Origin of the sequence: Pedobacter sp. MR2016-24, assembly GCF_026239655.1 — a bacterium.
GTDB lineage: Bacteria > Bacteroidota > Bacteroidia > Sphingobacteriales > Sphingobacteriaceae > Pedobacter.
In genome coordinates, this window is record NZ_JAPIVO010000008.1 from 1 (window position 1) to 230686 (window position 230686).

The window sequence follows — 230686 nt, forward strand, 5'->3', positions numbered from 1 at the left end:
ACCCAGCACAATCGGGCTGAAAAACCTGCGATCCAGTGCAGAAAACGGCACCACCTTTTAAACCGAACGGCCCTCAGGTTAGCTGTTCAACGGAAGTTCACCCCCTAAATTTGTGATGTCATATCTATACATAAGCATATAATGGGCATCCCTCAGGTGAGTGCGGCCTCCCTAAGGTCTCGCTACGCTGATACTCCGCTCAATTCAACTAGTTGGGATGTACCGCAGTAGCACCGCACTTACACCGCACCATCACCGCACTATCTTCGAACCGACTACCTCTTAATTTTTTACCGGGGGACAATGACAATGATCTTGTCTTCTCTTTTTATGAATAAACTGCTACATAATCAACCCTTATGCTAGAATAGGACTGGGTTTCAAGCTAATTAGACCTACTTCAACTTTATATTGTCCCTGATTTAAAAGCTGGTTTAGACGGAGTTCAAAGCCCTATGCTAGCCCTTTAGGTATAGCAACCCTATAGAAACCTCTTTAAAAGGGGCTGGAACGAGGCTTCGAAAGCAAACCAAATACAGTTCATGTTAACTTGCAAATAGCCAGTGATATAGAAATAAGGTGGCAAAGTTGAGGGGCCTGACGCCAGTGATTCTTAAATATAGGTTGACAAGTGTTCATAAGAAGCTTATATAGCTAAACAACAGACAGATCAATGGTTCCTTAAAGATTCGACAGCTGTAGGGATCTGCTTATGGTTTATAGAGGAAGCTGCCCAGGTGTTGTTCGGCTATAGTACGTATCGCAAGCAACGGCGAAGAATAACGGAAGCACGGTAAAAGCACGTTTTTTCAGGAAAACGTGCTTTTACCGTGCTTCCACCTTGCTTTCAACGTGCTTGCATCCCGACCAAAAGACAGACTATTACTGACCGAAATCCAACGTATTTCAGAGACAGATACGATCCACCTCAGAACTCTATAGCTCTTGAAGAAAATCTACAATCAATACAATCACTATGAAGACAGGAGGTCAGCTTCAAGATACCAGCTATTGTTATAGGGTCCACTTCATCTTTGGGAGGGGTTAACATAGGGAGCATTATAGGGTTGAAATTGTTGTCACCCTCAAGAATCCAAACCTGTCTTATATGAAAACTCAAACCAGACACTACAAACGACAGTAATCTACGATATAAGAAGATAACACAGAAAGGAAGAAACAAGTGAATAAGAACTGAAGGATTGCGCCATAAATCAGCGTTTACTGCGCATATAGTATGCCTTTTTTATACAGACTTGTAAAATTTCAGGAAAACATACCATTTTTCCTATAGAGAAACAAATGCTTACTGTATTTGAGGATTAAATAATTATAGAAGAACTGTAGTGTGGGTATAATGTGTCAGTAATGTGGTCGGGGTAACAATACACATAATGATTAGGAGAAATTAACCTTCTGGGTATTTTGAACTTTACCGTCTACCGCCTGCTTGTTTACTTGAATAACGGCGTCATCTAGTTCCTTAGACGAATCAGATAACATTTCAATTAACTGCAAGGTCTCTTCTTTGGAATTATCCGGGTTTTTAATGAGTTCCACTAAGCCCATAATATTACATAATGGACGCCGCACCTGATGAGAATTAATCCAGGCTATTTCTTTAAGATATTCATTCTGACTGAGCAACTGCTGCTCATATTCTTTATGCTGCGTAACGTCCTGCATCGCACCAATCAGTCGCACAGGAATTTCATTCTCATTGAATATAACAAAACCCCGGTCTTCGATATACCTTAAACTACCATCTACAGAAACATAGCGGTATTCGATTGACCAGCTCTTCGTCCTGTCAGCAACCAGCTGTTTAAAAAAGTCGATTGTCTTTTGCCTGTCTTCATGATAAACTTTTGGCATCATCCAGAAATTACTTGTATTTCCATTATCTGCATAACCATAAGTTTCCTGATATCCCTGCATCCAATGCAATTCATCAGCAGTGAGATCATAATCCCAGATCACATCATTTGTAGCCTTATTCACCGTTTCATACAAATGCAGTAAATCACTAATCTTTTTTTCATCAAGAATGGCCTGGTTGATATCAGTGACCATTACCATATACGTCTCTTTGTTAAATAGCGGAACAGCATGAAAGGTAATACTCACATAAAATTTTTCGCCATTCTTCTTCTGATGCAACCATTTGCCAGATCGGCTGGTGGTATTACCAAAGGTATTTAAAAATGAAACAATGCGTTCACGTTCTTCTTCAGGCCGGATAGCTAAAGCGGTCATGGAAAGAAACTCTTCTTCGCTATAACCGTAAAGATTGGTCATAGCCTCATTAACTGCAAGAAATTTAAGCGTCTTTTTTTCCATTACATAAATAGCATATGGACTTCCCGCAAATAGCTTTTGGTAATGGATAGAAGTCATCTTGATATTCGACAGGTAAAAGTGAACACAGAAATAAGTAATATAGGCTACAGCGACTACAAGGATAATATCTTTGGATAAAAATTCATATTGCAATTCGGGCTCTTTACTTTTCATGATAACCAGTTCAATTATCCTATCCCCTACCAGCAGCAATAAAATGCCGACCACAAGGTAAAAGACGATTGATTTCACAGGTAAATGACTTCTCAAGATAATTGCGTTTTTATAAAAATAGTGATTTATATCAAAGTTTTAGGTAACAATTTCTACGATATTTCATCTAAAACTAAAAGAATTTGGCTGAACTAAAAATTGAAAACCTCATCAAAAGTTACGGTAGCTTTACTGTTCTGGCATTTGAGAGATGGGCACTGAAAGATGGCTTGTACTGGATCAAGGGAGGAAACGGAACAGGAAAAACTACGCTGTTTAAAGTAATTGCAGGACAAACTCCCTTTGATGGGGAAGTAAGTATCAACAGAATTTCTTTGCGCAGAAATCCATCACTATACCGATCATTACTTAGTTTCGCCGAAGCAGAACCGCAGTATCCCCCTTTTATCACAGGAAATGAATTGCTTGATTTCTATTGTAAAGTGAGAAAAACAACAATAAAATCTGCTGATGAATTGATCGAACAGTTTAAAATGGGCGATTTTATGAATAACAAAATCAATAGCTATTCAAGCGGAATGCTTAAAAAGTTATCCCTGATCTGTGCCTTTACCGGTAATACTGAATTTTATTTACTTGATGAACCCCTAATCACTATTGATACGGCTTCAGCACAGGTTCTTTATCAATGTATACAGCGCCGGCTTAAGGAAGGGGCCACATTTATGATATCCACCCATCAGGAGATGGAGCATACAGCCGTACAGGTGGATGGTGTTTTCGAGATTAATCAGCAGAAAATCAGCGCATGTTAAACATCTATATTAAAACTTTAGCCAGGGAGTTTTATGCACAGCATGCAGGTCTGTTTATTTTTCTGTTTTACATGATTTTTGCAGCCGTAGAACCCGGACAGATGCTCAGTTTTCATTTATCCCTTTTAATAGGGATCTCGGCTTCTCCTGTCATATTAGGCATATTTCTACTACTTTTTACAGTCTACACCCTAAAAGGTTTTCTTTTCATCAGACAGAAATTGAGTCAGGATATTTATCAATTCATCTACATCAGTAATGCCGCAGCACGAAAAACACAAATACTGAACTGGTTTGGTATATATGTGGTGATCTGCCTGCCTATACTGATTTATGCCTTGATGCTGTTTACCACAGCAATATTGCATGGACATTATATTACTATTCTTGCCCTCTGCCTATATCCATCGGGTCTATTTTATTTAATGGCAAGGATGACCTATCAAAGAATTAATTATCAATTTACCACTATTAAAATACCATTTAATATCAAGCTGCCCGGTATCAGTAAACCTTACTGGACGTGGCCACTTTATTATCTGTTAAAAGAACAGGTAATAATGCTGCTGATCTGCAAATTATTATCATTCGTCCTTTTCAAAAGCATCATATGGGCATTCGCCGGGGACACACCAGATGTGCGGGTCTATATGATAGCCATTCTTGCAGCGATATTATCCCACACTACATTAATAGCGACTGTACTCAGGTATGAAAAAGTAAACTTATCATTTGTAAACAGCTTGCCCCTTCCTGGCTGGAAGAGATTGGCACACACGGTAGTATTTATTGTGTTGCTGCTATTGCCAGAATTCATCTTATACAGTATTGCATCAGGCTTTAGTCCCTATATCGTCATTACAGGAATAATGTTTGGTGTATCCGGTTTGCTCCTTTTAAGGTTATCACTTTACTTCCTGGGAGATGACATGGACCGGTACCTGAAGTTTATATTCTGCTTTTTTGTGACAGCAATGACCGCGATAATTTTTAGTCAGTTTTTACTTTTCAGTTTAATGATGCTGACTTTAGTTACTGCATATCATTACTATCTTTTCAACCGAAATATGTTATAAATTTAATACTGACCAGTGGCAAGCATCACCAGCGTACATGCTTCAACTGGTTCTATACCATTTTCCTTCAGCACAGTTTCAAGTTTATCATTTTCTGTTCCGGGATTGAAAATCACTCTCTTTGGGTTTGTCTTTACGATGTAATCGAAATATTCTGATTGGAGATCGGGACCTATATATAAAGTGATCGTATGGATATCTTCATGGATCGTGCCCGGTTTTTCAATAGCCACTCCTGCCACTTCACCATTCTTAATACCTACATTAACAATTTCATGTCCTTTGGATTTCAACATTTGTGCAGCACGATAAGCATATCTTGTTGGGTTTGGCGTTGCGCCAATAATCAGGGTGTTTTTCATGATGATGTTGTTTCTAAAGAATTAACAGTAGTAACAATAAAATGTTTATTTAAAATTCAGGATCGCATTTGCACAGTTCACTCCATCTATCGCAGCAGAAACAATTCCGCCGGCATAACCAGCCCCCTCGGCGCAGGGATATAATCCCTTAACTTGTGGATGCTGAAATGTTTCTTTGTCGCGCGGAATCCGAACAGGAGAAGAACTCCTGCTCTCTACCCCAACCAGAATCGCATCATTGGTATAATAACCTTTCATTTTTTTTCCAAAAAGCGGCAATGCGTTTTTCAGGCTGTCCGCAACAAATTCTGGTAAAGCATCTTTTAGCATTACACTCTTCGTACCCGGCAGATAAGAGTTTTTAGGCAGATCAGCTGAAAGTTTTCCTTCCACAAAATCTATCATCCGTTGTGCGGGAGCAACCAGATTTCCACCGCCCATTTCAAAAGCTGTTTTCTCTATCTCTGCCTGGAACTTCATCATCCGCAGCGGATCGGTTCCCGGAACATCTTCCAGCGTTACCTGAACTACTGTGCCGGAGTTAGCAAAAGGATTATTTCTTTTGGAGGGCGACCAGCCATTGACTACAATTTCATTTTTATGGGTAGCACATGGCGCAATAATCCCACCCGGACACATGCAGAATGAAAACACACCTCGGCTGCCTACCTGTTCTACTAAACTGTAATAGGCAGGTGGTAAAAATTCACTTCTGATATCGCAATGGTATTGTGCAGCATCGATAATTGCCTGTGGATGCTCAATTCTTACACCCAGCGCAAAAGGCTTTGCTTCTACAAGAATCCCCTTATCATTTAATAATGTATAGATATCTCTTGCCGAATGTCCTGTTGCTAAAATAACGGCATCAGCATTTAATGTTTCATTTTCATTGATCACCACACCTCTGATTTGTCCGTATTCGACAGTCAGGTCAGTTACTTTCTGGTCAAACCGGACTTCACCGCCTGCGTTTAAAATAGTTTCGCGAATGGCGGTGATGATATGTGGTAATTTATTGGTACCAATATGAGGTCTTGCATCAATCAGGATATCATCAGTTGCACCATGCTGTACAAAGATCTGCAATACCTTATTGATATCGCCACGTTTATTGGAACGCGTATACAGTTTTCCGTCAGAGTAGGTTCCCGCACCGCCTTCACCATAACAATAGTTGGATTCTGTATTTACAATACCTTCTTTATTGATCATGGCCAGATCTCTCCGGCGTTGTTTCACATCTTTACCACGTTCCAGTACAATTGGCTTCATCCCGTTTTCTATACACTGTAGGGCAGCGAACAAACCTGCAGGACCAGCGCCTACAATGATAACCGCTCTTTTATCAGCCACATTCGTATATGGTATAACCTCAGCCTCTTCAGGAAGGGATTCTCCTATAAAAACTTTAACCTGCAGCCTGTAAATCACATTTCTGGAGCGGGCATCAATTGACCTCTTGAATATTTTATAACCAGTAATATTTGACGGGGCTATTTTTAGGGCAGAGGAAAGTTTATTGTTGATTTCCTGCTCATTTGCCAGATCGCCGGGTGCGATGGTAATTTCGATATCTTTTTGCATGTAAATAGTCAGGTTTTTATCCTGAATTGCTGCAAAGGTATTTATTTATTCATTAGTTCCTAAATCAGTTAACATATTCCTGAAGTGGAAAATTGGGATAAAGCTTCACCCCTAAATATTTACTGTACTGTCATTAAGACTGTTTTGTTGTTATAATCCTACGTTAAGGCGCGTTTTTATTAAATGTTGTCAGCTTTTCGCCCCGTTTTGTAACATAGGTACGGAAATTGAGTCGTAATCTGTATATTAACACGAGTTAAACAAAAACGTAAAAAAATGAAAAGAATAATATTAGGGTTTGTTGCTGCTTTATTTCTGACCAGCACCTTGAGCAGCTGCGGTTACAATACCATGGTAAAGATGGATGAAGATGTAAAATCTAAATGGAATCAGGTAGAAACACAGTATCAGCGCCGTTCTGATCTGATCCCTAATCTGGTGAGCACCGTTAAAGGCGCAGCTAAATTTGAACAAAGTACATTAACAGCTGTAGTGGAAGCGCGTGCTAAAGCTACTCAGGTTAAGGTTGATGCGGATGATCTTTCTCCTGAGAAATTAGAGAAATTCCAGGCAGCACAAGGTCAGGTGAGTCAGGCATTAGGCAAACTGATGGTATTAACTGAAAACTATCCTGAATTGAAAGCGACTGAACAGTTCAGAGACCTTTCTGTACAACTGGAAGGTACTGAAAACAGGATTGCTGTAGCACGTAAAGATTTTAACGATGCCATACAGGTATACAATACAAAAGTACGTTCATTCCCAAATAACCTGACTGCAGGTATGTTCGGTTTTAAAACCAAGACTGGTTTCAAATCTGATGCCGGTGCTGAAAATGCACCAAAAGTAGCATTTTAGTGACCAAAATAACTTTTAAGGGTAATACACGTTTTGATTTAAGACATGTATTACCCTTGTCTGTTTAATCAAATATATATGCCATTTCTTACTGAACAAGAACAAGACCTGATCACCAGCGCAATTGCTGAGGCAGAAAAGCTGACATCGGGCGAAATAAGGATCGCGGTGGAAAAACACTGCCCGGGTGAGGCACTGGACAGAGCCACTACCTACTTTACTAAACTGGGTATGGATAAAACTGCACTGCGAAACGGAGTGCTCATCTATCTGGCTTATGTGGACCACAAATTTGCAATTATCGGCGACAAAGGTATCAATAAACGGGTTGAACCAGATTTCTGGGAAACTACACAAATAGCAATGAAAGCGCATTTTGCAGGTGGAAATATAGTAAACGGTCTTGTTGCCGGGATCACCACCGCAGGTGAAAAACTGGCACTGCATTTCCCATACCAGTCCGGAGATATCAACGAATTGCCTAACGACATTATTTTTATGGACCAATCCAACAAAAAGCTATGAAGAGAATTATCTTAGCTTTATTACTGACAATAGTTTATACTACTGGTTTTGCTCAGGATTATCCTGCAAAACCTGCAACATTGGTCAACGACTACACGGGTACGCTTTCTACAGATCAGCTAGCACAGCTGGAAAGTAAACTGGTGGCTTTCGACGATTCTACGTCTACACAGATCGCTATTGCGATAGTGAAGACCGTAGGAGATTACGACATCAATGATTATACTTTAGGATTAGGCCGTGCCTGGGGCGTTGGTGGTAAAACGAAGAATAATGGAGTGATGATCGTTGTAGCACTTGGTGACCGTAAAGTGTCTATCCAAACCGGATATGGTGTAGAAGGGGCATTCCCGGATATCCTGACCAAAAGAGTGATAGATGAAGAATTCAAACCTTATTTTAAGACGGGCGATTATTACGGCGGACTGGAAGCTGGTACCACAGCAATTATTAAATATACCAAAGGGGAATATAAAAACGATGCCCCCAGGAAATCATCCAAAGGTGGTGGCGGAGGTATTGGTGGTGGTTTTATCCTGATTATTATTATTATCGTTATTATCCTCATCATCAGAAAAGGTGGTGGCGGTGGAAGAGGCGGCGGTCAGATCTTTGGTAGCAGAGGCGTTGGTGAAGCACTTTTATTTGGCGCTTTATTAGGTGGCAACAGAGGTTCCGGCAGTAGTGGCTGGGGTGGCGGCAGCAGTGGCGGCGGAGGATTCGGTGGATTCGGCGGTGGTAGTTTTGGTGGCGGTGGTAGTAGTGGAAGCTGGTAATTATGTATAAACGTGATTTAATAACAGCAGAAATACAAAAGCTCAGCCAGGCGCTGGCCCGTATACTCGGTCTGAAGGAACAAGGCAAACTTGAAGAAGCAGATCATGGTCTGGATGAAATTCTGGAAAACGACTTCGGCATACTTTATACCGACCTGCTCGCATCCGATACGGACGACTTTAATCTTTTTTTAACTGAGAAAAACTTTCCGGCTGAAAAGCTGGATATGTTTTCTCAGTTTTTATACTTAAAATTTAATGTGGCTGAAACTTCGGCCAGCAGTTTATCTGTTGCCCTGAAACTTCAGCTGATCTATGACCTGCTGGAGATGAGACACCATGTAATCAATATGATCAACCTGGGCCGGCAGAAAACAGTAAAACAATATATTAACAGTAATTCTTAATGGAGATTCTAAAATGGCAAAAGCTCTCTTCCAGGTATCTGGTAAAGGAGAAGTGGGCAACGTTGCGCGTAGATACTTGTAAATTACAAAATGGTACGGTAAAAGATGATTATTATGTGCTGGAGTACCCCGACTGGGCAAATGCCGTAGCACTGACAAAAGACAATAAAATAATTATGGTACGTCAGTACCGTCATGCAGCAGATATTATTTCACTGGAAGTACCGGGTGGCGTGATAGAGCCGGGAGAAGATCCTGTTCATGGCGTTAAAAGAGAACTTCAGGAAGAAACAGGTTATACGTTTGAAAGCTGTGAACTCGTTGCTACGCTATATCCTAATCCTGCGACCTCAAATAACCGAACTTTCACTTATCTATTAAAGGGAGGAGTAAGAACACATGAGCAACATCTTGATGAACATGAGATTCTGAATGTAGAAGAATATACAATAGATGAAGTAAAAGAATTTTTGGTGACAAATAAGATAGACCAGGCTTTGCATGTCTCTGCCCTGTTTTATGGGTTGATGAAAATCAACGCGTTTTAAAACGCGTTAAGACATCTTCAGCTTTTTCTGGATATCCTGTACATAAGTCTTGAATTTTTTGTCAGTCTCAATCAGGTCCTCCACCGTTTGGCAGGCATAAATCACCGTAGAATGGTCTCTACCGCCAAAGAATGCACCGATAGTTTTCAAAGAGGATTTGGTATGGCTTTTAGACAGGTACATAGAGATTTGTCTGGCCTGCACAATTTCACGTTTACGTGTGGGCGATTTCACCATCTCTACAGGGACTTCAAAATATTCGCATACCAGTTTTTGTATGAATTCCAGTGAGATCTCTTTAGTTGTATTTTTAATGAAATTCTTCAGCATCTGTTTGGCCAGTGAAATGTCAATATCTTTTTTGTTGAGCGTGGACTGGGCAAGTAGTGAAACCATTGCACCTTCCAGTTCGCGCACATTATTATCAATATTGTTAGCTACATATTCCACTACTTCCTCAGGAAGTTCGATTCCATCAGCGTACATTTTTTTGCGCAGGATAGCAATTCTGGTCTCCAGATCAGGAATCTGCAAATCTGCAGAAAGTCCCCATTTAAATCTGCTCAGCAATCTTTCTTCCAGTCCGGCTAAATCTTTTGGCGGTTTGTCAGAAGTCAGGATGATCTGTTTGCCCGACTGATGCAGGTGGTTGAAGATATGGAAAAAGATATCCTGTGTTTTCTCTTTGCCGGCAAAATTATGTACATCGTCCATAATGATGACATCCATTGCCTGGTAGAAATTCACAAAATCATTTATCGTATTGTTTTTTAGCGAGTCTACAAACTGCTGGCAGAACTTTTCGCAGGAAACATAAATGACCAGCTTATCAGGAGTAGTTCTTTTGATCTCATTCCCTATGGCCTGTGCAAGGTGGGTTTTACCCAAGCCTACTGTCCCATAAATCATCAGTGGATTAAATGAGGTACCTCCCGGTTTCGCCGCGACGGCATAACCGGCAGAACGTGCGAGACGGTTACAATCACCTTCAATATAATTATCAAAAGTATAATTGGAATTGAGCTGGGGATCTACATTTAGCTTTTTTAAGCCTGGTATAATAAATGGATTTTTGATATCCTTATTTATAGAAACAGGTATCGGCATAGATTGCAGTTTTGCTTCTGCCCCATTACCATTTGATGGCATGTTTGTAGTGTATGGAGAACCGGTATTAGACGACTTATCTACAATGATATTGTATTCCAGCCTGCCTTCATCTCCAAGCTGCCTTTTTACAGTCTTTCTGAGAAGCCCTACATAGTGCTCTTCCAGCCATTCATAGAAGAATAAACTTGGTACTTGTATCGTCAAAACTTTACCATCTAATTTAAGGGCAGAAATCGGTTCGAACCATGTTTTGAAACTTTGGCCCGGAATGTTATCCTTAATTATCTGGAGACAGTTATTCCATACTTCAGTACAAGTTTTTTCCATCATATTTATAATAATTGTTGGTTTTTGAGTATGGGAAAGGCATATAAAATATGTGCTACCCGACTATCGAAGATTGAAAAAATTATCAACAAAAAAAACTAATATTTCATTTATTTAGTAAGTACCTAATCCGCAGAGCCATACCCTAGTTAACCTGAATTTTTTGTGTGGATAACTATTTTTTAACATTCTTTTAATAGTCTCCGTTAATACTCCCCGAAAACATTTCTTAACACATCTGCAATTTCTCCTAAAGTCGCATAAGCCTCTACTGCTGTCAAAATATAAGGCATCAGATTTTCATTCGTTTTAGCCGCCTCAGTCAGCCTCAAGAGTGCAGCATTTACTGCTTCATTATCACGCTCTGTTTTTAAACATTTTATTTTATCAGATTGTATGGTCCTGATCGATTCATCTATCTGTAAAGTGTCAGTAATTCCCTCTTTTTCCTGGGTAAATTTATTCACACCCACAATGACCTGGCTGCCTTCTTCCACAGCTACCTGGTAAGCATAAGCTGAAGCGGCAATCTCGTTTTGCATATAGCCATTTTCAATTGCACTGACAGCACCCCCCATGATATCAATCTTGTCAATATACAACTGAGCGGCAACTTCAATTTCATTTGTCAGAGCCTCCACAAAATAAGATCCTGCGAGCGGATCTGCGGTTTCAGTTACACCACTTTCAAAAGCAATTACCTGCTGTGTGCGCAGAGCGATCTTTGCGGCAGCTTCTGTAGGCAGAGATAATGCTTCATCAAAGCCGTTGGTATGCAAGGACTGTGTCCCTCCCAGTACAGCTGCCATCGCCTGGTTGGTCACCCTTACAATATTGTTCATCGGTTGCTGCGCAGTGAGCGTAGAACCGCCCGTTTGGGTATGAAAACGTAACATCTGTGCTTTCTCATCAGTAGCGCCAAGTTCTTTCGTGATTTTAGCCCACATTCGCCGTGCTGCACGGAATTTAGCAATCTCTTCGAAGAAATTATTATGGCAGTTGAAAAAGAAGGACAGGCGCTTTGCAAATATGTTGATATCTAATCCTTTTTCCAATGCAGCATTTAAATACGCTTTCCCATTGGCGAGGGTGAAGGCCAGTTCCTGGACCGCAGTGGATCCGGCTTCACGAATATGGTAGCCGGAGATGGATATGGTATTCCATTTGGGTACTTCCTTACTACAGTATTCGAAGATATCAGTGATGAGCCGCATGGATGCTTTAGGGGGATAAATGTAGGTGCCTCTTGCTGCATATTCTTTCAGGATATCATTCTGAATAGTGCCCGATATTTTAGAGATATCTGCGCCCTGCTTTTTCGCCAGGGCAATGTACATGGCCAGTAAAACCGAAGCCGTCGCATTAATGGTCATGGAAGTCGTGATCTTTTCCAGTTCAATCCCTTCAAATAAAGTCTCCATGTCTTTCAGGGAATCAATCGCTACGCCCACCTTCCCTACTTCGCCATCAGACATTTCATGGTCGGAGTCATATCCAATCTGCGTAGGCAAATCGAACGCCACTGATAGTCCCATTGTGCCTTGTTTCAACAGATAATGGTAGCGCTGATTGGATTCTTCAGCGGTGCTGAAGCCTGCATATTGCCGCATGGTCCACAATCTGCCCCTGTACATATCTTTTTGAATTCCCCTTGTAAAAGGGAATGTTCCGGGCAGTTCATTTGTGGCTACAGCTTCAGTGTAGACTGGTTTGATCTCAATTCCTGAACTTGTGTTGAATTTTTTCTCTTCCATTTTTTAAAATAACTGATGTATATCTCTTTTAATCAGTTCCTGTGTTAAATCGTACGGATTATCTGTAATCTCTGCCATATGCTGCAATACTTTTTTACTCAGTTCTGCGCCTGATGCTTCTGCAGGTAAACCTGATGTCGCATTGTTGACCATCGCAATGGTATCATCCTTTAATTTACGGATAACATTCCAGCTTTCGCTGTTGATATACAATTGCTGCGTTACATTGTGCTGATATTCGGACCTGATTTCGGTTAAGATCAGCGATTGTAAAACGGCAGCCGAAATTCCCTGCTGGTACAGCCTCAAAAATAAGTTAGGTGGGTTTAGTCGTTCGATAAATACAATCAACCGTTCATGTGCCTGTAAACGTAAAGGAAGCAGGTGTGCACGTTCTGCATGCCTGGCCTCAAAAGATTTTAAATTGAAATATCGCTGTGTATCATTCTTCACAAAATAATAAGCTACTGCAAAAGTGATGGTACCGCCTACTGCTAAAATTGCGGCATGGGTGATAAAGTATTCTAAGTTCATCTTTTAATTTATATCTAGTCCGGCAAAAATTACCCGAACAAAAATGTACATTTTTGACTGAATAATACTCATATTTTACAGCATAATCTTTACGCTCATCTGATAATAGGCATTTAGTTATTTACAATGATTTAGCCAATATTATTTATATTTGTTATTCCTAATTAGAGATAACATGAGTAATACAGTTGAAACAGCATTTGCACCGGTTTCCTTTACTGAAACTGCTGTAAAAGAACTTTTAAAATTAAAAGACCAACAGGAAATTGCTGAAGATTTTGGTTTGCGTGTTGGCGTTGAAGGTGGTGGTTGTTCAGGAATGAGCTATTTACTGGGCTTTGACCAGAAGAAAGACGGCGATCAGGAATTTATAATTGACGGGATGAAAATCTTTATGAATAAAGCGCACCAGATGTATTTATTAGGAATGCAGGTAGACTGGCAGGATGGTTTGAATTCAAGAGGCTTTACTTTTAGTAATCCGAATGCAGACAGTACCTGCGGTTGCGGTACCAGTTTTTCGGTATAAATCACATTTTTGGTGTAACATTTAAAAAGTCCTGTTGTCTTAACAACAGGACTTTTTAAATTTATGCCCTCCCCCAATTATACCTGAAAAATGACTTATACAGAAAATGTAAGGCTTGCCCTCCAGTCTATCAAAAGTAACCGCCTGCGTACAATGCTCACAGCATTGATCATTGCCATCGGCTTATCTGCATTGGTAGGTATTTTAACAACGCTGGACGCTGTTAAAAAAAGCATGACAGAAGCCTTTTCTAGTATGGGTGCTAATTCATTTACGATCAGAAACAGGGGAACGGGAATCCGTATTGGTGGTTCAGGGGAGCGGCCTAAACCTTTTGCATCCATCCGTTATGAAGATGCTGCAGCCTTGAAAAAGCAGTTAGTTGCGCCGGCTACAGTAACGATGAGTGTGGCGGCAAGTTTTGAGGCGACAGCAAAATACAAGCTGGAAAAGACCAATCCAAATTTAGTGATCCGTGGAATAGATGAAAACGGGCTGGAAGCACAGGGTTTGGACCTTGCATCCGGAAGAAATATCAGTATTGCCGAAGCTGAACAGGGCACCAATGTATGCATTCTTGGCAGTGAAGTTGCCAGTTCATTATTCAAAAACGAATCGCCTATTGATAAAATAATCACTGCAGGAAATCATAGATTTAAGGTGATTGGTGTGCTGGTCAGCAAAGGATCGGGTATGGGGGCAAATACAGACCGATCTGTTTATATTCCTATCTACCGTGCCAAAGTGATCAATTCTAACGGAAATCCATCTTATACGCTTACGGTTATGGTGCACAACAATGAGCAAATGGAAAACGTGATTGGTGAGGCTACCGCAGAATTCCGTAATATCCGTAAGATTAAGATTAAGGACCCAAATAATTTCGAGATTACCAAAAGTGACGCAGTAGCACAGACCTTATTTGAAAACCTGGCTTTTATTGCGATTGGCGGTGTGGCTATTGGTGTAATTACCTTAATAGGTGCTTCGATAGGGCTGATGAACATCATGCTGGTATCGGTAACAGAGCGTACCCGGGAAATTGGTATCCGTAAGGCAATCGGCGCCACACCTTCGGTCATCCGGAAGCAGTTTTTGATAGAGGCAGTAGTAATTTGCCTGATGGGTGGTGCTATGGGGATTCTGTTTGGCATATTATTGGGTAATGCCATCTCCCTGATGATGGGTGGCTCATTCATCATACCATGGCTGTTTATTGTCGGCGGTTTTGGTTTGTGTGTAATGGTAGGTGTACTTTCAGGTTATTACCCTGCAAAAAAAGCGTCCAAGCTGGATCCTGTTGAGGCATTACGTTACGAATAAAGCCTGTAAATAAAGAGGGCCGGAATAAATCCCGGCCCTGCACATTCTATCTCAAGAAAATCTTGGTCTATCTTCCCTGGTATTGTTTATCGTAATATTTCTGGTAATTTCCAGAGGTTACATTTGTTAACCATTCTTCATTTTCCAGGTACCATGATACTGTTTTATCCAGTCCTTCTTCGAACTGCAGGCTAGGCACCCAGTTTAATTTCTCCTGCAATTTTGTGGAGTCAATTGCATAACGTAAATCATGGCCCGCACGGTCAGTTACAAAAGTAATCAGCTTTGCTGATTCCCCTGGTTCGCGACCCAGCTTTTCGTCCATGATCTTGCATAATAAATGGATCAGGTCTATATTCTTCCACTCATTATGTCCGCCGATATTGTATGTTTCCCCGGTTTTTGCTTCATGGAAAATCACATCAATTGCACGCGCATGATCTTCTACCCATAACCAGTCGCGGATATTTTCTCCCTTTCCATAAACAGGTACAGGAAGGTTGTTCTTGATATTATTGATCGCCAGCGGAATCAGTTTCTCAGGAAAATGGTGAGAACCATAATTATTTGAGCAGTTTGAAATCACAATATCAATTCCATAGGTATCATGATAAGCTCTAACAAAGTGATCAGATGAAGCTTTTGACGCAGAGTAAGGACTATGCGGATCATAACCGGTACTTTCAGTGAACATTCCTGTATCTCCTAAAGCACCATATACTTCATCAGTTGAAACATGATAGAAGCGTTTGGTCTCATAATCACCTTTCCAGAATTCCCTGGCAGAATTAAGTAAGTTAACAGTACCAATGACATTGGTCATCACAAATGCTGTAGGATCAGTAATTGACCTGTCTACATGCGATTCTGCCGCAAGGTGGATCACTGCATCAAAGTTCTCTGTCCTGAACAGCTCATTGATCTGCTCCGCATCTGTAATGTCAGCTTTGACGAACCTGTAATTAGGCTGTGCTTCTATATCAGTCAGATTAGCCAGGTTACCAGCATAAGTTAACTTATCCAGATTCACAATCTCATAGTCAGGATATTTATTGACAAACCTGCGTACGACGTGCGAGCCAATAAACCCTGCACCACCTGTTATTAAAATCTTCTTCATTAATATTTATTTTAACCGTTTAAACAGTTGTAGTATTATAATTCTTCCGGCAGCCCCAATTCAAGAGCAGCGTTTTCAAGCTTGTTTTCGGCAAGCTTATGTAATAGTTTATTAAATGGCGCCTTTAGATCGAACTGCAGATCTTCATGCATTTTCTCATATTTTTTGTACAATGCAAGCGTTGTTCTCACAAAATAAGCCTTAAGCCGGTCGTTATATTTAGCTAAAGGTGAAAAAACACTTTCATTATAAGCGATGGGCATACTATTCAGCAAATGCAGGCGAAGATCAATTTCGGTATTCAAATCTTTAGTTACCTTGTAATGGTGGTTCACCCTGCCATTTAACCTGCGCATCACCAGCAGCGCATCTTTCGAACTTCCTTTTCTGATTGCCCGGAGCACCGCTATGGCATCATCTATTTCTTCTGATAAAGATAAATAACGTCCTTCAAGATCAGCCTCGCCTTCCAAAAGTTTGAAATGAAGGTGCTCAGTGAGCACCTTATCTTTTGCAATCAGTCTGAGCAATAACTTGTCCTTTTCCTTTGCAGGGAGGGCTGTTATTGCAGCCTTGAGATCCTTATGATCTTTTAATAACATCTAAAATGGGTTATCTTTCAAATATTTTTCCCAGTTCCAGGCAGAGCGCATCATTTCGTTAACGTCCAGTTCTGCTTTCCAGCCCAGGCCTTCGGCCGATTTGGTTACATCACCATATACCTGTTCTACATCACCTTCACGTCTCGGACCAATAGCGTAATTCAGCTTTTCACCGGTCGACTCCTCAAAGGCTTGTATAATCTGCAATACGGATGAGCCTTTTCCTGTTCCCAGGTTAAAAACTTCATAATTGCTTTCTGCCACTGCACTTTCCATTCTTTTAATAGCAGCAACATGCGCCTTTGCTAAATCTACCACATGGATATAATCTCTTACGGCACTGCCATCGGGCGTGTTATAATCGTTACCAAAAACAGTAATCGGACCACGTTTACCTATGGCCGACTGTGTAATGAAAGGTACCAGATTTTGTGGGACACCGATTGGCAGTTCACCAATTAATGCCGAACTATGCGCCCCTACAGGATTAAAATATCGCAATGAGGTCACTTTCAGTTCAGGCGTTACCTTACAGGTATCAATAAGAATTTCTTCTGCGATCTGTTTCGTATTGCCATAGGGTGACTCCGCTTTTTTAACCGCAGCATCTTCCGTTACCGGCAAGCTATCTGGCTGACCATATACGGTGCATGAAGAAGAGAATACCAGGTTAACTTTACTTTTGAATGCATTGATCAGGTTGATCAGCGAATAAAAGTTGTTCCTGTAATATTTTAAAGGCTGCTGTACAGATTCTCCAACTGCTTTAAAAGCAGCAAAGTGAATTACACCCGTAATTTCCGGATGCTGAGCAACAAATTCAAATACCGCTTTTTCATCACAAAGATCCAGTTCAACAAACTCCGGTGCCTGACCAGTAATTGTTTCCAGTTGCGTTAATATCTTACTGCTGGAATTGGAGAAGTCATCCAGTAGAATAACTTCGTATCCTGCATTAAACAATTCAACTGCGGTATGGGAACCAATAAATCCTGTTCCCCCTGTTACCAATATTTTAGCCATGTATGATTAGCGGTTATAAGTAGTAAAATCTTTATGTTCCTTGTTGATTAGCGCATCCGCCGGTAAAGTCTTAAAATACTCGTAGGTAATTTTCAGTCCTTCAGCACGGTTTACTTTTGGCTCCCAGTTCAATAAAGCTCTTGCTTTAGTAATATCCGGTCTGCGTTGTTTCGGATCATCTACAGGTAATTCCTTATAAATTACTTTCTGTGTAGTACCGGTAAGTTTAATGATTTCCTCAGCAAACTGGCCGATAGTAATCTCATCAGGGTTACCGATATTCACTGGCTGTGCATAATCAGACAACAATAATCTGTAGATACCTTCCACTAAATCGTCTACATAACAGAAAGAACGTGTTTGTGAACCATCACCAAATACTGTTAAGTCTTCACCCCTTAAGGCCTGACCAATAAATGCAGGCAGTACACGACCATCATTTAGTCGCATTCTGGGTCCGTAGGTATTGAAGATACGTACAATACGTGTTTCAACACCATGGAAAGTATGATATGCCATCGTCATCGCTTCCTGAAAACGTTTAGCCTCATCATATACTCCTCTTGGTCCTACCGGGTTTACATTACCCCAGTATTCTTCAGGTTGCGGGTTCACGCTTGGATCTCCATATACTTCAGAAGTTGAAGCAATGATCATCCTTGCATTTTTATTTTTAGCCAGTCCCAGCAGATTATGTGTACCCAATGAGCCAACTTTTAAGGTCTGGATAGGGATTTTTAAATAATCAATCGGACTTGCAGGAGAAGCAAAATGTAAAATATAGTCCAGCTCTCCAGGTACGTAAACAAACTTGGAAACGTCGTGATGAGAAAACTCAAAATTCTCCAGGGAGAACAGGTGCTCAATATTTTGTAAATCTCCGGTAATCAGATTATCCATGGCAATAACATGGTAATCTTCCTTAATAAATCTGTCGCATAAATGCGAACCTAAAAATCCGGCAGCACCGGTGATTAATACTCTTTTACGCCCCATTATTCTACTAATTTACGACCTATACTGTTATAATAATATCCTAAATCAATCATTTTCTGCAGGTTGTATAGGTTACGTCCATCAAAAATTACTTTATTGACCAGTTTTTCTTCCATTTTATCGAAGTCAGGATTACGGAATACAGACCACTCTGTCGCAATCAGTAAAGCATCTGCACCAGTCAGTGCCTCATACTGATCCTCAGCATATTTCACTTTATCCCCAATCAGACGTTTCACATTCGGCATTCCTTCAGGGTCAAAAACCGTAACGGTAGCACCTTGTTTAACCAGTTCATCAATAATATACAAAGCCGGAGCTTCACGGATATCATCAGTTTCAGGTTTAAAAGCCAGTCCCCATAAAGCGAAGTGTTTACCTGTTAAATCACCTTTGTAATATTTTGCCACTTTATCAACGATAACTACTTTCTGTTTCTCATTGATCTGCATTACTGCTGTTAAGATCTGAAAGTCGTAGTTATGCTCTTCAGCAGATTTTGCCAGTGCCTGAACATCTTTAGGGAAACATGAACCACCGTAACCGATACCAGGGAAAAGGAAACGTCTTCCTATCCTTTCGTCAGAACCAATACCTTTACGTACCGAATCTACGTCAGCTCCAACAATCTCACAAAGATTAGCGATCTCGTTCATAAACGTGATCTTGGTTGCTAAAAATGAGTTTGCCGCATATTTTGTTAATTCAGATGATTTCTCATCCATAAATAAAATCGGGTTTCCCTGACGAACATATGGTCCGTACAGTTCTGCCATCAGTTTTTGTGCACGCTCACTGCGTGTACCAATCACCACGCGATCAGGCTTCATGAAATCTTCTACAGCAACACCTTCACGTAAAAATTCAGGATTGGAAACCACATCGATTTCTATATCTGTATTTTCTGTAAATACTGCCTGAACTTTATCCGCGGTACCTACCGGAACGGTAGATTTGTTCACGATTACTTTATATTCTGTAACCAGTTTGGAAATATCTTTTGCAGCACCAAGGATATAAGATAAATCTGCTGCTCCATCCCCACCCGGAGGAGTTGGTAAAGCCATAAAGATGATCTGTGCATCTTTAACCGCTGAAGCAAGATCTGTAGTAAATGTCAGCCTTTTCTGTACAATGTTTCTTAAGAACAAAACATCAAGTCCTGGTTCATAAATAGGTATTACCCCATTTTGCATTTTTAATACTTTGGCCTCGTCAATGTCCACACAGATCACTGTGTTTCCTGTTTCTGCAAGGCAAGTTCCTGTTACAAGTCCGACATAGCCTGTCCCGATTACCGCAATTTTCATATGATATATTTTTTTTAGGTATTCACGCTCTAACCTATACGCTTATCCATTTAATCATCGCCTGATGGTCATGAACTAATGATATAATGCATAGGTTTTAAATTATAATCAAGTATCTTCGGCTAAGATAATAAATAAACATACAAAATGCTCTGGCTTTATAATTTTGGTATTTCTCTTTATAAATTACTCCTGCAAGTTGCTTCATTATTCAATTCTAAAGCAAAGTTATTCTTAAAAGGAAGAAAAAACCTTTTCCATACAATTAGTAAACGTATAAATCCGTCAGAAAAACATATCTGGTTTCATTTTGCTTCACTGGGAGAATTTGAACAAGGGCGACCTGTACTGGAAAACCTGAAAGAAATTTATCCGGATAAAAAAATTGTGATTACCTTTTTCTCCCCGTCAGGATATGAAATCCGTAAAGATTATGCAGGTGCAGCGGGTGTTTTTTATCTTCCGCTTGACACCAAAAAGAATGCAGAAGAATTTGTGCGGCTCATTAATCCGGAGATAGCCATTTTTACCAAGTATGAGTTCTGGTATCATTATTTCTCAGTATTGCACAGGCATAATGTTCCTTTGTTTCTCATTTCAGGGATTTTCAGGCCAAATCAGCTTTTCTTTAAATGGTATGGTGGCTTTTACCGCAGCATGCTGGAATGTGTGAACTATTTCTTTGTTCAGAATGAAGAAAGTGTGAGGCTTTTAAATAGCATAAACATTGATAATGTAAGTCTGAGTGGCGACACAAGATTTGACAGGGTAGCAGAAAATGCACAATCGCCGAAACATTTGCAGGCCATTGCAGATTTTTGCGGTTCTTCAAAGGTATTCATTGCCGGCAGTACCTGGCCGCAGGATGAGCAGCTGATTGCCATGCTGATTGCCATGCTGATCAGGGAAAATCAGGATTGGAAATTTATTATTGCTCCACATGAGATAGGTGCTGCCCATCTGGATGAAATTACAAATTTGATTCCGGGAATAACAAGATATACCCGTCTTGAAGTAATTAATACTGATTCAAATAGCAGGGTATTGCTGATCGATAATATCGGCATGCTTTCTTCTATCTACCAGTATGGAGATATCGCCTATATAGGTGGTGGTTTTGGCGCAGGGATACATAATACACTCGAAGCCGCGGCATTTGGCCTGCCGGTTATCTTCGGGCCTAAATATGATAAGTTTCAGGAAGCAAAAGACCTGATCCGCCTCGGTGCAGCGATCAGCATCAGCACTCCGACAGCGCTTTCTGCCGCCTTTGCCAAACTACAGCAGGATAACAGTGCCAGTGCTGCAGCCTGGAATTATGTAGACATAAAAAAAGGATCTGCTCAGCAGATCCTTAAATATTTAAAAGATTTTATTTAATTCTCATGATGGTCTCTGACCATTTTAACCATCGCAGCAATCCATTGCGGATGATCGTTCAGGCTGGATACCAATTGTACTTCTTCTCCGCCAAGGTGTTTAAACTCTTCACCATATTCTACAGTCACCTCATAAAGCGTCTCCAGACAGTCGGCCACAAAAGCCGGGCAGAATACTAGCAGTCGTTTTTTCCCCCTTGCAGCAAGCGCTTTCAGCACGTCACTGGTATAAGGTTGTACCCATGGTTCCTTACCTAATCTGGATTGAAAGCAAACTGAATATTTATCTGCAGGGATGCTCAATTTTGCTGCGATTAAACGCGCGGTATCATGGCATTGTGCAGAATAGCAGAATTTATTTACATCTGTCAGCGTAGCACAGCAATTTTCTGTCTTCAGGCAATGCTGACCAGAGTGATCACATTTTTTCAGCTGCCGCTCGGGCAATCCGTGGAAACTGAAGAGGATCTGATCATAAGATTCAGGCTGATACTTTAACGCATTATCTGCAAAAGTACCGATCATCATTTCATTATCATGGAAAGAGTTCACAAAAGATACCGGCGGAATAGTCTGCCATTTGCCCACAATTTCCATTACTTTCTGAATCACGGATCCCGTACTTGCAGAAGCATATTGCGGAAACAGCGGTATCACCTGGATACTCTCTACCAAACCAGCCTTCATGTTTTCCAGAGCAGCATTGATAGATGGCGTTTGATAACGCATGGCCAGCTCCACGTGATAATCCGCACCTAATTGCTCCTGAACCAGTGCAGCCTGTATTTTACTGTAGTATAACAATGGAGAACCATTCTCATCCCAGATTTCCTTGTAAAGTTTAGCAGTTTTAGGGCTGCGAAAGGGAACAATAATTCCTTTTACCAGTAAAGTCCTGTTAAAAGCATTAATATCAATTACGCGTTCATCCATCAGGAATTCATCCAGATATTTACGTACATCCCCTACTTCCGGACTATCCGGAGTTCCTAAATTCACTAGCAATACGCCTTTTTTTCCCATTGTTGTTGATAGAATATCTGCAAATATACGTTTAAGCAGAGGCCACAGAAAAGTGGCCGCTTATAATTACTTTTGGATGATGAAGATAAATAATTAAAAAGATTCGAGTTTTGCTTTTACCTGCTCCATCAGCCACATCGGTGTAGAGGTAGCACCGCAAATACCTATTTTGTCATGCTCACTGAACCAGCTGAGATCCAGCTCATCTGTATTGGAAATAAAATATGAACTATCATTGAACTTCTTACATACATCATACAGCACTTTACCATTGGATGATTTTTTCCCTGAGACAAAGATGATTCTGTCATAATTCACCACAAATTTCTCGAGATCTTCGTAACGGTTGGAGACCTGGCGACAAATGGTATCATTTGCTTTTACTTCGTAACCTCTGCTCAGCAGCTGGTCTTTAATATGATAGAATTTTTCTGTGCTTTTGGTGGTCTGACTATACAGGGTAAATTTAGCCGGCAGATCTACGTGATCCAGTTCTGCCAGATCCTGAAATACAATTGCATTTCCATCTGTCTGTCCCTGTAAACCGATTACTTCGGCATGACCATGTTTTCCAAAAATCAGAATCTGTTCTTTATCATCATACGAGTTTTTGATACGGTTCTGTAACTTCAGTACTACAGGACAGGAAGCGTCTATCAGGATCAGGTTGTTCGCAAGTGCCAGCTCATAAGTAGATGGTGCTTCACCGTGTGCCCTGATCAGCACTTTCTCGTTATGTAACTGATGCAACTGCTCGTGATCGATAATCCGGAGCCCCTTATCTGTCAGGCGCTTTACTTCTTCATCATTGTGTACAATATCGCCAAGGCAATATAAATAATCCTCGTCCGCCAGAATATCTTCTGCCATTTCTATAGCATAAACTACTCCGAAACAGAAACCCGATGCTTTATCTATTGTTACGGCTAAATTGTATTTCATCAGAATATATTTATTTTAAAGGTTGTGAAGCTATCATCAGCTTATTCAGTACAGTTCGAAAGCTGTAATCTGATGATGGTTTCATAGGGTAAGTATTGATTGTACAAAATTACATAAAAATACGGATAAAGACAGCTTTGGATAATGCAATGAACAGCATAATCATCTGCAATGGATGAAGTAAAACGTTTAACAAAGGATTTTGACGCACAAGGAACGAAATCATTACACGCGTAAGAAAGATTAATCCGACAGGCATGATCAGCAATGCATATTCGTAATTGGCCAGCATAATGAGGGGGCCTGCGACCACCAGCACCAGGTATAAAAGTGCAGCGATACCGTTATTGCCAAAACTTAGCAGCAGGTCCTTTCCACTCTGATTGACCAGAACAGATGAATGCTGAGGGGAAGAAATGGAAATCAGGCGGTTTGCCAGCAGGGTTTCTACCTTATAACTTTCGGCTTTGATTGTCCTGATGATTTCACGTCCGGCATTCCAGCCATGGTTGCGGTACAAAGCAGCATTGAAAAACAGACATTTATCACTCGCCACGGCAAATACCTGTCCGGGGAGCAATCTGATCAGTCGTAATGGAACCAGGTTAAGCAGTACAAAATCTTTTACCGGCAGCATACACTTTTCTAAAAAGCTATGCGCAATTTCATCAGGTATAATACTCAGTAAAGCCAGGTCGAATACCTTTGTACGATAAATCAGACTGTTAATCAGGCCGGAACGAATACTAGTATGCGCATCAAGAAACAGCAGGTAATCGCAATTTTGTGCAGCGACATCAATCTCCTCCTGATTATCCGCAGTGGAGACGATGACTTCAATATGCTCGTAATCCTGCTCGCTGATAGATTTCAACACTAATTTAATGCGTTCTTTATCAGGTGAAGGAGTAATCACAATGGTCACTCTATCGGTAAAGTGTTTCCTGTATTTCCCTAATTTAGGGTTAGAAAGGAAGTTAAAGAGTGTAACTGAAAAACGGAGGATTAAAAATACCAGAACGACATAAATAAAAGTAATCATGCTTTTTTAGTTTATGTCGCGCGCTGATCCATATAATTAACTTAAATAAACAGCATCTTCCTGTCCTTCCACATCAAGTACTACATCTACATGCTCCTTAAGTACCGTAGCCATCTGCAAGCCAACAAAATCTGTTGATATAGGAAATATTTTGTGGCTTCTGTCTACCAGCACCACTGTACGTATTTTTTTATGCGGGGTATTCAGGAACACACCAAATCCATAAGCAAGTGTTTTACCGCTATTTAAAACGTCATCTACCACGATGATCACTTTATTTTTAACCTTGGCGGTTTCGATATCCGTTGTAGCGACCAGGCTGCTGTTATCTTTATCCAGTTCGATCTTCAGCATGGTTACCTTCAGGTCAGATATTTCTACCAATACATTCTTCAGGCGGATGGCGAGTTTATATCCACGGTCCCATATGCCGGCCAGCACAATTTCCTTCTCATTTAAATTATCCTCCAGAATCTGGTAGGCCATGCGGTTAATTTTTTGCTGGATCTGCTTTTTATCAAGAATAAGTAATTGTGAGTCGGCCATTTGTTAATGCTTTGTTTTGTACAAAAAGAACGATTTTAAGGTTCATATTCAAATATCTGTAAAATATTTTCAAAATGATGCAACGTTTGTATCCTACCTGCGTCTAATTCCTGTAAACCTAACAAGATAATTACGATTATGAAACCACCTTACTTGATAAAATTTTTATTCCTGTTTCTGATAGGAATGTCGTTCCACAGCATTCACTCTAGTGCTCAGGAAACAAAGAATATTTCTGTTGCCAATTTTTCTGCAGTTCAGGTGAGTACCGGAATTGAAGTCATTCTTATTCCCGGCACCAAAGAAGGAGCAAAAGTAGTGGCGGACGAAGGCGTAATTGATGAAGTAGAAGTAACTTCGGTGGACAGCAAACTGAACATCCGATTCAGGGAAAACACCAGCCTGACCAACAGGTGGAAGAATAAAAATGCTAAAGTTTACGTAACTTATAAATCACTGAACGGGGTTGCTGCAAGTAGCGGTAGTTCTATTGAAAGCGATAAAACACTGAAAACGGAGCATTTAAATGCAAAGGTATCCTCAGGTGCGTCTCTTAAACTAGCCGTACAATGTGCTGAGCTGCAGGTGCAGATCAGCAGCGGTGCCTCGGCAGATTTAACAGGAACGGCAACGAATGCGGATGTGAAATCAAGCTCAGGAAGCAGCGTACATGCTGAAGGGCTCCACACTGATTATGCGAAAATCGTTTCCAGTTCGGGTGCAGATGTAAGGTTAACGGTAAACAAAGGATTAGAGACTACAGCTAGTAGTGGCAGCAGCATCCGTTATAAAGGGAATGCATCTTTGAAAAACAATTCGTCAAAAAGAGCTGACGTACGAAAAATAGATTAAGTTTTTGATTGTTTGTAAATCCCTGTCCGTTTGCCTTTCGGACAGGGATTTTTTATTTTCAGGCTTAGCGCTGTTTAATATCGTAAGGATAATAGATAAAATTAGCTCCTTCCGGAACGATGACAAAAACACACATAAAGTCCTCTGGTCTTTTATAATGTTTCAGGAATTCTTCTTTTCTTTCAGGTTTGATAATTCCCTTTTCTACAAACTCTTCTACCGTAGATGCCTGCATGGTCCAGTTGGTATTCAGTTCTTCTCTGTTCAGGATCATTTCACCTATAGATACGGTATGCTGATGGGCAACAAATACCGGGTATTTAGAGATTCCTTCAGCAATAATTTCCAATGCAATTTCCTTCACAGATTCAGCATATAATGCCAGATCTTTCTCCAGGCTTACGAGCGGACTTACTTTTTTATCACTTTTATCCCCTTCTGGTTGTTGCGGCAATAATTTTTCTATATCCATCTTAAAATATCTTTAGCTTAAAGCAGTATACTACTTTATTAAATTTAATAAAACCACGTTTTCAACATGTTGTGTATGCGGGAACATATCTACAGGCTTAATTCTGCCCACTGTATATTTCTCTTTTAACAAAGCCAGGTCCCTTGCCTGTGTAGCCGCATTACAGCTTACATAAACAATCTTTTCGGCTTCCATTTCCAACAACCTTTCCACTACATCTGCATGCATCCCTGCCCTTGGCGGATCTGTAATCACCACATCAGGTTTACCATGTTCAGCAATAAATTCCCTGGTTAAGATATCTTTCATATCTCCTGCATAAAACAGCGTATTAGCTATTCCATTCAATTCGGAATTGAACTTTGCATCTTCAATAGCTGTAGGCACATATTCTACACCAATCACTTTTTTCACACTGGCAGCTACAAAATTTGCAATGGTACCGGCACCGGTATATAAATCATAAACCAGCTCATCTCCCGAGAAACCAGCAAATTCTTTAGTGATCTTGTACAACTCATGCGCCTGCATAGAATTGGTCTGATAGAAAGACTTCGCCCCTATCTTGAACCTCAGCCCATTCATTTCCTCAAAGATATAATCTCTTCCTGAGTAGGTAATCACGTCCTGATCAAAGATGGTGTCATTCTTTTTCTGGTTCATGATATATAACAATGAGGTAATTTCAGGGAAGCTGGTCTTCAGGTATTCCATCAAACCATCAACCTGATCCTGCGTTGCATACGCAAAAACCACTACTACCATTACCTCACCTGTCGATGACGTACGGATAATCAGGTTTCTGAGGTTACCTTCATGGTTACGTAAATCATAAAAAGTAAGCCCCATTCTCAACGCGTATCCCCTTACCTGATTTCTCAGTGTATTGGAAGGTTCTGCCTGTAAATAACAATGCTGTACATCAAGGATCTTGTCAAAACGTAAGGGCACGTGGAAACCGAGTGCATTCATTTCCAATCCTTCACGGTCTTCCATATCCTGCTGATTTAACCAGCGTTTATTGGAGAAGGTATATTCTAATTTATTGCGGTAATATTTATTCTCTGCTGAACCCAGAATAGGCTCCATGGAAGAAGTATCAATTTTGGCAAGACGCTGTAAAGCAGCTTCTACATTTTTCTGTTTAAACTGCAGCTGAGCGTCATATTGCATATGCTGCCATTTACAACCACCGCAGGTACCAAAATGCTGACAGAAAGGATCTGTTCTATGTACAGATGGCGTATGCAGTGTTTCGATAACAGCTTCTGCAAGATTCTTTTTCTTTTTAACAATCCGGACATCTGCAATGTCTCCGGGAACGGCCTTATCAACAAACACGACTAATTCATCGGCCTTACCCACACCCTTGCCTTCCTCGGCAATATCAATAATACTTAAGTTGGGAAGGATAGTAACCGTTCCAGCTTTTCTATTTCTACTCATTCTGCTGCAAAGCTAAAGCTTGTATTTAATACTTCCTAGTATTTTCAGCATACTGCAGGAGAGCTGACCCGATCTTTAAGTAATTATCGTCTGATTTATTCCTGAGATGAGTTTTGGGGGATACTATTTTTTAGGAGACATGAGCATTTCCCTGAGCTATAGGACATAGCTCAATAATAAGAAAATGATGTATTAACCTTTACTTACCAAAAATTTTAAGGATTAAACCAAAAATACCTTCAACAAGATTAAAGCTTACATCGAATTTTTCATCAACCAATATAGTAATCTCTAATATCTCTTTGCTCATTGTAAATGATGTTACAATTGTAAATATAGAGGTTTATATACCGAAAACCAAATCGGTTCACAACAATAAAATGTAAACAAATTGTACGCAAATTGTGAATAAGCTGCTGATTACAGTGCGGCTTTAACGAGAAATGGCAATAATTCCTTCTGGAAGCTGACGAAGTTTTTTCTTACATCGGCATCGCTGACAGAGGTAAAGGCAAAAGAGAATACGATACTTTTACTTGCTTTAAGAAGAAAAGCGAGACCTTCCCTGCGGGATGGATTATTTTTAAAATGGTCAAGTCCGAGATAAGCAGACAACAATAAGGATTCGAGCTGATCTGAAAGATGTTTTAAAAACTCCTGCGAGTTTGCGTTTTCACGTACAAAATCCCATCCGATAAATTCATTGCAGACAGTATAGGTGAGTCGGCAGGTCTTCATTACCAGCGCTTTCAGATGTTCTTCCTCATCTACAAATTGTGCTTTATTTTTTAAGATTTCATGCAGATTGAGGTCGAGATAATCCATCAGAATGGCATCAAGCACCTGTTCTTTACTTTCAAAATACTTGTAAATTGTTGCCTTCGCGATCCTTGCTTTTTTTGCAATCTCGTTTACGCTGGTTTTGTGATACCCGTATTTCCTGAATAACTCTTTAGCAGCTCTAATGATGCTCTCTTTAATCTTTTCTGGTTCCATCAATTAGTTACTTGATAATTATTTCCTGTGACGAGTATACTATAAGTTCTCAGTGCTATTTTAGCCGGGGCCTTTGAAGGCGTTCCATCCAGCAGCGAGTATTTTGCGCCTGTACAAGGGTCTGTTACTGTATAGGCATTATCTAAAGTTACGGCACATCTGTTTTCGGGATTTACCGTACTGCACCTGTCGTATGCCTTATAACCATTTAAAGAATTATAAGCTATAATGACGCCAGCCACTCCGCCATCCATAAAAATAGCACCATTCGCTTTTAAAGCAGATAATTGGTCAGGGCTAAAGAAACCAACCAGGTTAACCGCCACATTTGGCACCTGGTTAGTTTCTTTTCCACAGGCAGAAAATAAAAACAGCATCAATATAAAGCCTGTAATTTTTCCCATATGCTTAAATAAACGTCATTTAGATCAATGAAGTTTTATATTGTTTAAGGAAACGGGCGTCGTTTTCTGAAAACAGACGCAAATCCTTAATTTCAAATTTCAGATTGGCAATACGTTCTATGCCCATACCAAAAGCGAAACCACTATATTTTTTACTATCTACACCACAGTTTTCCAGCACATTCGGATCAACCATACCACAGCCAAGGATTTCTACCCAACCGCTATATTTACATAACTGGCAGCCAGCGCCTTTACAGATCGTACAGGAAATATCCATCTCCGCAGAAGGCTCTGTGAAAGGAAAATAAGAGGGGCGGAAACGAACTTTGGTTCCTTCACCATATAATTCCTGTACAAAGTAGAACAGGGTTTGTTTTAAGTCTGCAAAAGAAACATTTTCATCTACATACAGCCCTTCAACCTGATGGAAAAAGCAATGTGCACGGGCTGATATTGCTTCGTTTCTGTACACGCGTCCAGGCATCAGGGCTCTGAAAGGAGGTTTACCTGCTTCCATCATCCTCACCTGAACAGATGAAGTATGTGTTCTTAAGGCAATATCTCCTTTTTCACCACCTTTTTTAATGAAGAAAGTGTCCTGCATATCTCTTGCCGGATGCTCTTCAGGAAAGTTCAGTGCAGAGAAGTTATGCCAGTCGTCCTCAATCTCTGGTCCTTCTGCCACCACGAATCCAAGTTTGCTGAAAATGTCGACAATTTCCCTGCGCACCAGGGCCAGAGGGTGACGTGAGCCTACCTCAAAACCTGCACCAGGCAAGGTCAGATCCAGTCCGGCATCCTTTTTACTGTGACTGGTTTCTTCCTGTTCCTTAAGAGACTGGTATTTAGCTTCGGCCAGTTGCTTGAATTCATTCAATACCTTGCCTAAAGTCCTTTTCTCTTCTGTGGATACGGACTTAAATTCTTCAAATATATCTTTGATAATTCCCTTAGTACCAAGGAATTTTATTCTAAATTGCTCTAATTCATCTGCATTTGTAGTAGCAAATGCATCTATTTCTGCGGTATACTGTGTGATCTTATCTTGCAACATAATGCCAAATATACAGCTATTTCAGGAATATTAGGATACCTGCCTGAAGATGTAGATGCTAATATATACAGGAAAAGCCGGAAGCAATTGCATCCGGCTTTTCCTGTATATATTTAAACGAGCTTTAGATTACCTTTAACGCTTTACCCACCTTAATAAAAGCTGCAATTGCTTTATCCAGGTGATGTTGTTCATGCGCTGCAGAAAGCTGTACGCGGATACGGGCTTTTCCCTGCGGAACAACCGGATAATAAAATCCGATTACATAGATTCCTTCATCCAGCATTTTAGCCGCAAATTCCTGCGCCAGTTTAGCTTCATATAACATCACAGGTACGATAGGATGAATTCCCTCTTTGATATCAAAACCAGCTGCTGTCATTTTCTGACGGAAATACATGGTATTGTGTTCTAACTTATCGCGCAGCTCCGTCGTTTCGCTTAACATATCCAATACCGCAACAGATGCTCCGGCTATCGCAGGCGCTAATGTATTAGAGAAAAGATATGGTCTTGAGCGCTGACGCAGCATATCAATGATCTCTTTTTTACCAGCAGTAAAACCACCGGAAGCTCCACCAAGGGCTTTACCTAAGGTACCGGTAATGATATCAATCCTGTCCATTACGCCACAGTGCTCATGAGTACCTCTTCCGGTTTTACCCATGAAACCGGAACAATGTGATTCATCAATCATTACCAGTGCTTCATATTGATCAGCCAGGTCACATATTTTATCCAGTTGTGCAATTGTTCCATCCATTGAAAATGCACCATCAGTAACGATGATCCTGTGACGGCAACCAGCGGCAGCTTTTAACTGCTCTTCCAGATCGTTCATATCACTATGTTTATACCTGAATCTTTTCGCTTTACACAAACGCACGCCATCGATGATTGAAGCATGATTAAGTTCATCTGAAATAATAGCATCCTGATCATTGAACAAAGGTTCAAATACACCCCCATTTGCATCAAATGCAGCTGCATACAAGATCGTGTCTTCAGTTCCCAGAAATTCAGAAAGCTTTTGTTCCAGTTCTTTATGCACATCCTGTGTACCACAGATAAAACGCACAGAAGACATGCCGTAACCGTACTGGTCAATTGCCGCCTTTGCTGCAGCAGTTACTCTCGGATCTGATGACAGACCTAAATAATTATTCGCACAAAAATTTACCACTTCCTGTCCGGTACTCACCTTTATATCGGCACCCTGAGGAGTCACAATAACCCTTTCACGTTTATATAAACCGTCGTTTTCAATCTGTTCAAGTTCTTGCTGAAGAACCGGCTGCAATGTTTTATACATGTTTTTATGATTTGCTGTTGCGTTCAAAGTTATAAAATAACCTTTGAGATGTAAATTAATTTTATGGGCTGTGCGACACAGACCTGCTACAAATCTATCGAATGAACAATAAAAACGCTACCTGCGTCGATTCATGTTTTTTTTACTTGTGAAAATACCCGGGGATAAGCGGAAAAAAGTCGGTTAGCTGAGTTCTATTTTAAACTCATCTGAAGCGTTTTTGCTCCAAAGCACTGGAATAGAATGTCTTCAGGATATATTGAAATATGCCGGTTGCTGAAAAAATCTACGGCAGCACCACCCCGACCTTAAATTAAACACAACGCTTGTTAATTGAAATATTTTATAATTAAAAATAATTAAACAAAAACAATTTTACATATATTGCAATTAATTATTACCATTAGATATTTAAAACAGATACAAAACCTTATTAATAACAACCATTAAACCAATTACTACTATGACTGAAAATTCAAGAGAAAATTATGGCAGAAGATTTAAAGAGGTAAGATCAGAGCTGGATAAGACGTTAAAAGAATTCTATTCTCCCGTTGCAACACATGTAAACAACTTCTCCCCGATAGAAAATGGACGGAGGCTGATTGGCAAACGCCTGGCTGAAGATGTGATCAAGCACTGGAAGATTAATCAGGAGTGGATGAATACTGGCTCAGGGAACATGTTTCTTGAACCGGTAAAAACAACCAGAACAATGGATGAGGCGGACCTTTCAGGTGTTCCTTATTACAGTGTTAACATTTCCGAACCGAACGCAAGCGGATTTAATCTCTTAAAAGAAACTCCGGAGTACTATGTTAACTTCCGGCCCTTTAATGACTGTGATGCTTATCTGCCGATTTATGGTGACAGTATGTACCCGAAATATGCCAGCGGTGAAATTATTGCAGTACGGGAGATACATAATCCTGATGTAATCCAGTGGGGTGAGGCTTATCTGATTGTGGCAGATGACACAGCAAATAACTTATCCACCGTAAAACTGCTCTTTGAGCATACCCATGGAAACAAGCTTGTCTTACGTGCTTCAAATCCAAATTACAAAGGTGATACCATTATTGAAAGAGGAGCTATCAGAAGGATGTTTCTTGTAAAGGGGAAAATTATGCGGAACCAATTATGATTTGAAACCATATTTAAAAACCAGGTAAAAAAGAAAGGGATGCTCTATCCAGATCCATCCCTTTTCTAACCAAATATAAACCTGTATGAACGGGTCTTTGTCTTATGATGCTAGCTTAACATCTTTTAAAATCTATGTAAATCATGATATCTGTTCAAGTCTTAAAATATCATTGTTAAAATCAAATCTGCGATATTCTCGTATCGACTCCACAATATTAAGACTTTTTAATCGAAATAAATACGATAAAATTGAATTTTTTCATAAATAAGTCAAACAAAACCACTAAAAACACAAAACATGAACAAACAAAAGTAAATTATATTAAAAATAACAGATCGAAACCCACAATTACTATAATAAACCAACGGAAAAGCCAAAAAAAATCGAACAAACAGAATTATTGGACCTAATATTTCAGAAAATATGGAGATTTACATAGCAAACAGCGCTAATAAGCGCAGATGAACAGCCACCAATAGAAGCGGTGATTAAATTATACGTTACTAATTTCTTAACAGACCAGCAGGGAATTTAAAGACATCAGGACTTCATCATTGCATGATAATCAATACAATTAACATACACATGAAACCCGGGCCATTAATAGCAAGAAACAATCCGGAAGGAAGTGGATAACAAAAAATTGAAACACATCTTATTTGCTATGCTTACTTACAGCTGAGATGATTTTTGAAAGATTTTTCTTTTTGGTGATTTTGTAAGTACCAATAAGCACCATTGACGCAATAACTGCTGTAAAGAGGAAGTTAAACGATCTTTTCTCCATGACCTGATCAAATTAAATTGTGAATACAATCTGATTCGCCATCAAATTTACTTACAGACCTGAGAGAGTCAATTATGAATTGATAAAGCGCTGATTGTTAATCCCAATTTAGGAAAAATTAAGATTACAAACAAATAATTTAAATGGATAAAAAATATTATTTCGCCGCAGAGGTAGTGTCATCAGCACTAATAGCTTCCCATAACATATCTTTCAGTTCAGTAATCCCTTTTTGAGCTACTGAAGAGATAAATATAGAAGGGATGTTTGCCGGCACATCTTTTTTGATCTCGGCTACCAACTCATCATCCAGCATATCAGATTTCGTGATAGCCAGCAAATGGGGTTTCTGCATCAGTTCAGGATTATATTCTTCCAGTTCACGCTTTAAGATTTCATACTCTTCAGTAATTGTCCTGTTAGTATCTGCAGGCACCATAAATAACAATACAGAATTACGTTCAATATGGCGCAAAAACCGATATCCCAGTCCTTTTCCTTTAGAAGCGCCTTCGATGATTCCCGGAATATCTGCCATCACAAATGATTTGCTTCCACGGTAAGATACAATGCCAAGATTAGGAACGAGTGTAGTAAAGGGATAGTCAGCAATTTCAGGTTTTGCTGCGGAAACGACAGAAAGTAAGGTAGACTTACCGGCGTTCGGGAAGCCCACTAATCCAACATCCGCCAGAACTTTCAGTTCAAGTACTACCCACTGCTCTGTACCCGATTCACCAGGCTGCGCAAAACGCGGAGTTTGTAAGGTAGAAGTCTTAAAGTGCCAGTTACCCAGGCCACCTCTCCCGCCGGGAGTAGCAATCTCAGTTTGTCCGTCTTCAGTAATTTCAAACAAGGTCTCCCCCGTTTCAGCATCTTTGGCGATTGTTCCTAAAGGAACATCAAGATACTCGTCTTTGCCGGACTTGCCTGTACTGGTAGAACTCGATCCGGGTCCGCCATCAGCAGCCAGGATATGTTTGCGGTATTTCAAGTGCAGCAGCGTCCAGAATTGTGCATTACCCCTTAGGATAATATGCCCTCCTCTTCCGCCATCACCACCATCAGGACCACCGGTAGATGTCATTTTATCGCGGTGCAAATGTGAAGATCCAGATCCGCCCTTACCAGAACGAAAACATATTTTAACGTAATCTACAAAATTTGAACCTTGTGACATAACCTGTTATTTTTCCTTACAAACAAGAATAGCGGGAAGAACTTAATCCGTCCCGCTACGCTTAAAATTATTTAAATTAATATTTATCGACAACGGCACATAATTCTGTAAAGATGTCATCGATTTTACCAATACCATTTACTTTACTTAATTTATGCTGCGCCTCGTAATATGGCAAGACATGTATTGTCTTGCTAAAATACTCTTCAATACGTTTCTGCAATTTGTCCGCCTGATCATCAACCCTGTTGGTTAATTTCTGACGTTCAGCAATGCGCTTCGTTAATTCTTCCTGATCCACATCCAGTGCAATTACACCAGCAAGTGCACTTCCTTTACTTTCAAGGAACTCATCTAATGCTGCTGCCTGAGGAACTGTCCTAGGAAAGCCATCAAAAATAAATCCTTTGGCTTCCGGATTTTTATCCACTTCTTCTTCCAGCATGGCAATCGTGATTGCATCAGGTACCAATTGTCCGTCTGCTATAAGCGCGCTTACCTTTTGTCCTAATGAAGTCTGATTGCTGATATGTTCCCGAAACAGGTCGCCAGTAGAAATGTGTATCAATTGATAGCGATCAATCAATTTTTGAGATTGGGTGCCTTTACCTGCACCCGGTGGGCCAAAGAGAACAAAATTTAGCATTTGGGTTGTCTTTTAAATTTCAAAAGCCTTCCCGCCACAGGCAGCAAGGCTTTCTCAGTTGATTGTGCACTTGTAGGGATTCGAACCCCAAACCTTCTCATCCGTAGTGAGATGCTCTATCCAATTGAGCTACAAATGCATTTCCCTTTGTTTCGGGATTGCAAAGGTAACGCTTGAAATTGAAATTCAAAACTTTTTTGAAGATCTTTTTTCAAGCATTACTGAATCGCCTGAGTTCTAGCCCTCTATTATTTTTTTAATTGCATCAAAATCAGGAAGATCACCTGCCGACTCTAATACTTCAGCATAAACAATTTTTCCTTCTTCATTTATCACAAAAGCTGATCTTTTAGACACACCTTTCAGATTAAAGGCGAATTCTTCGTAAAAAGCATCGTATGCCTGAGACATTTCTTTGTTAAAATCTGATAACAACGGGAACTGATAAAACTGATCTTCTTTAAATTTAGCCAACGTAAAAGGAGAATCTACAGAAATCCCCAATACTGCTGCATCCATTCCCTCGTAAAAGCCAAAACTATCCCTCATGGTACATAACTGTGTTGTGCAAACACCTGTAAATGCCATAGGGAAAAATTGCAGCACTAATTTCTTTCCTCTATAATCACTTAAACTTACTTCTTTCAGTTCTGAGCTGTACAATTTAAAATCTGGAGCCTGATCGCCTGCTTTTAATGCCATGTTGATATAATTGATTTGTTTATAATTTAATCGCTTTTAATTGCTCATCCAGCAATTGTAATCCTTCTTCAAAACTATGTGGATTATAACCAAGTTCTGTCATCGCTTTATCCAAAATGAAACCTGTTCGTACCGGTCTCTTTGCCGTCTGGTTTAATGAAGCCGAGCTGATCTCTGTAATGGGGCTTTTATCCAGTCCCCAGAAATCGGCTACCCTATACACCAGTTCTACAATACGCATCATATCTTTCCCCGAAGCATTATATACGCCATAGGCATTTTTCTCTACGGCGAGCAGACAGCAATCTGCCAGATCTTCTGCCAGGGTGGGTGTGCGCCACTGATCGTCTACCACATTAATTGGTTCCCCTTTCTCCAATGCATTTTTTGCCCATAATACAATATTGCTCCTGCTCAGGTCGCGCACTATACCATAGACTATAATGGTGCGCAGAATAGCCCACCTGCAGGTAGAATTCCTGATAATCTCTTCGGCCAGCAGTTTGGTTTTACCATAATAACTTAGCGGATTAGGCGCAGCAAGTTCATCATATGGTCCGTTTGCGCCGTCAAAGATAAAGTCGGTCGACAGATGCACGAGTTGTATATTATATACTTCACAGATATCAACAAGTGTTTTTACCGCCTCCACATTTAATTGATAAGCCAGTTCCTGTTCTGCTTCACAGGTATCAACATTTGTTAATGCGGCAGTATGAATAATCGCGTCAGGTTTATATAATCCTACCACCGCTTTTACATTTTCGGCGTCAAGAATATCCATTTCTGCGTAGATATACCCATCATGTTCTGGAAAACGATTCACTCCCCGCGAAGTGGCCACTAATTTAAACTGTTTACCAACAAGGAACTGAGAGGTGATTTTTTGTCCTAAAAGGCCATTACTGCCCGTTACCAATATCGTTTTCATACCAGCTAAATTATTGATAAAAAAACTGTGGAAAAACTTTTTATTTATATATAAAAAATATATTGAAAAATCTTAGCTTTGCAAACCGAATTGAAGCCCTGAAAAGAGCCTTTAACAATTTGATATTTATAATTTTACCAAAAACAATATATGCCTAACATTGGAAAAATAGCGCAGATTATAGGACCAGTAGTTGACGTGAGTTTTGCTGACAATGCTCAATTACCTGAAATTTTCTCTGCATTAGAGATTGAAAAAGAAAACGGACAGAAGATCGTTTTAGAAGTTCAACAACATCTTGGCGAAGACCGCGTACGTACAATTGCAATGGACTCGACTGATGGTCTTGTTCGTGGAATGAACGTTTTAAGCACTGGTTCTCCTATTAAAATGCCTGTTGGTGATCAAATTAAAGGTCGTTTATTCAATGTTATAGGTGAAGCGATTGATGGTATTAACCAGGTTGATAAAACTGGTGGTAAATCTATCCACAATGCTCCTCCGCGTTTTGATGAACTATCTACTGAATCTGAAGTACTTTACACAGGTATCAAAGTAATTGACTTATTAGAGCCTTATGTAAAAGGTGGTAAAATTGGTCTTTTCGGTGGTGCGGGTGTTGGTAAAACTGTATTGATTATGGAATTGGTAAACAACATCGCGAAAGCATATGATGGTTTATCAGTATTCGCTGGTGTGGGTGAGCGTACTCGTGAAGGTAATGACCTTTTACGTGAGTTTATCGAATCTGGTGTAATCAACTATGGTGAAGAATTCCTTCATTCAATGGAAAAAGGTGGATGGGACTTAAGTAAAGTTGACACCGATAAATTAAAAGAATCTAAAGCAACATTGGTATTCGGACAAATGAACGAGCCTCCTGGTGCACGTGCACGTGTTGCCTTATCAGGACTTACAGTTGCTGAATATTTCCGTGATGGTGATGGCGAAGGCGCAGGAAAGGATATCCTTTTCTTTGTTGACAACATTTTCCGTTTCACACAAGCTGGTTCTGAAGTATCAGCACTTTTAGGCCGTATGCCTTCTGCAGTAGGTTATCAACCAACTCTGGCAACAGAGATGGGATTAATGCAGGAGCGTATTACTTCAACTAAACGTGGTTCAATTACATCTGTACAGGCGGTATACGTTCCTGCAGATGATGAGACTGACCCGGCTCCGGCAACTACATTTGCCCACCTGGATGCAACTACTTTATTATCCCGTAAAATTGCTGAGCTAGGTATCTATCCTGCTGTAGATCCATTAAGTTCTACTTCACGTATCCTTTCTCCTGCTATTTTAGGTGACGAACACTATAACACGGCTCAACGTGTTAAAGAAATTCTTCAGCGTTATAAAGAGTTACAGGATATCATCGCCATCTTAGGTATGGATGAGTTATCTGAGGAAGATAAATTAGTTGTTCACCGTGCACGTCGTGTTCAGCGTTTCTTATCTCAGCCTTTCCACGTAGCTGAGCAGTTCACTGGATTAAAAGGTGTATTGGTTGACATCAAAGAAACTATCAAAGCATTTAATATGATTATGGATGGTGAAGTTGATGAGTACCCTGAAGCTGCATTTAACCTGGTAGGTAGCATTGAAGATGCAGTTGAAAAAGGAAAGAAACTATTAGCTGAAGCAAACGCTTAATACAGCGTATATACTCACATATATGACATTAGAAATATTAACACCAGATAAAAAAGTCTTTGAAGGCGAAGTAACTGCGGTTACGGTACCAGGTACTATGGGATCTTTCCAGATATTGAAAGACCATGCGCCTATCATTTCAACTTTAGAAGATGGACCGGTAATTATTAAAAGCAAAACCACCGACGAAGAAACCTTCATTATTAAAGGTGGTGTTGTCGAAGTTTTAAAAAACAAGATCATTGTTTTAGCCGAGGGGGTTGCTTAATATTTTATCATCATTTAGGAAGAAGGCTGGCTCGTGAGAGTTCAGCCTTTTTTTATGCCCCGGGATGTGCCCAAATTTGCAAAGGACAGCTGCTCAATAAATCAAATCCCAATAGCATTTTCCGGTTTTTAAGCAGAAATATGCTATATTTACAATGCAAGCATAACATCTATACCGAATACCGATATCATATTCGGTATAGTGATCGCCACTTTTAGGTACGCACAATGCATACAAATAAGAATAATAAAAGGTAAATATCATTATTTACGGAATAATATTTTTTTTCATTTATTTTCATTCTGCTATTGACAGTGTGTGAAGCATAAACTAAATTGGATTTATATAAAGCAAACAAAAAAGACAAATCATGAATACCTCAGTTACAGCCAAAATTAATGTCATTATTAACCTGTTCCTTCTGCTGATTCTTCAGGAGAACAAGGCGCTGTAAATGAATATTTAACTCACAATATATCTGAAGCGCCTCCCAAAAGAGGCGCTTTTTTTAAATGACCACACACACCAAACCGAAACCCAGCCAAAATGCAATACTACGATTCAAACACATTTCTTTATCTAAACGGGAAGTTTAGTAAAGCAGCTGATGCCAAAACAGATTTATACGGGCAGTCATTACATTACGGTTATGCCGTGTTTGAAGGAATAAGAGCGTATAATACGCATAATGGCACACGGGTTTTTAAAGCTAAGGAACACTATGAAAGGTTAAAGCGCTCAGCAGAATTAATGCACATCCCTTTCCCTTACAATATCAATGAGCTGATCAAACAGACCTATAAATTACTGGAGAAAAATAATTTAAAAGATGCGTATATCCGCCCGTTGGTTTTTTGCCCGCCACATATGTCATTGGTCGCAGCAACCGAAGCATCTATATTAATCTGTGCGTGGGACTGGGGCACTTACCTTGGCAGCAGCTTACAAAAAGTGTGTATCTCTAGTTACCAGCGACCAAATCCGAAATCTACACATGTAGAAGCGAAAGCAAGCGGACATTATGTGAATTCTATCTTAGCAACCACAGAGGCCAAGAGCAAAGGTTATGATGAAGCAATCTTACTGGATATGCATAACAACATTGCTGAAGCATCAGGAGCGAATGTATTCATGGAGAAAGGTGGAAAACTGTACACTCCCCCACTGGGAAATATCTTACCTGGAATAACCCGGGCAACAATCATTAAATTATGTAAAACCCTGGATATTGAATGTATTGAAAAACACTTGTCGGTCGACGACCTGAAAAGTGCAGACAGTGCATTCTTATGTGGCACAGCGGCAGAAATTGCAGGCATTGCATCTGTTGACGAGGTTAGCTTTCCGGCGGTATGGACAGAAACTTTAGGTGCAACTTTGCAGCGTACTTATAAAGCATTGGTATTGGAAAAACAAAACTACGAAGTAATCATATAATAAAATAAGCGTACAACAAAATGTCAGAATCACCAGAAATAAACCGTTACAGTAAAACATTTACACAAGATCCTACTCAACCGGGTGCACAAGCCATGTTATATGGTATTGGACTTACAACCGAAGATATGTCCAAAGCACAAGTCGGTATTGCGAGCATGGGTTATGATGGAAACACCTGTAATATGCACTTGAACGATCTTGCAAAAATCGTTAAAGACGGGGTATGGAAAAATGATATGGTAGGCCTGACTTTTGGTACTATCGGTGTAAGTGATGGAATGTCTAACGGAACTGATGGCATGCGTTATTCCTTGGTTTCCAGAGATGTAATTGCAGACTCTATCGAAACTATTTGCGGCGGACAATATTACGATGGCCTGATCACTATTCCGGGCTGTGATAAAAACATGCCGGGATCTATCATGGCAATGGGCAGACTGGACAGACCCTCAATTATGGTTTACGGTGGCAGTATCCATTCAGGAAAATATAAAGGAAAATCATTAAATATAGTATCTGCTTTTGAAGCCTTAGGTGAAAAACTTGCGGGCAACCTGTCTGAAGAAGATTACCAGGGAATCATTCGCCATACCTGCCCGGGTGCTGGTGCATGTGGCGGTATGTATACGGCCAATACAATGGCTTCTGCCATTGAAGCGTTAGGAATGAGCTTGCCTTACAGCTCTTCTTATCCTGCATTAAGCGAAGAAAAGAAAGAGGAATGCCTGTCAGCTGGTAAAGCCATCCGGGTACTGTTAGAAAAAAACATCCTCCCTTCACATATCATGACTGAAAAAGCATTCCACAATGCAATCGTTACGGTAATGGTGTTAGGAGGCTCAACCAATGCGGTGCTGCACTTAATTGCAATGGCTAAATCGGTTGGGTTGAATTTAAAATTAGAAGATTTCCAAAGGATCAGTGACAACACTCCTGTATTGGCCGACTTAAAGCCAAGTGGTCAGTACCTGATGGAAGATGTTCATGATATTGGTGGTGTTCCTGCCATCTTAAAATACCTGTTGAAAGTAGGGCTGGTTCACGGTGATTGTTTAACGGTTACCGGTAGTACACTGGCAGAAAATGTTGCTGATGCAGCAGATCTTAATTTCGACACACAAAAGGTCATCTTTCCGGTTGAACAGGCTTTGAAACCTACAGGTCACCTTCAGATGTTATATGGTAACCTGGCCGAGAAAGGTGCTGTTGCCAAAATCTCCGGTAAAGAAGGAGAAAGATTTGAAGGTCCGGCACGTGTATTTGAAGGCGAACAAAAGCTGATTTCAGGTATCCAAAGCGGTAAAGTACAAAAAGGAGATGTAGTAGTGATTATCCAGGTGGGACCAAAAGGTGCGCCGGGAATGCCGGAAATGCTAAAACCTACCTCCGCAATCATAGGAGCCGGATTAGGAAAGTCAGTAGCCCTCATCACAGATGGCCGCTTCTCTGGTGGTACACACGGATTTGTTGTAGGACACATTACACCAGAAGCATGGGATGGTGGAAATATTGGCCTGGTAAAAGACAATGACCTGATTACCATTGACGCGGTGAACAATACACTGCACCTGAACATCTCTGATGAAGAGCTTGCAGCACGCCGGGCGGCATGGATACAGTTACCACCACCCGTCAAAAGTGGTGTGCTCTACAAGTATTCTAAATTAGTAAGTAATGCAAGTGAAGGTTGTGTAACTGATGCCTACACAGATTAATTAACCAAGGACCAAATTAAAACGAATAAAATGGAAATAGCACAAGAGGAAGCAACCACCTTAACCGAACCTAAAAAGACAACAAGGGTTTCGGGTTCTGTTGCACTGCTGGAAGGATTAATTGCCGAAGGAACAGAAACCATTTTTGGTTATCCGGGCGGCGCCATCATGCCTATTTATGATGCGATCTATGATTATAAAGAAAAGTTAAACCATATATTAGTCAGACATGAGCAGGGTGCTTCACATGCTGCACAAGGTTTTGCCCGTACTTCCGGCAAAGTGGGTGTGGTATTCGCGACAAGCGGCCCGGGTGCAACCAACCTGATTACAGGTCTTGCAGATGCACAGATAGACAGTACTCCTCTTGTTTGTATCACCGGGCAGGTTTTTGCACACCTCTTAGGTACAGATGCTTTCCAGGAAACAGATGTAATCAACATCAGTGCACCGGTAACCAAATGGAATTACCAGGTAACGGATGCAACAGAAATCCCTGTGGTATTAGCCAAGGCTTTTTACATAGCCCGCAGTGGCAGACCGGGACCTGTTTTGATTGACATCACTAAAAATGCACAGATACAGTTGTTTGATTATGAAGGATATACCCCTTGTAACCACATCCGTAGCTACCGACCAAAACCTATCGTTAGAAACGAATATATTGAGCAGGCGGCTGCTTTAATCAATAGTGCGAAAAAGCCTTTCATCCTTTTTGGACAAGGTGTATTATTGGGTAGTGCTGAGCAGGAGTTTAAAGATTTTGTTGAAAAAAGCGGTATTCCGGCGGCATGGACCATTCTTGGTGCAGGCGCTATTCCCAGCGACCATCCTTTGAATGTTGGAATGCTGGGTATGCATGGTAACTATGGACCAAATGTACAAACGAATGCCTGTGATGTATTAATCGCTATCGGTATGCGCTTCGATGACCGGGTGACCGGGCGTTTGGATAAATATGCGAAACAAGCTAAGGTTGTTCACCTGGATATAGACCCGGCTGAGATTGACAAAAACGTAAAAGCTGATGTACCGGTTTGGGGAGATTGCAAAGAAACACTCCCTTTACTTACCAGCCTGATTACGGAAAAAACGCATGATGCATGGTTAGCTGAATTCAAGGCATTTGAAAAAATTGAGCAGGAAGAACTGATTCAGAAAGAATTAAATCCCCAGACCGGAGATTTAACGATGGGCGAAGTAATCAACCAGTTAAATATCCTGACCAAAGGTGAGGCTGTTATTGTAAGCGACGTTGGTCAGCATCAAATGGTTGCCTGCAGATATGGCCAACTGAATACTACCCGCTTAAGTGTAACCAGTGGTGGATTAGGAACCATGGGATTTGGCCTGCCGGCAGCGATAGGTGCTAAATATGGGGCACCGAACCGTACGGTCATTGCAGTTATCGGCGATGGTGGATTTCAGATGACCTTACAGGAAATGGGTACGATTATGCAGTTCGGTGTGGATGTAAAGATCCTTATTCTGAACAATCAGTTCTTAGGGATGGTACGCCAGTGGATGGAGCTTTTTAACGAAAAACGCTATTCATTTGTAGACATCACCAGTCCTGATTTTGTGAAGGTTGCCGAAGCTTATTATATAGCTGGTAAAAAAGTAACTGAACGTCAAAACCTGGTGAGTGGTTTAGAAGAGATGCTGAACCATCCCGGATCATTCCTTTTAGAGGTAATGGTAGCTAAAGAACATAATGTATTCCCTATGGTTCCTCAGGGCTGTAGTGTAAGTGAAATCAGACTTAAATAATTAAAGACCATGAGCAGTTCCCAGGATATAGAATTAGCAAATGCTAAACAGGAATTTACCATTACGGTATATACAGAAAATCAGATTGGTATACTTAACCGTATTGCCATAATATTTTCCAGAAGAAAGATCAACATTGAAAGTCTGAACGTCTCCCCTTCTGAAATTGAACATATTCACCGTTTCAACATTCTGATCACAGAAACTGATGAGGTAGTACGCAAACTGGCCAGACAGATCGAAAAGCAGGTTGAAGTACTGAAAGTATATTATAATACCAACGAGGATATCATCTGGCAGGAAATGGCGCTTTATAAACTGCCTACAGAAGTTGTTGCTGAAAAAGTACTGGTGGAGCGTTTGTTACGTGAAAACGGTGCAAGAGCAGTAGTGATCCGTAAAGATTATACTGTATTTGAAGCTACAGGTCACCGCCAGGAAACTGATAAACTGATCGAAGTACTGCAGCCTTACGGACTGATAGAATTTGTGCGCAGTGCAAGGGTAGCCATTATCAAAGACAGTGAAGGTTTCAACAGTAAGCTGAGAGAATTTGAGCGACTGGAGCCTGGACAGGAAGTGATAGAGAATGAATTCCTGGACAAAGAAAAAAATGTATTTACGATGTAGTCCCCGGAGATCACATCATCACCAGATAATAGAATAAACCGAACCTTAATAATCAAAAAAAATAAAAACGATGTCAAATTATTTTAACACACTACCTCTTAGAGAAAAACTGAACCAATTAGGCGTATGCGATTTCATGGACAGTGCTGAATTTCTGGATGGTGTAGACGCACTAAAAGGAAAAAAACTAGTCATTGTAGGATGCGGTGCACAAGGCCTGAACCAAGGTTTAAATTTAAGAGATAGTGGTTTAAATATTGCCTACACTTTACGTAAAGAAGCTATAGAAGGCAAAAGAGATTCATGGAAAAATGCTACAGAGAATAATTTTACTGTAGGTACTTATGAAGAATTAATCCCTGAAGCTGATGTAGTGATTAACCTAACACCTGATAAACAGCATACCGCTGTAGTGAATGCAATCATGCCTTTAATGAAACAAGGTGCTACTTTATTATACTCACACGGTTTTAACATTGTGGAAGAAGGCATGCAGATCCGTAAAGATATTACGGTGATCATGGTAGCACCTAAATGTCCCGGCAGTGAGGTAAGAGCAGAATATGTAAGAGGTTTTGGTGTACCTACGCTGATTGCAGTACATCCCGAAAACGATCCTGAAGGAAAAGGTTTAGTGCAGGCTAAAGCTTACTGTGTAGGTACAGGTGGTCACAGAGCTGGTGTTTTGAAATCATCTTTTGTAGCTGAAGTAAAATCTGATTTGATGGGTGAGCAAACTATCCTTTGCGGTCTGTTGCAAACCGGTTCTATCCTGTCATTCGATAAAATGGTGGAAAAAGGAATTGATGCTGGTTATGCTTCTAAACTTGTTCAATACGGTGTAGAAGTAATCACCGAAGCTCTAAAACAAGGTGGTATTACAGCAATGATGGACAGATTGAGCAATGTGGCAAAGATCAAAGCATTCGAGATTTCAGAGGAACTGAAAACTATCATGCGCCCATTATTCCAGAAACACCAGGACGATATCATGAGCGGCGAATTTAGTCGCACGATGATGGAAGACTGGGCAGCAGGCGATAAAAACTTATTGGCATGGCGCGCGGCAACTGGCGAAACTGCTTTTGAAAAAACACCTGCAGGAAACGTGAAAATCGGCGAGCAGGAATATTTCGATAACGCATTATTAATGGTTGCATTTATCAGAGCTGGTGTTGAGCTTGCCTTTGAAACGATGGTAGAGGCAGGAATCAAACCTGAGTCGGCCTACTACGAGTCTCTACACGAAACTCCACTCATCGCAAATACCATTGCACGTAAAAAATTATTCGAAATGAACAGGGTAATTTCTGATACTGCAGAGTACGGCTGTTACTTATTTGATCATGCTTGTAAGCCACTGCTGGCAGATTTCATGACCAGGGTAGATACTGATCTGATCGGTAAAAACTTTAACGAAGATAAAGACGGTTCTGTAGACAACAGAGCATTGATTTCAGTAAATGAAGTGATTCGTTCTCATGAAGTTGAAGTTATCGGAGCAGAGCTAAGAAAAGCAATGACTGCAATGAAATCAATAAAAACTGCATAAAAAATAAAAACCTCTCAGGCAATTACCTGAGAGGTTTACAAAAAAACTAAAAAGATGTCACAAACATTAGTAGAGAAGATATGGGATGCACACGTGGTAAAAAGCGAAGCAGGATTTCCTGATATTTTATACATTGATACGCATTTAATCCACGAGGTAACCTCACCACAAGCTTTCGATGGCTTACGTAAAAGAGGATTACCCGTTTTCCGTCCAAAACAAACAGTGGCTACGGCCGACCATAATGTACCTACCATTAACCAGCTGCAGCCGATAAAGGAAGAGCTTTCACGCTACCAGGTGGATATGCTGACTAAAAACTGTGCGGAATTTGGTATCGAACTGTATGGTTTAGGTCACCCTTTTCAGGGTATTGTACACGTAATTGGTCCCGAACTGGGCATTACCTTACCAGGAAAAACTATGGTTTGCGGCGATAGCCACACCTCTACGCATGGTGCTTTTGGCGCTATTGCCTTTGGCATTGGTACATCGCAGGTGGAACAGGTGTTTGCAACGCAATGTCTCTTGCAGCAAAGACCAAAAACCATGAAAATTGAAGTGAATGGTAAATTAGGGAAAGGCGTTACTGCTAAAGACATCATTTTATATATCATTTCTAAAATATCTGCTGCCGGTGGTACAGGTTATTTTATTGAATATGCAGGTTCGGCAATTGAAGCTTTGAGTATGGAAGCGAGAATGACGATTTGCAACATGAGTATAGAAATGGGTGCCAGAGGCGGATTAATCGCGCCTGACCAAACTACTTTTGACTATATCAAAGGCAGAGAGTTTGCCCCTGCAGGTGCAGAATGGGATAAAGCACTGGCTTACTGGAAAACATTGTATAGTGATGCTGATGCTAAATTTGACAGCGTTTTAACTTTTGAAGCGGAAGATATTGCACCAATGATTACCTATGGTACAAATCCGGGTATGGGAATGGGCATAAAAGAAAATATCCCTTCAACCAGCGATCAACCAGATAAAGAGCAATTGTCTTATCAAAAGGCACTGGATTATATGGGCTTCGATGATAATTCATCACTTATCGGTAAACCGGTTGATTATGTATTTATTGGCAGCTGCACCAATTCCCGGATCGAGGATTTGCGTGAAGTAGCTGAATTTGTAAAGGATAAACAGAAAGCAGAAAACGTTACAGTATGGATTGTTCCGGGATCAAAGCAAGTGGAACAACAAGCGATCAACGAAGGTCTTGATAAAATATTCGAGCGCGCCGGATTTCAGTTACGTGAACCAGGATGCAGTGCATGTCTGGGAATGAACGAAGATAAAATTCCGGCCGGAAAATATTGTATTTCCACTTCAAACAGAAATTTTGAAGGCAGGCAGGGTCCTGATTCAAGAACACTGCTGGTAAGTCCATTAACTGCTGCTGCTGCCGCAATTACAGGAAAAATTACCGATGTGAGAGAAATGTTGGCAGAAGCTTAATAGAAAAGGAAATGAAAAAATTCGAAAGACTGATATCAGGCCTGGTGCCTTTAAATATAGAAAATATTGATACTGACCAGATCATTCCGGCGAGGTTTTTAAAAGCAACAACCCGTGAAGGATTTGGCGAGAATTTATTCCGCGACTGGCGTTATAATGGCGATAATACATTGAAAGCTGATTTTGTACTCAACAACCCTACTTACAGCGGGCAGGTTTTAGTCGCAGGAAAAAACTTCGGCTGCGGAAGTAGTCGTGAGCATGCGGCATGGGCTATCCAGGACGCTGGTTTTGACGTGGTCATCAGCAGCTTTTTTGCGGATATTTTCAAAGGTAACGCCTTAAACAATGGTTTACTGCCTATCCAGGTTAGCGAGGCATTCCTTGCGGCCATATTTGCTGCTGTTGGTAAAAATCACAAGGCACAGCTCGATGTGGATCTGGAAAATCAGACTGTTACTATCGCTGATACTGGTGAAAAAACTGATTTTGAGATTAACAGTTATAAAAAAACTTGTCTGATTAATGGTTATGATGATATAGATTTTATCCTTGACCAGAAGCATTTAATTGAAGAATTCGAACAAGCAAAATAATGTCAAATCCCGTCGTCCATATTACTAACATTAATCTGAAGTATCACCATAAACCGGTGTTACAGGATTTGAGCTGGACAATAAAGCGCAATGAAAACTGGTTACTGCGCGGTGCCAGCGGGAGTGGAAAAACAACATTAGCAAAGGCAATTGCCGGGTTAACCAAAGTTCAGGGAACTATTGAAGTAAATTTTGATCCAAAAAGTGAATTGCCTGCTGTTGCTTTATATGTAGCCAACTGGTATCAGTTCAAAGACCTGGAAGGTCAGTCTAACTTTTACTATCAGCAACGCTATAATAAACAGGCAACAGAAACCACAGCAACCGTAAGAGCGGAGTTAGAAGGTTACGGTGTCAAACATCGGCTTCAGTTCAGCGAAGCTGAAAGATTAGTCGATGCATTAGGTTTCTCAGACTTACTCCACTCTACATTGATACAGCTATCCAGCGGGGAGCATAAAAAACTACAGTTGGTGCGGGCATTGTGGTTCAGACCTCAGTTACTCATCATCGATCAGCCCTATAACGGATTAGATAAACTTTCCCGTCAGCATTTAAATCACTTACTGGAGGAGATTTCTGCAAATGGAACACAGCTGATCCTGATCAGCAATGAGACAGAATTGCCTTCTTCAATTCAACATTTTGCCGAGATTAAAAACGGACAGATCAGTGAAATGTCAAATGCAGATTACCATCATGTGGCAGACGAACACAATGGCATCGCTGTTCCTGAATTTTTAAATCAAGCTCCTCTTTCTTCTGCTGACAGCATCATTAAAATGATAGATGTCAACATTCGTTATGACGAGAAGCAGGTATTAAAAAATATCAGCTGGGAAGTTAAAGCTGGAGAAAAGTGGCTTTTACAAGGCCACAATGGCTCCGGAAAATCGACTTTACTCAGTCTGATTACGGGCGATCATCCACAGGCCTATGCGAATAATTTTTACCTGTTTGGTAATAAAAGAGGGAGCGGTGAAAGTATTTGGGATATTAAAAAGCGTATTGGATTAATCTCACCAGAACTGCACTGGTATTTCGATCCTGCTGCGACGGTAAGGCAAAGTATCATCTCTGGCTTTTTTGATAGCTCCGGATTATTCCGTGAGGCAAATTACACGCAAAAAACACAGGCAGATGAGCTGATCAGCTATTTCGGATTGACAGAATATCAGGATAGCCTGATGAACCAGTTACCACTTGGCAAACAACGGCTTGCACTACTGGCACGTACAATTATAAAAAATCCCGAATTATTAATACTGGACGAACCCTGCCAGGGATTGGATCAGCATCAGACACAATATTTTAACAAACTGGTAGATGAATTATGTAAAAATGGAACAACATTGATTTACGTGGGCCACTTTGAATCACAGCTACCAGCTTGTATAGAGAAAAGAATTTTATTAGAAAACGGAACAGTAAAATCCGTAGAAACTATATTAGAAAGCGTTTAATATAATGAAGAAAAATATATTAGTTATACCCGGTGACGGGATAGGTCCTGAAGTTACTACTTGGGGAAAAGCCGTATTAGAACAGATTGCAACCAGCTTTGATCACGAGTTTTCATTTGATGAAGCCTTAATGGGCCATGCCGCAATAGAGGCTACAGGAAATCCGCTGCCGGATGAGACATTAGAGAAAGCTAAAAAAAGCGATGCCATACTTTTTGGTGCCGTAGGACATGCTAAATATGACAATGATCCATCATTAAAAGTGCGTCCTGAACAAGGTTTACTGAAAATCCGTAAAGAGTTAGGCCTGTATGCAAATCTGCGTCCTATTATGCTTTTCGATGAGTTATTAAATGCTTCAAGCATCAAGGCGAGCATCCTTAAAGGTACAGACATCTTATTTTTCCGCGAATTGACAGGTGACGTTTATTTCGGTGATAAGGTAAGATCAGAAGATAGAAATACCGCTTCCGACCTGATGATTTACCACAAATATGAGATCGAAAGAATTGCGCACAAAGCTTATGAAGCCGCTATGCAGAGAGGCAGAAAGTTATGCTCTGTAGATAAAGCGAACGTTTTAGAAAGCTCAAGATTGTGGAGAGAAACAGTTCAGGAGATCGGAAAACAATATCCAGAGGTAGAAACTACGCATATGTTTATAGATAATGCGGCCATGCAGCTCATTAAAGATCCTAAACAATTTGATGTGGTATTAACTGCTAACTTATTTGGTGACATCCTTACAGACGAAGCTTCGCAGATTGCAGGCTCGATGGGTATGCTGGCTTCCGCTTCTGTTGGCGATGGCACCGGATTTTTTGAGCCGATCCATGGTTCGGCACATGATATCACCGGAAAAGACCTGGCAAATCCACTGGCGTCTATTCTTTCTGTAGCACTGATGCTCGAAATCAGCTTCGGACTGAAAGAAGAAGCACAGCTGATCATTTCTTCGATTGACAGGGTACTGAAAGAAGGTTTCAGAACTAACGACATCGCTGATGACTCAACCAGTCCTTATCATGTATTAGGTACTGAAGAAATGGGTAAACTCGTCTTAAAATATATTACACAAAAAACTTACACTAACTAACCTACACGACTATGTTACACGATCCGAATAGAGTTTACGTATTTGATACTACCCTTCGTGATGGGGAGCAGGTACCCGGCTGTCAGTTATCCACTCCGGAAAAAATAGAAATTGCTAAAGCATTGGAAGCACTGGGTGTTGACGTGATCGAAGCAGGTTTCCCTATTTCAAGCCCTGGTGATTTCCAAAGTGTAGTGGAGCTGTCAAAAGCAGTTCAGGACCCGATAATCTGTGCCTTAACAAGAGCAAATAAAGGGGATATCGATGCGGCTGCCGCAGCACTTAAATATGCAAAGCGCCCACGTATCCATACAGGAATCGGTGCCTCTGATATGCACATCAAATATAAATTCAACAGCACACGTGAGGACATTCTTGCACGCGCAGTTGAAGCTGTAAAATATGCAAAACAGTTTGTTGAAGATATTGAATTTTATGCCGAAGATGCTGGTCGCGCAGACAATTTTTTCTTAGCCCAGATGATTGAAGCAGTTATTGCTGCAGGTGCTACAGTAGTAAATATCCCTGATACCAATGGTTACTGCTTACCAGAACAGTACGGCTCTAAAATCCTTTATTTGAAGGAAAATGTGAAAAACATAGATCAGGCGATCATTTCTGTGCATTGCCATAATGACCTCGGTTTGGCGACAGCAAATACTTTGGCTGGTGTAATTAACGGTGCCCGCCAGGTAGAATGTACCATTAACGGTATTGGTGAACGTGCAGGAAATACAGCATTAGAAGAAGTAGCAATGGTATTAAAAACACACCATGCGCTGAACTTACATACCAATATCAACACCAAACATTTCAGTCAGATCAGTAATATGGTAAGCCGCATGATGCGTATGCCCGTACAGCCAAACAAAGCAATTATTGGCCAGAATGCATTTGCACATAGCTCTGGAATTCACCAGGATGGTTTCCTTAAACACAGGGAAAACTATGAAATTATCAATCCTGAGGATGTAGGTATCAATCAATCTGATATCATCCTGACAGCACGCAGTGGTCGCCATGCATTAAAACATCACCTGGAAAGATTAGGTTATGAAATAGACAAAATCAATCTTGACCAGGTATATGAGCAATTCCTGCTGGTTGCCGATGCGAAGAAAGAGATCAAAGATGATGACTTGTTAGCATTGATGAGCGATAGCGAAGAGGATACTTATAAAAATGGTTATAAACTAAACTCTTTACAAGTAGTTTGTGGTGATCAGACCCACCCTACCGCAACTGTAAAACTGGAATATGAAGGTGTAGAACATGAAGCAAGTTCAGAAGGCAACGGACCGGTAAATGCGACGATCAAAGCGATAGAAAATATTATCGGAAAAGACATTCAGTTGAAGGAATTCACTATTCAGGCTATCCATGGCGGCAGCGATGATGTGAGCAAGGTGCATATGAGGGTGTCTTATGAAGAGAAATCTTATTTAGGATACGGATTCAGCACTGATATAGTAAAGGCATCCGCAGATGCTTATCTGGACGCATTGAATAAATTCTTATAGTATGAACGCAGAACAAGAGGTAGAACTGGACTTTCATGCCGCAGCTGCAAGAATTTCAGATACGGTAAAACACACTCAATTAGAATATAACGAAGGATTGTCAAAAAAGTACAATGCTAAAATATACTTAAAAAGAGAAGACCTGCAGATTGTGCGCTCGTATAAACTACGCGGTGCATACAATATGATCAGCACGCTGGATGAGTCACAACGTTTACGCGGGGTGGTTTGCGCAAGTGCAGGTAATCATGCGCAGGGTGTAGCTTATTCATGTAAAAAGCTAAATATTCAGGGCGTTATCTTTATGCCTGAAATTACGCCTCGTCAGAAGATCAAACAGACAGAGATGTTTGGTGGTGATAATATCAAGATCGTTCTGGTTGGTGATACTTTCGACGACTGCATGAAAGAGGCACTGATATACACTGCCAAGCATGAAATGGTGTTTATTCCACCTTTTGATAATGCAAAAATTATTGAAGGTCAGGGTACGGTTGGTGTTGAAATTTATCAGGATTTACCAGAAACTGAAGTCGTGATCATGCCGATTGGCGGTGGTGGTTTAGCTTCCGGTGTGGGTAGCTACTTTAAGAACATCAATCCTGCGATCCAGCTGATCGGGGTAGAGCCCGAAGGGGCACCTTCTATGAATCAGGCACTAAAAAACGGAAGTCCGGTTACACTGGAATATATCGACCGTTTTGTAGACGGTGCTGCGGTGAAACGCGTAGGCAACCTGACTTTTGAATATTGCAGCGAATTGCTTGACCAGATGTTATTAATTCCTGAGGGCAAGATCTGCACTACGATTCTGAAATTGTATAATGAAGACGCCATTGTGGTTGAACCTGCCGGGGCATTAGCGGTGGCTTCTCTGGATCAGCTAAAGGACACCATAGCTAACAAGACTGTAGTCTGCATTGTAAGCGGTGGTAATAACGACATTGAGCGGATGCAGGAAATAAAGGAAAAGTCATTGTTATTTGAAGGACTTAAACATTATTTCATTGTGCGTTTCCCCCAAAGACCCGGAGCGCTAAAAGCTTTTGTGAACAATGTACTGGGGCCAAATGATGATATCACCAGGTTCGAATTCATTAAGAAAACAAATCGCGAGAACGGACCGGCGCTGGTGGGCATTGAGCTTCAGGAAGCTTCTGATTATGCCTCCCTTAAACAGAGAATGGCTGATTTTAAATTTGAAGTGATAGAATTAAACAATGACCAGACATTGTTTGAATATCTCGTTTAATCCGAAATTGATTTAAAAATCAAGGGATATTGTTTATACAGTATCCCTTTTTTATTTACAGCAGTAAATACCAGATTACACCTGACCTGGTTTTATATGTGTAAATTAATGAGTACATTGTTTAAATATATTTTACTAAAAATATATCTTTACATAAACAGGGTGCTTAATCCTTTTTCACCGGATGAAGTCATAAGCTTAGAATTTAAAACTGGCAATAGATTTGCTCCTATTAAAAAAATACACAATATGAAAAAAACAATACTCTTATTTCTTTGCATTCTGACAGTGGGTCTGTCGTCTTGTAAGAAAGAGGTTCTGGTAACAGATCCTACAAATAGAACAATCCTCGTTGATATCCCACTTGCAAACTGGGTGCGTGCGACTGACGGACCGTATTATTACACTAACATTGATCTTCCTGAAAACAATAGTAATTTCAATCAGAGCGGACATGTTATAGTTTCAATGTCTTTTGCTAATCCGGATGTATACGAAGGACTACCGCAGGTATATGGTGGAGCGTCTTATACCTTCAACTCTCAACCCGGTAAACTAACAATCTATATCAACAGTGTTAACAACACAACATTGCCTAACTTACCGCTTACGGTAACTACTGCAAAAGTAACTCTGATAGATGCATTGCTAATTGATTAACTAGCTTAAAAATTTAAGAAACGACCAATGTTCGCCTGAACGTGGTCGTTTTTTTTATGCTCTCCCCTGTTCAGTTGAATGGCCCTGATCATAACGCCATTTCTCTCCAGCAATAGTTCCTCATAAAATCCCTTATAGTAAACATCTTTCACTTCAAAGCGTTTACCAGCACTACTCCAGCCAGTTTTCAATTCGACCCATTCGGGATAAAAGACAACAGTTTCCGTTTTGGACATGATCCCTAATTTTGCTGCTTCTTCTGCATGCAGCACTACTGCATTTCCTAAAATCTGTGCAGTGTAAACGTGTTCCGGATTGTTATATACAAAAGAAGGTTCTCCTTTTTGGATCAGTTTACCATCCTTAATCAGCAATAGCTGATCGGCCAGAAATAAACCATCTGCAGGATCGTGAGACACCATGATCACGGTTACTCCTGTTTCTGCCGCTATGCGCTTAATATCGGCCCGCAATTGATTCTTTAATAATGCATCCACCTGACTAAATGGTTCATCCAATAATAACAGCTTGGTATCGGTAACCATTGCCCTTGCAATCGCCACCCTTTGCTGCTCTCCCCCACTAAGTTCAGTAATTCGTTTTTCCCTTAAATGTCCGATGTGCAGGTGCTCCATCATAGCAACGGTCTTCTCCTGTTTGGACTTTACGTCCGTATTGGAAAGCGCAGAAGCGATATTGTCATAAACCTTCGCATAGATATTGAGCGAGAAGTCCTGCGTCACCATTTTCATCTCTTTATGACCGGGAATCAACTGTTCATGCGGACCAAGAACTCTTTTACCGTTAAACATTACTTCCCCTTCATCTACTTTTAAGAAGCCGAATATTGACTTCAACAGGGTTGATTTACCACTTCCGCTTTCGCCGATGATAGCAATCACTTCCCCCCTTTTTATATCAAAATTGATATCAATTATTCCTGAAACCTGTTCTGTCTGATACTGCTTGGTTAAATGCTTAACGCTGATGATGTTTTCGTCCACACCGTAAAGATACAGTTCGCGAGGATTTTTTCACATGAATACATTGCTTTTTATACTAAGCATCACTTCAGTGTATTCAGGAATATCTACCGATTGATACGTTAAAGGATGAAATTTTGTAAAGAAAAATCCCTCACAGTCCGGAACTGTAAGGGATTAATAATTGTGTGTATATGTTTTATGCTGTGGGGTTAATTCAATCCGAAAGTAACACCGAATGACATATTTCTCAATCCTTTCTGAGCAACAGTATCAAACATATCATTGAAATAGTATTTAGTAAACAGACCTATTCCGCCATAACCTAATCTTACTGTACCACCTACACGAACTGGCTGAAAGTTATAGTCATCTCTGAATTTTTGTTTGCCACGTTCATCGCTGATCTGCTTCACTTTTCCATTTAACAGGAAGCTTACCTCAGGACCTAATACAAAATAAAATCTTTTTCCTTTATCATTTTCTTTGGTACGGAATTCAAAGTTCAAAGGAATGTGTACATAACTGCTGGACAATCTGTTTTTGCTGAAAGCTATTTCTTCATTCACATAAGTTAATTCAGGTGTATTCTGTTGAATGGTGATATTGTTTTTCAATCTGATCAATGTCCAGTCAAAACCTCCTGCTACATAAACTTTAAAATTAGGGTTGAAGCGATAACCGAAATATAAAACGTCGAATGAGAAAGTACTGGTTTTTACTCCTTTATAATCCAGAAATTTGTTTTCGGGCGACAAAGAGAAACTACCATTGTCAATCAATCGTGAAAAACCCCAGTCTACTCTTGTAAAAGTTATTCCACCCATGAAACGTCCTTTTGGTGCAGCCGCATTCTTGGTGCTGTCTTCCTTATCACCAAAAGATACATCCAGTGTATAATTTTTTGCTTTACTGCTTTTACGAATTACTGTATCCTGTTGTGCATTCGCAGCTGGAGAGATCATACCGGCAAGTCCGCTCACCAATAATGCTGTTAAAATTAGATGTTTCATATTTCAGGTGTATTTGTGTCTGTATAACTATTTATGTTTTTTCTTACTAAATCTTATCATTCCAATATTAATGCCTATCAAAGAAGAGTTATCATCATCAGTATCAAAGCGTATCAATTTATCTTCTCTCTTATCCACTTTGTCCACTACAAAATTGATCAGATCGCCCATATTTCTGATCCCCCTTTTATCGGCCATATCATTTTCATTCATCACTTCATCGCCTGTTACAGCAGGAACATCGGCACTGGCCATCACAATCACTTCTGCCGGATCAACTTTTGCTTTAGGCAGCTCTATTGCCGACTCTTTAACTATCGGGTCTCTGGTAGTAAGATGAGCAATTACCTGATTAGGTTGCATCACTCCTAAATTATTTTCAGAAGAGTTCTGATCAGGAGCCTGCACAGCTTTTTTATCTTCAGCAAGCTGGTTATTTTTGACCGGCGATGTTGAAACTAAAATACCCTTTTCCACTGGAGCATTATCCCGGGCAATAGGTTTAGCCTGATCAACTAGTGTATCTTCACTTTTTTCTTTTGTGCTGACAGCCGGTTTAACCACACCGGCAGTAGGCCCTTGTAATTGTACCTTCTCCGCTCTATTAAAAATCAGCAGCGCAATAGTTAAAGTTGCTGCTACAATGGCTGCGGCCATCCAGTAAATTGGAAATACGCGTTTACGTTTTGGCACAAGCTCCGCCTCTATATTAGCCCATAAGTTTGCAGACGGCTCAACCTGAGCATCAACAAACTTATCTCTAAATAACTGATCAAATTCTTTATCCTGCATGTGATGCATAATTTATGCCCTCCATTTTTATTATTTCATCTCTTAATATAGCACGTGCTCTCGACAACTGCGATTTGCTTGCACCTTCTGATATGCCTAATGTATCAGCAATCTCCTTATGAGAATAACCTTCAACAATATACATATTGAAGACCATTCTGTAACCGTCCGACAACTTCTGGATCAGTCCCAATAAATCCTGCATACCCAGCCGACTAAAATCAAAGCCCTGCGAAGGCTGCTCGTAAGCATCCTCGATAGGTACAACATTTAGCGTACGTAAGTTTTTACGATAGCTTTCAATCGCACTGTTCACCATTATCTTTCTGATCCAGCCCTCAAAAGAGCCATCGCCCTGGTAAGTGCTGATCTTCTGAAATACTTTGATATATCCCTGTTGTAATACATCTTCAGCCTCCATCCTGTCGCGGGTATAACGCATACAAACAGCCAGCATCTTAGACGCAGTCTGCTTGTACAGCAGCTCCTGCATCTTCCGGTTGCCAGCTTTGCAGCCTTCCATTAAATCGGTTATAGTATAAGATTGCGTCAAAATCATCAATGGTTTAGTATCTGTTAGATGAGGGAACTATACCAAAGGTTGCACGCTATAGAAAATATTTTATTTTTTCACCTTAAACAATCTGAAATCCTCTTTGTAAGTCAGGAAGAAAGAATGTTGAAACTGCAGTTGTTCCTTTCTTGAGGTACCCAGGTCTACATGAGGTTCAACACGAACGTCAAGATAAAGATGCGGTAAAAGCTCCTGCTGATAAGCATACCTTAATAAAAGTATACTTCTGTTATTTTCTTTATGGCCAAAGTCGTACAAAGTTGAAGAAACAGATTCATACAAAGGCATACCCTTAATGGTAATGAAGTTATTGCCCTTCCAGTAAGACGCTACAAAACTTCCGAATTTGGTATCCATTCCTGCATTAAACCACAGGCCATAACCGCCCTGATAAGGCTGGGTTTTAGTCGGGGAAAACTCTTTGTAAACGGCAACATAATTGTCCGTATAAACCTCTTTGATATTGGTACCAATCTCTTTATGCAATTTGAATCCTGTTGCACCATTAAATAAAGTCTGCAGCGGTTCATCTTTCAGCAGGTCAATCTGTCCACCTTTATGATAAGCTAAAAACTGCAGCGGAACACTTAGTTTCCAACCATTCTTTTGCAGCAATGTACGCTCTGCCGTTAATCCACCAATAATTTGTTCTTTAACCGGAGAAGCCCTGTAAATCATTTTCTGCCACGCAATCCAGGCATCCAGTTTCCATTTCTCTTTTTCTACGATCAGTTGCGTACCATATTGTACAGGATCAGTAATCTGACGTTCAAAATCCCATAGCTGCTCTATATAACCATGATGAATACCCCCCTCCAGACTTCCGAAGTTCAAAGTCAGGTCCTTTTTATGATACTTCAATGTAAATAAAGGCTTCGCATCATTGATGCCATTATCTCCAAAATCTTTTCGGATATAAGCACCAGCTACGATAGCCAGGTTAGGATGTGCGTAGTAAACCAGCGTAGGCTGTAACTGCGTACCATACAAGGTATATCCATCATGAAACTGGTTGGAATATTCATAATTTCTCACGTAATTGAAGTTATAGAAATTAAAGTGAACCTCTCCAACAGCATTACTATCAGGACGAATCCTGTTTTCTATGGCTGAACTGTTAAACTGTGCATAACTGACCTGGTAACCTGCAACAAGGAGAAATAAGAAAAGTAAGGTTGTTTTCATAACAATTTAAGATTGACGTTTCTGCCTGTAGTTTTTATAGATTTTTACAGCAGTCATAATTACGACAGAAAAAATGATAAGTCCGATCAGACCATAAACCCAGTCCACCGCACTTTTTAAGATTACCGTAAATACTATGGCAACCAATAAAACTGTTGCCAGTTCATTCCATAAACGCAGTTTAAAAGAAGTCATTTTAAATACTTCTGTTTTAAGCTGATTCATGATACGCTGACAAAGAAAATGATAAATCAGCAGGAAAACGACAAAACCCAGTTTTACATGAAGCCAGGGCGCATGCAACAATCCGGGGCGGATACAGATCATTGTTACTCCTGCAACCACAGAAAGTGCCATTGCAGGAGTACTGATAATATACCAGAGCTTTTGCTCCATTTTTATAAATTCCTTTTGCAAAATCAGACGTTCCTGTTCAGGACGGTCATTCGCTTCGGTATGATAGATAAATAAACGTACGCTATAAAATAATCCCGCCATCCAGCTTACCACAAAGATAATATGAACCGACAGAACATATAAATAGTATTTTTCCATTTTAGTAACGGAATTCTTTAATTACCTCAATTGCATATTTAACGTTATCAAACGGGATATCAGGCATGATACCATGGCCAAGGTTGAATATAAATCCATTCTCACCACGCATACGTTCAAATAACTGAAGAATAGTTTTTTTGATCACAGGTTTATCAGCATATAAGATATGCGGATCAAGATTTCCCTGGACAGCGATACCAGCAGGCAGGCTGTTTTTAATGTTTAACAAATCAGCATTCCAGTCAACCGAAATCACATCTGGCTGTGCGGTAGCCATCATTGGTGCAAACACAGAACTTCCTTTACAGAAAGAAATCACCGGAATATCTTTTCTGTTCAGGTTAGCAATAATTTCTTTGATGTAACGGTGAGAAAACTCCTCATAATCGTTCCATGAAAGTGCTAATGCCCAACTGTCAAAAATCTGTATGGCATTTACTCCTGCTGCAATCTGCAGGTTCAGGTACTCAGCCGTCACCTTTGCTATTTTAGCCAGAAGCCGATGTGCGATTTCAGGATGATTATGCATTAACAGCTTCGTGGTCTTAAAATCCTTAGAAGATGCGCCTTCAACCAGGTAACTCATTACTGTGAATGGAGCACCGGCAAAACCGATCAGCGGTATGTTTCCATTTAAGCGCTGCTGAATTACTTTTATCGCATCAGCAACATATTCCAGTTTATCCAGACAATCTACATTGAGATTATCAACGTCCTGCATATTACGTACAGGATTGGCAAAACGCGGACCTATACCCTGAGTAAAGCTTAAATCGCCACCCATTGCCTCGGCAGTAACCAGGATATCACAAAACAAAATAGCTGCATCAATACCCAGTAAATCTACCGGCAACATCGTTACATCAGCAGCAATTTCAGGTGTTTTACACATTTCAAGAAATGAATATTTGTTTTTAATTTCCCAATATTCTGGCATAAAACGGCCGGCCTGACGCATCATCCACACTGGTGGACGTTCTGTGGGTTTTGACCATGCTGCATCTAAAAATAAATTGTTCATCTAATCTTAATTTGTGGGTAAGCTGTTCGCTTCTTTTTCTATTTTATTAATTATCTCTTTTGCTCTTTCTGTATGTGCCAGTTCCATTGCCCTCGCCGTATAGGCTAAAGTTCTTACTTTATCATTTTTACGTAAGGCAAGATTTGCTAAATGGATCAGTACATAAGATTTATCACTTTGCCCGCCAAGAGGAAAACGGCTGGCAATCTGGAAGTGGTATTCGGCCTTTTCAAAGTCTTCATTTTTCAGCGCAATACTGGCCATCATAAACTCATAATAACCTCTTCTGTTTCTTGCAAGGCGATCCGGATTGGTAACTTCAGCAAGTATGCGTGATGTTTTTTCATAATCCCCATCCTTAAAGGTCTTCGAGGCCAGTAAAATTGAGCTGTTTTTAAAATGGCTCCATATGACAAATGCCAGCATCAAAGCGGATATTGCAGCGAGCTGGTATTGCATGTAAAAGAGGCATACCAATGCACTGATCACAAAAACTGCCATCAGTGCATATCTACCTTTAACGTTGTACATTAGCTGTGGATATCCGTAAATTTATAGCCTACTCCTCTGATAGAGTGAAAGTAAACAGGGTTTTTCTGATCCGGTTCAAAATACTTACGGAAAGTAAGGATGAAGTTATCAATGGTACGTGTTGAAGGATAAACATCATAGTTCCATACTGTCTCCAGAATCTGCTCGCGGGAAACCGCCTCATTTTTCCTTTCAATCAGTAATTTCAGCAACATCGTTTCTTTTTTCGTCAGCGGTACAATCACACCATCATCCTGTTTCAATTCGAAAGAGTTGAAGTAGATTGTTTTGTCGCCTATTTTATAAGAATTCAATTCCTTTAAATCATCAGATTTCATGCTGCGTTTTACCAGTATACCTACTCTAAGGATCAGTTCTTCCAGGTTGAAAGGCTTAACCAGGTAATCATCAGCACCTTTTTTCAATCCCATTACACGGTCTTCACTAGTGTTTTTAGCCGTCAGGAATAAAATAGGAACCTCCGTATTTTCTAAACGGATCGTTTCACAAACCTGGAAGCCATCCATCTCTGGTAACATTACGTCCAGGATAATCAGGTTAAAGCGCTCTTCCTTAAAGATCTTCAGCGCAGTTTTGCCATCCTTTACGGCATGTACTTTGTAACCTTCTAATTCAAGGTTCAATTTTATAGCATCTAACAAATGGTCTTCATCTTCGACCAATAATATTCTTAATTTCTGTTGCATAATGATCAACTAAATGTTACTTCAAAAATAGTACCCTGCGGTACGTTGTCTCTGACACTGATATCAGCATCATGTTTTTGCAAAACTTCCTTTACTATAAACAATCCTAGTCCGGTACCTTTTGCTTTTCTCGTATTCTCGTCACCAACGCGGTAAAACTTATCAAATATGAGCATTTTTTCGGCATCTGGTATACCAGGTCCTTTATCCGCAACAGTTAAAAAAGGATGTCCGTCACGCATCTCCAGCTCCACACAAATCTCGGCACAAGGGCCTGAATATTTTACTGCATTCTCCACCAGGTTTGTCACCACACAGGAAAGACTAAAAGGATCTCCGTTTACTTTCACCTGTGGTGCAATCTTCGGATTGATGATCTGCTCACAACCACATGAATGTACCTGTAACCTGTCCGTAATCTTACTGACCAAATCAGAGAAATCAAACTCTTCCTTCGGGAAGGAATAAGACCGGTTTTCAATTTTTGTGGCCAGCAGCATATTTTCCACCAGGTCATCCAAACGTTCAATATCCTTTAGTGAATTGTTTAACAGGGAAGTCTGACGCGCTTTATCCAAATCACGTTTCACTATTGTCTGTAAAGACAATTTAATAGCCGCTAATGGCGACTTCAACTCATGTGTAACAGATAAAAGGAAATTTTGTTGTTGTTCCCGCAGTTTATCCTCTTTTTTGATGGACTGGTGCAGGAAAAAAGCACCAATACAGAGCAGGAACAGGAAGACAGAGCCTTCACCCATGACCATGGCCATCCTCGAAGGTTGTAATTTTACAACCAGCGTACCCCAGGAAATCAGCTGTACCAGAGAGTACAGCAACATGAAATAAAATATGATGATCGATTTCTTCAAAATAGCTGAATGATGGTTAAATGTAGTGTTATTTTATTTATTCCTAAAAACAATATCCAGTGTCTCTAAAATTGCTCGTTTCGCTTTCTCTAATTCAATCTTCGTATGCGCTGCAGATACAAAACCTACCTCGTATCCTGAAGGCCCTAAATAGATACCCCTGTTTAACAACTCCCTGTGCATGATCTTGAATTTCTCCATGCTTGCCGGATCGATATCTTCCGCACACTGGATTTTGTCCTTATCCGTAAAAGCAAACCAAAAGATGGAGCCTACATTAAAGACTTTAAACTTATAACTTCTGGCCGTAGCAAAACGCTGGATGCTTTCAGCAAATTCAGCCGCCTTATTATTCAAATCTTTATAAAATCCTGACCGCAGCAACTCCGTTAACTGTGCGATACCTGCTGCCATAGCAACCGGGTTTCCGGATAATGTTCCTGCCTGGTAAACACCGCCATCAGGCGATATATGTCCCATGATCTCTGCAGAAGCCCCATACATTCCTACGGGTAATCCTCCTCCAAGGATCTTTCCATAAGTAACTATATCTGGTTTCGCACTATAATGCCCCGCTGCACCTTCAAATCCCAAACGGAAACCGGTAATTACTTCATCGAATATTAACAGTGCACCATTGTCTTTACAGATCTGCTGCAGGAATTCTATATATGCTGCATCCTGGATCAGTAATCCATTATTAGCAGGAATACCCTCAATGATGACTGCTGCTACCTCGTCTTTAAATTGAGCAAAAGCCTGTGTCAACGCTTCAGTATCATTTAACGGAACCACAATTGTTTCTGCAGCGAAAGATTTTGGTACGCCAAGCGAAGAAGTTTCACCAAAAGTAACCAGGCCTGAACCTGCTTTTACCAGTAATGAATCACTGTGACCATGGTAACAGCCTTCAAATTTGATGATCTTATCTCTTCCTGTATATCCACGTGCCAGTCTGATGGCCGACATTACGGCTTCTGTTCCGGAGCTCGTAAAGCGGATCTTCTCCACGTGTTTGTTATTTTTAATAATCAGTTCTGCCAGTTCATTTTCCAGCGCAGTAGGTGCACCGAAACTCATTCCATTCTGCATTACTTCAGTCACCTTTTCCCTGACTTTTGCAGGATTGTGACCTAAAATAAGTGGTCCCCAGCTACCGCAGAAATCAATAAACTGATTCCCGTCTGCATCCCAGACAAAACAGCCATCACCTTTCTGAATGAAAAGTGGCGTTCCATAAACGGATTTAAAAGCTCTTACCGGTGAGTTTACCCCGCCCGGAAAATATGTTTTAGCTTTCTCGTAAAGCTCGGCCGATTTCTGTCTTGAAATATCTGGTTTAGTTCCGGTATTTACTGGCATATCCCCTTCGTTACCCGAAAACATCTTCTTTAATGATTCTAACATATTACATCCAATTCTTTTCTACAATATCCCTTATATGATAGGTAGTGATGATACTTGCCCCTGCACGTGCAAAAGCATGCATAGTTTCCATCACTACTTTCTGCTCGTCTATCCAACCTCTTTCTGCTGCTGCTTTCACCATCGCATATTCCCCTGAAACATTGTAACAGGCAATAGGCAGGCTGGTATGCTGTTTCAGGTTGTGCATCACATCAAGGTAAGCCAGTGCAGGCTTAACCATTAATACGTCAGCACCTTCACTCTCATCCAGCAATGCTTCTCTTAACGCCTCTTCAGGATTTCTGAAATCCATCTGGTAAGCTTTTCTGTCACCCTTGCTCGGTGCACAATCTGCCGCCTCACGGAAAGGACCGTAATAAGCTGAGGCAAATTTGGTGGCGTGAGACATTACTGCGGTATTTACCTGCCCGTTCTGGTCAAGCAAATCCCGGATCGCCCTGATCCTTCCATCCATCATATCTGAGGGTGCAAGCATATCTGCTCCGGCCTGCGCATGTGTTAACGCCATTTTAGCGATCACCTCAACAGTTGCATCATTCTGCACATAGTCGTCTTTTAAAATTCCACAGTGCCCATGTGTAGTATAAGAACAAACGCAAACATCAGTCACAACGTACAAATCTTCACCAAACTGTTTTTTCAGTTCGCGTACGGCAACAGGAACCAATGAATGATCATGATAAGCACTGTGTGCATCATCACTTTTCTCATCACCCACACCAAAAAGCATAATTTTGTTTACGCCCAACTCCAATCCCTTTTCTACATCTCTGATTAAAGTATCCGTAGAAAAATGGTTCACCCCCGGCATGGAATCAATCGCATGTTTTACACCATTTCCCGGTACTACAAAGTACGGATAAATGAACATGTCTTTAGACAGCCTTGTTTCAGCTACCATTTCTCTTACAAGCGGGTTTTTTCTTAATCTCCGTGGACGGTGTAACATAATTAACCTTTTTTATTTAATATCAATTCCAAAAACAGCTTCTGCGAGGCCAATTTCATCAGGAGAATAAGGCAAGGTATAGGCAACGCCCATCTCATCAAATTTCTTTCCTGTAGAATTACCTATTGCAATGACTTTTTGTCCCGGATCCAATAAGTTATCAGCAAAATATGCTTCAACATTGGAAGGACTGGTAAAAATCAGTACATCAGCATAAGTCTGATCTATATCTTCTTCAATTACCGTTTCGTAAATCGGGAGGTCTACAACTTTTGTATCAGCGGCGAGCGACTTTTGTATACTGAGTAACGAATCCTGTGCACGCGGGAACAAAACAGTCTGTCCTTTCACCAGCACAGCAAAATCTTCTGCTACTTCACTGATATCGCCACTCTCACCTACATAATCTGCCAGGTAACCATATTTCCTCAACGCATCTTCAGAACCTCTGCCCACTACGCCAAACTTTACGTTTTTAGGCAATACAGGTTTCAGTTTGAAGAAGTATTCTACACCATTACGACTACTGAAGAAAATCCAGTCTATATGTTTCAGATAAAAAGCATCAAGCACATTCACTATTGGAAATGTGCGTATCAGTGACCTGCCCTCTATCTCAATATTATTTTTTTCCAAAGCCCTGCGGAAATAGCTATGCTCTCCGATCTCTCTCGAGATAAACACTTTGGCAGGATGTTTCCTGGCCGGATCAAATTGTGCTACAATCTTTTCTGCCAGTCCTTCCAGGCTATCCACTCTATAGAATAAACGGTCAGGAAAATCATCAGCAGACAATGCTTTTGAAGTCCACACTTCATATTTACCATCTTCCTTTTTGCAGTAACAGCCTAAAGGCATGTGGCAACCACCTTCAAAAAGATTCAGGACCTTGCGCTCTACCGCAATTTCTTCAGCAGTGCCGGCATGGTTTAATGCCTGCAGCAGTTCATATAGTTCAGTATCATTCTCCCTGATCTGGAATGCAAGAACTCCCTGTGCAGGAGGAGGAACCAGTTCGGTCGGGTCGATAACCTCTACATGAAATTCAGACAGATCAACATTCAATCGGTTTACACCAGCTTTAGCCAGTACGATTGCATCGTAGTTTTCATCTCTCAATTTCTGAATACGCGTAAGCACATTACCACGCAGATCTTCAATGTTCAGATCCGTACGTAAAGCCAGCAACTGGGCCTTACGCCTGTTAGACGAAGTACCTACCTGCGCACCGGTTTTCAGCGAAAGTTTCTGCGTTACATCCACACAGTCCCTCAGGATCAGCAGCAGTTCAGACGGATCTTCACGCTCAGATACTGCAGCTATAGTTAAGCCTGCCGGATGTGTTGTTGGTAAATCTTTATGGGAATGCACAGCAAGATCAATGCTGCCATTTAATAATTCTTCTTCAAGCTCTTTAGTGAAAAAACCTTTTCCTTCAAGCTTATCCAGTCTTAGGTTCAGTATTTTATCGCCCTGGGTCTTGATGATTTTAAGTTCAGCTTCAACGCCAATTTCAGCAAGTCTGTCTTTAGTAAAGTTGGCCTGCCATAAAGCAAGTTCGCTACCTCTTGTGCCGATAATCAGTTTCTTCATTAGGTTTTACGTATTTAGAGTTTGCGCAAATTTAACCTAAAAGAGTCATAGAGTTAAATTATAAACAAATAATGTATTTTAACTGACGATTGAGCGAATACTAGCTGTTATTAACCAGTATTTCTTTTGCCATGATCATAGGAACGCTGATATATTTCTTCTCCATATAATCCATCACACGTTCTAAAACCAGGCGTGAATTCTCATCAAGACCATTAATCTCTTCCGCAAATACGATATCTATCGCTTTACTTTTGATTGCCTTGATTTTCTGAGGAACACAGCTCATTGCGATCTCAATCTTACGCTGACGAAGGTCTGCGTCGAATTCTTTAATATTCTGATCAATGATCAGCTCAGCACTTACCAGCTCATCATAACGTTCCTGTATATTTTTACGGGCAACCTCTTTCAGGGATTCTACCTCAATATAATGTATAGGAAAGTTTTTTATGACTTCGGGCGCGGTATCATTCGGAACTGCTAAATCCACGATCACCTTTTTACCAGTTTCGCCATTCAGCAGTTGTTTGTATATCTTTTCAGTAATGATGGGCTCAGTAGCACCTGTACAAGTAATGATCACATCAAAACCCTTATCAAAACCCGCAAGTGCTGCTAACGGATAAGCTACACCATTCAATTCTTTTGCAAGGCTCTCTGCACTTTCCAACGTCCTGTTAAATACTGAGAAGTCGGAATATTTATGCTTTTTAAGATATTGTGCCAGATTTCTGTTGGTTTCACCGGAACCGATGATCAGTAATCTTGGATTGGTACCCAATTTCAAATCACGTAATTTACGGTATGCGAGGGAGACAACTGAAACAGGATTTTTAGATATGTTAGTATGTGTATATACTTCTTTAGCAGTTTTCACTACCCTGTTCATGATCATCCGCATATAATCTGCAGTAAATCCTGCAACGCGACAAGCTTCATACGCACGGCGTACCTGTGCAAGAATCTGCTTTTCGCCCACCACAAGGCTTTCTAATGAACATGAAGTGCGTAATAGGTGATTAAATGCTTCTACCTGCTCATATACGGATACATTATCTACAAACTGCTCCATATACTCTTCAGGCAGTCCCATATTCAATACGTGCAGAAAACGGAAAATGAAATCACGGTCTACATCATGCGCCGAAGTAAAAACAAACTCAACACGGTTACAAGTACCGATGTAGAAAATTTCCTTTACATCAAGTTCAGTTTGAATATTTTTTAGTCTATCATCCAGAGTTTGCTCACATATAACTAATTTCCCTAAAGATTTCAGGTCAATTTGTTTATGTGTGAAAGCAAGTATTTTTAAATATTCCAAAGCAGGTTTTCCTATTTTTTATTGCAAAACAAAAGTAACAACACCCTTCTGCTCCACTGTCATTAGGCTGTAATTAAGAGCAATTTAGAAAGATTTTAAATTAGGCAAGGTTCACACTAAGGTTTTGATATATTTGTTATAAATGCACGAAAACCTAGAAAAACGTAGCAATGATAGAGAAAAAGCAATTTATATTGTCCGGATCAGGAGATAAAACAATTACAGGTGATCTGATATATGATGAAAGTAAGACAAATATACCTTCTGTAATCTTTGTACATGGCTTTAAAGGCTTCAAGGATTGGGGAGCACATCACCTCACTGCAGCCTATTTCGCAGCACATGGTTACAGATATATAAAGTTCAACTTAAGTCATAGCGGCGTTAATGCAAACAAACCAGATGATGTAACTGATATGGACGCCTTTGCTGCAAATACATTTAGTTATGAACTGAAGGACATAGATACCGTAATCAACTATGTAGCACATACCTTTCCTCAGGATCCGATCTATATGATCGGGCACAGCCGGGGTGGCGGACTTGCTATCATAAAAGCTGCAGATGATGAACGGATTCAGAAAATAGTCACCTGGTCGTCCATTGCTGATTTCAGCTCGCTATGGAAAAAAGAACAGGAAGAGCAATGGCTCAGCGAAGGACAGATATTTGTAGAAAATGCGAGGACTAAAGAGAAGATGCCTTTAAACAGCACATTATTGTCGGACTTCAATGCGCACAAACATGAATATAACATCATCAATGCGGCATCAAGAATCAGTATACCCTGGTTAATCCTGCATGGTGATGACGATGTGAATGTAAATTTCAGTACGGCCCAACACCTTGCACAGGCGCAGCCGAAGGCTAAACTGCAAAAAATTGCTGGTGCAAACCATGTATTTGGCGCATCGCATCCTTATACCTCAGCAGAAATGCCGGCACAGTTACAGGAAGTATGTGAGAAAACGCTCGACTTTTTAAAGAGTTAGCTATTTCACTTCCGTCCAGTTCCCGTCTTCTTTGATCAGTTCAATCAGCTCATCTAAAGCAGAAAGGGAATTGACATTTTTTTTCACCACTTCCTTACCCCGGTATAAAGTAATTTTGCCGGGGCCAGTACCTACATAACCATAATCAGCATCAGCCATTTCACCTGGTCCATTTACAATACAGCCCATAATCCCAATTTTAATCCCTTTCAGGTGATCTGTTCTGGAACGGATCGACTGCGTGGTTTCCTGCAGATCGAAAAGTGTTCTGCCACAGCTGGGACAGGATATATATTCTGTCTTGGAAATCCTTGTCCTGGTCGCCTGTAAAATACCAAAGCTGGTAGCGTTAATTAATGGTAATTCGATCGACTGAGGCGCATCAATCCAGATACCATCCCCAAAGCCATCGGTAAATAATGCACCCAGATCTGTTGCAGAATACAACATCAGATCGTCTGCGCTGATATCCGTATAAGTCCTTTTGATGATAACCGGCAGTTGAAGATTGTTTTTCTGCAGCGCGATAAAAAATGCACGCTGCTCGGCCATACCATGTTCGGCAGAAGTTTCAAGTACCAATACAGCCGTAGCATCCAATGCAGACAGGGCGGCCAGATCAAAATTGCCGGCGTTTACACTCACCAGGTTCAATACAGGATCTTTCAGCTCTGCCCGGCCTATTTCAGTTAAATTGAATAGCGGACTACAATTGCTTTTATCTTTCAAACCTAACCAGGTGCCATAGTTATATACCTGGCGCAGATTCCCCGGAAAAGAGAACGAAGGCAGTGCATCACCCAAATATACCAGGTCACATGCCTGATCCGCCATATTGTATTTGTCCAGCAGTGCATCATATTTATATCCCGCTTCTGTCAGGAAGTAAGGGTCTTTCAGATTTTTTGAAGAAACATCAAGCATGACCACAGGATGATGGTGGCCACCAATATGTTGCACAGGTAAAGTTAAGCGGCGACTATAAGCATAAGGCTGATAAGGCAAATCCTGAATATTGATGTGCTCATTTGAAGGCAAGCTTAACAGCGATCGTTTCGTATACCTGTCTGCCAGTGCCTTAGCTACCGGAGCTTCAAATTCAGGGTCTTCTGTTAAGGATACCCTGATCGTATCACCCAAACCATCTTCCAGCAGAGTACCTATTCCGACAGCAGATTTAATCCTTCCATCTTCTCCGTCTCCTGCTTCCGTCACCCCCAGGTGCAAAGGATAGTTCATCCCTTCCTTTACCATCGTTTCCACCAGTAGGCGATACGCCTGCACCATTACCTGCGTATTGCTCGCTTTCATGGAAATCACCAGGTTATAGTAATTCAGAGACTCGCACATACGGATAAATTCCATGGCAGATTCTACCATTCCCCGCGGTGTGTCTCCATACTGACTCATGATCCTGTCAGACAATGAACCGTGGTTAGTTCCGATCCGCATAGCAGTACCGTACTCTTTACAGATTTTAACCAGCGGGGTAAACTTCTTGTAAATCCTCTCCAGTTCAGCCAGATAAGCGATATCTGTATATTCTATATTTTCAAATCGTTTTTTATCAGCGTAATTACCAGGATTGATCCTTACTTTCTCTACTATCCTTGCTGCTGCTTCTGCCGCATTCGGTGTAAAGTGTATATCAGCCACCAGCGGCACATTATATCCGCGTAAACGCAGTTCTTTTTTAATCTGAGCCAGGTTTTCTGCCTCTTTCATACTCGGGGCAGTAATGCGTACATATTCACAGCCAGACTCCACCATTCTGATCGTCTGTTCAACAGTTCCGATTGTATTCATTGTATCGGTGGTCGTCATAGACTGGATCCTGATAGGGTTCAATCCACCCATAGGGATATCTCCAATATGAACTTCCCGTGTTAAAAATCTTGAATACTGATTTAAAGAATTGCAATATCCTCCGGCTAATTCCTGTTGTGCTGATACGTTTTCCATGCGCTGCAAAGATAAAGATTAAATCAATCGGTCTTTAATAACTAATGTATTTGACGCGATATCATGCCATGATTGTTGCTTTTTATTGAGAAAAGTATAGAGGTAGCCGAAAAAAACCGGAAGTACCGAAAGAATTTTACCAGCATTCCTGCCAAAAGAATTGGGCAAAGTGATCCTGTTACCCATCAGATCTGTCACTTTAATATTCAATAAACGTTTTCCGATTGAACCCTGTTTAGCCGAAGCTTCGGCTATGCTGCCATAGATGAATTTAGCCAGAGGTAAAAAAGAAAGGATAAAAAGACTGCTCATGATGCGTTCATCTTTTTCTTCGATAAAAACAAAGCTGATCAGCATCAGGACAATAAAGAATAACAGCAGAACGAAATAATCAATCACCATGGCCAGCAGCCGCTGGTCAAAAGACGCAAAATACTGAGGTGCCGTTTGTTCGTAGCTAAAGCCAAAAAGCGCACGTAATTCGGGGAATTCGTGCGCCTCTTTGTAGTCGTCCATACCTGGTTTCCTGATAAAGGTACCTGGTAAAATGTTCAGCTCTTTTAAAGCTGAAAAGCCATATGGGCCCGTTGGTTTACCATTAATGACAACGGTATAAATTATATCCTGATTTTCCAATGTTCTTAGTATCTGCCCACTTCAAAATTACTCAATCCTCCGTCCAGGTTTATAAAAACTTTTTTCGTTGAGGTTTTATAGTTAGGCGTTTCGTAGTTACTGTTATCAATTTTCACAAATCCCGGAAAGTCTTTTGCAGATAAACCTGTTTTAGTTTTGATCCTGCAGCCAGAGTTCTCCGGAACTTTGATTTTAACATCCGCTACACCAGTTTTTACGATCACATCAGTGATCGGCAACAGGTCGCCGATGGTAATATCCAGCGCCGCTGCGCCTCCATCAAATTTAAAGCTTCTTACTTTGTATTCAGTAAAGTCGAAATCAACCTCTCCCGCACCCATATTCATATTTAAAATCCATTCCGGTTTTTTGTTCAGTTTGATATCCACATCATTTCCACCCTCATTGAAGGACCATCGGCCTTTTTTATCTTTCATCTTGAAATTGATCGTGGTCACCGAATCTGAACTTTCCTTCTGCAGGATGAAATTTCCATTCCTTCTTTCCACATCGGCCACTACCAGACTATCTGTTTCCCCATCTAATTTAAAAGATGTACCACCGCCCGAGATATTAAACACGGTTTTTTTCAGGCTGTCTGCCGCTATAAAAGGCTCAGAAAAACTTACCCGCTGCACATCTCCCTCATCATTGTCATTCAGCTCAACATCCAGATCTTTAGAAAGGGTATCACCAATCCAGTGTTTGCTGGCAGGAGGCTGCTGACCTTTATAGAAAACAAATCCCAGCATAATTACCAGTACGCCCAGGCAGATTATGTTTCCTACCTGCGACTTATTCTTGTTAAATAAGATATTCACCCCAGATATGATCAGGACTACGGGCCAGAAACTCCATACGTTTCTCCAGTAAAATTCAATAATATTAAAATTCTCTAATAAGAGGACTATCCCTATAAACACAAGTACGATACCCCATATTACTCTATTCAGTTTCATAACAATTCTTTTTAGTTTATCATTTGATTACAAATTCCCTGGCGCTATAACTGGTCTTCAGGCTCATCCTTTTTAAATTCAGGCGCTACGTCAGGAGCTTTTTGTTCAGCAGACGCCTTTTGTTCTGTTGCTGCTGCCGCCTTATCCTGCTGATTTTTCCAATCTTCCCAGCCAGTTTTTCTTTTAGATTTTAAAATAAAACTTAAGCCTATTGCTACAAATACCAGCGGCCATAATTTGCCCAGTCTGAACCAGTAAGGAATAATATCAAACTCATTCATTAAAAAGTATAATCCTATCACGAGCAGGAAGAGTCCCCCTACTGTTTTACCTGTATCGTTATTTTTTGGCAAACCTTTAAGGTCTAATGGATTCTCCCAATCAAATGCAGTCCCCGGTTTTTCCTTCGCTGTGAACCCTTTTGGATCTTCAAAAGGTGGCGGAGAATTAAACCCTGCCGGATTATTAAAAGGTGGTGGATTATGCTGCTTTTTAAAATAATCATTGAATTGTGAAAACCTTGCAGAAGGGTCTGTATTCACTGGTACCACAATCCACATCACCAGGTAAACCAATATTCCGGTACCTACCAGGAAAAAAGTGGAGAGTACAAATAATAATCTTATAATAGTTACGTCAACTTGCATATAAGATGCTAATCCCGATGAAACGCCGGCAATTACTTTGTCGTGTTCGTTTCTTAATAATCTATTTTCCATAAAGCGTTCTCCTATAATTTGCTTTTAAAATGCAAGCGGTTTCAAAATTATCTCTTCAACATTCACGCCACTGCTTAAGTTCAGTACCGTATTTAAAACTTCAGCTATGTCTTCGGGCTGTACAAATCGTTCCGGCGGAATCTGTGTTCCTTTCCAGGATTCTGTTAATGTGGCACCCGGTAAAATCGCCGTAACTTTAACACTGTATTTTGATAACTCTTGCCGCAATACATAATTAAGACTGAGCAATGCCGATTTAGTTACACCATAACTGCCGGCATTTTCATTAATCTCTCTGCTGGATACAGAACAGATGTTAAACAGGTGTCCGGAGCGCTGTTTGCGCATCAGTTTACCGAAATATTTAGACAGATAATAAACTGCATCCAGGTTCAGCCTTTGCTGTAATTCAAACCGCTCATCCTCCTCGTCCAGTAATGCACCTGGTAAAAATATCCCCGCATTGTTCACCACCACATCAACCTTATCCATCACAGCATGCACGCCCTCACAAAACCTGTATACTTCTTCTTTAATACTGCAATCTGTTACAGAATAGAATATCTGGCGACCAGTTGTGGCCAGTTCATCCTTTAATGCGATTAAATCCGATGCTGTTCTGGCACAAATGGCCAGATTATAACCCTCTTTGGCTAATTTTATCGCTATAGCTCTTCCTATCCCCTTTGTGGCGCCTGTAATAACTGCGTTCATATCTCTTTATATTACCAACTGCAAAAAACCGCATTATTCATTAAATAGCAGAATAATTTTAAGAAATAAAGAAAGCGACAACAATTTTTGTTGTTTCTTTGTATTATATACAATAATTAATATATCAGCTAATTCCATACTGAATGAATTTCACCAATTTTGGCAAGTATCTCCTGCTTTTAAAAGCAGTTTTCAGAAGGCCGGAAAAATTTAAAATATACATGAAGGCCATTTTTCAACAAATGGATTTCATTGGCGTAGGCTCACTCGGTTTGATTGCCATCATTTCTACTTTCATCGGTGCAGTAATGACCTTGCAAATTGCTTTCCAGCTGGTAAGTGATTTCATTCCTAAAACTATTATTGGTTCTGTTACGCGCGACTCCAGTATTCTGGAGTTAAGTCCAACTATCACAGCCATCGTGCTTGCGGGTAAGATAGGCTCGGCAATCTCTTCTGAAATAGGTACCATGCGTGTAAGCGAGCAGATCGATGCACTGGAAATCATGGGTATCAATTCTCCGGGATACCTGATTTTGCCTAAGCTGATTGCAGGAATTACCATGGTACCAGTCCTGGTTATTTTCGCGATGGTATTGAGTATTACTGGTGGTTATTTAGGCGGAACACTTTCCGGTGCAGTAACACCTGCTGAATATATCCAGGGTATCACGACAGATTTCAATCCATATACAATTGTAGTGGCATTGGTTAAAGCATTTGTGTTTGGCTTTATTATCACTACCGTTCCTGCTTATGAAGGGTTTTATGTTAAAGGCGGTGCTTTGGAAGTTGCCCAGGCAAGTACAAGAGCTGTAGTTGTGGCCTGTATCAGTATCCTAGCATGTGATTACATTGTAACCCAGTTATTATTATGATCGAAATTAAAGACATTGAAAAATCATTTGGGTCTAACACAGTCCTTAAAGGTATCTCCGGTAAATTTGAAGCTGGCGTAACCAACCTGATCATCGGCGGTTCCGGTTCAGGTAAAACTACCTTACTGAAATGTATGATCGGTCTGCATACACCTGAAAAAGGCAGTGTGGAATACGACGGCAGGGAATTTACTCAGATGAGTTTTGAGGAGAAGATTGAGATCAGGAAAGAAATCGGTATGCTTTTTCAGGGCTCGGCCTTATTTGACTCCATGACCGTAGAAGAGAATATCATGTTCCCCTTAAATATGTTTACTGAACAGTCTTTCAAAGAAAAACTGGAACGTGTAAACTTTTGCCTGGAACGTGTAAACCTGCCAGGTAAAAACAAATTATTCCCGGCAGAACTCTCCGGAGGAATGAAAAAAAGGGTAGGTATTGCCCGTGCAATTGCCATGAATCCAAAATATCTTTTTGTCGATGAACCTAACTCAGGTCTGGATCCTAAGACATCCATTGTAATTGATGAGCTGATCAAGGAATTGACGGAAGAATATAATACCACTACTATTGTAGTGACGCATGATATGAACTCTGTAATGGGTATCGGCGACTACATCTTGTTTTTACATGAAGGTAAAAAATTCTGGGAAGGCTCAAATAAAGAAATTGCCCATACAGATATAGAAGAACTTAATGATTTTGTTTTTGCCAGCCGCTTTATGAAGGCTGCCAAGAAAAACTTTTAATAACGCATACCCCTAATATATGATAAGCCTTTTAACGCCCACTCACTGGAAAGATTATGAGTTGATTGACTGTGGTGATTTTGAAAAACTGGAACGCTTTGGTAACCTGATCCTAACAAGACCTGAGCCACAAGCGGTATGGAAAAAAACATTATCTGAGCAGGAATGGAAAAAACAGACACACATCAGGTTCAAGGGCCGCTCTGCTACTTCAGGAGAATGGATTAAATCTGCCCCGCAGATTCCTGACCGCTGGAATGTAGAATATAAAAATGATGAGGTGAAGATCAATCTGCGTCTCGGATTAACTTCTTTCAAACACCTTGGGGTTTTCCCTGAGCAGGCAGTAAACTGGGATTACATCTCTTCATCTGTCAGAAAATTTAAAACCAAAACACCAAAAGTACTGAACCTTTTCGCTTATACCGGTGCAGCATCACTCATTGCTAAAGCTGCTGGTGCAGATACTACACACGTAGATTCCATCAAACAGGTCGTGAACTGGGCGAACGAAAACCAGGAACTTTCACAGTTAAAAGATGTGAGATGGGTAGTGGAAGATGCGCTGAAATTTGTTAAACGTGAGCTGAAACGCGGTAAAAAATACAATGGTATTATTTTAGATCCACCTGCATTCGGACATGGTCCGAATGGAGAAAAATGGAAACTGGAAGACCATATTCAGGAAATGATGATGGAAGTAGTGCAGTTGTTAGATGAAGAAGAACATTTCCTGATCCTGAACACTTACTCACTGGGTTTTTCTTCTGTGATTGTGGAGAACCTGATCAAAACCTCATTCCCGCAAGTAATGAACCTTGAAACAGGTGAATTGTACCTGCAGGCCACTTCAGGTGTAAAACTACCGCTGGGTGTCTTCGGAAAATTCAATAAATTTATCAAATAAACATAGCTCAAAAGAATTCAGGATTAGTCTTCTGCACCTTCCTGAATTCTTTTATAGGCAATGACCGGCAGTCCGCGTGTACCACCATCCGCTGAAGTGAAACTGTTAAATCTCAAAACATAAATATTATTTTTCGCGTCTTTTATCACATATAACCGATCCCGGTTTACTGTAGACGTTGTTCCTGTAGTGCTAATAGTCCTCCAGTTTGTACCTATTACGTCCCGCTCCGCTGAATAAACAAGTCCTTCCAAATTACTTGCTGAAAATCCTGCATACGCCCTTTCCGCTTCAGCTGCGCTAGTATATTTTATCTCTGAGGCTGTAACGCCACCAGCAAAGTTGATCAACACAAAATCCGGCACAGCTACAGCTACCGGAGTAGTCGCACTCGTTTTATAAGTAGAATAGGTCCACTGAATATCCCATAAAGCTTTTGCGGGTTCAACGGCTACCCTACCTCCGATAAATGAAATATACTGAAAATTGAATGCAGGATCTTTAAAAACTTCCAAAGTAGTCACAGCCAGTCCGATCCTGCCATATTTTACAATATAACCGTTTCCGGTGGTGTTTCTGGTGACCTGAACCTTTTCCCATATTGGCTGTATAGGTGTTCCATCAGCTTTAAGCAAGCCGGAAAGTCCACGGTTAACAATAAACACCTTATTATCCGCTGTCGTAGCTGATATCTGTTTAAAGACGGTACCTGCAAGATAATTTGTAAAAATCCCGTCAACCGGATCAATATTTGTAAAACTGTTGCCCAGTTCTAATGTTTTCCCCGCTAACAATGCAGAGGTGTCTGCTTCACCAACTGTTGTGATATCAATTTTATCAAGTTGTGCAGCTGTTGCCCCTCTTGAATGGTTAAGTATTACAGTAAAATTTTCATTATTACAAGCAAAACCCAAATCCCAGCTACTGCGCAATACCTGAGTTTGTACATCCTTACTTAAGTCAACAAAAACACTCCTCATCGCGTTATCTCCAGGTTGTGATCCTGAAATCGTACTGTTGCGCACTTCTGTACCAGATAATCCCTGAAGTGCTACTGTATCGCCTAATGATGAGGAGATACGAACAAATTCAGTATTCTCTTTTTTGCAGGCACTGAGAAATAACAGCATGCTTAAAAATATAACGACAAGGTTGGATTTGCTCATAATTGTTTCTTTCTACAAAGAACGGTAAAAATATATTTTAATTCAATTCAAGAATCTTATACTTGTAGGAAGATTTGTCAGCCGAATGTGTAGTTTTGCACAATTGAAAAAAATTTATATTTAATACCTTATAAACCCCTATGAAATTCACACAACTAGCAGGAACCTTCTTAATTGCGTTTACCTCCGTTGCCTTGTTCGCGAATTGCAGCTCAGATGCAAAGAAAAATGATGGAAAAACTAAAACTACTGTAAATGCCTCTGGCGACTCTACCGGGGTTGCGCCTTTAGACACTACACGTGAACCTATCGATACCGCGAAATACAATGCTGCCCTGAAAAGACAAGCTAATGGTGATACTACCGGCAGATGGCCAGTAAAAAACCAGCCATTCCCGCTACCAGGCTCAATTCTTCCGTTTAAACGTATTGTAGTTTATTATGGAAACCTTCACTCTAAAAAAATGGGTGCATTGGGTGAATATCCGCCGAAAGAAATGTGGAGCAGATTAAATGCTGAGGTAAAAAGATGGGAAAAAGCAGATCCAGCTACTCCTGTACAGGTTGGTGTACACTATATTGCAGCTGTTGCAAGTGGCACACCTGGAAAAGATGGAAAGTATATCAATAGAATGGGCGACAAACAAATCGACTCTGTGATCTCTATTGCTAAAATGCACAACGGTATCGTATTTTTAGACTTGCAGGTTGCCTTAAGCAATATCAAAGACGAGTTGCCAAGAATTGAGAAATACCTGAAAATGCCAAACGTTCACTTAGGTATAGATCCTGAATTCTCTATGAAAAGCGGAGCAAGACCGGGTACGAAAATCGGAACTTATGATGCAGCAGATATCAATTACTGTTCTCAGTACCTGATTAACCTGATCAAAAAATACAACTTGCCTCCAAAAGTTTTCACTGTTCACCGTTTCACTAAAAAGATGGTAACCAACTACCAGAACATCAAATTACATCCTGAAGTTCAGATTGTAATGCACATGGATGGATGGGGTGAGCCAGATCTTAAATTAGGCACTTACCGTTACTTTATCCAAAACGAGCCAGTACAGTTTACAGGTTTCAAATTGTTCTATAAGAATGACCTTAAAAAAGCACCGCACCGTTTAATGACTCCAGAAGAGTTGTTAAAACTGAAACCGGTACCTAGTTATATTCAATACCAATAAGATTTAAATTTAAAGATTCAAAAGGCTGTATTATTCGTAATACGGCCTTTTGTCTTATTAAGACTATTTGATGTAGTAAGCCCCCTTAAGTTCTGTAATGATTGCCGGTATTTTATACGCTTCGAAGCTTTTGTATGCTTGCTGCAGGTTTGTCCACAGCACTTTATGTTGGGGATAAAAAGCAGTATAATGTTTCATATTTTGAGCAGACATTCGAAAAGGATAGATATTTACCGGGATCTTATTTTGTCCGCTATTACGAGCCTCTACCGCAAGAATGTAAACTTCCTTAATCTTATCATCACTCAATGGAATACAGCCAACCGTTACGCAGTTCCCATGAATATAGATATCGCTACCGGGCCTGTTATGCTTACCCGTCCTGAATAAGTCGACACTATTTGGATAGTTGATACCAAGTGAAAGGTGAAAGCTGCTCATGGGATTAAATGCATGCAAATAATAGAATCCCTCAGGAGTTTGCCTGTCATTCTCTTTCACCTTTGGTCCCAGTGTACCCGAATGCAAACAGAAGTCGTAGGTTCTGAATAGCGTATAAGTTTTAGATGATTTGTCTTTTAACCATAATTCTAATTTGCCTTCAGTCTTGTAAGCATTCAGAAGAAGATCTATATTCCCTTTATACCCTTTACTTTTCAGGTCATGATTTAAAGTTGTCCACTTTTCCTGATATGCCTTCTTTACCCTTTCAAATTTAAGCTGTTCCGCTTTAAAAGTTTGCTGGGCATTTGCGGTAAGGATCGGGGATAATAAGATTAACATCAAGCAGCTGAATTTCATGGATATAGATTTAAACAAAACTAATAAATTCCTGCACTCTACAGGGTAGTTATTAAAATAGGCAGAGCGCGTATTTGCTACTATCCCCAGGTTGTAACAACATTTTTATTCCTGGTATAACACTTAAATTGATATTTTAGCCGGATGCAGGATTTTCCCTTATACTTTGAATTAGGCTGGCAGCATATATTAGACTGGAAAGGATATGACCATATTCTTTTTGTAATGGTCTTATGTGGCGTTTATACTATTGCCGAATGGCGAAAGGTCTTAATTCTTGTTACTGCTTTTACTATTGGCCACAGCATTACGCTTGCACTAAGCGTGTTAAAAGTGATCAATGTAAATACCGACCTGATCGAATTTCTTATCCCGATTACTATTTTCATTACAGCGTTATCCAATATTTTGTCTAAGAATGCAAAGAACAAAAGCATCACTTTCAAATATGCACTAGCATTGTTCTTCGGATTGATCCATGGGATGGGCTTTTCCAACTACCTGAACAGTTTACTCGGCAAGAGCGTAAATATCGTTGCGGAATTATTTGCGTTTAATGTAGGGCTTGAATTTGGCCAGATTATTATTGTGCTTATCACGCTCCTGATTTCTTTCATTCTGATTAACCTGATCAAAGTAAAAAAATGGGACTGGAATTTCTTTCTCTCCTCTGCGATATTCGGTATTTCCTTTATCATGGCAGTGGAACGATTACCAGGGTTACTCCATTGATCTTTAAAACTTCTTGTCTTGGCCATATCTAATTTTTTATCTTAAACAAATGTAAATCATGTCTTTAAGAAAATAAAATATCAGGATGATCATGTGCATAATTGTCCCTTGGTATCCAAAATTGTCCGGATTAACGTTAGGGAATTCTTGGGGCAGCGTTAAGGTTAGTCTAGGGTACGAATAGGTTTAAACTAGGGTTAGTCCGGTTCAAATTCACTAGTTAAAAAGTACCGGACTCACCCTAGACTTACCCTAGAAGATCCCTAGTCTAGCCTTAAGCAGTCTATAGGCCTTCATACAGCAGAGAGGCACTTTAATAAGATTTCCGGCTTCGAAAAAGAGTCCGGGAGCTGCTGAAAAATAATTAGAAAATCTGAGACGTTAAATTATCAATTCGAGTTATCCTTCCTTGTTAGGAAGTACATATAGGTCTAAATCAAATTCAATATTTAATTACCGCAAAATTTTATTGTACTTAGATCCCAAGTGGACCCACGGAACACTTTCTCCATTATCAAAATATATAAATATTGCACAGGAAAGTTCACAAGCGCAGTCAATGGAAAACTAAATGTGGTAAAGTATTTTTATTACGACAAATTTTGAGGGCTGTTTTATAATGGGTTATTTGTTGGGCCGGTTCTTCTCCGGCAGTAAAGCCTATAGGTGATGGGGCGAGGATTATTTACCTTTGCGCATAAAGCCAATCTCTCTTCTTGGCTGCTCTTCCTTTTCAATGAATTTACTCAGATAAGTAAACAATACCTCTATTTTCTGATCCTGGTTAAGAAGCTTCTTTTCAACCTGCTCCACCAGCAATGATACGTCTTTATGAAGCAGTACCATTTCACGTATACGGGTATAGATACGAATGATCTGGATATTGACATGGATAGCTCTTTCACTGTTCAGTACACAAGACAACATCGTCACTCCCTGTTCGGTGAAACAAAAAGGCATATATCACAATCCCTGACGATCTTCTTTGGAGGTCACATTTTGTGACCTCCAATTCTCCAGTTCTTCTTTAGTCATTTCAAACATAAAGTCTTCCGAAAACGGGCTATGTTACGCCGTACCGCCTGTTTTAAGACTTTAGTCTCTACGCCATATAGCTTAGCGAGATCCCTATCCAGCATTACCTTTTGATCCCGGATCATATAGATCTTACTCATGACAACCTCATCAGGTACAACGACATTCTCTAATGGACTCATAAGCAAATGTATCCAGATAGACTCTTATTGTGGTTAATTTTTTTTCAATTAAAACAAACCCAGCTGTCCTTTATCGTCAATATCAACATCATCCGGATTAGTAATCTCCAGTTTGATGTCTTTATTGGGCTTATTTTCTTTGGTTACTTTGCTCTTGGCATCGTCCCATTTTTTCTTTTTTACTACGGGAGCTTTAGCTTCCTCAGCCTTTACCTCCTGCTCATTAGTTGTCGCTTCGGGTTTTTGTGATTTAGCTTCGGGAGCTTCAGCCTTATCTTCTGCTAAGGTCTTACTTGTTTCCTTCTCCGTCACTTTCAACTCTGCTTCCGTCTCCTTATCTTCTTTAGGTAGAACGGGAGTTGCAGCCTTCACCTTAGGTGCTTTAATTTTAGGACCATCAATTTCTTCCTGAGGCTTAATGATTTCAGGCTTTTCTTCAACCGCTTCTTCTTTCACTTCAGGTAATACTTCTTCCGCAGATCCTACTTCATCATCGGCTGCAGTATCTTCTTCTATAGACCCAGTATCATCATTACGCTCATCAGACTCCGCATCTAACTCAGTTTCTACCATCACACCAGATGATGTGTCGTTACCACTTTCTGTATTGTCATTTTCATCTGCCTGATCAGCACTTTCCTCAGTAGTTTCTTCATCCAGCGCAGCTTCCTGCTCTTCATGGTTTGAAATACTGATGTTCTTCACGTCATGCTGACTTAACCTGTTTCCATTGGCTTTAATCCCTTTGACGTCTATGAAATCAGTTAGCAGAATCTCGATGGTTTCCGGAATCTGCGTTTTACCCTTCAGCAGATCAACAGTTAAAGTTGCTTCAGGATTACCCGTCAGGTACAGGAATTTAGATCCTGTCTCTTCACTAATCAGCGTTTGTTTTCTTCCTATAGCAATTGGTTCAAACACAAACCTTTTGATATAGTAGTTTTTGGCTTTTCCTTCGTAATGTACCACGCCAAATGGTTTTTCCGGATCAAACTTCTGGATCAGCAGCAGGTCGGCATCAAAATGGTTACTCAGCTCAAATGAACTCAGTTCGTACCATCCCTCCTTATGCACCTGCAGGATTTTGTCATCTCCATCAAATTCGCCCAGGTATTTGCCTCTGCCATCAACATTCAATCGTCTCAGCAGGCTATCATACCAGATTTTAAGACCCGATAAGGTAGAAACACCTTTGCTTTTCAGCAAAATCTTTTTAATCGGATATTTAGAAACTATATTTCCCTGCGAAGCACGACCTTTAATAGCGATATCAGCGAAATCAATATCAAACTGCAGTTTTTTCAGTTTGGTATGTGGTTTCAGCATTACCGTAATAATTTCTGCCTCCCCGTTAGGATTAGGTGTAAAATACAGTATTTTGGAACCTTTACTGCCTTTTGTGAGGTCGTATTCCTTATCACGCGTTACGCCCAATACAGCAAAACGCTTGATATAAGAAACACCACTGGCCGCATCTTTATAGATCAGGTTATAGATCGTACGTTCATCATTTTTCTTGAAAACCTGCGCATGGATAATTCCCTTACCCACAAACTGTTTGTCAGCTACTTTGGAAACGATACACTTGCCATCTTCCCGGAAAACAATGATATCATCCAGATCAGAACAGTCTGCAATAAACTCATCCTTTTTTAATCCTGTTCCAACAAATCCGTCTTCACGGTTCATATATACTTTAACATTTGCCAGAGCCACTTTAGAAGCTTCTACCCTGTCAAATAAGCGAATCTCAGTTTTACGTTCCCGGCCTTTACCATATTTATCCTTTAGCCGCTGAAACCATGCTACGGCATATTCCGTTAAGTGACGAAGATGGTTTTTAACGACCTTGATCTCATCGGCCAATGATTTCATCTGATCGTCCGCCTTTTTCACATCAAAACGTGTGATGCTGCTCATCGGTTTGTCAATCAGTTTCTTCAAATCTTCTGGCTGAATTTCCCGGTATAACTGTTCGGCAAATGGAGCAAATAAACCATTTAAAACTTCCGTTACCCGTTCAAAGTTATTCGAGTTTTCATAGTCAGGATGTTTGTACATCCCTTCCTGGATAAATATCTTCAGCAATGAACTGAAAAAGATCTTCTCCTGCAGCTCATGCAGTTTAATCTCCAGCTCCTGTTTCAGCAGGTTTTTAGTATTCTGCGTATTTTGGGTCAGGATATCATTTACGCTCAGGAACTGAGGTTTATCATCTTTAATAATACAGGTATTAGGAGAGATGGAAACTTCGCATGAGGTAAAAGCATATAAAGCGTCAATAGTCACATCCGGAGAGATACCCGGAGCCAGCTGAATCACAATTTCTACGTGCGCCGCAGTATTATCCTCGATCTTTTTAATCTTGATTTTACCCTTATCATTAGCAGACAGGATACTATCTATTACAGAGCCGGTTGTTGTACTGTAAGGAATTTCAGTAATAACCAGTGTCTTTTTATCTTTTTCAGTGATCTTGGCACGCACCCGCACTTTACCACCACGCATTCCTTCATTATAGGCAGAAAAATCTGCCATACCACCGGTAAAGAAATCGGGAAGGATATTAGGTCTGTTGCCTTGTAAAATCTCTATCGAAGCATCCAGCAGCTCGATAAAGTTGTGCGGCATTACTTTCGTTGCAAGCCCTACTGCAATACCTTCCGCTCCCTGTGCCAACAACAAAGGGAACTTAACCGGTAAAGTAAGCGGCTCATTGTTACGTCCGTCATAACTCAGCTGCCAGATCGTAGTATCCGAATTAAATACCACCTCATTTGCAAACTTAGATAAACGTGCTTCAATATAACGCGGTGCCGCGGCACTGTCGCCCGTAATCGGATCTCCCCAGTTACCCTGACAGTCAATCAGCAGATCTTTCTGCCCTATCTGCACCATCGCATCGCCAATAGAAGCATCCCCATGCGGGTGATACTTCATCGTATTTCCGATAACGTTAGCCGCCTTATTGAAACGTCCGTCGTCCATCTCTTTCAGGGAGTGCATAATCCTCCGCTGAACAGGTTTTAAACCGTCATTAATATGGGGTACGGCACGGTCCAAAATTACATAAGAGGCATAATCGAGGAACCAGTTTTCGTACAAACCATTAATAGGAATTACGTTATGTTTTGTCTCTTCGTTTACGTTATTATCTAATTCGTCGCTCATTAAGAAAATTGTTGGATGCTGTAAATATAAGGCATCCTGTGAAATTTTGGGAACACAATTTTCCCACAGTTTGTGACTAAATGGATTATCTGGCTAAAATTCAGTCTATTTCGCCAGGCGGTCCTCTACAAATGCAAAAGGAAGCAAACTTTTAACGCCTTTCACTTTGAGTATCTGTCCGCCGATACAGTAGAATATAATTGCTATTTCTTTTTTCTGCTTTTGTTCAAATTCAGACATCACCTGTAAACAGGCGCCACAGCAGGTAACCGGCTGTACAATTTTGAAATTATCGGTATGCGCAGTAATTACCATACTTTCAATAAGGGCATCCGGATAAGCCGCACCAATGGTAAACAAGGCAACGCGCTCTGCACACAGACCTGAGGGGTAAGCCAGGTTTTCCTGGTTACTGCCTAATATAATTTGTCCGTCGGCCAGCCTTACAGCTGTCCCAACTTTAAAGTTTGAATAGGGCGAGTAAGAGCTTTGCAATGCCTTTTCAGCCGCCGCACACAGCAGCTGGTCTTTCATTTCCAGCTCATCGAGTTGGTCATATGCCTCGTATGAAATGGAAAAGTTTAATTTATTTATCATAGGTATCAGAATCAGGCAGCAATCGTGAAAATATCAGATTTATGCTGGCATTTTTATATTGGGCATCTAATATAAGATTTAAAATTCACACCCCTGCCCCGAAGCAAGCAAAATATATTGAACAAAGTTTTAAATTAATTAAACAAAATCCCAGCCCTCTTGTAGTATTGAAAGAATAAACCAGCATGGCATGGTTTTAGTTAGCGTTTTCCATATTAAAAACTTAAAATTCACATCACATTGAATAAATACGTACGCAAAAGTTTAAAGGTTGTTTTGTGGGTCTTTGCCATCGTCATTATGCTGGTAGTAGCCATCGCCGTATCTTTAAACGTTCCGGCTGTTCAAAACTTCGTCAAAGGTAAAGCAATCAATTACCTGAAAAATAAAACCCATACTGAAGTCAGCCTCGAAAGTATTAAAATTGCGCTTCCAAAAGATGTAGTGCTGAACAAGTTTTATATGGCTGACAAAAAGGGTGATACCTTACTCTACGCACAAAAACTTTCAGTGGATATCAGCTTATTTAAGCTGCTTAAAAATACAGTAGAGATCAATAGTATTGAGCTGGAGAAATTAAGGGCAAATGTGACCAGGATTGATCCGGACACGACTTTTAACTATCAATTCCTGATTGACGCATTCATGTCTGAGCAGAAAAAACCAGAGGATCAGGTAAAGAAAGATACAACTTCAACGATGAAGTTCTCGGTAAATAAAATCAGTCTTACGGATATTGGAATTGTATTCAGAGATGATGTAATTGGTAATGATGTAAATGTAAAATTGGGCGAATTTAAAACCAATATCAAGGACTTTGATATGGCCAATCAGCATTATGTGATTAAGGATCTGATATTAAAGAATACTTCACTAAAGTATTTGCAGCAGAAGCCCCTCACAAAACTTGCTGCAGTAGTAGAAGAAAGTCTGGATACCGCTAAGTCCGAAACAGGAAAATTACCATTAGTTGAAGTGCAGGATATCGCACTGAATAATGTGAAGATCAAGTATGATGATATGCTTTCTGATACAAGAGCAGATCTGGATGTGAATGAGTTAACGCTGACCAAACTTCTTGCTGATCTTACAAAAACTGATATTAAACTGGATGATGCGACACTGAAAAAATCCAACATCCTGTTCGCATTCAAACCTGCCGCACCGGTAAAAGGAGCCGATACTGTAGCCACTACCAAACCATCGGCAATGGCTATACTGGTTGGTAAACTTAATCTTGCAGAAAACAATATACAGTTTGATAATCTGGGTGCCAAACCCACTCCAAAAGGAATGGACTTTAACCACCTTAAAATAAATAACCTGGGACTTGAAGCTGAAGCACTTTCATACAGTACGGCTGGCATTAAAGTAAACGTGAAAAGTGGAACACTAAAAGAAAAAAGTGGTTTCGAACTTTCAAAACTGCAGGGAGATGTGGTTTATAATGATAAAATGGTCAAAATTAATGACCTAATTTTTAAAACGCCCAATACAAATATTGAAAATAATACAGAGCTGAATTATACTTCGCTGGAAGATTTAACAAAACATCCTGAACGTGTGAAATTATCATTGCAGGTCAAAAACTCTGTTCTGGGCTTAAAAGATGCTACCTATTTCAGTGATGCCGTACCTGCGAATTATAAGAATGAAAAGATTAAGATCAACGCGAAAGTTAACGGCTACATGAATAACCTCGTGATCCCTCAATTGCAGATCAGCGGACTAAAGAGTACAAATATAGATGTTACCGGTACAGTTAAGGGTTTGCCTGATGTAAATAAGACTTTCCTTGACCTGAACATCAAACGTTTCTCTTTATCTAAAGGAGATCTGTTGGTAGTCATCCCTAAAAAATCGCTGCCTGCAAATATAGAGCTACCTAACAGGATTGTAGCTAATGGTAAATTCAAAGGCTCAATGACCAATTTCAATACTGGTTTTAATATCAATACGGACATGGGATCGGCAAAATTGCTGGCTTCAATGAAAGGGCCTAAAGGAAAAGAAAGTTATACGGCAGATATCAACCTGAATAATTTCAACGTGGGCAGGTTAATAAAAATGCAGCCCACTTTAGGAAGGATAACCGTTAAAGCGAAAGTTAACGGAACCGGACTGGATGCAAAAACGGCCAATGTCAAATTAAACGGACAGGTGGTAAGTGCCTATTATAATAAATATACTTACAGGAATTTAGTACTAAATGGAACTTATGCTGCTCAGAAATTAAACCTGAAAAGTAATATGGCCGATAGCAATGCCAATTTCAACCTTACTGCTTTAGTAAACATGGCTGGCAAATATCCGGCAATAAAGGCTGACCTGAATTTGAAGCAGGTAAACCTGCAGCAACTGAATTTTAGTCCGACCCAACTTTCATTGGCTGGTCTGGTGAAAGCGGATATTAAAACTGCTGATCCTGATTACCTGAACGGCGATGTGAGCATCAGGGGACTACAGGTAGTGAAAGATGGTCAGCGGATCAATGTGGATACAATAGATGTACATTCGGAAGCTGATGCAAATCATAACCTGATTAGCCTGAAATCTGAGATACTGAGTGCAAGGGTGGATGGTAAATATCAACTGACTAACCTGGCTGCAGCAATGATCAACCAGATCAATAAGTATTATGCCTTTGGCGTGGTTACTAAAATCCCCGAGCAGCGATTCAGGTTCAGCATGAATATTTACAATAGTAAACTACTCAAGCAGTTTGTGCCGACATTAACTACCTTCTCTCCTTCACGGATCAGCGGTTTGCTGGACACGCAAAAGGACAGCCTGATCATGAATGCATGGTTCCCTCAGGTAGTTTATGGCGATTATAAGGTAGACAGCACGAAGTTAACCGTTGATAATGCTAACCAGCAGCTGAATTATAAGTTACTGGTAGGACATGTACAGAGTCCTTCACTGGCCTTGTACAATACAGAGTTAAGCGGCCAGGCAGATAATAATGTGCTTGGCGTGAACATCTTTTTGAGGGACAGCAAGCTGAAAGACAAATATATGCTTGGAGGTACTTTCAAATCAATGGATAAAAATTTCCGCTTCAGTTTTGACCCGAATAAGTTATTGCTGGACTACGAGAAATGGGCGGTATCACCAGAAAATTATATACAGTTTGGTGCTTCAGGCATCCTGGCCAATCAGTTTAACCTGAGTAAGGACAACCAGTTACTGAGCATCAATAGTTTGAATGCTACACCTAACTCCCCGCTCAAAGTAGAGTTTAAAGATTTCAGAATAGAAACACTGACTAAGTTTGCAGCGCAGGACAGTGCTTTAGTAGGCGGAGTAATTAACGGTACAGTGGATGTAAAAGAATTAATGACCAGTCCTAAATTTGAAGCGAACATGACTGTCGACCGGTTGCGTTACCAGAAAGATCAGCTGGGCACTTTACGTATAGCGGTGAATAATAATACTGCAGACGCCTTTGAAACTAATATTGCTTTAACCGGCGTTCATGAATTAAGGGTAAATGGCTTTTATTATACGAAGAGAGAAAGTGCTTTGGACTTAAAGGTGAATATAGATAAAATCGACATGAAATCACTGGAAAGTGTTTCTATGGGACAGATCAAACAGGGTTCTGGAACCGTAACTGGTCAGCTGACAGTTACCGGGGCAGTAGCGAAGCCTAAAGTATTGGGAGATGTGAAATTTAACCAGGTAGCTTTTAATGCAACCTATGTAAACTCTTATTTAAGAATGCCAAATGAAACAATCAGCTTTACGGATCAGGGCGTAAATTTCAACAACTTTACGATAATTGATTCACTCAATAAAAGGGCGACAATCAACGGCGGCATCTTAACTACTGACTATACGAACTTTAAGTTCAATATGGACATTAAGACAAATAATTTCAGGGCGTTAAACTCTACCTCCGCGGATAATGAGTTGATTTATGGTACCGTATTCCTGACTAGTAATATTAAGGTCAGGGGTGATATGAATCAGCCTGATGTAAACATGACGGTTAAGGTAGAAAAAGGAACCAAGTTCTTTTTTGCAATGCCAACTGCCGATCCTTCTGTAATAGATCAGGAAGGTATTGTACAATATATTGATGCTGATGTGGCTCCTTATAACGGACAAAAAGCGCTGAAGGCAGACAGTATAAATAAAGCACCTATCAAGGGAATTAACCTTACCGCAGATATTGAAGTCGATCCTGAAGCAGAGCTGAATGTGGTAATCGATCCGGCTAACGGAGATGCATTGAAGGTTAGAGGAGATGCAGACTTAACAGCAACAATGGATCCTAGTGGTAAAATAAGCATGACAGGCCGATATGAAATCAATGACGGTTCTTTCGGCATTTCGGTCAGTGCTTTGGGTAAAAAAGAATTTAAATTAGTTAAAGGAAGTACTATCGTTTGGACCGGTGATCCAATGTCTGCTAATGTGAACCTTTCAGCAGTATACGAAGTAAATGCAGCACCAATAGATTTGCTTAATAGAGAGGATCTGCCTTCATTAAAAACCAAAGTACCCGTTCAGGTTTATCTGATCATGAAAGGTGAATTGATGAAACCAATTATTTCATTCAGACTGGACTTACCAGAAAATGAACGTGGAGCTGGTGATGGCTTGGTATATCCTAAAATGTTACAGGTAAACAGAGATGAGAATGAGTTGAATAAACAAGTATTCTCCTTGCTGGCACTGAACAGGTTTATGGCAAGTAATCCATTCCAGAGTCTTGCCGGAGGTGGTGGCGGAGTATCTACCCTGGCACGTTCAAGTGTAAGTAAATTATTAACAGAACAGTTAAATAACCTGGCGTCAGATCTGATTCAGGGTGTAGATATTAATTTTGGAGTGAATACTTCTGAAGATTATTCTACCGGCTCTCTGCAACAAAAAACTGATCTTGAGGTAGGTTTATCAAAAAAACTGCTTAACGACAGACTAACGGTAACGGTGGGTAGTTCATTCGGACTTGAAGGACCACAACCACAAGGTCAGAGTTCCAGTAATATTGCAGGAAATGTAAATGTAGAATATGCAATGTCTGCTGATGGCAGATACCGATTACGGGCTTATCGCCGTAACCAGAATGAAGGAGTGGTAGAAGGCCAGATTATTGAAACCGGATTAGGTTTTGCACTGGTAGTGGATTACAACAAGTTCAGAGAAATATTCCAGAAAAAAAGAAATAGAAACAAATCAAAAACAGAACAGAAGCCCAAAAATGAAAAATCTAATTAAACTCAGCTTATTTATCCTAATATGTTTAGTTTGGGCTGCCTGCAGCAACACTAAATATTTAAAACCTGGACAGAACTTATATACAGGAGCTGAGGTTAAAATCAATCCTGACTCATCCGGCAGGATTGATAATGAAAAAGATGTAAAAGCAACTTTAGAGAGCAAAACAAGACCAAGACCTAATAAATCTATTTTAGGACTTAAGCCTAAGCTTTATATATATAACCTGGCTGGTGAACCGAAAAAACCGAAAGGTTTCAAACACTGGTTACGTACCAAGGTTGGCGAGCCTCCTGTATTGCTGGATCAGGTGAAACTTCAGTATAACAATGATGTATTAACCAGTTACCTGATTTCTCAGGGATACCTGCAGTCGGTCGTTACTGGCGATACAGTAATTAAAGACCGTAAAGCCAAAGCCATATATACAGCTAATACGGGCGATCGCTACAAGATCAAAAGCGTAACTTTTCCAAAAGACACGGGTAATTTATCTGCTATCATCAACGAGAAAAAGGGAAACAGCCTGATTAAAGTGGGTGATTTTTATGATCTTGATGTCTTCAAAAATGAACGTATCCGTATAGATAATGACTTGAAAGAGCTGGGATATTTCTATTTTGCTCCAGACTATCTGATCTTGCAGGTGGATAGCACTATAGGCAAAAACCTGGTAGACATTACGGTAAAGGTAAAAGACATTGCACCGGATGCGGGTGTAAAACCATATACCATTAAAAACATCAATATCTATCCTAATTATTCACTCAGAAGAGATAGTGCACTCAGAAAACTGACACCACTGGAGTACAACGATTTTAATATCTACGATAACAGGAATACTTTCAAACCGAGAATTTTCGACAGGCTGGTATTCTTCAAAAAGGGAGAAACATACAATAGAACAGATCATAGCCGCTCGCTCAACAGGATGGTAAACATCAATGCTTTTCAGGATGTCAGAGCAGAGTTCTTACCACTAGACAGCTTCAAAAATGATGAACTTGACCTGAATATTTACCTTACTCCTTTAAAGAAAAACTCATTATCATTTGGTGTTACAGGAACCAGTAAATCCAATAACTTTGTGGGTTCGGAAGTAAAAGTAACGCAAACTACCAGAAACCTTTTTAGGGGTGCAGAACAGCTGGATGTGAGTGTAAGCGGCGGATTTGAGACTCAGGTTAGCGGAGCTTCAAAAGGATTAAACTCCAATTCCATCACTGCTGAAGCTAAGCTTACTTTCCCAAGGTTTATCGTACCATTTTATAAACCGAAAAGTACTACTGCCTTTATTCCAAAAACAATTACTTCCCTATCTTATCAACGTATCAACAGAGGTTCTCTATATGGTTTGAATTCATTTAAGGGAGAATTTGGCTACAACTGGAAAGAGAATATCCATAAAGAGCATACATTTAATCCAATCTCTATTAACTATGTAAAATCAAGTGTTGATAGTGCAAAACGCGATAGTTTATTCCTGATTGGTTTACGTAACATTTTAGAGCCGCAGTTCATTATTGGTAGTAACTATAACTTCACGTATAGTAATCAGATGGATGATTCCCGCAGAAATACAACGTATTTCAGTGGAAGCCTCGAGACAGGTGGAAATGTTTGGGGCGCATTTGTGGGTAAAAACGACCAGGGTAGAAAACAACTTTTCAATACTGATCTGTCACAATTTGTAAGAGCAGAACTGGATTTGAGGGATTATTTCAAAATCACACGTAATGTTACCTGGGCAAACAGACTGAATATCGGTTATGGATACGCTTACGGAAATACTACTTCCCTGCCTTTTGTGAGACAGTTTTTTGCCGGAGGTAGTAATGACATCCGTGCGTTCGCAGCAAGATCATTAGGTCCGGGAACTTATTATTATAAAAATGACGCTACTTTGAATCCAAATGTTATTCCTGATCAGAGTGGAGATATCAAACTGATGCTAAATAGCGAGCTACGCTTTAAGCTGGTGAGTGTTTTGTATGGTGCTTTATTTGCAGACGCCGGAAATATCTGGTTAAGAAAAGAAGATGTTGGTACTCCGGCTACAGCAGACCGGCCGGCAACCACAGGCAGACCAGGTTCAGGTTTCAAGGCCAGCAGAGCATTAAGCGAACTGGCTGTAGGTACCGGTGCAGGTTTACGGGTTGATGCCACTATCTTTGTAATTCGCCTGGATGTTGCCTTCCCTGTAAGAAAACCATATCTTGCGTCTGGAGAGCGTTGGGTATTTGACAAAATCGCATTTGGCGACAAGGAATGGAGAAGTGAGAATTTAATTTATAACATCGGGATTGGATATCCTTTTTAAGCGAAAGAATGAAATTAGTACATAAAATCAAACATTTCTTTATCGCTCTTTATCATTTATTCATAGCAGCTGGTAAAGGTTTTATAGAAGATCGCGTCACCAAACTCAGTGCAGCACTGGCTTATTATACGATATTTTCACTTACGCCGATGATTATCATTATCATGGCTGCAGCAAGTATCTTTTTTAGCAATAAGCTAAATCCGGGAACAGAACTCTTTGATCAGATCACTGATATGGTTGGCCGGGATGCAGCTAAACAATTGCAGGGATTTGTTGACAATGCGAATCTTACAGGAAAAAGCACAATAGGATTGATCATTGGAGTCGTTACACTGATAGTGGGTGCCACGGCAATTTTTATAGAAATACAGGACAGCATTAACCTGATCTGGAAAGTGAAAGCGGTACCCAAAAAGGGTTGGAAAAAGATGCTGACCAACAGACTACTCTCCTTCTCATTAATTGTCTCTATGGGCTTCCTATTACTCGTTTCACTGGTAATAAATAGTATTGTCGTCAGCCTGGGTGACAAACTTGGCTACCTGGTAAAGAACAGTAATGTCGGGGATGTAATACCAGTTGCCGGTGATACAGCTACATTATTGATTTATATCGTAAACAATGCCATCACGATCGCGGCTGTTACTGCTGTATTCACCATTATATTTAAGGTATTACCAGATGTAGACCTGAAGTGGAAATCAGCTATCATAGGTGCCTTATTTACAGCTCTGCTATTCAGCCTTGGTAAATATGTAATAGGAATATATATTGAGAAAGGCAATCCGGGATCTGCTTTTGGTGCCGCCAGTTCAATTATTGTAATCCTGTTATGGATTTATTATACCTCTATCATTTTATACTTTGGTGCCGAATTTACCCAGGCTTATGCAGAAAAGTTTGATGGAGGAATACGTCCCAGTAAATACGCAGTACACACCAAGATTACGATTGTAGAGGAGAAAGTTGATGTACTGCCTCCGCAACATCCAGAAGATACTATAGAAGCAAAGGATTAATCTAAAATAAGAAGATTAAGCTACTTCAACAATATCCTCTGAAACCGCAGCAGTGGCTGCATCAGCATCTGATGAGATCAGTTCTTCAATAGTATCTTTCTCAATCCTCAGGTTCCTGATAATATGTTGCTGCCTGTCTGGTGTATTTTTACCCATATAATATTCCAGCAGACCTTTAATGGTCTGGTCTTTCAGGATCACAGGATCCAGCCTGATATCTTTTCCGATGAACAAACCAAACTCGTCAGGAGAGATCTCTCCCAGTCCTTTAAACCTGGTAATTTCCGGCTTATTACCTAATTTCACAATAGCCTTTTTTCGCTCCTCATCACTGTAGCAGTAAATGGTTTCCTTTTTGTTACGGACACGGAACAATGGTGTTTGTAAGATATAAACATGTCCCGCTCTTACCAGATCAGGAAAGAACTGCAAAAAGAAAGTCATCATCAGTAACCTGATGTGCATACCATCCACATCGGCATCAGTCGCGATCACAATATTGTTGTAATGCAAGCCGTCCAGTCCATCTTCGATGTTCAGCGCATGTTGCAATAGGTTGAACTCTTCGTTCTCATACACTACTTTTTTAGTCAGCTCATAACAGTTCAAAGGTTTTCCCTTTAAGCTGAATACCGCCTGACAATCTACATCCCTTGATTTCGTGATAGAACCCGAAGCAGAATCACCCTCAGTAATAAAGAGTGTAGTTTCGTATCTTTTATCATGCGGTGTATTGAAATGCACTTTACAGTCGCGTAGCTTCTTATTATGCAGGGAAGCCTTTTTTGCACGGTCGTTCGCCAGTTTTTTAATACCCGCAATGTCCTTACGCTCACGCTCTGATTGCAGGATTCGTTTCAGTAATGCATCTGCAACGTCAGTATGTTTATGCAGGTAATCATCAAGCTCCTTTTTTACAAAGTCGCCGATAAACGTCCGCACAGACGGCCCTTCTGGCCCCATATTCTGAGAGCCTAATTTAGTTTTGGTTTGCGACTCAAACACGGGTTCCTGCACACGTACAGAAATTGCCGCTATAATTGATGCACGGATATCCGATGCTTCATATTCTTTTTTATAAAATTCACGGATCGTTTTCACCACCGCTTCCCTGAAAGCTGCCTGGTGTGTCCCCCCCTGGGTAGTATGTTGTCCGTTCACAAATGAATGGTAATCTTCACCGTATTGCTGACCATGGGTCATTGCAATTTCGATATCATTCCCCAACAGGTGAATAATAGGATAACGCAGGTTTTCCACATCAGCTACTTTATTCAGCAAATCATATAATCCACGCTCTGAAAAATACTTCTGACCATTAAAATTCACTGTAAGTCCCGTGTTCAGGAATACATAATTCCAGATCATGCTTTCTACAAATGCAGGGATATAATGGTAATTACGGAAAATAGTATCATCAGGATAAAAGGTAATCGCTGTACCATTGCGCTGCGTAGTATCTATGATCGGGTGATCAGTGATGATCTCCCCTTTGGAGAATTCTACCTTTTTAGTTTTACCATCGCGGTAAGACTGTACCACGAAGTTGGTAGACAATGCATTTACAGCTTTCGTACCCACCCCATTCAATCCTACAGATTTCTGGAAAGCATTACTGTCATACTTACCACCGGTATTGATTTTCGACACACAGTCGATCACCTTACCCAAAGGTATTCCACGGCCATAATCACGGATATTTACTTTAGAGTCGGAAACTGTAATATCTATAATCCTTCCCGAGCCCATCACAAACTCATCAATAGAGTTGTCCATGATCTCTTTCAGCAATACATAAATTCCGTCGTCATGTGCAGATCCATCACCTAATTTTCCGATATACATACCAGGACGCAGCCTGATGTGTTCTTTCCAATCCAGTGAGCGTATACTATCGTCGTTATAAATCGGTTCAGCCATAGTTTTTGAGTAGAATTACAAATTTAGTCAAATAACCGTCTTAGTTATCCTACAATTTTCAACAAATGCACATTTTGCCGTACCTTCATCCATTATTTAATTGATACATGCAGCCTAAGAAACAGCTCTCCCTTTTCGATCTATCCATGATCGTTGTTAGTTTAGTGATCGGAATGGGTATCTTCCGCACTCCGGTATCTGTCGCCGCAAAAGCACAGATTCCTGAATTGTTTTTTCTGGCATGGATTATCGGAGGGATAGTCGCTTACTGCGGGGCACTGATTTATGCGGAAATCGGTTCCAGATTTCCCGTGACAGGCGGTTATTATAAAATCTTCTCTGCCTGCTACCACCCCTCTATTGCTTTTGCGGTGAATGGAGTTGTGGTACTGACCAGTGCAGCATCCATGGCAGGCGTTACCCTGATCGGATCGGAATACCTGAGCAGCGTGATTCTTCCTCCTGCTCATCAGACCGACTCCTCCAAGCTGCTCATCGCCGGTACTACAGTGCTCATTTTTTATGGAATTAATCTGCTGGGTTTACGTGCCAGCTCGAAAGCGCAGAATATATTAACAGTCATTAAGATCACTTTGGTGCTGATGCTGATCTGCGCCATCTTCACTGGCGGTAATACAGCCACCGTATCTCCTATTTTTAAAACTGCTTCCGGTGCTTTACCGGTATGGTCAGATTACGGCAGGGCTTTAGGCGTCTGCCTCATTGCGGTTACATTTTCTTTTGCTGGTTATACGCAAACGATAAACCTTGGCGGGGAGGTGGAAAATGCAAAAACTATTGTTCCGAAGGGAATTAAAATAGGACTTTTCATCATTATCTCCCTGTACCTCCTGATCAATTATGCCTATGTAAAAGTGATTGGATTTGAGGAGCTGAAAACGGCCAATAGTATCGCAGCAATCCTGGCAGGGAAAATATTTGGCCCGGCAGGATATACCATCTTATCGGGCGTCATCTTCCTCTCTGTTTTAGGCTATGTCAATGTAAATCTGCTAAGCAATCCGCGGGCCATGTATGCCATGGGCGAAGAAAAAGCACTGCCAGCCGTATTTGCACAAAAAAGTAAAAAAACGGATGTGATGGTGGTAAGCCTCACCACTTTTACGGCATTGATCATCATCACTTTATTTTTTGCACAAACCTTCGATAAAATCCTGAACTATTCCATCATTCTTGAATGTATTGGTACGGCAAGCTCAGCAGCCACCTTATTTATCCTGCGAAAGAAGACTGCTCATTTAAACAACGGTACTATTTATACGTTAAAATGGTATCCGGTTGTACCGATCCTCTTTATTTCCTTTTTCTTTTTCGTGGGCATCAGCATTTACCAGGATGATCCTTCGGCAGCACTCAACGGACTGTTAATTTTTGCCGGCTTTATAGTGATCTATTTTATTTCGAAGTTTTTAAGTACAAAAGTTGCCGATGCAGATTAAGGTTCAATATCCTTTCCTCATTGCCGCTTCAGGAAGACTATCTATGGTAAGGATACTGGGGACGACTGGGGTTTAAGGTTAAACGGTGTAGCTGGCTTCATTTTATGCCTTTTCGCACTATTGTTTTTCAGCCGGTTTAAAGAAGACAAATAGTTACAGAACTTATATGTATATTTGCGTCCGAAACGTAAATGTTTAAACAACAGTCTATTTATTAGTAAAATGGCGAATAAACGTTTCTTCAACATTATACACATTAAATTCAAACACATTGTTATTCGAAGAATTAAACCTGATTGAGCCTATTCTAAAAGCGCTGCAAGCAGAGGGTTATACTAACCCAACACCCATACAAGAACAATCGATCCCCACTATACTAACCGGCAGAGATTTATTAGGCTGCGCACAAACTGGTACTGGTAAAACAGCGGCTTTTGCAATCCCAATGCTTCAATTGCTGAATAAAGAACATGATAATGCCAAAAACCCTAAAAGACCAATCAGGGCACTGGTATTAACACCAACACGTGAGCTTGCTATTCAAATTGAAGAAAGTTTCAAGGCCTATGGTAAAAATCTGTCTTTACGCCACCTGGTTATTTTTGGTGGAGTGGGTCAGAAATCACAAACGGATGCTTTACACCGCGGTGTAGATATCCTGATCGCTACTCCAGGCAGAATGCTCGATTTAATGAACCAGGGATTTATCAACCTGAAAGATATTGAAATCTTTGTATTGGATGAGGCAGACAGAATGCTGGACATGGGCTTTATCCATGATGTAAAAAAAACCATCGCAAAACTTCCTGCTAAAAGACAAACATTGTTTTTCTCGGCTACCATGCCAACTGAAATTCAGAAGTTAGCTGATACAATCCTGACTACCCCTTTGAAAGTTGAAGTAACACCTGTTTCTTCTACCGCAGAAAAAATTGAGCAGTCAATTTATTATGTAGATAAAAATGACAAGAAAAATCTTTTAATCTATATTCTGAAAGATAAAACGATCGCTACAGCTTTAGTATTTACACGTACTAAACATGGTGCAGACCGTATTGTTAAAGACCTGATTAAAGTAGGTGTTAAGGCTGAAGCCATTCACGGTAATAAATCTCAGAATGCGAGACAAAGAGCTTTGACTAACTTTAAGGCCAAAACCACACGTATTCTTGTAGCTACTGATATTGCAGCACGTGGTATTGATGTGGATGAGTTAACTCACGTTATTAACTATGAATTGCCTAACGTACCTGAAACTTATGTACACAGGATCGGCCGTACAGGACGTGCAGGTAACAGTGGTATCTCTTTCTCTTTCTGTGATGGAGAAGAAAAAGAATACCTGGATGATATCGAGAAGTTAATCGCTATTAAAATTCCGGTTCAGGAAGATCATCCTTATGCGATGAGCTGGCAAAGCCTGATGTCTGGCGCAGCAGCTGCAAAAGTAAAAGGTAAAAGCAAACCATCGAGAGGTGCACGCCCGGAAAGAACGGAGCATAAACCAAACCTGAGTGGTGCAAAAAGACAACCAGGTGGCGGAAGCAGCAATGGTGGTGGAAACCGCAGGTTCAACAATTCAAGACCAAAAGCAAAAACAGATTAAAATTTATTGATATACATAAGGGGTCACCTTTCGGTAACCCCTTTTTTTATGGTTTATTAATTACCCTCCAAAACTATCCAGTCTCACATTCAGGCTAAACAAAAAATACCTTGTAATCTGGTTGGATCTGGTCTCTGTAGTCACATTACCTGATATCGTATTGTTCAAACTGTTACCTTCATTTAACAAATCATTCCCCTCTATCTTCAAACTGGCCATTCTGTTCTTAAAGAAGGTTTTCTCAATATATCCATTAACAATTAAGGGGTTGGATGCTGAGAGTGAATAGCCCTGATTAATGGTTTTTGCCGCAGCAACACCAGCAGTAAGACTCCTCAGAATAAATGTTCTGGCATCAAGATTAAACATCCAGGTCTGTATCGTATTTTGTGGTAGTGTAGAAATGGAATAGACATTACTTCTGTAGGTATAATTTACATTTGAACTCATCCTCAACCACTTTTGATTCATTCTGAAAGCTAAACCCTGATTAAGGTTCAGGCCTTTGCCGAAGTTTTTCTCCCCTTCTGTAAAAGAGACCTGACGGTTATAACTCAGACCTCCCTTAAAATCAAGATTATATTTTTTACTGCCCAGGGGGAAAGAAAAATTATAATTAGCTCCCAGGTTATAATTTCCATCTGTATTCAGATAACGTGTTTCCTGTTTAAAAGTATTCAAAGTATCTACTATACGTATAGAATTGCTCACTACCCTATCCTGAACCACTCCACCGATTAGTGCAACCTGCAAAGTCTGCCCGTTGGTTGTATTCACATTACGGAAGCTGATGCTTGCAGTATGATTAAATGCAGCGTTCAGTTCGGGATTTCCAATGATCACGTTCTGCAGATTCCGGGTATCCCGAACGGGCTGTAACTGGTTAAAGTCAGGCGCAACGCTGTTCCCGTTATAATTGAAGGTAATCATCTGATTGGGCGACAATTTATAAAATACCCGTGCTAATGGAGAAAAGTTAAAACCGGAACGGTGAATTTTATCTTCACGTCCTTCATATGATCCGGTTAAGAGATTAGGTTGTCCGGTTACCCCGAGACTATAATTGAGTTTATCTGTTACATACCGGTAATTCAGGCCTATAGTGTGTGTGCTGAATGTAGAAGTATACTTATTGCTCAGTGAATCTATACGGCTGATTGCGCCTATATCATTGTTCAGATTAGTCTCCAGATCATTTCCTGTATGTGTGAGTGAAAACACATAACTGAAATCTATATTTTTCTTAGCGACTGTATCTTTTGGATTCCCCAGTGGCTCGGTATAGGTAAAATTAGCCGTTCCGCCCCTGGTTCTGTTTCGGGTTAACACGATGGTATTCAACAGGGAGTCTTTAACTTTTAAATCGCTGACTGGATCATAGTAGCCAATGCTATTGAATAAGTCATCGTTATTATTATTGATGGAATTACTAAAAGTACCGCCTGCAGTCAGACTCCTGCCTTCTTTTTTAAAATGGCGACCTAACATCAGGTTAGCATTCAGGTTAGGGCTACGTTGATTAGCGTTACTGCGGGTTAAAAGATCCTGTCTGTTTGTCCTGGTCTGGGTACCTGTCAGGGCCTCGCTTTGCGTGGAGGAATTGAGTGCATTGCTGATTGAATTGGCAAGTGTCCCTCTGATATCAGCCTGTAAAAAATTATCTTTGCCTGTGGACTGCAGATTGGCACCAAAATTATGATTGTTATTTTTGCTTAATGATTCATTGGTTGAATTGTTAAAAATGGTGCTCGTTTTATTTGCCGTCTCGGTATAATTCTGCTGCGAAAGCTCACTCTTGTTATAAGTATAATTATAATTTCCACTCAGCACCAGCGCCTTGTTCAAGGTTTTTCTATAGTCTGCGCCAAGATTGATATTGTTATTTATACCAGTACCATTATTGGTATTGCTGGCATCCGCATTGATACCTAACTGACTACTTTCTTTCCAGAAATTGTTACCAAGATTTACCGCATAACGGTCGTTTGTTCCGGCACTCAGCGCCCCTTTCGCAAATCTCCCCCTGTTCATATCTGGCTTTAATACCACGTTGAGTATCTTTTGTGGTTCCCCACTTTTGATACCGGTAAAATTGGCTTTTTCCCCATAATCATCTATCACCTGCAGCTTGCTTACTATATTTGCCGGCAGTTTGGCTATAAACTCTTTTACATTACCTGTAAAGAAATCTTTTCCGTTAACCCTTATTTTAGTCAGTGCCTTACCTTCTGAAGTTGCATTGCCCTCTTTATCTAACTCCATACCGGGCAATTGTTTGAGTAAGTCCTCTACGCGGTCGCCTTCACGCACATCGAATGCCTGTGCGTTAAATTCTACGGTATCCTTCATTAAACGCATAGGTACAATTTTCCCCTTAATGACAACTTCATTCAGCTGATTGGATTCTGCTTTGAGGATCACTGAGGGCAGCACCTGGGAAATAGTGGTAAGTGCATACGCTTTATTGTAGGGCAGATAACCAATACTGCGGACAAGGAGAGAAACGGTACTGGACTTCAGGTTAATGAAAACAAATCTACCGGCCGTATCTGTACTGCTGTTTAATGTATCTTTTCCGGCAATAAGCCTCACTATTGCATTTGGAATGCTCGTATTTGTCGTGTCCAGCACTGTACCACTAACTTTATGTAAATTCTGCGCCTGCGCATTTATTCCACAGCACAGGCCCAGTAATAGAAAGAAAACGGCAGTTATGTTAATTTTCAAAATTCTAAATTTATACGCTGCGAATCTGGCATTATTTCTATACATATTGTTATCCTGAATGAGAATTTCTCCCTATTCAAACAAAAATGTTTTTATAATGAGAAGATAGTGTCATAACGTACATTATGGCGAATATGTATAAGATTATAATTTTGCAGAAAAATAAAAAAGCCCCGTTACCGGAGCGTTTTATTTCTATAGATATGGTGTGTACTTATGTCTTTCTGATTCTGATGATATGCAGCCAGTGCATGACTTTCATCAAAGGATAAGTAGGATCAAACTCGAACCATTTGGAAGCGAAGTTCGGGCTGTTAGGTTTTTTATGGTGGTTATTCTGAAACAGTTCGCCCATCATCAGGAAGTCCAGCGGTAAAGAATTTTTACTATGGTCGTTATTATCGTGATTTGAATAGCCATATTTATGTCCGCACCAGTTCACAATAGCCCCATGCAAAGGCCCCATTAGGAAATGGATTGGCAGGAATAAAAACATCCACCATGCCGTAGCAAAAGTTACGTAGAACCAGATATAAAAACTGATAAATATCAATCTCGTTATCCATGAATCACCGATTTTATCAATCAGTGGCCATGATGGATATTTATCGCGAAACTGCTCTTCAGGCTCCTCATTATACTTTGCGTAGTTCAGGTAAATATTCTTTGTCTGAATCATCATTCCCCAAACGTCTTTCACAAAATGTGGAGAGTGCGGATCTTTCTCCGTATCACTGAAGGCATGGTGCATGCGGTGTAAAATAGCATAAGCACGGGGGTTAAGGAAAGAAGATCCCTGGGATAAAAATGTGATTGTATAGAAAAATTTCTCCCAGAAAGCATTCATTTTAAACATTTTATGCGACGCATACCGGTGTAAAAAGAATGTTTGAGAAAAAAGTGATAAAAACCAATGAAGTAAAAAAAATAGTAGAATGATCATAAAATTGTAGGTATATCAACGAAAAAAAGATTCCGCCAGATGTTCAATCGACAAAAATAGCAAAAGAAAACAGAATGAACCGGAATGTTGTGAATATAAGCCCCTTGAACAAGGCCCGTCGAGGAAGGATATTTGTTTAACAAAAAAAGGATAAGCACGTTTCACCTGAGGCAAAACGTGCTTAGTATATTCATGCATATGATATATATGCAATCTGCTGATGTATTATCTGCCGAAATCGTCAGATACACGTACGATATCAGATTCGTCTGATGGATTAGACGGATCTGTATGCTGCCAGATTTCCGATACGATACCCCAGTCGTCCAGTCCGACTAAACGATGTCTTTCGCCTTGTTTCAACTTAATGGTTGTAGCCGGCACTAACTGCTGCACATCACCCTGCTCGTCTGTTTCACTGGTAATCACACCCACAGTACCGCTTACCACTCTCCATATTTCTGCACGGCGGTGGTGATACTGCCACGACAGACGTGTATTTGGTGCTACGATTAGAATTTTAGGACTTAATTTGCCTGAAATTTTCAGGTCTTCTACATTTAAGCCGTCAAAATAAACATTGGCAAATTGTTGCGCCTGTTCTTCATCAATAACAAAAAAACCACCCCATGGACGGGTCTCATCACGGTTAACTACATTAAAACCCTCAATTTTAAGTCGTTGGGCTACACTGTCGAATATTTCTTTTTTCTGATCTGACATTATATTTCTAATATTTGATTTTCAAATATAACGATATCGTGCTAAATCTGTTCAACCTTAAGCTATAACATTGTTATTTCCCGCAAAATATCAGTTACGTTGTCAAACGACACTCCTCATATGGCTGATTATTTGTATTTTCGCACCGTATTAAATATTTGTTTAATACCAAATGGTATAAAAATTTCTTAATTTAGATCTTTAATCAGCAGTGTATCAGACCGCTGGTCAATTATTAATTTATAAATACATATGTTAAAAAGAGTTGTTATCACAGGTATCGGGGCATTAACCCCTCTTGGAAATGATGTAAATACGTTCTGGAGCAATACAGTAGCAGGTAAAAGCGGTGCAGCAAAAATCACCCGTTTTGATGCTTCATTGTTTCGCACCCAGTTTGCTTGTGAACTTAAAGACTTTGACATCGCTCAGCATTTAGACAGGTCAGATATCAAAAGAACAGACCGTTTTACGCAATATGCATTAGTAGCGTGTGATGAGGCAATTAAAGATTCTGGTTTTGAATTCGACAAAATGGATCCCTTTGATGTAGGTGTAATCTGGGGTTCTGGTCAGGGTGGTATGGATACTTTCGAGCAACAAGCATCAGAATTTGCACTGGGAAATGGTACTCCGCGTTACAGTCCTTTCTTTGTACCAAAACTGATTGCTAACATGGCTTCAGGAATGATCTCGATCCGTAACGGATATATGGGCATTAACTACACTACTGTTTCTGCCTGTGCTACTTCAAACACAGCCATTATGGATGCCTTTACTTATATCCGCATGGGTAAAGCAAAAGTCATCGTAACTGGTGGTTCTGAAGCGCCTATTTCTGCATCTTCTGTAGGTGGTTTCTGTGCAATGAAAGCAATGTCTGCACAGAATGATACGCCGGAAACGGCTTCTAAACCTTTCGACGTGAACCGTGATGGTTTCGTAATGGGTGAAGGTGCCGGTGCTTTGGTACTGGAAGAATATGAGCATGCCGTAAAACGTGGTGCTAAAATATATGGTGAAGTAGGTGGGGCATCTATGACAGCTGATGCTTATCATATGACTGCCACCCATCCTCAGGGACTGGGTGCATCTCATGCAATGAAACTAGCGCTGGAAGAAGCTGGTTTAACTATTTTTGATATCGACTACCTGAACACGCATGCTACTTCTACACCGGTTGGTGATTTATCTGAGGTAAATGCTGTAGTTAACTTATTGGGTACAGAGAAAAATAACCTGCTGATCAGCGCTACAAAATCCATGACTGGTCACTTATTAGGTGCGGCCGGAGCGATTGAGGCGATCATTTGCCTGCTTTCTATGAGGGACGGAATTGTTCCGCCAACAATCAATACAACAGAACTCGACCCGGCTATTCCTGGTCACCTGAATATTGTCATTCAAGAAGCAGTTTCAGCGAAGATCAAAAATACAATGAGCAATACTTTCGGCTTCGGCGGACACAATGGTATTGTAGTATTCAAATCGGTATAAAGATAGCATAAGACCCGAAAAGGTCAGATTAAAGCCTCCGTAAATATAAATTGCGGAGGCTTTTTTATGCTTTGAGCTGTACAACCAGGAGTTCAACAGTCTTTAGAATTTTATCAAGACTGGCCGGACTACTGGTTACTTTTGCAATCATAATTCCGCCTTCAATCAGTGCAATTATGGATAAGGCAACCTGCAGGCTGTCGGTATCTGCTTTGAATTCTCCCGAAGCTATTCCAGCACCAATCAATTCCATAATGGTCTTTTTCCATTCTGCCACAGCATGCCCCGCCTTATCTTTTAAGCCTTGATGTGTATCATCGGCATCTATGGCAGTATTTAAAATGGGGCATCCGCCAACCGGAAAAGGTTCTCCTCTGAAGCTATGATAGACCTGCGCATAGACCATGAGTTTATCATGAAAGGTGGGCGACCGCTGCATTCTTTTCTGTATCGCCAGCTTGATTTTTGAAAGGTTATAATCAAATGCACAAAGGGCAACTTCCTCCTTATTCTCAAAATTCCCGTAGATACTGCCCTTTGTTAAACGGGTAGCTTCGGTTAAATCGGACAAAGAAGTACCGGCAAATCCCTTTTTATTAAATATTCCGGCGGTAGATTCGATAATAAACTGCCGGGTACGTTCTGCTTTTGATTGTCCCTCCATCTGTCAAAAGTACCGCTTGGTATTTAATCTGACAAGTATTTAGGAATAAGCTTTTTCTGACTGGATTTTCTGATAATCAGTTCGGGCATAATGCTCACGATCTTAGGTTCAGCAGGGGTTTCCTGAACTTCCATCTCCTGGAAATACAGGTTTGCAATCGTCTTCCCCATACTCATCGTATGCTGATCTATAGTGGTGATAGACGGACTGGTGATTTCCGTAAAAGGTTCATTGGAATAACCGCAGATACCAAGCGAATCCGGAACGGAAATACCTTTAGCTGTCGCAACCTCCAGCACACCCAGTGCCGAGAAATCCGATGTAGAGGCAAATATCGCATCGGGAGGCTCAGGTAAACTCAGTAATTTCGCAGTTGCCTCTGCCCCAAGCGCTTTTGTCCAGGCATTTTCACACATCAATTCCGCCAAGACAGGAATACCATGTTTGGCCAGTGCGCCCAGGTATCCATCTTTCCGCTGCCTGAAAATATCCAGGTGTAGCGGCCCTTCCAAAAGTGCTATCCTTTTATAACCTTGTGTAATCAAATGAGCAACGGCTTCAAAAGAGGCCTGTTCATTATCGTTGATCACTTTAAACGTATCCAGCGCTTCCACCACCCTGTCAAACTGGATCAGCTGAATCTGCCGGTCCAGCACCTGCTGCAGGTGATCATAACTCCCCGTTTCAGCAGCAATAGAAATGATAATACAACTCACATGCTGGTTAATCAAAGTATTTACACAATCAACTTCACGTGCATGCAGCTCGTTGGACTGGCAAATAATCAGATTATAGCCTTTATCATAGGTGATTTCCTCAATCCCTGCGATAATATTGGAGAAAAAGTTCTGGTTGATCCGTGGTACTACCACCCCTATCGTCTGGTTATTCCCTTTACGAAGATTAGAAGCCATTACGTTATGCTGATAATTCATCTCAGCGGCTGTTTTAAGCACCAGGGCTTTGGTATCAGCATTTATTTTGCTGCTGTTACTCAGCGCTCTGGATACAGAAGAAGCGGCTATATTGAGCTTCAGCGCTATATCATAGATGGTCGTTCTTTTCTGGCGTTTCATATGAAATACAAAACTGCAAAAAATAATTGGGCAATCGATTGCAATATTAAAAGATTAACCTAAATTCGTTCCTGATAACCATTATAAACTTTGCAATGAAATCCATATGTTGTTACTAGGAATAGATATAGGTACCTCCTCCATTAAAGTTGCTGTTGTAGATGCGGAAACGCAGCAAGTTGTAATTTCAGCACAATATCCGGAAGAAGAAAGTGCAATCACAGCGAAACAAGCAGGCTGGGCAGAACAAAGTCCGGAAATGTGGTGGGAACATGTACAGCAGGCTTTTCAAAAATGTAAGGCAATGGGCGAGTTCAGTACACAGGATATTTCTTCGATCGGCATTGCTTACCAGATGCACGGTCTGGTCTTGGTCGACAAGGAGCAGAAACTATTGCGCGACAGTATTATCTGGTGCGACAGCAGAGCGGTAGAACTTGGAAACGCCGCTTTTGAAGCACTGGGAGAAACGCATTGCCTCTCCCATCTGCTTAACTCTCCGGGAAATTTCACAGCTTCAAAACTGGCCTGGGTAAAACAGAACGAACCAGCAATTTATGCGCAAATAGATAAAATCATGCTGCCTGGCGATTTCATTGCGATGAAACTGACCTCAGCGATCACAACCAGTATTTCCGCTTTATCGGAAGGTATTTTCTGGGATTTCAAAACAAATAGCCTCTCTGCAGAGCTGATGGACTATTACGGTTTTGCATACGACCTGATTCCTGAAATTAAACCTGTATTTGCAGAGCACGGACGGGTAACGGCAGAAATTTCTCAGCTGTTAGGTATTCCGGCAGGTACGCCGGTAACCTATAAGGCGGGTGACCAGCCAAATAATGCTTTATCTTTAAACGTGCTTCAACCGGGTGAAGTGGCCGCTACAGCAGGCACTTCCGGCGTAATTTATGGCCTGAGCGACCAGCTGGCTTACGATCCGCAATCACGGGTAAACACCTTCGCGCATGTGAACTATACAGCAGAAGAAAAGCGTCTGGGTGTATTGCTGTGTATTAACGGTACAGGCAGCCTAAACAGGTGGGCAAAAAACTTATTTGGTCCGCAGACCAGCTACGCGCAGATGAATGCGGAAGGCAGCAAAATAAAAGTAGGATCGGATAGTCTGCGCATCCTTCCTTTTGGAAATGGTGCAGAGCGCATGCTGGAAAACAAACTGGTAGGTGTGCATTTTCAAAATATAGACCTGAACCTGCATACCCAGGCACATATTTTCCGTGCCGTACAGGAAGGCATTGCTTTCTCTTTCAGATACGGACTGGATATTATGCGTTCCAACGGACTCAACCCAACGGTGATCCGCGCCGGCAGAGCAAATCTTTTCCTCAGTGACCTTTTCCTTGAAGCATTCGTCAACAGTACGGGCGTTCCGGTAGAGCTGTATGAAAATGATGGCAGTGTTGGTGCTGCCTTAGGTTCAGGAATCGGCGCAGGCATATTTTCTACACCGGCAGAGGCCTTCAGCAAAATCAAATCTTTACAACTCATTGAACCCACCATAACTGATGCTTATGAACCTGCCTACCAGGATTGGCTCAGACTTTTAAACAAACAATTAATCTAACACAAAACCATTAATAAGATCCGTATGACAAACGTAATTACCGGAGAGAAAGAATTCTTCAAAGGAATAGGACAAGTAAAATTCGAGGGCGTAGATTCAGATAACCCACTGGCTTTCCGTTATTATGATGAAAACAGAGTGATTGCCGGCAAGACGATGAAAGATCACCTGCGTTTTGCTGGTGCTTACTGGCATTCTTTTGTAGCTACCGGTGGTGATCCATTTGGAGAGCCTACTATCATTCATCCATGGAATGAAAAAGCAGATGCAGTAGAACGTGCAAAGGATAAAATGGATGCTGCTTTTGAATTTCTGACCAAGATGAACCTGCCTTTTTACTGCTTCCATGATGTGGATGTGGTTGATTATACCAATGATGTAAAAGATAACGAAAGACGTTTACAGGCACTTGTGGAGTATGCAAAACAAAAACAGGCAGATAGCGGTGTAAAACTTTTATGGGGAACAGCGAATCTGTTCTCTCACCGCAGGTATATGAATGGTGCATCTACCAATCCAAATTTCCACGTATTGGCACATGGTGCGGCGCAGGTTAAATTTGCGCTGGATGCTACGATAGCCCTTGGCGGAGAAAACTATGTATTCTGGGGTGGTCGTGAAGGTTATATGAGCCTGCTGAATACTGACATGAAACGTGAGCAGGAACACCTGGCTAAATTCTTACATGCATCTAAAGACTATGCAAGAGGACAGGGTTTCAAAGGAACTTTCCTGATTGAGCCAAAACCTTGTGAGCCAAGTAAACACCAGTATGATTATGATGCAGCAACAGTAATTGGCTTCCTGCGTCAGTATGACCTGATGGATGATTTCAAACTGAACCTGGAGGTTAACCACGCTACATTAGCAGGCCATACTTTCCAGCATGAACTACAGGTAGCAGCTGATGCCGGACTATTAGGTTCTATGGATGCAAACAGGGGCGATTACCAGAATGGATGGGATACTGACCAGTTCCCGAATAACATCAATGAACTGACGGAATCAATGCTGATCTTCCTGGAAGCAGACGGATTAAAAGGCGGCGGAATAAACTTTGATGCAAAAATCAGAAGAAACTCTACTGATGCAGCCGATTTATTCTATGCACATATTGGTGGTATGGATACTTTTGCCCGTGCTTTGATCAGCGCCGACAATATCCTGCAGCACTCAGACTATAAAAAAATCCGCACAGACAGATATGCTTCTTTTGATTCGGGTGCAGGTAAAGATTTTGAGAATGGAAAACTAAACCTGGAAGACCTGACCAATTATGCAATTGAACAAGGAGAGCCTGAAACCTTAAGTGGCAAACAGGAACTACTTGAAAATATAGTCAACAGATTTATTTAAACCTGCTCAACAAAATTCTCACATGAATTCATTAGCAACGTACGACTACGTCGTATTCCTGGTCTACTTCCTCATTGTAGCTTTATATGGGTGGACAGTTTACCGTAAAAAACAATCACAGAAAGAGAATTCGAAAGACTTCTTCCTGGCTAAAGATTCCTTAACCTGGTGGGCTATCGGTGCCTCCCTCATTGCCTCTAATATCTCTGCGGAGCAATTTATCGGGATGAGCGGTTCCGGGTTTACGATGGGACTGGCCATCGCTACCTACGAATGGATGGCAGCAGCTACCCTGATCATTGTGGCTATCTTTTTTATACCGGTGTATATCAAAAATAAGATCTATACCATGCCGCAATTCCTTGGTCAGCGTTACAACAGTACTGTAGCCATGATCATGGCTATTTTCTGGCTGTTGTTATATGTGGTGGTAAACCTGACGTCTATCTTGTATCTGGGCGCCCTGGCCATCAACAGCATCTCCGGCATTAATACCACAGCGTGCATGTACATCTTATCTGTATTTGCTGTAATTATTACACTGGGTGGAATGAAGGTGATTGGTTATACGGATGTAATTCAGGTATTCTTTTTAATCCTGGGGGGACTGGCGACGACTTATCTTGCATTAGAACTTGTGTCTACACATTTCGGTACCACTGGTGTATTAAACGGATTGAGTATTATCAAGGAGAAAGCTACGGATCACTTCCAAATGATTTTCCATAAGGAGAATGCACATTATATGGATCTTCCGGGTTTATCTGTGCTGATTGGCGGTATGTGGATTGTAAACCTAAACTATTGGGGTTGTAACCAGTACATTACTCAAAGAGCCTTGGGTGCAGATTTAAAAACTGCCAGAGGCGGATTATTATTTGCAGCAGGATTGAAGCTACTGATGCCTATCATTGTAGTTTTACCTGGTATCGCAGCTTATGTATTGTACAAAGAAGGATACGGAAACTTCCAGACGGCGATGCTGAAAGATGGTTCCCTGAATGCCGACTCTGCCTACCCGGTATTATTAAACTTACTGCCGGCAGGACTAAAGGGGCTTTCTTTTGCAGCTTTAACAGCAGCAATTGTTGCTTCCCTTGCAGGTAAAGCCAATAGTATCGCTACGATCTTTACTTTGGATGTATACAAAAAGGTAATCAATAAAGATGCTGATGAAAACAAACAGGTAATCATTGGCCGTATCACTGTGATTGTAGCCATGATCCTTGCTATTATTATCGCTCCTCAGTTGGGGATAGATAAAAAAGGCGGGTTCCAGTTCATTCAGGAATATACAGGTTTCGTATCTCCGGGTATCTTCGCCATGTTTATCCTGGGTTTCTTCTGGAAAAGAACTACTTCCAACGCAGCACTCTTTGCTACTATCGGTGGCTTCCTGATGTCTGTAGGATTTAAAGTTCTCCCTTCATTTGCTAACCTGGAATGGTTAAGCCCATTCGGATTCTCCAAACTGGTAGAACAAAAAGATGGCAGCATGTTATATGAAATTCCATTCCTGGACAGAATGGGTTTTGTGTTCGTGATCTGTATCATCGCCATGTTCATCATCAGTAAAATGGAAAATAGAAATGGTGTGAACCCTAAAGGACTGGAGATTGACAGAAGCATGTTTAAAACAAGTACAGGTTTCGCAGCAGGTGCATTAATTATCTGCGGTGTCATTGTTGCACTTTACACAATATTCTGGTAAGCGCTCCGGAAAAATCATAAATAACAAAGCCCTCTGATCCTAACATCAGAGGGCTTTTGCATTCATTTGTGTGGTAAGATCTTAAAGCATCTGGCAGAATTCGATACCACAAACACACCACTGAATGAAGATTATATCTTGCCAGCGCAAGAAATATCTCCCGCACAAATCACAAAACCCAAGGTTCTGCTATATACTAAACGTAGATAACAAGCTAAATGCTACACTATTAAAAAATATATTTTATTAATGTAGCAAAGAGGCCTTATTGAACTCCCAGTTCATCCTGGCGATGTTTAAGACCGATATGCCTTGCGGGCACTTTACTTCACAGGCCTCCGTATTACTGCAATGACCAAATCCCTCTTCATCCATCTTACTCACCATTTTCAATACTCTTTTAGCCGCTTCCTGTTCTCCTTGCGGCAGTTTTGCCAGGTGGGAAATCTTGGCTGAGGTAAAAAGAGCAGCACTTGAATTTTTACAGGTAGCTACACAGGCACCGCAGCCGATACAGGCGGCAGAATCAAAGGCAGACTCAGCAGTTTCATGGACAATCAACAAGTTATTGGCTTCTGCAGGCATGCCGGTATTAGCGGTGATAAAGCCGCCCGACTGTATAATCCTGTCAAAAGCGGACCTGTCTATTTTTAAATCTCTTTTCAGGGGAAAAGCCATTGCCCTGAACGGTTCTACGTAAATGGTATCGCCTTCTTTAAATTCCCTCATATGCAGCTGGCAAACGGTCAGGCCGGGCACAGGACCATGGGCCTGACCATTAATCATCATCCCGCAGGTGCCGCAAATCCCCTCCCGGCAATCATGGTCAAACTCAACCGGCATCTCCCCTTTTAGGGTAAGCTGCTCGTTCAGGGTATCCATCATCTCCAGAAATGACATGTGCTGATCTACATTGTCCAAATCATAATTAACCATACTGCCTTTACTCTTTGCGTCTTTCTGACGCCAAACTTTAAGATGTACTTTCATAATGCTTAGCTATAACTTCTAACAGATAATTTAATAAATTCAAATACCAGTTGCTCCGGATGAAGTACAGGCGCCATATCTTTTCCCGCCCATTCCCACGCGGAAACGTAACAGTAATCCTCATCGTTACGCAGTGCTTCCCCATCAGCCGTCTGATATTCTTCCCGGAAATGTGCACCGCAGGATTCCTCGCGACTCAAAGCGTCATGGCACATCAGTTCTGCGATCTCGAGATAGTCGGCCACCCTACCTGCTTTCTCCAGTTCGGAATTAATTTCGGCAGCATTACCAGGGATCATCAGGTCACGGTAAAATGCTTCCCTTAATGCTTTAATTTCAGTGATAGCTTCTTCCAGCCCAGCAGCGGAACGGGACAAGCCACATTTATCATATAATAACTTTCCCAGTTCCTTATGAAAGGAATCCGCCGTTCGGCTTCCTTTGATCTGCACAAATTGATTCAACTGACTTATCACTGCCCCTTCTGCTTTCACAAATTCGGGATGGTCAGTATTTATCTTTTCTGTTTTCAATTCCTCTGCCAGGTAATTTGCGAGAGTATAAGGCAATATAAAATAACCGTCAACACAAGCCTGCAACAAAGAGTTGGCGCCTAACCTGTTTGCGCCATGATCGGCAAAATTGGCTTCACCAATAGCAAACAGACCGGGGATAGTGGTCATCAGCTCATAATCTACCCAGAGACCACCCATTGAAAAATGGGCTGCGGGAGAGATCTTCATGGGCGACTGATAAGCGTCATCAGCAGTAATCTTTTTATACATAGAAAAGAGATTGCCATATTTCTCTTTTATCTTATCCATGCCCTGCTCCTTAATGGCTTTAGAGAAATCCAGGTAAACAGCATTTTTTTGGGTGCCCACGCCAAAACCGGCGTCAATTCTCTCTTTTGCAGCCCGGGATGAGATATCTCTTGGGGCAAGATTTCCAAAAGAAGGGTATCTGCGCTCCAGATAATAATCGCGCTCCTCTTCCGGAATATCATTCGGCACCCTTGTTTCATTTTCAAGTTTGGGCACCCAGATCCTGCCATCATTCCGTAGCGATTCAGACATTAGTGTTAACTTGGACTGATAATCCCCGGATTGAGGCAGACAGGTTGGATGTACCTGTGTCCAGCTCGGACAAGCCATGAGTGCTCCCCTTTTATGTGCACGCCAGATGGCAGAACCGTTACAGCCCATGGCCAGTGTAGACAGGTAATATATTTTACCAAAACCACCCGTAGCAATCACCACCGAAGCCGCAGCAAACCGCTCAATGACTCCTGTGTCCAGGTTACGGGCAATGATTCCTTTCGCCTTACCATCAACCACAACCAGATCCAGCATTTCATGACGTGTATGAAGAGTCACTTTCCCTAGCGCTGCCTGTCGCATCAGCGCTTGATAAGCTCCCAGCAGTAATTGCTGACCTGTCTGTCCGCGTGCATAAAATGTACGGCTTACCTGTACCCCGCCAAAAGAGCGGTTACTTAAATACCCACCATATTCTCTTGCAAATGGTACGCCCTGTGCCACTGCCTGATCGATCAGGCTCAATGAACATTCTGCAAGCCGGTAAACATTAGCTTCGCGGGACCTGAAATCTCCTCCCTTCAGCGTATCGTAAAACATCCTGTATACCGAATCACCATCATTCTGGTAGTTCTTTGCAGCATTCACACCACCCTGCGCGGCAACAGAATGTGCTCTCCTGGCAGAATCCTGAAAGCAAAAGGAATGTACCTGATAACCCAGTTCTGCCAGTGAAGCTGCTGCCGAAGCACCTGCAAGCCCTGTTCCGACCACAATGACCGTCAGTTTTTTACGGTTTGCCGGATTAACGAGCTTAGCATGTTCTTTATAATGTGACCACTTGTGTTCCAGTGGTCCTGCTGGTATTTTAGCATCTAAAATCATAATCCAAATTGACTAAGGTGAACATAAACCGGTATTATGCAAAAACCGAAGGTGATCACATAACTGTAAATAGTGCCGATTAGCTGCACATATTTTACATATCGCGGATGATAGAGACCAAGCGTGCGTACAGCACTTTTAACGCCGTGCAGCAAATGGTAGCCCACAGCCAGCATAGAAATTACATATAAAACCACATACCACCAGGATTCAAATGCACTGACCACAATCACGTATAAATCCTTATTGCCGTTTCTGTCATAAGGCAGGGAGCCGAATTTGTACACATACCAAAAATCTTTGAAATGAATAACCAGAAAAACCAGGATGATCGTGCCCAAAACACCCATATTTCTGGAATACCATTTGCTCACCTGCTTCCTGTCGTCATATACATATTTAACAGCTGTTTTTCTATTCCTCAATGTAATAATCAACGCATCGCCGGCATGCGCAATCAGCGAAAAATACAGCACATAAGAAATGAGCCTGATAAATATATTACCGGACAACAAGGCGGAATAGCTATTGAAACTGGCGTTTGCCTCATTTGCAGGCAACAGTAACTGCAGATTCCCAAGTAAATGTATTACAAGGAAAAAGCAAAGAAATAAACCTGTTACTGCCATCAGATTTTTCCTTGACAGGGTACTTTGAAAGATATAATTATTCATTGTTTTCATATTAATAAATACCTGTTACCTTCCACCATAAACCACCTAAGCCCATCCAGATCAGCAATAATGCAATCCCGATAATCAGCCCCGTAGTCCACCAATGTTTAACATCTACATATCCGCTCCCAAAAAACACAGGGGCAGGACCATGTGCATAGTGTGTCAGGGTACCATAAAGAGATCCTGTGAATCCAAGCATTAATGCCAGCAATAATGGAGGAACACCCATAGCGATACCTACAGCCAACAGTGCCGCATACATCGCTGCCACATGTGCAGTGGCACTGGCAAAGAGGTAATGACTCAGGAAATAAGTCAGTACAATAATTGGAAAAGCCATATTCCAGGATAACCCCAGCATCTGCTGTTTGATCAGGTCACCAAACCAGGGTATAAATCCCAGCTCATTTAATGACCCGGCCATCATCACCAGTGTGGCGAACCATACAATCGTATCCCATGCCCCTTTTTCCGCTTTCACATCTTCCCAGGTTAATACCTGAGTCAACAGCAGAATGGTTAGCCCGATAAATGCAGTTGTTGTTGCATCTATCTTAAAGATATCACCCGTAACCCATAAGACCAGCAAAATCACAAAAGCGAGCAGCATCAACCACTCATTCCTGGTGATGGCACCCATCTCCTTTAGTTTTTCCGCAGCCATCCCCGGAGCTTCGGTTGTTTTCTTCAGCTCTGGCGGAAAAACTTTATACAGCAGATAAGGAATAATCATCATTGAGGCCAGGCCCGGTACAATCGCTGCCCAGAACCAGGACATCCAGCTGATGTGGATTCCCATATCTGCGGCAAACTTCTGACACATCGGGTTACTCGCCGTACCTGTAAGGAACATGGCAGAAGCAATCAGGTTCATGTAATAGCTGTTTAACGTCAGATAGGCACCTACTTTACGGTGCGTCTCCGGCTGATCTGGCATGGAACCGAGACTCATCGCCATGGATTTCATGATAGGATAAATAATCCCGCCTCCGCGTGCGGTATTGCTCGGAATAGCTGGTGCAAGGATCAAATCTGCAGCGCCCAGACTATAAGCAAGCCCTAGTGAACTTTTACCGAATAGTTTGATAAAGATATAAGCTATCCTGCTGCCCAACCCTGTTTTGATAAAGCCACGGGCAATAAAAAAACTAATCCCTATCAGCCAGATCACTTTATCACCAAAACTCCGCAATGCAAGCGTGATAGACTTTCCAGGATTCCCGGGGGCCAGCACTCCGGTGAGGGCAACCAGCGAAATAGCCATCATACAGAGTGTACCCATACTGGCTGCCTTAAGAATAATTCCCAGAATAGTAGCCAGGAAAATAGCCAGCAGATGCCAGGCTTCAGGTTTTACACCCACCGGCGCAGGAATAAACCAGATGATAATTCCCACAGCTACAGTGATGAGCAGTGGAATGAGCTGGATTTCTTTTGGTAATGCCAGGTTTGGCACCTTAGGTGCCGTTGATGAGGTTTTCATAGATTCGTTAATTACTTACAACCTTGATTGTACTTGTATAATAAATAATTCATTGTTGTACTGAGTGGTAGCAGGCACATTCCTTTTATAGCGGTCCACATTAACACCAATCTGGATCCTGGCATTGTAAGCCTTTAAAAACTCCGCGCTGATCATCGGTGTCCATGTTTGTCTGGCATTACTTGCATGTTTAAAGTCGTTGTCAAAATATTCATACCTGCAGGAGAACTCCAGAGAACTCAGCCGATGGTAATTAATAGCGTAACGCAGATTGGGCAAAATGTACATTCCCCGCATCTGATATTGAGCAACGCTGCCCGTACGTTTGGCAGAATCGAGCCCGTAAAATAAAGTATGGTTGTTACCCTGCTTTACTTCGGTTTCTAATTCGAGCGACCATTTTTTAGCGAGCGGGAATATTCCCGAAACATCAATACCTGAAGCATAAACACGGCTTCCTGATACCAGAGCCAAACCACCATTCAGCCCCATTTTAATCTGAAGACGCTTTTGCAGGCCAAGCTCCACTCTGGAAGAGAAATGTTTGCCATTATCATTGTCCATCACCTGGTTGCGGTTGTTACCGTTAACTACAGAGATCTCATACTTTACCGGCAATTCGCTTTTTATTGCTCCATACAAACTTGCACCGATTTGAAAACTTTGCCATCCGTTATTGCCAAATGCAGTGTACTGATTAGAATAGTCCATTGATTTGATAACATCTACGGGATACATATCTTCCAATCCAAAAGCAGGCCTGAACTGACCCATTTTTAAATTGATGTACTGATTAAGACGATAAGTGATGTAAGCATTTTCAAGTACCTTATTTTTGGGATCTGATTTAAAATCTGCCAGGTTAAGCAATAGCACTACATCCGTTCTGTCCGAGATCTTCGATGCAAACTGCAGCCTGGCCCTCTTGATATCAAAATCATTATAGATGGCTTTACCATCTGTATGGTGCAGGCCGTTTAAGTCGATATCTTTATGCGTACTAAAGGAATACCTGGATTGGAACAGCCCTTTCATCGTTATTTTAACCTTCACCGAATCTGTTTTCACAGCTTCCTGGGCATAACTGTTAAAGAAACCTAAACACGTGATAAACGTGATCATAAATAATTGATTCAAAGGATTTCTATACATATCCAAAGATCATCTAATGCAAATCGGAAAATAGTGACGGTCATCACATTTGTTATTGATCATCATCAACGAAAATGCAATAAAAAAGAAATTACCATACTGATATCCAAATAATTACATGTATCACGGTAAGTTTTTTTAGGGTCAATAATCCATAGTGGCTATATGGAAATTTAACCTCCTTTAACAAGAAAATCCGGTTGCAACAGCAAACGGATTTATAAAAATAAATAGCTCTCTTTTAAAATCAGGATTTTGCGGAAGGTTTGCATTGAGCTTCCCTGTGCGTTTGAGAAACTAAAAAAACACTACAACTCCAGATAGTCACGCTGAGGCTCTTTGAGACAAGCTTCAATCTGATCTACCAGGGCCAGCAGGTCAAAGGGTTTGGAGATAAAAGCATTACACCTGTAATCATCCAAAGCCAGTAATACACGTGGAAAAGCAGTAAAGATAATCACAGGAATATGGCGCAACAGTTCATTCTTTTTGATCTGCATACACAGCTCTCCGCCATTGGTACCTGGCAATAAAAAGTCCAGTAAAACAAGATCAGGCATCAGCTCTTTAACTATTGGAACGATGTCATAAGCCTGCGGACGAAAATGCAGCGTATATCCTTGCGCTGTTAAAAACTCATCCAGTATTTCAACTAACTTCTCATCATTTTCAATCACTAAAATATGCTTTGCCATTCTTTATTCTCCAGCCGTTGTAGATACCTTGTTCAACATTTAATTGACTGTAAAATTACCGCTCCGTATTATCCCCTGCTATGGTATAAATACGCTAAATGAAAGATTAAGTACGTGTTTAAACGTTTAAGCATTCGAATGCGCTGCGCGCTCCTGTAACCTCACAAATCTAAGGAGCAGCACTCCTATCAGCACGGTAATCAGTCCCTGAATCATTACTGTATCCGGCGTGCCAACCCATTCAGATACAGCACCTACCAGCAATCCGCCTATAGGCTGCATCCCAAAAAATGCCATGGCATAAAAGCTGATCACCCTGCCCCGCATATCAGGATCTACAGTAGTTTGAATCAGTGTATTACTAATCGTAATCTGAGACATCATACCAAAGCCGGATACCGCTGCAAATACCAGTGCTATGGGATAGTAAGTACTATGAGAAAAGAAAATTAAACCGCCGCCAAACACCAGCGTATTTACCGCTAAAATCTTTCGCAGGTTACGGCCTGGTTTTAAGGAAGCCAGAAAGATTGCACCGCAAAAGGCACCCAGACCAATCACACTGTCTATCACACCAAAAGTAGATGCCGTACCTTTAAATATATCCTTGGCATATACCGGAATTAATGTGCTGAAGGGTAAAACCAGGAGACTGATCAGTCCCAGCATAATCAGGGTTAACGAAATTGAAGGCGTTCGCCGGATATACATGAACCCTTCCTTCAGCTCACCAAATACATTTTTAGTATGCAGTTTCGCCGTATACTTCGGTAGCCTCATCATTAACAGGGAGCCAATCACCGCTATAAAACTAACCGCATTTAAGCCGAAGCAAATATCTTCCCCAAACTTTTCCAATGCGAGCCCCGCTATCCCGGGCCCTATCAGGCGGGAAAGATTAACCATCGAAGAGTTGAGCGCCAGCGCATTCGGCAGGTCGGTTTTATCATCTACCATTTCATAAACCAATGATTGCCTCGCCGGCACGTCAAAAGCATTGATTAAGCCTAGTAAAGCGCTCAGGGCAATAATTTCCCATACCGCATAATCATAAAAAAAGATCAGTACAGTAAGCAACACAGCCTGAATCATAGAGGCAACCTGTGTAAGCAGCAATAGTTTATACCGGTTGTAGCGGTCAGATGCCACACCACCTAAAAATGAAAAGATAAAAGAAGGGAACAGGCTCGCAAAAAGTGTAAGCCCCAGCATGAATTGTGAGTGTGTTTGTGCGTAAATCACCCAGCTTACAGCTGTTTTCTGCATCCATGTGCCGATCAGCGAAATAGATTGTCCGGCGAAATATAGTTTGTAGTTACGGCTCTTAAATGCGTTGAAAGTACTGATATTCATTAGCTGAATAAAGATACCAGTTTAGGAATAAGCTGAAATCTTAATTGTATTTTTCTACAATGAAACGATCATGATCTTATATATCATATACAATGATAAAAGATCATGATGGTTCCATCAATTTATTTTCTGTCAGGCTGGCCAGGTGCAATACCTTTATCGGGATCCAGCGTGAAAGCAGCTTCAGATGCCTTGTCAGCCTGTTCCAAATGGTCAATCTCAGTTGCAGTTTCATCTTCTTCAGAAGGCGGGACTGCATCTATACCATCAGATTGTACATCTTGCTGACTTCTCTGATCATCAGCTGCATCTTCATTTTCTGCTATTATATCGTTTTCTGGAATATTCATAATATGTATTTTTATATATCTTTAAACAGAAATAATAATGCCTTGTTTTAAAATTATTCTAAATCAATTAACATGGAAGATCAGATCTGTAGCCATATCAGCGCAATTAAAGCGTTAAAAACAGCTAAAGCCCAGGTATGCGAAGAATGTGTAAAGGTAAACAGTACCTGGGTGCATTTACTTACGTGCCAGACTTGCGGTGTCACTCTCTGTTGCGATCAATCGCCTTTAAAACACATGACTGCACATTTTCACCACTCAGCCCATCCGGTAATTATATCTTCCGAAGAAGGGGAAAGATGGCTGTGGTGTTATGTGGATGAAGCTTTTGCCGAATATTAGTCGCCTATTCCTCTACAGGCAACTGTCTAGATTTTGGTCCTGTCTGCTTTAACGTTGTTTTCGTTGTATCCACTGCATCAGGGCCAGTCAGGTGATCTGCTTTTTCTTTTATATTTGCCCGCAGATCAGGAATAGCATGATCTTTACTATCCGCTGCAACTGTGTCCGCCAAACCAACCAGCCCTTTCAGGTCATTAGTTAATCTTTTCCTTACTGCTTTAATATTTTTTGGTGCAAATAATACACCAAGGGCAGCACCGACGGCAATTCCTGCGATCAGGGCAATACTGTTCATCGTTGAATCTGTTCTTCTTAATTTCATAGCCATTTAATTTTAATGTTTAACAATTACATACCTTCCTGCGCTTCTATGGCCTGACCAATCGAGTTCAATAATAACTCATCGATATCATCACTCGTGTTCCAGGTAACGCCATTCTCCAAGACATCAGGATAAATTTTACCCAGCACTTCTTCCTCCTGCATAATTTTAAACTGCCCATCCTCTTCCTGCTGCACAGTATAGGTGATACTCAAACCACCCGTCGCTACTTCAATTTCATAAGGTTCCATATCGTTGATTTAATTCTGTTTTTTTAATCTGAAAATACTAACAACCTTATCTGCATTTGGTTTAATCTTTTCCAATCAAAGCTGCAGCTTGCGCAGCAATTCGTAGTTTAGCGGCTTAATTTCAGGTTCTCCAGAATTAATTAGCACATGTTTATAAACTATACCATCAATAAATTAACAACAATTGATTATCCGGCAATCCTAACGCTTTGGGAGTCATCCGTCAGGGCCACACATCACTTTTTAGCAGAACCAGACATCCGGGTATATAAGTCCCTGCTCAGCGATGCTCATTTCGATCAGCTCCAGCTCTTTGGGGTCATAGGAGAAAAAGGTGAATTGAAGGGTTTTATCGCTATTGAGGATAAAAAGATACAAATGCTGTTTATATCCCCGGCGGCCAGAGGAACAGGGATTGGTAAAGCGCTGATTAATTATGTTTTTCAGCATCTCCATGTAAAGACCGTAGATGTGAACGAACAAAACCTTCAGGCATATGATTTCTACAAGTATTTGGGCTTTGCAGTAACAGAACGTTCCGAATGTGATGGAATTGGTAAACCTTTTCCCATTATTTCCATGAAACTTCCTTAATTCAATCTCATTTATGCGTTAAAAACGTGAGTTTTAAATTATACTCCTTAGATTTAAGCCAAATACAATTTATTTTCTATGCAAATCAATTCTAAAGACTGCCAGCGTGCAGTAGTTAATGCTTTATTGATCCTCGGTATTGGCCTAACGGTACCAGTAGCAGCACAGGACAAAAAAGATGATCCCCTGCTTAAAATTTACCGGGCTACGCCTGATAAAATTAATGACCTTGTCCACACTAAACTGGATGTACGTTTTGACTATAAAAAGCGCTACCTGTACGGAAAAGAATGGGTGACTTTAAAGCCGCATATCAACCCGACCGATTCCTTGCGTCTGGATGCAAAAGGCATGGATATTAAAACGGTTGCTGTAGTTAAGGAGGGCAAAACCATACCGTTGAAATATAAATATGACAGCCTTTTCTTAGTCATCAAACTAGATAAAGTATATAGAGACACCGAAAAATATACCCTTTACATCGATTATACAGCAAAACCTGATGAGTTGAAAATTGAAGCCGGACAAGCCATTACTGACGCTAAAGGATTATATTTTATCAATCCGGACAGCACTGAAAAAGGCAAACCCGTACAGATCTGGACACAGGGAGAGCTGGAAAGTTCTTCTGTATGGTTCCCGACAATCGACCATACCAACCAAAAGACAACACAGGAAATCAGCATGACTGTACCTGCAAAATATGTAACCCTTTCCAATGGTCGTTTAGCAGCCCAGAAAAAAAATACGGATGGCACGCGTACAGATACCTGGAAAATGGAGCTCCCGCATTCGCCTTACCTGTTTATGATGGCTGTGGGAGATTTCAAAATCTACCGCGATAAATGGAGAGACAAAGAAGTAAGTTATTACCTGGAACCTAAATATGCACCTTATGCAAAAGATATTTTTGGTTTTACCGCAGAGGCGATGGAATTCTATTCTAAATTACTGGGTGTAGATTATCCATGGAATAAATATTCGCAAATTGTAGTACGCGATTTTGTGAGTGGTGCAATGGAAAACACTACCGCTACCTTACATGGTTCTTATGTACAGGGAACGGCAAAAGAACTGGCAGACCGTTATTTCGATCATGGCAGAAGTACAATTGTACATGAGCTTTTTCACCAGTGGTTTGGTGATTATGTAACCGCAGAAAGCTGGAGCAATATTACCGTGAATGAGTCCTTTGCCAATTTTAGTGAAACCCTGTGGGCCGAACATAAATATGGTCAGGATGCCGGTGATGATCATAACCATGAAGCCATGATGGAATACCTGGCTAATCCGGCAAATGCGAAAAAAGACCTGGTACGTTTCCATTACCATGCTGCGCTTGACGTATTTGATGCTGTTTCTTATCAGAAAGGTGGCCGTATTTTAAATATGCTCCGCACTTATTTAGGTGCACCTGCATTTTTCAAAGGGCTTAATATTTATTTAAAGAGCAATGCATTCAAAAATGGCGAGGCGCAACAATTACGCCTTGCATTGGAAGAAGCAAGTGGAAAAGATCTGAACTGGTTTTTTAACCAATGGTATTATTCATCTGGCCACCCATTGTTAGACATCAGCTACAAATGGGATGCGGCTACAAAAACACAAACTGTTTATCTGAAACAAACTCAGGAAGGTAATGCCTTTGTACTTCCTATGGCTGTTGATGTGTATGTTGGTGGTAAAAAAGAGCGTCATGAGATCTGGATGCGCAGCAAGTCAGATACGCTGACATTTGTTACCGCAGCTCAGCCAGACCTGGTAAATGTAGATGCCGATAAAATTATATTAAGTCAGAAAACTGATCACCAGTCGCTCGAAAACTTCCTGTTTCAATATCAGCATGCACCATTATACATGGACAGACTGGAAGCTGTTGAAGCCGCAGCAAAACAGCAGGCAGACCCTATTGCTCAGAAAATTTTAACTGCAGCGCTGACTGATAAATATTATGTATTGCGCTTAAAAACACTGCAATCTATTGGTAAAGACAATGCAGCATTATTAACTTCAGTAACTCCATTGGTGCTTAAAATGGCTAAAACTGATGAAAACAGCCTGGTAAAAGCTGCGGCCATTACCATGATCAGCAGCAATAAAGGTGCAGATCAATACCTTTCTCTTTATCAGGATGCGATTAAAAATCCATCTTATGCCGTTCAGGGTGCTGGTCTGAGTGCTTTCGCACAATTACAGCCTGCGGCAGCATTAGCTATGGCAAAATCACTGGAAAAAGACAGTGGAGGAGACCTGGTTCCTGCTATTATGGGAATCTATGCAGAACAGGGTGCTGATGCAGAATGGCCTTACGTGAACAGCAACTTCAAACAAGCCGGCGCGCAGGAAAAGTTCGATATGATGAAAAGTTATATTGCTCTGGTTGCCCGCTTAAAAAATCCGGAATATGCACAGCAAGGTGTAGCTTCCATTAAAGATTTCGGTGTAGCCTTCAAATCTTATGGTGTTGGCCCGCAAATATCCGGCGCACTAAAATTTATAAAAGGAGAAAGACAAAAAGCAGGTGATACGACTACTGGTAAATTTATCGATGATGCGATAGAGCAGTTGAAATAACCGTTTTAATAAACTGAAAGCCCTGTTTAGCAGCTCAATGATGCTGTTAAACGGGGCTTTTCACGTTAAAGCCTGCCAGTTCATACTGGTCGCAGGCTATACCTATTGTGATGAAACAACGGGCCAGCCTTTTATCCAGTCCAGTTTTTCTATTCTGAGTTTAGCATGTCCCTTGTCACGCGCATCATAACCGTGAAAAATAAGATAATCAGTGTCATTAAAATGACAGACGGCGTTGTGTCCTGTGCCATACCAGTTTTTATCACCCTTAAGTAATAATGTACCACCACCCTTAGCCATAGGCACCTGATCATAGTCAACATAAGGCCCTCTTATCGATTTTGAGCGTCCTACTATCATTTTATAAGTACTCTTTTCCCCTTTGCAGCAATAGTCGATTGATGCAAAAAGATAATAATACCCCCCTTTTTTAAATAGAAACGGTGCTTCGATCGCGTTACCTCCTGCATCAGCCGGATTACCGTCTACAGATGGCGGATTTGGCGCGGCGGGATCTTTCTTACGGCTGGCAATTGTCGGAATTCCGGCAATATCCTTTGCCGAGTGTACCAGGTCTTTATCCAGTTTCAGCAGCTTAATCCCATCCCAGAAAGAACCGAAAACCATCCAGGCCCTGCCTGTCTGATCTTTAATCACATTAGGATCAATTGCGTTCCAGTTTGTTTTTCCGGGTACAGACTGGATCACCTTACCCTGATCTACCCATTTAAAGTCTGGCGATGACGGGTCTAAAGTTTTGTTCGTTGCCACCCCGATGGCAGAGGTATTCTTACCAAATGCAGAAACAGAATAATACAGGTAATACCTGTTGTTGCTGAAAAAGATATCCGGTGCCCAGATATGCCCTTTAAAATAGGGGATATCTTTTACTGCCCATTGTGGTGGCGTGCTGAATACAGCAGCTTCCTTTTTCCAGGATTTCATATCTCTGGAACTCCAGACATCGATTCCCCATCCTGTGCAAAAAAGATAGAAGGTATCGCCTTGCCTGGCCATCACCGGATCATGTGCAGAGATGCCGGTTTGATATTCCTGGGCATTCAGATGAAGTCCCAGGAATAAAAATAGTGATCCTAAAAAAAGTCTCATTTAGCTGTTGTTTAGTTCATCGGGATACGTATCAAACTGAATGAATAAGGTGCAGCATTCAGTACTACGGTGTTGTTTTTTATGGTCAGCCCCTCATCTTTCGGACTCACATGAATAGCATCCTTGAAAGTATTCACCGCTTTAAGGTCATTCTGCATTTGCGTCAGGGTACCTTCAGCAGCTAGTTTATATTTGCCTTTGATCGTAATATTTCTATTGATTGCAGTAGCAGAGGCATTGATCACTTTAATAATTACTTCCTTTTTTTTCCTGTCAATCACCGCAGATGCATACAGGCTATCCTGACCAGCGATGACCTTATTGTTGCTGAGGATACTCACTACGTCTGTACCTTTATTCAGGGAATACAATTTCTGAACATAATAATTAGGCGTTCCGTAAACATGCAGGTTATCTACCCAGATCATATCCGGAGTCCATTGCCAACCTTCCGCATTGGCAAATAAAGGTGCGTAAGAAGCCATATGTACCACTCCTGCATTTCTTTCCAGTCCTGTCATAAATGCTGCCTCTGCAATGGCACATTGCCAGTTGTTCTGATTTTTAGGATTGGTGGTACTGATACTCTGTGCCGCATATTCACCGGCAAAAACTTTAGAACCGTTCCTGTCATAGCCGTCGTATCTTTTTGCATTATCCAGAAACCATTGTGGTGAACGGTAATAATGTTCATCAATAATATCTGCTTTCATCTTTCTGAGCGGCGTATTCAGAAGGTCAAAGCGTTCCCCAACCGGGTCTGTACCAGAACTGTTGATCAGGCGGATATCCGGGTATTTACTCTTTAGTGCTTTCGTAAATAAAGCGAGACGTTCCAGGTATTGTGGTCCCCAGTTCTCATTGCCAATACCCATCATTTTCAAGTTAAATGGTGCAGGATGCCCCATTTCTGCTCTCACCTTTCCCCACGGACTATTGATATCACCATTCGCAAACTCGATCAGATCGAGCGCATCCTGGATATAAGGATCAAGCTCATCTAAAGGAACAAGTTCTGCCGTATTAAACTGACAAGCCATACCGCAATTCAGGATAGGCAGCGCTTCCGCACCAATATCTTCAGATAACTGGAAGTATTCGTAGAATCCCAGACCAAAAGTCTGGTAATAATCTGGCGAAGGGCGATGTGCAAATTCTGTGTTCCAGCGGTTCACGATCAGCTCACGACTTTCTACGGGACCTATCGTCTTTTTCCATTGGTATCGGGTAGAAAGCTCATGACCTTCTACAATACATCCACCCGGAAAACGAATAAACCCGGGCTTCATGTCAGCCAGCATCTGCACCATATCAGCACGTAAACCGCCTTTGCGATTTTTCCAGGTATCTCCAGGGAATAAAGAAATCATATCCAGGTCAATCTGGCCTTCACCTTCAAACCAAAGATTAAATTTCGCTTTCTGAACGGTCTCATTGGCGGTGAAGCTAACAGACTGACTTTCCCATTGTTGAGTTGTGCGCTCAGGGTTCAATACAGCACTTCCCAATACTTTACCTGTACTGTCGATCAGTTCTGCATGGAGTTTAACGCCCGCCGTTGCCTGTCTGTACAGCACAGAGAAATCGTAACGCAGTCCTTTTTTTACACCAATGCCCTTGAAACCTTCATTGGTGATACTCATATCACCTCTTTTGGCTCCGGTAGAGTTGACATGCAAATATCTTGGATTATTACTGTGCGTTTCTTTCCTGTTCAGGACAAGTATATCGCCCTCCTTTACTCTAAGCCCCTGAGTGGTCCATCCCATCAGTGGTTTATAGAATTCGAAGGACCGGTTTTTGATGAGTTCGGCATAAATGCCCCCATCTGCACCCATGTTGATATCCTCAAAGAATACACCCCACATCTCAGGCTGTACCTGTGCAGTAATTTTATCTGTCTGAACAACAATGGTTTTATTTTTCTGCGCCATCACATTCAGTACGCTGAATGTGGTTATCGCTGTAAGTGCAAGTTGTCTGAAATTCATTATTTAAGATTTTGTTTTAATTTAGCTTATTGGTCAGCTTTTAACCCTTCAGTAGTCATAATTACACGTTTAATGCTACCATCAGGGTTATAAAATAACCTGTCGATACATACTGATCTCCTGTAACTGCCCCCTTCGTTTGGAATAGATCCGTTGTGATAAATAAAGTATGATTTGCCTTTAAAGTCTATGATCGACTGATGGTTGGTATTGGAGTTCCCCGCCACTTCATTCAGTATCCCTTTAAACTCCCATGGCCCGGTTATTTTACGGCTCATGGCATAAGCAATCTTTTCTGGAAACTGGTAGGCGTAAGACAAATAGTACCAGCCATTGTGTTTATGGATCCATGGTGCCTCTGTGAAATCAGGCAGGTTTACTTTTTGAATAGGTCCATCCTGATCAATCATATTTTCCTTCAGCCTGATATAATAACATTGCGTATTGCCCCAGAACAAATAAGCCTGACCATCGTCGTCAATATAAACCGTAGGATCAATATCATCCCAGCTGATCTTCGTATCCGTAGTCATATCGTTCGTAATAATCGCCGAACCTTTTGCATCCTTAAAAGGTCCGGTTGGACTATCAGCAACAGCAACACCAATCGCTTTTCCTTTGACCGTGCCATGTTCTACCGCTACATACCAGTAGAACTTACCGTTTCTTTCAATCACCTGCGAAGCCCAGGCATCCCCTTTAGCCCAGGAGAAGTCTTTTGCACGTAAGGGAACGGGATATTCTTTCCAGTCGGTCATATTAGTAGAAGAATAGACCAGCCATTCGTTCATCACATAATTCTGCTGCGGTGCAGGCGCTTCATCATGTCCGGCATACAGATATACCGTATTTTTATAAACCATTGCCGCAGGATCCCCGGTATATTTACCAGTAATAATCGGGTTTCCCTGGATCACCTTTTTCTGCTGGGCCTGTACATTAAAGTTTGCTAATGAGCAGACCAATGACATACCCATACAACCTATCGTTTTTATGATCATCTTGCTGTTCATCTTATTTCATTTCTAGTACAACCAAAGAGAATGGCGGTAATTTGATTTTCAACTTCCCACCTTTTAACGCAGCACCTTTAAAAACAGCTGGTTTTACATAATCAGGTTTTTCAAAAGTATTATGATCATCTACCTTAGCAGCGCTTAAGATCCTGCCGGTAACAGATTTATAGGACTGTCCGCTAATGTCTATTTCGATTTCTTCACTGGCCTTACTATTGATATTCACCACAGAGATATGTGTTAACCCGGCTTTGTCTTTCGAAGCAGAAACAGATACAGCTGGTAATTTTTCTTTACCAAAAACGTAATCATCGCTTTTAACTTCCACAGGCAGCAACGTAGCATCCTGATGTACTTTATACATTTCCATCACATGGTAGGTAGGCGAAAGCAGCATTTTTTCTTTACTGGTTAAAATTACCGCCTGTAAAACATTTACACATTGCGCAAGATTGGCAATCTTCACACGGTCGCTGTGGTTATTGAAGATATTCAGTGTCGCACCTGCAATCATGGCATCACGCATAGTATTCTGCTGATATAAAAATCCGGGGTTGGTACCTGTCTCCACATTAAACCAGCCACCCCATTCATCGACAACCAGTCCCACTTTCTTTTTAGGGTCGTATTTGTCCATAATAGCGGTATGTTTTACAATCAGCTCGTCCATTCTTAAGGCAGTTTTCATGGTTTCAAAATACTCCTGCTCGGAGAATCCGGTTGCAGGTCCTTTTTTCTCCCAGCTGGGGAAGGAATAATGGTGCAGGGCAATACCGTCCATCATATTCAGGGGAATGCCTTTCATTAAAGTCTCCGTCCAGTGATAATCATCTACGTTTGCGCCGGAAGCCACTTTATACAGGTCTCTGCCTTCCATAAAAGTAGCATACCTTCGGTATTCGCCAACATAATACTCTGGAGTCATGTTTCCTCCGCAACCCCATGCTTCATTTCCTACCCCCCAGAATTTTACGTTCCATGGCTTCAGCTGACCATTTTTAACACGCAGGTCAGACATCGGACTTTTCCCTTCAAAATTAACGTATTGTACCCAGTCTGACAGTTCCTGCACGGTACCGCTACCGGTATTACCGGCCAGGTAAGCTTCTGTTCCCAAGAGTTTACACATGTTCAGGAAATCATGTGTACCAAAACTATTATCTTCTGTTACACCACCCCACATCGTATTGACAATAGACGGACGCTGATCTTTAGGTCCTACTCCGTCTTTCCAGTGGTACCTGTCGGCAAAACATCCACCAGGCCATCTCAGGTTTGGGATATTTAAGTTTTTTAAAGCAGCGATAATATCATTTCTCACACCTGCAGTATTTGGAATAGAGGAACTGTCTCCAACATAAAAACCATCGTAGATGCAACGGCCTAAATGTTCCGCGAAATGCCCGTAAATGTGTTTACTAATCGTGCCTGAAGGCCGGTCAGCATGTAAAGAAACAGTAGTCTGCTGTGCAAATACCGCAGTTCCACCCGAGAGTGTGATCAGGGATGTACATACAACATGGCGTAATTTTTTTTTGAACATCGTTATAAGGTTTAGGATTCGGATAATATGCAAATAAACCCGCCGGATTGTAAGCCGGCAGGTTAGGTATTAATTTGCTGAGTTGCGTTGTAAATTAGGATTAACGTTTAAGTCTGACAAAGGAATAGGCAAATATTCTTTACCCGGTCTCCAGCTGGCAAAATCCGGATCATGGGCCCGCAGTTCGGTGAGCTTGGCTGCGTCATATAACCAACCCCATCTGATGATGTCATTGATCCGCATCGACTCTACTGAAAATTCCAATGCGCGTTCATGTGCAATCTGCTCTCTCATCTGCGTCTGGTTCATTCCGGGTTTGGTCGTGCTCAGGTCTGGTAGTCCGGCTCTGGTTCTCACCTGCTGTATATAGCTGTAAGCATCTGCCGTGGCACCGGTTTCATTCAACGCTTCTGCGTACATGAGCAGCACATCAGCATACCTCATCACCCTGTAATTAATACCGGAGTTTTCCTGGTCATCATTACCCGGCCAGTTCAGCCCATCATGTGTATATTTTCTCGGATAGATCATTGTCTGTGCAAAAGGCCACGGATTCCCATAAACAGTAGTAGAATTATCATCCGGTTCAAAAGAAGCAATTGTAGCCAGCAAACGCGGATCACTTTTACCTGCTATTGTTTTTTCTGCTTTAAATTCATTGTAGATCCATCTGGTAGGTAAAAAGTCTGAATAACCGTAACCGTCCATCGCATAGGTTCTGCCAGTAGAGCTTACTTGTTTCCAGTTTGCATTGGGCTCACCCCCGTAATTCATGATGGTGCCACCTACTGCATCCGGCTGACCAAATTGTACTTCAAAAAGCGATTCGGCATTATTTTCCACGGTCTCTTTAAAGTTGTCCCTGAAATTGGGCATTAAGCTGTATTTGCCTTTCTGATCGCCATTGATCAATTCATTGAATTCAGCGGCGGCTTCCGGCCAGCGTTTTTTATAAAGATAAGCCTTGCCCAGCATACCAGTGGCCGCTCCCTTGGTGGCACGGCCCACCTGGCCGGCATCCGGGCCACTCAATCCTGCATAAGTAGCGGGCAAAGCAGCTTTTGCCGCTTTAAAATCTTCTATAATCTGGTTCCATAATACATCATCAGTGGCAGTAGGTGTATTGTATTTAGATTTATCTGTAGGCAGTTCTATAGGTACCGGTACAGCTTTATAAGTATTGGCCAGGTTGAAAAAAGCCAGACCTCGCAGGAAACGGGCCTGACCGATAATTCTTTTCTTTAAATCCTCATCCATCGCAATTGCGGGTACATTAATGATCACCTGATTTGCACGCCATACCATCTGGTAATGTGTAGCCCAGATCCATTGTACAGGACCAGAACTGGAAGGAATACTGAATTTACCCACTTGTACAAGATCACCCCATGGACTATCCCCTGTAAAATCATCTCCTCTCACATCCGTAAGTGCGGGGAACATCCGCATATAAGTCCCGTCCTGAATTAAACTGTTATAAATGGCATTTACACCTAACTGTGCATCATCAGCAGTCTTCCAGTAAAGATCTATTGTTTTAGCATTAGGATTTTGTAGGTCGAGCTCCTTTTGACATCCTGCGCATAACAAGCCCAGAAGTACATAGCAAAATATTTTTTTCATGTCCGTTTTTTTTAATCTCTAAAATCTAACTTGTAAGCCTAACATCAATGTTCTTGGTGTAGGGAATGATCCAGGATCAAATCCGGGTTCAAATGCCCGTGTTTGGGCGAAGTCAGGATTATATCCTTTATAATACTGGAAAGTATAAACGTTCTGTGCAGTTGCATAAACTCTCGCACTTTTGATCCAGTTCACATTCAGCTTAGGAATGGTGTACCCTAATGAAATTGTATTGATACGCAGGTAGTCACCTTTTTGCAGCCAGCCTTTTCTGTCAGAATCAATACCGTTCTGGTTAGGATCGTCCGCCGCCAATCGTGGATACTCATTCCCGGGGTTTTCTGGGGTCCACCTGTTCAAAGCATCCTCATGATAATTGATATAATCGGTAGTATGCATTAATGAGCGGTAAAGGGCACCATTGATCAGGTTGCCGCCGGCACCAGACAGGAATAAAGTAAAATCAAAACCTTTGTAGGCAGCAGTAAAGTTTAAGCCATAATAAACCTTAGGTAATGAACTACCCAGATCAGTGCGGTCAAGATCATCAATAATACCATCAGGAACACCATTTGGTCCACTGAGATCTTTAAACTTAAGATCGCCTGGTGAGGTGCGTGCATTTTGAAACGCATGGTTAGCAATCTCATCTGTATTCTGAAAGATCCCTTCCACGACACGTCCGTAATGGCGCCCAATTTCATGACCAACGGTATTGATAAATCCACCTACAATACGGGAAGTTTCTGTCCCTGTCAACTTTAAAAGAGTATTCTTTACAGTGCTTACATTTGCGGTGATATTATAGGTAAATGCGCCCTTGTTATTGTGATAGCCCAGGTTAAGTTCTATACCGGTATTTTTTATACTTGCAGCATTGGTAGTAGGGAATCTGTCATTCGAGCCCACAGTAGCTGCAATTTCTTCACCGATCAGCGCATTGGTGGTTTTATTCATATAATACTCTCCTGTGAAGTCAAACATGCCCTCAAGGAATGTTGCATCAACTCCGATATTGGAAGTAGTTTTAGTCTCCCATTTCAAATTAGGATCTACTACATTGGTTTGTAAACCACCAGTAGCTTTTGTTCCATTAAAATTATAAACGATATTAGGGTTCAGCAAAGACAGAAACCTGAAATCGCCTATATTGGCATTACCTAATTGTCCGTATCCCCCACGTAATTTCAATTCATTTATCCATTTAGGTAAATGGATAAATTCTTCTTTGCTGATTCTCCATCCGGCAGAAACACCTGGGAAATTTCCGTATTTATTGCCCGGAGGAAACCTTGATGAACCATCTCTTCTGATACTTGCAGTAAACAAATATTTATCGTCGTAACTATAATTCAACCTTCCGAACAGACCAAAGAAAGAATAGGGTATAAGATTTCCATCTACCGTTTTGTTAGTTCCATTTCCAAGAACCAGATAGTTAGGGTCTAACTGTTCTGCATGGCCAAAACGTGACAAAGCACTATTTTTATTATAACTCATACCTGCCACAAAATTGATCGCATTTTTGCCAAATTTCTTGTCGTAGGTCAATGTATTGTCTACCAGTCCATTCGTGTAAATCCTAGAATTATCATCCAGACGGTTCACAGTTTGTTTAAAAAAGAAACCAAGATCAAATGTTGGCTGAAAGGCGAAGTCCCGAGCCACAGTCCTGTCATAACCCGCATTGATTTTATACTTTATGCTATGCCCGTTCGTGTTTAACAATTGTGCCTCTGCCCAAACCACGCCGAAAATACGATCCACTTCAGTGTAATTTGTGAACAGACTGTTTACTGCAGGGACGTTCAATGAAATCGCCCTTTCCCTGTCAGACTGTGTTCCGCCATAACCATTTGGCATTGAAGGATCATATACCAATTGTGTAGGAATGGCAATAATCAGGTCGTTGATCAGTGGTGGCCGGCCACCAGTCAGTACATCGCCACGAAAAGTAAGGGAGTTCTCTTTGGAATGTGTATAGCTTAATGACTGTCCAAATTTAAAAATACCCTTAGACTGCGTTGTATTTACACGGCCCGTATAACGTGTATAATCGGGTCCGTTTCCCACAAATGTACCTCCCTGTTTAAAATAATCCAGTGAAACGTTATAAGTAGAATTATCATTACCTCCGGAAAAATTAAGATTATGATTCATCCTTTGCCCGGTTTTCAGGCCTTCTTTCTGCCAGTCGGTGTCTACATTACCAATGTATTTAGAACTGGACGGATCATTTGCCGGTGCAGGCGTTTGTCCGCCATTAAACTGCGACTCATTATTTAACATCTGATAACCCATGCGGTCAGCTACCGGAATTTTTTGCCAGACATTATCCACTCCGTAATAAGTATTGTATTCTATACTCAGGGCGGTATTCTTTTTACCTTGTTTGGTAGTGATGATGATCACACCATTTGCAGCTTGTGCGCCATAAATTGACGCTGCTGTTCCATCTTTTAATACCTGCATGGATTCGATATCATTCGGACTGAAATCACGCGGAGTATTGGCCAGCATAATACCATCAACTACATAAAGCGGTTGCTGATTGTTAAAAGATGCCAGCCCCCTGATACGTATTGTTGGAGAAGCACCAGGTTGTCCATCGTTCGTTACCGCAATACCGGGTGTACGGCCTTGCAGCAGCTGTCCGATATCACTTGCCGATGTTTTCTTGATCTCTTTAGCATCTACAATAGCCACCGATCCGGTAAGATCTTTCTTGAGTTGTGTTCCATAACCAACTACAACAACCTCACTAAGGTCATTTGTGCCGGGTTTTAGCTGTACATTTATGACCACCTGACCGTTGACTGGCACTTCCTGAGTAGTATAACCAAGGATGTTAATGACAAGGATATCTGTCGCAGCGGCCTGTATCGCAAAATTCCCGTTGTTATCAGTTGCTGTTGCTGCTGCTTTACCTTTAACTTTCACTGTAGCCCCGGGCATGCCTCCACCGGTTTCATCTGTGACCTTACCTTTCACTTGTATAGATTGTGCATGCACAATCACTGTACAAAAAAGCAAAAAGAGAAACGGCACCAGCCAGTGCTGTTTCATTGGGTTGCCTGGTATATAATTTTTCATAAAGAATATATTTTGGTTAGAGATTATTATTTTCTTTTGTTCGGTTAGTTTACTTTCTTAAACCAGATAGCAGTACCCGCTCCGTTAAACCCGGTCATTACGATGGTAGACTTGATCTTTTTCTCCCAGTCTCTTTCTCTTGATACATGAAGTTTATCGATAAATAAACCACCAGCCCATCTCAATTCGAGCCATGGTGCAGTGTAGGCCCAGGTATTATTTGCATCACCATTAATTTTTCCGTCGGCCGATAAAACAGTAACAGAGGCTACTGAATAGTCCGGATTAAGCTGTTCCAGTTCATATCCGGGTACTTTATTATATCCCAGCACAATCTGATCGTAAGTTCCTGCAATCTGATCTTTCGTTACCGCATCATCCGGCACATTTGCATATCGCTCCGGAGACACAACCGGCCATCCTTCGGGTGTCCAAAACATTTTGCGTACATGCATAACCATAAAACCACGATCTACTCCGGGTCTGCCCTGCGTAGCTATAAAGAATTGACCTTTATCCTGAAATACTGAAGGATGTGATACACCGGCCCAACCACCATGCCCGGCAAAGCTATAGGGTGCAAGAATCATAGGTCCATGGTCCTCCTGCAAATCAGCACTTCTGCCATTCCAATCCAGGAAAGGTCCGGTCGGACTCGCAGAACGAAATACCCTTACATTGTATTTTGTGGACAACCAGTCATACGCCACAAAGAGATAATACATCTTTGTATCCGCATTGTATATTACTTCCGGTCCTTCTAAATTACCGTTATAGGCATTACCAGTTTTACCCCTTCGTACAATACGCAGACCGCGGTCGCCATTAGTACTGGCTAACCCTGTAGCGGGATTTAAACGCAGTTCAAACAAACCATCCCATGCAGAACCATAGATCATATATTGTTCGCCTGCCGGTGTCACGGCAACGGTTGGATCAATTGCATTTGTACCAGGACCACTGGTTAATGATGTTACTGCAAGACCTTTCTCTACCCATGGGCCTTCCGGAGAAGAAGAAGTAGCCAGTCCTATGCAACTTATCCTGAATCCGGTTGATGCAAGGGAATAGTACAACCTGTATTCATTTCCAACTTTTAATACATAAGGTGCCCAAAGGCCATCATTAGATTTAGCACCATTTGCTTTTATAAAAGCATCACCCATAGCAGGTATACCACCAAATACCCAACCGATGAATTGCCAGTTGACCAGATCTTTTGATTTTCTGATTTGTATACCCGGGCGTACAGCAATGCCGTATCCAACATCTGTACTGTAGCAATAATACCAGTCGCCGTCTTTGAATATAGAGGGATCATGTACATTATAGGTACCCCAGATAGAACTGTAGTATAATGGGGAGAATGCAGCATAGGTATCATTTATATTATCAATTCCCGCTGCTGTCTGCGGTACAGGCAGATCTGTAAGTCCCAGTTTATCAAATTCATTTTCCTTTTTACAGGAAGAAAATAACATACCCACAGTAAACATACTCCAGATCAGGATGAATTTTATTGTTTTCATAGCTTATACCCCCATGGTTGAAGTAAACTGAAAACTGATGGATACTTTTTCTGCAGGTGTTGGTGAGAAACACAGAAGGCGACTTTATGCCTGATACTAATGGTAAAAATGTTCATATGGTTTTTATTATTTGGTTACAATACTTATAGAGAGATATGTCCTGGCCAATCAGCACTATGGGCATAAAAAACTGATAAAAGGTTTAAGCTGAAGAAGATCGAAAAGACCTGTAAGCAGGTAGATGCGCTCGTAAAAGATTTCCCATAATTGAAGATTTTTTAAGCTGAATTAAGGTTTTTGTTTTGTTGCTGTAAGCAAAACACGACGCTGAATTTTTGCTTTAATTTATATTTGGTTAGCTGATAGTACTAAATCGGTAGTGCTGATTATAAATCGAATGTATGAAAAAGATATTAATCGTCAAATTAACATTTATAAACGTAATAACTGTTAATACAACGTTTATAAAAAGCGTTATAATTAAATTTTAAAAATCTGTATTACAACACTTTAACCAAAAACACCTGTACTGATTTTATTTAAAAACAATACTATTATTTAATATAAAATGCACAAAAAACCCATTTTTCCTTTGAAAAATGGGTAATAAATGGTCAATATTTATTTGTTAAAAAATAATATCCGATTAGAAATCCTCAATATTTTTGATACAACTATGGTAAAGGGCAGTAAAAAAATAACCTGTAATACATCAAAATTAAATCGAATAAGCAGTTGGACCGGACTCTTGGAAATGCGCCACTTGCCTGCAATTAAAATCTATTCTCTTTTACAACATTTCCAGTTTCAACAAACAATATTTTTTAAATGTACTATTGACATTTAAAAAATATTATCTACCTTTTCCAACATCAAAAAACCAAATATTTAAACGGCCATTTCCTATGAACGCTATCAGGGTTATTCTTTTCGGATTTTTTTTACTCTATTTTTCAAAAGGCGCGGCGCAGGAGCTCAGTATTTCCAGTCCGGATGAAAAGCTGACAGTTAAACTAGTATTAGAACAGGGCAAACTCTATTACCGTGTGTTTTTGCAGGGGAACGAAATGCTGGAAAAATCCCCATTGGGACTACGCGGAAGTCAGACAGATTTATCTGCAAACCTTCAGCTAACAAACAAAAGCACACGCCGGATCGATGAAACCTACTCAGAACCTAAAATAAAAACAAGTAGGGTAAAGTATCAGGCCAACGAACTGGTCTGCAAGTTTGAAAATGGAAACAAGAACCAACTGGAGGTCGTTTTTCGTGTCAGCAACAACAATATTGCTTTCCGCTACAATGTACCTCAAACGGGTGAAACCGCGAACCTGATTGTGGAAGAAGAGTTAAGCGGTTATAACTTTCCTGCAACTACTAAAACCTTTTTAACGCCACAGGCAACTCCTATGATCGGCTGGATGAAAACTAAACCCAGCTATGAGGAAGAGTATACGCCAGATAAGGCAATGGGTATCCCGTCAAAATATGGCGTTGGCTATACCTTCCCCGCGTTGTTTCATGTGGGCGATAAAGGGTGGATCTTACTTTCCGAAACGGGTGTAAATGGCCTGTATTGTGGTTCAAAGCTGAGCGAAGGAACGAAGGATGGCAGGTACAAAATTGCATTCCCTGAAAATGGTGAAAACAACGGGATGGGACGTGCAAATCCAACTATAGCTTTGCCCGGACGCACACCCTGGCGTACCATCACTGTAGGCAATAACCTAAAGCCTATTGTTGAAACGACTATTCCATTTGATGTGGTGGAGCCGCAGTATAAGGCTTCCAAAGCATATACTTTCGGTCGCGCTACATGGAGCTGGTTGTTATGGCAGGACGGCAGTATTAACTTCGACGACCAGAAAAAGTTTGTGGATCTCTCTGCAACCATGGGTTACGAATTTGTATTGGTTGATAACTGGTGGGATACTAAAATAGGTCACGATAAAATAGAACAACTGGTGGCATATGGCAAGGAAAAAGGTGTAGGCATCTGTCTCTGGTACAATTCGAATGGCTTTTGGAACGATGCACCGCAAGGGCCAAAAAATGGAATGAACACAGCTGTAGCCCGGAAGCAGGAAATGGCCTGGATGCAACGCATCGGTATAAAAGGGATCAAGGTTGACTTTTTTGGTGGCGACAAACAGGAAACGATGAAATTGTATGAGGACATATTATCGGATGCAAATAGTTATGGGCTGACCGTTATTTTCCATGGTTGTACCTTACCGCGCGGCTGGGAAAGAATGTATCCTAATTTTGCAGGTAGTGAAGCCGTACTGGCATCCGAAAACCTGATTTTTACACAGCAGGCAAATGATAATGAAGCATTTAATGCGAGTCTGCACCCTTTTATTCGTAACGCTGTAGGTGCTATGGATTTCGGACCGGTATTGCTGAATAAACGTCATAGCCGGGAAAACAGTGGCGGAACGACCAGGAAAACAAGTGAAACATTTCAACTGGCTACAGCCGTCTTGTTTCAAACGCCTGTCCAGAATTTTGGCATTACGCCGAATAATCTAAATGAAATGCCGGTTCATGTGATAGATTTTATGAAAAAGATTCCTACCACCTGGGACAACACCGTATTTATTGAGGGTTATCCTGGTAAATATTGTGTGCTGGCAAGGCGCCATGGAAATACCTGGTATATCGCAGGCATTAACGCAGAACAAAAAGAAAAAATAATAACGGTTACACTGCCGATGTTATCTGATGAAGAGTTGCTGTTATATTCGGATAATCAAGATCAACAACCGCAAATATCAAGATTACGTCTTCAAAAAAACAAGCAGGTAAAGCTGAAATTATTGTCTAATGGAGCTGCTGTCATTATTGGGAAACAGACCCAAAAGTAGAACAGTTTACAGGTTATTAAACAGATGAAAATGAGGGCAACGCTTTTTCTGGTACTTTTTTTTCATTCCGTATTGCTGTTCGGGCAGCCGGAAAAAGTAAGGTATTTGTCTCTGCAGGAAGGACTATCAAGTCAGCAGGTACTGGATGTTGCTCATGATAAAAATGGTTTTGTATGGATTGCGACAGAACTGGGACTGAACCGCTTCGCGAGCAATTCATTTAAGCAGTATTTTAAGTCAGAAAAAGCAGACGGACTTTCCATCAACAGCAATGAAATCAACACACTTCTTTATGACAACGATCAGCTTTACATAGGTACGCGGGCGAACGGGCTGAATGTATTGGACATGAAAACAAACAGGTTTTCCTATTATCTTCACGACCGGAATAACGCACATTCTATTGCAACAAATGATATTACTGATATTATCAAAGGTAAAAGCGGCAAATTATGGCTGGCAACGTATCATCAGGGGGTACAGCGCTTTGACCCATTAAAGCAGCAATTCGAGCATTTCAACAGAGAAAACATTCCCTCTTTACCGGAAAACAGTGTCTGGACACTGGCGGAGGACAAACAAGGACTGCTTTATATAGGGCACGTCCGCAAAGGACTCTCGATTTTCAATACCAAAAATCAAACAGTTGAAGTGCTGGATACGCAAAACACGAAGGGCATATTACCAGATAATGAAGTGAAAGCCCTGTTTTGCGATAGCAAAAACAATATCTGGATCGGGACACGAAGAGGACTGGCAATCTATAATCCATTTACGAAGAGGATAAGGCAGATCAGCCTCGCGGACAAGGCCAGAAATGGAGTTGAACCTTTTGTTTACGCCATCAAGGAAATCAAGGGTGAGATATGGGTAGGTGCTGAATCATCACAACTGTTCATCTTGCATCCTGTTTATGGTACAGATAAAGATATACAGCAGATCGGGACGGTCATTCCGTTTTATTTAAACAGGGGCAATAACTCGTCGGTGCAAAATATTGAGCTGGACAATTTTGGTAATGTGTGGATGGCTGTATACGGTGGCGGACTAGGGTTTTTCGGACATCTAAAGCCATTTTTCTCTGTTTTCCCAACAACTGAAATGATGCCTGGTGCAGGTAAGCTGGCAACGGTTACAAGTATTTTACCAGACAGAGGTAACAGTATATGGCTGGCCACCGCAGGGGACGGCATCTTACAGGTTCAGCCTGATGGAAAAGTAATTAAAAGCACAACAAACAATAGCGGGATTGGCGATGACTTCCTGCTTTCCGGCTTCGAAGACAGCCATGACAACAAATGGTTTGGCCTGCAGAACGGCAGTGTCTCTTTTTATAATGCGAAAACAAAAAGCTGGCATAAGGTCAATGCCGGTGAAAAAATGTCGGCAGTAAGAGCCATCATCGAAGATAGAGCGGGAAATATATGGTTTGCGGCAGAAGAAGGCCTGTTTATTCACAACCCGGAAGGACAGACATTTCAAAAACTCATCATTAATACACCCATGCTGGGAGACTATGCTCCCCGCACACTTGTGGAAGACAGTCGCGGATACATGTGGGTAGGTACCTACGGACAGGGCCTTTATGTATTTGACCATAACCGGAAACTGGTTCGGAAAATTGCTAAAGAGCAAGGGATCAACAGTAATACCATTAATCACCTGTTCCGTGACCGGAGAAATAACATTTGGATAGCTACCAACGAAGGTTTAGCACTCCAGAGTGTAAACAAGGAAATGGGGCATCTTGAACGTATCGTTCCGCCGGCATCAGATGCATGGCTAACTGTAAATGCAGTAGCGGAAGACCGTAATGGAAACATCTGGTGCTCCACCAGGTCAGGCTTACTACGTTATCTTCCGGAACAAAAACGTTTCCTGAAGTATGACCAGGCATTTGGTTTGCCTTTAGGTGGCTTTACGAACAATAGTGTAGCTTATGATACAAAGGGACGTTTATTTTTTGGAATGCCGGCAGGTGTCTGCTATTTTGAGCCCACAGAAATCCCTTTAAACCTGCCGGGATCGCCTATAAGAGTGAGCCGCTTCATGGTATTTAATTCAGGAGAGACACATGCACAGTCTGAAAAATATCCAGGTCCCGCTGAAGAAATAAACCTGGAACATGAAGAGAATAGCTTCCGGGTGGAACTGGCTGTGATGGATTATGCCCTGAATGACATGTTAGAATTCAGCTATCAATTGCATGGACTGGACGATAACTGGGTTTCACTTGGCAATGAAAAGAGTCTGGATTTCCGGAATATTCCTTATGGACAATACGAGCTTCGGATACGTACCCGTCAAAAGAACCAAAACTGGCAGGGCGACTATAAACACCTGTTCGTTAACATCTCCCCCCCATTTTACCAGAGTAGCTATGCCATATTGCTGTATACCATACTCGTCGCCGCCACTGTATTCACCGTATTCTTCTTTTACGTCAAGAAAATAAATGCGGAAGCAGAACTCCGTATGAAAAAGCTTCAGCTGGAGCAGGACGAACAACTACATATGGAACGGTTGAATTTCTATACCAATATTACGCATGAGCTTCGAACACCCTTAACCTTGATTCTTGGTCCTTTAGAAGACCTGCTTCATGAAGAAAGGCTGTCTGTTAAGCATAAAGATTGGGTGTATATTGTCCAAAAAAATGCAAACCGGCTTTTTTCACTGGTCAATCAGTTACTGGAGTTCCGTAAAGTGGAGTCTCAACATAAACCACTGGTATTAGGGGAAGGTTTTCTAGCTGAACTGGTACGGGATATTGTCCTTAAATATAAAGAAGCTAACAATAAGAAAGAACTGACCATTACCTGTATGATAGAGGAAGAGGACATCAAAACTACATTCGATGCAGAGATTGTACAGCTGATCCTTGATAATTTATTGTCCAACGCCTGTAAATTTACACCGGCAGGTAGTGTGGAAGTTCGTTTAACCTACGAACAGGATAAGCTGAGTACCTCTGCGCTGATTGAGGTGAAAGATACCGGCTGTGGTATTGCTGCAGAATACCTGGATAAAATATTTGATAAATTTTACCAGGTGCCACGTTCTGCTGCACAGGGCACAGGTGTGGGCCTCGCTTTGGTCAAAGAACTGGCGGCTATTCATCATGGCAAAATTTCCGTAAAAAGTGAACCCGGAACAGGGAGTAAATTTTGTGTGCGCTTGCTGACAAATACCGTGGTAACAGCTGTGACAGGAACCGGCGCTTTCGGGGATGCAGAAACAACGATGCTGACTGCTGAAGATAACCAGCGCCAGTTATTGTTACTGGTAGAAGATGACAGTGATCTCCGGGAATACCTGACAACGCTTTTAACTGCAAAATATGAGGTTATACAAGCGAAAAACGGATACGAGGGTTTAGCGCTTGCCAAAAGCCGTATTCCTGACATGATCGTGAGTGACGTGATGATGCCTGATATGGATGGATTCCGTATGCTGGAAGAATTAAAGCAGGAGCGGGAAACAAGCCATATTCCATTGATCTTCCTCACAGCTAAAGACAGTGAGCCAGACAAAGAACGTGGTTATGAATTAGGAGTCGACTCCTATCTGACCAAACCAGTTAGTCGCCAGCTGCTTTACCGGCGTATTGAAAACCTGTTGCTCAAACGCAAGTCTGTTTATGCCGAAGTACTGGGACAGCTCTCCTCTCAAAACAAGCAAACCGCAGCACCGGAAGCTGCGACGAACACAGAATTATGGAGAGAGAATGCCTTCGTACAGGAATTTGTAAACCTGGTAGAAGATTGTATCCAGGATGAAGTATTGGATGCAGCGATGCTGGCGGATAAAATGAACATGAGCCAGTCCACGCTTTACAGAAAACTCAAAGGACTGACCGGCAAAAACATCAACCAGCTTGTACGTAAAGTAAGAATTCAAAAAGCAGCGCAACTGCTTCGCTCAGGGCAATATAATATCACCGAAGTATCGCTGATGGTGGGCATAAATAGTTCTATTTATTTCCGCCAGTGCTTCAAGGAAGAATTTGGACAATTACCTTCCGAATATCAAAAAAAGAAGCTTTAAGTAAGAAATAAACCGATTTTGACGAAAAACTAAATGTTAATTGACGGATCCGTATATGTCTGTCGATAGCAGAATCTGCTATGTTTGGTTCAGAAACCAGGTATAATTATTTGTATTGAACCGATCTCTTCCTTCCCGGGAGACACCCTGTTTAATGGATGGCAAAGCTGCTCAGAACACAAATGAATAATGCATACCAAAGCTTCATTTAACCAAAACCAAATATAAAAATGAAAATCCTGAAATTTCTTATTATCTGCGTAATGATATGGGGAGTACCCACACATTTGTACGCTCAACGTAAGATTTCGGGGCAGGTGTTTAACGAGAAAAGTGAGCCGCTCAAAGGCGTCACTGTTCTGGTTGAGGGCATGCCGGCCGAAATTACCCAAACAGATGAACAGGGGCGCTTCCAGATTACTGCAACAAAGGGAACCCTGCTGATCACTAATATTGGTTACAAAAACCAGCGTGTTGACATTAGTCAGAAGACCACCTTTAACATCTTCCTCGAAAGTGAAAACAAGGATCTGGAAGAAGTAGTGGTTGTAGGTTATGGTACACAATCCAAACGCAATATTACAGGTGCGGTAAGTAATATCAAGTCGGAAGATATTGTGCGGACCTCTTCTACCACCGCAGCAGGTGCACTGGCAGGAAAGGTACAGGGTGTTTCGGTCAGGGCTAAAGATGCCCGTCCAGGTAGAGGAGCCAGTATAGAAATCCGCAACATGGGTAATCCGCTGTTTGTGATAGACGGTGTGGCTTATGGCGGCCAAACCGGAACGGACTGGGTGGGAACCCAGAATGCTTCCGGCGCCGACATTTTTAATGCACTAAACCTGGAAGATATCGAAAGTATATCCATCCTGAAAGATGCTGCAGCAGCCGTTTACGGTTTTAGGGCAGCCAAGGGCGTTGTGCTCATCACTACCAAAAAGGGTAAACGGGATGGGACAACAAAAATAAACATCAATGGCTACCAGGGCTGGCAAAATCTGACGCGCTTCCCAACTATGGCTACTGCAGCACAATACACCAGGGGTCTGGTCGAAGCTGATCAAAATGTCATCCGGGATCCGGGTACACTATATACCCCTCCATACAGCCCTGCAGAACTTGCAAAATGGCAGGCAGGCACTGAGCCGGGTTATCAGAATAACGATTACTATGACATGGTGATCCGGAAAAATATTCCGCAGCGTTACCTGAACGCAAATGTAACAGGCGGGGCAAAAAACTCGAATTATTTCCTTTCCATCGGCCAGATGGATCAGGATGCCATGATCAAAGACTTTTCTTATAAACGCACCAACCTGCAGGCTAATATGGAAGCAACCATCCTGGAGGGCTGGACGGTGGGCACACAGATTTCCGGCAGACAGGAAACGACTAAAGATGTTGGTCTGCCAGGGGGGGATGGCTATTTCTCTTCCATTTTAGCCATATTCAGAAACAGGCCAACGGTAACACCGTATGCAAATAATAATCCGGCATATCCGAATCTGACAAATGATTTGGCCTATAACCCCGCATTGTTCAGCAGAGATATTGTAGGTTATAAGGATAATAAATACCTGAGCGGGAACGTAAATCTTTTCTCCTCTTACAAAACAAAATTCGGACTATCAGCAAAGGGAACCGTATCCTATAATTATACCAACAACAAGTTTGATGGTTTTCAATATAGCTATGATGTGTACAGATATGAAAACGACAATTACATACGTAGCGGCGGCAGCGACGCAGGCTGGCGATACAAGACAGACCGTGAAGCCGTATCCCGTTTCGGACAGTTCCAGTTAGATTACACCAAACAGCTGGGCAACCATAATCTTTCTGCAATGGTGGGTTATGAGCGGTCGGACTGGGACAGAACTTACACTGCCTTAGGTGCTAATCCTTCCAATAACTATATTCCCTTAGTTAAGCTTGCAGAACTGAATGGTGTTGCAGATGAATGGTCATACGAAGCCAGGGCCGGATATATTGGCCGTATCAATTATAACTTCAAAAGTAAATACCTGGTAGAAATCCTGGGCCGCTATGATGGTTCCTATTTATATTTTGAAGATAAGCGATGGGGATTTTTCCCGGGTGCATCTTTAGGCTGGCGTATTTCGGATGAGCCCTTTTTCAAACCATTTAAAGGTGTGATCAATGACATGAAACTACGGGCTTCTGTCGGACAAACCGGATTGGAGGAAGGCGTAAGTATGCACGGTTATTTAGCGGGATACAATTTCGGACAGGGGGATGCAGTCCTGGATGGAATTTATTATCCCGGCGTTCAGCCGCGCCCTTTGCCTATCAGGAATCTTTCCTGGGTAAAGAATACAAATTACAACGTTGGTATCGACCTGGCCATGTTTGATAACAAGCTGACCTTAACAGCTGACGCATTCAAAATCATACGTACAGGCTTTCCCGCTAAACGATACGATGTATTACTCCCAAGTGAGATCGGATATGAACTGCCCAATGAAAACCTGAACAAAAACGGCTACTATGGTGCAGAAGGGATCCTCACCTATTCCAGCAAGATCGGCGAACTCAATTATGTGGTCAGCGGAAATCTAACCTTCTCCCGCTTCAAAAGTCTGGAATCTTATAAACCGCGTTTTGGCAACTCATGGGAGGAATATAGAAATTCCGCAGAAAACAGATGGGGCGGCATTTGGTGGGGTTACCAGGTAGTTGGACGTTTCCAGTCGGAAGAAGAAATCCGTAACTACGGCATCAATAACGACGGTTCCAATAACAGAACACAATTACCGGGTGATTTCATTTACAAAGATGTGAATGGTGATGGCGTAATCAATGGAATGGATGAGCGTCCTATTGGTTATCCAACAGGATGGGCACCAATGATGAGCTTCGGCGGCCGCATCGGCTTGAACTGGAAAGGCATAGATCTGAATATTGACTTTGCGGGCGGGGCGATGCAGTCATGGAACCAGGATTATGAATTAAGAAATGCCTTTCACGGGGACGGTAATTCACCTGCTTACCTGCTGGAAGACAGATGGCACCGTGCAGACCCATATGATGTAAACAGCGAGTGGATTCCCGGTTATTATCCCGCAATCCGAAAAGGGAACAGTGGTCCCAATAGCAGGAACAGTGATTTCTGGTTAACCAATGTGAGATACCTTCGGGTGAGGAATTTAGAACTGGCTTATAGTCTGCCAAAGCGGATCACAGAAAAGCTTAAAGCAGAAAAAATCCGCATGTACGTGAGTGGATCGAATCTGATCTCTTTTGACAACGTAAAGAAATTCCAGATTGACCCTGAAATTGAAGCTGCAGCAGCCGTCGCGTATCCTCAGCAAAAAGTGCTGATGGTAGGTTTCAATGTGACGTTTTAAACAAACACCTAAAAAAAATAATGATGAAAAAAATATACATAGCTATTGTTTTGCTGATCTGTTTAAGCATGAACAGCTGCAAGCATGATGAATGGTTTGAACGGGATTCAAAACAAACCATCACGGATGAACAATTGTGGAATGATCCAAAATTAGTGACTTCCCTGCTGGCTAACTATTACAACAGATTACCAACGCTGCATGGCGTATTCAATACCGGAGGAATGACGGAAATCGATGATGCAATGTGGTCCGGGCACCGGGATCAGAACTGGAGAAATGATTTTCAGTTTGGTGATGATTACGGACGTTACTGGGACTACGGGTTTATCCGCGATATCAATCTTTCGCTGGAAAATTTAGAAACGCAGAGCACTAAACTGACCGAACTGCAAAAACGCCTGTTCAAAGCAGAACTCCGCTTTATCCGTGCTTTTGTTTATTTCGAAATGGTCAAACGTATGGGTGGTGTACCTATTGTAGAAAAACAATTGGTATACGATTTCAGCGGCGATCCTACCCCATTACAGGTTCCACGTGCAAAAGAGTATGAAGTCTACGACTTTATATTCCAGGAAATGGAAGCTATCAAAGATGACCTCGTGCCAAATAACAGCAGCAAAACGAGAACAAACAGGTACACTGCTCTTGCCCTGGAAAGCAGGGCCATGCTCTATGCTGCATCAATCGCAAAGTACAATAACCTGATGGCGGCCCCTATTACTACCCCCGGCGGTGAAGTCGGCATTCCGGCAGCTATGGCAAACGACTATTACACCAAATCATTAAATGCCTCGAGAGAAATTATCCGTGGTCCTTATGCATTGTTTAATGAAAATTCAGATAAAGGCACTAACTTCTACGATATGCTGAATAAGAAAACCGGGTCCGAGGTTATTTTTGCGAAAGACTTTGCAACCAGCCTTAAGGTTCACCGTTTTGCTTATGACAATATCATCAAAAGTATGACCGAAGACAATGAGTCTTCTTCTACAATCTCCCCATCGCTCAGTCTTGTAGAAAGTTTCGACTACCTGGATGGAACCAAAGGAACACTGCGCAATAAAGATGCAGCGGGCAATTATATCGCCTATACCGGAATCGCAGATATATTCGCCAATAAAGATGCGCGTTTATATGGCACTGTCATCTATCCCGGTACAACATTCAAAAATAATCTGGTAAGAATACAGGCAGGTGTAGCGGTTTGGGATAACGGAAGTTATCAGTTGAGCACCTCGGCAGAATTAGGAAAAAATTATACGGACGGCCTGGTCTGGACCGGATTCGACGGACCTAAAAACGACGCCACGGACGTCAGTAATACAGGATTTTACATCCGAAAATTCGTGAGTGATGCACCGGCGGCAAGTACGAGAGGAACATCGGCAGCAAACTGGTGGCCATGGTTCCGGCTGGGAGAAATTTATCTGAACGCAGCGGAAGCCGCATTTGAACTTGGCCAGGGAGAAGGACTCGGATATATCAATTCACTGCGCCAACGTGCAGGCTTTCCTGCGAATAGCCTCAGTGCGCTGACGATGGACATCATCCGTAACGAGCGTCGTGTAGAACTGGCTTTCGAAGATCATCGTTACTTTGACCTGAAGAGATGGCGACTGGCGCATGTGGTATGGGATGGTTCTGAAAATGATCCCAACGCTGTAGTCATGGGATTGTATGGCTACCGGATCTCCAGACCAGGGCATCCGGACAATGGCAAATTTATCTACGAACGGATCAGACCAAGCCGCTTCAGAAGGGCACGATTCTTCAGACTGGCCAACTACTATTCGTCTATTGATCAGGCTGTATTAAACAACAATCCAAAAATTGTCAGAAACCCATTCCAATAATTCATGCTATGAAACTAAATTTTTTAATCACACTTACTGCCACTGCAAGCTTGTTGATGGCAGGTTGTAAATATGATAATTTTGAGGCACCCGAAACCACGCTGTCTGGCAGAGTGGTTTATGAAGGAAAGGCCCTGGGCGTACGTAACAACGGTCCTCAGCTGGAACTGTGGCAGGATGGTCACGCCCTCAAAACGAAGATCCCTGTATATCTGAATCAGGATGGAACCTTCTCAGCGAGTTTATTCAACGGCCGGTATAAACTTGTACGTATGGGAGACTCCCCATGGTTACAGCAGGCTGCAGATACAATCATCGTAAATGTGAATGGGAATACAACTGTCGATGTCCCCGTAACACCTTACTTTACCATCACTAACGAATCTTTTCAAAAATCCGGAAATACGATTACGGCTCAATTTGCAGTCAACAAGATCGTTCCATCTGCAAATGTCGAATTGGTACGCCTTTACCTGGGAAAGTCGATCTTGACCGACCAGGTACAACGTGAACTTCGCGTCGACGGGAATACGGGAACTTTAGTATTCGGGCAATCCACCTCCATTGCGGGTAATATTCCCGATAACCTGAAAAACTTGGATTATGTGTTTGCCAGACTGGGTGTTAAATCAACATCCTCAAGTGAATATATCTATACGGCAATACAAAAAATAGCTTTAAAATAATTAAATTATACGAAATGTGCAGGTTGAAGAACCTGCACATGATTTTTAATGGTATAAATTTTAACAAAACGCCAATTCTTAATGATGAACAAATTGCTATGTCTGCGCCTGATCCTTCTTGCCATTTTAAAATTAGCCTTTATCGGAACCGCATTTGGCCAGGAATACAAATCCGGGCCAGCCGATAAGGATTTCGCAGGTTACTTATTCACCTATTTTAAAGGAAATGCACAAAAAGATGAAGCGGTCTGTTTTGCCATCAGTACTGATGGCTACAATTACCGCGCATTAAATCATAATCAACCTGTTATCGATTCAAAAGTGATCAGCTCCACAGGTGGCGTGCGGGATCCGCACATCCTCCGCGGAGCAGATGGACAGTCGTTTTATATGGTACTGACAGACATGACTTCGTCCAGCGGATGGGATTCCAATCGTGCCCTGGTCCTGATGAAATCTGATGATCTTGTCAACTGGAAACACACAGTAATCAATATACAGCAACGTTTCAAGGGACATGACGACCTGAAGCGTGTCTGGGCACCGCAAACGATATTCGACCCTGCGGTACAGAAATACATGGTATACTGGTCTATGCAGCACGGTACCGGCCCGGATATCATCTACTATGCTTATGTCAATACAGCTTTTACTGATTTTGAATCCGAGCCCGCAGTGCTGTTCCATCCTAAAAACGGCAAATCCTGCATTGATGGAGATATCATTAACAAAAATGGACTGTTTCACCTTTTTTATAAAACAGAAGGTAACGGAAATGGGATTAAACTGGCCATCACGGACTCGCTGACTTCCGGAAAATGGATTCAACAAGCTGGATATAAACAGCAGACAAGAGATCCTGTTGAAGGTTCAGGCGTATTTAAACTCAACCAGTCTGACAAGTATATACTGATGTACGATGTGTATAGCAAAGGGAAATACCAGTTTTGCGAAAGTGATGACCTGGATAAATTTAAGGTAATAGACCAGAATGTGACTATGGATTTTCATCCCCGCCACGGAACGATTATTCCAGTCTCCCGTAAAGAATTAAAAGCCCTGACCAGCAAATGGGGCATACCACAAGGCATGGAACTGAAGCTGAAAACAAACCCGGTACTGGATGGCTTTTATGCCGATCCGGATGTTTTGTATTCCAATAAAACTAAGAAATACTACATCTATCCCACCAGTGACGGTTTCGACGGCTGGGGAGGTTACTACTTTAAAACCTTCTCTTCTCCGGATCTTAAAAACTGGACCGATGAAGGTGTAATCCTTGACCTGAAAAAAGATGTAAGCTGGGCAGACCGAAATGCATGGGCACCTGCCATTACGGAGAAAAAGATAAAGGGCGATTATAAGTATTACTATTACTTTACAGCGGCACAAAAGATTGGGGTTGCAGTAGCAGACCTGCCAACAGGCCCATTCACAGATTCCGGAAAACCGCTGGTTAATTTTAAACCTGAAGGGGTAAAAGGCGGACAGGAAATTGATCCAGCCGTCTTCAATGATCCCAATACAGGCAAAAGTTACCTGTATTGGGGAAATGGCTATCTTGCCGTAGCCGAACTGAATAAAGATATGGTATCGCTGAAAAAGAATACCATCAAAGTCATTCAAACCGACAAAACATTCAGAGAAGGCTGTTATGTATTTTACCGGAAAGGAACTTATTATTTCTTATGGTCAGAAGACGATACACGCAGTGAGAACTATCGCGTACGTTATGGAACGTCCAAATCAGCCATGGGCCCGATAATAATTCAGGAAAACAACCTTGTACTGCAAAAAGACCCCTCAAAGGGTATCTATGGCACAGGTCATAATGCTGTACTGCAAATTCCCGGAAAAGACGAATGGTATATTGTTTACCACAGGTTTAATTACCCGGATGGAATAGACATGGGCGATGCCGCTGGCTTCAACCGCGAAGTCTGTATAGATCGCATGTATTTTGACGACAAAGGAAATATTTTACCCGTAAAACCTACGCATTAAATAAATATAGAATGATACGATTGATTAAATATGCCGCCCTTGCCCTTGCTATTCATTTATTCAACCCCGCAGCTACTTTCGGACAACCGGGATTTGGTAAAGCCGAAAAGATAAATGCCGACTGGCGTTTTCATTTAGGCGAAATTGACGGAAAAACAGCAGCTAACGATAATGACCGATCCTGGCGTAATGTACAACTGCCTCACGACTGGACCGTCAAACAGCTTCACAGTCCTGCTTTTGCCAGTGCTACCGGATACCTTCCGGGAGGCATAGGCTGGTACCACAAGAATTTAACCATTCCTAAAGAGGATCAGGGGAAGAAATTATATCTGTATTTTGAGGGAGTATATAACCGCAGCGAAGTTTTCGTGAACGGGCAGTCCGTAGGTAAACGGCCCAATGGCTACATCTCATTTAGTTACGACATCAGTAGCTACCTTAAATATGGACAGGAAAATCATATCGCCGTTCGTGTAGACCATAGTCAGGATGCCGACTCCCGCTGGTATACCGGTTCGGGAATCTACCGTGACGTATGGCTGGTCCGGGCAAACCCTGTCCATCTTGAACAATGGGGAGTATATGCCTATCCGGAAGTAAAAGGTAAAAAAGGAAAATTACATATCCAGACCGCTCTTGTCAATGAGTCGCCATTAAATGCCAGTGTATCCGTACTCCATGAATTGCTGGATCAGAAGGGAACAGTAGTAGCGAAAAAAATGAGTAAAGTCGCCCTTACTACGGGTAACAGGAATGAGATCAGATCAGAGCTGGATTTAAACAATCCCGGGTTGTGGAGTGTAGCTAATCCTGCCCGTTATACGCTGCGCACAACGGTTACGCAGCAAAATAAAGTCATAGACCAGTCTGCACTGGTAACAGGCTTCCGTACCTTTACTTTTGATCCCGATAAAGGTTTCGCGCTGAATGGTCAGCAGATGAAAATTAAGGGAGTGTGTTTGCACCATGATTCAGGTGTACTCGGTGCTGAAGTTTATCCCGCAGTTTGGCGCCGGCGCCTGCAGACCTTGAAGTCGCTGGGCATTAATGCCATCCGAACCAGTCATAATCCACAGGCCTCTTCTTTGTATGAGCTTTGCGATGAATTGGGTCTGCTGGTCATGAATGAAGCCTTTGACGAATGGGAATACCCTAAGCGAAAATGGCTTCAGGGCTGGAACGTTGGCACTCCGGGATTTCAGGGAACCTATGATTTTTTCAAGGAATGGGGAGAAAGAGATCTGGGCGACATGGTTAAACGGGACCGTAACCACCTCTCCATATTTGCATGGAGCATCGGCAATGAGGTAGATTATCCGAACGACCCTTACTCCCATCCAATACTCGCAGGTGCCAGGGAAGGTGGATTTACCCAGCCAATTTTTGGCGGTTATAAAAAAGACGCGCCAGATGCGATGCGTTTAGGTGATATCGCTAAAAACCTTGCTGCCGTAGTAAAAAAATACGATAAGAGTCGCCCTGTAACTGCTGGTCTGGCCGGAGTTGCCATGTCTAACGAAACTGCCTATCCCGGAGCATTGGATATTGCCGGTTATAATTATACAGAAAGCCGCTACATACAAGACCATAAAAAATATCCAAAGCGGGTAATCTTTGGCAGTGAAAACCGTCATGACATCGATGCATGGAAGGCAGTGAGAGATAATGAACATATCTTTGGCCAGTTTCTCTGGACAGGAATAGATTACCTGGGCGAATCCGGCCGCTGGCCTTCACGGGGGTTTTATTCAGGATTGCTCGATTTTGCCGGCTTTGTAAAACCGCGGGGTTATTTCCGTCAATCCCTTTGGTCAGAAAAACCGATGGCCTATCTGGGTAGCTATCCGCTAAAAGCAGGTGGGGCAGGTACAGACGTTTGGTCTGTTTTGGAATCAGAACAGGGTCAGCTAAAAAGCGAAGCACCTTCAATGGATGCCTGGCCGGTCTGGAATTATCAGAACGGACAATTAATCCGGGTAGTTTGTTATACCAATACCGAAAAAGCGAGATTAGAACTGAATGGAGAGGTTGTGGGCGCAACGAAAAATTACGACCAGAAATATGGTATCACCTATTGGGACATCCCCTATTCAGCGGGCAAATTAGAAGTGATAGGAATGGACAAGGAAGGGAGAGAGACAATCCGTCACCAATTGCAATCCAGCAAACGCCAGCAAGCTATTCAAATAGTGCAGGGCGATCACTTGCAGATAGAAGCAAAAAATGGTCTGGCACAGATAGAACTACAGCTGGTGGATGAAGATGGTATTCCTGTACAGCTTTCAGATGATGAGATCACCTGTGATATCGTCGGAAATGCAAGGCTATTGGGGATGGATGCGGGGAATAATACGGATATGGGCGACTATACCGATAACAAACAACGCGTTTTCCATGGTAAAATGATCGTTTATATACAAACCAATGGCCAGCCATCTGATGAACTATCCGTTCGGTTTACCGCACCATGGCTAAAAACAGCAGTAGTAAAAATAAAATTGTTATAAACTAAACATTAAAACAAAATTGCCCCAATAAGTCGTTTACTTATTGGGGCAATTTACTTTGAAATCACCTGCCAGCATACCCATCATTTAATTTTTCTATAAACCCAGCATCCTGCCGCTCCTATCAATACTATCCCGGCAATCAGCCATTTTAGTGAATAAGCAGCAGACACAGCCACATGCTTTTTTTCCAAAGCCTTTTTTTCCTGTTCCTTCAGGGCTGCTTTCACTTTTACTTTTTCCGCTGTCTGATTGCTGGAGCTTTCCATCCCAGATTGATGATATCTGTAAAAGTGCTGATAAATGGTGTTACCAAACCCCATATTGCACGCTGACTTAACTGTGCCAGGGATGGCGGCACACTTGATGGGCTAGACAACCCTTTAAGGATCTTCAATCCTTTACTTAACACGCCTATCCCTTCACCTACTCTGCCCCGGATTGTACCGAATACAGCTTCTGAATACTTTGCCATAATTTTAAATTTTTAAAAATTAATAAATCTGTTAATTCAAGTCATTGCCTACCGGTAGCTTCGAACTCGTTGAACGAATGTAAGCACACAAAACACAACTAACTAATTTTCAAAGCGTTACTTCCGGGAGTTGCGACGAGCTTCCGGAACTTGCAGGTATGGGGAGGTATTTAAAAGAAAAGAGGAGAAATAATTGAGATTTTGGGGTACTGGCCTAAGCTATCAAGGTGATTATAAGAACGTGAAATGGCGAAACCGGGGAAGTCAGATGGCATCATATGATTATAGGTGCTGAACCATTCCAAAGCACTCACATACAGAGAGAGAATCTTAATCAGGAGTATAAATAAAAATAAACTACGCATAATATGCAGAGATTAATTAGGTAATTAATCTCTGCATATTGGTCACATGTAAAATCAAATATTGATTAATCCTCCACTGCCGTCATCTCCATTACTCTACCCCCGGCAGTAATCCGCTGTTTCCAGAGTTGCCTGGTCAACTGATCAATCTGATAAACACTTTTTCCATCAGTTGCAGCACCAATCTCATCAGCTGCTTCAACTATCCACACTTTTCTTTCCCCTGATTTCTTGCTCAGGTATTTTCCTTCATTTACACTAAGAATATGGGCTTTGACAACTCCCATTTTACCTTTTGGATTATAGTCATAAATATCAATATCAGCTGTATAGCCAACCTTAAGCGGCAGCCAGTTGATGAGCATAGGATAAAAATTACTGTCAAAATACCCTGATGGTATTTGTTGTGCTATGTTAGTAGTTTTATTGGTCTGTTTGTCGCGGTAAAACCCTTTGACCGAGGCACCGAAGTGGAGCGCCATATCACGCTGAATATTGTAGGAAGCATGGTAAACTGGCGAAAGATCTGTTTTACGTACGATAGTAGAGTCTATCCAGGGCGCGGGAGACCCTTTCATTTTCACTTCGGTAATCACCTGTACCTTGTCACCCAGAACCTGTACTTTAGTATTGACTAGGCCTATCGTCATACTCATGGTATCTCTGAGCATGGCCCAGCTCATTTGATAGCTTTGCTCTTTAATCCATTTTTGAGCTACCACATTTTTTTTTGGAACAATAATTTCCTGGCTCCAGCACCTTAGTGAAATGGTGCTGAGGAATAAAAAGCAGATTATTTTCATAGCTTATGTGAAAGATTTATAAATATTAGATACAGCTCAACAAAACTTGTTACATTGCCAGCAGACTAATATGGCAATGCTTTCATTATTTCTGTGACATTGCTATTAATTGATTAAAAATTAAACTATATGAGATCATATAGATATGAAGTATTTACCTCATCTATTGAAAAGAATATCCGCGAAGGCATCTTTAAACCGGGATATAAACTTCCATCTATCCGTGAGTTGAAAAACCAGTACCACGTTAGTACCCAAACTATACAAAGTGGATACGAATACTTAATGATTCTCGGATGGGTAGAAAGCATTCCAAAATCAGGATACTATGTCAGCACAAAGTCCATCGAAATATTGGTCCAGCCCCCATCTTCTACAGCTCCAATCGTAAGAGATGCCATATTTGAAAATAACTTAGTGCTCACCACTTCCTCGCGACCGGCAAAAAAGCTGTCTGAGTTTAATGTGGCAACTCCGGGCGATTTACTTATTCCTCAAAAATTACTACTGCGAACGATGCAGCAGGTGATCAGAGAATACGGAGTTAGCTTACTAAGATATTATCCGCCTAATGGGTCAGAGACACTGAAAAATAGCATCATCAAAAGGACTGCACTTTACAAGACACGTATCAATTCCGATCAACTGATTATTACTGATGGTGCATTACAGGCCGTATATATTGCTTTAGCAGCTGTTTGTACAGCAGGCGATATTGTTGCGCTAGAAAGCCCTTGTGTATTTTCTATACTGGAAGTGGTGAGAGTACTGAATCTTAGAGTAATTGAAATCCCTGTTGATCTGAGCGTTGGTTTCGACATCGATTTTTTACGCAGCGCATGTCTAAAAAACAGGATAAAAGCCATTTTGGTCACGCCGAACTTTCATAATCCAACAGGGATATTGATGAGTGATGAACAGAAACAGGTACTATTACAGCTCGCACAGCAGCAAGACATTGCAGTGATAGAAAATGATGTTTACGGTGATCTTAGCTTCAGCGGACAACGACCATCTACTATAAAGAGTTTCGATGAAAGTGGCCTGGTCATGACTTATTCCTCATTTGCTAAAACGCTGGCCCCGGGTATCAGGCTCGGCTGGTTATCGGCCGGAAAGTTTATGGAACGTGCGGAACAAATCAAATTCTCTCTGGGCAGCTCTGTTTCCCCTGTTTACCAGGAAACGGTTAACAAACTGCTCGACGGCAATAGCTATGACAGACATCTCCGTTCATTTAGAATGCAACTGGCCAAAAATGCTTATTTCACTATTAAGTTAATAACTGCCAGCTTTCCAGAAGGTACAACATGCCATATGCCTTCCGGCGGCTACAATATCTGGGTTAAAATGCCGGATCATACAAATATGGATCATTTCTATAAACAATGTGAAAAGATAGGTGTAAGATTTACTCCCGGCTATACCTTCTCTTTTTCCAATGACTTCTCCCGCCATTTCAGGGTTGTATTTGCGGACAAATATTCTCAGAAAAAAATCGAAGCCATTCAACTTTCAGGACAACCCATAAGGTAATCTGTACTGGTAATTGCTAAAAGTTCTGTATCGGTACAATTATAATGAGCTGGTTAGCTTTGTAGTCTTATTATTTAGGAGATGGATACAGAGATTACAACCAGGTTTACAGTGGTTACGGGAAAAGGGATAGATGCATTGTTGATGCTAACCAAAGAGGTGGCTAAAGAAAAATTCTCGGATGTGTTGGAAGCGCATGTGCTTGAACAATATATTACAGCAAATTTTAATGAAAAAAGTCTAATTATTGAGGTTAACAGCATGTCAAACCAATGGCTGGTTGTCTACGCTGATGAAGAACCTGCAGGATACGCAAGGATTACTTCCAAAGGAAAAAGACCTGGACGTTTCGATTCCAAAAGAATGATTCGCATAGCAGACTTCGGACTGCTAAAAAAATATGACGATCCTGCAATCAGACAATCTTTATTTGATAAATGCATATCGGTCTGCAAGTCTTACGAAGTGCTTTGGATCAATGAATATCCCAAAAATCCAATAATAGATTTTTTCGAGAGTGAAGGATTTGTAAGAGAAGAGGAAAACTATCAGCATGATGAACTCCCCTTATCTACTGTTTGCCTTATAAAAGAACAGTACAAAGGGCATTACTGACCATTGCTCTACTCATATTTCAGCGCTTCAACCGGATTAGCTTTTGCAGCCTTATAGGCCTGAAAACTAACCGTCAGAAAGGCAATTATTGCAGTTCCTGCTATTGACAGGAATAGAATGGCGAATGATATTGTAGTCCTGAACTCAAAATGAGTAAGCCACCGGTTCATCAGGTAATAGGCTAAAGGCACGCCAATACAGGCAGCCACAATTACCATTTTCAAGAAAGAAACAGAAAGCAATTTCATGATATTTCCGACCGAGGCACCCAATACGCGGCGCACACCAAATTCTTTGGTACGCTGTTCTGCACTGTAAGCCACCAAACCATAAAGTCCCATACAAGAGATGAGTATTGCTATACCGCCAAACAGGTTGGCCAATATGCCCAATATTTTCTCTGCATGTAGTTTTTTGGCATACTGCTCATCGGCGAAGCTAATTTCTACAGGGTATTCCGGATTCAGCGTTTTGGCAACAGTTGAAATCAGATCGACGTTTTTACTCAGGCTATTCGCAGGATTTAACCGCATATTAATAGTTCCTTCCGGATTTTTGTTAAAGATAATCACCATGGGTTTTCCTGAACGATAGGGAGAATCCCAGATAAAATCCTTAAAAACGCCAATCACCTTCAGCTGTTTGCCAAAGTGATTAACCATCATTCCCATCGGATTTTTAACCTTCATCATTTTCACGGCTTTGCTGCTCAGCAAAATTGCTGCACTATCTGAGGCGAAATCTCTGGAGAAATCACGCCCGCTCAATAGTTCCATACCGTTTGTCTTCACTAAATCATAACCTGTTTCAAGGCGGTTAAAAACAATTTCCTTGCCTTGTTCTTCCATACCCGGCCATTTGAAGCCATAAAACCAGCTGCTCACATCGGTCATACCGCGGGAGGATTGGTTTACCGCAGTAACAGCCCCGGTTTTCATCACCTGCTCTTTAAACAATTCAAACTTACCGGACAGTTCACCATCCTGGGGCAGTTCTGCCAGCAGGTCGATATTGTAACCCACAGGTCTGCTCTTAATAAATTGCAGCTGTTTATAGATCACGAGCGTAGCAATGATCAGCATAATGGCAAAAGAAAATTGTACAACCACCAGCACCTGTCTCAGATTAAAAGGAAAAAGCTTAGCCCTTGCGGTTTTTTTTCTTAAAGTCTGAATGGGATTAAAAGAAGAAAGGAACAATGCTGGATAGGTGCCGGACAATAATCCGGTCACTAAGGCTACCGTTAATATCCCCAGCCAATAGCCCGTACTGGTATAACCGACCTGAATACTCAGGTCCAGCAAGTTATTAAATAGTGGCAAACTGGCTTCAGCAATAACTACTGCAATCAATAACGCCACCATGGTCAGCACCATCGCTTCGGTCATAAACTGGATCACCAGGGAACGCTTCGTTGCACCAATAGTTTTCCTGATCCCCACTTCCTTTGCCCTCCGCTCTGATTTTGCAGTGGCCATGTTCATGAAATTGATGCAGGCAACAAGTAAAATGCCGAAAGCCAGTGCCACAAAAAGATAAATCCGTTCGATATCGCCCCCAACACTCCTGCCATTCAGAAATTCGCCGTATAAATGTGTATCCCTTAGAGGGAATAAAAAGTTCTCCGTCCTTTGATCTGTATAATTTGCATTGAACAGTTTTTTTACTTTACTATTGATGAGGTTAATATTGGCGGGTTTGTTCACCTTCGCCATAGCCAGAAAGTTAAAATTTCCCCAGCCCGGATTTTTCACATAATCATTAATGCTGGCAAAAAAAGACCAGGGCATCAGATAGTCAAACCTGATAGTTGTATTGGCAGGTAAATTTTTGATCACACCGGTAACTTTTAAGTCTCTTGCATTTTTATACCTCACCGTTTTGTTCAGCACGTCGGTAGTACCGAATAAAAGTTGTGCCGTCTCCGCTGTCAGTATCACAGCATTGGGCGTATTTAGTGCAGTACTAGAATTACCGACTATAAAATCGTAGTTGAAGATTTTAAGTATCTCCGGATCTGCAAAGAGATCTTTCCTTTTGAATCTTTTTCGCTCATTTGATAGTATTGACTGATCACCTCCACCGATTCTGGCGATCACATCTACTTCGGGTATTTTTGCTTTAATCGCGAGTGGAATGCCATCTCCCGGCGACCCTCCTGTACTGGTAATTCTTCCCGAAGCATCCTGAAAGTTAGTCATCACCTGATAGATTTTATCCGAATCTTTAAAGTGACGGTCAAAATTCATTTCATAATTCACATATAACAGCAGTAGCAGGCAGGCAGATAAACCGACCGACAGCCCAATAATATTGATCACAGAAGAAGTCCTGTTTCTCCAGAGATTGCGCAGGGCGATTTTTAAATTGAGTCTGAACATGGCATTATTGTTTATCGATCATACAAATACGATTGCTGTGCAATTTACCAAGTTTGTGCCAACTGCAATTAATATTTCAACTAATTGTATTACAACATATTAATTTAATGAAATTAACGAAACTGTTCGGTATTGAACAGCAGACGTCCAGTGCCGGACACCGGAAACAGGTAGAAACCAATAATTAGATTACAGCAGATTTTGCTGACTGGCCGCCATAATCAACTCCGCCATATTCTTCACATTGAACTTTTGGATGAGGTTTTTCCGGTGGGTATCGATAGTAAGGGGACTTAAGAAAAGTTCCTGACCTATTGTCTGACTGGTCTTTCCTTCTGCAACCAGTGCAAGTACCTGCTTCTCGCGACGTGTCAATTGCGGCCTTTCCTGTAACTGATTTTTTGAAGGTCTGCTGATGATTTCCATTACCGCTCTGCTATACACAATATTTCCTTGTATCGCCTCAGCAATACATTGCCTCAGCTCCTGTATAGAGCTGTTTTTAAGTAAGTAACCGCTGGCGCCATTTTGTATGCTTTGCAGGATAATACTCCTTTCTGTATGGTTACTTAGAATAAGTATGGTGGTAGAAACCCATTCGCTTTTTATCAGCTGGCACAGGTCCATGCCATTGATATCTGGTAGGGTGATATCTAATAGAATCAGGTCCACCTTATTGTTCCTGAGATAAGAAAGAATTTCAGCACCGCTGCAAAAGCCACCAACTACCTGTATATTCGCTTCATGCTGTAGCAGCATCTTTAGTCCCTCTATCACAATCGGGTGGTCATCTACTATCGTAGTCAGCAATTTATCCTTCTGCATTTGTATTGATTTCTATATTAATAGTGGTTCCTTCGTTAACAAGCGACTGAATCTCAAACTGACCTTTCAAAAAGGCAATCCGGGTTTTCAGGTTATTCAAACCCATCCCTTTTTTAGTGGTCAGTATCGCTGTATCAAAGCCACAACCATCGTCTTCAAACGTAATAAAAAATATATTTTCATTCTGGCTGCACTGCAACATAATATGACTTGCGCAGGCATGTCTGATTGCATTCGAAAACAACTCCTGGATAATTCTGTAGATATTTAACTGCACCGTCAGCGCTATATCCTTCTCTATATTATAGGCCTGAAAATCTACCTGTAAATCGTCCTGCATATAAAATTCACTCAGATCTTTTAAGGCCACCTCTAAACCAAACTTTAATAGTGTTTCGGGCACCATGTTCCGCGCAATGCGCCGCAATTCGCCTACTGAATTATCCAGTTGAGTGATAATACGATACAGATCCTTATCACCGGATATTCCGGCATTGTTATTTGACCAGCCCGACAAACCGATCTTTACCCCGGCAAGCATCCCTCCCAGTCCATCGTGCAAATCGCGTGCAACACGTTCGCGTTCATGTTCTTCACCGTCCAGCATAGCTTTTGCGATATGCAATTGCTGTTGCTGCTCCACCTCCTTCAGCTGCTGCTTAAAGTTAATTTCCTTTTGTGCTGCAAGTCTCCGGTTTTTTTTAGCCGTGAGGATCACAAAACCAAGCACTATAATTAAACATACACAACCCATTGCCAGCAGCCAGCTATTTAAACGCTGGTTTTTCGCAGTTAAAATTGTTTGTTTGTTCTGCGCCTGCAAGACGGCAATTTTCTGACGGTTTTGTGCTGTCTGATACTTTGTTTCCAATTCGTTGATCTTAACTTTAGTCTGACTGTTATGAATGGAGTCAGCTACAGCACTATAGCGCTTTTGCCATTGGAAAGCCTCTTTGTAGTCTTCCAGGGATTGATTCGTCTTGGCCAGCTCGGCATAGATTGCAGCCCTGTCGTTAATATCTGCTACCAGCGTGCCTTCTTTAACGATGTCCAGCAATAACTGCCGGGCTTTCTCATATGATTTTTGCTGACTGTAAATGGTATATCTCCTGAAGATAAATTGCTGAAATAACTGTTTCTGATTGTATTTTTTTGCCAGAACGATCCCCTTTTCTGTACTCAGCAATGCATGGTTTAAATCGTTGATGGTAGAATAATATAAAACCTCGTTGTAATAATACAGAGGATAGTTTAACGACTCAGGATAAGGCTTCAACAAGGCCAGCGCCTTGTTCAGCAAAGGCTTAGCTTTAGGGGCTTTGTTCTCATAACAGTAGATACTCACACCACTCAGATAAGCGAATACCAGTGTTGCAGATTTGGGACTCTCTTTTTCCAGTATTCCGATAGCTTTCTGAACGTACAACCCTGCTTTCGCAAACTGATAATTGTTCATCAGGATAGTTGACAATTGCGTATAATAATGGGCAACCATAGCCATATTGCCTGCCTTCAACGCATTGGGAATAGCTTTATCCAGGGTAATACTGATAATAAATTCATATCCTTTTTTATCCTTATTCATCAAAGCATAATTAAACCAGGCAGCGGCACGGTTACCATAAGCTTTTTTGGTCGGAAATGCACTGAGCATTTCTTCCGCTTTTTTAAAAGCCGCCGATGCCCTCTTCGTATCCCGGTTGAAATAATACTGACCTTCATAAAAATAGTAGAGGGCTTTCAGGTAAGGAGATTTAGCGGCAAATTGCCGGCCGTTCCGCAAGTAATTTTTACTTTTTACAGTGTCTTTGAATTTCCAGTAATCTACCAGAAGGAAGCTGGCATTAGCTTTAGCAGTATCAGGATGTTGCTGCCGGAGCACCTGATCAAGACTATCCAGGTAACGGTGTTCATTAAGGGGAATTTGCTGTTGAGCAAACATATTGTTCATACCCAGCAGACAAATCAGGAGCAGATATATTTTTTTCATCTTCAGGTTGATCGGGTTACGGCATAAAAAACAGGGCTGGTAAGAATTGAATAAATTTTAAATATCCGGCTTAAAAACGAGAATTCAATATTTTATTCAGCTAAAACTAAAAAATACCTAAATATCAGGAGAAATAAAACCCGAAATAAGGGTATTTATTTTCATAAAGTCATCAGATAGCTTTGTACCGAATTTACAATTAATCAAAATCTGATATGAAAACAAACTTTTTTAGAACTATCCTTAACGTTATTATCTGTATCTCCATTTTATCAGTGTTTGCATCCTGCAGTAAAAAAGATGATCCTGAAGTTTCTCCCGCAGATGGCAGGAATGCTAAATTTACCTTTACGGTGACGGGCGCGCCCTCATCTGCTTATATATCTTTTGTGGCGGCTGGCGTAGGAAATGATCCGGCCGACGCGACCGTATGGAAAATTAATGGTGTAACGCAAAGTAGCCAGGCTGCGGTGAGCCTCGGACTTAATGATTTTACAGGTGGTACGCAAACCTATGTGGTAGAATCGACAAAACCTTTACGTGCCATCAGTGCAGGTGCACAGTGCCTGAGTCCGGCGGCAGACCAGCCTTATACAATCAGCTTCAAGGCCGAGATCAATGGAGAAGTAAAAGTTAACGAACAAAATATAATCGTCAGCAGAGATAAAGACTTTACGCACAATTATACTTTCTAATCATCTATCAGACAATATTATGAATTTTCACAAATATCTATTGGTCATTACCCTTGGGCTGACCACCGGTTCAGCGCAGGCACAATATAAAGAGCCGGAAGAAAAAGACAAAGTAACCGTCTTTTACCCGAAATCTTCTTTTGATTCCCTGCAGGCAAAAAAGCAACTGGCAAAAGGAAAAGCGACGATTCAAGGCGTCGCTTTTACACATCCAAAATCCTCTATAGGAGTTAAACCATTGCTCTCTCCCCGTATTTTGGCCAATCAGATCAAGATTACTCTTTTTCCTGTCACTCCTTACTTTGAGGAATGGTATCAACTGAGAAAAGATAAAGAGAACAAACGCAAAAGACGTTATGTATATTTATCAGATGCGGCTTACCGGTACAGACTTGAAGCCATAACCAACAGCAGCGGAAAGTTCACTTTTCCGGAAATGAAACCCGGAAAATATTTCCTGCAAGGCTTTCTTGGTTATACCTCTAATGGTTCATATAATGAATATACGGGCACCGGGTATTCAAGCAGCGGTTATCAAACGAACTATTACGAGCGAAAGAATTATTCCATTGCTCATGAAGACCGCATCGAAGAATTTGTTGAAATAAAGGAAGATGGCGAGATAGTGAAGGTGAAACTAAAATAACAACCACACCACTCTCCCCATCACAGCGATCAGAAAAATGCAGAATTATTTGCTTTCAACTTTGCCAATAGGATTCGCTTTGCTGATAAAGTCAGCAGAGATGGCTGCCCAGGCAGCATCTTCCGGATAAAGCGCAGTACGAAGGTACGCCCAGGTCAGCCGCTGCACAGCGGCTACCCGCTCTGGGTTTTCATCTGTCGTTTCAGTTACCAGATATCCGGAAATGCCACCTAACATATGTTCGGCTCCAAATAAAGTAACCAACTGATTTGCCCCCGGACTGAGTGTGTAGGCATCTGTAAACCACTCGGGACCAAGAACAGTCAGTGGCGAATAGTCCTGATCTCCCGCAACCACCAATGCTGGTGTGGTCATTTCACTATAACTCTGGTTCAGATATGGAAGATGTTCTTTGGCAAAGGGACTCAATGCCTCGCCTCCACGTCCGCCCGCGGCTAGCAGAATACCTGCGTTTATGCGGGGATCGGAAAGATCCTCACCCAAACTTCCATCAGCGTCAATCATTCTTGAACCCAGTAGCATCCCTACAGTTTGTGCACCGAAAGAATGTCCGCATGCCGCAATACGGCTTGTATCCAGTCGTCCCTTAAGCCATGAAACTGCATCTTCAATAAAATCCAGCTGATCAAGGATATGTTTCATATCCTCAATTCGCATCTGCCAGATCAGCGGTTTACGGGGATCATCTTCACGAAGGTTCAATTTCCTGGAATCCAGAAAGGTGGGTTGAATAACAACAAAACCATGAGCCGCCCAGAAATTAACCAGCGGGGCATAACCATCGGATGAATTTCCGAAGCCATGCGCAAACAGGATAATGGGTAATTTGTAGCCGGTTGCGGGTGCTGAAATACGGACCTGCAGTGGTACACCACGGCCTGGTACCGATAGTGAAACCGGACTGATGGAGCTGACAGGTACAGGGCTGCTGAGATATGTGTCCCCAGAAATATTGATCGTATTTTCCATGTGATTTTTAAATTTATTACGATCACAAAGCTAATCGCAGTAACTTTACCAATTGCATGTGTTCCCCAAAGGGAAGTACTACCCTCCGGGGAAGCCCAATATTTAAGAAATGGCAAAAAAGGAAACGATAGAAAAAACGCCTGTGGATTGCATACCACATTTAAAGGCAATTCAGGATACTCAGGACATATTGAGCGGTAAATGGAAAGTGCTTATTATAGGAAGTCTGGCATTTAGTAAAAAACGTTATATGGAGCTTCAGCGTGTGGTTGAAGGTATAGGCCCCAAAATGCTCTCGAAAGAATTGCAGGAATTGGAAATCAATGGTTTAGTGAGGCGCACTGTACTGGAGTCAAAACCTGTTACTGTTGAATATGAATTGACTGCCTATGGGCACACCATTAAACCGGTGATTGATGCTATGGCTTCCTGGGGCAAGCAGCACAGGGAGAAGGTAATCAGCGAAATAAAGGGAAAGTAAATGACAGTTACGAAACTTTAAGCTGAGGGAGCAACACAGAAAAGGTGCTTCCCTTCCCGGGGATGGAGTTGATCGTCAGCTCACCTTTGAGCATCTCCACCAGGTGTACCACGAGGTTCAGGCCAAAACCATATCCTTTTTCTCCACTGGTTCCTGAGGTGGTAACACCTTTACCGGAGAGTATATTATCAATCTCCTGCGGACTAATTCCAACACCGGTATCACTGACCTCAATTTTTAAGATTTTGTCCTGGTCATTGAATTCTATCCCCAGTGAAACATTAATTTGTCCCCTGACAGGCGTAAATTTGATGGCATTGGAAATCAAATTACCGGTAATCTGCATCAGTTTGTCTTTTGAAAAATTGATATCCATATGCGCTGGATCCGCAGTAATAGTCAACTTAACATCTTTATAAGTTGCCTGTGAACGATACAGATGTTCCAGTTTATCCCTGAACATCCCCAGATTGAAGTCATTATCACCCAGCCGAACTTTAGTGCCATCACTTAAAATTTCATCGGCAAGTTCAAGCAGCGTCCTGCTGCTGGTTTGGATCATCCCGATATACTCACCCAATTCTTCACAATTTGCAATCATTTCGCTGGAAGACATGAGTTCTGATAGCCCTATAATACCAGATATCGGACCGCGAATATCGTGAGCTGCTTTCTTGTTAGATTCTTCAACCACCTTAATGTACGCTTCCATCTGTGCTATTTTATGGAAAGACTTCAGTCTTTTAACTACATTTCCGGCGATAATTTCAAGCAGTTCGACTTTCTCCCTGGTCATAGATTTCAGAGCCGAATCCATTACACATAATGAACCAATATTGATACCATCTGCCACCTCCAAGGGTATACCATAATAATAACGAAGCCCCAAAGGTCCGGCTACCACGTCATTGGTATTGAAACGGTCATCTAAACGCAGATCGGATATTTCGAAAGGTTTGCCGCTCATAATCGTATGCTGACAGACTGATTCCTCCCGGGGCATCTGCTCCACCTCTACTCCAAAGCTGGATAAAGACCACATGGTAAACGAATCAATCAGATTAATAAGCGAGATCTCAGTTCCGGCAACTTTCGCTGCAAGATAGGTCAGGTCTTTGAAACTTTCCTTTAGATCAGTGTAATCCAGATCAAATTCCGAAAGTGTTAACAAGCGTTCCATTTCATTATCTGGTATCGGTTCGTTTTTATAGGCCATAAAAGGAGTTGAGTTCAATTCATATAACGCAAATTGTCAGCTATTAGTTTGGTTTGATTTGCTCCCCAAAGCCTTTTATGAGAAGTCATCAGTTCAAAAAAAAGGGGAATGAAATTATTTATTTCATAATTATTGCAACAAAACATATTTATGTTATTTTTGAAATAAATACAATCAATATTAATATACTAACATATAGAAGCTAGTATTACAAAAGTATATTAACATCATATTGTAAACTATTTTACGAATCTCAATCCATAATTATGAAAATTGCAACAGGTTCAGATCAAGCCTTGATCTTTTTCAATCACATTGTCAACCGACTATTATCAAGCACCTATATGGTGAAAAAAAAATTTAGTGCCGGCATAACTCCTGAAGAGAAGATATGTATCATCAATGCACTGCAGGAACATATTCATGTATTTGATGAAGACAAGCCATGGAAAGAGGCGGTAAGAATGGTTCGAAGGATTGATTATGACAGCCAAAACAACAGCATTACCGTACTGGTCAACCTGGTTTTCATCCAAAAACTCAAAAAGAATACACTGCAAAATTGGCCATATCAAATTATAAAAAAGGTCGGTTAATGAGCAGAAAATCAATTTACGTGGTCTTTATGGGTATGGCATTACTAGCAGGCTGTAAAGCCACCGGTGCGGGGGAAGGAGAATTAACAGGCCATTACAATGTTAAATTCGATAATACTAAAATTCCAACCGGCATGACTTACATTCCGGGTGGCAGAGCTACACTCGGCTTATCTGATGAGGACCTGAATTTCACACAATCCAACCCACCCAGAATGAAATCTTTCAAGGCTTTCTTTATGGATGAGACCGAGATATCCAATGCAGAATACAGACAATTTGTGAATTGGGTACGCGATTCCATTGCGGTTACCAGTCTGGGTGCGGGTAAAGCACCAGAATACTTCCTTAAACCCCGACCAGCCAAAGGAGAAACGGCTGCCCCGAACCCAAATATCAATTGGGCAAAGGTAGGTAACGGATCAGCTTTATGGAGCAGTTCAAAAGGCGGTCACAACAAGGATTTATCGGAATTGTATTACACAGGCGAAGATGCAATACCCGGCAGGGCAGAAATAGATGTACGTAAATTAAAGTATGCTTACAATTACCTCAATCTTGATCTCGCCGCCGAAGGAAGGAAGGACCCTTCAAAAAGCCGGAGAGATTTTATAGAGATTTATACAGATTTTCCCAACAAAGAAAAAAGTAATGAATTTCCTTCTATAAATGTTTATCCGGATACTATGGTTTGGAAAGTAGACTATTCTTATTCCCAGAATGACCCTATGGTGAGGTCCTATTTCAACCATCCTTCTTATGACAATTATCCGGTAGTAGGAGTATCCTGGGAGCAGGCACGCGCATTTAGCGTATGGCGGGGCAGATTATACGAGAGAACCGCAGCGATGAAAAAACTTCCCTCTACTGCTGTTCCGGAATATAGATTGCCCACCGAAGCGGAATTTGAATATGCTGCCCGTGGCGGAAGAAATCTGGCCAAATATCCATGGGGAGGCCCCTATATGCGTACAGCAAAAGGTCAGATGCAGGCCAATTTTAAAGTGGGTCGTGGAAATTATCTGGACGATGGCGGATTGTACACGGTAAACGTGAAATCTTACCTGCCTAATGATTATGGACTGTATAATATGGCGGGAAATGTAGCAGAATGGACAGAAACGGCCTATAGCAGTTCATCTGTATCCATGCTGGCAGATTTCAATCCCAATTATACTTACAATGCGAAAGCAGGCGACAGTAAATACCTGAAACGTAAGGTCGTAAAGGGCGGTTCATGGAAAGACATCGGTTTCTTTTTACAGAATGGCGCTGCCACGTATGAATATCAGGATCAATCCAGGTCCTACATTGGCTTCAGATGCGTATATTCATATCCGGGAGCCGAACTTTCTTATAAAAAATAGCCTATGAAAAGAGGGTGAATCATTCCTCATGATCACCCTCAAATCTCCATTCAATGGGTAGCTTAATTCTATTTATTCTTTTCTTCAGCGCCCAGCAATTCAGCTAATTTTGCAACTAGTCTATCGCCTCTAAGCCCTTTGGCAACAAGCTTTCCGTTTCTGTCAACCAAAAAGTTAGCGGGTATTGACCTTACTTTATAGGCTCGGGCCACTTCGTTATCCCAGGACTGCAGATCTGATAATTGCGTCCATTCCAGTTTATCATCTGCTATGGCTTTCAGCCAGGCATCACGTGCACCCGGACCATCGAGTGATACACCCAAAATAGTGAATCCCCTATCTTTAAAGCGATGATACGCAGCAATCAAACCAGGGTTCTCTTTTCTGCATGGCGCACACCAGGAAGCCCAGAAATCAATCAGTACGTATTTCCCTTTCAGATCAGACAGGCTTACGGGTTTCCCGTTTACATCATTTTGTGTAAATGCAATAGCAGCCTGCCCTATTTTAGTCCGCTGCCCGTTTGCGAAAATCTCCGCAGCAGCCCAACCTGCTTTTGTATTTTTTACCGATGGCGATAAAGCTAAGAATGCCTGCTCCGCATCGTCAATAAAAACTTCACTTTCTGCCATTGGTGTCAGTGCAGCAATGCTGAGATAAGAATCCGGGTGAGACCTGGCAAAAGCCAATTGAACATCAAACAGTTTTTTACTCGCCTCGGTATACTGTTTTGCATAAGATTGCAGGAATCGATCATCCTTTTTTTGCTCTGTACCAGCATTCCTTAATGCTGCGCTGATTTTAACCATCTCCTCCAGAAGAGGCTGAGATGACTGTCTATATACAGCATCATCAGCATTAAGTATAGAACCAGATAGCCTGGCCGACTTAAATGAGTCAACCATAGTAATAACAATTGTTGTCGGCTCCAGATAGAATGACAGTACATCGCTTCCCACTTTTTTAATTTCAGGGCTTAAAGATAATGTAGCTTTTAAAGGCTCCTCAATATTTCCTGAGAAGGAAAAAAAACCCGCATTTACTGTGCTGGAGTCAATTATCATTTGATGTCCGCCCTTGTAAAAAAGGTATAACTTAGTGCCACTTTTTAATCCTGACGCATTACCTTTAACACGGAAGCTTTGCTGTGCAAAAATTGATAAAGGCAATACTAACACAAAAAATAAAAATACTCTTCTCATGTTCAACAATTTAAAGCTCACTATATTGAACATCGATAACTTTCCCGAGACCAGTGAATGAATTGGTATAAAAAGTAAGATTCCCCATTAGTGCGGGCGCCTGATAGAAATCAACTGTTCCAGAAGTAGTGGGATTCTGCTCATCATTACTTCCCACAATAATACCGAAGCCAGGACAGCCTAGCCTTGCTAAGAAATTAGGTATTGAACTTGGGGTAAATACAGTAAGGGTATTTCCTTTTAGCATTGAGATTTTCCGGCTACCATAATCTTTAGCCACTTTAACCACCTTATTATCCATATCATATTGATAAAGCTTATTTCCACTAACGTAGAACAGATAACCATACTGTTGGTCTAAAACAAACTTATCGGCCGTCGCAATGCCAGTCAGCCTATCAGTGATATCTTCAAATGAATTCACATTTATGGTGATAGCTGCAGTAGCAGTCGGATAAGGGAAATTGATTCTCGCTAGGTAATAGTGACTATTATTATCTTTCAAAATGGCAGCTACCTGACCACTAAACACTGCTGTTGAACCCATCCACACCAAATCTTTACCAACCGATGCCAGATTGAGCCCTTGTCCGGAAACATTTAATACCGTAGCGGTGCTGGATGAATAATTACTTCTCATGAAACGTTTGCCCTCGGTATCAAAGAACATAGCATGCATAAATGTATTATAAGGAGCAGCAAAGTACTCAGATATAGGGAAAGTTCCGGCAGTGCCAGCTATACGATTAATTGGCGTCCCATATAAAGAATAGATATAATGGTAGATATAAAGCTGATGGTCTTTATAAGCATAAGCACCACCATAAGTTCCAGGGTAGATTTTTGAAACGAAAGCAGGTTCACCAGACACCGTCTCGTTTGCAAGAGAGTTGCGCAGCTTATTCCAGGTGAAACCGGTAGTAATGTTAAACCACTCCGTCTCTTTATCAGTATTGATGTACAAACGGTAATCTAATGATGTATTAATGGCATCTCTGTTATGAAATGCAGCCAGTGAAACAGGCTTCCCATCCAACTCCATAGCATTGCCGGTATTCACATCTTTAATCAGGGAAGTGAAGTCGCGATAGATGACCGGAAATGTATTCCAGCTATCTCTGTTTTCTTCATAATAATCTAGTCTCGCTTTGCCAGCGATATCATTCAGAACGAACCATCCTGCTGGTAAAAAAGAGTCATATACTTCCAGATTAAGACTTTTTTGCCATGATATTCCCGTTGATTTCTGTTTAACGACATAATATAAACGATATTTTCCTACAGCCAGTGGAAGCACAATATCAAGATTTTTTCCGTTATGAATCAGCTTTTTTGCTGTAGTATTGCCTGCATAGGCATCCCATTCAAACGTAAAATCATTTTCATTAAAGTTTGTACCATGTAAAAAATTCAATTCTGGTGTGATAGCAGCAATTGTACCGATACTGTACTTGTAGTCATCTACTACATTGCCTATACCCAGTGAATCTATTGATTTATAATCATAGTTTCCTACATCCTTCCGGCATCCGGCAGAAAAAATAGCTGTCAGGCCAGCGCAAATTAAAGCAAGGAGCATTCCTTTATATCGTGTCTTCATTTGAATATTTTTAATCATTTTTCCCACTAGTTAGCTAATTGTCCCATTTTAATTTCCGAACTATTTTCATCCAGATAAATATGTCCCGCAGCAGCTTCTTTATTGAGCCAGTAGTACATATACCTTCCATAAGACAAGAGTAAAGTAGAGGTTAGCGTGTTCGCTGCCGGATCATAAAAGAAAGCAGGTTGCAGATTTAATACTTCCATCATCAGGTCTACTTTTTTACGGGAATAAGCGCCAAAGTAAGATATAACTGCTGCTCTTCTCGCATAGGTGGTCCAGAGGTAAGATACCCCCGCAACATCATCCATCAGTACTTTATATTTTAAATAAATCTTTGAGGTGTCGCCCAGCTTCGTCGTAAATGCGCTATTCTGTTCCAGTAAAAGATCCAGTCTATAAGCATTACTGGCCATATCAGCAGTTCTGTGAATCTTAAGCAAGAGGGTATCCACTACCATTCCTGCACGGATCACCGGCGGGCGAAGGAAAGTATAGTGCTGATTCACTATTGCCGTCGTCGAATCCGTGACTTTTAACTGGAAAGGACGGTCATGATCACTTGGAGAACCTGTAACGGCGACCGGAATAGACACTACGGAATCCGTAATACTATAGCCCACAAAGCCAAATGATATGTTTCTGATCAGTGCACTTTTTGCAGCGATCGCTTCTTTGAAGTAGATACTACTACCATTGGTAGGTTCATCATACAATTCAAGGCCTTTTTTACTGCACGACTGGACAAATAAGCCCAGGGTCGTTAATATGAATAAACTATTTCTGATCTGCATAATAGATTTTATTTAACGTGAACTAAGCTCTGATTCAGGTATAGGGAATATATAACTGGTAAGTGATATAGGATATGTTCCCGTTCCGCTTACTGTATTTGGACTGGCAATACTGGTAAAGCGATTTCTTTTATAATAATACCACAACTGCCCTTCACCGTAGAATTCTTTCAGGTATTCCTTGGTCAGTTCATTTTTTAGATTATTATAATTGGTAATATCTACGGGCAGATTTCTTTTTTGTCTCACCGTATTCAGATAAGCCAATGCCTGGGCAGGGTCAGTCTCGCACTCTGCAGCGATGTAATACACTTCGCTTAGTCTAATCAACGGAACTGTAAAACGGCGGGTAAGTGAAGTGGTAGACATATCCTGGTATTTGATGAAAGTTCTGAAAGTAACTGCTCCGCCAGAAGGAAATGGCCAGGAATACACAAAACGGTAATCTCCCTGGTTCCCTTCATACACAGATTCCACAAAATTGTTAGATCCTGTAGAAAGTATGCGTAATTCTGATATAGCAGAAGAAAACAATGTATTCTGCAGTTCATACAGTTTATTATTAAATGTTCCGAAAAGAACTTCAGTAGAGAATATCCGGTTGGCATCAGCCGCAACTCCGGTGATCTCTGCATGAGCAATCCACGGAAACTTGGCTGAAACGGCAATCACTTGTTTGGCCAGAACCAATGCTTTTGCTTTATCAGATTCACCACCACTCCACAGGAGCGCCCTGGCTTTAAGCGCCATCGCAGCATATAAGTTTAAACGGTAATTATTATAATGATCTACTCCGGTCTCCACGGTAATCGGATCTTTTTGCAAATAGCTAATAGATTGCTCCAGGTCCTCAAGAATGGCTCTTAATACCTCATTTGCAGGTAAAAAATCTCCTACATTTTCACTCACCGTCCGGTAATAGGGAATGGAACGCGCAGTAGGGTTGCTGACATATACCGGACCAAACATACGCAGCAAATCAAGGTAAGCCAGTGATCTGATCGCTAAGGCCTCTCCCATATACTGGTCTTCCTGTGCCTGGCTAAGCACCCCTTTATATTTATTCAGGTTACTGATAAACTGATTGGTATTCCCGATCAGACCATATAATCCTTTCCAGATTTCCTCGATTGATGCTTTTACAGCTTCATCATCATAATTATGGTGGATATAATTGTAGTACTTTGCATTCGTTGCGTAAGCATTGTAACGATGGGCAAACAGATCCAGTTTGTCGAGCGTGAGGTTCTGACCATATAGTGCATTTGAACCTAATTTTAGATACAGGGCATTAAGTACTTCGGCAATACCACCACGGGTAGAATAGATCTGCTGTTCAGTCAATTTATCTTCTGGTTGTACATCAATCCATTTAGAACAGGAACTAATTAACAGCGTTAGCAGCAGTAAATAATTTAAGTGTATTAGTTTTTTCATGTTTCTTATTTTATAGTAGCTGATAAACTGAGTGAAAAAGATCTGGCAAATGGATAATCTACACCACGCTCTTTTCTAACGGTAGACCAGTAAACCAGGTCATTGGTATAACCATTTATCCTGAGGCTGGAAATATTCGCTTTTTCCAGCCAGCTGCTTTTTTTGAACTCATAACCCAAACTTACAGACTCTATAGTAAGTGCATCTTCACGTTGTACAAATCGGGAAGACATATTCGTGGTGCCTGTAAGAGAAATGGCTTTAAACTGTGCCTGATCTCCTGGTTGCTGCCATCTGTCATATAAAGCGCGAGTATCCAGGTTATTGTTAATGATCCTGTTCAGTGAAATATTTTCCACCTTATTAAATAGTGCATCGTTCCAGACATCCCTGTTAATGATGTAACGGGCATAGAGGGAGAAATTCAATCCTTTGTAAGTTAATGTAGTACTGATAACGCCCTGCAGATCGGGTCGACTATTACCAACCTTTACTATATCGTTGTAGCTATAGGTAAAAGTTTGGGAGCCATCTTTTTTCTGAAAAATTTCGCTGCCGCTGGCCGGATCAATACCTAAGGAAGGTACCGCCCAGATATCATAGTAATCGTATCCGTCATGATAACGGGTTAGGGAGTTCAGCGATTGCAGGCTTTCATTTAACCCTGACAGGATACCATTAAAGCCATTATATTTTTGGGTCATTGTGGTTCCGGTTAAGCCCACAAACCAAATAAATCGCTTTTCAGGTTGATACACTGGTGCATAGCGCACAGTACCTTCCAACCCGTTGGTGGTCATATTGCCTGCATTAATTGGGTAGTTCGCCAATGCAGTAGAAGATGGCAGATTAATAGCCAATACCAATGGATTTGTATATTTCCGATAGGCATTCAACTGCAGGGTAAGCCTGTGATTAAATATTTCTCCATCGACACCTAAATTAGTCTGATAAGTATTTTGCCACTTCAGATTCGCATTACCCAATTTAGTAAGCTCCACTCCCTGACCGAAATAATTATAATTAGACAGGTAGGTATAAGTAGAGGTAGAACTTGCAGAAGTAAAGTTCTGATTACCCGTTACCCCATAAGAAGCTCTTAACCTCAGGGTATTAAGCCATTCCGCGGACTGCATAAACTTTTCTTTATGCAGATTCCAGCTTATACCTGCAGAAGCAAAAGGCTGATAGCTGTTCTCTAAACCAAAAGAGGTAGATCCATCATATGTGAAAGAGACATCCATATTATAGCGCTCATCATACGAATAAAAGCCATTAGCAATTATAGAATTGCGTCTTGCCACGGCATTAACTGCTAAAGGATTACCATTTTCCTGGTAACCATATGCAAAACGCGGGTTACCATTTGTTGAGTTAGGAAAGCCTTCTGCAACAAATCCTTTCAATTTGTTGCTTTTATCCTGAATCTCGGCCCTTAAATTAGCCTGATAGGCATGTTTACCATTTTGGTTAGCATAAGAAGCCATCGCATTAGCAGTATAAGACAGTCCAGTGACTTGCTTATAGGTGTATGAACCTTTTTTCAATTGATCCGCATCTTCGAATTCAGTAAGCAATGGGGATTTAAAAGTATTGGATGCAGTAGAAGTATTAGAAACCTGCAACGAACTTTGTAACCTGAATTTTTTCGACAGGTCGTAAATTACCTGTAGATTATTCGTAACGGAAAGATTGGTTGAATAATCAAAACTATTTGAACCAGCATTATACAAGGGGTTGCTTACATTAATAAAACTTGCCGGGCTAGGATTATAATAGTTATTGGATCTCGAATCATAGAAACTAAAAACATAGGGTTCCGATGCGCCTGGTTTTTCATAATAGGGATTCATATTTACCCAGGTAGAAAAACTGCCATAATTAGATTCATCAGCACGGTAACCGCTTACATAAGCATTGTTGTTCACTTTCAATTTCTTCGTACGGTAAGTTAAGTTAAGGCGCGCACCCCAGTCTTTTCTTCCTGATCCGATCATCGTTCCGCTGAGATTCCTGTAGTTACCACCAGCGCTAAATGTCAGTGCATCCGATCCGCCCTCGGCATAAAAGGTATGGCGCTGTGAGAAGCCTGTCTGCAAAGGATCGCTTAACCAGTAAGAATTAACACCACTAGTTACCTTTTGCAGTTTTTGAGAGTACAAAGGGTCGTAATACATATTTTGCAATTCCGGATAACTTGCAGGAGCGGTATATACTCCGGATAGCTTTTCAAACTGCAATTTTTCTGCTGCATTCATCATGCTATAAGCACTCAGGTCGGGATTCTCTATCGTCAAGTCCGATACATAACTTAAACGGATTTGTCCGGCTTTAGGCTGGATGGTCTCGACCACCACTACTCCATTGGAAGCACGGGAACCATAGATCGCTGTTGAGGCAGCATCTTTTAACAAGGTAATTGAAGAAACCCTGTTCATATCCAGGTCTACAATAGTGCGCAATGCTGCTTCAAAACCATCCAAAATAAAGAGTGGCTGATTGGGATCATCAGAAAATTCATCCCTAAGCGATGAAGTAGTAATGCTGGACTGCCCACGTAATTCTAAAGTGGGCAGCACATTTGGATTAGAGCCTGCAAGATTGTTTTGAAGAATCAACATGGAAGGATCCAGGGAGCGCAAACTCTGGATCACATTGACATTACCTGTGCTCTTCAGCTGTTGTCCACTATAGACCGCTGCCGCGCCGGTAAAAGTTTCTTTCATCCTTACTGTCATACCTGTTGAGACTACAGCAATCTCCTTCAGTGTGTTTTCGCTCTGCTTTAGCGTAATCGTTCCCAACTGAACTTTAGCTGACACCCTTGCTGCCACATAACCCAGATAGGAGATTTCCAGCATTGTGCCTTCGGCAATATCATTCAGCTGGAAGTCACCATTGCCATTAGTACTTACTCTTTTGTTCATAGGTCTGCCATCTTTATCTAAAACGGAAACAGTTGCACCTGCAACAGGCTCTCCTCTTTCGTTGGTTACACGACCGCGGACAGTTGTCAGAACCATAGTTTTAAACTGATGACGTGCATTGTTCAACGCATCTTTTGCCGTAATATTAACGAGTTTGTCTTTGATGATATAGTTTAGGGGCTGACCTTTAAAAATAAGTGGCAGCAATTCAACAAGGTCTTTGTCGCTGCTCTTGATGGATACCGGCATTGCGCTTTCCAGATCGTGATTATTGTAAATAAATGCAAAACCACTCTGTTTACGCAGCTCCTGAAATACACTTTTCAGGGGAGCATTGGTCACTTCCAGTTTTATTTTTTGTGCATGTGTGTAGGCCGTTGCTTCTAAGGTGAGAAACAGGGTTAATAATAAAGTTAATCTCATGATTAATTGATAATACAAGGGTGTCTCATAAGCAGGACAGCCGCTTGAGCCGGATATATGCCTTGGAATATTGTATAGTATCTTATAATCCATACATTTGTGTCGTTGGGTTAAGGAATTGGTATATGCTTCAATTATTTATTAATCTGATGACCCGACATTTTAGCTGTAGATGTTCGTAGCATCTACGGCTTTATGTTTCAAGCCCTCCTGGGTAGGTTAGCTTTTTATCATGATTCTCCTTCCATTAATTTTAAATGTAACATGTATTTGTTCTTCGATTGCCTTTAGAATAGTGGGCAATGGAATATTTCTAGGTATTTCACCAGACAAGGTCTTATCCGAGCCGATACTTCCCTTGTTTACAAATTCCACATTATACCAGCGTTCCAGCTGTCTGAAAATTTCCTGTATATCACTGTCGTCAAGAACGATAATATCATTTCTCCAGGCAATAAAGTTGTCAGCATCAACTTTGCTGATACGGAGATTCCCTTCCCTGACCATAGCCTGATCTCCCGGTGTAAGTATTTTTTGAATTCCCTTTTTTGTGCGCAGGTTGATGCGGCCGCTAATAAGCGTGACAACACCTTTATCCGGAGTATAGGTATTGACATTAAATGCTGTGCCCAGTACGGTGACAGACTGTCCTGCGCTTTTTACAATGAAAGGATGTTTGCGGTCGTGAGCTACCTCAAAATAAGACTCCCCGCTCACTACTACCATACGTTCCTCCCCCTTGAATGTACTAGGATAGCTAATCGAACTGGCGGCATTCAACCATACTTTAGTGCCGTCAGAAAGCGTAACTTTATATTTGCCGGCTCTGGGCACAGACAGCGTTAAAGATTGTCCACCTACATCTTTAAGTAATATTGATCCATCTGCATAACGGACCTGGTTACCTCTGAAATCTATTCCTTCCACCTGCTCATTTAACACCATGGATTTACCATTCTCAAGCACCAGTGTTGCTCTGTTTGTTCCGGGTCGGATAGCTGTTTGGGTGACAGTAAGTGAAGACCGCTCCGCTTTTTTAATATGGCTCCCATAACGGTAGACCAATGTGCCTGTGACTAAGAAAACAACTGCAGCAGCAACATAACGCCAGTAAGCCGCAATCTGAATAGTATGTGTCTGCTGCAGTCTATTAATGTTTTGCATTACTTTATTCTCCAGGTCGTCCACAATTCGATCTATCTGATCTTCTGCAGACTCATTATTCTCATCAAAATGACTTAATTCTTCCCTGATGCTACTTTTAAGTGCCTGTGCAGATTGCGGATGATCGATATAACCTCCCAGCTCTCCAGCTTCTTCAGTCGTGAGTTGATCCTGTATATGTTTTCTAAAAAGAAGTTGTAGCCTTTCGTTTTTCACTAAATAGGGTATTACATTTTATATTAACCCTATACGTTCAGGCGGAAAAAACCAATGATATAAAATTAAAAATATTTTTAATCATCTGAATATCAGTAATATAAATTACAAACCAAAAGTCAATATAGCGAATCACTCCAATAGTTATTTTTCGGGATCAGGCACTTAATTCAGTTTCGAAAAGATATACTCAGCCACCAGAAACGCAATAATTGCAGAATCAGCTTTAAGGTATGCTTTCAAAAGACGGTTTGCTTTAGTAATATGTGAATTAACCGTAGCAGTTGATATGGAAAGCAGCTTACTGACCTCTTCGTAACTCCGCCCTTCCAATTTGCAGAGTATAAATACCAGTCTGGATTGTTCGGGGATTTGTGCAATCAGCCTGTCTAGTAATGCGCGATTTTCCTCTCTGAATAAACATTCTTCAATATGACTATACGCTTCCTCAGCATGCATATGTCTATACGATGTAAGAAAGCGTTTCTCCCGGTTCGCTTTTCGTATGGTATCAAATATCAGGTTCTCCCCGATTTGGAAAAGATATGCTTTTATAGGTAAAGCTTCATTTATTTTACTGCGATGCATCCATACCCGAACAAATAATTCTTGCAAAACCTCTTCTGCATCCTCGGGCGACTTTAAAATGTGCAGTATCCTTTTTGCAAGCATCCTCTTGTATGTCTCCATTAACTTTCTGAACGCAAGCTGATCTCCATTCTTCAGTTGCCGTAATAAATCCTGTTCTTCTGTACCCACACTTAGCAGCATCTTCAAATATTATATTGAGCAAAACAATCGACCAATTTACGTAAAAAAGTAAAATTATCAAGCTCAATACGTTGCATACATGGCAGACAACAATCAAAGTGTATTTACCGATTTATGTATTTTAATTAACACGAATCCCTAAATAAGACATTTAATAACACTACTAAAAATATTATTTCTTTCTATAGCAAAAATAAAAATAACAGATATCTTAAAGCCAAAAAATATATAAAAAAAGAAAAATGGTTAAATGTAAAATTCAAAATTAATTACATATATAGATGTAAACAACCTTATACAAACCAGTTGCACATTTCTAATAACCGCTTACCAGCTAATCAGTATTCTGCCATTCGAAGTAGATATATTTACACCGGAGGATAATGCACCTGCTGCCACTCCGCCGATATAGCCAGACCCACCACCACCACCGCCTTGATATCCGCTACCTCCGCCATAGTAGCCACCACCACCCCCGCCATTACCAACCGTAAAATTACCATCCCCACCTTCACCCAAGGATCCTGCCGCACCTGCGGTAGCAGCTCCGGCACCACCAGCAGTTTGCGAACCTCCCTTTCCGGTACGCGTTGCACCTAGAGTAGAATTACCGTCAGCACCTAAAAGCCCCCCGCCATTCCCCCCGATACCGTATGTTGTATTTCCATTGATCCCGGAACCACCACCACCTCCCGCAACAATGATCCTGTTGACCAATGCAGTCCCGCCAGACCGGACATCAGACGCACCCCCACCGCCACTGTTTGCACCAATTCCGGTACCACCGCCATTGAACCCTCCTGCACTGAATGCATAATTCCCGGCAACCGGGGCACCCCCAACGTAAACGTATAGAATCTGACCTGGCGTGACATTTAATTGACCTGTAGCCAATCCTCCTTTAGAGGCAGCGTTGCCTCCTGTAGCACCATTTACGGTAAGACTAATGGAAAGGACGCCGGCAGGCACTATAAAAACTTGTTGAGCACCGGTATAATCAAAATTGATCGAACCTGAAGTAGTAAATGCTGTCTGAGGACCATAAGTAGTACCGTAAGCATTTGTCGCCACAGATCTGATGTAATAAGTGGTTCCGGGAGTAAATCCATAGGTAGTATTCAGATAGCTGCCCGTACCTGCATTTACATAAACCACAGTATTTGACATTGTAGGCGTTCCGGTAGTGTTGTAGACGAAGCCCCGCATAGTGATCGCAGAGCCACCATCACTGTCTACCGAACTGCTCATATTGACGTAATTCGTATTAACATTACTGATCACAGTAGCTGCAACCACTGGCATACCATTACTGGTAAAGGTAGTTACCGCACCGTAAGCAGTCCCCTTGCTATTAGTAGCATAGGCCCTTACATAATAAGCCGTATTTTGTGTGAGACCAGATAAGGCACTTATAAAATCTCCGGTACCTGTCCCGTTAGTTGTTTTGGTAGATAAATCCACTGTAGGTAAACTATTGGAGGAACTCCAGACCACACCACGAGCAGTAACAGGTGCACCACCGTCACTCGTTACAGTCCCGCCGCCCGCAGCTGCAGTCCCATTTTTTGTTATAGGCAGGGTAGTGACTATAGGAAAATCAATTGGTAGAGTCACAAAACTTACCTGGCTGCCATAAGCTGTACTGGCACTATTTGTTGCGTAAGCGCGCACATAATAAGTCACCCCGGCATTTAACCCTGTTAATATACTTGAAAAAACACCTGTACCTCCGCCATTTGTAGTTCTTGAATTTGCGATGGTCGGCAGTGTAGTCGTAGCCCAGCAAACCCCGCGTACGGTCACCGCCGCTCCTCTGTCCAAAGTCACATTGCCTCCTGAAGTTGCCGTAGTACTCGTAATTTCTGTAACAGTGGTTGTAGCCGCCAGAACAGGAACCATCGGAGAGCTGGTGGTGATCATTAATTGATTACCATAAACAGTTCCTGCAGCATTAACTGCAAAAGCCCTTACATAGTAATTTGTATTAGGTGACAAACCCCATAAGGTGCTTGAAAAATTACCTACTCCCGCACCGGTAACGGTACTGAAATTGGACACTGTAGGTGTAGCCGAAGTATTCCAGCAAACCCCTCTTGCGGTAACAGGCGAACCACCATCAGATATGACCGAACCACCAGCAAATGCGCTATCCGGCTTAGTACTTACTGCAGCGGAGATAGCCGTAGAAACCGTGGGTAATACTGCAGATGAACTCGTTACCCCAATAGTTACCCATGCCGGCAAGCTGATATCATAAACCTGAAATGCCCGGGTAGTGGTGTTGAAAATGATCATATCCGCCTCCGGACTGGTGATCAGATCCCGCTGCGCGGTAGTGTATTTGTTGATTCCCGAAGAACTGGCCTGATTTACAAAATTAATCCATACCCCGGCCTGTCTCACATAAAATTTCTGATCGGCTGTATTATAGACCATCATACCATTAAGCGGTGTGATTACAGCAGCTAAAGAGGTTACCCTTGGAAACAAAATGGCTTTATCCAGTCCGTCTACCTGTAAAGCTACACTGCTATTTGAAAAAGTCGCGACACCAATAGCAACACCTTTTGAATTGAGTACGTTCTTACTATTCATATTCAAATCCTCGGTCGCCCGGTGATTACCCAAACCATCGCCCATCCGTTGTTGCGCAGGGAGGTTGAAACTGCATAACAGCAGTACTAAAAAAAGTATATAATTGTAGGAATATTTTCTGATAGTACTTTTAATCATAGAACAAGAGTTCGATAGTATTGAGTTGAATAAAAATAGCCCCGAATTCTTGAACAGAATTCAGGGCTATTGATTATTAATGGATTGAATTACCGGTTGCCGTTTTTCTCTTCATCTGTACGCCCGTTAGTCGCAACCATCGATGAGTTGGCCAGATCGCTTTTTGCAGTTGCCAGTCCTTCTACCAGTTTTTGAAGATTGGCCAGATCAGCTTGTAATTTATTACGCTCTGCTTCTTGTTGTACCAGTTTTTTATTGAGGATTTCATTTTGCTCTACCAGACCAGCAACTAGTGCCTTATTTGCTGATTCCAGTGAAGCTATTCGCATTTGTAAATCTGTATTTTCTTTAGTTAAACTTTTCGTACGGCTCACCAGGCCCTTAATCGCAATCATATTCACCCCGTCAAAATCTGCTGATGAAATTAAAGTATCACAACCAATGGTTCCATAACTATCCGTTCCGAAAGCACCATAAAAATCCTGCGCCATGGGCCCATAGTGACGAAATGTTTTGGCATCCTGGGTTTTATAGTTCCAGCTGCCAAGTTTCATCGTATCTATTTTCAATAGAAATGATTCTGCATCAGCAGTCTCAAAATTTGTTTTTAGTCGTTTATCAGAGGTTGTTGACCAGGAGTTGGAACCAGCACCTAACCTTGAACCAGTTGATCTGTTGGCCGCAGTGTAAAACACATATCCACCTGCAAACCGCCCTAACATCTGATTATCTCCCTCTGCACCAAATGGGTTATTATAGGAATCTCCAAACATCACCACCCCGGTACTGTTCGGAGTTAAATAAGATCCAATTCCTACGGAATTTGCCTGAGTAACATTAATGTTGGAGCCTATTGCTATGGAATTATTTCCATTAGCCGTCACAAATTGCCCCAACGCTATTGACTGGCTTCCACCAGCAACTGCTGCAGTTCCAAGCGCAACAGAATTATACCCCGTTGCATGACTCTGAAAACCACCCGCCAGCGTTTCCTGATTCTCGGCTGAACTATAAGAACCATAGACGAAAGAATTGAGTCCGGTGGCAGAAGTATTCTGACCCGTAGCCTGGCTATTTTGTCCGGTAGCAGAAGTATTTGATCCGGAAGCTACGCTATTTGATCCGGAAGCAGTAGTGCCACTTCCGGTAGAAAGACTATTTGAACCAGCAGTACCCGACCCTGTAGACTTTGCAGTGAAATTAGCAACCACATATGCTCTGTCAACGAGCGAACGGTCATCGTATGAAGCACTATAATCACCCTTATATCTCAAAACACCTGCAGGAATTGCGAAAAATCCCCTGGTCGTGTCTGCAGAAGTATGAAAACGATAACCACCTGCAAAACGTGCCACAAATCTGTTAGCCACATTGAAGTTCATAGCGGTAGCAGTTGAATTATCACCCAAACTCATTGCTCCGGCACCAGTAGAGTTTACATAATTTCCGATAGCAACTGAGGAAGCTGCACCGCCATTGACATTTCTGCCGAGGGCCACGCTATAGTCGCCGCTCGCAGTGGCAGAATTCCCCACCGCTACTGAACCTATCCCAGAAGAAATAGTATTATTACCGATAGCAGTAGTATAATTTCCTGTTGCATTTGAACTAGTACCCATTGATATTGCACCAACGGATGAAGCTATCGTATTGTATCCCATCGCTATTGTATAATTGGCTACTGATCCATCGTCCCAGGCTGTTCCAGTGACCGACCCAACCCGGAAAGCCGCCTTTCGCGGATACCACATCATACGTGTACCTGCCCCGGTTACAGGAATTAATCCTGAACCAAATGTCCCCTGAGCCACAAAACCACTGTCACTTTTAAATGTTTTTTGTCCTAACACAACCTGCTGCAGGTAACGGTCAACATAGTTTGTTTTTAATGCATAATTATTGACAAGATAACCCCTATCCACCAGCGATCGGTCATCATAGACGGCACTATAATCACCTTTATATTTCAAAACACCAGATGGTCCTGCAAAAAAACCTTTTAATGTATCGGCAGAAGTATAAAAGCGAAAACCACCAGCATAACGCGCCACAAACTGATTTGCCCCCCTGGTAGTGGCCACAGTAGTCGTGGAATTATCACCCAGTATAAAAGATCCGGGATTTGAACCTGAGGTTACATAACTTCCTATAGCTACAGAACCCAGGGCACCAGCAATAACATTGTTACCCATAGCAATTGAATAATTTCCTATATTGCTGTCATCCCATTGCACATCACTAACACTGCCCACTCTGAAAGCTGCTTTTCCTGGATAGAACATCAGCCTGGTGCCGGCACCTGTCTCAGGTATAATTCCCGTACCAAATGTACCTTTTGCAACAAAACCACTGTCACTTTTAAATGTTTTCTTCCCTAATATCACTTGGGGCAGGTATTTATCTACGTAATTAATAGCCGCATCAGCATATGCAATCCAACTGTTGTTTTGCCTGTAATAAAATTTCGCTGTCGCCAGATTGTAAACAATCATTCCATTTACCGCATTTGCTACAGGAATTGAAGGATTAGTAGGGTTCAACAGATCAGTTACCCGAGGCACAAGTATCGCCTTGTCTAAACCATCAACTTGCAACGCTATTGACGAATTAGATAGCGTGGTGGCAGTACCAATCAGCATTCCTTTACTATTTATCAAAGTTGCTCCATTGATATTGTGAGATTGCATTTCAAGATTCTTTATTGCCTTATGTGATCCAAGGTTGTCACCTAATCTGATCTGGGCATACAAAGGGTTTCCTACCAGCAAAAAACCGGCTGTTACGAGTCTTAGAAATTTCTTCATATCATTAATTATCATGTTTAATTTAATTTAGTGTGTTGACAAGCGTATAAGTTTTATGCCGATAAACAATCCTATTTTCTCACTCGTAAATCATCACTGTAACCGCCTCCAAAGCGTAAACCGATGGTTATTTCATGGGTAGCACCATTAAAGCCAGCAACCTTACTCTGCCCAAAACCGAATTGATAACTATAGCCTATATTCAGGTTTCCGGTTTTAAATGAAGTTAGCACCCCTAATTCATTATTTGTTCTGTAATTGAACCCTAATCCCAATGCATCCTTTACCCATATTTTACTGGAAAAATCTGCTTGCAAAGGAACATTTGCGGTATACGCCATAACAGCGGCATTGTCCCAGGAGAATTCATCCGTAAGCGCGTGCGTATAACCAATATTAAAAAAGTAAAAGTTCTTATAATTTGCAACTCGATTTACTGATCCCGTCCCCAGATCTTCGAAGCTTAAACGAGGCAAGGACACGCCGGCATAAAATTTACCTGGTATATAGATCATCACGGCAGCACCTATACTGCCTTTGTTTTCCCTGATATCCGAATTCACTAAGGTTGGATCATCCGGATCTAATGCTGAATAAGCTGCATTATATCGCCTGAATCCTGCATTCATAGCGGCTGACAAATACAATTCGTCATCCAGTCTCACTGCTTTAGCAAAGAAAAGACTAAACTCTGTCAGGTTTTCCACAGCTACTTTATCGCTTAACAGATTAAAGCCTACTGTTGCATTTATATTGTCAATCGAGGTAAAGCCATTTGCCATAAAAGTTGACGGCGCCCCCTCTACATTCATCCATTGTTTACGGCCAAGAATATTCACTTCACTTCCACCTCTCGTTAAGGACCAAGCAGGATTCATAGGAACCACATTATCAATATATTGCGTATAAGTAAACTGCTGCTGCGCGAATGTCAGGTTAGATCCACCAAGCAGAAAAATGAACAACACAGCATATATTCTCGTCATATTCGTCATTTTTATAGGTTAGTATTTAAGTACAATGTATCCTGTTTTACGCTTGGTCTTTCCATCTTCCTGATAGCTTAAAGAGTAGAAATATGTTCCTTGAGGCAAGTAATCTGTTCTTCCAATTACCTTACCTTCAAACGTGCCGTTTACTTTAGCTTTACCCAGGAAGATAACCTGAGAGTTATCATAATTGGCCACGTCAAATATTTTAGTACCATTTCTGTTTACAATCACGAAATGGTTATCCGGATAATTTTCTATCCCTTTAATGATCAACACATCATTCAGGCCGTCACCATTTGGCGTAATCACAGTGGGAATACTCACTGTTTCCCCATTGCGGCTAATTACTTCAACCAGCTGTATTGCTTCAGCAGCTTTGTAATTTGCATTACCCGCCTGCGATACGGTTATAGTAGCCTTACCCAGATCTACCGGCGTAATGGCATTACCGTTTAATTTTACTACGTAAGGATTAGAATTGGCAAAAGTTACCGGAAGCCCCTTATCCGAATAGGCACTCATTGCATAAGCAGCATCACCTTTATAGAGTACAGGAATAATATCAAAAGTAATTACCTGACCAGCTTTATCTACCACCAGCGCCTGATTGACACTAACCGTCGTACCTTTTATCGTTGCCTTGATATTTGCAGTACCTGCACCAACAATCTTTACTACATTACCATTTATAATCTGCGCAATGTTTGAATCACTACTTTCATAAACAACTTCACTACCGTCACTTGCAACTGCATATAACTCAAAATCAAGGTCTTCATATACTTTATTATCCAAAGAATTAAATAATAAGGTCAGCTGAATGACCGCTCCGCGAGGTTGTAAAAATCCCTGTGTAAGCAGCAGACCACCCGGTAAAACTGCTGTAGTAGTCACCGCGGTTCCGCCTACACTCCATTCGGCTATTTTATCTCCTGCAGCTCCGCTCCCACCTGTTGTGCCAAAAACCTGACTGCTGACTGTCTGTGCAACTGTGTCGGTACAAAGCAGAAGAAACAAAAACCCGAAGAGATATTTAAAATTATTCATCATATTAATTTGAACTGTAGATCAGTGTGATAGTCGATGATTAAGAACCTGTCTGGCGATAGCGCGTCACTGTAAAGCTTTTTCCTGTCAATAATGCTGTTGCACTTACCAAAGCAGTTCCGTCAGCATTTTCCTGCCTCATGTCCGCAATAGTAACTGTTACCTGGTTATCACCTGTGGCCGTAGCATTGATGATAGATATATATTCCAAACCAGCAGTGCCAGTAAAATCTGCAGCATCAAAATTGACAACTACACCATCATTGATCAGAATACTTGGAACAGTCAAAACAATTTTTGTAGATTCGTTTGTACCTAAGGTCAGGGCAGGGATCGCTATCTTTTGTTTCAGAAATGCATTAGCAGCAAGTACTGATTTTCTGACTTCTCCGGTAGCATTATCAACCACAAGCACCTGCTCTGTTGCAGCTCCCGAGGCAGCTACTGCATCGGTAATAACTATACCGCTAACTGGTGCAGCAACAGTACCGATATTACCAGTTAAAGTAGTCAGCCCTTTAGCTACAGTCAATGCACCATTAAAAGTCGATGCCTGAGGAAGCAAAGTAGTTCCCACCGTCAATGTACCGTTGAAAGTTTTGTTACCGCCAAAAACCTGTTCTCCTGTTGCGGTAACAACACCCGGGTTAACAGCATCAGCCGGTGCAAGTTTCAGCATTGTTTTCTGTCCTACCGGCGTCAGTGTATAACCAATTGAATTTCCGGTAGCTTCAATACCTGCATCACTTACCTGTAAAGCCTGAGCAAATGTTGTCCATTCACCGTCCTGAAAGAGGTAAAATGCTTTTTCTGCGGTACTATACACAATCATACCATTAACCCGGTTTGCCAGGGGTATGGTTGTCAAATCTGTAACGCGGGGCACTAAAAGCGCCTTATCTACACCGTCAATCTGCAAAGCAATATTGGCATTACTTACATCTGCAATACCAATGGCGATAGCTTTCGTATTGAGGACAGCATTATTACCCATCTGCAGATCTTTAACAGCCTTATGATTGCCCAGATTATCTCCCATTTTTTGATTTTGCGCCCGTGCAAAAGATGAAAATGTTGTAATAAGGCCAAGCACACCTATTAATCTGAGTAGATTTTTGTTCATATAATTTGAATACTAGTATTTTGAAAGGTTACACTAACCAGGTCGGAGAAGACCGACCTGATTCGTGAAGGGTGTGTTGATGTTTAAATTATATTGCAGTAGGTGCAGCATTATATTTGGTCACGATCAGGTTAGCTCCGTCGATAGCAGGAGCGGTATAAGTACCTGTCGTAGGCGCCGGATTCCTAAAATCTGCGATGTTAACGGTTACCGTGTTATCTGCTGTTGCTGTTGCAGAAAGAATAGTTAATCCTGCAAACCTCGCCACATCCGCCGCGGCAAAGTTGACTACAATCCCGTCGTTTGCTTTAATTCCCGTTACCGTTAAGGTAACTGTGATACCTGAATTTCCTTCCGCATCAAAACCTGCAGAAGCACCTGTTGGTACTGCTACCTGATATTTAGCTAATGACGTACTGCTGAACGTGCCTTTTTTAATATTTCCTGCAGCATCAACAATCAAATAAGTTTGTTCTTCTGTAGCCAGGGCAGTCACAGGATTCACCAATTTGACAGCAGACACTTCTGAGCCAGGAGCACCTGTAGAACCATTTAACGTAGTTGTACCACCCACCACAGTTAAATTACCATTCAATTCAGTATTGGCAGTAGTAGTAGCAGTACCTACAGTTAGGTTACCAGCCGCAGTTACCGTAGCACCCAAAGCAGTTGCACCGGTAGCGGTTAATGTACCTCCTAATGTAGTTGCACCCGTACCTACAGTTAATGTACTTGCACCATCAACAGCCACATTACCTAAGAAAGTCTTGGCACCACCAAAAGTTTGAGCGGCAACACTTACGATACCAGGATTTGTGCCATCAGCAGGCGTTAACCTCAATACCATTTCCTCACCTTCCTGCGTAAGGGTATAACCATTTGCAGTAGGTGTAGTACCAATGTCAGTTGCCACCTTCAGTCCAAGGGCAAAAGTTACCCAGGCACCGTTTTGATACAGATAAAATTTATTGTCTGTGGTATTATAAACGATCATACCATTTAATGGGGCAGCAATGTCAGTATTAGCAGCAACTGAAGAAAGCAAAATTGCTTTTCCTGTTGTACCAATTTCCAGGGCAATACTACCGTTAGTTAATGTTGTTTTTCCAATAGCCAGACCCGCTGCATTGAAAATTGTTTTACCTTCCATTTCAAGGTCTCTGGTAGCCTTGTGGTTACCCAGGTTGTCTCCGAATTTCTGCGCTTTCGCAAAAAACGATGTAGCAGTAACTAAGCCCATTACGAGCGTTAATTTTAGTAGTGTTGTTTTCATTTTGAAATTAATTTAGAGTGTTTAATTATTATTTACCTGCATTAACAAGATCTTATGAGTTCTTCCGCTGATGTTCACCGGAATGGGTTGATAGTTAGCCAGTCGTACGCTGACTTCATTAGCTGCACTTACCCAGGTGGCTAAAATTGAATACTCTGTCTCATCACCTATGTTAGTAAGGAAAACAGGATCACCGATACTTGCTCCGGGTACGGTTAACTTTAAAAGCGCCACTTGGTTTGCGGCGATGGTACTTGTACCATCGAGTAAAGTGGAGAAGCTGATGTTAGATAAAGTGCCGGAAACCAGCTTTGCATCGGTAGCACTTTGCCATTTCACTACTTTGTTTGCATCTGTCATCAGGAATGAATTGGCCGTAGTTGCCGCTTTAATATCAATAGTCATAGGTTTTAAAGCTGCACCTGTATTATTGCTAAGTGCTATTACATCTGTACTGGCTGTTGTTACATCCTCTGCTACAGCACTTGGCACCGTTGAAGGCACCCACGATGTCCCGTCAAATTTCAGTATCTGATTTGCTGTTGGCGCAACACTACTAATGGTAACTCCTTGTATTTTAATAACTTTCGGCGCAGGGTAAATTCCCGATAAATCGCCCGCAGCATTCGGATCCATCTTCATTGAGTTCAGAAAATCTGCTTCTGTACCTGTATTTCCAGCATCAAGCCATACCTGATAAACAGATTTACCATCCGCACCGGTAGCTCCTATTGCTCCTTTTATGGCGTTCAGAAAGTTTGCCTGGGTACCAGTATTACCGGCATCCAGCCAGATCTGATAGGCTGATTTACCATCGGCACCAGCTACACCTGCAGCTCCAACCGCACCTTTTATGGCGCTTAGAAAATCCGCCTGCGTACCTGTATTACCGGCATCCAGCCAGATCTGATAAGCTGACTTACCATTCGCACCAGCCACACCGGCAGCTCCTGCTGAACCAGCCGCACCTTTTATAGCGTTGAGAAAATCTGCCTGGGTACCTGTATTACCGGCATCAAGCCAAATCTGATAGGCTGATTTGCCATCAGCTCCGTTAGTTCCAGCACCGCCGGCATTCGCGGCATATAATGCATAGGGAACGCTTAACAGCTGCGAGGCCCCGGCTGAAACAAAATTACTTCCGCCATCCGGATCAACATCAACTTTCAGGTATTTTAATCCGCTGCCCCAGTTGATGGCAGAAAAAGTTCCGCTTGTACCTAATGTACCTGTAGAACCGATAGCCACATTATATAAACCCAGCGCACTGGTTACCACCTGGCGGGTTTCAGCATACTGGACTGCACCAGACTCAGACCCATTGAGAATTGAAAGCCTTAACATGATTGACTTATTAGCAACCGGGCTTCCATCAGCATTTCTTAATGCGCCCTGGTAATTAAATTGCTGGGGCGCCTGACCTTTTGCACCAAGTGCCATGCCCAAAAAAATCACTGGTAAAAAGATGAGTAGTTTTATATTCATATTAATATACACTTTGCATTTGATACATATTGTTTCAATAAAGTTTTGAAACGCGTTCATTCACAATAAATCAACGACACAAAGATATGAAATGAAACTATTAATTGCAATTAAAACGATATTATTTGAAATAATTTGTTTACAAAGACGTTAAAGCAAACCTCAAATATCTCATAATATTGATTATCAGATAATTAAAACACTTAAACAGAGTAGTTTTGAGATGAAACTTTATGTTTCACTTATTAGTAAATAGAGAGAGACCTATCCAAAAACAACTAGAGGTTGTATGTAAACGAAAAAGTTTCCCATCCGCAGGCTAGTATGAGCTAATTTGCAGAAGGGAAACAAGTTATGTAAGTGGAATATTAAGATTTAAAGTAATTGGGACATTGGACGATCTTTAACCAGGCGCCCTTCATACCAAAGCACAAAAGCACCAGTATTTAATGAATTCAGGTTAGCATATACCTTATAATCATAAAAGGTCGCAGTAAGCAGACAACTGAGTAAAAGATTAGAATAATCGATACTGAATAAATTGACATCAGCATCACTAGCGGTATAGAATGCGGTATTTGAATTATGGATAAAAGCGTCAACCCAATATTCAAAGTTCCGGATAGCACTTTGCTGTTCTTCAGAAATAGTTTTTTCTTTAAAACACATCAGGCGCAATATGGAGTGTTCCGAAAATAAGATACCAGCGTGGAGAACTTCTCCGTACAGCTCAGGTGTATAGTTAAAAAATGGCAGAAGAGTATTCATATGGTAGTTTGCTAAGATTCGGCAACAAAACAACAGATTATATCATAAAATTAACCACCGAAGGTGTTCAGAATCATGAAATGGAACACAAAAATGGAATATCAGGAGGTTGCTGACATCTCTGTCGACAAATATAACGAGCTATTTCAATCGTCTTATTTGTGCAGATGAAGATATTGAGTTGGATTAACCTGCTTATATTTTTTAAAGGCCATAAAAAAAGTAGTCCTGGAAGAAAAGCCGGCTTCGAAAGCAAGACCTTCCAGAGTTAGGTCTTTCCAGTCGTCTTTGATCAGACGATCCGCAACATATTCAATTCGCCATTCATTAATAAAGTCATTAAACCCCCTTTTATATACATTGGTTAATAAATAAGACAATGCGCGAGGCGGTATATCACATTGCTCCGCAACATCCTGAACTTTCAGGCCCTGCCTCCTGAATAAACCAGTATCAACAACCACCCGCTCAAAGCGTTCTTTATAAATTTCCAGATCCTCAGCGCCATAGGGAGACTGCATAGGTTTTGCTGTAGAAGCAAGCGCATCAAAATCCTCAACAGGAGCAGCTAATGCTCCCGGATCAGCCAGAACTTCATCAACACTCACGATATGTTCGGATTTTTTTTCGGAATGAGAAAGAACCAACAACTCCTCTCCTCTATATAAAAGTGACGGCGAAAGATATAAATAAATCGGAAATACAACATAACACACACAAAGCACTAAGAAGCAAATATTTACAGCACTAACCCAGCTATTAAAACCCAGTATAGCCAGCACGTAGAATAATAGCATAAAAACATAAAGCGCAACCTCCATAAATGTCAATACCAATACCCATTTAAAAATTTTCCTGAACCGATCCGTACCAGGCAACACATCTCTATAAAACCTAAAAATTAACTTAGCTTGAAAAAACAGATAAAGACAACCCTGAGCTAGGCGCGTAATAAAATGAAGCCATAAAAAAACCGCTCCGGAGTCGATGGTAAAAACCGACCTCCGGTCATTAGCCACAAACCGCACATGTTCATAACCCCGTACGTCCAGAACAAAGTAGATGATTAATGCGATGAGAGATATGAGGGCCGCCGGTAAAAGATGTAACCACAAATTCTTTTTTTTAATAGCCCCATACAACACAACGGTAGTATATATATAGATAGAGGGAGGGATCAAATAAAATACCGGAACTACAAATTTAAAATAGGTAGAAATTTCGGTCATGATGCCTGCCAAAAATAATAACTTAAAAAAAGCTTCGAATCCAACTGTAAAAAGAACAAGCGCCAGCAATTGACTCACCACCCTCCTGCCCTTACCAACAGTAAGCAATATGATACAGGCAAGAAAAGACAAAACAACACCCGAAAAAACCAACCCACCTAAAAATGTTTTCATAAAGATACCCATACTAACATCACCAAAAGAGTTACAACCCGTAAAATTGAAAATAGAATCAATTCAAACCTATCAGGCAACTATTGATAAAAATTATTTTAAAAAAGTTGAATACCTATATAGTCGAGAAAAACACCTTCAGATCAATCCAAAAAAAGTACAATAAACAAATTTTAAACCGACATTTCAATTAAAACAAAACTTCAATCACAAAAAAGAGCCATGACTGTATTTAATCAATCACGGCTCCTTTTATTTATCAGGATAAATATCAGCTGCTACAAACGCGCAGATTTTATTTTAAAAACTTCTTCCTTAAGCTCATTGATGGTAGATTCAAAGTCGTTAAAATATTGAGATATATTTTCTATTGCCTTATTCAATCTGCAGGAGATTTTAGCCTTCACTTCCCAAAGCTCCCTGACATCTTCAGCCCTGACCCATTCAGATTTATACCTTTTATTATCAGGCACCAGGCAAAACATACTGGTCGCCGGATTAAAATCAGCAATCCGTCGGATCATGATACTGCGCTCAAGCACAACAACATATATATTAGACAAAGAAATCTTTGCATAATTTTCAACATTACTTCCGACAGCTAAATCCTGAAAATAAAGCACTCCCTCCATACTATCACCTTCAACTTCAAAAGCCCGATATAAACCTGACGACAAAGCAGAAATCGGCACAGTAAATTCCGGCAACGTCATTACATAATCAGCATCAGCTCTCTTATCTAGATAAGTGAGATACTCAGATAATTTCAACAAGACATTTTTCCGTACATCAACAACTTCAGATATCACTTCACTCCCCGAACTCAGGGTGCTAAAAGAGGGTAAAATCCCTGAATCTTTTTCTGCATCTAAAACGGATTTAACATTAGTGATGACAGATTTAAGATCCGTACCATGCAGTATCCATTCATAATCTTTCTGATAAAACTCAGCGACCCTGGAGAGCACACTATAAGAAGGAAATTGTTTACCAAGCTCCACTTGCGAATAGTGACTCCTGGAAAGACCAAGAACTTCTGAAACTTCTGCCTGAGACAAATCCTTGCCCAGCCTTAAGCCACGCAGACGCTCACCGATGTTCTTTTTTGAAATTATATCTTGCATTTTGATTTATTTTATTGCAACTTTACTAAAAGGTTAAGATCAGACATATAATCTGGCTATAAACATATTACAAAATAACGACTGCATTCGGATAATCAATATACAGTCAGTGATTATTGCAAACATACGCAATATGTTTCATTTATGTTTTGAATTGTCCCGTTAACCAAAAATAATGCCGTATGAATAAGCAACTCCAAGTAATCTCCAAAAAAAAGCTACTGTTACCATCAGGTCAACTCAAAATTATTCAGAAATTACTAGTAAATGATTTTTACTTCTTTTTAGATAGCGAGTTAAAGATAACAAACTATTCTACAAATTTAATTACCTTTTCAACTCAGGTGCTTAAGCATGAAATAGGTCTGGACACTACTATTAAGCAACTATTGAGCAATATAGACAAAGATCTTTCTGAAATAAAACTCCAGGAGTTTTTTGCAGGTAATATATGTCATGAAACTATCTGTTTCAAGTTTCAGATTGGTGGTGAGCAATTGATGCTGACAGTGTTTAAATTAACGGAAAATAATGCTACCGGATATTGCTGTTTAATGGAAAGCCATAAAAAAAGTGATGACTTTAAAGGCATCCTGGAAAACATGCATACGGTCGCAAATCTGTCGTGGTTCACCTCTCACAAGCTCAGAGGACCTTTATCTACCATATTAAACCTGATCAACAACAGCCCCTTACCGGAAATCGTAAATAACGAACAGCTAAAGCTACTGTTTTCACAAATGAAAAAACAGGCGATGAATCTGGACGACGCATTGCACACCTTAAATCATCTCCTGGCTGATAAAGACAGAGGGACGCAAATAGTACCCCAGTTTTCTGGTGAAAACATTCAAAATATCCTGATGCTGGACGACGAAATAATTATACACAAATTGAGTCAGAAAATTGTGACCGATATTAATCCAGAGCTAAACCTGTTCTCTTTTACGGAAGGAATCGAAGCACTGGAGTTCCTGCATACTTTTCCGGTCGATTTAATTTTACTGGATCTGAATATGCCTCACATTAATGGTTGGGAATTTCTGCAGATGATGACAGAAAAAGGGATTGAAATCCCCACAATCATCATTTCTTCTTCTATTGACACAAATGATGTCAATAGATCTTTTGAATACAAACAAGTCAAAGGTTTTTTTAACAAGCCGATTACGAAGGCCGACCTGAAAAATATTTTAACAAACTCTTCAAACTAAGCTGACCATGATTTATGTATTTAAAAGAGGGACAGGTAATCACACGTCTATTGAAGTAATCACTGCGAATTCAGTTAATGAATTAAAGAAAGAAATGCAGAAATATGCGGCCTATGTAATTTTTATTTACAATGACACCGATAGCAGCATAGAAGTGACAAACGAATATTATGAAGCCATTGAGTGTACCTATTTTATTTACAAACATTTGGGAATATTCAAATCATTAAGCGAAGTCAGCATCAAATACAGTCCGGATAATAAAGTATGTATATAATAAGAGACGAATGTGGTCTCTTATTATATACATCTCCTTACAATTTCAGCGGAAAAATTAATTTAGTGTCAGACGCAAACTAAAACCCACATTACTGTTGGAGGTGTTAAAGGATTGCGAAGTATAAGGTTTATTGATATTGGTATCATAATATACCTGGATATTGAAAAACTGATTCAGTATATAGTTTACACTTGGTCTCATGGTGATGTTTTTAGCACCGGACGAGACCTCTGCCTCATTGACATCCGCACGATAAATGACTGTCTTATTATCTCTCCAGGCCATATCGAGCTTAAAATCCATATTGTTATCCATTTTCAGTTGCTTAAACAAACCAAAGGGAAAACGGAACTTTGTAGTGCGGTAACCCATACCAAATACCACATTGTTTTCAGACAGTTGCGCAAGTTGACTATTGGCTAAACTCAGACCGAGTAAGCGCGTCTTGCCTATCTCAAAATTAGCGGTCAGGTTATTTTTAAAACGGGTATCTACACCAATCAGGGGAGAAAAACTCTCAGCGATAGTGACCTGGGCAAACTGGTACTCTGGCAAAAAGTTCTGATTGACATCTCTGCTGTAAGCCATCCCATCTATTGATTGATGTTGTTGCAATGAATTGAACCCGCTCACACTATAAACCGATTTATAGGCATGCTTCAGGTCTAAACTCTGCACATACTCATCAAAGACAGGCAGAGCCGACAAGCCATTGTAATTTATACGCCAGTTGGGCAAGGGGATTTTTGGGAAAGCACTCGTATTGCTCTTCCCGGCATCTTTTCCGCTATAGGCAGCAATAAAGGCAGCCACCACCACATCTTGTGAATTTTTATCATAACCATCTGCATAACCTCCGGCAATACCAGTAGAATTTCGGTTAAAAGCACCCAGGCGACGGGAAATGATTGCCCTATTGGACATAAATTGATTGAATAGCTTAGAGACATTGCTTCCGGCAGGATCTGTAAAAGCGGTTTTCAGGCTGATAAAGGAAATGCTGTAATCGCCATTGGTTAATGGACTCAAATTATTGAACTGAGCGGCAGATTCATTGTACATGAAATGAGTACTGTAGTTCATATTTTTGGTTTTGCTTGCAGTAAGGGTTAACCTAAGTCCTTTTATCGGCTCCAGCGCACTGGTAATACTCAAGTCTTCCCTCAGCGTATTCACATAGAGCTGACGCTGCAACGTATCGGTCGTAATCCAACCGCGGCCAAAGGCCATACTGCTGATATCACGCTGACTCCCAAATACAAATCCCAGTCCTGGCGCACCCGTCAGGTCATCAATCCCCAGGTAACTGGTCGCAGGTAAATAACCTGGCAAATAGATGCCCCTGGTCTGCGTATAAGCCGCATTCAACGTTTTGAAACTCGTCAGCAAGCCAGGTATAAAATTATCCTTCGCCTTTCTGTATCCATTAAACTTATTGTATAAGGACACAAAATTCAATGTAGGGTTCAGCTGCAGGGTACGCGCATTCTGGATGGCATTCCCCAGATTAATCGCCGGGTCACGTAAAGTACCCAAAGGCTCCGTCTGCCAGTTAAAAGTGGTTCCGTAACGGGTAGTGATATTCACCCAATCCAAACCTGGTATTTTATTTACGGGCAGGGAATAGGAAATATTCAGGTTATGGCTATAGTCAGTAGTCCTGCCTAAACGTTTCAGGTTATTCCATACCGTATCTCTTTTCAATCCATTGATCTTCCCGTCGGGTTCATCAATAATGGAATAATTGGTGGCGTCAAAATCTATATTCAGGGAACGGGTTAAACTCCAGGACAGACCATATACACGCGTCACTAAAAAGTTCTTGCTATAGGTCGTATTTACCGGAATAGAATTAAGCGGATCATTATTTCTGAGGTTATTCTCAGCATAATAACGCGCCATATCCATACGGAAATTGATCGCATTTGGCAGTGGATTAAAATTGACATCCCGCAACAAGGCGAGTAAATTCGATTTAAGGAGTCGCTCGAAAGGCCTGATGTTTTTTGTACTGCCACTATAATTATAGGCTACAGACCCGGTATAATTCTTCTGAATGGTACTCTGATTAATGAAATCATGGTGGAAGTATTTACTATAGGCATAACTGGCATTGAAATTCTCAATATCCCAGATCCTGGGTTTACCCGAATCTGCCCCGCGCTCTTTTCTTACATTAACAAAGCTGATACTGTTACGTGTGGTATAATCCTGTGCATAATCGAGTATCGCTTTTTTATCGGTCTTACTGGCACCATTCAGTGCTTTTTTCAATTCAATGTCAGGCATCCGGGGATCATATTCAGGCGTACTCACCTGTTTCGAATAACTCACATAAAAAGGAATTTTAACGCCGGATTCCTTAGGGAGGAATTTGCCCAGCTCCAGACTGGAAGCAATATCAATGTTCGACTGATCTGTCCTGCTCCGCTCACTGATCCGCGTATCAAGCGCCCCAAAACCTGCGGTAGATTTACTGCCTGCAATATTAAAATCACCAAGGTCGGCCAGCTTTACACTCATCCTGGCATTGGCCGCCCAGCCGCCTTTCTGGTCAAAATCCGCCAGTCTCAACTCGTTAAACCACACCTGTGCATTTTTCTCTGTTCCATCATCTGCATTCCTGCCGCCGCTATTTTTTACAGGATTTTTAACGCCCAGCATATAGATCCTTACCTTACTCATATCGGGCTGCCCTTTCACATAGATGGTATTGGCACCATCTGCATAAGCATAGGGAATATTGATATCCCAGGCTGCACCGTTTGCATCTCTGGCGGCATTACGGGAAATTTTTGCACGCTGAAAAACCTCAAGTTCAATATTCATCCTGTTTTGCTCGGGCCAGACCGCATCCGGACTGGAAGTACCAGGCTGCGTAACCCGCAAAGGCTGCACATATTCATAGTAATTATCCTGGTAATCGGTTCCTATTCTCAAAAATGCACTTAGGTCCTGATCATTCAGCACAGCCGCACCGAGGGCTTCTGCATGGACAAACATTTCGAGTCTTTTATAGGTACGGAAGTCGGAATAACCGGTTTTGAATACAGCGCGACCATAACCGTCTTTCAGGTTTTTAACAGTGATCGCGAGGGATTGCTCATTAAGACTGGTCGTTCCGGCATAATTACTAAAATCACGCTCACGTTCAATGCCGGGTGGCAATACATAAGGTACGGGTGAGCGCTTACCGTTTTCTTCAATGTTTATGGTAGAAAGTTCTATGGTCGACTGATCGGGCGTAGCAGGACTGATCACCGGATCTGCAATAACCTGCGCCATCTGGTTCTGCGCATTATATTGGCGCCAGTCACCCCTCACCAATTGCAGTTTAGCAAAACGCACCACTGTCGTATCTTCAAAATTTGTCATGAACATGCGCATAAAGCGGATGGATTTGAAATCCTGGATATTGCCGACTTTTTGCTCATATTCCGAAATAGGGATCCTGATCTGGTACCAGGTGGCTGATGAAGTCTGACCATTGGCTAGTTTTACCTGCGACACTACCTTGTCTGTCACATAATTTTTGCCCACCAGCAGATCTGCCGGGCGAAGAGAAATTTTGTACTGAAAATATTCATCAGACTGCGTCATGTTATTATCCCTGTTCACATCCTCACCATCGGGTAAGGCAGTCGAGGCAGAATTTTCGAGACCCAGTTCGTCGAGCGACTGCTGATTGGTTTTTGAATTTCCTTCGGCACCGTTATAATCTTCATAGCGCCTGAGCAAACCAGCCCGCTGCTGATCATAGTCCGCCCCCCTGAAATAATGGTAATCATCAGATGAAGGATCGTTTTCTATTTTCTCTGCCGCAGCAGGATTGAGCTGCGCTTTCATCTGATTCACATAAGACGCAAACTTATTGCGCTCATCAGCACCGGATAAACCATCCAAACCTACATCCTGCGCTTTCCTGGCAGCAGGCTGGTTTTCGAAAGTCTGTATAACGGGTTGCAATTTTGGCACACGCCCCCAATTGGTTTCATCATACTTTGACGGATCTCCGTCTGCAGGCAAACCATTCTCCATAGATTTTCTGCCATCTTTTAAGATGTCTTCCGAAATATTTCCCAGGTTCAGGTATAAGTCGCCCCCGGCAGCATTCGGCTTATAAATATTCGGATCCATAATCCACATTTCTATATACCCTACATTCAGCGCTTCAAAATCATTCGCTTCTATTCTCCTGAACAAACCACCCCAACGTTGCTTCGGATTCAGCAAACGTCCGTCTGCAGCAACACCTGAAGTCGTATAATTATAAGGCCCTCTTAAGGTCGGATAATAGGCAAGGTTTAAAACGGGAAAGTCCGACAGCCCCGCCGTAGGTATTTCTTTCAGCGGAAAAACCTCCTGCTCCAGTACCTGACGCACTAAATGGTTAGACAATTCTGAAAGATTGGCTCGTAAGTTGGCCGGCTGCGACCTGCTGTTGCGGTCGTACAAAGTCGGATCAATATTGTAAAAAGCAATTTTTGCCCGGTTAAAACCATAAGCGAGGTCATTACTGTACTGCGCTTCAGGAAAAAGCTGGGGCGTACCTGATAGCTGCCATGAAGCTGCAGTCTTCAGATCAATAACCGATTCCGAATCTTCAAAATCATCCAGATAACTCACACCTTTTTTGTTGTTCGCCGTATTTAAACCCGCAGGGTGCCCCGGAACAAGTTGCGCAAATTCCCCCTGAAAACTCACCAGGGAAGGCACCCGGGAATAGAAGAATGGCAATTTATTCAGCACTCTGGTCAGCATTTTTGAAGAAGCGCTATAACTAAAGTCCATTCCCCACATCGCATTGGACAATGGTTCTTCACCTATATTTACCTTAGGCGTCAGCGGCCTTTCGGTCAGTTTCATATAGGTTGCACCGATATTCATTTGATTACTCACCTTATAATCCAGGTGCGTACCGAAAATAGTGCGCTGCTGTTTACCAAACATATCGGTTTCTTCTGAACTGATCCGTATTCCCTGCCCGGAACTCAGCAGTGCTGTATTTAACAGGGTAACTCTCCCACCCTGATAGTCTACTTCAAAATCCACGCCCTCTACCAATGGCACAGATCCGGAATATACTTTTACCGAACCTTCCTGTACATTAATACTATTCAGGTTAAATTCCGAAGAGACATCCGACTGGTAACTTCCTTTGAGCAAAAAGCGGTTCTGCCCGGCAAAGAGTTGCTGTGCAATCACCTTCGTGGAATCGTACAAAGCCCTGTAGGTATACTTATCAACCAGCCGTTGTTCAGCAGCACTAAACTGGCTTGCGAGATCATCACCAAAAGGCTCCAGCACAGGGAAGATCACACGACCATGTTCGGCATCTATCGTGATATAACCACGATGACTATTGGTATTCAGGTTGATGGTATTTACACCGTTCGCTGTATTAACGAGATTGCTCAAACTATTGTTCTGCCCCCCAACTGCAGTATTTGCAGCGGAAGAAAAGGCTGCATTTTCGGCCATAAAATCGAATATCCCGTCGGGCTTCCTTTCCAGCTGCGGATTGAGCCGGTCCAGACCGGTAATACTAAGCCATCTTCTATTAGTCGTCAGCTCCCCTTCTGTCAGCACCGGACTTTCCACTCCTGAAGTATTTTCAAGGCGGGTAATATCGAGCCGGAAATTAGCCTCATTGATCTTATAGCCACTCACCGCGTAGATATTTTTCATCATCAGAGACCAGGTGGGCAAACTGGTCTTGATCGTTTCATTTTTCAGCAATTTGGCATACAATACATTTGGTGCAGCCTGTTCAAAAGGAACATCGGTAGAAAATTCACCCACCTGGTATTCTTTGCCATTATAAGTATAACGAAAAACTACAGCCAGCAATTCATCTGCATTCAGCGCTTTTTCAAGGGAGATATACCCCAATTGCGCATGAAAACTATATTCTGAATCACGCAATTTACGGGCATAAGTCAGCTTTGCAAAATTGTCTGTTCCGCCATTTGCAGCAAAGAATGAAATTAAATCATTACTGCTCGACAACCGTGCACCAGCAGGTAATTTAGTCAGCAGATCGTTCGACTGCTGAGGGTACAATGGCGAATTAAATCCCGCTGGCAAAGCGGAAAAACCACCGTTCAGCTGTCCCGCATTCCAGGGTTTATTTTCACCCAGATCCAAAAACCCAATCACATCCCTGGAATCTGTGGTAGTGCTATTTTTATTCGTTACCCAGACCTCAACCTTAGTAATGTTAATCCCGGAAGTGATCAGCAGCGGATTTCCGGCAAATTGATTGTAATTGTCCCTGAAATATTGCGCCAGAAAATAATGTTTATTCGTCTCATAACTATCCGCACCTATACTAAAATCAGTCTGCTGTGCGCCATTGGCAATACGGATATCGCGGCTTTGTGATTTTTGCTGTGAATAAACAGAGGTCACATTTAAGCGCCCAAACTGCAGTTGCGTTTTCAAACCGAACAATGATTGTGTACCGCCAATCAAAGTAGAATTGAGCGGCATACTTACATTTCCCAGTTCAATTTTTTTGATCACATCATCCTCCCCGCCAGTATAATCCAGTTTAATCTGGTTTTCGAAATCAAAAGATGCATTCGTATTGTAATTCATTTTCATCTTCAGCTTTGTACCAATTTCCCCGATCACGTCCATTTGTATTTTCTGGCCGAAATCGGCATTCGTCTGCTTTCTTTGTTTTTCATTAAACAGCGGGTTTTCATTTTTATTGATACTGAAAGCTGCATCCAGCTGGGCTTCACCACGGGGCTTTATCGCAATGGTATTCCCCCCAAACAAACGCTTAAAACCCTTGCTGTCAATTTTCAATTCGGGAATAATCCCGTCCTGCCTGAACTGTTCTGCTTCCACATTAGAATTTGCCCTCCAGTTTTTCAATTTGATTTCCCTCTCCATCAATTGCTGATACTCTTTTACCGTAAGGTACTGGGGTGTCGCATAAAACCTTCCCCCAATTTTATTGCGGATAATGTACCTTTTATTGACAGCATCATATTCCACCTCGCGTGTAAAATTATCTGGCAGTGGCGCAAATGGCAAACTACCAAAACCGAAACGCAAAGCGCTTGTATCAGGTATTGCCGACCCCACATTTATACTGTCTTTAGTTTTTACAGGCTTTACCTGGGCAAATGATTTTTGCACTACAAGAACATTGAGCAGGAAGACAATTCGTATAAGATTTTTTTTCAAAGCTACAGCGATATGGAATTATTTTAAGGAGTCATTGCACAATAAAATCAGGCATTTTCAAACCATCGTCAGCATAATTGATACAATTTATTGCAAATATAAATTTCTTTTTGCAATTATTTAGATCATATTTGTAGTATACATCAGCGTTTTATTGCATAAAAAACTTTTTAGAAAAAAAAATTAACCCAAATTGAAACAATACAAAACATTTAGGCAATTACTTCTTTTATTTACTGCCTGCTGTATTTCATTAGGCTGCAGGAATGCTGCGTACAGCGCAGGGATAAAGGGTTCGAAAAATTTTAGTGCGCGTTATAATTACCTTTACAATGCCAAAGAACTGATCAGGAAATTAGAAGAACAGGAAACAACTGATTTTAATGAGGATTATGATCAGATCCTGCCTGTCTTTAAATCCTTGCCCCTGCAAACGGCAGCCATGGAAAAGGTAATCATCAAAGCAAACACCATCATCACAGAAAAGAACCAGAGCAATTATGTAGATGCAGCTTACCTGCTTTTGAGCAAAGCTTATTTTTATAACAGGGATTACTTTTCTTCATTAGCCAACCTGGACATCATCACAGAAGAATACAAGGAAAACCTCGAAATCTACCACCAGGCACTCACCCTTAAGGTGCGCTGTTTACTGGCACTGGGGTCTAATGAAGAAGCGCTTAATTTAGCTCAGCTCCTGTCTGACAGTATTGACGGACATTACAAGAACACGGAAGACAGCTACGCCGCCCGCGCAGCAGCTTACATGGCCAACAACCAGTCAAAAAAGGCCATATCCCTGCTCAGCTTCGCAGTACAGGAAAGCAAGAATAAAGAAGCACGCGCACGCTGGACTTACATATGTGCACAACTGCATGAACAGCAACTGGAATTCGCACAGGCAGTCGCCAACTACAACAAAGTAAAAAACAGCAATGCTTCTTCTGCACTGCAACTCAGCGCCACTTTAAAGGAAATTACACTGGCTGACGGCGCGATCAACAGGGCAGCTTACGACAAATCCATGAACCGCCTGCTGCGCAATGCAGATTACGAAGAACACCGCGACCAGATCTTTTACCAGCTGGGGAAAAATGCTTTCCTGAACAAATCTTACCAGATTGCAGAAAAATATTATCAGATGGCCGTAAAAGAAAAAGGAAAAAATACAACCATCAGGGGATTGGCCTTTTCCAAAATGGGCGACTTAAACCTTTACCAGTTCCGGGAATACCAGAAAGCAGAAAAGTACTATGACAGCGCAGCCATCAGTCTGCCCAAAACCCTGATACACGTAGGGGAACTGGACCGCATCGATAATCTGCGCACCATTTCAAGCATTTATCTTTCCATTTTTAACGAAGAGAAAATTAAAAAAGCAGACAGCAACCCTTATAATCAAAAGATAATTGACAGTTACTATGAGATTGCAACAATATATTTACAGAAGGTCAAAAACCTGGAAGAATCACAAAGAATCTACGAGATGCTGCAAAGCAGATTTCCAGAAAACAGCTACAGCAACACGATCAACCTGGTTTTACGAAATGCGATGCCCAACAGCCAGACCAACGCTTTTGTGACTGATTATCAAAACAGGAAATTTAACAACACCATACAGGAGGCGACCGACATCAACAAACAAAGGAACAACATGCTGATTGCCAGAAAGCCAATGTTCGCGATTGAACAGGAAAAGCCTAAAATTGTAGAAGCCAGTAAACCTGCTGAAGCTGTAGCGCTTGCAGCCAGCAAATCGCAAATTGAAAAACAGCATTATCTTGAGAAAATCGACTACTACTTTATCATCTCGGTTAGCGACGTGAGTATGAATATGAGTCCCGCAAGATACAGGTTAGGAGAATTCAACAGGAGCCGCTATGCTGACAGCAACCTGAGACATAAGCTATTGGAATTTGAGAACGTACAAGTGATTTATGTAGGTATATTCAAAACTATGGACGAAGCTAAAATCTATAACGACGAAATCAATACGCAACTGAATACCATTGTCGGCCTGCCAAAGGGCAGTTACACGAGTACGATCATGAGCAAAGAAAACCTGGAAAAACTGGAAACCTTAGAGATCCTGAAACAAAAATAGGTGATAAAAAAAACAGGAGCCGGCTACACACGGCTCCTGAACAACAAAACGAACTCTAACCTTATCTTTACTAATTTCATCAGGATATACAAGTCCAAAGTCTGAATTTATTTTGTCTTGAAATTGCCTTGATAATACCAGCGTCATCTTTTATTCTGATCGCCCCGCCATATCCATCGATCACTTCATATTTTTTCCCTTTAGTGATATGATCACTATTGGTTCTTACCGATAATATAAAATCTCCCGTTCTGATCTTTTCCAGATCAAACAGATACGAATCCTCGACCCTGATCCTTAATTTTGAAATACTGGAAGGACCCGTACTTTTCACCAAAACTACTTCCGGCCCTTTTCGATCAGAGAGTCCTCTTTTTGCTTTGATCAAATTATCCATTTGCCGATGGTAACTTTGCACAATAAAAACTGCGTAGTCATATTCCTCCTTAGATATATCTTTCATAAAATACTATGATTTATATCCAAATATAAAAAATATGAAACATATTATTTCATATATATTTAAAAAATAACAATTATTGTTTCATAAAGTTTTGATATTATTTTTTTAACCCTAGATTTACCACAAAACCATTAGTTTAAGAAACAATATATAACATTCTTACTAGATTATCATATAATTGCGCCACATATGGGATTCAAAATTATGGGAGTAGCATTCCCGCAACAGTTTAAAACCGCTGAAGAATTAGCCGAATACATCCGCCTGGGAATATTAGAAGAAATTGAACTCACACAATTTAGTAACGCCGATTCAGGCAGCATGGCAACGAATGAAATCTACGTCCTCAGATCAGGCCATGGAACATTAGTGATTATGGGCGATGATCTGGCTATAGGCGGGCACTATTATGAAACGATTAAAGGGATTAACTACCTGCGATTTATCATTGATGAAAATTCAGCGAGTTATGTGTTCGACTTTTACAAAGATGGAGCACTAAGATCTTTTTGTCTTGCCGGAGGTAATCTTATAGATGATGAAGGTGAACCATTACCAATTGAATGTATTGAAAATGATTGTGCAGAACTCATCTTCAAGCTAATTGAAGATGTTACCGGAGCCACATTTTTCAGCATTGAGGAGACCAGAACAGCGATACGTTACAGGGTAATACGTTCATAATATAAAAAAGACTTGTTTCATTAAAATAATCAATGAAGCAAGTCTTTTAAAGCATTAAAATTATTTCTTTTCCCAAACCAAAGCACTTGCGCCAAGGATGGCAGCATCTGCTTCGTCCAGTTCGCTGAAAACCAGTTTCACTTTATCTCTGAAGATCGGGAACAGGTTTCTTTCCATATGCAGTTTAGTAGGTTTCAAAATGAAATCGCCCGCCTTAATTACTCCTCCAAATAGCAGGATGGCTTCAGGTGAAGAAAACATCACAAAGTTAGCCAGCGCTTCGCCCAGTTTTTGTCCTGTATACCTGAACACCTCGATAGAAATCGGATCTCCTTTGGATGCACATTCGTATACGGTTTTAGAATTAATCTCAGATTCAGGATATTGATTCAGCAAAGATTGCGGAAATTCTGCTCTCATCTTTTTCGCAGTAATAGCAATACCCGATGCTGAAGCATAAGCTTCCAGACTTCCTTCAGATCCTGTACTCCAGTGTTTCCTTCCACCAGGTTTCACAATCGTATGTCCCAGTTCTCCGGCAAAGCCGTCATGTCCGTAAACCAGACTTCCGTTGGTCACAATTCCACTTCCCACACCTGTACCCAAGGTGATCATAATAAAGTCTTTCATTCCCCGGGCAGCGCCGAAAAGCATTTCGCCAAGTGCCGCAGCATTGGCATCATTGGTCACGATACAGCGCAAACCAAATTTTGCTTTCATCATCGCACCAAAAGGGATAACCCCTTTCCATGGCAGATTAGGCGCATGTTCAGTCGTTCCTTTATAATAGTTTCCATTGGGCATCCCTACGCCAATTCCGTCAAAGTTTTTATGAGTACCGTATTTTGCAATCAGTGGATTAACTTCTACGTACAACGCATCAATGAAGTCTTCAACTTTTTCATATTCATCTGTTTTTATACTTCCTTTTTCAAGAACCTGACCGCGATGATTTACTACTCCGAATTTAGTATTGGTTCCTCCAATGTCAATTCCTAGCGCAACCCGTCCTGATAAATCTGATAATGGCATATATTTTAATGTATGTTTTAAATGGTAAAATTAACAATGAAGTTATTATTCCGCCGAAGATAGTGCTAAAATTTTTTAATTCCAGTCAAAATAAGACACAGTTCGTATAGATAAATCGGTATAGCTATAGATCTTCAGGAAGTACTAAAATCGGATCTATCTGACTAGTCTGTGAGCCTGAAGCTAAATGGAAGGGTAAATGTAGTTGCAGTTGCTTTCCCTCTGAATTGCGCAGGCTTCCATTTAGGCATTTTTTTCAAAATCCGTATGACCTCTTCATCTGTGCCATAACCAATGGAACGTATAATTTTAATCCTGTCTATTTTTCCGTCCGTGTTTACCCAGAATTCAGAAAATACTGTCCCCTGAACATCCGATTTTTGAGCCGCTTTGGGATATTTTAAATTACGACCAATAAATTCCCGCATCTTCGCGGCTCCGCCAGGATATTCAGGCTGTACATCTACTGCCGGTATTGGCTGTGGCGGAGAAGGATGGTTACTATGTGCCGAGACCATAATGGATACCTCTTTTCCTCCGCTGCGCTGTCCTAAGACAAGGCTACTGCTGAAAATCAAGGCCACAAAAGTGATATTACTACATATTTTTAAGATCGGAAGCTGGAAAAATCTTGTCATCTGTATCTGTTAATTCTAAATAAAAAAGCTGTACAATTAATGATCCAATAATAGTATAACAGGTAAACAAATAAGAATTAAACAGTCAGCATTACAAAAAAGCGTAGCGGCATCCACCAACTACGCTTCTACTATTAACTGTTATTACCTAAAATTATCGTTTATACTTTATGTCACCACTCCCTTAAATTACCACAATGCCTGATGGCAAGAATACATTACTGAATTACAATCAGGGACGCAACGTAAAAATGATTTCATTCTGCTGGTTCAGCAACTGAAGGCTGTATTGCTGACTTTCCTTACTATCCAATCTTTTTAAATCTGCTGGAACAGCTAATACACTGAGCAATGGTTCATTATTGTTTAGTGATGATTGTATAGTGTTTAACCAAAACTCGTTCGACCGCAAAGCGAGTTCATTTGCCCTGCTTTCTTCAGCCACAAATTTTTGCACTTCTTCAGCTGTTGCGCCACTTATGGATAACTTCGCTATCTCTTCCTTCGCAGCGGTAATCAATTGCTCCATCCTGGCCGGATCACATTCAAAGGATATGGTATAGGCATAAAAATTAACCGGCTCCTTTGCTTTGGTGAGATATACCTGTGGAGAATAAACACCACCTTCAACTTCTCTTAAACGGGTGTTCAGGCGAAACTGTAATGCTGCTTTTAAAAGATCAAGATATAAATTGCTTTTTATCCCGTAATCATATTTACCGCTCAATACAAACTGCACCGTGGCTTTATCTGATTTACCTGCCCGCAGATCTTTTCTGATCTTACCTTCAGGCACACGAATGTGTAAGTCTTTAGCGCGCTCAGCATTTCCATCAGGCGGTACAGCTCCCAGATAATTTGCTGTCCATATTTTCAAAGAGTCTACGTTAAAATTACCGGTAAATACAAAGGTAAAGTCGCCAGGATTGGAGAACCTTTCACGGAATATTGCCCGCACTTTCGCCGAATCAATCTGGTCAAAATTTTCAATAGCGGCAGGTTTACGACGGGGATGATAACCTGAAAGCACATAACCAATAGTATCTGAAAAGTCACGTTCGGGATCTGGCGTACGATTCCTGAACGCAGATTTTGATTGCGTAAGGATCCTGTTAAACCTGGACGTATCCAATTTAGCAGCGGTCATATACAGATATAACATTTCAAAAGCCGCAGGAAGGTCCCCCGAAGCACTGGCACCGGAAAATCCCTCTGCCCTGTCTGTGATATATGGCTGTACCTGTAAGGCCTTTTTATTGAGTATCTGATCTAGCTGACCGGCATTAAATTGTCCCAAGCCGCTGCTGGTAATAAAGGAAGCGGCATTTTTTGCGGAATAAAAATCAGCATCGTTATATAAGGAAGTACCACCATGACTAAAGCCCGTAAAAAGTACTTGGTTGTTTTTGAAATCTGTCGGTTTTGCATAGATGTTCATGCCATTATCCAGCTGCCAATGGTAAATTCCTAATTCATTGACCTGATCTTCTTTTACAATTTTACCAGGCACCGGGATTTGTGTAAGGAGGCTTCCGGCCGCCTTTTCAGCTTGATAAGGTTTAATATCGGTGATTTCGACAGCATGCATCCATTTATTCAGCAATTGCTGATCTGGCAGCTGATCTTTTTCTTTATCGGGACCAAGAACGAGAATGGTTTGATCCGCACTTTTCAGGTAAGCCCCAAGGTATTGCGCAATCTCTTTTCCTGTAATTTGACCGATATAAAGGTGATAAAGCTTATCCCTTTCTTCAACACTATGGTAGGCATCGCCTTTAAGGAAATGCTGTAAGTAATTTTCGGCATAACCGGCAGACTTTGCCTTATTTTTTTCGGATAGCGCAAGCTCCATCGAACGGTTAAACCTTTCCTTTACAGCTAGTATTTCATCTGCTGTAAAACCGAAGCGCTTAACCCGCTCCATTTCTGTCCAGAATGTATCGAAACTGCTTTTAATTTTTTCCGGATTCAATGCCACATTTAATGTCAGCGCATCAATATTGGCAATCAAAGGACTAATCGCAGCACTGGCCCCCATATAAGCAGGCTTGCTGTTATTGTAAACAGCACTCAGTCTGTTTGCATAAAGCATATTAGTCAATCGCTCCACTAGCTGCTTTCTGAAATCTTCACGGGTTTTTACAGGATAGCTGACCTGCTTAAAATAAAATTGAATGTAGGACTGACTAAATTCCGGATCGCTAGTTCTCAGAAAATCTGTGGACTTTTTTAAGGCAATAGTATAGGTTTTGCGGGGAACTGCATGAGCTGGAGACCGCAAATCAGAAAATAGTTTAATCACCTGTTTTTCCACAGCATCAACATCAATATCACCTGCGATAATCAGGGCCTGTAAATCTGGTCTGTACCATCGTTTATAAAAGTTCCTGGCGACTGATACATCTGATTTAAGCACAACATTATCCTTCCCTATTGGCATCCTGTCAGCATAGCGGGAGTGGTTATAAAGAATAGGCCTGTACTGTTCTGCAATTCTGCTGCCTGCATCTTTGCGCATTCTTCTTTCTTCCTGTATCACTCCGCGTTCTTTTTCGAACTCTGTTTGATCTAATGTTGCATCTGCTGCCCAGTCGCGCATAATCTGCAGACCGTTACTCCATAATTCAGCGTTATCCGTAGGCAGTGGCAACTGGTAAACAGTTTCATCGAATCCTGTATAAGCATTTAAGTCCGCCCCAAATTTCACACCGGAACGCTCCAGGTAGCTGATGAGTTCATTTTTGGGGAAATGTTTTGTGCCATTGAAATTCATGTGCTCAATAAAATGAGCAATTCCGCGTTCTTCTTCGGTCTCTAATATGGATCCTGCCTTGTTAGCAAGGTAGATCGTAGCCCGGCCTGCCGGCTCAACATTACGTTTGATATAATACCGAAATCCATTTTTCAACAAACCTGTTTTTACTGAGGGATCATTAGTCAGGTTTTGCCCTGAAATCATCCCCGGGATTAAAAGTGCCGTGATAAAAATGAGTATCCTGTTAGCTATATGTTTCATATTTATCTTCTTTTTCTTGCAATCAGCATCCATGAAATAGAGAGCGCAATCAATCCTGGCAAAATGCCCAGCAAAGTCCAGCGGATCCAGGTGAGTTGCGTACTGCTTAACAGTACTTTGTTATCGTTAGGTTCCTGACGGGTAGTATCAATTGGGAATTGCCCGCGACTAAACCAGCCAAATAGTTCGGTCACAAAAGTGAAATTGATAGCACGGGGACTTTGCCTGGTCATTTCAGCGTTACTCATAAAATCAGCATCACCTATCACAAAAATACGCTGTTCTCCCGTTCCCATTTTACGACGCAGGGCAAGGGCCACAGGATAAGATTTTTTCTCTCCATTTTTTCTCGGATCGGTCAGTTCAACTGTTTTACTGAATGTAAGGCCGGGAATCTGCCAGGTATCCGCAGCTTGCGTAACCAGCACAGGAAAACTTTCAAAAACATTTCCGGGAAGAGTCTGCAAGGCTGCCACCGTTGGCGTGGTTACAAAGGCACTGTCTCTTTTTATAAAAGCACTGTTACTTACCAGCTGCTTCCACTGTCTGATAGCCAGTCCGCTCAAAACGAATGAGGGTTCAAAGTTCTGGCTCTTCTGAACGAGCATGCCTTCACTCAGTTTTACGCCTACGTTGGTCAATATCGGATTTGAAATTGTTCCGCTCCCGGGTTCTGCGGCTATCATGAGGTTACCGCCAGCGTTGATATAAGCTTTAAGGTTCGCCAATTCCACAGCACTATAGGCCGTTAGCGCATCTGCAATGACGAGTATATCAACATTCCTAATCAGATGCTGATCATCTAACGTTACTTTTTTGACGTCAAAGCCCTGATTCACTAATGAATAACGGAAGGTGATTTCATTGGTTGAAATCTGATAGTCTTTATCACCGGACCGGTTAATGTTACGTTCATTATGACCGCTTACAAATCCTATTCTTGGTGAATTAACCACTAATCTTTTTAATGCAGCACTGATTTCTTTTTCGTTCGGTTGTTTATACAAATCATCAAACATGCGAAGTGGAGTTTTCTTGCCTTTGTAGGATAATATACGGACCAGCCTGTTGCGTTCAGGTTTCAAATCAATCACCTTCCTGATCTGTTCAGGGCGCAGAAAAAGATCAAAATCCAGGTCATTGGCTTTCGCCATTTTACGGGCGATCTGTTCGTCGTTTAATCCCGGATTTTCTGCGTATAAACGCTCGTTTTCTGAATGATCCCAGTAATACACATACTCAATACGCATATAAGGCATATAGCGAAAATACATGTCGAAATTTTTCTTATCGTTATTTTGATAGACTGGTAAACCAGAAAAATAATTCTCATCCAGCAGGTTAACATAGGTAGTAATCAAAACAGGCTCATCTATTTGAGCAATCACCGCTCTGCTATTGTCGGTCAGCGTACGTCTGTGATTCGCAGTCATATCTGCATAGCCGATAAATTGTGGTCTGGAACTGATATAGCCTAGAATAAGCATAACAGCAATAAAACCAGCATACCTCATGATTCTGGTTGACAACGAGATGGTTCTCCGCTCAAATTGTAGTTTAAGCAGTGTGAGTCCCAGGAATAACACAATTACAATCAGGAAATAAAAAATATCATTGGTGGCTAAAAGACCGTTAATTGATTCTTCTGCCCTCCCGTTCATAGAAAGAAAGTAGGTGATATCTCTTACAAAGTTGATATTCTGCCACAAACCACCGATAAAGTTAAGGATAGCCAGTACGACTAATGTACTGATGGCTGCCACTACCTGATAACTGGTTAAGCTGGACATAAAGAGGCCAATAGCCGAATAAGCGCAGATGAGTAAATACAAACCAATCACGCCGGAAATCACAAAAACAAAATCTACATTTTCTATGGTAAAAAACGATATTGCGCCAAGGCCAATTAACACACTAACCAGTAACAAACAGAAACTCACCATAGCCAGGTATTTCCCTGCAACAATATCAATCATCCTTATAGGTGAAGAATACAGCAATTTAATTGATCCGCTATGTGTTTCCCTGCTGATCAGGCCCATAGTTAATAAAGGGATATACAGATAAAGATATTCCTGCACCTGCGGGAACAGCGCCCTGAAACCCGAAAAGATCCGGTTCGTCAGGTCTTCTGCCGTTTGTCCCATTTGTTGAGCCTGTTCCATACGCTCCATTAAATAAGTATATTGCCAGCCTGACTGAATGATAAAAACCAGCAATACGATCCAGGCTACAGGTGAGTAGCATAAAAGGCTTAGCTCTATTCGGGCAATCCTTAATATATTTTTCATAAAATATGATTGAGTTGTAATTATTGTGGTGTTTGCACAAGATGATCTTTGAATTAAAATATGATCTTATACCTGTTTCTATTAAGAAGATTTTTTGTTAGACAATTGGGCAAATATCTGATCGAGAGAACTCTTCTCCAGCGTAATCTCAGACATTCGCCAGCCTGCAGTGGTACTGATCTGGATCAGTCGCTCACTGATTTTGTGGCCTTCGGCAAAATGAATTCTGAATTTTGTACTGCTGAGCACTTCCACCTTTTTTACGCCTTCTATAATTTCCATTTCTGTTACAGCGGGAGGGTTATGCAGGGTCATAATCAGACTATCAGGTTCAATATAATTATTGAAAGCATCCATACTATCTGAAAATACCATCGTTCCGTTTTCTATCATTTTGACCTGACTGCAGGTAGCCTGAATTTCGGAAAGAATATGTGAAGAGAAAATAACAGACTTCTCTTCCCCCACTTCTTTGATCAGCTTGCGCACTTCAAAAATCTGATTAGGATCCAGTCCATTGGTAGGCTCATCCAGTACCACCAGTTTCGGCTCGTGGATAATCGCCTGGGCAATTCCTACCCGCTGTTTATATCCACCCGAAAGATTAGCGATCAGTCTGTTACGGAAATGTGCCACGCCACATTTTGCCATTGCTTTGTCAACAGCAGCAGCCACATGTTTCCTGTCAATCAGTCTTAGGTAGGCACATTGCGTGAGGTATTCACTCACTGTCAGTTCCATATACAATGGTGCATTCTGCGGCAAAAAGCCGATCAGTTTTTTAGCAGCTATAGGATTTTCCTGCATGGTATAACCGCCAATTTCTACGTTACCTTCCGTCTGATTAAGTACGCCGCACATGATATTCATGGTGGTAGATTTTCCGGCACCGTTAGACCCCAGCAAACCAAGTACACCCAGTTCCCTGATCTCGAAATTAATATCCCTGATTGCCCAGGCAGTTCCATATCGATGGGAGAGCTTGCTGATTTTTACAATATTATTATCCATTTTTTTGAATTATATCTGGATATCCGCCAAAAAACAATACCGGATATCCAGAAATGTTAATTATCTGTATCCTTGATTTTGAGTAAGATTCGGATTGGTATCAATAGCCGTTTGTGGTATAGGGAACAATTGGGCGAACGACTGCCAGGTGGCCGGCTTTACAGCAGCAAGTATGGTATTGATCCTGCCTGTTCTTTTCAGGCTCAGCCAGCGGTCACCACGTTCACAAAACAATTCTATTCTACGCTCCTGAAGTATCGCATCATCAATATTCACATCAGCGGGTAAAGGATCAAGCCCTGCCCGGTCCCTAATAGTTGTAACGTCAGCCAATGCCAATGCACGGTTTCCTGATGCGGCATATGCTTCTGCACGGATCAGGTACATTTCTGCTAACCGAATCACTGTTGGTACTTCAAACCTCTGCGAAGTAGTTGCCGACTCGCTGTCGTAGTTCTGGTACTTATAAGGTTCTGCTGCTGTTACTCCGTTCTTAGTGACCTCCCTCACCCATGCCGTACGGCGCAGGTCATTTGGTTCAAATGCTGCCAGTAAGCCATCACTAAGTGTAAAGGACAGTGAAAATGAAAATGGATTACTTACAAAAGCCTGTCCTTCATTGGTATAACCAGATGTGGCATTAAGTACAGAGCCAAATTGTAAAATTGCTTCCCTGGAGTTTGCCAGAAAAACATCGTTCAACTGAGTCCCCGGCAGTAACTGATACAAGGCTGTATGGCCAATGACTTCACTTGCATTTCTGATGGCTTCCTGGGCATTACCTGTAGCCAGATAGGCTCTTGATAATAGTGCTGAAGCAGTACTCCGGTTGGCCTGCATCCGGTTACTTACCCCTCCATTCGAAACATAATCTTCACCTAAATCGGCTTTCGCCTCATTCAGATCTTGAATAATCTGGTTATATACAACGCTGGCGGCAACACGTGGAGTTAATGCAGTCTGATCTACGTTTGTGGACAGCACCAGTGGAACATCTCCAAAGAGACTAACCAGCTGCAGGTAACAATAAGCACGCATTGTCTTTGCTTCGGCCACAATTTGTTTTGATACCGCAGCATTCACGGCCGGGTTACCGGTAAGTCCGATAATAATACTATTGAACTGGTAAATAACGGTGTAGGAATCTGTCCAGATATCTGAGGTATAGGAACTGGTAAGTGGCTCATAGGTATTATTCTGCAGCGCGGCATAACGTGCCGTTCCTGATAGTGCCCGCAGTTCATCAGCGGCCAGCGCATTGGCCAGCGTAAGGTTAACGCTATAGGTTTGGGATTGAGATATCCTGCTGTAAGCACCGGAAAGAGCTGATTTTGCGGTCTCAACGGAGCCAAAAACTACTTCCGATGGACGCTCATTTTTTGGTGGGTCAATATCCAGCATTTTTTCACATCCCAATACCGTAGACAATATTGCGAGGAAACAAACGGATCTTAAGAGTTTATATAAATTATCCATGATCATTAGAATTAAAAGGTGAATTGTAAGGCTCCAACAATGGTTCTTAACGGTGGTAAGCTGACACCTTGCGATTCAGGGTCAAAGCCCAGATAGTTGGTAATGGTGAATAAATTCTGCGCTTGTAACTGAATTCTCAATTTCTGCAGCTTCATTCTTTTGAGCCATTTACCGGTAAAATCATAAGCCAGGTTTACATTTTTAAGTCGAATAAATGAAGCATCTGTCAATAGTGCATCAGAACTGGTATAATCACTATAAGCGTCATAAGCATCATCGTAGGTACTGGTAATCTGCGGCTGTCCGGGTAATCCGGCATTCACATATTCCAGTATAGGTTGTGCTGCTGCATTGTACATAAAGCCCGGAGGATAGAATGATTCCGACAGAATGGTGCTGCCTTTTTGTTTTACGAACTGGAATAAGAAATCGAGTGTAATATTTTTATAGCTCAGGGTATTGGAAAGACCACCATAAAATTTAGGTTGCGTGCCTCCAGCAAAATAGCGGTCACCTCTACCTATATCTGCATACCCATAATTTATACTGCCATTTCCGTTCAAATCCGCCACCGTAGGCAAGCCTGTTTGCGGGTCAAATCCTGTATACTGGTAAACATAATTACTGCTCAGCGGCCTGCCCACTACATATCGTGTATAATAGGAAGTCTTTTCTATACCAGGAAAAGAAAGCAGTTTGTTTTTGTTGACAGAGAAATTGAAATCACTGCTCCATCTGAAATTAGTGTTTTTAACGTTCTGAGAAGACAAGGTAAACTCCCAGCCTTTGTTTTCCACTTCGGCAGGAAGGTTGGCCTGATAACTGTTAAATCCAGCCTGGATGCTCAATGGATAATCCACCAGCTGATTCCCGGAAATGTTTCGGTAATAGGCGGCAGACAATGATAGCTTATCTTTAAAGAACCCCAGGTCTATGCCTATATCCGTCTTTTTGGTTTGCTCCCAGCGATAAGATTCATTAGCGATCCTTGTCGGAACCAATCCGGTCACCCCATTATAATTATAGGAAACTGAGGAATAAGAATCCAGGTATTGGTAATCACCAATCTGATCACTGCCAATGATACCATGACTTGCCCTTAACTTTCCGAAGCTGAGAAAGCTTAATCCTTTTGCGAATTTTTCCTCACTGAATACCCATGCAGCACCTGCAGAGCCAAAATTACCGTAGCGTGAATCCAAACCAAATCGTGAAGAACCATCTCTCCTGAAATTCAGGTTAAGAATATATTTACTTTCCCAATTATAATTGATACGTGCAAATACAGAAATGTATTTATACTGACTCGATCCGCTGCTGGTACTCACAGTCTGTGCAGAAGCCAAATCTTCCAGAAAAGCATCTGAGGGAAATCCGGAAGCTAATGTATAGTACGGCTGCTTGGAATTTTGCGACTGCCAGGTGCCGCCTAATAACGCGGTCAGACTTCCTCTTGATATTTTTCTGGTATAATTTAACTGAGGCTCTATAATGTAATTGGTAGAATTATTATTTGCAAAAATACTTCTCGATTCATTCCAGCTCACACCAGGATCCATGGATGACATTGGGTACAAACGGGATTGATCCATGTCTGCGCGACTAAATCCCAATGAAGTTTTGAATGTTAATCCCTGGATAATGTTATAACTCAGCGTCATATTACTCACCAGCGTGCTGGAAAGGTTATTCTGCACCTGGTTCAATTGTCCTAATGGATTGGTCGGCACACCAAATGGTACCCCGCTCCAGTATAAACTACCATCCTCATTATATAGCGGATAGTTGGGCGGGAGATTATAGGCGGCAGAAGTTAAATCCAGCACAGAAACATTATTTTTTTCTGAACTGTAAATAGCAGAAAACAAAACTTCAAATTTCTGATCCAGACTCCTGTGACCAACGTTCAGGTTGAAAGAACTTCTTTGGTATCCCTGATCTTTAGTAAAAACATTTCCCTGGCGAAGGTGGGTACCACTGAACCTGAAATTAGTCCGTTCATCACCACCACTTAAAGCTACATTAGCATCAGTCATCTGTGCCGTATTGCCAATCAGCAATTTCTGAAAGTCTGTCTGCGCATTCTGATCCCATTTTGTCAGATCATAAGCATCATCAGTTACAGGGTCTATTCCCGTATTTTCATATCCTTTACGCCTGATAGCGAGGTATTGCTGGATACTCAACGTATTTACGAAATGACTTACTTCAGAAAAGCCCTGTTTAACCATTCCCTCTACTTTTGTTTTACCAGCCTTACCTTTTTTCGTGGTAATCAGTACCACTCCATTGGCACCCCTTGAACCGTAGATGGCCGTGGCATCTGCATCTTTCAAAACTGAAATACTTTCAATATCAGCAGGATTCAAACTGTTCAGCGGACTGGTAGAGCCATTTGCTGCATCTAAAGCAATCCCTGCCTGCGCATTTAGTGCGTCTGCCAGAAAAGGCACACCATCTACAATAAAAAGCGGATTATTTCTTCCTGCCAATGAATTTGTACCACGGATGGTAAATTTCATGGGACTACCCGGAAGACCATTTCCCTGCGTAATATATACTCCCGGAACTCTTCCCTGCAGCGCAGCAGCAGGATTGGACGCAGGTGTTTTCTCCAGGTCAGGCCCATCGATTCCATTGGATGATCCTGTACTGGTACGCTTGGTCGAAGTACCGTAACCAATCACATTCACCTCGTCCAATCTTCCGGGATCTGGTTCCAGATTCAGATACAGTTCCTGGTTTCTGGTCGCTTTAAGTGTTGTATTTTTATAACCTACATAGGTAAAAATCAGCAGGGTTGCATCACGCGGAATGCCAATTTGAAAGCGACCCTTAGTATCTGTTAAGGCCACATTTGAAGCGTTATTCAAACGGACAGAAACTCCTGGAAGCGGCAGCCCGGTTTCATCCAGGACAAGTCCTGTCTGCACAAATCCATTCTGTCTCGATGGTTGAACTTCTTCAGCAGCATTTCCGCGGGCAGTTTTAGGTTCAAGACTTTTGAGAATGATATATTTGTTATCAATCATTTCATAAGAAACATCGTAGTCATCAAGTATCACTGTCAGAATTTCGGCCAGGGTTTTATCTTTAAAACTGTTGCTTAGTCTCTTACTTTGGCTAATCAGCGTTTCATTGTAAACAAACTTTATTTTAGATTGAGTTTCCAGCTGCTTAACAGCTTGTTCCAGAGAAGAGTTGTTAAAGGTGACGGTATATTTTTTTTCGGACAGAGACTGTGCAGAAATAGAATTGCTGCAGATGAACAGTAAAGTCAGCAGCCAAAGTACAGTCAGACCTCTGAATTGAAAATTTGCTGAATTACCAGTGTAATCTTTATGGTGTGTGCGGACATGAAAATTCCATGTCAAATATTTTTTATACATTTGGAAGGTTTAATTATTTGAGAAATAAAAATTATAAAACCGAGAATCGGAGGTGTTGTCGCACCTCCGTTTTCAATATTGATCCAGAGTAGTTATCTATTCATTAAAAACAGCCCCCTCCCGTTAGTTTAATTTTATTGTGGTCTACTTTATAGGTTGCATTGATAGAACTGCAAAGTATCTGCAGCGATTTTTCTAAAGATAAATTGGTGAGGTCTGCTGTCAGCACACAAGAATTGTACTCGCCCGTATAACCTTCAAACTGTACATTGAACTTCTGTTCAAAGCGGCTCATGATCAGTTCAAATGGTACTTTCACAAAGGCCATGTCGTATTCAGTACCTTTGATCAGCTCCTTTATCTGCTCTTCTTTAATGGCAGGAGATATGGATTCTACCTTTCCGGCATCAGCATGAAAGGATTGGTTGGCTGAAACGAAGTATATACTGGTTTGTTTAAATGCTCCTTTTTTGGCCACCTCTACTTTTCCTGTTAATACAGCAATAGCATAATCTTCGTTTTTATTACCTGTTTTTAAATTAAAACTGGTTCCCAAAACTGTAGTGATATAGTTTCCTGATTTTATCCTGAATGGCCAGCGTTTATTGTGTGCAATCTCAAAGAATGCTTCTCCATCTAAAACGACATCACGTGAATCTTTTCCAAATGTTTCAGGATAGGAAAAATGTGTATTTTTCTTCAGCCATACAATACTGCTGTCCGGGAGAATAATCTTTTTGATTTCATCCTGACTAATCACGGCATGTGTACTCAATCCGCCATCAGCTATCTTACCACGATATTGGGCAGTATATAGTGTGGCACCTAAAATGAGTAGAACAGCAGCAGCTATCTTAAACCAGACAGGGAACAAACGAACAGCTTTATTTTGCTCATCGCCCATCTCCCTCTGAATCTGTTTTAACAACTTAGCCTTAGTATGTGCTTCGCTCTGCCCTTCCATGTAGACTACTTCAGGAAGGGGGGTGTCGTACCAGGCATCCAGCTCCGCCTGTTCAGTTTCGCTCAAGCGTTGCTGTCTCCACTTCAGAATCAGAAATTTCACATGTTCAGGAACAGCCATCATTGATAGAATTTAGTTGACAATAGTATAGCGTATATTTTCCAGCTGAATACGTACGCGGATTGAAAATAAATATGAGATTTATTATTTTTGCTTCAATATTTCGCAAATAACAAGAAAAACATAGGGATCAGAACCCTTAAAAGACTTTTTCAGCACCTTTATCGCTTTGCCTATCTGAGTTTCTACGGTCCGTGGCGACAAACCCAACTCTTCAGCAATTTTTTTAGCACTCAAACCGTCATTACGACTCATTTTAAAGATAATCTTACATTTTTCAGGCAAGCTATCAACAATTAAATCAATTCTCTGCTGTAATTCCTTCATTTCTAAAGAATGGAACTCTTCTTCCTGGGCCCATAACTCCAGATAATCTGTCGTATCAAGGGAAATATCATTTTTACGGTACTGCTGCTTCGCTATATAATGTAAAATTTCATAACGCAAAGCCGCAAAGATGTAAGTCCTGAAAGAAAATTGAAGTTCTATGCGTTGCCGGCGACGCCAGATTTTGATAAATAATTCCTGAACTATTTCCTCTGCCTCCTCAGTGCTTTTAAGCCTGTCAAAAGCCTTTGCAAGCAAAATTTTCCAGTATCGGTCATAAAGCTCAGTAACTGATGATATATCTCCATATCTTAACATGGAAATTAATTCTTCATCAGATTTGGCCTTCAACTTACTCATTAAAACAATTTGCTGTAAAATGTCCTAATATAGAAATTATTAATGAAGTGATAACGATGCCGTAAATTGTATAATATCCCGGAGAAATATGGATATTAATCAACTAAGAAAACGGCTTAAATCAAACCGCAAACTACTGATACGCTTAATATTATAATATTATTTGATGTTTTAAGATGGCAAACAGCTCACATCTATTTCTTTGTTGCGCGGCAGGTCAAGAAATGGGAAACGTGATACTATTACGCGTATTTTCTTCTGACGGCTCCCTGGCTCTCCCCAAACAACTTCCAGTTCAGTGTCAGGTTCACCATACTCAATATTGACTAAACACAGTGAGATCATTGATCTGGAATAAAAACTGTAAATCCTTCCACTGGATATACCGACTATCTCTCCGTCTTTAAGCACATCATCACTAATAACTGCACTGTTGTTGACAGTCCATATTGGATTGGCTGCGAGCTCCATATATTGATAGGTCTCTCCTGTTTCAAAAAAAGAAGCCTGCACTTCAGCAATATCATCAGGATTCCAAAGCAATGTAACAATACGTCTTACAGGATTCGCTATGGCTTTTCTAATGCCTGCCTCCCCCGGAAGTCATGATCAAAAACAATCCTGTTGCTCCATCCTGCTTCTACAGGGTTACAAAATCTTTTATTCAGATCACGGCCCGCACTTCCACTGATGTTTACCAAAAACTGATCGAAAGAACCGTTCAGGTAATCCATAAAGCGCTGATCTTGCGGATATGCACCCATAAAGTGAATAAAGGATTGGTAAAATCCATTTTCAGTATGGTTCATTCCATAAACCTGCAAACCCAATTTTTCGATACGAAAATGTTCACCTGCTTTTATTATTGCCTGGTAAACTACTTCTGCATCCTTAATATTACCATGAACTTCATAGGCTAACGTACCTGCTACACCCACCCGAAAAATACGAACGTCCGCGTCATTCTTGTTTTCATCTTCACTTTTGATGATACCTGGACGGTGTTTAAAAAACAAAAGGTCGCGTAAGCTTTCTCCCGTAGCAGCTTCTAAAACCTCAAGTGAACGTGGTCCTCCAAGTTGAAATAAAAAGACTTCACCAGAAAGATCTTCCCCTACAACATCGTATGCCCCTGAGTCCACAAGATAATTAATATAAGGTGACAGATAATAGCTGATGTATTCATCTTCACCGATATGCAGCAACAATCCGTCAGCCATGATATTGCCCTGCTCGTTGCACATAATAGCATGACGTGCGCTACCTATAGCAAAAATTTCAAAGGTATTAACGCAGCTGTCTTTAAACAAACGTAGTGCATCTTCTCCTTTTATGCTATATGGGTATGCAGGATTGAGACCTGCATGGAGGTAACAAGTATTTTTCCATGACATAGATTCTTGCTGAAAGTTGGAGAAAGTATAGGGTGTCAAATGAACGAATGCAGTGTTATACATCGATACAGACTCATCATACGGCAGATACGGGCTATGAGGAATATTTAGCTGTGGACTATTCTGATCAGATTTCATAGGGCTAGAAATGATTGTGTTTATAATTAGCTTTCTCTCAGTTGAGCAAATTTGAGTGCATAGGGATGCTACCCCATTGGGTTAGAAAGAAATAGATGATATAAAATTTTTGTTAAATTGACCTAATGGGCATTTGTTTTAGAGAAGAAATTGAGGACAACTACCCCTGCGACAATGAGCAAAATCCCTATAAGAGCGGGAATGTCAAATTTTGTTTTGAAAACCACTACAGATATGATTGCAGTCAAAACGATCCCTAATCCTCCCCAGATAGCATAGGCAATGCCGAGAGGTATAAATTTAAGAGCAATAGATAAAAAATAAAAACAGGCCAAATAAGCAACTACGGTAACAACTGCAGGAATTGTTTTGGTAAACTGCTGTGAAGCATTCAGAAAACTTGAACCAATTACTTCAGAGATGATAGCCAGTGCGAGAAACAGATATTTCATGGTGATTTATTTTAAAAATAGATTTACAATAGCTATCACCTCCCGAATTAAGGTATTCTGCTTATGATGATACAAAGGTATTTATGCAAAATCATATTAAAATTACCTTAAGGTAATTAATAAAAATATTAAATTTCTGCTCTGATACGGCTGAGGCTCTGTGGCGTAACGTTCAGATAGGTGGCAAGATCCTTGAGCGACACACGTTGAATGAGTTGAGGATATTCTTCAAGGAATTTTTTATATTGGACACTTTTTTCTTCATAAAAATAGTTGAGGAAATAATTATTAAAATAGGCAATCCGCTCTTCCAACAATTTTCTGTTCCAATTGGATAACTCCAGTGAGGTTTGAAAAAGATTCTCCAGAGCAAGTTTAGGTGCTCGGTATAACAGGGAATCTTCCACTGCTTCGCAACTAATAGATTGGGTTGTTTTACCAGTGGAAATTGGGGATGCATCCAGCATTTCATTTTCAAAGCTGAAAAAAGCCGTGTAATTTTTCTCTTCCCTGGTAAGAAAGGCCCTGGTTAAACCTGTGCATACAAAAAAAACATATCGCTCGTTCAGCCCCGGCTGAACAAAAATCTCCTTTTTTTTGACAGTCACAGGTTTGAAAAGTATTACAAGCTCTTTAATTGCCAGATCTGAAAGGCAATAACGCTGCTGCAAATGGTAAAAAAAAGGCTCCATTCTTGATGGCTTTAAGTTTACAATTATAGCTAAAAAACGGTATTACATTGCATTAATTACCGTCTGGCTATCTACAAACTGCTCAAAACTAATAATCTTTCCATCTTTTAATTTCCAGATATGCGCCACCCTGGCCTCAAAGTATTTTCTGGACTTCTTGTTTGTACCTGTATAGGTACCATATGCAGCCACCTTATCATCTGCAGCAATATAATCCTCAGGCGTAAATTTATAATTGATCCACTCAGAACCTAAACGACTAAATACATTTTCAGCAATAGCCGAAAAACCAATATAAGTTCCCGCATAAGGAAAACCCCTGGCTTCAGTCCAGCTGATATCAGCAGCAACATATTTAGCGAGATTTTTGCCGTTTTCTTCAGCAGTAGCACCTTCATAAGTACTGCTCACAATTTCCAGATTTGTCATTTTGTTTTGTGTTATAGCACAGCCTGACAGTAGCAATAATACTGTCAGGCTGATGATAATTGATTTTACCATTTCATTTCTCCTGTATTTACTTTTGCACCTATTTGTAATGCGGTGTCAAAAGTAAGTGCAGGGTATTTTGCTTTTATGGCTTTAATTAAATCGTCAGAAGTTTTATTGGTTTTCAAAGCTTCCTCATAGAATTGGATGTAGCTTTTAGTATGTTTTACTGCTGAAATATCAAATACGCTTTGAGAATTAGCGTGGGCAGGAATAACGATTACAGGTTGCAATGCTTCAATTTTATCTAAAATATTAAGCCATTGTGTACGGGCTTCAGTAGTCTGAGCATCAGCCATCCAGAGGTTAAATGTTGTTCCAAATACGTTGATTCCACCCACAACCGCTTTTATGGAAGGTATCCAGACAAAGGTTCTGGATGGAAATTCTTCCAGGCCCTTAATCTCTAATTTTTGGCCTTCCAGTTGAAGACTATTGCCTTTCAAAACTTGTGGAAGTACAACGTTTGAAGTGATATTTTTCCCTAATCTCTCGCCCCAGATATCTAATTTCTTTTGAGCCGTTGCCTTAATAGATTCTACTGTTGCTGGAGCTGCATAAGCGGTAACTTCAGGAAAATATTTTTTAAAAACTTCCAGTCCAAAATAAAAGTCAGGATCAGTATGAGAAATATAAATAGTTGTTAATTTCTTCCCTGATTCTTTAATCTCCTGAGCTACTTTCTCTGCATCTGCCAGGGTAAACTGTGCATCAATCAGGATCGCATCTGTTTTTCCTGATACAATTACAGATGCCACACCGAAACTGCTCTCTGATGCATTGAAAACTTCCAGTTTTAAGTTATTGGCTTCAATAGTTTTGAGGGTTTGTGCATTAACGTCCATGTTGAATAAAATTAAAGTGGTTAATAATGTTATTGAAATTATTTTTTTCATCTTTTTTAATTTGATGATACAAAGATGTAGCCTTCAAAATCTTAAAAGATTGAACAAGTTCAATAAATCAAAAACACCTTAATTTTTACCTGCTAATTTTCTTCTGATCTTACTCAGAAACTCATGGCTGATGCCTAAATAAGCAGCAATGTGAAGATTCGAGAGCCGCTGGTACAGTATAGGATATTTTGCTATGAAATCAAGATAGCGTTGATCTGCAGTTTTACTTAAATTGTCAATCATTCTCCTTTGCAGTGCCACATGTGTTTTCTGGGTCATGATCCTGAATAACTTCTCTACTATAGGAAAATGAGCATAGGCATATTCTTTGTCAGACTTTGAAATGAGCAGTACCTCACTGTCTTCTAGCGCTTCAATAGAAAGCTGAGAGGGCAAACCATTGCTAAAACTATCTATATCGGTGATCCACCAATTTTCAAGTGCAAAATAGAGCACCTGCTCATTCCCATTTAAATCCACATGGAACACACGAAATATCCCTTTGATCACAAAGCCTTCGAAGCGGCAAACCTCTCCCTGTCTCAGGAGCATCTCTTTTTTATCGAAGGTTTTAAGTTTAAATAATCCTGTAAAGGAGGTAAACTCCTCATCAGAAAGATGGATATGTTTTTCAATATTTTCGCGAAGCGACTGGTACATAGGAGACATTTAAAATTTTCAAACTAGAGCAATAGGGTCTTAATCTTCCATGGTGTTTTTACGTTTAAACTTTTCTCTGGAGCTATTTATTCCCGGCATATTTAATTGCGCCCAATCGGTTAGATTTTGAATCAATGGCAGTAAGGTGGTTCCCCGGTCTGTAATCGTATATTCGACCATTGGCGGAATAACTGGATATATTTTCCGCATGACTAGATCGTCTGCTTCTAATTTACGCAAGGTAATGGTCAGCATCTTCTGAGAAATGTCCCCTATTTCCTTTTGCAGTTCATTAAAGCGTAATTTCCCGGCAGTACCCAGAACTACTATCACCAATATCGACCACTTATCTCCAAATCTGTCCAGCACATTTCTTACAGGACAAAGTTCATTATAATTCACGGGCTCTTTTTTTTTCGATTTATCTATCTGATTATCAACCATAGTTTCATTGGGGTAAGTTGGTGAACTCCTGGTACCTTCTTGTTCAACTGAATATTAGCGTATACATTTGACTAACGACACTGCATTAACTTAATTATTCATTTTGCTAAGTTATCAACATTCTCATCAGAAGTTTATACGGACTTAATAATAGTGACATTAATAAATATTACAATAATAAAATCTGCACAATGGGAACGAAAGTTTTGAATGATTTACTTCAGGGATGCCTTATAAAAGACCGGGCAAGCCAGAAACTACTTTACCAAAACTATTATGCATTTTCAATGGGAATATGCTTACGCTATTCTTCCGGAAGGGATGAAGCGATTCAACAGCTGAATGATGGTTTTATACTTATTTTTGAGCAGCTAAGTCTATATGAGGATACGATTCCTTTTGATCAATGGCTGAAGACAATACTTATTGGTATCTTCATCGGACAGTCGCGCAAAGGGCTTCATCAAATTGACTTCAGTAATACTGATCCACCGAAATCTACTCATCATTCCATTTTTTCTCCTCATATCAGTTATCAGGATCTGCTAACCATTTTACAGCGGATTCCCCAAACCCTGAGAACATTTTTTAATCTGCATGCCATTGACAGTTATACTTTTGAACAGCTTTCAAACCTGTTTATGATCAGTGATGAACATAGCCGGGCGATTGTTACCGAGGCAAGAATAAGGTTAGCGCAACATTTATCTAAGACAGCACCCCCTCCCTCTTTTTCTAATTAATAACAGCTAAAAAAGGTGAATCAGGATTTATTTAATAATTAGCTTTGCAGCGATTAATCCTAAAAAAATGCTGCTTCATTTCAAAAACAGATTCCCTCAGCTGGCACCGTATTGGGATAAATATGTGCAGTTCCAGAAGCGTACAGCAGTCCCTGCAAAAACTGTTTTACTGCACGAAGGGAAAGTCTCCGGGAATTACATATTTGTAGAAAAAGGCTGTATCCGCGCGGCCCTGAATACGAATGGGACAGATAAAACCATGCAGTTTTTCTTTGAGAACGAAGGTTTAACCTCTTTGGAAAGTTTTATAAAAAACGCACCAAGCGTATTTACTATTGAAACCATTGAACCATCTGTCATTTACCTTCTGCCCAAAGTACATGTCAAAGCGCTGATAGCTGAGCTGATCCATGAACCGGAATTCTTCAAGTTGATGCTGTCCGTTTTTGCCGAAAGACAAATCCATTACATGAACGAATTTGCCTCATTCATCCGGGATACACCAGAACAACGATACCTTAACCTCCTGGCTAACAGTCCTCATATCATTAAGCGGGTTCCCCAGCACTATATCGCTTCTTACGTGGGTATTACAACCGTACACCTCAGCCGAATAAAAAGTAAAATAGCAAGAGGGAATTCCCATTTTTAATTCGGTAACATATGTTATCGCGGACCAGATAACTGCTGCATACTTTTGATTATTCAACATCAACAAAAAAATATGAAAGCAGCAGTGATATACAGCAAAGGAGAATTACCTATATACACGGATTTTCCGGATCCAGAAGTTCAGCAGGAAAATGAAATTTTAGTCACCGTAAAAGCAGTTGCGCTCAAGCAGCTGGATAAAAGCAAGGCCTCAGGTAAACATTATTCCAGTGAGACCCAAAATGAAGATGGCCACATTGTTGGTGGTGATGGAGTCTGTCTATTGCAGGATGGCACAAGGGTATATGGTATCGGTGTTAATGGCATGCTGGCAGAACGGGCCACCATAGAAAAAAACAGGATGGTAAAACTGCCGGCAGGTATAAGTGACGCCAATGCTGCTGCCCTGGCAAACGCCGTAATGGGTGCGGCAATGGGCTTGCGGTTTAAAGCGGCTATCCAACCGGGAGATATCGTACTCATTAACGGAGCAACGGGTTTTACTGGCCGGGTAGCCACACAAATAGCAAAACATTACGGCGCAAAAAAAGTAATTGTAACCGGAAGAAATGAACAGTCTTTACAGGATTTGCTAACCTTGGGTGCGGATGAAATCATTTCGGTTAAACAAGAGGACGAAGCATTTATCCGTCAACTAAAAGCGATACACCATCATGAGCCGGTCGACGTGATTATTGATTACCTGTGGGGCCATACAGCCGAAATGATTTTGGCGGTTTTGATGGGCAAAGGCTCTTTTACGCATCAAACAAGATTTGTGTCGGTAGGCAGCATGGCGGGCGACCAGATCCAATTGTCTGCAGCTAATTTACGCAGTGTTGATTTACAGTTATCCGGTTCGGGACTCGGCAGTTGGTCCAGGGATCAGGTAGGCCAGCTCTTCGCAGAAATATTGCCGGAAATGTTTCAGCTGGCAGCAGATGGGATCCTCAGGGTAGAAACGGTTGAAGTCAAATTAGCGGACATCACCAAAGTATGGGATATGGACGTTCGCGACGGTCAACGCATGGTGGTGATGATTTAGAGCTGGGTTTCCCCGCTCTTTTTCAGCCCGCTATTCCATTTATTGTTTAGATATTTCCTTAGGGGAATATCATAAATGACCATAACCAGGTAGGCTGCTCCAACCAGCAGGATGAGCCCCGTTATAATGATGAGCAATAATTGCAGACCACCGGGCTGATGACTGGTATAATAATTACCGAACATCCATAACACGGCATAATGGGTCATGTACAAGGGGTAAGAAATATTGCCGGAAAATACGCAAAGCTTTTTCAAGCTGCCTGATAAAGAAGCTCCGGCTCCTAAAGCAATCAGCAAAGGGAAATAAAACAGTACAATCAGCGGCTCAGATAACCAGTTCCAGCTGGAAAATGGAATGACAAAAGCAAGTAAGAGTAATAGCGCAAGACCGATAAATCCTATGTTGTTTTTGATGATCCAGTTGGAACGGTAAATCAGCAATCCTGCTAAAAATGAATAGGAAATCCGGGCGCTTCCATCCCAAAAGGTAGGACCACTCCAGCCGCCCAACAGATTGCCGGACCGGTAAGCTACAAAACACAGCGCCAGGGCAGAAATAATGGTCAGCAGTAACAGGAAACCCTTACGAATCCGGTAAAGGACAAATCCGTAAACGATATTCGCCATATACTCCCAAAATAAAGACCATGCCGGAGCATTAAAGCTGAAAAGATTAAATCCACGATCGGCTATTACCGGATAGGGAATCATCAGTATCGAGCACAAAAAAGTTAAAATGATTTTACCGGTACTATACAGTTCCGGATGTCCCCCAAAGGGATCAAACAAAAATGCAAGCAAACCCAATACTGAGCCTGCGATAACCAGTGGCTGTAAACGGATAATCCTTGACAGGAAGAACCTGGAAATACCCATTTTTGCGATACGGTCATCGTAAGCATAGCCAATCACAAATCCAGAAAGGCAGAAAAAGAAATCAACAGCCAGAAAGCCATGTCCGATAAAGTTCTTGCCGGGATCTGTGAAGACCCACTCCATAAAATGAAAGGTAACAACGGCTAAAGCGGCAACGCCCCTTAATCCATCGAGAATTTCAAAATGCTGTTTCGGTTGCAGTGCTGTTAAAGTGCTTTTGTTCGTATCCATTTGCTATTGCCGAATGTATCTAAAAAAAATTAAGATCAGACAGGCTTCGAAGAAAATCAAACAAAAAAATCCGGGCTAACCTTTAAATGGCTTAGCCCGGATGGAAGATAATAACACCTTAAACAAGCGATAAATAGGTAAGCAGATTATTTCATGGTGTTGTTCATCAAAACGTAATCCGTCAATATCTGCCCTGCTTCCTTTTTAGAAAAATCCAGGTCATCATTTTTACCGCTGACCTCCCCTTTTTTCAAAACACGTAATCCCATTGCTTTACGTAAAAGATTATCTCGCTGCAGGGTTTTCACTTCGCTGGAGTCACGTTGTATTTTTAACTCCTGCTCGCTTAAAACCAGTGTAGTCAATGCCTCATTCCTGTTCAGCTCAGCATCAAAATCCGAAAAATAAGTATATGCAGGATTATTTTTTGCACGTTGAAGATGCAATTTAGTCAGCGCAGGAACAACTTTGGCAAAGCTGCCTACGGGTATGAAATTGCTTTTTCCAATGGTATCCCATGGAAGTGCGGCAGACTCAGTATCCTCACCATATTTTGATGTAGAAATCAATGAGGGCAGGCTAATATCCGGCCTTACCCCCTTATGCTGGGTAGAACTGCCGTTGATACGGTAAAATTTCCCGATAGTCAGGTTGAGCTGTCCCAGGACTTTCTTCTGCTCCGGCGTATTGCCATTCGTATGTTCAAGTGTTTTGTCGAGGTCTACCGGAGTTTGTACCGTTCCTTTGCCATAACTTTGTGTGCCCAGTATTAATCCACGTCCGTAATCCTGAACCGCTCCCGAAAATATTTCCGACGCAGAGGCACTGAACCTGTCTACCAGAACAGCTAACGGCCCATCGTAAGCTATCGCCGGATCTTCATCTTTCTCCACCCTTATCGCGTTACGACTGTCTCGCACCTGCACTACGGGGCCACTTTTTATAAACAATCCCGTTAGTGAGATCGCCTCGCTTAAAGAACCACCACCATTCTCACGCAGATCAACCACCACACCATCAACTTTCATTGCTTTCAGCGTATCCAGGATCAGCTTCACATCACGGGTCGTGCTTTTATAGTTCGGATTGCCAGACTGATAATCGGCAATATCCACATAAAATGAAGGGATATTGACGATACCTATTTTAACTGTTTTTCCATTGACCGTATAGGTTTTTATCTCTTTTTTGGCCGACATCTCCTCGAGAATGATCTTCTCACGCACCACGTCAATGATAACAGGTACATCGGTAATACTTTTCCCTTTGGGCAGTATTTTGAGCCGCACCAAACTACCTTTAGCCCCACGGATCAGTGCAATAGCATTATCTAGTCGCCAGCCCACGATATCCTGAAATTCGCCGTCTTTTCCCTGGGCAACGGCAATAATACGGTCGTCCGGATTAAAACTTTTGGTTTTATAAGCCGGTCCGCCAGTGGTGATCGTCTTAATGGTCACGTACTCATTCTCCGATGCCAGTGTAGCGCCTATACCTTCCAGGGAACGTGCCATCTGGATTTCGTAATCTGCCAATTTTGTTGGGGTAAAATAATTGGTATGCGGATCTACAGCACCTGTAAATGCATTCATAAAGACCTGGAAAACATCCTGACTGGTGATCTTGGCGGACTGATCCAAAAAGTTCTGATAGCGCTTTTTAAGCGTTTCCTTATTTTTAACCCTATCGGCGCTGGCCAGTTTCAGGTTCAGCAGGTCATATTTCACCCGTTTAGCCCATAAAACATCCATCTCTGCCGCTGTTTTTACAAATGGCAGATCTTTGCGGTTAAAGGTATAGCTCTCTTTTTTGCTGAGGTCGATGTTATTATTCAACAAAGAAAGGGCATAAGTCCATCTTTCACGGTACCTTTTCTGGTAGGTATTGAATATATCAAAAGCATCATTTAGTTCACCAGCTTTAAGATCTTCATCAAGGCGCGTTTTAATTTGATCAAAACGCTCAATATCAGCAGACATCAAATAGCTGCGAGAAGCATCTATAGTTTTAAGATAACGGTCAAAAATCAATACCGATACAGAATCGTTTAGGTCTATCTTTTTATAGTTGGACTGTGTAATCATTTTCACCACAATTTTGCTTGTCGTGCTTTGGTTATTGTCCGGTTTCAAATCGTTATCACCGGTTTTTGAGGCCAGGGCTATGGGTCCCGTGCAGGCCAGTACTGCAGTAAACGACAGCAGGGAACTTATTTTTTTTAACATAAAACAATTTATTTCAGGTCTGTGCTATTTATAAATTAAAGTATTTTGGAAAGCTTTGCTCCCAGCTCTTCGCCTCTCAGGTTTTTTCCAATGATTTTTCCTGTCGGGTCCAGCAGGAAGTTAGCAGGAATCGCATTGATATGGAACAGCTGTGTTGCAT

General features: G+C 41.3%; 185 protein-coding genes, 1 tRNA gene and 1 pseudogene (1 of these 187 cut by a window edge). 65 read left to right on the forward strand and 122 right to left on the reverse strand.

Annotation, left to right across the window (positions count from 1 at the left end; translation table 11 throughout):
* Positions 1-1398: 1398 nt before the first annotated feature.
* Entirely contained in the window at positions 1399-2610 is a 1212-nt protein-coding gene (locus OQX62_RS20830; protein WP_265833588.1) for a PAS domain S-box protein, read from the reverse strand.
* Positions 2611-2696: 86 nt separating this feature from the next.
* Between OQX62_RS20830 and OQX62_RS20835 the strand changes: the two genes are divergently transcribed.
* Positions 2697-3329, forward strand: a complete 633-nt coding sequence (locus tag OQX62_RS20835; protein ID WP_265833589.1) for an ABC transporter ATP-binding protein — start codon at positions 2697-2699, stop codon at positions 3327-3329.
* Positions 3323-4405, forward strand: a complete 1083-nt coding sequence (locus OQX62_RS20840) for a hypothetical protein (RefSeq protein WP_265833590.1) — start codon at positions 3323-3325, stop codon at positions 4403-4405. The genes OQX62_RS20835 and OQX62_RS20840 overlap by 7 nt, the downstream gene beginning before the upstream one ends.
* Positions 4406-4407: 2 nt before the next feature.
* On the opposite strand, the gene OQX62_RS20845 is transcribed toward OQX62_RS20840, so the two are convergent.
* Entirely contained in the window at positions 4408-4767 is a 360-nt protein-coding gene (locus OQX62_RS20845) for a CoA-binding protein (RefSeq protein ID WP_265833591.1), read from the reverse strand.
* Between the two features lie 45 nt (positions 4768-4812).
* Positions 4813-6354, reverse strand: a complete 1542-nt coding sequence (locus OQX62_RS20850; RefSeq protein WP_265833592.1) for an NAD(P)/FAD-dependent oxidoreductase — start codon at positions 6352-6354, stop codon at positions 4813-4815.
* A 276-nt stretch (positions 6355-6630) separates the two neighbouring features.
* On the opposite strand from OQX62_RS20850, the gene OQX62_RS20855 reads away from it, so the two are divergent.
* The 5 genes from OQX62_RS20855 to OQX62_RS20875 all read left to right on the forward strand — a co-directional run bounded on the left by OQX62_RS20855 (position 6631) and on the right by OQX62_RS20875 (position 9468).
* A complete protein-coding gene (locus OQX62_RS20855) occupies positions 6631-7212 on the forward strand; it encodes a LemA family protein (protein ID WP_265833593.1) in 582 nt (193 codons plus the stop codon).
* A gap of 78 nt (positions 7213-7290) precedes the next feature.
* The gene (locus tag OQX62_RS20860) at positions 7291-7737 is read left to right on the forward strand and encodes a TPM domain-containing protein (RefSeq protein ID WP_265833594.1); all 447 of its coding nucleotides are present in this window, start codon (positions 7291-7293) and stop codon (positions 7735-7737) included.
* On the forward strand, positions 7734-8513 hold the full coding sequence (locus tag OQX62_RS20865) for a TPM domain-containing protein (protein ID WP_265833595.1): 780 nt from the start codon (positions 7734-7736) through the stop codon (positions 8511-8513). The genes OQX62_RS20860 and OQX62_RS20865 overlap by 4 nt, the downstream gene beginning before the upstream one ends.
* A gap of 2 nt (positions 8514-8515) precedes the next feature.
* Positions 8516-8920: a hypothetical protein gene (locus OQX62_RS20870; protein ID WP_265833596.1), complete on the forward strand. Its 405-nt coding sequence runs from the start codon at positions 8516-8518 to the stop codon at positions 8918-8920.
* Positions 8920-9468, forward strand: coding sequence for an NUDIX hydrolase (locus tag OQX62_RS20875; protein ID WP_265833597.1), 549 nt, complete (start codon positions 8920-8922; stop codon positions 9466-9468). Before OQX62_RS20870 ends, OQX62_RS20875 begins: the two co-directional genes overlap by 1 nt.
* Positions 9469-9474: 6 nt before the next feature.
* Here the strand turns inward: OQX62_RS20875 and dnaA are convergent, their stop codons facing one another.
* From dnaA to OQX62_RS20890, 3 genes are all read right to left on the reverse strand, one after another.
* Positions 9475-10905, reverse strand: a complete 1431-nt coding sequence (gene dnaA / locus OQX62_RS20880; RefSeq protein ID WP_265833958.1) for a chromosomal replication initiator protein DnaA — start codon at positions 10903-10905, stop codon at positions 9475-9477.
* Between the two features lie 206 nt (positions 10906-11111).
* Positions 11112-12659 (reverse strand): acyl-CoA mutase large subunit family protein, encoded by a 1548-nt coding sequence (locus OQX62_RS20885; RefSeq protein ID WP_265833598.1) that lies wholly within the window; start codon positions 12657-12659, stop codon positions 11112-11114.
* Between the two features lie 3 nt (positions 12660-12662).
* Entirely contained in the window at positions 12663-13193 is a 531-nt protein-coding gene (locus OQX62_RS20890) for a hypothetical protein (RefSeq protein ID WP_265833599.1), read from the reverse strand.
* Positions 13194-13368: 175 nt separating this feature from the next.
* Here OQX62_RS20890 and OQX62_RS20895 point away from each other — a divergent pair, with 175 nt between their 5' ends.
* The gene (locus OQX62_RS20895; protein WP_265833600.1) at positions 13369-13722 is read left to right on the forward strand and encodes a HesB/IscA family protein; all 354 of its coding nucleotides are present in this window, start codon (positions 13369-13371) and stop codon (positions 13720-13722) included.
* A 90-nt stretch (positions 13723-13812) separates the two neighbouring features.
* Entirely contained in the window at positions 13813-15045 is a 1233-nt protein-coding gene (locus tag OQX62_RS20900; RefSeq protein ID WP_265833601.1) for an ABC transporter permease, read from the forward strand.
* A 67-nt stretch (positions 15046-15112) separates the two neighbouring features.
* Here OQX62_RS20900 and rfbB read toward each other — a convergent pair whose 3' ends face one another.
* From rfbB to OQX62_RS20925, 5 genes are read right to left on the reverse strand one after another with little or no spacing between them, the layout of a single operon-like run.
* Positions 15113-16165, reverse strand: coding sequence for a dTDP-glucose 4,6-dehydratase (rfbB, locus tag OQX62_RS20905; RefSeq protein ID WP_265833602.1), 1053 nt, complete (start codon positions 16163-16165; stop codon positions 15113-15115).
* 35 nt (positions 16166-16200) lie between these two features.
* Entirely contained in the window at positions 16201-16767 is a 567-nt protein-coding gene (locus OQX62_RS20910; protein WP_265833603.1) for a hypothetical protein, read from the reverse strand.
* Positions 16768-17790 (reverse strand): UDP-glucose 4-epimerase GalE, encoded by a 1023-nt coding sequence (gene galE / locus OQX62_RS20915; RefSeq protein WP_265833604.1) that lies wholly within the window; start codon positions 17788-17790, stop codon positions 16768-16770.
* Positions 17791-17796: 6 nt separating this feature from the next.
* The gene (locus OQX62_RS20920) at positions 17797-18786 is read right to left on the reverse strand and encodes a UDP-glucuronic acid decarboxylase family protein (protein WP_265833605.1); all 990 of its coding nucleotides are present in this window, start codon (positions 18784-18786) and stop codon (positions 17797-17799) included.
* Entirely contained in the window at positions 18786-20096 is a 1311-nt protein-coding gene (locus OQX62_RS20925; protein WP_265833606.1) for a UDP-glucose dehydrogenase family protein, read from the reverse strand. The genes OQX62_RS20920 and OQX62_RS20925 overlap by 1 nt, the downstream gene beginning before the upstream one ends.
* A 147-nt stretch (positions 20097-20243) precedes the next feature.
* Here OQX62_RS20925 and OQX62_RS20930 point away from each other — a divergent pair, with 147 nt between their 5' ends.
* Positions 20244-21476, forward strand: a complete 1233-nt coding sequence (locus OQX62_RS20930) for a 3-deoxy-D-manno-octulosonic acid transferase (protein WP_265833607.1) — start codon at positions 20244-20246, stop codon at positions 21474-21476.
* Here OQX62_RS20930 and hemH read toward each other — a convergent pair.
* The 4 genes from hemH to OQX62_RS20950 form a co-directional block, all read right to left on the reverse strand.
* On the reverse strand, positions 21473-22498 hold the full coding sequence (gene hemH / locus OQX62_RS20935) for a ferrochelatase (protein ID WP_265833608.1): 1026 nt from the start codon (positions 22496-22498) through the stop codon (positions 21473-21475). The two genes, OQX62_RS20930 and hemH, sit on opposite strands and share 4 nt — an antisense overlap.
* 93 nt (positions 22499-22591) lie before the next feature.
* Positions 22592-23440 (reverse strand): 4-hydroxy-3-methylbut-2-enyl diphosphate reductase, encoded by an 849-nt coding sequence (locus OQX62_RS20940; RefSeq protein ID WP_265833609.1) that lies wholly within the window; start codon positions 23438-23440, stop codon positions 22592-22594.
* A 109-nt stretch (positions 23441-23549) separates the two neighbouring features.
* On the reverse strand, positions 23550-24482 hold the full coding sequence (locus OQX62_RS20945; RefSeq protein ID WP_265833610.1) for a glycosyltransferase family 2 protein: 933 nt from the start codon (positions 24480-24482) through the stop codon (positions 23550-23552).
* Between the two features lie 36 nt (positions 24483-24518).
* The gene (locus tag OQX62_RS20950; protein WP_265833611.1) at positions 24519-25028 is read right to left on the reverse strand and encodes a phosphoribosyltransferase family protein; all 510 of its coding nucleotides are present in this window, start codon (positions 25026-25028) and stop codon (positions 24519-24521) included.
* 138 nt (positions 25029-25166) lie between these two features.
* Between OQX62_RS20950 and OQX62_RS20955 the strand changes: the two genes are divergently transcribed.
* Complete coding sequence (locus OQX62_RS20955) at positions 25167-25880, forward strand: head GIN domain-containing protein (RefSeq protein WP_265833612.1); 714 nt, start codon at positions 25167-25169, stop codon at positions 25878-25880.
* 64 nt (positions 25881-25944) lie between these two features.
* Here OQX62_RS20955 and OQX62_RS20960 read toward each other — a convergent pair whose 3' ends face one another.
* The 6 genes from OQX62_RS20960 to kbl form a co-directional block, all read right to left on the reverse strand.
* Positions 25945-26352, reverse strand: coding sequence for a hypothetical protein (locus OQX62_RS20960; RefSeq protein WP_265833613.1), 408 nt, complete (start codon positions 26350-26352; stop codon positions 25945-25947).
* 30 nt (positions 26353-26382) lie between these two features.
* Complete coding sequence (gene rlmD / locus OQX62_RS20965; protein ID WP_265833614.1) at positions 26383-27798, reverse strand: 23S rRNA (uracil(1939)-C(5))-methyltransferase RlmD; 1416 nt, start codon at positions 27796-27798, stop codon at positions 26383-26385.
* Between the two features lie 420 nt (positions 27799-28218).
* Positions 28219-28794, reverse strand: coding sequence for a TetR/AcrR family transcriptional regulator (locus OQX62_RS20970; protein WP_265833615.1), 576 nt, complete (start codon positions 28792-28794; stop codon positions 28219-28221).
* Positions 28794-29198 carry a hypothetical protein gene (locus OQX62_RS20975; RefSeq protein ID WP_265833616.1) on the reverse strand — a complete coding sequence of 135 codons (405 nt, stop codon included), beginning with the start codon at positions 29196-29198 and terminating at the stop codon, positions 28794-28796. The genes OQX62_RS20970 and OQX62_RS20975 overlap by 1 nt, the downstream gene beginning before the upstream one ends.
* A 19-nt stretch (positions 29199-29217) precedes the next feature.
* Positions 29218-30255, reverse strand: coding sequence for a phenylalanine--tRNA ligase subunit alpha (gene pheS, locus OQX62_RS20980; protein WP_265833617.1), 1038 nt, complete (start codon positions 30253-30255; stop codon positions 29218-29220).
* Positions 30256-30379: 124 nt separating this feature from the next.
* On the reverse strand, positions 30380-31567 hold the full coding sequence (gene kbl / locus OQX62_RS20985) for a glycine C-acetyltransferase (RefSeq protein ID WP_265833618.1): 1188 nt from the start codon (positions 31565-31567) through the stop codon (positions 30380-30382).
* 463 nt (positions 31568-32030) lie between these two features.
* Between kbl and OQX62_RS20990 the strand changes: the two genes are divergently transcribed.
* Complete coding sequence (locus tag OQX62_RS20990) at positions 32031-32711, forward strand: S24 family peptidase (protein ID WP_265833619.1); 681 nt, start codon at positions 32031-32033, stop codon at positions 32709-32711.
* Positions 32712-33658: 947 nt separating this feature from the next.
* Here the strand turns inward: OQX62_RS20990 and obgE are convergent.
* The 5 genes from obgE to OQX62_RS21015 all read right to left on the reverse strand — a co-directional run bounded on the left by obgE (position 33659) and on the right by OQX62_RS21015 (position 36960).
* Positions 33659-34681 carry a GTPase ObgE gene (gene obgE / locus OQX62_RS20995; protein WP_265833620.1) on the reverse strand — a complete coding sequence of 341 codons (1023 nt, stop codon included), beginning with the start codon at positions 34679-34681 and terminating at the stop codon, positions 33659-33661.
* Positions 34682-34757: 76 nt separating this feature from the next.
* Positions 34758-35327 (reverse strand): adenylate kinase, encoded by a 570-nt coding sequence (locus OQX62_RS21000; RefSeq protein ID WP_265833621.1) that lies wholly within the window; start codon positions 35325-35327, stop codon positions 34758-34760.
* Positions 35328-35392: 65 nt separating this feature from the next.
* Positions 35393-35466: transfer RNA gene (locus tag OQX62_RS21005), tRNA-Arg, on the reverse strand.
* Positions 35467-35564: 98 nt separating this feature from the next.
* Complete coding sequence (locus OQX62_RS21010; RefSeq protein ID WP_265833622.1) at positions 35565-36029, reverse strand: redoxin domain-containing protein; 465 nt, start codon at positions 36027-36029, stop codon at positions 35565-35567.
* A 19-nt stretch (positions 36030-36048) separates the two neighbouring features.
* On the reverse strand, positions 36049-36960 hold the full coding sequence (locus tag OQX62_RS21015) for an SDR family oxidoreductase (protein ID WP_265833623.1): 912 nt from the start codon (positions 36958-36960) through the stop codon (positions 36049-36051).
* Positions 36961-37110: 150 nt separating this feature from the next.
* Between OQX62_RS21015 and atpD the strand changes: the two genes are divergently transcribed.
* From atpD to OQX62_RS21085, 14 genes are all read left to right on the forward strand, one after another.
* Positions 37111-38616: a F0F1 ATP synthase subunit beta gene (gene atpD, locus OQX62_RS21020; RefSeq protein ID WP_265833624.1), complete on the forward strand. Its 1506-nt coding sequence runs from the start codon at positions 37111-37113 to the stop codon at positions 38614-38616.
* 22 nt (positions 38617-38638) lie between these two features.
* Positions 38639-38884 (forward strand): ATP synthase F1 subunit epsilon, encoded by a 246-nt coding sequence (gene atpC / locus OQX62_RS21025; RefSeq protein ID WP_265833625.1) that lies wholly within the window; start codon positions 38639-38641, stop codon positions 38882-38884.
* Between the two features lie 546 nt (positions 38885-39430).
* Entirely contained in the window at positions 39431-40321 is an 891-nt protein-coding gene (locus tag OQX62_RS21030) for a branched-chain amino acid transaminase (RefSeq protein ID WP_265833626.1), read from the forward strand.
* A gap of 20 nt (positions 40322-40341) precedes the next feature.
* Complete coding sequence (gene ilvD / locus OQX62_RS21035; RefSeq protein WP_265833627.1) at positions 40342-42039, forward strand: dihydroxy-acid dehydratase; 1698 nt, start codon at positions 40342-40344, stop codon at positions 42037-42039.
* A gap of 30 nt (positions 42040-42069) precedes the next feature.
* A complete protein-coding gene (ilvB, locus tag OQX62_RS21040; protein ID WP_265833628.1) occupies positions 42070-43809 on the forward strand; it encodes a biosynthetic-type acetolactate synthase large subunit in 1740 nt (579 codons plus the stop codon).
* A 9-nt stretch (positions 43810-43818) separates the two neighbouring features.
* Positions 43819-44439 carry an acetolactate synthase small subunit gene (gene ilvN / locus OQX62_RS21045; protein WP_265833629.1) on the forward strand — a complete coding sequence of 207 codons (621 nt, stop codon included), beginning with the start codon at positions 43819-43821 and terminating at the stop codon, positions 44437-44439.
* 70 nt (positions 44440-44509) lie between these two features.
* Positions 44510-45991: a ketol-acid reductoisomerase gene (gene ilvC, locus OQX62_RS21050; protein WP_265833630.1), complete on the forward strand. Its 1482-nt coding sequence runs from the start codon at positions 44510-44512 to the stop codon at positions 45989-45991.
* A 54-nt stretch (positions 45992-46045) separates the two neighbouring features.
* Positions 46046-47452, forward strand: coding sequence for a 3-isopropylmalate dehydratase large subunit (gene leuC, locus OQX62_RS21055; protein WP_265833631.1), 1407 nt, complete (start codon positions 46046-46048; stop codon positions 47450-47452).
* An 11-nt stretch (positions 47453-47463) separates the two neighbouring features.
* Positions 47464-48048, forward strand: a complete 585-nt coding sequence (leuD, locus tag OQX62_RS21060; RefSeq protein WP_265833632.1) for a 3-isopropylmalate dehydratase small subunit — start codon at positions 47464-47466, stop codon at positions 48046-48048.
* Positions 48048-49511 carry an ATP-binding cassette domain-containing protein gene (locus OQX62_RS21065; RefSeq protein WP_265833633.1) on the forward strand — a complete coding sequence of 488 codons (1464 nt, stop codon included), beginning with the start codon at positions 48048-48050 and terminating at the stop codon, positions 49509-49511. Before leuD ends, OQX62_RS21065 begins: the two co-directional genes overlap by 1 nt.
* Before the next feature lie 4 nt (positions 49512-49515).
* Positions 49516-50607: a 3-isopropylmalate dehydrogenase gene (gene leuB, locus OQX62_RS21070; RefSeq protein ID WP_265833634.1), complete on the forward strand. Its 1092-nt coding sequence runs from the start codon at positions 49516-49518 to the stop codon at positions 50605-50607.
* 11 nt (positions 50608-50618) lie between these two features.
* The gene (locus tag OQX62_RS21075; protein ID WP_265833635.1) at positions 50619-52127 is read left to right on the forward strand and encodes a 2-isopropylmalate synthase; all 1509 of its coding nucleotides are present in this window, start codon (positions 50619-50621) and stop codon (positions 52125-52127) included.
* A gap of 1 nt (position 52128) precedes the next feature.
* Entirely contained in the window at positions 52129-53379 is a 1251-nt protein-coding gene (gene ilvA / locus OQX62_RS21080; RefSeq protein WP_265833636.1) for a threonine ammonia-lyase IlvA, read from the forward strand.
* Between the two features lie 249 nt (positions 53380-53628).
* On the forward strand, positions 53629-54039 hold the full coding sequence (locus OQX62_RS21085) for a hypothetical protein (protein WP_265833637.1): 411 nt from the start codon (positions 53629-53631) through the stop codon (positions 54037-54039).
* Between the two features lie 5 nt (positions 54040-54044).
* On the opposite strand, the gene OQX62_RS21090 is transcribed toward OQX62_RS21085, so the two are convergent.
* The 14 genes from OQX62_RS21090 to hemA all read right to left on the reverse strand — a co-directional run bounded on the left by OQX62_RS21090 (position 54045) and on the right by hemA (position 67572).
* Positions 54045-55043, reverse strand: coding sequence for an ABC transporter ATP-binding protein (locus OQX62_RS21090; RefSeq protein ID WP_265833638.1), 999 nt, complete (start codon positions 55041-55043; stop codon positions 54045-54047).
* 191 nt (positions 55044-55234) lie between these two features.
* Positions 55235-56035 carry an outer membrane beta-barrel protein gene (locus OQX62_RS21095; RefSeq protein ID WP_265833639.1) on the reverse strand — a complete coding sequence of 267 codons (801 nt, stop codon included), beginning with the start codon at positions 56033-56035 and terminating at the stop codon, positions 55235-55237.
* A 27-nt stretch (positions 56036-56062) separates the two neighbouring features.
* A complete protein-coding gene (locus OQX62_RS21100) occupies positions 56063-56827 on the reverse strand; it encodes a hypothetical protein (protein WP_265833640.1) in 765 nt (254 codons plus the stop codon).
* A complete protein-coding gene (locus tag OQX62_RS21105) occupies positions 56817-57350 on the reverse strand; it encodes an RNA polymerase sigma factor (RefSeq protein ID WP_265833641.1) in 534 nt (177 codons plus the stop codon). Before OQX62_RS21105 ends, OQX62_RS21100 begins: the two co-directional genes overlap by 11 nt.
* Positions 57351-57449: 99 nt before the next feature.
* Positions 57450-58586 carry a hypothetical protein gene (locus tag OQX62_RS21110; RefSeq protein WP_265833642.1) on the reverse strand — a complete coding sequence of 379 codons (1137 nt, stop codon included), beginning with the start codon at positions 58584-58586 and terminating at the stop codon, positions 57450-57452.
* Between the two features lie 6 nt (positions 58587-58592).
* Positions 58593-59141, reverse strand: a complete 549-nt coding sequence (locus tag OQX62_RS21115) for a CopD family protein (RefSeq protein ID WP_265833643.1) — start codon at positions 59139-59141, stop codon at positions 58593-58595.
* 1 nt (position 59142) lies between these two features.
* Positions 59143-60165, reverse strand: coding sequence for a uroporphyrinogen decarboxylase (hemE, locus tag OQX62_RS21120; protein ID WP_265833644.1), 1023 nt, complete (start codon positions 60163-60165; stop codon positions 59143-59145).
* Between the two features lie 6 nt (positions 60166-60171).
* Positions 60172-60696 carry a hypothetical protein gene (locus tag OQX62_RS21125; RefSeq protein ID WP_265833645.1) on the reverse strand — a complete coding sequence of 175 codons (525 nt, stop codon included), beginning with the start codon at positions 60694-60696 and terminating at the stop codon, positions 60172-60174.
* Complete coding sequence (locus OQX62_RS21130; protein ID WP_037439683.1) at positions 60696-61403, reverse strand: response regulator transcription factor; 708 nt, start codon at positions 61401-61403, stop codon at positions 60696-60698. The genes OQX62_RS21125 and OQX62_RS21130 overlap by 1 nt, the downstream gene beginning before the upstream one ends.
* A gap of 5 nt (positions 61404-61408) precedes the next feature.
* On the reverse strand, positions 61409-62275 hold the full coding sequence (locus OQX62_RS21135; protein ID WP_265833646.1) for a sensor histidine kinase: 867 nt from the start codon (positions 62273-62275) through the stop codon (positions 61409-61411).
* A 33-nt stretch (positions 62276-62308) separates the two neighbouring features.
* Entirely contained in the window at positions 62309-63682 is a 1374-nt protein-coding gene (gene hemL / locus OQX62_RS21140) for a glutamate-1-semialdehyde 2,1-aminomutase (protein ID WP_265833647.1), read from the reverse strand.
* A gap of 1 nt (position 63683) precedes the next feature.
* Complete coding sequence (hemB, locus tag OQX62_RS21145) at positions 63684-64652, reverse strand: porphobilinogen synthase (RefSeq protein ID WP_265833648.1); 969 nt, start codon at positions 64650-64652, stop codon at positions 63684-63686.
* A 12-nt stretch (positions 64653-64664) separates the two neighbouring features.
* Positions 64665-66245, reverse strand: a complete 1581-nt coding sequence (gene hemC / locus OQX62_RS21150; protein ID WP_265833649.1) for a hydroxymethylbilane synthase — start codon at positions 66243-66245, stop codon at positions 64665-64667.
* Positions 66246-66345: 100 nt separating this feature from the next.
* Entirely contained in the window at positions 66346-67572 is a 1227-nt protein-coding gene (gene hemA, locus OQX62_RS21155; RefSeq protein WP_265833650.1) for a glutamyl-tRNA reductase, read from the reverse strand.
* A gap of 170 nt (positions 67573-67742) precedes the next feature.
* On the opposite strand from hemA, the gene OQX62_RS21160 reads away from it, so the two are divergent.
* The gene (locus tag OQX62_RS21160; protein WP_265833651.1) at positions 67743-68564 is read left to right on the forward strand and encodes an alpha/beta hydrolase family protein; all 822 of its coding nucleotides are present in this window, start codon (positions 67743-67745) and stop codon (positions 68562-68564) included.
* Here OQX62_RS21160 and ispG read toward each other — a convergent pair whose 3' ends face one another.
* Genes ispG through OQX62_RS21185 form a run of 5 tightly spaced genes read right to left on the reverse strand, consistent with a single transcriptional unit; the run spans position 68565 to position 73554 of the window.
* Positions 68565-70526: a (E)-4-hydroxy-3-methylbut-2-enyl-diphosphate synthase gene (ispG, locus tag OQX62_RS21165; RefSeq protein ID WP_265833652.1), complete on the reverse strand. Its 1962-nt coding sequence runs from the start codon at positions 70524-70526 to the stop codon at positions 68565-68567.
* A gap of 18 nt (positions 70527-70544) precedes the next feature.
* The gene (locus OQX62_RS21170; protein WP_265833653.1) at positions 70545-71162 is read right to left on the reverse strand and encodes an RDD family protein; all 618 of its coding nucleotides are present in this window, start codon (positions 71160-71162) and stop codon (positions 70545-70547) included.
* Positions 71163-71167: 5 nt separating this feature from the next.
* The gene (locus OQX62_RS21175) at positions 71168-72121 is read right to left on the reverse strand and encodes a LiaF transmembrane domain-containing protein (protein ID WP_265833654.1); all 954 of its coding nucleotides are present in this window, start codon (positions 72119-72121) and stop codon (positions 71168-71170) included.
* A 44-nt stretch (positions 72122-72165) separates the two neighbouring features.
* Entirely contained in the window at positions 72166-72840 is a 675-nt protein-coding gene (locus OQX62_RS21180) for a PspC domain-containing protein (protein WP_265833655.1), read from the reverse strand.
* 24 nt (positions 72841-72864) lie between these two features.
* Positions 72865-73554, reverse strand: a complete 690-nt coding sequence (locus OQX62_RS21185; protein WP_265833656.1) for an SDR family oxidoreductase — start codon at positions 73552-73554, stop codon at positions 72865-72867.
* Positions 73555-73697: 143 nt separating this feature from the next.
* On the opposite strand from OQX62_RS21185, the gene OQX62_RS21190 reads away from it, so the two are divergent.
* Genes OQX62_RS21190 through OQX62_RS21200 form a run of 3 tightly spaced genes read left to right on the forward strand, consistent with a single transcriptional unit; the run spans position 73698 to position 76088 of the window.
* Positions 73698-74432 carry an MlaE family ABC transporter permease gene (locus OQX62_RS21190; protein ID WP_265833657.1) on the forward strand — a complete coding sequence of 245 codons (735 nt, stop codon included), beginning with the start codon at positions 73698-73700 and terminating at the stop codon, positions 74430-74432.
* Positions 74429-75181 carry an ABC transporter ATP-binding protein gene (locus OQX62_RS21195; RefSeq protein ID WP_265833658.1) on the forward strand — a complete coding sequence of 251 codons (753 nt, stop codon included), beginning with the start codon at positions 74429-74431 and terminating at the stop codon, positions 75179-75181. The genes OQX62_RS21190 and OQX62_RS21195 overlap by 4 nt, the downstream gene beginning before the upstream one ends.
* A gap of 19 nt (positions 75182-75200) precedes the next feature.
* The gene (locus OQX62_RS21200) at positions 75201-76088 is read left to right on the forward strand and encodes a class I SAM-dependent methyltransferase (protein ID WP_265833659.1); all 888 of its coding nucleotides are present in this window, start codon (positions 75201-75203) and stop codon (positions 76086-76088) included.
* 23 nt (positions 76089-76111) lie between these two features.
* Here OQX62_RS21200 and OQX62_RS21205 read toward each other — a convergent pair whose 3' ends face one another.
* Positions 76112-77254 (reverse strand): HmuY family protein, encoded by a 1143-nt coding sequence (locus OQX62_RS21205; RefSeq protein WP_265833660.1) that lies wholly within the window; start codon positions 77252-77254, stop codon positions 76112-76114.
* 140 nt (positions 77255-77394) lie between these two features.
* Between OQX62_RS21205 and OQX62_RS21210 the strand changes: the two genes are divergently transcribed.
* Entirely contained in the window at positions 77395-78444 is a 1050-nt protein-coding gene (locus tag OQX62_RS21210) for a hypothetical protein (RefSeq protein ID WP_265833661.1), read from the forward strand.
* A gap of 63 nt (positions 78445-78507) precedes the next feature.
* Here the strand turns inward: OQX62_RS21210 and OQX62_RS21215 are convergent, their stop codons facing one another.
* Complete coding sequence (locus tag OQX62_RS21215) at positions 78508-79245, reverse strand: L,D-transpeptidase family protein (protein ID WP_265833662.1); 738 nt, start codon at positions 79243-79245, stop codon at positions 78508-78510.
* 144 nt (positions 79246-79389) lie between these two features.
* Here OQX62_RS21215 and OQX62_RS21220 point away from each other — a divergent pair, with 144 nt between their 5' ends.
* Positions 79390-79977: a HupE/UreJ family protein gene (locus OQX62_RS21220; protein ID WP_265833663.1), complete on the forward strand. Its 588-nt coding sequence runs from the start codon at positions 79390-79392 to the stop codon at positions 79975-79977.
* 681 nt (positions 79978-80658) lie between these two features.
* Here the strand turns inward: OQX62_RS21220 and OQX62_RS21225 are convergent.
* From OQX62_RS21225 to OQX62_RS21240, 4 genes and pseudogenes are all read right to left on the reverse strand, one after another.
* Positions 80659-80937, reverse strand: coding sequence for a hypothetical protein (locus OQX62_RS21225; RefSeq protein ID WP_265833664.1), 279 nt, complete (start codon positions 80935-80937; stop codon positions 80659-80661).
* 3 nt (positions 80938-80940) lie between these two features.
* Positions 80941-81194, reverse strand: a pseudogene (locus tag OQX62_RS21230) (ORF6N domain-containing protein).
* Between the two features lie 48 nt (positions 81195-81242).
* Entirely contained in the window at positions 81243-84365 is a 3123-nt protein-coding gene (locus OQX62_RS21235; RefSeq protein ID WP_265833666.1) for a DNA gyrase/topoisomerase IV subunit A, read from the reverse strand.
* 105 nt (positions 84366-84470) lie between these two features.
* Positions 84471-84962, reverse strand: a complete 492-nt coding sequence (locus OQX62_RS21240) for a cytidine deaminase (RefSeq protein WP_265833667.1) — start codon at positions 84960-84962, stop codon at positions 84471-84473.
* Between the two features lie 240 nt (positions 84963-85202).
* Here OQX62_RS21240 and OQX62_RS21245 point away from each other — a divergent pair, with 240 nt between their 5' ends.
* From OQX62_RS21245 to OQX62_RS21255, 3 genes are read left to right on the forward strand one after another with little or no spacing between them, the layout of a single operon-like run.
* The gene (locus tag OQX62_RS21245; protein ID WP_265833668.1) at positions 85203-90191 is read left to right on the forward strand and encodes a translocation/assembly module TamB domain-containing protein; all 4989 of its coding nucleotides are present in this window, start codon (positions 85203-85205) and stop codon (positions 90189-90191) included.
* Positions 90175-92511, forward strand: a complete 2337-nt coding sequence (locus OQX62_RS21250; protein ID WP_265833669.1) for a BamA/TamA family outer membrane protein — start codon at positions 90175-90177, stop codon at positions 92509-92511. The genes OQX62_RS21245 and OQX62_RS21250 overlap by 17 nt, the downstream gene beginning before the upstream one ends.
* An 8-nt stretch (positions 92512-92519) precedes the next feature.
* Positions 92520-93533, forward strand: coding sequence for a YihY/virulence factor BrkB family protein (locus OQX62_RS21255; RefSeq protein WP_265833670.1), 1014 nt, complete (start codon positions 92520-92522; stop codon positions 93531-93533).
* Positions 93534-93548: 15 nt separating this feature from the next.
* Here the strand turns inward: OQX62_RS21255 and OQX62_RS21260 are convergent, their stop codons facing one another.
* A complete protein-coding gene (locus tag OQX62_RS21260; RefSeq protein ID WP_265833671.1) occupies positions 93549-95453 on the reverse strand; it encodes a DNA topoisomerase IV subunit B in 1905 nt (634 codons plus the stop codon).
* Between the two features lie 107 nt (positions 95454-95560).
* On the opposite strand from OQX62_RS21260, the gene OQX62_RS21265 reads away from it, so the two are divergent.
* Positions 95561-96913 carry an APC family permease gene (locus tag OQX62_RS21265; protein WP_265833672.1) on the forward strand — a complete coding sequence of 451 codons (1353 nt, stop codon included), beginning with the start codon at positions 95561-95563 and terminating at the stop codon, positions 96911-96913.
* Positions 96914-97184: 271 nt separating this feature from the next.
* Positions 97185-98519, forward strand: coding sequence for a DEAD/DEAH box helicase (locus OQX62_RS21270; RefSeq protein ID WP_265833673.1), 1335 nt, complete (start codon positions 97185-97187; stop codon positions 98517-98519).
* Between the two features lie 60 nt (positions 98520-98579).
* On the opposite strand, the gene OQX62_RS21275 is transcribed toward OQX62_RS21270, so the two are convergent.
* From OQX62_RS21275 to OQX62_RS21285, 3 genes are all read right to left on the reverse strand, one after another.
* Positions 98580-101246 carry an outer membrane beta-barrel protein gene (locus OQX62_RS21275; protein ID WP_265833674.1) on the reverse strand — a complete coding sequence of 889 codons (2667 nt, stop codon included), beginning with the start codon at positions 101244-101246 and terminating at the stop codon, positions 98580-98582.
* A 214-nt stretch (positions 101247-101460) separates the two neighbouring features.
* Positions 101461-102189 (reverse strand): acyl-CoA desaturase, encoded by a 729-nt coding sequence (locus OQX62_RS21280; RefSeq protein ID WP_265833675.1) that lies wholly within the window; start codon positions 102187-102189, stop codon positions 101461-101463.
* 225 nt (positions 102190-102414) lie between these two features.
* The gene (locus tag OQX62_RS21285; protein ID WP_265833676.1) at positions 102415-102912 is read right to left on the reverse strand and encodes a phosphoheptose isomerase; all 498 of its coding nucleotides are present in this window, start codon (positions 102910-102912) and stop codon (positions 102415-102417) included.
* A 252-nt stretch (positions 102913-103164) separates the two neighbouring features.
* On the opposite strand from OQX62_RS21285, the gene fabF reads away from it, so the two are divergent.
* On the forward strand, positions 103165-104409 hold the full coding sequence (gene fabF / locus OQX62_RS21290) for a beta-ketoacyl-ACP synthase II (protein WP_265833677.1): 1245 nt from the start codon (positions 103165-103167) through the stop codon (positions 104407-104409).
* Between the two features lie 64 nt (positions 104410-104473).
* On the opposite strand, the gene OQX62_RS21295 is transcribed toward fabF, so the two are convergent.
* Positions 104474-105073, reverse strand: a complete 600-nt coding sequence (locus tag OQX62_RS21295; RefSeq protein WP_265833678.1) for a TetR/AcrR family transcriptional regulator — start codon at positions 105071-105073, stop codon at positions 104474-104476.
* A gap of 23 nt (positions 105074-105096) precedes the next feature.
* The gene (locus OQX62_RS21300; protein ID WP_265833679.1) at positions 105097-106149 is read right to left on the reverse strand and encodes a LacI family DNA-binding transcriptional regulator; all 1053 of its coding nucleotides are present in this window, start codon (positions 106147-106149) and stop codon (positions 105097-105099) included.
* A 106-nt stretch (positions 106150-106255) separates the two neighbouring features.
* Between OQX62_RS21300 and OQX62_RS21305 the strand changes: the two genes are divergently transcribed.
* The 3 genes from OQX62_RS21305 to OQX62_RS21315 are packed head-to-tail and all read left to right on the forward strand — an operon-like array spanning position 106256 to position 110801.
* On the forward strand, positions 106256-107734 hold the full coding sequence (locus tag OQX62_RS21305) for a xylulokinase (protein ID WP_265833680.1): 1479 nt from the start codon (positions 106256-106258) through the stop codon (positions 107732-107734).
* Positions 107735-107758: 24 nt separating this feature from the next.
* Positions 107759-109090 carry a xylose isomerase gene (xylA, locus tag OQX62_RS21310; protein ID WP_265833681.1) on the forward strand — a complete coding sequence of 444 codons (1332 nt, stop codon included), beginning with the start codon at positions 107759-107761 and terminating at the stop codon, positions 109088-109090.
* Between the two features lie 22 nt (positions 109091-109112).
* A complete protein-coding gene (locus tag OQX62_RS21315; protein ID WP_265833682.1) occupies positions 109113-110801 on the forward strand; it encodes a sodium/sugar symporter in 1689 nt (562 codons plus the stop codon).
* Positions 110802-111047: 246 nt separating this feature from the next.
* On the opposite strand, the gene OQX62_RS21320 is transcribed toward OQX62_RS21315, so the two are convergent.
* The 8 genes from OQX62_RS21320 to OQX62_RS21355 all read right to left on the reverse strand — a co-directional run bounded on the left by OQX62_RS21320 (position 111048) and on the right by OQX62_RS21355 (position 119423).
* The gene (locus OQX62_RS21320) at positions 111048-111791 is read right to left on the reverse strand and encodes a succinate dehydrogenase/fumarate reductase iron-sulfur subunit (RefSeq protein WP_265833683.1); all 744 of its coding nucleotides are present in this window, start codon (positions 111789-111791) and stop codon (positions 111048-111050) included.
* A gap of 5 nt (positions 111792-111796) precedes the next feature.
* Positions 111797-113713, reverse strand: coding sequence for a fumarate reductase/succinate dehydrogenase flavoprotein subunit (locus OQX62_RS21325; RefSeq protein WP_265833684.1), 1917 nt, complete (start codon positions 113711-113713; stop codon positions 111797-111799).
* Positions 113710-114387, reverse strand: a complete 678-nt coding sequence (locus OQX62_RS21330) for a succinate dehydrogenase cytochrome b subunit (RefSeq protein WP_265833685.1) — start codon at positions 114385-114387, stop codon at positions 113710-113712. Before OQX62_RS21330 ends, OQX62_RS21325 begins: the two co-directional genes overlap by 4 nt.
* 10 nt (positions 114388-114397) lie before the next feature.
* On the reverse strand, positions 114398-115873 hold the full coding sequence (locus OQX62_RS21335; RefSeq protein ID WP_265833686.1) for an anion permease: 1476 nt from the start codon (positions 115871-115873) through the stop codon (positions 114398-114400).
* Positions 115874-115888: 15 nt separating this feature from the next.
* A complete protein-coding gene (locus OQX62_RS21340) occupies positions 115889-116995 on the reverse strand; it encodes a porin (RefSeq protein WP_265833687.1) in 1107 nt (368 codons plus the stop codon).
* A gap of 338 nt (positions 116996-117333) precedes the next feature.
* Positions 117334-117720, reverse strand: coding sequence for a response regulator (locus OQX62_RS21345; protein ID WP_265833688.1), 387 nt, complete (start codon positions 117718-117720; stop codon positions 117334-117336).
* A 126-nt stretch (positions 117721-117846) separates the two neighbouring features.
* The gene (locus OQX62_RS21350; RefSeq protein WP_265833689.1) at positions 117847-119073 is read right to left on the reverse strand and encodes an MFS transporter; all 1227 of its coding nucleotides are present in this window, start codon (positions 119071-119073) and stop codon (positions 117847-117849) included.
* Between the two features lie 122 nt (positions 119074-119195).
* Positions 119196-119423, reverse strand: coding sequence for a hypothetical protein (locus OQX62_RS21355; protein ID WP_265833690.1), 228 nt, complete (start codon positions 119421-119423; stop codon positions 119196-119198).
* Between the two features lie 72 nt (positions 119424-119495).
* On the opposite strand from OQX62_RS21355, the gene OQX62_RS21360 reads away from it, so the two are divergent.
* Positions 119496-119765 (forward strand): UBP-type zinc finger domain-containing protein, encoded by a 270-nt coding sequence (locus tag OQX62_RS21360; RefSeq protein WP_265833691.1) that lies wholly within the window; start codon positions 119496-119498, stop codon positions 119763-119765.
* A 4-nt stretch (positions 119766-119769) separates the two neighbouring features.
* Here OQX62_RS21360 and OQX62_RS21365 read toward each other — a convergent pair whose 3' ends face one another.
* Positions 119770-120087 (reverse strand): YtxH domain-containing protein, encoded by a 318-nt coding sequence (locus OQX62_RS21365; protein WP_265833692.1) that lies wholly within the window; start codon positions 120085-120087, stop codon positions 119770-119772.
* A gap of 26 nt (positions 120088-120113) precedes the next feature.
* Positions 120114-120338, reverse strand: a complete 225-nt coding sequence (locus OQX62_RS21370; protein ID WP_265833693.1) for a hypothetical protein — start codon at positions 120336-120338, stop codon at positions 120114-120116.
* 147 nt (positions 120339-120485) lie between these two features.
* On the opposite strand from OQX62_RS21370, the gene OQX62_RS21375 reads away from it, so the two are divergent.
* Positions 120486-120932 carry a GNAT family N-acetyltransferase gene (locus OQX62_RS21375; RefSeq protein WP_265833694.1) on the forward strand — a complete coding sequence of 149 codons (447 nt, stop codon included), beginning with the start codon at positions 120486-120488 and terminating at the stop codon, positions 120930-120932.
* A gap of 78 nt (positions 120933-121010) precedes the next feature.
* Complete coding sequence (locus tag OQX62_RS21380; RefSeq protein ID WP_265833695.1) at positions 121011-123506, forward strand: M1 family metallopeptidase; 2496 nt, start codon at positions 121011-121013, stop codon at positions 123504-123506.
* Between the two features lie 102 nt (positions 123507-123608).
* On the opposite strand, the gene OQX62_RS21385 is transcribed toward OQX62_RS21380, so the two are convergent.
* The 7 genes from OQX62_RS21385 to OQX62_RS21415 form a co-directional block, all read right to left on the reverse strand.
* Complete coding sequence (locus tag OQX62_RS21385; protein WP_265833696.1) at positions 123609-124616, reverse strand: family 43 glycosylhydrolase; 1008 nt, start codon at positions 124614-124616, stop codon at positions 123609-123611.
* Between the two features lie 11 nt (positions 124617-124627).
* Positions 124628-126607: an alpha-L-arabinofuranosidase C-terminal domain-containing protein gene (locus OQX62_RS21390; RefSeq protein ID WP_265833697.1), complete on the reverse strand. Its 1980-nt coding sequence runs from the start codon at positions 126605-126607 to the stop codon at positions 124628-124630.
* Between the two features lie 26 nt (positions 126608-126633).
* Entirely contained in the window at positions 126634-127620 is a 987-nt protein-coding gene (locus OQX62_RS21395) for a glycoside hydrolase family 43 protein (RefSeq protein WP_265833698.1), read from the reverse strand.
* Position 127621: 1 nt separating this feature from the next.
* Positions 127622-129166, reverse strand: coding sequence for an alpha-N-arabinofuranosidase (locus OQX62_RS21400; RefSeq protein ID WP_265833699.1), 1545 nt, complete (start codon positions 129164-129166; stop codon positions 127622-127624).
* 69 nt (positions 129167-129235) lie between these two features.
* Positions 129236-130789: a RagB/SusD family nutrient uptake outer membrane protein gene (locus tag OQX62_RS21405; protein ID WP_265833700.1), complete on the reverse strand. Its 1554-nt coding sequence runs from the start codon at positions 130787-130789 to the stop codon at positions 129236-129238.
* An 18-nt stretch (positions 130790-130807) separates the two neighbouring features.
* Positions 130808-133882: a SusC/RagA family TonB-linked outer membrane protein gene (locus tag OQX62_RS21410; RefSeq protein WP_265833701.1), complete on the reverse strand. Its 3075-nt coding sequence runs from the start codon at positions 133880-133882 to the stop codon at positions 130808-130810.
* Positions 133883-133926: 44 nt separating this feature from the next.
* Positions 133927-135411, reverse strand: coding sequence for an arabinan endo-1,5-alpha-L-arabinosidase (locus OQX62_RS21415; RefSeq protein WP_265833702.1), 1485 nt, complete (start codon positions 135409-135411; stop codon positions 133927-133929).
* Positions 135412-136316: 905 nt separating this feature from the next.
* Here OQX62_RS21415 and OQX62_RS21420 point away from each other — a divergent pair.
* From OQX62_RS21420 to OQX62_RS21450, 7 genes are all read left to right on the forward strand, one after another.
* The gene (locus tag OQX62_RS21420) at positions 136317-138278 is read left to right on the forward strand and encodes a glycoside hydrolase family 97 protein (RefSeq protein ID WP_265833703.1); all 1962 of its coding nucleotides are present in this window, start codon (positions 136317-136319) and stop codon (positions 138276-138278) included.
* A 30-nt stretch (positions 138279-138308) separates the two neighbouring features.
* Positions 138309-142325, forward strand: a complete 4017-nt coding sequence (locus tag OQX62_RS21425; protein WP_265833704.1) for a two-component regulator propeller domain-containing protein — start codon at positions 138309-138311, stop codon at positions 142323-142325.
* 230 nt (positions 142326-142555) lie between these two features.
* Positions 142556-145693 carry a SusC/RagA family TonB-linked outer membrane protein gene (locus tag OQX62_RS21430; RefSeq protein WP_265833705.1) on the forward strand — a complete coding sequence of 1046 codons (3138 nt, stop codon included), beginning with the start codon at positions 142556-142558 and terminating at the stop codon, positions 145691-145693.
* A 20-nt stretch (positions 145694-145713) separates the two neighbouring features.
* Positions 145714-147549 (forward strand): RagB/SusD family nutrient uptake outer membrane protein, encoded by a 1836-nt coding sequence (locus OQX62_RS21435; protein ID WP_265833706.1) that lies wholly within the window; start codon positions 145714-145716, stop codon positions 147547-147549.
* 8 nt (positions 147550-147557) lie between these two features.
* On the forward strand, positions 147558-148235 hold the full coding sequence (locus tag OQX62_RS21440) for a DUF3823 domain-containing protein (protein WP_265833707.1): 678 nt from the start codon (positions 147558-147560) through the stop codon (positions 148233-148235).
* An 81-nt stretch (positions 148236-148316) separates the two neighbouring features.
* Complete coding sequence (locus tag OQX62_RS21445; protein ID WP_265833708.1) at positions 148317-150239, forward strand: family 43 glycosylhydrolase; 1923 nt, start codon at positions 148317-148319, stop codon at positions 150237-150239.
* 11 nt (positions 150240-150250) lie between these two features.
* On the forward strand, positions 150251-152749 hold the full coding sequence (locus OQX62_RS21450; protein ID WP_265833709.1) for a sugar-binding domain-containing protein: 2499 nt from the start codon (positions 150251-150253) through the stop codon (positions 152747-152749).
* 83 nt (positions 152750-152832) lie between these two features.
* Here the strand turns inward: OQX62_RS21450 and OQX62_RS21455 are convergent, their stop codons facing one another.
* The 4 genes from OQX62_RS21455 to OQX62_RS21470 form a co-directional block, all read right to left on the reverse strand.
* Positions 152833-153018 (reverse strand): hypothetical protein, encoded by a 186-nt coding sequence (locus OQX62_RS21455; protein WP_265833710.1) that lies wholly within the window; start codon positions 153016-153018, stop codon positions 152833-152835.
* Positions 152982-153224, reverse strand: coding sequence for a hypothetical protein (locus tag OQX62_RS21460; protein WP_265833711.1), 243 nt, complete (start codon positions 153222-153224; stop codon positions 152982-152984). The genes OQX62_RS21455 and OQX62_RS21460 overlap by 37 nt, the downstream gene beginning before the upstream one ends.
* A gap of 170 nt (positions 153225-153394) precedes the next feature.
* Complete coding sequence (locus OQX62_RS21465; RefSeq protein ID WP_265833712.1) at positions 153395-153589, reverse strand: hypothetical protein; 195 nt, start codon at positions 153587-153589, stop codon at positions 153395-153397.
* Positions 153590-153654: 65 nt separating this feature from the next.
* On the reverse strand, positions 153655-154392 hold the full coding sequence (locus OQX62_RS21470) for a hypothetical protein (RefSeq protein WP_265833713.1): 738 nt from the start codon (positions 154390-154392) through the stop codon (positions 153655-153657).
* A 129-nt stretch (positions 154393-154521) separates the two neighbouring features.
* On the opposite strand from OQX62_RS21470, the gene OQX62_RS21475 reads away from it, so the two are divergent.
* Together OQX62_RS21475 and OQX62_RS21480 are read left to right on the forward strand one after the other, a co-directional pair.
* Positions 154522-155928, forward strand: coding sequence for a PLP-dependent aminotransferase family protein (locus tag OQX62_RS21475; RefSeq protein ID WP_265833714.1), 1407 nt, complete (start codon positions 154522-154524; stop codon positions 155926-155928).
* Between the two features lie 81 nt (positions 155929-156009).
* Positions 156010-156543: an N-acetyltransferase gene (locus tag OQX62_RS21480; RefSeq protein ID WP_265833715.1), complete on the forward strand. Its 534-nt coding sequence runs from the start codon at positions 156010-156012 to the stop codon at positions 156541-156543.
* Positions 156544-156551: 8 nt separating this feature from the next.
* Here the strand turns inward: OQX62_RS21480 and OQX62_RS21485 are convergent, their stop codons facing one another.
* The 3 genes from OQX62_RS21485 to OQX62_RS21495 all read right to left on the reverse strand — a co-directional run bounded on the left by OQX62_RS21485 (position 156552) and on the right by OQX62_RS21495 (position 161739).
* Positions 156552-158924 (reverse strand): ABC transporter permease, encoded by a 2373-nt coding sequence (locus OQX62_RS21485; protein WP_265833716.1) that lies wholly within the window; start codon positions 158922-158924, stop codon positions 156552-156554.
* Between the two features lie 189 nt (positions 158925-159113).
* Complete coding sequence (locus tag OQX62_RS21490) at positions 159114-159749, reverse strand: response regulator transcription factor (RefSeq protein WP_265833717.1); 636 nt, start codon at positions 159747-159749, stop codon at positions 159114-159116.
* The gene (locus tag OQX62_RS21495) at positions 159736-161739 is read right to left on the reverse strand and encodes a sensor histidine kinase (RefSeq protein WP_265833718.1); all 2004 of its coding nucleotides are present in this window, start codon (positions 161737-161739) and stop codon (positions 159736-159738) included. The genes OQX62_RS21490 and OQX62_RS21495 overlap by 14 nt, the downstream gene beginning before the upstream one ends.
* Positions 161740-161954: 215 nt before the next feature.
* Between OQX62_RS21495 and OQX62_RS21500 the strand changes: the two genes are divergently transcribed.
* Together OQX62_RS21500 and OQX62_RS21505 are read left to right on the forward strand one after the other, a co-directional pair.
* Positions 161955-162434: a hypothetical protein gene (locus tag OQX62_RS21500; protein WP_265833719.1), complete on the forward strand. Its 480-nt coding sequence runs from the start codon at positions 161955-161957 to the stop codon at positions 162432-162434.
* A 19-nt stretch (positions 162435-162453) separates the two neighbouring features.
* A complete protein-coding gene (locus OQX62_RS21505; protein WP_265833720.1) occupies positions 162454-163080 on the forward strand; it encodes a carboxypeptidase-like regulatory domain-containing protein in 627 nt (208 codons plus the stop codon).
* Positions 163081-163125: 45 nt separating this feature from the next.
* Here the strand turns inward: OQX62_RS21505 and OQX62_RS21510 are convergent, their stop codons facing one another.
* Positions 163126-164070 (reverse strand): alpha/beta hydrolase family protein, encoded by a 945-nt coding sequence (locus OQX62_RS21510; protein WP_265833721.1) that lies wholly within the window; start codon positions 164068-164070, stop codon positions 163126-163128.
* A gap of 109 nt (positions 164071-164179) precedes the next feature.
* Between OQX62_RS21510 and OQX62_RS21515 the strand changes: the two genes are divergently transcribed.
* Entirely contained in the window at positions 164180-164551 is a 372-nt protein-coding gene (locus OQX62_RS21515; protein WP_265833722.1) for a winged helix-turn-helix transcriptional regulator, read from the forward strand.
* 7 nt (positions 164552-164558) lie between these two features.
* On the opposite strand, the gene OQX62_RS21520 is transcribed toward OQX62_RS21515, so the two are convergent.
* Positions 164559-165767 (reverse strand): GAF domain-containing sensor histidine kinase, encoded by a 1209-nt coding sequence (locus OQX62_RS21520; protein WP_265833723.1) that lies wholly within the window; start codon positions 165765-165767, stop codon positions 164559-164561.
* 266 nt (positions 165768-166033) lie between these two features.
* Between OQX62_RS21520 and OQX62_RS21525 the strand changes: the two genes are divergently transcribed.
* Both OQX62_RS21525 and OQX62_RS21530 read left to right on the forward strand, forming a co-directional pair.
* Positions 166034-166363, forward strand: coding sequence for a hypothetical protein (locus tag OQX62_RS21525; RefSeq protein ID WP_265833724.1), 330 nt, complete (start codon positions 166034-166036; stop codon positions 166361-166363).
* A complete protein-coding gene (locus tag OQX62_RS21530) occupies positions 166363-167730 on the forward strand; it encodes an SUMF1/EgtB/PvdO family nonheme iron enzyme (protein WP_265833725.1) in 1368 nt (455 codons plus the stop codon). Before OQX62_RS21525 ends, OQX62_RS21530 begins: the two co-directional genes overlap by 1 nt.
* A gap of 68 nt (positions 167731-167798) precedes the next feature.
* Here OQX62_RS21530 and OQX62_RS21535 read toward each other — a convergent pair whose 3' ends face one another.
* The 17 genes from OQX62_RS21535 to OQX62_RS21615 form a co-directional block, all read right to left on the reverse strand.
* A complete protein-coding gene (locus tag OQX62_RS21535; RefSeq protein ID WP_265833726.1) occupies positions 167799-168932 on the reverse strand; it encodes an AhpC/TSA family protein in 1134 nt (377 codons plus the stop codon).
* 10 nt (positions 168933-168942) lie between these two features.
* On the reverse strand, positions 168943-170532 hold the full coding sequence (locus tag OQX62_RS21540) for a PKD-like family lipoprotein (RefSeq protein WP_265833727.1): 1590 nt from the start codon (positions 170530-170532) through the stop codon (positions 168943-168945).
* A gap of 26 nt (positions 170533-170558) precedes the next feature.
* On the reverse strand, positions 170559-171329 hold the full coding sequence (locus OQX62_RS21545) for a DUF4843 domain-containing protein (RefSeq protein ID WP_265833728.1): 771 nt from the start codon (positions 171327-171329) through the stop codon (positions 170559-170561).
* Between the two features lie 12 nt (positions 171330-171341).
* Positions 171342-172766: a RagB/SusD family nutrient uptake outer membrane protein gene (locus OQX62_RS21550; RefSeq protein ID WP_265833729.1), complete on the reverse strand. Its 1425-nt coding sequence runs from the start codon at positions 172764-172766 to the stop codon at positions 171342-171344.
* A 5-nt stretch (positions 172767-172771) separates the two neighbouring features.
* On the reverse strand, positions 172772-176116 hold the full coding sequence (locus tag OQX62_RS21555) for a SusC/RagA family TonB-linked outer membrane protein (protein ID WP_265833730.1): 3345 nt from the start codon (positions 176114-176116) through the stop codon (positions 172772-172774).
* A gap of 219 nt (positions 176117-176335) precedes the next feature.
* On the reverse strand, positions 176336-177496 hold the full coding sequence (locus OQX62_RS21560; protein WP_265833731.1) for a FecR family protein: 1161 nt from the start codon (positions 177494-177496) through the stop codon (positions 176336-176338).
* A gap of 165 nt (positions 177497-177661) precedes the next feature.
* A complete protein-coding gene (locus OQX62_RS21565) occupies positions 177662-178267 on the reverse strand; it encodes an RNA polymerase sigma factor (protein ID WP_265833732.1) in 606 nt (201 codons plus the stop codon).
* Positions 178268-178594: 327 nt separating this feature from the next.
* Positions 178595-181000: a glycine-rich protein gene (locus OQX62_RS21570; RefSeq protein WP_265833733.1), complete on the reverse strand. Its 2406-nt coding sequence runs from the start codon at positions 180998-181000 to the stop codon at positions 178595-178597.
* An 89-nt stretch (positions 181001-181089) separates the two neighbouring features.
* Positions 181090-183804 carry a tail fiber domain-containing protein gene (locus OQX62_RS21575; protein WP_265833734.1) on the reverse strand — a complete coding sequence of 905 codons (2715 nt, stop codon included), beginning with the start codon at positions 183802-183804 and terminating at the stop codon, positions 181090-181092.
* A 71-nt stretch (positions 183805-183875) separates the two neighbouring features.
* Entirely contained in the window at positions 183876-184790 is a 915-nt protein-coding gene (locus tag OQX62_RS21580) for a PorP/SprF family type IX secretion system membrane protein (protein ID WP_265833735.1), read from the reverse strand.
* An 18-nt stretch (positions 184791-184808) separates the two neighbouring features.
* The gene (locus OQX62_RS21585) at positions 184809-185846 is read right to left on the reverse strand and encodes a gliding motility-associated C-terminal domain-containing protein (protein ID WP_265833736.1); all 1038 of its coding nucleotides are present in this window, start codon (positions 185844-185846) and stop codon (positions 184809-184811) included.
* Between the two features lie 37 nt (positions 185847-185883).
* Positions 185884-186966, reverse strand: coding sequence for a hypothetical protein (locus OQX62_RS21590; protein ID WP_265833737.1), 1083 nt, complete (start codon positions 186964-186966; stop codon positions 185884-185886).
* Between the two features lie 88 nt (positions 186967-187054).
* Positions 187055-188239 (reverse strand): hypothetical protein, encoded by a 1185-nt coding sequence (locus OQX62_RS21595; RefSeq protein ID WP_265833738.1) that lies wholly within the window; start codon positions 188237-188239, stop codon positions 187055-187057.
* 21 nt (positions 188240-188260) lie between these two features.
* A complete protein-coding gene (locus OQX62_RS21600) occupies positions 188261-189724 on the reverse strand; it encodes a hypothetical protein (RefSeq protein ID WP_265833739.1) in 1464 nt (487 codons plus the stop codon).
* 375 nt (positions 189725-190099) lie between these two features.
* On the reverse strand, positions 190100-190492 hold the full coding sequence (locus tag OQX62_RS21605) for a hypothetical protein (protein WP_265833740.1): 393 nt from the start codon (positions 190490-190492) through the stop codon (positions 190100-190102).
* A 155-nt stretch (positions 190493-190647) separates the two neighbouring features.
* Positions 190648-191895, reverse strand: a complete 1248-nt coding sequence (locus OQX62_RS21610) for a helix-turn-helix domain-containing protein (RefSeq protein WP_265833741.1) — start codon at positions 191893-191895, stop codon at positions 190648-190650.
* Between the two features lie 278 nt (positions 191896-192173).
* Positions 192174-193019 carry an XRE family transcriptional regulator gene (locus tag OQX62_RS21615; protein ID WP_265833742.1) on the reverse strand — a complete coding sequence of 282 codons (846 nt, stop codon included), beginning with the start codon at positions 193017-193019 and terminating at the stop codon, positions 192174-192176.
* A gap of 182 nt (positions 193020-193201) precedes the next feature.
* Here OQX62_RS21615 and OQX62_RS21620 point away from each other — a divergent pair, with 182 nt between their 5' ends.
* On the forward strand, positions 193202-194233 hold the full coding sequence (locus OQX62_RS21620; protein ID WP_265833743.1) for a response regulator: 1032 nt from the start codon (positions 193202-193204) through the stop codon (positions 194231-194233).
* A 7-nt stretch (positions 194234-194240) separates the two neighbouring features.
* The gene (locus OQX62_RS21625) at positions 194241-194510 is read left to right on the forward strand and encodes a hypothetical protein (protein ID WP_265833744.1); all 270 of its coding nucleotides are present in this window, start codon (positions 194241-194243) and stop codon (positions 194508-194510) included.
* 57 nt (positions 194511-194567) lie between these two features.
* On the opposite strand, the gene sprA is transcribed toward OQX62_RS21625, so the two are convergent.
* Positions 194568-201713: a cell surface protein SprA gene (gene sprA / locus OQX62_RS21630; RefSeq protein ID WP_265833745.1), complete on the reverse strand. Its 7146-nt coding sequence runs from the start codon at positions 201711-201713 to the stop codon at positions 194568-194570.
* Positions 201714-201906: 193 nt separating this feature from the next.
* On the opposite strand from sprA, the gene OQX62_RS21635 reads away from it, so the two are divergent.
* The gene (locus OQX62_RS21635) at positions 201907-203817 is read left to right on the forward strand and encodes a hypothetical protein (RefSeq protein WP_265833746.1); all 1911 of its coding nucleotides are present in this window, start codon (positions 201907-201909) and stop codon (positions 203815-203817) included.
* A 79-nt stretch (positions 203818-203896) separates the two neighbouring features.
* On the opposite strand, the gene OQX62_RS21640 is transcribed toward OQX62_RS21635, so the two are convergent.
* Entirely contained in the window at positions 203897-204280 is a 384-nt protein-coding gene (locus OQX62_RS21640) for a hypothetical protein (protein ID WP_265833747.1), read from the reverse strand.
* 189 nt (positions 204281-204469) lie between these two features.
* Between OQX62_RS21640 and OQX62_RS21645 the strand changes: the two genes are divergently transcribed.
* Positions 204470-204964, forward strand: a complete 495-nt coding sequence (locus OQX62_RS21645) for a hypothetical protein (RefSeq protein WP_265833748.1) — start codon at positions 204470-204472, stop codon at positions 204962-204964.
* Between the two features lie 60 nt (positions 204965-205024).
* Here OQX62_RS21645 and OQX62_RS21650 read toward each other — a convergent pair whose 3' ends face one another.
* The 17 genes from OQX62_RS21650 to OQX62_RS21730 all read right to left on the reverse strand — a co-directional run bounded on the left by OQX62_RS21650 (position 205025) and on the right by OQX62_RS21730 (position 224753).
* Positions 205025-205996: an ROK family protein gene (locus tag OQX62_RS21650; protein WP_265833749.1), complete on the reverse strand. Its 972-nt coding sequence runs from the start codon at positions 205994-205996 to the stop codon at positions 205025-205027.
* Between the two features lie 164 nt (positions 205997-206160).
* Positions 206161-206634, reverse strand: coding sequence for an energy transducer TonB (locus tag OQX62_RS21655; protein ID WP_265833750.1), 474 nt, complete (start codon positions 206632-206634; stop codon positions 206161-206163).
* A gap of 232 nt (positions 206635-206866) precedes the next feature.
* Positions 206867-209650 (reverse strand): M16 family metallopeptidase, encoded by a 2784-nt coding sequence (locus tag OQX62_RS21660; RefSeq protein WP_265833751.1) that lies wholly within the window; start codon positions 209648-209650, stop codon positions 206867-206869.
* 2 nt (positions 209651-209652) lie between these two features.
* Positions 209653-211941: a Gldg family protein gene (locus OQX62_RS21665; RefSeq protein WP_265833752.1), complete on the reverse strand. Its 2289-nt coding sequence runs from the start codon at positions 211939-211941 to the stop codon at positions 209653-209655.
* Between the two features lie 81 nt (positions 211942-212022).
* On the reverse strand, positions 212023-212952 hold the full coding sequence (locus OQX62_RS21670; protein WP_265833753.1) for an ABC transporter ATP-binding protein: 930 nt from the start codon (positions 212950-212952) through the stop codon (positions 212023-212025).
* A 60-nt stretch (positions 212953-213012) separates the two neighbouring features.
* The gene (locus OQX62_RS21675; protein ID WP_265833754.1) at positions 213013-214428 is read right to left on the reverse strand and encodes a RagB/SusD family nutrient uptake outer membrane protein; all 1416 of its coding nucleotides are present in this window, start codon (positions 214426-214428) and stop codon (positions 213013-213015) included.
* Positions 214429-214439: 11 nt separating this feature from the next.
* Positions 214440-217817: a SusC/RagA family TonB-linked outer membrane protein gene (locus tag OQX62_RS21680; protein ID WP_265833755.1), complete on the reverse strand. Its 3378-nt coding sequence runs from the start codon at positions 217815-217817 to the stop codon at positions 214440-214442.
* A gap of 103 nt (positions 217818-217920) precedes the next feature.
* The gene (locus OQX62_RS21685; protein ID WP_265833756.1) at positions 217921-218904 is read right to left on the reverse strand and encodes a FecR family protein; all 984 of its coding nucleotides are present in this window, start codon (positions 218902-218904) and stop codon (positions 217921-217923) included.
* An 81-nt stretch (positions 218905-218985) separates the two neighbouring features.
* Entirely contained in the window at positions 218986-219588 is a 603-nt protein-coding gene (locus OQX62_RS21690) for an RNA polymerase sigma-70 factor (RefSeq protein WP_265833757.1), read from the reverse strand.
* A 171-nt stretch (positions 219589-219759) separates the two neighbouring features.
* Complete coding sequence (locus OQX62_RS21695; protein ID WP_265833758.1) at positions 219760-220131, reverse strand: hypothetical protein; 372 nt, start codon at positions 220129-220131, stop codon at positions 219760-219762.
* 26 nt (positions 220132-220157) lie between these two features.
* Positions 220158-221120, reverse strand: coding sequence for a hypothetical protein (locus tag OQX62_RS21700; protein WP_265833759.1), 963 nt, complete (start codon positions 221118-221120; stop codon positions 220158-220160).
* 122 nt (positions 221121-221242) lie between these two features.
* The gene (locus tag OQX62_RS21705) at positions 221243-221572 is read right to left on the reverse strand and encodes a DMT family transporter (protein ID WP_265833760.1); all 330 of its coding nucleotides are present in this window, start codon (positions 221570-221572) and stop codon (positions 221243-221245) included.
* A gap of 128 nt (positions 221573-221700) precedes the next feature.
* On the reverse strand, positions 221701-222264 hold the full coding sequence (locus OQX62_RS21710; protein ID WP_265833761.1) for a Crp/Fnr family transcriptional regulator: 564 nt from the start codon (positions 222262-222264) through the stop codon (positions 221701-221703).
* A 42-nt stretch (positions 222265-222306) separates the two neighbouring features.
* Positions 222307-222693, reverse strand: a complete 387-nt coding sequence (locus OQX62_RS21715; RefSeq protein WP_265833762.1) for a nuclear transport factor 2 family protein — start codon at positions 222691-222693, stop codon at positions 222307-222309.
* 65 nt (positions 222694-222758) lie between these two features.
* Complete coding sequence (locus tag OQX62_RS21720) at positions 222759-223649, reverse strand: MBL fold metallo-hydrolase (RefSeq protein ID WP_265833763.1); 891 nt, start codon at positions 223647-223649, stop codon at positions 222759-222761.
* 78 nt (positions 223650-223727) lie between these two features.
* Positions 223728-224318 carry a Crp/Fnr family transcriptional regulator gene (locus OQX62_RS21725; protein WP_265833764.1) on the reverse strand — a complete coding sequence of 197 codons (591 nt, stop codon included), beginning with the start codon at positions 224316-224318 and terminating at the stop codon, positions 223728-223730.
* A gap of 30 nt (positions 224319-224348) precedes the next feature.
* Positions 224349-224753 (reverse strand): winged helix-turn-helix transcriptional regulator, encoded by a 405-nt coding sequence (locus tag OQX62_RS21730; RefSeq protein WP_265833765.1) that lies wholly within the window; start codon positions 224751-224753, stop codon positions 224349-224351.
* A gap of 191 nt (positions 224754-224944) precedes the next feature.
* On the opposite strand from OQX62_RS21730, the gene OQX62_RS21735 reads away from it, so the two are divergent.
* The 3 genes from OQX62_RS21735 (at position 224945) to OQX62_RS21745 (ending at position 227192) form a co-directional block, all read left to right on the forward strand.
* Positions 224945-225496: an RNA polymerase sigma factor gene (locus OQX62_RS21735; RefSeq protein ID WP_265833766.1), complete on the forward strand. Its 552-nt coding sequence runs from the start codon at positions 224945-224947 to the stop codon at positions 225494-225496.
* A gap of 67 nt (positions 225497-225563) precedes the next feature.
* Complete coding sequence (locus OQX62_RS21740) at positions 225564-226148, forward strand: Crp/Fnr family transcriptional regulator (protein ID WP_265833767.1); 585 nt, start codon at positions 225564-225566, stop codon at positions 226146-226148.
* Positions 226149-226220: 72 nt separating this feature from the next.
* Positions 226221-227192, forward strand: coding sequence for a quinone oxidoreductase family protein (locus OQX62_RS21745; RefSeq protein ID WP_265833768.1), 972 nt, complete (start codon positions 226221-226223; stop codon positions 227190-227192).
* Here OQX62_RS21745 and OQX62_RS21750 read toward each other — a convergent pair.
* The 3 genes from OQX62_RS21750 to OQX62_RS21760 form a co-directional block, all read right to left on the reverse strand.
* Positions 227189-228301: an acyltransferase family protein gene (locus OQX62_RS21750; protein ID WP_265833769.1), complete on the reverse strand. Its 1113-nt coding sequence runs from the start codon at positions 228299-228301 to the stop codon at positions 227189-227191. The genes OQX62_RS21745 and OQX62_RS21750 overlap by 4 nt on opposite strands.
* Positions 228302-228447: 146 nt before the next feature.
* Positions 228448-230526, reverse strand: coding sequence for a carboxy terminal-processing peptidase (locus OQX62_RS21755; RefSeq protein WP_265833770.1), 2079 nt, complete (start codon positions 230524-230526; stop codon positions 228448-228450).
* Positions 230527-230561: 35 nt separating this feature from the next.
* On the reverse strand, positions 230562-230686 hold the end of the coding sequence (locus tag OQX62_RS21760) for a TlpA disulfide reductase family protein (protein ID WP_265833771.1). 994 nt of this gene lie beyond the right edge of the window; 125 of the gene's 1119 nt are visible here — the last part of the coding sequence; the start codon falls outside the window, past its right edge — the gene reads right to left on this strand; the stop codon is at positions 230562-230564.

Excerpts from the sequence above, each read along its gene's own strand:
- OQX62_RS21380 (WP_265833695.1), top strand. The coding sequence starts at position 121,011 with ATGCAAATCAATTCTAAAGACTGCCAGCGTGCAGTAGTTAATGCTTTA.
- OQX62_RS21340 (WP_265833687.1), bottom strand. The coding sequence starts at position 116,995 with ATGATCACGTTTATCACGTGTTTAGGTTTCTTTAACAGTTATGCCCAG.
- rlmD (WP_265833614.1), bottom strand. The coding sequence starts at position 27,798 with ATGAGTAGAAATAGAAAAGCTGGAACGGTTACTATCCTTCCCAACTTA.
- OQX62_RS21700 (WP_265833759.1), bottom strand. The coding sequence starts at position 221,120 with ATGAAATCTGATCAGAATAGTCCACAGCTAAATATTCCTCATAGCCCG.
- OQX62_RS20955 (WP_265833612.1), top strand. The coding sequence starts at position 25,167 with ATGAAACCACCTTACTTGATAAAATTTTTATTCCTGTTTCTGATAGGA.
- OQX62_RS21485 (WP_265833716.1), bottom strand. The coding sequence starts at position 158,924 with ATGTTCAGACTCAATTTAAAAATCGCCCTGCGCAATCTCTGGAGAAAC.
- OQX62_RS21490 (WP_265833717.1), bottom strand. The coding sequence starts at position 159,749 with ATGCAGAAGGATAAATTGCTGACTACGATAGTAGATGACCACCCGATT.
- OQX62_RS21095 (WP_265833639.1), bottom strand. The coding sequence starts at position 56,035 with ATGAAACATCTAATTTTAACAGCATTATTGGTGAGCGGACTTGCCGGT.
- OQX62_RS20855 (WP_265833593.1), top strand. The coding sequence starts at position 6,631 with ATGAAAAGAATAATATTAGGGTTTGTTGCTGCTTTATTTCTGACCAGC.
- OQX62_RS21265 (WP_265833672.1), top strand. The coding sequence starts at position 95,561 with ATGCAGCCTAAGAAACAGCTCTCCCTTTTCGATCTATCCATGATCGTT.
- hemH (WP_265833608.1), bottom strand. The coding sequence starts at position 22,498 with ATGGGAAAAAAAGGCGTATTGCTAGTGAATTTAGGAACTCCGGATAGT.
- OQX62_RS21030 (WP_265833626.1), top strand. The coding sequence starts at position 39,431 with ATGCAATACTACGATTCAAACACATTTCTTTATCTAAACGGGAAGTTT.
- xylA (WP_265833681.1), top strand. The coding sequence starts at position 107,759 with ATGACAAACGTAATTACCGGAGAGAAAGAATTCTTCAAAGGAATAGGA.
- OQX62_RS21415 (WP_265833702.1), bottom strand. The coding sequence starts at position 135,411 with ATGAAAACAATAAAATTCATCCTGATCTGGAGTATGTTTACTGTGGGT.
- OQX62_RS21100 (WP_265833640.1), bottom strand. The coding sequence starts at position 56,827 with ATGCAGGATAAAGAATTTGATCAGTTATTTAGAGATAAGTTTGTTGAT.
- OQX62_RS21755 (WP_265833770.1), bottom strand. The coding sequence starts at position 230,526 with ATGTTAAAAAAAATAAGTTCCCTGCTGTCGTTTACTGCAGTACTGGCC.
- OQX62_RS21065 (WP_265833633.1), top strand. The coding sequence starts at position 48,048 with ATGTCAAATCCCGTCGTCCATATTACTAACATTAATCTGAAGTATCAC.
- OQX62_RS21280 (WP_265833675.1), bottom strand. The coding sequence starts at position 102,189 with ATGATCATTCTACTATTTTTTTTACTTCATTGGTTTTTATCACTTTTT.
- OQX62_RS21195 (WP_265833658.1), top strand. The coding sequence starts at position 74,429 with ATGATCGAAATTAAAGACATTGAAAAATCATTTGGGTCTAACACAGTC.
- OQX62_RS21205 (WP_265833660.1), bottom strand. The coding sequence starts at position 77,254 with ATGAGCAAATCCAACCTTGTCGTTATATTTTTAAGCATGCTGTTATTT.
- leuC (WP_265833631.1), top strand. The coding sequence starts at position 46,046 with ATGTCACAAACATTAGTAGAGAAGATATGGGATGCACACGTGGTAAAA.
- OQX62_RS21505 (WP_265833720.1), top strand. The coding sequence starts at position 162,454 with ATGAATTTTCACAAATATCTATTGGTCATTACCCTTGGGCTGACCACC.
- OQX62_RS20970 (WP_265833615.1), bottom strand. The coding sequence starts at position 28,794 with ATGGAACCAGAAAAGATTAAAGAGAGCATCATTAGAGCTGCTAAAGAG.
- galE (WP_265833604.1), bottom strand. The coding sequence starts at position 17,790 with ATGGCTAAAATATTGGTAACAGGGGGAACAGGATTTATTGGTTCCCAT.
- OQX62_RS21670 (WP_265833753.1), bottom strand. The coding sequence starts at position 212,952 with ATGGATAATAATATTGTAAAAATCAGCAAGCTCTCCCATCGATATGGA.
- OQX62_RS20960 (WP_265833613.1), bottom strand. The coding sequence starts at position 26,352 with ATGGATATAGAAAAATTATTGCCGCAACAACCAGAAGGGGATAAAAGT.
- OQX62_RS21585 (WP_265833736.1), bottom strand. The coding sequence starts at position 185,846 with ATGATGAATAATTTTAAATATCTCTTCGGGTTTTTGTTTCTTCTGCTT.
- OQX62_RS21350 (WP_265833689.1), bottom strand. The coding sequence starts at position 119,073 with ATGAATATCAGTACTTTCAACGCATTTAAGAGCCGTAACTACAAACTA.
- OQX62_RS21115 (WP_265833643.1), bottom strand. The coding sequence starts at position 59,141 with ATGGAAAAATACTATTTATATGTTCTGTCGGTTCATATTATCTTTGTG.
- OQX62_RS21295 (WP_265833678.1), bottom strand. The coding sequence starts at position 105,073 with ATGGAGGGACAATCAAAAGCAGAACGTACCCGGCAGTTTATTATCGAA.
- OQX62_RS21595 (WP_265833738.1), bottom strand. The coding sequence starts at position 188,239 with ATGAAAACAACACTACTAAAATTAACGCTCGTAATGGGCTTAGTTACT.
- OQX62_RS21420 (WP_265833703.1), top strand. The coding sequence starts at position 136,317 with ATGAACGCTATCAGGGTTATTCTTTTCGGATTTTTTTTACTCTATTTT.
- OQX62_RS21190 (WP_265833657.1), top strand. The coding sequence starts at position 73,698 with ATGAATTTCACCAATTTTGGCAAGTATCTCCTGCTTTTAAAAGCAGTT.
- OQX62_RS21565 (WP_265833732.1), bottom strand. The coding sequence starts at position 178,267 with ATGCTGCTAAGTGTGGGTACAGAAGAACAGGATTTATTACGGCAACTG.
- OQX62_RS21315 (WP_265833682.1), top strand. The coding sequence starts at position 109,113 with ATGAATTCATTAGCAACGTACGACTACGTCGTATTCCTGGTCTACTTC.
- OQX62_RS21515 (WP_265833722.1), top strand. The coding sequence starts at position 164,180 with ATGGCAAAAAAGGAAACGATAGAAAAAACGCCTGTGGATTGCATACCA.
- OQX62_RS21650 (WP_265833749.1), bottom strand. The coding sequence starts at position 205,996 with ATGCCATTATCAGATTTATCAGGACGGGTTGCGCTAGGAATTGACATT.
- OQX62_RS21580 (WP_265833735.1), bottom strand. The coding sequence starts at position 184,790 with ATGACGAGAATATATGCTGTGTTGTTCATTTTTCTGCTTGGTGGATCT.
- OQX62_RS21000 (WP_265833621.1), bottom strand. The coding sequence starts at position 35,327 with ATGCTAAATTTTGTTCTCTTTGGCCCACCGGGTGCAGGTAAAGGCACC.
- OQX62_RS21465 (WP_265833712.1), bottom strand. The coding sequence starts at position 153,589 with ATGCGTAGTTTATTTTTATTTATACTCCTGATTAAGATTCTCTCTCTG.
- OQX62_RS21620 (WP_265833743.1), top strand. The coding sequence starts at position 193,202 with ATGAATAAGCAACTCCAAGTAATCTCCAAAAAAAAGCTACTGTTACCA.
- OQX62_RS21555 (WP_265833730.1), bottom strand. The coding sequence starts at position 176,116 with ATGAGATTAACTTTATTATTAACCCTGTTTCTCACCTTAGAAGCAACG.
- OQX62_RS21225 (WP_265833664.1), bottom strand. The coding sequence starts at position 80,937 with ATGCCTTTTTGTTTCACCGAACAGGGAGTGACGATGTTGTCTTGTGTA.
- rfbB (WP_265833602.1), bottom strand. The coding sequence starts at position 16,165 with ATGAAGAAGATTTTAATAACAGGTGGTGCAGGGTTTATTGGCTCGCAC.
- OQX62_RS21445 (WP_265833708.1), top strand. The coding sequence starts at position 148,317 with ATGATGAACAAATTGCTATGTCTGCGCCTGATCCTTCTTGCCATTTTA.
- OQX62_RS21240 (WP_265833667.1), bottom strand. The coding sequence starts at position 84,962 with ATGATAAATAAATTAAACTTTTCCATTTCATACGAGGCATATGACCAA.
- hemE (WP_265833644.1), bottom strand. The coding sequence starts at position 60,165 with ATGAACAATTTATTTTTAGATGCAGCATGGTCAAAACCCACAGAACGT.
- OQX62_RS20990 (WP_265833619.1), top strand. The coding sequence starts at position 32,031 with ATGACTGAAAATTCAAGAGAAAATTATGGCAGAAGATTTAAAGAGGTA.
- OQX62_RS21525 (WP_265833724.1), top strand. The coding sequence starts at position 166,034 with ATGAAAATTGCAACAGGTTCAGATCAAGCCTTGATCTTTTTCAATCAC.
- OQX62_RS21680 (WP_265833755.1), bottom strand. The coding sequence starts at position 217,817 with ATGTATAAAAAATATTTGACATGGAATTTTCATGTCCGCACACACCAT.
- ilvA (WP_265833636.1), top strand. The coding sequence starts at position 52,129 with ATGAACGCAGAACAAGAGGTAGAACTGGACTTTCATGCCGCAGCTGCA.
- OQX62_RS21705 (WP_265833760.1), bottom strand. The coding sequence starts at position 221,572 with ATGAAATATCTGTTTCTCGCACTGGCTATCATCTCTGAAGTAATTGGT.
- OQX62_RS21370 (WP_265833693.1), bottom strand. The coding sequence starts at position 120,338 with ATGGAACCTTATGAAATTGAAGTAGCGACGGGTGGTTTGAGTATCACC.
- OQX62_RS21160 (WP_265833651.1), top strand. The coding sequence starts at position 67,743 with ATGATAGAGAAAAAGCAATTTATATTGTCCGGATCAGGAGATAAAACA.
- OQX62_RS21385 (WP_265833696.1), bottom strand. The coding sequence starts at position 124,616 with ATGAGACTTTTTTTAGGATCACTATTTTTATTCCTGGGACTTCATCTG.
- OQX62_RS21300 (WP_265833679.1), bottom strand. The coding sequence starts at position 106,149 with ATGAAACGCCAGAAAAGAACGACCATCTATGATATAGCGCTGAAGCTC.
- OQX62_RS21590 (WP_265833737.1), bottom strand. The coding sequence starts at position 186,966 with ATGAACAAAAATCTACTCAGATTAATAGGTGTGCTTGGCCTTATTACA.
- OQX62_RS21235 (WP_265833666.1), bottom strand. The coding sequence starts at position 84,365 with ATGAGCGACGAATTAGATAATAACGTAAACGAAGAGACAAAACATAAC.
- OQX62_RS21210 (WP_265833661.1), top strand. The coding sequence starts at position 77,395 with ATGAAATTCACACAACTAGCAGGAACCTTCTTAATTGCGTTTACCTCC.
- OQX62_RS21625 (WP_265833744.1), top strand. The coding sequence starts at position 194,241 with ATGATTTATGTATTTAAAAGAGGGACAGGTAATCACACGTCTATTGAA.
- OQX62_RS20840 (WP_265833590.1), top strand. The coding sequence starts at position 3,323 with ATGTTAAACATCTATATTAAAACTTTAGCCAGGGAGTTTTATGCACAG.
- OQX62_RS21450 (WP_265833709.1), top strand. The coding sequence starts at position 150,251 with ATGATACGATTGATTAAATATGCCGCCCTTGCCCTTGCTATTCATTTA.
- OQX62_RS21610 (WP_265833741.1), bottom strand. The coding sequence starts at position 191,895 with ATGAAAACATTTTTAGGTGGGTTGGTTTTTTCGGGTGTTGTTTTGTCT.
- OQX62_RS21720 (WP_265833763.1), bottom strand. The coding sequence starts at position 223,649 with ATGAAAAAAATAATTTCAATAACATTATTAACCACTTTAATTTTATTC.
- OQX62_RS21215 (WP_265833662.1), bottom strand. The coding sequence starts at position 79,245 with ATGAAATTCAGCTGCTTGATGTTAATCTTATTATCCCCGATCCTTACC.
- OQX62_RS21455 (WP_265833710.1), bottom strand. The coding sequence starts at position 153,018 with ATGGAAAGCTCCAGCAATCAGACAGCGGAAAAAGTAAAAGTGAAAGCA.
- OQX62_RS21330 (WP_265833685.1), bottom strand. The coding sequence starts at position 114,387 with ATGAATAATTATATCTTTCAAAGTACCCTGTCAAGGAAAAATCTGATG.
- OQX62_RS20875 (WP_265833597.1), top strand. The coding sequence starts at position 8,920 with ATGGAGATTCTAAAATGGCAAAAGCTCTCTTCCAGGTATCTGGTAAAG.
- OQX62_RS21740 (WP_265833767.1), top strand. The coding sequence starts at position 225,564 with ATGCTGCTTCATTTCAAAAACAGATTCCCTCAGCTGGCACCGTATTGG.
- hemL (WP_265833647.1), bottom strand. The coding sequence starts at position 63,682 with ATGTTAGAATCATTAAAGAAGATGTTTTCGGGTAACGAAGGGGATATG.
- OQX62_RS21640 (WP_265833747.1), bottom strand. The coding sequence starts at position 204,280 with ATGAAAGATATATCTAAGGAGGAATATGACTACGCAGTTTTTATTGTG.
- OQX62_RS21495 (WP_265833718.1), bottom strand. The coding sequence starts at position 161,739 with ATGAAAAAAATATATCTGCTCCTGATTTGTCTGCTGGGTATGAACAAT.
- OQX62_RS21130 (WP_037439683.1), bottom strand. The coding sequence starts at position 61,403 with ATGCAACAGAAATTAAGAATATTATTGGTCGAAGATGAAGACCATTTG.
- OQX62_RS20925 (WP_265833606.1), bottom strand. The coding sequence starts at position 20,096 with ATGAAAATTGCGGTAATCGGGACAGGCTATGTCGGACTTGTAACAGGA.
- fabF (WP_265833677.1), top strand. The coding sequence starts at position 103,165 with ATGTTAAAAAGAGTTGTTATCACAGGTATCGGGGCATTAACCCCTCTT.
- OQX62_RS21470 (WP_265833713.1), bottom strand. The coding sequence starts at position 154,392 with ATGAAAATAATCTGCTTTTTATTCCTCAGCACCATTTCACTAAGGTGC.
- OQX62_RS21305 (WP_265833680.1), top strand. The coding sequence starts at position 106,256 with ATGTTGTTACTAGGAATAGATATAGGTACCTCCTCCATTAAAGTTGCT.
- OQX62_RS21220 (WP_265833663.1), top strand. The coding sequence starts at position 79,390 with ATGCAGGATTTTCCCTTATACTTTGAATTAGGCTGGCAGCATATATTA.
- OQX62_RS21430 (WP_265833705.1), top strand. The coding sequence starts at position 142,556 with ATGAAAATCCTGAAATTTCTTATTATCTGCGTAATGATATGGGGAGTA.
- OQX62_RS21425 (WP_265833704.1), top strand. The coding sequence starts at position 138,309 with ATGAGGGCAACGCTTTTTCTGGTACTTTTTTTTCATTCCGTATTGCTG.
- OQX62_RS21545 (WP_265833728.1), bottom strand. The coding sequence starts at position 171,329 with ATGCAGATCAGAAATAGTTTATTCATATTAACGACCCTGGGCTTATTT.
- OQX62_RS21075 (WP_265833635.1), top strand. The coding sequence starts at position 50,619 with ATGTTACACGATCCGAATAGAGTTTACGTATTTGATACTACCCTTCGT.
- OQX62_RS21600 (WP_265833739.1), bottom strand. The coding sequence starts at position 189,724 with ATGAATATAAAACTACTCATCTTTTTACCAGTGATTTTTTTGGGCATG.
- OQX62_RS21335 (WP_265833686.1), bottom strand. The coding sequence starts at position 115,873 with ATGAAAACCTCATCAACGGCACCTAAGGTGCCAAACCTGGCATTACCA.
- OQX62_RS21685 (WP_265833756.1), bottom strand. The coding sequence starts at position 218,904 with ATGATGGCTGTTCCTGAACATGTGAAATTTCTGATTCTGAAGTGGAGA.
- OQX62_RS21010 (WP_265833622.1), bottom strand. The coding sequence starts at position 36,029 with ATGGCATTAAAAGCAGGCGATCAGGCTCCAGATTTTAAATTGTACAGC.
- OQX62_RS21015 (WP_265833623.1), bottom strand. The coding sequence starts at position 36,960 with ATGAAAACGATATTGGTAACGGGCAGTAATGGCCTTTTAGGACAAAAA.
- OQX62_RS21715 (WP_265833762.1), bottom strand. The coding sequence starts at position 222,693 with ATGACAAATCTGGAAATTGTGAGCAGTACTTATGAAGGTGCTACTGCT.
- OQX62_RS21550 (WP_265833729.1), bottom strand. The coding sequence starts at position 172,766 with ATGAAAAAACTAATACACTTAAATTATTTACTGCTGCTAACGCTGTTA.
- OQX62_RS20940 (WP_265833609.1), bottom strand. The coding sequence starts at position 23,440 with ATGAAATACAATTTAGCCGTAACAATAGATAAAGCATCGGGTTTCTGT.
- OQX62_RS21655 (WP_265833750.1), bottom strand. The coding sequence starts at position 206,634 with ATGACAAGATTTTTCCAGCTTCCGATCTTAAAAATATGTAGTAATATC.
- OQX62_RS20885 (WP_265833598.1), bottom strand. The coding sequence starts at position 12,659 with ATGGAAGAGAAAAAATTCAACACAAGTTCAGGAATTGAGATCAAACCA.
- OQX62_RS21510 (WP_265833721.1), bottom strand. The coding sequence starts at position 164,070 with ATGGAAAATACGATCAATATTTCTGGGGACACATATCTCAGCAGCCCT.
- OQX62_RS20975 (WP_265833616.1), bottom strand. The coding sequence starts at position 29,198 with ATGGGAAAAATTACAGGCTTTATATTGATGCTGTTTTTATTTTCTGCC.
- OQX62_RS21665 (WP_265833752.1), bottom strand. The coding sequence starts at position 211,941 with ATGAAAAATATATTAAGGATTGCCCGAATAGAGCTAAGCCTTTTATGC.
- OQX62_RS21325 (WP_265833684.1), bottom strand. The coding sequence starts at position 113,713 with ATGATTTTAGATGCTAAAATACCAGCAGGACCACTGGAACACAAGTGG.
- OQX62_RS20890 (WP_265833599.1), bottom strand. The coding sequence starts at position 13,193 with ATGAACTTAGAATACTTTATCACCCATGCCGCAATTTTAGCAGTAGGC.
- OQX62_RS21540 (WP_265833727.1), bottom strand. The coding sequence starts at position 170,532 with ATGAAGACACGATATAAAGGAATGCTCCTTGCTTTAATTTGCGCTGGC.
- OQX62_RS20865 (WP_265833595.1), top strand. The coding sequence starts at position 7,734 with ATGAAGAGAATTATCTTAGCTTTATTACTGACAATAGTTTATACTACT.
- OQX62_RS21480 (WP_265833715.1), top strand. The coding sequence starts at position 156,010 with ATGGATACAGAGATTACAACCAGGTTTACAGTGGTTACGGGAAAAGGG.
- OQX62_RS21375 (WP_265833694.1), top strand. The coding sequence starts at position 120,486 with ATGTTTATAAACTATACCATCAATAAATTAACAACAATTGATTATCCG.
- OQX62_RS21180 (WP_265833655.1), bottom strand. The coding sequence starts at position 72,840 with ATGGAAAATAGATTATTAAGAAACGAACACGACAAAGTAATTGCCGGC.
- OQX62_RS21360 (WP_265833691.1), top strand. The coding sequence starts at position 119,496 with ATGGAAGATCAGATCTGTAGCCATATCAGCGCAATTAAAGCGTTAAAA.
- OQX62_RS21710 (WP_265833761.1), bottom strand. The coding sequence starts at position 222,264 with ATGGAGCCTTTTTTTTACCATTTGCAGCAGCGTTATTGCCTTTCAGAT.
- OQX62_RS20950 (WP_265833611.1), bottom strand. The coding sequence starts at position 25,028 with ATGGCCGACTCACAATTACTTATTCTTGATAAAAAGCAGATCCAGCAA.
- OQX62_RS21410 (WP_265833701.1), bottom strand. The coding sequence starts at position 133,882 with ATGAAAAATTATATACCAGGCAACCCAATGAAACAGCACTGGCTGGTG.
- OQX62_RS20930 (WP_265833607.1), top strand. The coding sequence starts at position 20,244 with ATGCTCTGGCTTTATAATTTTGGTATTTCTCTTTATAAATTACTCCTG.
- ispG (WP_265833652.1), bottom strand. The coding sequence starts at position 70,526 with ATGGAAAACGTATCAGCACAACAGGAATTAGCCGGAGGATATTGCAAT.
- hemB (WP_265833648.1), bottom strand. The coding sequence starts at position 64,652 with ATGTTACACCGTCCACGGAGATTAAGAAAAAACCCGCTTGTAAGAGAA.
- hemC (WP_265833649.1), bottom strand. The coding sequence starts at position 66,245 with ATGAAGAAACTGATTATCGGCACAAGAGGTAGCGAACTTGCTTTATGG.
- OQX62_RS21320 (WP_265833683.1), bottom strand. The coding sequence starts at position 111,791 with ATGAAAGTACATCTTAAAGTTTGGCGTCAGAAAGACGCAAAGAGTAAA.
- OQX62_RS21405 (WP_265833700.1), bottom strand. The coding sequence starts at position 130,789 with ATGAAAAAAATATTTTGCTATGTACTTCTGGGCTTGTTATGCGCAGGA.
- OQX62_RS20860 (WP_265833594.1), top strand. The coding sequence starts at position 7,291 with ATGCCATTTCTTACTGAACAAGAACAAGACCTGATCACCAGCGCAATT.
- OQX62_RS21725 (WP_265833764.1), bottom strand. The coding sequence starts at position 224,318 with ATGTCTCCTATGTACCAGTCGCTTCGCGAAAATATTGAAAAACATATC.
- OQX62_RS21345 (WP_265833688.1), bottom strand. The coding sequence starts at position 117,720 with ATGGCAAAGCATATTTTAGTGATTGAAAATGATGAGAAGTTAGTTGAA.
- OQX62_RS21250 (WP_265833669.1), top strand. The coding sequence starts at position 90,175 with ATGAAAAATCTAATTAAACTCAGCTTATTTATCCTAATATGTTTAGTT.
- OQX62_RS21260 (WP_265833671.1), bottom strand. The coding sequence starts at position 95,453 with ATGGCTGAACCGATTTATAACGACGATAGTATACGCTCACTGGATTGG.
- OQX62_RS21615 (WP_265833742.1), bottom strand. The coding sequence starts at position 193,019 with ATGCAAGATATAATTTCAAAAAAGAACATCGGTGAGCGTCTGCGTGGC.
- OQX62_RS21125 (WP_265833645.1), bottom strand. The coding sequence starts at position 60,696 with ATGTACAACGTTAAAGGTAGATATGCACTGATGGCAGTTTTTGTGATC.
- OQX62_RS21745 (WP_265833768.1), top strand. The coding sequence starts at position 226,221 with ATGAAAGCAGCAGTGATATACAGCAAAGGAGAATTACCTATATACACG.
- ilvD (WP_265833627.1), top strand. The coding sequence starts at position 40,342 with ATGTCAGAATCACCAGAAATAAACCGTTACAGTAAAACATTTACACAA.
- OQX62_RS21730 (WP_265833765.1), bottom strand. The coding sequence starts at position 224,753 with ATGGTTGATAATCAGATAGATAAATCGAAAAAAAAAGAGCCCGTGAAT.
- OQX62_RS21530 (WP_265833725.1), top strand. The coding sequence starts at position 166,363 with ATGAGCAGAAAATCAATTTACGTGGTCTTTATGGGTATGGCATTACTA.
- OQX62_RS21365 (WP_265833692.1), bottom strand. The coding sequence starts at position 120,087 with ATGAAATTAAGAAGAACAGATTCAACGATGAACAGTATTGCCCTGATC.
- OQX62_RS21395 (WP_265833698.1), bottom strand. The coding sequence starts at position 127,620 with ATGAACAGCAAGATGATCATAAAAACGATAGGTTGTATGGGTATGTCA.
- OQX62_RS21750 (WP_265833769.1), bottom strand. The coding sequence starts at position 228,301 with ATGGATACGAACAAAAGCACTTTAACAGCACTGCAACCGAAACAGCAT.
- kbl (WP_265833618.1), bottom strand. The coding sequence starts at position 31,567 with ATGTATAAAACATTGCAGCCGGTTCTTCAGCAAGAACTTGAACAGATT.
- OQX62_RS21570 (WP_265833733.1), bottom strand. The coding sequence starts at position 181,000 with ATGATTAAAAGTACTATCAGAAAATATTCCTACAATTATATACTTTTT.
- OQX62_RS20850 (WP_265833592.1), bottom strand. The coding sequence starts at position 6,354 with ATGCAAAAAGATATCGAAATTACCATCGCACCCGGCGATCTGGCAAAT.
- OQX62_RS20910 (WP_265833603.1), bottom strand. The coding sequence starts at position 16,767 with ATGTTATTAAAAGATCATAAGGATCTCAAGGCTGCAATAACAGCCCTC.
- OQX62_RS21735 (WP_265833766.1), top strand. The coding sequence starts at position 224,945 with ATGGGAACGAAAGTTTTGAATGATTTACTTCAGGGATGCCTTATAAAA.
- ilvB (WP_265833628.1), top strand. The coding sequence starts at position 42,070 with ATGGAAATAGCACAAGAGGAAGCAACCACCTTAACCGAACCTAAAAAG.
- ilvC (WP_265833630.1), top strand. The coding sequence starts at position 44,510 with ATGTCAAATTATTTTAACACACTACCTCTTAGAGAAAAACTGAACCAA.
- OQX62_RS21535 (WP_265833726.1), bottom strand. The coding sequence starts at position 168,932 with ATGAGAAGAGTATTTTTATTTTTTGTGTTAGTATTGCCTTTATCAATT.
- leuD (WP_265833632.1), top strand. The coding sequence starts at position 47,464 with ATGAAAAAATTCGAAAGACTGATATCAGGCCTGGTGCCTTTAAATATA.
- OQX62_RS20870 (WP_265833596.1), top strand. The coding sequence starts at position 8,516 with ATGTATAAACGTGATTTAATAACAGCAGAAATACAAAAGCTCAGCCAG.
- OQX62_RS21390 (WP_265833697.1), bottom strand. The coding sequence starts at position 126,607 with ATGAATTTCAGACAACTTGCACTTACAGCGATAACCACATTCAGCGTA.
- obgE (WP_265833620.1), bottom strand. The coding sequence starts at position 34,681 with ATGTCACAAGGTTCAAATTTTGTAGATTACGTTAAAATATGTTTTCGT.
- atpC (WP_265833625.1), top strand. The coding sequence starts at position 38,639 with ATGACATTAGAAATATTAACACCAGATAAAAAAGTCTTTGAAGGCGAA.
- OQX62_RS21675 (WP_265833754.1), bottom strand. The coding sequence starts at position 214,428 with ATGGATAATTTATATAAACTCTTAAGATCCGTTTGTTTCCTCGCAATA.
- atpD (WP_265833624.1), top strand. The coding sequence starts at position 37,111 with ATGCCTAACATTGGAAAAATAGCGCAGATTATAGGACCAGTAGTTGAC.
- OQX62_RS21435 (WP_265833706.1), top strand. The coding sequence starts at position 145,714 with ATGATGAAAAAAATATACATAGCTATTGTTTTGCTGATCTGTTTAAGC.
- OQX62_RS21285 (WP_265833676.1), bottom strand. The coding sequence starts at position 102,912 with ATGTCAGATCAGAAAAAAGAAATATTCGACAGTGTAGCCCAACGACTT.
- OQX62_RS21185 (WP_265833656.1), bottom strand. The coding sequence starts at position 73,554 with ATGAACGCAGTTATTACAGGCGCCACAAAGGGGATAGGAAGAGCTATA.
- OQX62_RS21645 (WP_265833748.1), top strand. The coding sequence starts at position 204,470 with ATGGGATTCAAAATTATGGGAGTAGCATTCCCGCAACAGTTTAAAACC.
- ilvN (WP_265833629.1), top strand. The coding sequence starts at position 43,819 with ATGAGCAGTTCCCAGGATATAGAATTAGCAAATGCTAAACAGGAATTT.
- OQX62_RS21105 (WP_265833641.1), bottom strand. The coding sequence starts at position 57,350 with ATGGAAGGCTGCAAAGCTGGCAACCGGAAGATGCAGGAGCTGCTGTAC.
- OQX62_RS21605 (WP_265833740.1), bottom strand. The coding sequence starts at position 190,492 with ATGAATACTCTTCTGCCATTTTTTAACTATACACCTGAGCTGTACGGA.
- OQX62_RS21460 (WP_265833711.1), bottom strand. The coding sequence starts at position 153,224 with ATGGCAAAGTATTCAGAAGCTGTATTCGGTACAATCCGGGGCAGAGTA.
- pheS (WP_265833617.1), bottom strand. The coding sequence starts at position 30,255 with ATGTTGCAAGATAAGATCACACAGTATACCGCAGAAATAGATGCATTT.
- OQX62_RS21500 (WP_265833719.1), top strand. The coding sequence starts at position 161,955 with ATGAAAACAAACTTTTTTAGAACTATCCTTAACGTTATTATCTGTATC.
- OQX62_RS20895 (WP_265833600.1), top strand. The coding sequence starts at position 13,369 with ATGAGTAATACAGTTGAAACAGCATTTGCACCGGTTTCCTTTACTGAA.
- OQX62_RS20945 (WP_265833610.1), bottom strand. The coding sequence starts at position 24,482 with ATGATTACTTTTATTTATGTCGTTCTGGTATTTTTAATCCTCCGTTTT.
- OQX62_RS20845 (WP_265833591.1), bottom strand. The coding sequence starts at position 4,767 with ATGAAAAACACCCTGATTATTGGCGCAACGCCAAACCCAACAAGATAT.
- OQX62_RS21110 (WP_265833642.1), bottom strand. The coding sequence starts at position 58,586 with ATGAAAACAACCTTACTTTTCTTATTTCTCCTTGTTGCAGGTTACCAG.
- OQX62_RS21440 (WP_265833707.1), top strand. The coding sequence starts at position 147,558 with ATGAAACTAAATTTTTTAATCACACTTACTGCCACTGCAAGCTTGTTG.
- OQX62_RS21520 (WP_265833723.1), bottom strand. The coding sequence starts at position 165,767 with ATGGCCTATAAAAACGAACCGATACCAGATAATGAAATGGAACGCTTG.
- OQX62_RS21690 (WP_265833757.1), bottom strand. The coding sequence starts at position 219,588 with ATGAGTAAGTTGAAGGCCAAATCTGATGAAGAATTAATTTCCATGTTA.
- dnaA (WP_265833958.1), bottom strand. The coding sequence starts at position 10,905 with ATGGAAAAAACTTGTACTGAAGTATGGAATAACTGTCTCCAGATAATT.
- OQX62_RS21400 (WP_265833699.1), bottom strand. The coding sequence starts at position 129,166 with ATGTTCAAAAAAAAATTACGCCATGTTGTATGTACATCCCTGATCACA.
- OQX62_RS20920 (WP_265833605.1), bottom strand. The coding sequence starts at position 18,786 with ATGGGGCGTAAAAGAGTATTAATCACCGGTGCTGCCGGATTTTTAGGT.
- OQX62_RS21660 (WP_265833751.1), bottom strand. The coding sequence starts at position 209,650 with ATGAAACATATAGCTAACAGGATACTCATTTTTATCACGGCACTTTTA.
- OQX62_RS21475 (WP_265833714.1), top strand. The coding sequence starts at position 154,522 with ATGAGATCATATAGATATGAAGTATTTACCTCATCTATTGAAAAGAAT.
- leuB (WP_265833634.1), top strand. The coding sequence starts at position 49,516 with ATGAAGAAAAATATATTAGTTATACCCGGTGACGGGATAGGTCCTGAA.
- OQX62_RS20900 (WP_265833601.1), top strand. The coding sequence starts at position 13,813 with ATGACTTATACAGAAAATGTAAGGCTTGCCCTCCAGTCTATCAAAAGT.
- OQX62_RS21175 (WP_265833654.1), bottom strand. The coding sequence starts at position 72,121 with ATGAAACTGAATAGAGTAATATGGGGTATCGTACTTGTGTTTATAGGG.
- OQX62_RS21575 (WP_265833734.1), bottom strand. The coding sequence starts at position 183,804 with ATGAAGAAATTTCTAAGACTCGTAACAGCCGGTTTTTTGCTGGTAGGA.
- OQX62_RS21085 (WP_265833637.1), top strand. The coding sequence starts at position 53,629 with ATGAAAAAAACAATACTCTTATTTCTTTGCATTCTGACAGTGGGTCTG.
- OQX62_RS21255 (WP_265833670.1), top strand. The coding sequence starts at position 92,520 with ATGAAATTAGTACATAAAATCAAACATTTCTTTATCGCTCTTTATCAT.
- OQX62_RS21200 (WP_265833659.1), top strand. The coding sequence starts at position 75,201 with ATGATAAGCCTTTTAACGCCCACTCACTGGAAAGATTATGAGTTGATT.
- OQX62_RS21355 (WP_265833690.1), bottom strand. The coding sequence starts at position 119,423 with ATGAATATTCCAGAAAACGATATAATAGCAGAAAATGAAGATGCAGCT.